At 67.2% G+C, this 229135-nt stretch carries 220 protein-coding genes, 3 tRNA genes and 3 pseudogenes (2 of these 226 running past the window's edge); 97 read left to right on the forward strand and 129 right to left on the reverse strand.

The annotated features are described in order from the left end of the window. Positions 1-741 carry the 3' portion of an iron uptake transporter deferrochelatase/peroxidase subunit gene (efeB, locus tag ACZ9GM_RS06455; RefSeq protein WP_291476340.1) on the forward strand. It extends 537 nt beyond the left edge of the window, so only the last 741 of its 1278 coding nucleotides appear in the window; its start codon lies off the left edge, out of view; its stop codon occupies positions 739-741. A 5-nt stretch (positions 742-746) separates the two neighbouring features. Here efeB and ACZ9GM_RS06460 read toward each other — a convergent pair whose 3' ends face one another. The 7 genes from ACZ9GM_RS06460 to ACZ9GM_RS06490 all read right to left on the reverse strand — a co-directional run bounded on the left by ACZ9GM_RS06460 (position 747) and on the right by ACZ9GM_RS06490 (position 8989). Then, positions 747-1949, reverse strand: coding sequence for an MFS transporter (locus tag ACZ9GM_RS06460; RefSeq protein WP_476038320.1), 1203 nt, complete (start codon positions 1947-1949; stop codon positions 747-749). A 43-nt stretch (positions 1950-1992) separates the two neighbouring features. Next, complete coding sequence (locus tag ACZ9GM_RS06465) at positions 1993-2478, reverse strand: MarR family winged helix-turn-helix transcriptional regulator (RefSeq protein ID WP_291476342.1); 486 nt, start codon at positions 2476-2478, stop codon at positions 1993-1995. Positions 2479-2603: 125 nt separating this feature from the next. Continuing rightward, positions 2604-4199, reverse strand: coding sequence for a phosphoglycerate dehydrogenase (gene serA / locus ACZ9GM_RS06470; protein ID WP_291476343.1), 1596 nt, complete (start codon positions 4197-4199; stop codon positions 2604-2606). A 202-nt stretch (positions 4200-4401) separates the two neighbouring features. Next, a complete protein-coding gene (locus ACZ9GM_RS06475) occupies positions 4402-5349 on the reverse strand; it encodes a cation diffusion facilitator family transporter (protein ID WP_476037446.1) in 948 nt (315 codons plus the stop codon). 158 nt (positions 5350-5507) lie between these two features. Next, complete coding sequence (gene ilvC, locus ACZ9GM_RS06480; protein ID WP_014010296.1) at positions 5508-6521, reverse strand: ketol-acid reductoisomerase; 1014 nt, start codon at positions 6519-6521, stop codon at positions 5508-5510. A 105-nt stretch (positions 6522-6626) separates the two neighbouring features. Next, on the reverse strand, positions 6627-7133 hold the full coding sequence (gene ilvN, locus ACZ9GM_RS06485) for an acetolactate synthase small subunit (protein WP_291476346.1): 507 nt from the start codon (positions 7131-7133) through the stop codon (positions 6627-6629). After that, positions 7133-8989 (reverse strand): acetolactate synthase large subunit, encoded by a 1857-nt coding sequence (locus tag ACZ9GM_RS06490; protein WP_476037447.1) that lies wholly within the window; start codon positions 8987-8989, stop codon positions 7133-7135. The genes ilvN and ACZ9GM_RS06490 overlap by 1 nt, the downstream gene beginning before the upstream one ends. A gap of 328 nt (positions 8990-9317) precedes the next feature. Between ACZ9GM_RS06490 and ACZ9GM_RS06495 the strand changes: the two genes are divergently transcribed. The 3 genes from ACZ9GM_RS06495 to ilvD all read left to right on the forward strand — a co-directional run bounded on the left by ACZ9GM_RS06495 (position 9318) and on the right by ilvD (position 13524). Then, positions 9318-10943 (forward strand): mechanosensitive ion channel family protein, encoded by a 1626-nt coding sequence (locus ACZ9GM_RS06495; RefSeq protein ID WP_291476348.1) that lies wholly within the window; start codon positions 9318-9320, stop codon positions 10941-10943. A gap of 155 nt (positions 10944-11098) precedes the next feature. Then, positions 11099-11635: a PH domain-containing protein gene (locus tag ACZ9GM_RS06500; RefSeq protein WP_291476349.1), complete on the forward strand. Its 537-nt coding sequence runs from the start codon at positions 11099-11101 to the stop codon at positions 11633-11635. A gap of 38 nt (positions 11636-11673) precedes the next feature. Beyond that, positions 11674-13524 (forward strand): dihydroxy-acid dehydratase, encoded by a 1851-nt coding sequence (gene ilvD, locus ACZ9GM_RS06505; RefSeq protein WP_291476350.1) that lies wholly within the window; start codon positions 11674-11676, stop codon positions 13522-13524. Between the two features lie 52 nt (positions 13525-13576). On the opposite strand, the gene ACZ9GM_RS06510 is transcribed toward ilvD, so the two are convergent. Then, entirely contained in the window at positions 13577-14335 is a 759-nt protein-coding gene (locus tag ACZ9GM_RS06510; protein WP_291476351.1) for an SDR family oxidoreductase, read from the reverse strand. Positions 14336-14367: 32 nt separating this feature from the next. Between ACZ9GM_RS06510 and ACZ9GM_RS06515 the strand changes: the two genes are divergently transcribed. After that, complete coding sequence (locus ACZ9GM_RS06515) at positions 14368-16737, forward strand: ATP-binding cassette domain-containing protein (RefSeq protein WP_476037448.1); 2370 nt, start codon at positions 14368-14370, stop codon at positions 16735-16737. On the opposite strand, the gene ACZ9GM_RS06520 is transcribed toward ACZ9GM_RS06515, so the two are convergent. After that, positions 16734-17603 (reverse strand): ArgP/LysG family DNA-binding transcriptional regulator, encoded by an 870-nt coding sequence (locus ACZ9GM_RS06520; protein WP_291476353.1) that lies wholly within the window; start codon positions 17601-17603, stop codon positions 16734-16736. The genes ACZ9GM_RS06515 and ACZ9GM_RS06520 overlap by 4 nt on opposite strands. A gap of 73 nt (positions 17604-17676) precedes the next feature. Here ACZ9GM_RS06520 and ACZ9GM_RS06525 point away from each other — a divergent pair, with 73 nt between their 5' ends. Next, entirely contained in the window at positions 17677-18402 is a 726-nt protein-coding gene (locus tag ACZ9GM_RS06525) for a LysE/ArgO family amino acid transporter (RefSeq protein WP_291476354.1), read from the forward strand. Here the strand turns inward: ACZ9GM_RS06525 and ACZ9GM_RS06530 are convergent, their stop codons facing one another. After that, on the reverse strand, positions 18403-19482 hold the full coding sequence (locus tag ACZ9GM_RS06530; RefSeq protein WP_291476355.1) for a DoxX family protein: 1080 nt from the start codon (positions 19480-19482) through the stop codon (positions 18403-18405). A gap of 108 nt (positions 19483-19590) precedes the next feature. Between ACZ9GM_RS06530 and ACZ9GM_RS06535 the strand changes: the two genes are divergently transcribed. Further along, complete coding sequence (locus ACZ9GM_RS06535) at positions 19591-20652, forward strand: glutathione S-transferase family protein (protein WP_291476356.1); 1062 nt, start codon at positions 19591-19593, stop codon at positions 20650-20652. Positions 20653-20674: 22 nt separating this feature from the next. On the opposite strand, the gene pntB is transcribed toward ACZ9GM_RS06535, so the two are convergent. The 7 genes from pntB to ACZ9GM_RS06570 all read right to left on the reverse strand — a co-directional run bounded on the left by pntB (position 20675) and on the right by ACZ9GM_RS06570 (position 29794). After that, positions 20675-22174 (reverse strand): Re/Si-specific NAD(P)(+) transhydrogenase subunit beta, encoded by a 1500-nt coding sequence (gene pntB, locus ACZ9GM_RS06540; protein ID WP_291476357.1) that lies wholly within the window; start codon positions 22172-22174, stop codon positions 20675-20677. Beyond that, positions 22174-23709, reverse strand: a complete 1536-nt coding sequence (locus ACZ9GM_RS06545; RefSeq protein ID WP_291476358.1) for a Re/Si-specific NAD(P)(+) transhydrogenase subunit alpha — start codon at positions 23707-23709, stop codon at positions 22174-22176. Before ACZ9GM_RS06545 ends, pntB begins: the two co-directional genes overlap by 1 nt. Positions 23710-24023: 314 nt before the next feature. Further along, a complete protein-coding gene (gatB, locus tag ACZ9GM_RS06550; protein ID WP_291476359.1) occupies positions 24024-25541 on the reverse strand; it encodes an Asp-tRNA(Asn)/Glu-tRNA(Gln) amidotransferase subunit GatB in 1518 nt (505 codons plus the stop codon). An 11-nt stretch (positions 25542-25552) separates the two neighbouring features. Continuing rightward, on the reverse strand, positions 25553-26521 hold the full coding sequence (locus ACZ9GM_RS06555; protein ID WP_291476360.1) for a bile acid:sodium symporter family protein: 969 nt from the start codon (positions 26519-26521) through the stop codon (positions 25553-25555). 63 nt (positions 26522-26584) lie between these two features. Further along, positions 26585-27613 (reverse strand): ATP-dependent 6-phosphofructokinase, encoded by a 1029-nt coding sequence (locus ACZ9GM_RS06560; RefSeq protein ID WP_291476361.1) that lies wholly within the window; start codon positions 27611-27613, stop codon positions 26585-26587. Between the two features lie 24 nt (positions 27614-27637). Continuing rightward, positions 27638-29083 (reverse strand): DHA2 family efflux MFS transporter permease subunit, encoded by a 1446-nt coding sequence (locus ACZ9GM_RS06565; protein ID WP_291476362.1) that lies wholly within the window; start codon positions 29081-29083, stop codon positions 27638-27640. Positions 29084-29119: 36 nt separating this feature from the next. Then, entirely contained in the window at positions 29120-29794 is a 675-nt protein-coding gene (locus tag ACZ9GM_RS06570) for an NUDIX domain-containing protein (protein WP_476037449.1), read from the reverse strand. Positions 29795-30028: 234 nt separating this feature from the next. Between ACZ9GM_RS06570 and ACZ9GM_RS06575 the strand changes: the two genes are divergently transcribed. After that, complete coding sequence (locus ACZ9GM_RS06575) at positions 30029-30724, forward strand: TetR/AcrR family transcriptional regulator (RefSeq protein WP_476037450.1); 696 nt, start codon at positions 30029-30031, stop codon at positions 30722-30724. Here the strand turns inward: ACZ9GM_RS06575 and gatA are convergent. Both gatA and gatC read right to left on the reverse strand, forming a co-directional pair. Further along, complete coding sequence (gatA, locus tag ACZ9GM_RS06580; RefSeq protein WP_141327705.1) at positions 30688-32184, reverse strand: Asp-tRNA(Asn)/Glu-tRNA(Gln) amidotransferase subunit GatA; 1497 nt, start codon at positions 32182-32184, stop codon at positions 30688-30690. The genes ACZ9GM_RS06575 and gatA overlap by 37 nt on opposite strands. A gap of 24 nt (positions 32185-32208) precedes the next feature. After that, a complete protein-coding gene (gene gatC / locus ACZ9GM_RS06585; protein ID WP_291476365.1) occupies positions 32209-32514 on the reverse strand; it encodes an Asp-tRNA(Asn)/Glu-tRNA(Gln) amidotransferase subunit GatC in 306 nt (101 codons plus the stop codon). Between the two features lie 223 nt (positions 32515-32737). Here gatC and ACZ9GM_RS06590 point away from each other — a divergent pair, with 223 nt between their 5' ends. Continuing rightward, on the forward strand, positions 32738-33412 hold the full coding sequence (locus tag ACZ9GM_RS06590; protein WP_291476366.1) for an ACT domain-containing protein: 675 nt from the start codon (positions 32738-32740) through the stop codon (positions 33410-33412). A 208-nt stretch (positions 33413-33620) separates the two neighbouring features. Here ACZ9GM_RS06590 and ACZ9GM_RS06595 read toward each other — a convergent pair whose 3' ends face one another. From ACZ9GM_RS06595 to ACZ9GM_RS06610, 4 genes are all read right to left on the reverse strand, one after another. Further along, on the reverse strand, positions 33621-34868 hold the full coding sequence (locus ACZ9GM_RS06595; RefSeq protein ID WP_291476367.1) for a hypothetical protein: 1248 nt from the start codon (positions 34866-34868) through the stop codon (positions 33621-33623). Positions 34869-34951: 83 nt separating this feature from the next. Beyond that, entirely contained in the window at positions 34952-36490 is a 1539-nt protein-coding gene (ilvA, locus tag ACZ9GM_RS06600; protein WP_291476368.1) for a threonine ammonia-lyase, biosynthetic, read from the reverse strand. Between the two features lie 28 nt (positions 36491-36518). Then, complete coding sequence (locus tag ACZ9GM_RS06605) at positions 36519-37205, reverse strand: 3'-5' exonuclease (RefSeq protein ID WP_291476370.1); 687 nt, start codon at positions 37203-37205, stop codon at positions 36519-36521. A gap of 115 nt (positions 37206-37320) precedes the next feature. Further along, positions 37321-37443, reverse strand: coding sequence for a hypothetical protein (locus tag ACZ9GM_RS06610; protein ID WP_291476371.1), 123 nt, complete (start codon positions 37441-37443; stop codon positions 37321-37323). Between the two features lie 36 nt (positions 37444-37479). Here ACZ9GM_RS06610 and ligA point away from each other — a divergent pair, with 36 nt between their 5' ends. The 3 genes from ligA to ACZ9GM_RS06625 all read left to right on the forward strand — a co-directional run bounded on the left by ligA (position 37480) and on the right by ACZ9GM_RS06625 (position 40928). Further along, a complete protein-coding gene (gene ligA, locus ACZ9GM_RS06615; protein ID WP_476038321.1) occupies positions 37480-39852 on the forward strand; it encodes an NAD-dependent DNA ligase LigA in 2373 nt (790 codons plus the stop codon). Positions 39853-39972: 120 nt separating this feature from the next. Continuing rightward, positions 39973-40614 (forward strand): ATP-binding cassette domain-containing protein, encoded by a 642-nt coding sequence (locus ACZ9GM_RS06620; RefSeq protein WP_291476374.1) that lies wholly within the window; start codon positions 39973-39975, stop codon positions 40612-40614. Further along, positions 40602-40928 (forward strand): antibiotic biosynthesis monooxygenase family protein, encoded by a 327-nt coding sequence (locus ACZ9GM_RS06625; RefSeq protein ID WP_291476375.1) that lies wholly within the window; start codon positions 40602-40604, stop codon positions 40926-40928. Before ACZ9GM_RS06620 ends, ACZ9GM_RS06625 begins: the two co-directional genes overlap by 13 nt. Before the next feature lie 102 nt (positions 40929-41030). Here ACZ9GM_RS06625 and ACZ9GM_RS06630 read toward each other — a convergent pair whose 3' ends face one another. The 27 genes and pseudogenes from ACZ9GM_RS06630 to rho form a co-directional block, all read right to left on the reverse strand. Next, the gene (locus tag ACZ9GM_RS06630) at positions 41031-41972 is read right to left on the reverse strand and encodes a uroporphyrinogen decarboxylase/cobalamine-independent methonine synthase family protein (protein WP_476037451.1); all 942 of its coding nucleotides are present in this window, start codon (positions 41970-41972) and stop codon (positions 41031-41033) included. After that, the gene (gene mnmA, locus ACZ9GM_RS06635) at positions 41969-43081 is read right to left on the reverse strand and encodes a tRNA 2-thiouridine(34) synthase MnmA (protein WP_291476377.1); all 1113 of its coding nucleotides are present in this window, start codon (positions 43079-43081) and stop codon (positions 41969-41971) included. Before mnmA ends, ACZ9GM_RS06630 begins: the two co-directional genes overlap by 4 nt. A gap of 81 nt (positions 43082-43162) precedes the next feature. Next, positions 43163-44359, reverse strand: coding sequence for a cysteine desulfurase family protein (locus ACZ9GM_RS06640; protein ID WP_291476378.1), 1197 nt, complete (start codon positions 44357-44359; stop codon positions 43163-43165). Next, entirely contained in the window at positions 44359-45960 is a 1602-nt protein-coding gene (locus ACZ9GM_RS06645) for a cation:proton antiporter (RefSeq protein WP_291476379.1), read from the reverse strand. The genes ACZ9GM_RS06640 and ACZ9GM_RS06645 overlap by 1 nt, the downstream gene beginning before the upstream one ends. A 220-nt stretch (positions 45961-46180) precedes the next feature. Further along, positions 46181-47134: an electron transfer flavoprotein subunit alpha/FixB family protein gene (locus ACZ9GM_RS06650; protein WP_014010332.1), complete on the reverse strand. Its 954-nt coding sequence runs from the start codon at positions 47132-47134 to the stop codon at positions 46181-46183. A 33-nt stretch (positions 47135-47167) separates the two neighbouring features. Then, positions 47168-47956 carry an electron transfer flavoprotein subunit beta/FixA family protein gene (locus tag ACZ9GM_RS06655; protein WP_291476380.1) on the reverse strand — a complete coding sequence of 263 codons (789 nt, stop codon included), beginning with the start codon at positions 47954-47956 and terminating at the stop codon, positions 47168-47170. Positions 47957-48172: 216 nt separating this feature from the next. Continuing rightward, positions 48173-49459, reverse strand: a complete 1287-nt coding sequence (locus ACZ9GM_RS06660; protein WP_291476382.1) for a class I SAM-dependent methyltransferase — start codon at positions 49457-49459, stop codon at positions 48173-48175. Beyond that, positions 49456-50364 carry an NUDIX hydrolase gene (locus tag ACZ9GM_RS06665; RefSeq protein WP_476037452.1) on the reverse strand — a complete coding sequence of 303 codons (909 nt, stop codon included), beginning with the start codon at positions 50362-50364 and terminating at the stop codon, positions 49456-49458. Before ACZ9GM_RS06665 ends, ACZ9GM_RS06660 begins: the two co-directional genes overlap by 4 nt. A gap of 14 nt (positions 50365-50378) precedes the next feature. Beyond that, positions 50379-51248 carry an ABC transporter ATP-binding protein gene (locus ACZ9GM_RS06670; protein ID WP_291476386.1) on the reverse strand — a complete coding sequence of 290 codons (870 nt, stop codon included), beginning with the start codon at positions 51246-51248 and terminating at the stop codon, positions 50379-50381. Between the two features lie 24 nt (positions 51249-51272). After that, complete coding sequence (locus ACZ9GM_RS06675) at positions 51273-52184, reverse strand: tetratricopeptide repeat protein (RefSeq protein WP_291476388.1); 912 nt, start codon at positions 52182-52184, stop codon at positions 51273-51275. A gap of 97 nt (positions 52185-52281) precedes the next feature. Beyond that, the gene (locus tag ACZ9GM_RS06680; protein ID WP_291476390.1) at positions 52282-52572 is read right to left on the reverse strand and encodes a hypothetical protein; all 291 of its coding nucleotides are present in this window, start codon (positions 52570-52572) and stop codon (positions 52282-52284) included. Positions 52573-52576: 4 nt separating this feature from the next. Then, positions 52577-53269: an endonuclease NucS gene (gene nucS, locus ACZ9GM_RS06685; protein WP_291476392.1), complete on the reverse strand. Its 693-nt coding sequence runs from the start codon at positions 53267-53269 to the stop codon at positions 52577-52579. Between the two features lie 36 nt (positions 53270-53305). Next, positions 53306-53767: a DUF2550 domain-containing protein gene (locus ACZ9GM_RS06690; protein WP_291476394.1), complete on the reverse strand. Its 462-nt coding sequence runs from the start codon at positions 53765-53767 to the stop codon at positions 53306-53308. A 249-nt stretch (positions 53768-54016) separates the two neighbouring features. Then, on the reverse strand, positions 54017-54394 hold the full coding sequence (locus ACZ9GM_RS06695; protein WP_291476396.1) for a F0F1 ATP synthase subunit epsilon: 378 nt from the start codon (positions 54392-54394) through the stop codon (positions 54017-54019). A gap of 12 nt (positions 54395-54406) precedes the next feature. Continuing rightward, positions 54407-55855 carry a F0F1 ATP synthase subunit beta gene (gene atpD / locus ACZ9GM_RS06700; protein WP_291476398.1) on the reverse strand — a complete coding sequence of 483 codons (1449 nt, stop codon included), beginning with the start codon at positions 55853-55855 and terminating at the stop codon, positions 54407-54409. 3 nt (positions 55856-55858) lie between these two features. Continuing rightward, positions 55859-56836 (reverse strand): F0F1 ATP synthase subunit gamma, encoded by a 978-nt coding sequence (locus tag ACZ9GM_RS06705; RefSeq protein WP_291476400.1) that lies wholly within the window; start codon positions 56834-56836, stop codon positions 55859-55861. A 52-nt stretch (positions 56837-56888) separates the two neighbouring features. After that, entirely contained in the window at positions 56889-58523 is a 1635-nt protein-coding gene (gene atpA, locus ACZ9GM_RS06710; protein WP_291476402.1) for a F0F1 ATP synthase subunit alpha, read from the reverse strand. Between the two features lie 62 nt (positions 58524-58585). Beyond that, positions 58586-59404: a F0F1 ATP synthase subunit delta gene (locus tag ACZ9GM_RS06715; RefSeq protein WP_476037453.1), complete on the reverse strand. Its 819-nt coding sequence runs from the start codon at positions 59402-59404 to the stop codon at positions 58586-58588. Between the two features lie 5 nt (positions 59405-59409). Continuing rightward, on the reverse strand, positions 59410-59976 hold the full coding sequence (locus ACZ9GM_RS06720; protein ID WP_291476405.1) for a F0F1 ATP synthase subunit B: 567 nt from the start codon (positions 59974-59976) through the stop codon (positions 59410-59412). A 92-nt stretch (positions 59977-60068) separates the two neighbouring features. Further along, positions 60069-60311: an ATP synthase F0 subunit C gene (locus ACZ9GM_RS06725; protein WP_291476407.1), complete on the reverse strand. Its 243-nt coding sequence runs from the start codon at positions 60309-60311 to the stop codon at positions 60069-60071. Positions 60312-60389: 78 nt separating this feature from the next. Further along, a pseudogene (atpB, locus tag ACZ9GM_RS06730) lies at positions 60390-61215 on the reverse strand (F0F1 ATP synthase subunit A). A 341-nt stretch (positions 61216-61556) separates the two neighbouring features. Next, complete coding sequence (locus ACZ9GM_RS06735; RefSeq protein WP_291476409.1) at positions 61557-62030, reverse strand: Cg1360 family ATP-synthase-associated protein; 474 nt, start codon at positions 62028-62030, stop codon at positions 61557-61559. Positions 62031-62075: 45 nt separating this feature from the next. Next, the gene (locus ACZ9GM_RS06740; RefSeq protein WP_291476411.1) at positions 62076-63266 is read right to left on the reverse strand and encodes an MraY family glycosyltransferase; all 1191 of its coding nucleotides are present in this window, start codon (positions 63264-63266) and stop codon (positions 62076-62078) included. A gap of 7 nt (positions 63267-63273) precedes the next feature. Continuing rightward, positions 63274-63930, reverse strand: coding sequence for an L-threonylcarbamoyladenylate synthase (locus tag ACZ9GM_RS06745; protein WP_291476413.1), 657 nt, complete (start codon positions 63928-63930; stop codon positions 63274-63276). Between the two features lie 50 nt (positions 63931-63980). Next, positions 63981-65006, reverse strand: coding sequence for a N5-glutamine methyltransferase family protein (locus tag ACZ9GM_RS06750; protein WP_291476415.1), 1026 nt, complete (start codon positions 65004-65006; stop codon positions 63981-63983). Further along, on the reverse strand, positions 64999-66075 hold the full coding sequence (gene prfA, locus ACZ9GM_RS06755; protein WP_291476524.1) for a peptide chain release factor 1: 1077 nt from the start codon (positions 66073-66075) through the stop codon (positions 64999-65001). The genes ACZ9GM_RS06750 and prfA overlap by 8 nt, the downstream gene beginning before the upstream one ends. A gap of 1 nt (position 66076) precedes the next feature. Next, a complete protein-coding gene (rho, locus tag ACZ9GM_RS06760) occupies positions 66077-67864 on the reverse strand; it encodes a transcription termination factor Rho (protein WP_291476417.1) in 1788 nt (595 codons plus the stop codon). A 348-nt stretch (positions 67865-68212) separates the two neighbouring features. On the opposite strand from rho, the gene ACZ9GM_RS06765 reads away from it, so the two are divergent. Continuing rightward, positions 68213-69982: a long-chain fatty-acid--CoA ligase gene (locus ACZ9GM_RS06765; RefSeq protein WP_291476527.1), complete on the forward strand. Its 1770-nt coding sequence runs from the start codon at positions 68213-68215 to the stop codon at positions 69980-69982. Here the strand turns inward: ACZ9GM_RS06765 and thrB are convergent, their stop codons facing one another. From thrB to argS, 4 genes are all read right to left on the reverse strand, one after another. Continuing rightward, complete coding sequence (gene thrB, locus ACZ9GM_RS06770; protein ID WP_476038322.1) at positions 69983-70933, reverse strand: homoserine kinase; 951 nt, start codon at positions 70931-70933, stop codon at positions 69983-69985. Next, on the reverse strand, positions 70930-72252 hold the full coding sequence (locus ACZ9GM_RS06775; protein WP_291476420.1) for a homoserine dehydrogenase: 1323 nt from the start codon (positions 72250-72252) through the stop codon (positions 70930-70932). Before ACZ9GM_RS06775 ends, thrB begins: the two co-directional genes overlap by 4 nt. 87 nt (positions 72253-72339) lie before the next feature. Then, on the reverse strand, positions 72340-73770 hold the full coding sequence (lysA, locus tag ACZ9GM_RS06780) for a diaminopimelate decarboxylase (protein ID WP_476037454.1): 1431 nt from the start codon (positions 73768-73770) through the stop codon (positions 72340-72342). Then, entirely contained in the window at positions 73767-75443 is a 1677-nt protein-coding gene (gene argS / locus ACZ9GM_RS06785; RefSeq protein ID WP_476037455.1) for an arginine--tRNA ligase, read from the reverse strand. Before argS ends, lysA begins: the two co-directional genes overlap by 4 nt. Before the next feature lie 144 nt (positions 75444-75587). Here argS and ACZ9GM_RS06790 point away from each other — a divergent pair. Further along, a tRNA-Arg gene (locus tag ACZ9GM_RS06790) sits at positions 75588-75660 on the forward strand. Positions 75661-75869: 209 nt separating this feature from the next. Here the strand turns inward: ACZ9GM_RS06790 and ACZ9GM_RS06795 are convergent. Genes ACZ9GM_RS06795 through ACZ9GM_RS06810 form a run of 4 tightly spaced genes read right to left on the reverse strand, consistent with a single transcriptional unit; the run spans position 75870 to position 84307 of the window. After that, positions 75870-78596 carry an AAA family ATPase gene (locus tag ACZ9GM_RS06795; RefSeq protein WP_476037456.1) on the reverse strand — a complete coding sequence of 909 codons (2727 nt, stop codon included), beginning with the start codon at positions 78594-78596 and terminating at the stop codon, positions 75870-75872. Positions 78597-78599: 3 nt separating this feature from the next. Then, positions 78600-79853: a metallophosphoesterase family protein gene (locus ACZ9GM_RS06800; protein ID WP_291476429.1), complete on the reverse strand. Its 1254-nt coding sequence runs from the start codon at positions 79851-79853 to the stop codon at positions 78600-78602. Continuing rightward, positions 79846-81018, reverse strand: coding sequence for an SWIM zinc finger family protein (locus ACZ9GM_RS06805; RefSeq protein ID WP_291476430.1), 1173 nt, complete (start codon positions 81016-81018; stop codon positions 79846-79848). Before ACZ9GM_RS06805 ends, ACZ9GM_RS06800 begins: the two co-directional genes overlap by 8 nt. After that, positions 81011-84307: a DEAD/DEAH box helicase gene (locus tag ACZ9GM_RS06810; protein WP_476037457.1), complete on the reverse strand. Its 3297-nt coding sequence runs from the start codon at positions 84305-84307 to the stop codon at positions 81011-81013. Before ACZ9GM_RS06810 ends, ACZ9GM_RS06805 begins: the two co-directional genes overlap by 8 nt. A 160-nt stretch (positions 84308-84467) precedes the next feature. Here ACZ9GM_RS06810 and putP point away from each other — a divergent pair, with 160 nt between their 5' ends. Both putP and ACZ9GM_RS06820 read left to right on the forward strand, forming a co-directional pair. After that, positions 84468-86081 (forward strand): sodium/proline symporter PutP, encoded by a 1614-nt coding sequence (gene putP / locus ACZ9GM_RS06815; protein ID WP_291476433.1) that lies wholly within the window; start codon positions 84468-84470, stop codon positions 86079-86081. Between the two features lie 49 nt (positions 86082-86130). Beyond that, a complete protein-coding gene (locus tag ACZ9GM_RS06820; RefSeq protein ID WP_291476435.1) occupies positions 86131-86790 on the forward strand; it encodes an HNH endonuclease family protein in 660 nt (219 codons plus the stop codon). 112 nt (positions 86791-86902) lie between these two features. Here ACZ9GM_RS06820 and ACZ9GM_RS06825 read toward each other — a convergent pair whose 3' ends face one another. Next, the gene (locus tag ACZ9GM_RS06825) at positions 86903-89086 is read right to left on the reverse strand and encodes a DEAD/DEAH box helicase (protein WP_476037458.1); all 2184 of its coding nucleotides are present in this window, start codon (positions 89084-89086) and stop codon (positions 86903-86905) included. A gap of 97 nt (positions 89087-89183) precedes the next feature. Here ACZ9GM_RS06825 and ACZ9GM_RS06830 point away from each other — a divergent pair, with 97 nt between their 5' ends. Both ACZ9GM_RS06830 and ACZ9GM_RS06835 read left to right on the forward strand, forming a co-directional pair. After that, positions 89184-90683 carry an amino acid permease gene (locus ACZ9GM_RS06830; protein ID WP_476037459.1) on the forward strand — a complete coding sequence of 500 codons (1500 nt, stop codon included), beginning with the start codon at positions 89184-89186 and terminating at the stop codon, positions 90681-90683. A 141-nt stretch (positions 90684-90824) separates the two neighbouring features. Next, positions 90825-92282 carry a glyceraldehyde-3-phosphate dehydrogenase gene (locus ACZ9GM_RS06835; RefSeq protein WP_291476442.1) on the forward strand — a complete coding sequence of 486 codons (1458 nt, stop codon included), beginning with the start codon at positions 90825-90827 and terminating at the stop codon, positions 92280-92282. 95 nt (positions 92283-92377) lie between these two features. Here ACZ9GM_RS06835 and ACZ9GM_RS06840 read toward each other — a convergent pair. After that, positions 92378-93158, reverse strand: a pseudogene (locus tag ACZ9GM_RS06840) (hypothetical protein). Positions 93159-93392: 234 nt separating this feature from the next. On the opposite strand from ACZ9GM_RS06840, the gene ACZ9GM_RS06845 reads away from it, so the two are divergent. Continuing rightward, entirely contained in the window at positions 93393-97148 is a 3756-nt protein-coding gene (locus tag ACZ9GM_RS06845) for a multifunctional oxoglutarate decarboxylase/oxoglutarate dehydrogenase thiamine pyrophosphate-binding subunit/dihydrolipoyllysine-residue succinyltransferase subunit (RefSeq protein ID WP_291476446.1), read from the forward strand. 85 nt (positions 97149-97233) lie between these two features. On the opposite strand, the gene ACZ9GM_RS06850 is transcribed toward ACZ9GM_RS06845, so the two are convergent. Together ACZ9GM_RS06850 and ACZ9GM_RS06855 are read right to left on the reverse strand one after the other, a co-directional pair. Further along, positions 97234-97842: a type 2 periplasmic-binding domain-containing protein gene (locus ACZ9GM_RS06850; protein ID WP_476038323.1), complete on the reverse strand. Its 609-nt coding sequence runs from the start codon at positions 97840-97842 to the stop codon at positions 97234-97236. After that, positions 97842-98036, reverse strand: coding sequence for a hypothetical protein (locus ACZ9GM_RS06855; protein WP_291476447.1), 195 nt, complete (start codon positions 98034-98036; stop codon positions 97842-97844). Before ACZ9GM_RS06855 ends, ACZ9GM_RS06850 begins: the two co-directional genes overlap by 1 nt. Before the next feature lie 123 nt (positions 98037-98159). Between ACZ9GM_RS06855 and ACZ9GM_RS06860 the strand changes: the two genes are divergently transcribed. Genes ACZ9GM_RS06860 through ACZ9GM_RS06875 form a run of 4 tightly spaced genes read left to right on the forward strand, consistent with a single transcriptional unit; the run spans position 98160 to position 102282 of the window. Beyond that, complete coding sequence (locus ACZ9GM_RS06860) at positions 98160-99215, forward strand: magnesium and cobalt transport protein CorA (RefSeq protein WP_476037460.1); 1056 nt, start codon at positions 98160-98162, stop codon at positions 99213-99215. Positions 99216-99250: 35 nt separating this feature from the next. Then, positions 99251-100522, forward strand: coding sequence for a magnesium transporter MgtE N-terminal domain-containing protein (locus tag ACZ9GM_RS06865; RefSeq protein WP_476037461.1), 1272 nt, complete (start codon positions 99251-99253; stop codon positions 100520-100522). A 56-nt stretch (positions 100523-100578) separates the two neighbouring features. Next, entirely contained in the window at positions 100579-101121 is a 543-nt protein-coding gene (locus tag ACZ9GM_RS06870) for a DUF1003 domain-containing protein (RefSeq protein ID WP_291476453.1), read from the forward strand. Positions 101122-101151: 30 nt separating this feature from the next. Next, positions 101152-102282 carry an Mrp/NBP35 family ATP-binding protein gene (locus ACZ9GM_RS06875; RefSeq protein WP_476037462.1) on the forward strand — a complete coding sequence of 377 codons (1131 nt, stop codon included), beginning with the start codon at positions 101152-101154 and terminating at the stop codon, positions 102280-102282. A gap of 40 nt (positions 102283-102322) precedes the next feature. Here the strand turns inward: ACZ9GM_RS06875 and tatB are convergent, their stop codons facing one another. Genes tatB through sigE form a run of 3 tightly spaced genes read right to left on the reverse strand, consistent with a single transcriptional unit; the run spans position 102323 to position 103892 of the window. Beyond that, complete coding sequence (tatB, locus tag ACZ9GM_RS06880; RefSeq protein ID WP_291476456.1) at positions 102323-102850, reverse strand: Sec-independent protein translocase protein TatB; 528 nt, start codon at positions 102848-102850, stop codon at positions 102323-102325. A gap of 45 nt (positions 102851-102895) precedes the next feature. Continuing rightward, positions 102896-103264: a zf-HC2 domain-containing protein gene (locus ACZ9GM_RS06885; protein ID WP_476037463.1), complete on the reverse strand. Its 369-nt coding sequence runs from the start codon at positions 103262-103264 to the stop codon at positions 102896-102898. A 10-nt stretch (positions 103265-103274) separates the two neighbouring features. Continuing rightward, entirely contained in the window at positions 103275-103892 is a 618-nt protein-coding gene (gene sigE / locus ACZ9GM_RS06890) for an RNA polymerase sigma factor SigE (protein WP_476037464.1), read from the reverse strand. 200 nt (positions 103893-104092) lie between these two features. On the opposite strand from sigE, the gene ACZ9GM_RS06895 reads away from it, so the two are divergent. The 3 genes from ACZ9GM_RS06895 to ACZ9GM_RS06905 are packed head-to-tail and all read left to right on the forward strand — an operon-like array spanning position 104093 to position 107015. After that, positions 104093-104770, forward strand: a complete 678-nt coding sequence (locus tag ACZ9GM_RS06895; protein ID WP_291476462.1) for an O-methyltransferase — start codon at positions 104093-104095, stop codon at positions 104768-104770. Positions 104771-104790: 20 nt separating this feature from the next. Beyond that, positions 104791-105501 carry a DedA family protein gene (locus tag ACZ9GM_RS06900; RefSeq protein ID WP_291476463.1) on the forward strand — a complete coding sequence of 237 codons (711 nt, stop codon included), beginning with the start codon at positions 104791-104793 and terminating at the stop codon, positions 105499-105501. A gap of 47 nt (positions 105502-105548) precedes the next feature. Continuing rightward, positions 105549-107015, forward strand: a complete 1467-nt coding sequence (locus tag ACZ9GM_RS06905) for a glycoside hydrolase family 32 protein (protein WP_476037465.1) — start codon at positions 105549-105551, stop codon at positions 107013-107015. Here the strand turns inward: ACZ9GM_RS06905 and ACZ9GM_RS06910 are convergent. From ACZ9GM_RS06910 to dapE, 5 genes are all read right to left on the reverse strand, one after another. Further along, entirely contained in the window at positions 107012-107908 is an 897-nt protein-coding gene (locus ACZ9GM_RS06910) for a methyltransferase domain-containing protein (protein WP_291476466.1), read from the reverse strand. The two genes, ACZ9GM_RS06905 and ACZ9GM_RS06910, sit on opposite strands and share 4 nt — an antisense overlap. 61 nt (positions 107909-107969) lie before the next feature. Beyond that, positions 107970-109355: an aminopeptidase gene (locus ACZ9GM_RS06915; RefSeq protein ID WP_476037466.1), complete on the reverse strand. Its 1386-nt coding sequence runs from the start codon at positions 109353-109355 to the stop codon at positions 107970-107972. Further along, positions 109352-109576 (reverse strand): DivIVA domain-containing protein, encoded by a 225-nt coding sequence (locus ACZ9GM_RS06920; RefSeq protein ID WP_291476469.1) that lies wholly within the window; start codon positions 109574-109576, stop codon positions 109352-109354. Before ACZ9GM_RS06920 ends, ACZ9GM_RS06915 begins: the two co-directional genes overlap by 4 nt. A 26-nt stretch (positions 109577-109602) precedes the next feature. Then, positions 109603-110370, reverse strand: coding sequence for an LOG family protein (locus ACZ9GM_RS06925; protein ID WP_476037467.1), 768 nt, complete (start codon positions 110368-110370; stop codon positions 109603-109605). A 16-nt stretch (positions 110371-110386) separates the two neighbouring features. Beyond that, the gene (gene dapE, locus ACZ9GM_RS06930) at positions 110387-111535 is read right to left on the reverse strand and encodes a succinyl-diaminopimelate desuccinylase (RefSeq protein WP_291476473.1); all 1149 of its coding nucleotides are present in this window, start codon (positions 111533-111535) and stop codon (positions 110387-110389) included. Positions 111536-111602: 67 nt separating this feature from the next. Here dapE and ACZ9GM_RS06935 point away from each other — a divergent pair, with 67 nt between their 5' ends. Both ACZ9GM_RS06935 and dapD read left to right on the forward strand, forming a co-directional pair. After that, positions 111603-113057 (forward strand): amino acid permease, encoded by a 1455-nt coding sequence (locus ACZ9GM_RS06935; RefSeq protein WP_291476476.1) that lies wholly within the window; start codon positions 111603-111605, stop codon positions 113055-113057. Positions 113058-113075: 18 nt separating this feature from the next. Then, positions 113076-113987 carry a 2,3,4,5-tetrahydropyridine-2,6-dicarboxylate N-succinyltransferase gene (gene dapD / locus ACZ9GM_RS06940; RefSeq protein ID WP_291476477.1) on the forward strand — a complete coding sequence of 304 codons (912 nt, stop codon included), beginning with the start codon at positions 113076-113078 and terminating at the stop codon, positions 113985-113987. Positions 113988-114065: 78 nt separating this feature from the next. Here the strand turns inward: dapD and dapC are convergent, their stop codons facing one another. From dapC to typA, 6 genes are all read right to left on the reverse strand, one after another. Then, the gene (gene dapC, locus ACZ9GM_RS06945; RefSeq protein ID WP_476037468.1) at positions 114066-115208 is read right to left on the reverse strand and encodes a succinyldiaminopimelate transaminase; all 1143 of its coding nucleotides are present in this window, start codon (positions 115206-115208) and stop codon (positions 114066-114068) included. Between the two features lie 14 nt (positions 115209-115222). Then, entirely contained in the window at positions 115223-115546 is a 324-nt protein-coding gene (fdxA, locus tag ACZ9GM_RS06950) for a ferredoxin (protein WP_291476481.1), read from the reverse strand. A 78-nt stretch (positions 115547-115624) separates the two neighbouring features. Continuing rightward, positions 115625-116056, reverse strand: a complete 432-nt coding sequence (locus ACZ9GM_RS06955; protein WP_291476483.1) for a hypothetical protein — start codon at positions 116054-116056, stop codon at positions 115625-115627. A gap of 3 nt (positions 116057-116059) precedes the next feature. Then, entirely contained in the window at positions 116060-117025 is a 966-nt protein-coding gene (gene mshB / locus ACZ9GM_RS06960; RefSeq protein WP_476037469.1) for an N-acetyl-1-D-myo-inositol-2-amino-2-deoxy-alpha-D-glucopyranoside deacetylase, read from the reverse strand. Then, complete coding sequence (locus tag ACZ9GM_RS06965) at positions 117025-119037, reverse strand: ABC transporter family substrate-binding protein (RefSeq protein ID WP_476037470.1); 2013 nt, start codon at positions 119035-119037, stop codon at positions 117025-117027. Before ACZ9GM_RS06965 ends, mshB begins: the two co-directional genes overlap by 1 nt. Before the next feature lie 57 nt (positions 119038-119094). Beyond that, the gene (typA, locus tag ACZ9GM_RS06970) at positions 119095-121005 is read right to left on the reverse strand and encodes a translational GTPase TypA (RefSeq protein WP_291476489.1); all 1911 of its coding nucleotides are present in this window, start codon (positions 121003-121005) and stop codon (positions 119095-119097) included. Between the two features lie 262 nt (positions 121006-121267). Here typA and ACZ9GM_RS06975 point away from each other — a divergent pair, with 262 nt between their 5' ends. Both ACZ9GM_RS06975 and ACZ9GM_RS06980 read left to right on the forward strand, forming a co-directional pair. Continuing rightward, positions 121268-121897 (forward strand): Rv1157c family protein, encoded by a 630-nt coding sequence (locus ACZ9GM_RS06975; protein WP_291476532.1) that lies wholly within the window; start codon positions 121268-121270, stop codon positions 121895-121897. A gap of 50 nt (positions 121898-121947) precedes the next feature. Continuing rightward, the gene (locus ACZ9GM_RS06980) at positions 121948-122517 is read left to right on the forward strand and encodes a DUF402 domain-containing protein (RefSeq protein WP_476037471.1); all 570 of its coding nucleotides are present in this window, start codon (positions 121948-121950) and stop codon (positions 122515-122517) included. 397 nt (positions 122518-122914) lie between these two features. On the opposite strand, the gene ACZ9GM_RS06985 is transcribed toward ACZ9GM_RS06980, so the two are convergent. Next, the gene (locus ACZ9GM_RS06985) at positions 122915-124084 is read right to left on the reverse strand and encodes an acyl-CoA dehydrogenase family protein (protein WP_476037472.1); all 1170 of its coding nucleotides are present in this window, start codon (positions 124082-124084) and stop codon (positions 122915-122917) included. Positions 124085-124241: 157 nt separating this feature from the next. On the opposite strand from ACZ9GM_RS06985, the gene ACZ9GM_RS06990 reads away from it, so the two are divergent. Genes ACZ9GM_RS06990 through ACZ9GM_RS07025 form a run of 8 tightly spaced genes read left to right on the forward strand, consistent with a single transcriptional unit; the run spans position 124242 to position 128835 of the window. Then, positions 124242-124583, forward strand: coding sequence for a DUF4232 domain-containing protein (locus ACZ9GM_RS06990; RefSeq protein ID WP_476037473.1), 342 nt, complete (start codon positions 124242-124244; stop codon positions 124581-124583). Next, positions 124525-124857 carry a DUF4232 domain-containing protein gene (locus ACZ9GM_RS06995; protein WP_476038324.1) on the forward strand — a complete coding sequence of 111 codons (333 nt, stop codon included), beginning with the start codon at positions 124525-124527 and terminating at the stop codon, positions 124855-124857. The genes ACZ9GM_RS06990 and ACZ9GM_RS06995 overlap by 59 nt, the downstream gene beginning before the upstream one ends. A 23-nt stretch (positions 124858-124880) precedes the next feature. After that, on the forward strand, positions 124881-125219 hold the full coding sequence (locus ACZ9GM_RS07000; protein ID WP_476037474.1) for a hypothetical protein: 339 nt from the start codon (positions 124881-124883) through the stop codon (positions 125217-125219). Between the two features lie 20 nt (positions 125220-125239). Then, positions 125240-125947, forward strand: coding sequence for an NAD(P)H-binding protein (locus tag ACZ9GM_RS07005; RefSeq protein ID WP_291476502.1), 708 nt, complete (start codon positions 125240-125242; stop codon positions 125945-125947). A gap of 22 nt (positions 125948-125969) precedes the next feature. Next, complete coding sequence (locus tag ACZ9GM_RS07010) at positions 125970-126857, forward strand: patatin-like phospholipase family protein (RefSeq protein ID WP_476037475.1); 888 nt, start codon at positions 125970-125972, stop codon at positions 126855-126857. 50 nt (positions 126858-126907) lie between these two features. Continuing rightward, complete coding sequence (locus ACZ9GM_RS07015) at positions 126908-127870, forward strand: DUF808 domain-containing protein (RefSeq protein ID WP_476037476.1); 963 nt, start codon at positions 126908-126910, stop codon at positions 127868-127870. Between the two features lie 33 nt (positions 127871-127903). Next, positions 127904-128305, forward strand: coding sequence for a hypothetical protein (locus ACZ9GM_RS07020; RefSeq protein WP_476037477.1), 402 nt, complete (start codon positions 127904-127906; stop codon positions 128303-128305). A gap of 11 nt (positions 128306-128316) precedes the next feature. Next, positions 128317-128835: a hypothetical protein gene (locus tag ACZ9GM_RS07025; RefSeq protein ID WP_476037478.1), complete on the forward strand. Its 519-nt coding sequence runs from the start codon at positions 128317-128319 to the stop codon at positions 128833-128835. Here ACZ9GM_RS07025 and ACZ9GM_RS07030 read toward each other — a convergent pair. Next, the gene (locus ACZ9GM_RS07030) at positions 128822-129589 is read right to left on the reverse strand and encodes an endonuclease/exonuclease/phosphatase family protein (protein WP_291476512.1); all 768 of its coding nucleotides are present in this window, start codon (positions 129587-129589) and stop codon (positions 128822-128824) included. The two genes, ACZ9GM_RS07025 and ACZ9GM_RS07030, sit on opposite strands and share 14 nt — an antisense overlap. Before the next feature lie 82 nt (positions 129590-129671). Between ACZ9GM_RS07030 and ACZ9GM_RS07035 the strand changes: the two genes are divergently transcribed. Next, positions 129672-130388: a DsbA family oxidoreductase gene (locus tag ACZ9GM_RS07035; protein ID WP_291476514.1), complete on the forward strand. Its 717-nt coding sequence runs from the start codon at positions 129672-129674 to the stop codon at positions 130386-130388. A 24-nt stretch (positions 130389-130412) separates the two neighbouring features. On the opposite strand, the gene ACZ9GM_RS07040 is transcribed toward ACZ9GM_RS07035, so the two are convergent. After that, entirely contained in the window at positions 130413-130820 is a 408-nt protein-coding gene (locus tag ACZ9GM_RS07040; RefSeq protein ID WP_476037479.1) for a YchJ family protein, read from the reverse strand. Positions 130821-131420: 600 nt separating this feature from the next. Between ACZ9GM_RS07040 and ACZ9GM_RS07045 the strand changes: the two genes are divergently transcribed. The 3 genes from ACZ9GM_RS07045 to ACZ9GM_RS07055 all read left to right on the forward strand — a co-directional run bounded on the left by ACZ9GM_RS07045 (position 131421) and on the right by ACZ9GM_RS07055 (position 133640). Beyond that, entirely contained in the window at positions 131421-132023 is a 603-nt protein-coding gene (locus ACZ9GM_RS07045; RefSeq protein ID WP_476037480.1) for a TetR/AcrR family transcriptional regulator, read from the forward strand. After that, complete coding sequence (locus tag ACZ9GM_RS07050; protein WP_291476520.1) at positions 132020-132757, forward strand: hypothetical protein; 738 nt, start codon at positions 132020-132022, stop codon at positions 132755-132757. The genes ACZ9GM_RS07045 and ACZ9GM_RS07050 overlap by 4 nt, the downstream gene beginning before the upstream one ends. Before the next feature lie 112 nt (positions 132758-132869). Continuing rightward, the gene (locus ACZ9GM_RS07055; protein WP_476037481.1) at positions 132870-133640 is read left to right on the forward strand and encodes an SGNH/GDSL hydrolase family protein; all 771 of its coding nucleotides are present in this window, start codon (positions 132870-132872) and stop codon (positions 133638-133640) included. A 280-nt stretch (positions 133641-133920) separates the two neighbouring features. Here ACZ9GM_RS07055 and ACZ9GM_RS07060 read toward each other — a convergent pair whose 3' ends face one another. The 3 genes from ACZ9GM_RS07060 to ychF all read right to left on the reverse strand — a co-directional run bounded on the left by ACZ9GM_RS07060 (position 133921) and on the right by ychF (position 136896). Beyond that, positions 133921-134817, reverse strand: coding sequence for a DDE-type integrase/transposase/recombinase (locus tag ACZ9GM_RS07060; protein ID WP_291474162.1), 897 nt, complete (start codon positions 134815-134817; stop codon positions 133921-133923). A gap of 26 nt (positions 134818-134843) precedes the next feature. Further along, positions 134844-135233 (reverse strand): hypothetical protein, encoded by a 390-nt coding sequence (locus ACZ9GM_RS07065; protein ID WP_291474163.1) that lies wholly within the window; start codon positions 135231-135233, stop codon positions 134844-134846. A 577-nt stretch (positions 135234-135810) separates the two neighbouring features. Then, positions 135811-136896 carry a redox-regulated ATPase YchF gene (gene ychF, locus ACZ9GM_RS07070; protein ID WP_291474164.1) on the reverse strand — a complete coding sequence of 362 codons (1086 nt, stop codon included), beginning with the start codon at positions 136894-136896 and terminating at the stop codon, positions 135811-135813. Positions 136897-137016: 120 nt separating this feature from the next. On the opposite strand from ychF, the gene ACZ9GM_RS07075 reads away from it, so the two are divergent. The 6 genes from ACZ9GM_RS07075 to ACZ9GM_RS07100 are packed head-to-tail and all read left to right on the forward strand — an operon-like array spanning position 137017 to position 142800. Then, the gene (locus ACZ9GM_RS07075; protein ID WP_291474165.1) at positions 137017-138657 is read left to right on the forward strand and encodes a sodium-dependent transporter; all 1641 of its coding nucleotides are present in this window, start codon (positions 137017-137019) and stop codon (positions 138655-138657) included. Further along, positions 138654-138818 (forward strand): methionine/alanine import NSS transporter subunit MetS, encoded by a 165-nt coding sequence (metS, locus tag ACZ9GM_RS07080; protein WP_291474166.1) that lies wholly within the window; start codon positions 138654-138656, stop codon positions 138816-138818. Before ACZ9GM_RS07075 ends, metS begins: the two co-directional genes overlap by 4 nt. A gap of 60 nt (positions 138819-138878) precedes the next feature. Further along, positions 138879-140399, forward strand: coding sequence for an AI-2E family transporter (locus ACZ9GM_RS07085; RefSeq protein WP_291474167.1), 1521 nt, complete (start codon positions 138879-138881; stop codon positions 140397-140399). A 27-nt stretch (positions 140400-140426) separates the two neighbouring features. After that, a complete protein-coding gene (locus ACZ9GM_RS07090; RefSeq protein WP_291474168.1) occupies positions 140427-141245 on the forward strand; it encodes a DUF6542 domain-containing protein in 819 nt (272 codons plus the stop codon). 21 nt (positions 141246-141266) lie between these two features. Beyond that, positions 141267-142565, forward strand: coding sequence for an exodeoxyribonuclease VII large subunit (gene xseA, locus ACZ9GM_RS07095; protein WP_291474169.1), 1299 nt, complete (start codon positions 141267-141269; stop codon positions 142563-142565). After that, positions 142558-142800: an exodeoxyribonuclease VII small subunit gene (locus ACZ9GM_RS07100; protein WP_476037482.1), complete on the forward strand. Its 243-nt coding sequence runs from the start codon at positions 142558-142560 to the stop codon at positions 142798-142800. The genes xseA and ACZ9GM_RS07100 overlap by 8 nt, the downstream gene beginning before the upstream one ends. Here ACZ9GM_RS07100 and ACZ9GM_RS07105 read toward each other — a convergent pair. Beyond that, on the reverse strand, positions 142784-143413 hold the full coding sequence (locus tag ACZ9GM_RS07105) for a DUF4245 domain-containing protein (RefSeq protein WP_291474171.1): 630 nt from the start codon (positions 143411-143413) through the stop codon (positions 142784-142786). The genes ACZ9GM_RS07100 and ACZ9GM_RS07105 overlap by 17 nt on opposite strands. A 99-nt stretch (positions 143414-143512) precedes the next feature. On the opposite strand from ACZ9GM_RS07105, the gene glpX reads away from it, so the two are divergent. The 6 genes from glpX to ACZ9GM_RS07135 all read left to right on the forward strand — a co-directional run bounded on the left by glpX (position 143513) and on the right by ACZ9GM_RS07135 (position 152067). Beyond that, positions 143513-144532, forward strand: a complete 1020-nt coding sequence (gene glpX, locus ACZ9GM_RS07110; protein ID WP_291474172.1) for a class II fructose-bisphosphatase — start codon at positions 143513-143515, stop codon at positions 144530-144532. A 128-nt stretch (positions 144533-144660) separates the two neighbouring features. Next, the gene (locus ACZ9GM_RS07115) at positions 144661-146058 is read left to right on the forward strand and encodes a class II fumarate hydratase (protein ID WP_291474173.1); all 1398 of its coding nucleotides are present in this window, start codon (positions 144661-144663) and stop codon (positions 146056-146058) included. 140 nt (positions 146059-146198) lie between these two features. After that, complete coding sequence (locus ACZ9GM_RS07120) at positions 146199-148727, forward strand: excinuclease ABC subunit UvrA (RefSeq protein ID WP_291474174.1); 2529 nt, start codon at positions 146199-146201, stop codon at positions 148725-148727. After that, a complete protein-coding gene (locus tag ACZ9GM_RS07125) occupies positions 148705-149616 on the forward strand; it encodes an RNase H family protein (protein WP_291474175.1) in 912 nt (303 codons plus the stop codon). The genes ACZ9GM_RS07120 and ACZ9GM_RS07125 overlap by 23 nt, the downstream gene beginning before the upstream one ends. A gap of 115 nt (positions 149617-149731) precedes the next feature. Beyond that, positions 149732-150463: a TetR/AcrR family transcriptional regulator gene (locus ACZ9GM_RS07130; protein ID WP_291474176.1), complete on the forward strand. Its 732-nt coding sequence runs from the start codon at positions 149732-149734 to the stop codon at positions 150461-150463. A gap of 11 nt (positions 150464-150474) precedes the next feature. Further along, the gene (locus ACZ9GM_RS07135; protein WP_291474177.1) at positions 150475-152067 is read left to right on the forward strand and encodes an MDR family MFS transporter; all 1593 of its coding nucleotides are present in this window, start codon (positions 150475-150477) and stop codon (positions 152065-152067) included. A gap of 113 nt (positions 152068-152180) precedes the next feature. Here ACZ9GM_RS07135 and ACZ9GM_RS07140 read toward each other — a convergent pair whose 3' ends face one another. The 4 genes from ACZ9GM_RS07140 to ACZ9GM_RS07155 all read right to left on the reverse strand — a co-directional run bounded on the left by ACZ9GM_RS07140 (position 152181) and on the right by ACZ9GM_RS07155 (position 155684). Continuing rightward, positions 152181-152780, reverse strand: a complete 600-nt coding sequence (locus ACZ9GM_RS07140) for an N-acetyltransferase family protein (RefSeq protein ID WP_476037483.1) — start codon at positions 152778-152780, stop codon at positions 152181-152183. A gap of 45 nt (positions 152781-152825) precedes the next feature. Then, on the reverse strand, positions 152826-154229 hold the full coding sequence (locus tag ACZ9GM_RS07145) for a PhoH family protein (protein ID WP_476037484.1): 1404 nt from the start codon (positions 154227-154229) through the stop codon (positions 152826-152828). 70 nt (positions 154230-154299) lie between these two features. Continuing rightward, on the reverse strand, positions 154300-154905 hold the full coding sequence (locus tag ACZ9GM_RS07150; protein ID WP_291474180.1) for an LGFP repeat-containing protein: 606 nt from the start codon (positions 154903-154905) through the stop codon (positions 154300-154302). A 164-nt stretch (positions 154906-155069) separates the two neighbouring features. Then, positions 155070-155684 (reverse strand): LysR substrate-binding domain-containing protein, encoded by a 615-nt coding sequence (locus ACZ9GM_RS07155; protein ID WP_476037485.1) that lies wholly within the window; start codon positions 155682-155684, stop codon positions 155070-155072. A gap of 51 nt (positions 155685-155735) precedes the next feature. Here ACZ9GM_RS07155 and ACZ9GM_RS07160 point away from each other — a divergent pair, with 51 nt between their 5' ends. Both ACZ9GM_RS07160 and ACZ9GM_RS07165 read left to right on the forward strand, forming a co-directional pair. Continuing rightward, a complete protein-coding gene (locus ACZ9GM_RS07160; protein ID WP_291474860.1) occupies positions 155736-156125 on the forward strand; it encodes a DUF5997 family protein in 390 nt (129 codons plus the stop codon). Positions 156126-156747: 622 nt separating this feature from the next. Further along, the gene (locus ACZ9GM_RS07165; protein WP_291474862.1) at positions 156748-157920 is read left to right on the forward strand and encodes an acyl-CoA dehydrogenase family protein; all 1173 of its coding nucleotides are present in this window, start codon (positions 156748-156750) and stop codon (positions 157918-157920) included. Positions 157921-158490: 570 nt separating this feature from the next. On the opposite strand, the gene ACZ9GM_RS07170 is transcribed toward ACZ9GM_RS07165, so the two are convergent. The 3 genes from ACZ9GM_RS07170 to glyA are packed head-to-tail and all read right to left on the reverse strand — an operon-like array spanning position 158491 to position 161224. Then, positions 158491-159276: an enoyl-CoA hydratase/isomerase family protein gene (locus tag ACZ9GM_RS07170; RefSeq protein WP_291474864.1), complete on the reverse strand. Its 786-nt coding sequence runs from the start codon at positions 159274-159276 to the stop codon at positions 158491-158493. 46 nt (positions 159277-159322) lie between these two features. Next, a complete protein-coding gene (locus tag ACZ9GM_RS07175; RefSeq protein WP_291474866.1) occupies positions 159323-159922 on the reverse strand; it encodes an isochorismatase family protein in 600 nt (199 codons plus the stop codon). A 9-nt stretch (positions 159923-159931) separates the two neighbouring features. After that, entirely contained in the window at positions 159932-161224 is a 1293-nt protein-coding gene (gene glyA / locus ACZ9GM_RS07180) for a serine hydroxymethyltransferase (RefSeq protein WP_291474868.1), read from the reverse strand. 125 nt (positions 161225-161349) lie between these two features. Between glyA and coaA the strand changes: the two genes are divergently transcribed. Further along, complete coding sequence (gene coaA / locus ACZ9GM_RS07185) at positions 161350-162276, forward strand: type I pantothenate kinase (protein ID WP_291474869.1); 927 nt, start codon at positions 161350-161352, stop codon at positions 162274-162276. Between the two features lie 12 nt (positions 162277-162288). Here the strand turns inward: coaA and ACZ9GM_RS07190 are convergent, their stop codons facing one another. The 3 genes from ACZ9GM_RS07190 to mca are packed head-to-tail and all read right to left on the reverse strand — an operon-like array spanning position 162289 to position 164369. Further along, on the reverse strand, positions 162289-163044 hold the full coding sequence (locus ACZ9GM_RS07190; RefSeq protein ID WP_291474871.1) for an isoprenyl transferase: 756 nt from the start codon (positions 163042-163044) through the stop codon (positions 162289-162291). Next, entirely contained in the window at positions 163041-163445 is a 405-nt protein-coding gene (locus tag ACZ9GM_RS07195; RefSeq protein ID WP_291474873.1) for a hypothetical protein, read from the reverse strand. Before ACZ9GM_RS07195 ends, ACZ9GM_RS07190 begins: the two co-directional genes overlap by 4 nt. 33 nt (positions 163446-163478) lie before the next feature. Beyond that, complete coding sequence (gene mca, locus ACZ9GM_RS07200; protein ID WP_476037486.1) at positions 163479-164369, reverse strand: mycothiol conjugate amidase Mca; 891 nt, start codon at positions 164367-164369, stop codon at positions 163479-163481. 85 nt (positions 164370-164454) lie between these two features. Here mca and ACZ9GM_RS07205 point away from each other — a divergent pair, with 85 nt between their 5' ends. Together ACZ9GM_RS07205 and greA are read left to right on the forward strand one after the other, a co-directional pair. Further along, positions 164455-164895 carry a DUF4307 domain-containing protein gene (locus tag ACZ9GM_RS07205; RefSeq protein ID WP_476037487.1) on the forward strand — a complete coding sequence of 147 codons (441 nt, stop codon included), beginning with the start codon at positions 164455-164457 and terminating at the stop codon, positions 164893-164895. Positions 164896-165038: 143 nt separating this feature from the next. Further along, positions 165039-165560 carry a transcription elongation factor GreA gene (gene greA, locus ACZ9GM_RS07210; RefSeq protein WP_291474879.1) on the forward strand — a complete coding sequence of 174 codons (522 nt, stop codon included), beginning with the start codon at positions 165039-165041 and terminating at the stop codon, positions 165558-165560. Positions 165561-165645: 85 nt separating this feature from the next. Here the strand turns inward: greA and ACZ9GM_RS07215 are convergent, their stop codons facing one another. Next, positions 165646-166530: a Bax inhibitor-1/YccA family protein gene (locus tag ACZ9GM_RS07215; RefSeq protein ID WP_291474880.1), complete on the reverse strand. Its 885-nt coding sequence runs from the start codon at positions 166528-166530 to the stop codon at positions 165646-165648. Positions 166531-166726: 196 nt separating this feature from the next. Here ACZ9GM_RS07215 and ACZ9GM_RS07220 point away from each other — a divergent pair, with 196 nt between their 5' ends. Both ACZ9GM_RS07220 and ACZ9GM_RS07225 read left to right on the forward strand, forming a co-directional pair. Next, the gene (locus ACZ9GM_RS07220; RefSeq protein WP_291474881.1) at positions 166727-168310 is read left to right on the forward strand and encodes a succinic semialdehyde dehydrogenase; all 1584 of its coding nucleotides are present in this window, start codon (positions 166727-166729) and stop codon (positions 168308-168310) included. 33 nt (positions 168311-168343) lie between these two features. Continuing rightward, positions 168344-169099, forward strand: a complete 756-nt coding sequence (locus ACZ9GM_RS07225; protein ID WP_291474883.1) for a class I SAM-dependent methyltransferase — start codon at positions 168344-168346, stop codon at positions 169097-169099. Between the two features lie 6 nt (positions 169100-169105). Here the strand turns inward: ACZ9GM_RS07225 and ACZ9GM_RS07230 are convergent, their stop codons facing one another. After that, complete coding sequence (locus ACZ9GM_RS07230; protein ID WP_476037488.1) at positions 169106-169783, reverse strand: SDR family oxidoreductase; 678 nt, start codon at positions 169781-169783, stop codon at positions 169106-169108. A 45-nt stretch (positions 169784-169828) separates the two neighbouring features. Between ACZ9GM_RS07230 and ACZ9GM_RS07235 the strand changes: the two genes are divergently transcribed. Next, a complete protein-coding gene (locus ACZ9GM_RS07235) occupies positions 169829-170071 on the forward strand; it encodes a hypothetical protein (RefSeq protein WP_291474886.1) in 243 nt (80 codons plus the stop codon). Between the two features lie 76 nt (positions 170072-170147). Continuing rightward, positions 170148-170768 carry a superoxide dismutase family protein gene (locus ACZ9GM_RS07240; RefSeq protein ID WP_291474888.1) on the forward strand — a complete coding sequence of 207 codons (621 nt, stop codon included), beginning with the start codon at positions 170148-170150 and terminating at the stop codon, positions 170766-170768. A 75-nt stretch (positions 170769-170843) separates the two neighbouring features. Here the strand turns inward: ACZ9GM_RS07240 and ACZ9GM_RS07245 are convergent, their stop codons facing one another. Both ACZ9GM_RS07245 and map read right to left on the reverse strand, forming a co-directional pair. Next, entirely contained in the window at positions 170844-172091 is a 1248-nt protein-coding gene (locus ACZ9GM_RS07245; RefSeq protein ID WP_476037489.1) for an ATP-binding protein, read from the reverse strand. 150 nt (positions 172092-172241) lie between these two features. After that, a complete protein-coding gene (map, locus tag ACZ9GM_RS07250) occupies positions 172242-173003 on the reverse strand; it encodes a type I methionyl aminopeptidase (RefSeq protein ID WP_291474893.1) in 762 nt (253 codons plus the stop codon). Between the two features lie 38 nt (positions 173004-173041). On the opposite strand from map, the gene ACZ9GM_RS07255 reads away from it, so the two are divergent. From ACZ9GM_RS07255 to ACZ9GM_RS07265, 3 genes are all read left to right on the forward strand, one after another. After that, on the forward strand, positions 173042-173317 hold the full coding sequence (locus ACZ9GM_RS07255; RefSeq protein WP_291474894.1) for a helix-turn-helix domain-containing protein: 276 nt from the start codon (positions 173042-173044) through the stop codon (positions 173315-173317). 70 nt (positions 173318-173387) lie between these two features. Continuing rightward, on the forward strand, positions 173388-173612 hold the full coding sequence (locus tag ACZ9GM_RS07260) for a hypothetical protein (protein ID WP_476038325.1): 225 nt from the start codon (positions 173388-173390) through the stop codon (positions 173610-173612). A 51-nt stretch (positions 173613-173663) separates the two neighbouring features. After that, on the forward strand, positions 173664-174404 hold the full coding sequence (locus ACZ9GM_RS07265) for a VOC family protein (protein WP_291474897.1): 741 nt from the start codon (positions 173664-173666) through the stop codon (positions 174402-174404). A gap of 68 nt (positions 174405-174472) precedes the next feature. Here ACZ9GM_RS07265 and ACZ9GM_RS07270 read toward each other — a convergent pair whose 3' ends face one another. Continuing rightward, entirely contained in the window at positions 174473-174766 is a 294-nt protein-coding gene (locus ACZ9GM_RS07270) for a WCX domain-containing protein (protein WP_476037490.1), read from the reverse strand. A gap of 132 nt (positions 174767-174898) precedes the next feature. On the opposite strand from ACZ9GM_RS07270, the gene ACZ9GM_RS07275 reads away from it, so the two are divergent. Next, a complete protein-coding gene (locus tag ACZ9GM_RS07275) occupies positions 174899-175573 on the forward strand; it encodes an SGNH/GDSL hydrolase family protein (protein ID WP_476037491.1) in 675 nt (224 codons plus the stop codon). A gap of 316 nt (positions 175574-175889) precedes the next feature. Here the strand turns inward: ACZ9GM_RS07275 and ACZ9GM_RS07280 are convergent, their stop codons facing one another. Genes ACZ9GM_RS07280 through ACZ9GM_RS07290 form a run of 3 tightly spaced genes read right to left on the reverse strand, consistent with a single transcriptional unit; the run spans position 175890 to position 181397 of the window. Then, positions 175890-179234, reverse strand: a complete 3345-nt coding sequence (locus tag ACZ9GM_RS07280; protein WP_476037492.1) for an ATP-binding protein — start codon at positions 179232-179234, stop codon at positions 175890-175892. 2 nt (positions 179235-179236) lie between these two features. Further along, on the reverse strand, positions 179237-179911 hold the full coding sequence (locus tag ACZ9GM_RS07285; protein WP_476037493.1) for a DUF4194 domain-containing protein: 675 nt from the start codon (positions 179909-179911) through the stop codon (positions 179237-179239). Next, complete coding sequence (locus ACZ9GM_RS07290; protein ID WP_476037494.1) at positions 179904-181397, reverse strand: DUF3375 domain-containing protein; 1494 nt, start codon at positions 181395-181397, stop codon at positions 179904-179906. Before ACZ9GM_RS07290 ends, ACZ9GM_RS07285 begins: the two co-directional genes overlap by 8 nt. A gap of 196 nt (positions 181398-181593) precedes the next feature. Between ACZ9GM_RS07290 and ACZ9GM_RS07295 the strand changes: the two genes are divergently transcribed. The 4 genes from ACZ9GM_RS07295 to ACZ9GM_RS07310 are packed head-to-tail and all read left to right on the forward strand — an operon-like array spanning position 181594 to position 184239. Further along, positions 181594-182616: an intradiol ring-cleavage dioxygenase gene (locus ACZ9GM_RS07295; protein ID WP_476037495.1), complete on the forward strand. Its 1023-nt coding sequence runs from the start codon at positions 181594-181596 to the stop codon at positions 182614-182616. 42 nt (positions 182617-182658) lie between these two features. Next, a complete protein-coding gene (gene tatA / locus ACZ9GM_RS07300; protein WP_291474978.1) occupies positions 182659-182919 on the forward strand; it encodes a twin-arginine translocase TatA/TatE family subunit in 261 nt (86 codons plus the stop codon). Continuing rightward, positions 182916-183728 (forward strand): twin-arginine translocase subunit TatC, encoded by an 813-nt coding sequence (gene tatC, locus ACZ9GM_RS07305; RefSeq protein WP_291474980.1) that lies wholly within the window; start codon positions 182916-182918, stop codon positions 183726-183728. Before tatA ends, tatC begins: the two co-directional genes overlap by 4 nt. Position 183729: 1 nt before the next feature. After that, positions 183730-184239 (forward strand): Sec-independent protein translocase subunit TatA/TatB, encoded by a 510-nt coding sequence (locus ACZ9GM_RS07310; RefSeq protein WP_476037496.1) that lies wholly within the window; start codon positions 183730-183732, stop codon positions 184237-184239. 75 nt (positions 184240-184314) lie between these two features. Here ACZ9GM_RS07310 and ACZ9GM_RS07315 read toward each other — a convergent pair whose 3' ends face one another. Both ACZ9GM_RS07315 and ACZ9GM_RS07320 read right to left on the reverse strand, forming a co-directional pair. Beyond that, on the reverse strand, positions 184315-185055 hold the full coding sequence (locus ACZ9GM_RS07315; RefSeq protein WP_476037497.1) for a sigma factor: 741 nt from the start codon (positions 185053-185055) through the stop codon (positions 184315-184317). Beyond that, positions 185052-185474, reverse strand: coding sequence for a carboxymuconolactone decarboxylase family protein (locus ACZ9GM_RS07320; protein ID WP_476037498.1), 423 nt, complete (start codon positions 185472-185474; stop codon positions 185052-185054). Before ACZ9GM_RS07320 ends, ACZ9GM_RS07315 begins: the two co-directional genes overlap by 4 nt. 80 nt (positions 185475-185554) lie before the next feature. Here ACZ9GM_RS07320 and ACZ9GM_RS07325 point away from each other — a divergent pair, with 80 nt between their 5' ends. From ACZ9GM_RS07325 to ACZ9GM_RS07335, 3 genes are all read left to right on the forward strand, one after another. Further along, positions 185555-186049 carry a methylated-DNA--[protein]-cysteine S-methyltransferase gene (locus tag ACZ9GM_RS07325; protein WP_291474990.1) on the forward strand — a complete coding sequence of 165 codons (495 nt, stop codon included), beginning with the start codon at positions 185555-185557 and terminating at the stop codon, positions 186047-186049. An 87-nt stretch (positions 186050-186136) separates the two neighbouring features. Beyond that, positions 186137-187189: a hydroxymethylglutaryl-CoA reductase gene (locus ACZ9GM_RS07330; protein ID WP_291474991.1), complete on the forward strand. Its 1053-nt coding sequence runs from the start codon at positions 186137-186139 to the stop codon at positions 187187-187189. Positions 187190-187203: 14 nt separating this feature from the next. Then, positions 187204-188391, forward strand: a complete 1188-nt coding sequence (locus ACZ9GM_RS07335; RefSeq protein WP_476037499.1) for a hydroxymethylglutaryl-CoA synthase — start codon at positions 187204-187206, stop codon at positions 188389-188391. Between the two features lie 5 nt (positions 188392-188396). Here ACZ9GM_RS07335 and ACZ9GM_RS07340 read toward each other — a convergent pair whose 3' ends face one another. The 3 genes from ACZ9GM_RS07340 to ACZ9GM_RS07350 all read right to left on the reverse strand — a co-directional run bounded on the left by ACZ9GM_RS07340 (position 188397) and on the right by ACZ9GM_RS07350 (position 190648). Further along, positions 188397-188870 carry a DUF4442 domain-containing protein gene (locus tag ACZ9GM_RS07340; protein WP_291474995.1) on the reverse strand — a complete coding sequence of 158 codons (474 nt, stop codon included), beginning with the start codon at positions 188868-188870 and terminating at the stop codon, positions 188397-188399. Between the two features lie 67 nt (positions 188871-188937). Next, positions 188938-189564, reverse strand: a complete 627-nt coding sequence (locus tag ACZ9GM_RS07345; RefSeq protein ID WP_291474996.1) for a pyridoxamine 5'-phosphate oxidase family protein — start codon at positions 189562-189564, stop codon at positions 188938-188940. Position 189565: 1 nt separating this feature from the next. Beyond that, positions 189566-190648 (reverse strand): YbfB/YjiJ family MFS transporter, encoded by a 1083-nt coding sequence (locus ACZ9GM_RS07350; protein WP_291474997.1) that lies wholly within the window; start codon positions 190646-190648, stop codon positions 189566-189568. A 70-nt stretch (positions 190649-190718) separates the two neighbouring features. Between ACZ9GM_RS07350 and ACZ9GM_RS07355 the strand changes: the two genes are divergently transcribed. Continuing rightward, positions 190719-191582, forward strand: coding sequence for a LysR family transcriptional regulator (locus ACZ9GM_RS07355; protein WP_291474998.1), 864 nt, complete (start codon positions 190719-190721; stop codon positions 191580-191582). On the opposite strand, the gene ACZ9GM_RS07360 is transcribed toward ACZ9GM_RS07355, so the two are convergent. Further along, complete coding sequence (locus ACZ9GM_RS07360; protein WP_291474999.1) at positions 191579-191785, reverse strand: hypothetical protein; 207 nt, start codon at positions 191783-191785, stop codon at positions 191579-191581. The two genes, ACZ9GM_RS07355 and ACZ9GM_RS07360, sit on opposite strands and share 4 nt — an antisense overlap. 96 nt (positions 191786-191881) lie before the next feature. Here ACZ9GM_RS07360 and ACZ9GM_RS07365 point away from each other — a divergent pair, with 96 nt between their 5' ends. From ACZ9GM_RS07365 to ACZ9GM_RS07385, 5 genes are all read left to right on the forward strand, one after another. Then, complete coding sequence (locus tag ACZ9GM_RS07365; protein WP_291475000.1) at positions 191882-192073, forward strand: hypothetical protein; 192 nt, start codon at positions 191882-191884, stop codon at positions 192071-192073. A 138-nt stretch (positions 192074-192211) separates the two neighbouring features. Further along, positions 192212-193021 (forward strand): siderophore-interacting protein, encoded by an 810-nt coding sequence (locus tag ACZ9GM_RS07370; protein ID WP_476037500.1) that lies wholly within the window; start codon positions 192212-192214, stop codon positions 193019-193021. Between the two features lie 4 nt (positions 193022-193025). Continuing rightward, on the forward strand, positions 193026-194396 hold the full coding sequence (locus tag ACZ9GM_RS07375; protein WP_476037501.1) for an MSMEG_4193 family putative phosphomutase: 1371 nt from the start codon (positions 193026-193028) through the stop codon (positions 194394-194396). 9 nt (positions 194397-194405) lie between these two features. After that, complete coding sequence (locus ACZ9GM_RS07380; RefSeq protein WP_476037502.1) at positions 194406-194906, forward strand: DUF3090 family protein; 501 nt, start codon at positions 194406-194408, stop codon at positions 194904-194906. Then, a complete protein-coding gene (locus ACZ9GM_RS07385; protein WP_476038326.1) occupies positions 194906-195652 on the forward strand; it encodes an SCO1664 family protein in 747 nt (248 codons plus the stop codon). Before ACZ9GM_RS07380 ends, ACZ9GM_RS07385 begins: the two co-directional genes overlap by 1 nt. 6 nt (positions 195653-195658) lie before the next feature. Here the strand turns inward: ACZ9GM_RS07385 and ACZ9GM_RS07390 are convergent, their stop codons facing one another. The 11 genes from ACZ9GM_RS07390 to ACZ9GM_RS07440 all read right to left on the reverse strand — a co-directional run bounded on the left by ACZ9GM_RS07390 (position 195659) and on the right by ACZ9GM_RS07440 (position 204112). Further along, complete coding sequence (locus ACZ9GM_RS07390; protein WP_476037503.1) at positions 195659-197836, reverse strand: YhgE/Pip family protein; 2178 nt, start codon at positions 197834-197836, stop codon at positions 195659-195661. Next, entirely contained in the window at positions 197833-200373 is a 2541-nt protein-coding gene (locus tag ACZ9GM_RS07395) for a YhgE/Pip domain-containing protein (RefSeq protein WP_476037504.1), read from the reverse strand. The genes ACZ9GM_RS07390 and ACZ9GM_RS07395 overlap by 4 nt, the downstream gene beginning before the upstream one ends. 17 nt (positions 200374-200390) lie before the next feature. Continuing rightward, positions 200391-200618, reverse strand: coding sequence for a hypothetical protein (locus ACZ9GM_RS07400; RefSeq protein WP_476037505.1), 228 nt, complete (start codon positions 200616-200618; stop codon positions 200391-200393). Positions 200619-200647: 29 nt separating this feature from the next. Then, positions 200648-201052 (reverse strand): glycoside hydrolase family protein, encoded by a 405-nt coding sequence (locus ACZ9GM_RS07405; RefSeq protein WP_476037506.1) that lies wholly within the window; start codon positions 201050-201052, stop codon positions 200648-200650. 67 nt (positions 201053-201119) lie between these two features. Next, entirely contained in the window at positions 201120-201467 is a 348-nt protein-coding gene (locus tag ACZ9GM_RS07410; RefSeq protein WP_476037507.1) for a hypothetical protein, read from the reverse strand. Positions 201468-201600: 133 nt separating this feature from the next. Then, complete coding sequence (locus ACZ9GM_RS07415) at positions 201601-202359, reverse strand: sulfite exporter TauE/SafE family protein (protein ID WP_291475014.1); 759 nt, start codon at positions 202357-202359, stop codon at positions 201601-201603. A gap of 51 nt (positions 202360-202410) precedes the next feature. Further along, positions 202411-202977, reverse strand: a complete 567-nt coding sequence (locus ACZ9GM_RS07420) for a manganese efflux pump MntP (protein WP_291475016.1) — start codon at positions 202975-202977, stop codon at positions 202411-202413. 86 nt (positions 202978-203063) lie between these two features. Next, a complete protein-coding gene (locus tag ACZ9GM_RS07425; RefSeq protein ID WP_291475018.1) occupies positions 203064-203249 on the reverse strand; it encodes a hypothetical protein in 186 nt (61 codons plus the stop codon). Further along, positions 203246-203488 carry a hypothetical protein gene (locus ACZ9GM_RS07430; protein WP_476037508.1) on the reverse strand — a complete coding sequence of 81 codons (243 nt, stop codon included), beginning with the start codon at positions 203486-203488 and terminating at the stop codon, positions 203246-203248. Before ACZ9GM_RS07430 ends, ACZ9GM_RS07425 begins: the two co-directional genes overlap by 4 nt. Next, positions 203481-203855, reverse strand: coding sequence for a hypothetical protein (locus ACZ9GM_RS07435; protein WP_476037509.1), 375 nt, complete (start codon positions 203853-203855; stop codon positions 203481-203483). The genes ACZ9GM_RS07430 and ACZ9GM_RS07435 overlap by 8 nt, the downstream gene beginning before the upstream one ends. Continuing rightward, a complete protein-coding gene (locus ACZ9GM_RS07440) occupies positions 203804-204112 on the reverse strand; it encodes an MFS transporter (protein WP_476037510.1) in 309 nt (102 codons plus the stop codon). The genes ACZ9GM_RS07435 and ACZ9GM_RS07440 overlap by 52 nt, the downstream gene beginning before the upstream one ends. 174 nt (positions 204113-204286) lie before the next feature. Between ACZ9GM_RS07440 and ACZ9GM_RS07445 the strand changes: the two genes are divergently transcribed. After that, on the forward strand, positions 204287-204850 hold the full coding sequence (locus ACZ9GM_RS07445; RefSeq protein ID WP_476037511.1) for a hypothetical protein: 564 nt from the start codon (positions 204287-204289) through the stop codon (positions 204848-204850). 177 nt (positions 204851-205027) lie between these two features. Further along, a complete protein-coding gene (locus ACZ9GM_RS07450) occupies positions 205028-206299 on the forward strand; it encodes an HNH endonuclease signature motif containing protein (protein ID WP_476037512.1) in 1272 nt (423 codons plus the stop codon). Here the strand turns inward: ACZ9GM_RS07450 and ACZ9GM_RS07455 are convergent. From ACZ9GM_RS07455 to ACZ9GM_RS07495, 9 genes and pseudogenes are all read right to left on the reverse strand, one after another. Then, positions 206296-206660: pseudogene (locus ACZ9GM_RS07455) on the reverse strand (NAD(+)--rifampin ADP-ribosyltransferase). The gene ACZ9GM_RS07450 and the pseudogene ACZ9GM_RS07455 overlap by 4 nt on opposite strands. Position 206661: 1 nt before the next feature. Then, positions 206662-206735, reverse strand: a tRNA-Leu gene (locus ACZ9GM_RS07460). Positions 206736-206800: 65 nt separating this feature from the next. Next, positions 206801-207790 carry a zinc-binding metallopeptidase family protein gene (locus tag ACZ9GM_RS07465; protein WP_476037513.1) on the reverse strand — a complete coding sequence of 330 codons (990 nt, stop codon included), beginning with the start codon at positions 207788-207790 and terminating at the stop codon, positions 206801-206803. A 23-nt stretch (positions 207791-207813) separates the two neighbouring features. Beyond that, positions 207814-208761, reverse strand: a complete 948-nt coding sequence (locus ACZ9GM_RS07470; RefSeq protein WP_476037514.1) for a Ppx/GppA phosphatase family protein — start codon at positions 208759-208761, stop codon at positions 207814-207816. Next, entirely contained in the window at positions 208758-209315 is a 558-nt protein-coding gene (locus ACZ9GM_RS07475) for a DUF501 domain-containing protein (protein ID WP_476037515.1), read from the reverse strand. The genes ACZ9GM_RS07470 and ACZ9GM_RS07475 overlap by 4 nt, the downstream gene beginning before the upstream one ends. Positions 209316-209361: 46 nt before the next feature. Beyond that, on the reverse strand, positions 209362-209943 hold the full coding sequence (locus tag ACZ9GM_RS07480; protein ID WP_291473133.1) for an FtsB family cell division protein: 582 nt from the start codon (positions 209941-209943) through the stop codon (positions 209362-209364). 10 nt (positions 209944-209953) lie between these two features. Then, on the reverse strand, positions 209954-211240 hold the full coding sequence (gene eno, locus ACZ9GM_RS07485) for a phosphopyruvate hydratase (protein ID WP_291473134.1): 1287 nt from the start codon (positions 211238-211240) through the stop codon (positions 209954-209956). A gap of 75 nt (positions 211241-211315) precedes the next feature. After that, positions 211316-211975, reverse strand: a complete 660-nt coding sequence (locus ACZ9GM_RS07490) for a lytic transglycosylase domain-containing protein (protein ID WP_291473135.1) — start codon at positions 211973-211975, stop codon at positions 211316-211318. After that, positions 211972-212670, reverse strand: a complete 699-nt coding sequence (locus tag ACZ9GM_RS07495) for a metal-dependent transcriptional regulator (RefSeq protein ID WP_291473136.1) — start codon at positions 212668-212670, stop codon at positions 211972-211974. The genes ACZ9GM_RS07490 and ACZ9GM_RS07495 overlap by 4 nt, the downstream gene beginning before the upstream one ends. A 112-nt stretch (positions 212671-212782) precedes the next feature. Between ACZ9GM_RS07495 and ACZ9GM_RS07500 the strand changes: the two genes are divergently transcribed. Genes ACZ9GM_RS07500 through ACZ9GM_RS07510 form a run of 3 tightly spaced genes read left to right on the forward strand, consistent with a single transcriptional unit; the run spans position 212783 to position 215266 of the window. Continuing rightward, complete coding sequence (locus ACZ9GM_RS07500; protein WP_291473137.1) at positions 212783-213679, forward strand: metal ABC transporter solute-binding protein, Zn/Mn family; 897 nt, start codon at positions 212783-212785, stop codon at positions 213677-213679. Beyond that, positions 213676-214374, forward strand: coding sequence for a metal ABC transporter ATP-binding protein (locus tag ACZ9GM_RS07505; RefSeq protein ID WP_291473138.1), 699 nt, complete (start codon positions 213676-213678; stop codon positions 214372-214374). Before ACZ9GM_RS07500 ends, ACZ9GM_RS07505 begins: the two co-directional genes overlap by 4 nt. A 1-nt stretch (position 214375) precedes the next feature. Continuing rightward, the gene (locus tag ACZ9GM_RS07510) at positions 214376-215266 is read left to right on the forward strand and encodes a metal ABC transporter permease (protein ID WP_476037516.1); all 891 of its coding nucleotides are present in this window, start codon (positions 214376-214378) and stop codon (positions 215264-215266) included. On the opposite strand, the gene ACZ9GM_RS07515 is transcribed toward ACZ9GM_RS07510, so the two are convergent. Continuing rightward, positions 215169-216275: a MazG nucleotide pyrophosphohydrolase domain-containing protein gene (locus ACZ9GM_RS07515; protein WP_291473140.1), complete on the reverse strand. Its 1107-nt coding sequence runs from the start codon at positions 216273-216275 to the stop codon at positions 215169-215171. The genes ACZ9GM_RS07510 and ACZ9GM_RS07515 overlap by 98 nt on opposite strands. A gap of 10 nt (positions 216276-216285) precedes the next feature. Then, positions 216286-219972 (reverse strand): transcription-repair coupling factor, encoded by a 3687-nt coding sequence (gene mfd / locus ACZ9GM_RS07520; protein WP_291473141.1) that lies wholly within the window; start codon positions 219970-219972, stop codon positions 216286-216288. Between the two features lie 82 nt (positions 219973-220054). Between mfd and ACZ9GM_RS07525 the strand changes: the two genes are divergently transcribed. The 12 genes from ACZ9GM_RS07525 to ACZ9GM_RS07580 form a co-directional block, all read left to right on the forward strand. Continuing rightward, positions 220055-220125, forward strand: a tRNA-Gln gene (locus tag ACZ9GM_RS07525). A 98-nt stretch (positions 220126-220223) separates the two neighbouring features. Continuing rightward, the gene (locus tag ACZ9GM_RS07530) at positions 220224-220472 is read left to right on the forward strand and encodes a hypothetical protein (protein WP_291473142.1); all 249 of its coding nucleotides are present in this window, start codon (positions 220224-220226) and stop codon (positions 220470-220472) included. Continuing rightward, a complete protein-coding gene (locus tag ACZ9GM_RS07535) occupies positions 220465-220821 on the forward strand; it encodes a hypothetical protein (protein WP_476037517.1) in 357 nt (118 codons plus the stop codon). Before ACZ9GM_RS07530 ends, ACZ9GM_RS07535 begins: the two co-directional genes overlap by 8 nt. Positions 220822-221085: 264 nt before the next feature. Further along, positions 221086-221232 carry a hypothetical protein gene (locus tag ACZ9GM_RS07540; protein WP_291473144.1) on the forward strand — a complete coding sequence of 49 codons (147 nt, stop codon included), beginning with the start codon at positions 221086-221088 and terminating at the stop codon, positions 221230-221232. Positions 221233-221350: 118 nt separating this feature from the next. Then, entirely contained in the window at positions 221351-222820 is a 1470-nt protein-coding gene (gene glmU, locus ACZ9GM_RS07545) for a bifunctional UDP-N-acetylglucosamine diphosphorylase/glucosamine-1-phosphate N-acetyltransferase GlmU (RefSeq protein WP_476037518.1), read from the forward strand. Between the two features lie 102 nt (positions 222821-222922). Further along, on the forward strand, positions 222923-223888 hold the full coding sequence (locus ACZ9GM_RS07550; RefSeq protein ID WP_291473146.1) for a ribose-phosphate diphosphokinase: 966 nt from the start codon (positions 222923-222925) through the stop codon (positions 223886-223888). A gap of 219 nt (positions 223889-224107) precedes the next feature. Continuing rightward, complete coding sequence (locus ACZ9GM_RS07555; protein WP_291473147.1) at positions 224108-224752, forward strand: 50S ribosomal protein L25/general stress protein Ctc; 645 nt, start codon at positions 224108-224110, stop codon at positions 224750-224752. 100 nt (positions 224753-224852) lie between these two features. After that, a complete protein-coding gene (gene pth, locus ACZ9GM_RS07560; protein WP_291473059.1) occupies positions 224853-225413 on the forward strand; it encodes an aminoacyl-tRNA hydrolase in 561 nt (186 codons plus the stop codon). Next, positions 225410-226081, forward strand: coding sequence for an aminoacyl-tRNA hydrolase (pth, locus tag ACZ9GM_RS07565; protein ID WP_476037519.1), 672 nt, complete (start codon positions 225410-225412; stop codon positions 226079-226081). The genes pth (ACZ9GM_RS07560) and pth (ACZ9GM_RS07565) overlap by 4 nt, the downstream gene beginning before the upstream one ends. Positions 226082-226092: 11 nt before the next feature. Next, complete coding sequence (dhaL, locus tag ACZ9GM_RS07570; protein ID WP_476037520.1) at positions 226093-227796, forward strand: dihydroxyacetone kinase subunit DhaL; 1704 nt, start codon at positions 226093-226095, stop codon at positions 227794-227796. Then, entirely contained in the window at positions 227763-228620 is an 858-nt protein-coding gene (locus tag ACZ9GM_RS07575) for a fused MFS/spermidine synthase (protein ID WP_476037521.1), read from the forward strand. Before dhaL ends, ACZ9GM_RS07575 begins: the two co-directional genes overlap by 34 nt. Positions 228621-228733: 113 nt before the next feature. Further along, a protein-coding gene (locus ACZ9GM_RS07580) for an aldo/keto reductase (protein WP_476037522.1) crosses the window boundary here: on the forward strand, positions 228734-229135 show its 5' end (the start). The gene runs 552 nt beyond the window's last position; 402 of the gene's 954 nt are visible here — the first part of the coding sequence; its start codon is at positions 228734-228736; its stop codon lies off the right edge, out of view.

Below are 229135 nucleotides of genomic sequence, written 5' to 3' on the forward strand. Positions count from 1 at the left end.
CTGTGTGACGGGGACATCGTCATCCAGGCCTGCGCAGACGACCCCCAGGTCGCGGTCCACGCGGTGCGCAACCTCACCCGGGCCGGTACCGGCGTGGTCGCGGTGAAGTGGTCCCAGCTGGGCTACGGTGCCGCATCGAAGACCACGAAGGAGGAGGACACCCCCCGCAATCTCTTCGGGTTCAAGGACGGCACCCGCAACATCACCGCCGACGAGACCGACGACATCGAGAAGATGGTGTGGGTCTCCGATGACGGTTGGATGACCGGGGGCACCTACATGTGCGTCCGGCGGATCCGGATGCTGCTGGAGGTGTGGGACCGCCAGATCCTGGACGACCAGCAGCACACCTTCGCCCGCTACAAGGGGTCCGGAGCACCGATCGGGACGGATGCCGAGAACGCCGACGTCCCCTTCGACCTCTACCTCGGTACCGGTGGCCCGGCGATCCCGGAGGACTCGCACGTCTTCCTGGCCCACCCCGACCAGAACGACGGCCAGCGGATGCTGCGCCGGGCCTACAACTTCATCGAGGGCTCGGACTCGATGGGGCACCTGTCGGCGGGGTTGTTCTTCATCGCCTATGTCTCGGCACCGTCGGTGAACTTCACGCCGATCCAGATGCGGCTGTCGCACAGCGACAAGATGAACGAGTACGTCCGCTACGAGTCCAAGGCGGTCTTCGCCTGCCCGCCCGGCCTGGCCGAGGGCGAGGACTGGGGCACGGCGCTGTTCGGCTAGACCGGCTACACCGCGTGGGGGCCGTGTGCCTCCACCGCGTTGCGGGTGAGGAGCATGACCACCACGGCGATCACCGCAGCACCCGCGGCAACGTAGTACGGGGTGGAAAGGTCGGCATGCTCGGCGATCTTCGTGGAGGCGTACGGGGCGATGACGCCGCCCATCCACCGCACGAAGTTGTAGGCGGCGGACGCCACGGGCTGGGGGTGGTCAGAGACGCTCATGGCCATCTCGGTGTACACGGTGTTGTTGATGCCCATCATCGCACCGGAGACGATGACCAGGACGATGACGACGGCCTTGTTGTCGTGCCCGAGACCGAGCGCCACGTAGATGACGAGCAGGCCGATGAGCATGAGCATGGACGTGTCGGCCGCGCCGACCCGGTTCTGGAGCAGCGGGGCGACGAACACCGAGCAGACGGCGAGCGCGCAACCCCAGCCGAAGAAGATCAGACCGATGCCGTACTCCCCCGATTCCTTGATGACCGGGAGGAAGGGGCTGAAGGCCAGCACGGTGAAGAATCCGAAGTTGTAGAACAGGGCCGAGAACGAAACACCGAACAGTCCACCGTGACGCAGGGCCTTGAGGGAGTCGAGGAATCCGGTCTTCGTCGCCGGCTTCGGCACCTCAGGCAGCTTCCACAGCAGCACGACGAGGGCGATGAACATGAGCACGGCGGTACCGAAGAACGGTCCGCGCCAGTTCATGTGGCCCAGCACGGCACCGACGAGCGGGCCACAGGCCATACCGAGACCGAGGGCTGCCTCGTAGAGGATGATCGCGACGGCACGTCCGCCGGTGGCCACGGCCACGATCACGGCGAGCGCGGTGGCGACGAACAGGGCGTTGCCCAGACCCCAGCCGGCACGGAAGCCGACCAGTTCACCGACGCTGTTCGAGGTACCTGCCAGGCCGGCGAAGATGACGATGAGGGCGAGTCCGGCGAGCAGCGTCTTCTTGCCGCCGATGCGGCTGGAGACCGCGCTGGTGACGAGCATCATCACGGCGGTCACCGCGAAGTAGCTGGTGAACAGCAGCGAGACCTCGGAGGGACCGGCGTCGAGGTTCTCGGCGATGGCCGGGAGGATGGGGTCGACCAGACCGATCCCCATGAAGGCGAACACACACGCCAGGGCGGTGGCCCAGACAGCGACCGGTTGGTGCAGCATGGACTGCTTCTCTGATTCGAGCGTTGCGGCATCCATGCTCGCCGGGCGTTGTTCCTTCACCTGATGTCCGCCCACGCGGTCATCGCCTCCTGTTGTCGTCTCCTGCTGTCAGATCCCGGACGACGTCCTCAGCCAGACTTCCCAGCGGGCTGAGTCCGTCCCGGATGCGTCGCACTTCCTCGTCGGAGAGCCTTTCCAGGTGGACGCCGAGGACGCGGTTGCGCTCCCGGTTGACCCGCTCGAGGGCACTACGCCCCTCGGCCGTGATCTCCACCAATGTGACCCTGGCGTCCTGGTCGGACCTCGTCCGCTGCACCAGCCCGGCACCTTCCAGGCGTGAGACCAGCTGACTCATCCCCGGCTGGGTGACACCGCCGAGAGCGGCGAGGTCACCGATCCTGGCGGGCTCCGAGGACAGCGTGTTGAGGACGCTGACCTGGGGTGTGGATAGGTCACCGGGATACTCGAGAAGTCGGGTCATCTGGACTGCGGTACGGACGGTGTCACGCACCTGCTGGGCGAGTCCGATGCTGGCGTCAGACGGCTCTTCGTCGTTGTGCGACACGATGTAGAATCCTATTATATAAGAGGGTTATTTACAACTCTGGCGGCGGATACGTCAGAACCCGGGCAGACGCTGCGGAAAGTGCGGCGCCCGTCCGGGTTCAGTACGGAACCGTTCAGTTCAGACTATGCCAGGTCCAGCTGGACAGCGCGGGAGGCGGAGAGCGCCTCGCCGATCTGGGAGACCAGCTCGGCCGGGATCTCCTTCTCGACGCGCAGGACGAGGGTGGCGGAATCCTCGTCGAGATCCTGGGACAGGGCGGCGGCGTTGATGTTGATACCCTCGCGACCCAGGAAGGTACCGACGGTACCCAGGGCACCCGGCTGGTCGCTGTAGGTGAGGAAGAGGTTCAGGCCGTCGGCACGCAGGTCGAGACCACGGTCATTGATCCGGACGATCTTCTCGACGTGCTCCAGGCCGGTCAGCGCTCCGATCACGGCGACGGATGTACCGTCACCGGCGACAGCCTTGACCTCGAGGACGGAACGGTGGGTGACGGACTCGTCAGCTGTGCTGACGGACAGCTCCACGCCGCGCTCCTCGGCGATCTGCGGGGTGTTGACGAAGGTGACCTGCTCGTCGACGACGCCGGCGAAGACGCCGCGCAGGGCGGACAGACCCAGGGCGTCGACCGACTCGCTGGACAGCTCGCCGCGGGCCTCGACGGAGACGCTGGTGACCGGGGCGTCCAGCAGGGCGGAGGCGACCTTGCCGAGCTTGGTGGCGAGGTTCAGCCACAGGGCGACCTCCTCGGAGACCTTGCCGCCGGTGACGTTGACGGCGTCCGGCACGAAGTCGCCGGCCAGGGCCTTGAGGACGGACGCAGCGACGTCGGTGCCGGCGCGGTCCTGGGCCTCGACGGTGGAGGCGCCCAGGTGCGGGGTCACGACGACCTCGTCGAGCTCGTACAGCGGGGAGTCGGTGCAGGGCTCGGTGGAGTAGACGTCGAAGCCGGCGCCACGGATCTGACCGCCCCTGATGGCGTCCGCGAGAGCCTGCTCATCGACCAGACCGCCGCGGGCGGCGTTGATGATGATCTGACCCTTCTTGGACTTCGCCAGGAGCTCGGCGTTGAACATGCCCGCCGTCTCCTTGGTCTTCGGCAGGTGGATGGTGACGAAGTCGGCGCGGGCGACCAGCTCGTCGAGATCGACGAGCTCGACACCGAGCTGGGCGGCGCGGGCCGGGTTGGCGTAGGGGTCGTAGGCGACGATCTCGGTCTCGAACGCGGCGAGGCGCTGGGCGAACAGCTGGCCGATATGACCGAAGCCGACGATACCCACGGTCTTGCCGAAGATCTCGACACCCTTGAAGGAGGAACGCTTCCACTCGGCGTCACGCAGGGTCTTGTCGGCGGCCGGGATCTGGCGGGCGGCCGACAGCAGCAGGGCGATGGCGTGCTCGCAGGCGGAGTGGATGTTGGAGGTCGGCGCGTTGGCGACCATGACGCCCTTGGCGGTGGCGGTCTCGATGTCCACGTTGTCCAGGCCGACGCCGGCACGGCCGACGATCTGGAGCTTGGGAGCAGCGGCGAGGACCTCGGCGTCGACGGTCGTGGCGGAGCGGACGAGCAGGGCGTCAGCGTCCTTGACAGCCTCCAGCAGTTCCGGGCGGTTCGGACCGTCGACCCACCGCACCTCGACGGAGTCTCCGAGGGCATCCACGGTGGACTGGGCGAGCTTGTCGGCGATGAGAACGACGGGACGGGAATTCTGGCTCACAGGATCTCCTGAAAAGTGTGATGTTCCTGAACCACCCGGCACGACCGCGTCGGATGGCAGGGCCCACGCCTGGACAACCTCCCGGCAACGCGGCCGGGTGGCGGTGGCGTACGACTACGGACAGCTTAGTACGTCGTTCCCCGGCAATGGGATGCGGGCGGGAAAAAGTGACCATCCTGTGGGAATCGTCTCACCCTGACAGTCAGCCGCAGACCGAGTCCTCGTGGTTCTCGTGCCCGGGTACCTCGACCTGGACGGTCGCATGGTCGATGCCGTGGCCCCGGAAGATCTCCTGCACACGGTCCAGCACCGCACACTGTGCCGCGTCCTGCGGTTGCTGCTGCGAAGCACCGTCGGCGACGACGTGGACGGACGCGAGCGCAGACTCCCCGTCCACACTCCACACGTGGAGATCGTGGATCCGCTCCACCCCGTCGAGGCCGACCAGTTCCTCCTGGAGATCGGTCGGATCCACGGCGTCCGGCACCCGCTCCATGAGCACCGCGCCGGCGGTGCGCAGCAGCTGCCATGACCGCGGCAGGATGAGCAGGGCGATGACCAGGGACGCCACGGGATCGACCCAGTGCCAGTCGGTGACGCTGATGACCAGTGCCGCGATGATGACCGCCACCGAGCCGAGCAGATCGGCCAGCACGTGGAGATAGGCGCCGCGCATGTTGAGGGACTCCCCCTGTCCCCCGTTGAGGATGACGGCGGAGACGAGGTTCGCGACCAGACCGACGACCGCGACGACGAGCATCATGCCGGTCTCGACCTCGACCCCCTCCCCCATCCGACGGAATGCGGAGACCGCGATCCACACCGCGATGACGCAGACGGCGCCGGCGTTGACGGCGGCGGCCAGGACCTCGGCACGACGGAAACCGTAGGTGGAGCGGCGGGTGGCCGGGCGGGAACCGATGAGCATCGCCAGAGCGGCGACGATGAGGCCACCGGCGTCGGAGAGCATGTGTCCCGCGTCCGCCAGCAGTGCCAGCGAGCCGGAGATGACGCCGCCGACGACCTCGGCGATGAAGATGACCGAGGTGATGCCGATGACGATCCAGAGCCGCTTCCCCCGGACCTGCGAATGGTCGTGCGGATGATCGTGGGCGTGGTCGTGACCCATCAGGGCCCCTCTCATTTTCATTAACGGTACGAGTCCCAGGATAGATACATAAACGTCGCAGTTCAAGACCTATTTTAGGTAAGGGTAATCGTTTCCATTAGTCAGCTGTCACCGCACAGAAGAATCCCCCCGGGCACTGCAGGTGCAGTGCCCGGGGGAAGATCCGCGGAGGGAGAAGACTACGCGGTGGCGTCGAGCGGATTCTTGACCCAGCTCATCATGTCGCGCAGCTTGGATCCGGTGACCTCGATCGGGTGCTTGGCGAAATCGGCGCGCAGACCCTCGAGCTCCTTGTTGCCACCCTCGACGTTGGCGATGAGGCGCTTGGTGAAGGTGCCGTCCTGGATGTCCGTCAGGATGTCCTTCATGCGGGACTTGGTGCCGGCGTCGACGACGCGCGGGCCGGAGAGGTAGCCACCGAACTCGGCGGTGTCGGAGACCGAGTAGTTCATGTTGGCGATGCCACCCTCGAACATGAGGTCGACGATGAGCTTCAGCTCGTGGAGGCACTCGAAGTAGGCCATCTCGGGCTCGTAGCCGGCCTCGGTGAGGACCTCGAAGCCGGTCTTGACGAGCTCCTCGGTGCCACCGCAGAGCACGGCCTGCTCACCGAAGAGGTCGGTGACGGTCTCCGCCTCGAAGGTGGTCGGGATGACACCGGCGCGGGCACCACCGATGGCGGCGGCGTAGGACAGGGCCAGGTCGCGGCCCTCGCCCTTCGGGTCCTGCTGGACGGCGATGAGGCAGGGCACGCCCTTGCCGTCGACGAACTGACGACGGACCAGGTGGCCCGGACCCTTCGGGGCGGCCATGGCGACGGTGATGTTCGCCTCCGGCTTGATCAGCTCGAAGTGGATGTTCAGGCCGTGGCCGAAGAAGATGGCGTTGCCGTCCTCGAGATTCGGGGCGACCTCCTCGGCGTAGACCTTGGCCTGGGTGGTGTCCGGGACCAGGATCATGATGACGTCGGCCCAGGCGGTGGCCTCGGCGTTGGAGAGGACCTTGAAGCCGGCTTCCTCGGCCTTGGGGGCGGACTTGGAGCCCTCACGCAGACCGATGACGACCTCGACACCGGAATCGCGCAGGTTCTGGGCGTGGGCGTGGCCCTGGGAGCCGTAACCGAGAACGGCGACCTTGCGACCCTGGATGATCGACAGGTCAGCGTCGGCGTCGTAGAAAACGTCAATTGCCATGGGAGAACAACCTTTCGTGGGATGTAACGGACTCTGCACTGGATCGTAGCAGAATGTGTACCAGACTGTGAGACGGGGTGTCTCACAAGATGAATACGGGGCGGGTCAGAGCTTGGCGGGGTACATGGCCTTCGGACCACGGCTCAGCGCCGTGAGGCTGGACTCGACGAGCTCACGGATGCCGTAGGGCTCGAGGACCTCCAGCATCGCCTGCAGCTTGGTCGGGGTACCGGTGGCCTCGATGACGAGGGACTCCGGTCCGACGTCCACGACGTGGGCGCGGAAGAGCTTGGCAGCCTCGACGACCTGGGTGCGGTTGGAGTTGTCCGCGCTGACCTTGACCAGCATCAGACTGCGGCAGACGATGCTCTCCGGGTCGTGGCGGGAAACCTTGATCACCGGGATCAGCTTGTTGAGCTGCTTTGTGATCTGCTCGATGACGTGGTCCTCGCCCTCCACCTGGATGGTGAAGCGGTTGACACCCTCGACCTCGGTGCGTCCCGAGGCGATGGAGATGATGCTGAAGGCCCGTCGGGTGAACATTCCCGTGATGCGGGACGCGATGCCGTCGACGTCCTCACACAGCACGCTGAGAGTGTGGATCTGCGACATTAGTTCTGCTCCCCTTCCTGGATGGTGGAGTGGATGGCCTCCGGCGTCTCGGCGGCGGAGTTCTCGTCGTCGAACAGCGGGCGGAGATCGCGGGCGTACTGGACCTCGTCATTGGAGGCGCCGGCGGCGATCATCGGCCACACCTGGGCGTCCTCACCGACGATGAAGTCGATGACGACCGGGCGGTCGTTGATCTCGCGTGCCTGGCGGATGACGTCGGCGACGTCGTCCTTCTCGGTGACGCGGAAGGCGGCACAGCCCATGGACTCGGCCAGACCCACGAAGTCGGGGAGGTAGTTCTCGCCCGGCTTGAGGTTGGTGTTCGAGTAGTGCTTGTCGAAGAACAGGGTCTGCCACTGGCGGACCATGCCCAGGTTGCCGTTGTTGATCAGCGCGACCTTGATCGGCAGACCCTCGACGGCACAGGTGACCAGTTCCTGGTTGGTCATCTGGAAGCAGCCGTCGCCGTCGATGGCCCAGACCTCGGTGTCCGGGCAGGCGGCCTTGGCGCCCATGGCGGCGGGCACGGAGTACCCCATGGTGCCGAGTCCGCCGGAGTTCAGCCAGGTACGCGGCTTCTCGTAGTCCACGAACTGGGCGGCCCACATCTGGTGCTGGCCGACGCCGGCGACGTAGATGGCGTCCGGACCGGCCTGCTGGGACAGGGACTCCAGGACGAACTGCGGGGCGAGCTTGCCGTCCGCCGGCCACTCGTAGCCGCGCGGGAAGTCGTTCTTCAGACCGTCGAGGTAGCTGCGCCAGTCGGTGAGCTTCGGGGACGGAAGGGACGCCATCGCGTCGGTCAGGGCGACGAGGACCTCGCGGGCGTCACCGACGATCGGCACCTGGGCCTCGCGGATCTTGCCGATCTCGGCGGGGTCGATGTCGGCGTGGATGACCTTGGCATTCGGGGCGAAGGAGTCCACGTCACCGGTGACGCGGTCGTCGAACCGGGCGCCCAGGGCCAGGATAAGGTCTGACCTCTGCAACGCCGCGACGGCGGGGACGGTGCCGTGCATGCCCGGCATGCCGAGGAACTGCGGGTGGGACTCCGGGAAGGTACCCAGCGCCATCAGCGTGGTGGTCACCGGGATGCCGGTGGCCTCCGCGAAGGCGAGGAGGGCCTCGGAAGCCTCCGCCTTGAGGACGCCGCCACCGGCGTAGATGACCGGACGCTTCGCCTCGGACAGCAGGCGGGCAGCCTCGTCGATCTGACGGGAGTGCGGTGTGGTGACCGGGTGGTAGCCGGGCAGGCGGTAGCTCGGCGGCCAGACGAAGTCGAGCTCCGCGTTCTGGACGTCCTTCGGGATGTCGACGAGCACGGCACCGGGGCGTCCGGTGCTGGCGACATGGAAGGCCTCCGCGATGGCCGCGGGGATGTCCTCGGGGCGGGTCACCATGAAGCTGTGCTTGGTGATCGGCATCGTGATGCCGCGGATGTCGGCCTCCTGGAAGCCGTCGGTGCCCAGCAGATGGGTACCGACCTGGCCGGTGATGGCGACAACCGGGACGGAGTCCATGTTGGCGTCGGCCAGCGGGGTCACCAGGTTGGTCGCACCGGGGCCGGAGGTGGCGATGCACACGCCGACCCGGCCGTTGGCCTGGGCGTAGCCGGTGGCTGCGTGGCCGGCCCCCTGCTCGTGGCGGACGAGGATGTGGTTGAGCTTCTCCGACCCGTAGATCGCGTCGTACAGCGGCAGGACAGCACCGCCGGGAAGTCCGAAGACCACGTCCGCTCCAAGCTCTTCGAGCGATCGGACGACAGCCTGGGCGCCGTTGATGCGCTCGGGCCGACGGCCGCGTCCGGTGGCGGCGACGGTGGCGGGACTGGGGTGTGAGCGTGAGGTGTCGGTCACAGTCCGTGCACTCCTTTTCGGGTCATGGGTCGTGGAAGTCAGATGCTCCGAAACTGACTGACGCCCCCTGACCCGGCGTGTCGTACGCCGGGCGGGGGCGCCAGAGTGTTCCGCGAAATTACCGCAGGGGCTCTAGCGCCCGGCGGGTACGAGAAGTCGGAACATCGTCATGCCGGTGAGGTTAGCCCACCGCACCCCTCCGGGTCAACGCGTTGGCCACATTGTTCCCACCCGCTGATACCCCTGTTCCCATTCTGTGGTCGCTCTGCGGCGGCTGACGGCGACCGGAACAGCGTCCTCCCAGATTCGACGACTACGGTCGGTGCCCATGAACTGGAAGTACCTTCTGCTCGATTTCTGGAGCTGGATTGTCGACCACGGACTGACGCTCGCGGCGGCGATCATCGTCGGTATCCTCATCCCCCGCATCGGTCGCCTCATCGTCCGCATCGTCACCGAGCGGATGACCCGGGGTGAGGAACAGACCAAGAGCCAGCTCGCGCTGGTGGGTGCACTGGTCTACATCCTCGAGGTCGTCGCCTACTTCTTCGTCGTCTACACGGTGCTCACCAATCTCGGCGTCTCGGCCGTCGGGGCGGCGGTCCCCGCCACCGTGGTCTCCGCCGCCATCGGTTTCGGTGCCCAGACAGTCATCGGGGACTTCCTCTCCGGTTTCTTCATCATCTCCGAACACCAGTACGGCGTCGGCGACACCGTCTCCTTCGACGGGGTCAGCGAGCAGGTCATGGGCACCGTCGTCCGGCTGACCCTGCGTTCCACCCAGATCCGCACCGCCAACGGCGAGCTGATCACCGTGCCGAACAGCCAGGCCAGTGTGACCATCAACTACTCACAGCAGTGGTCGTCCGCGGTTGTCGACCTGGATATCCCGATGACCGACGACGACACCATGACAACACTGTCCGACACGGTCGCAATCGTCTCTGAGCGGGCGATCGACACAGCCGGCGTCCGCGAGGACATCCTCGGAGAGGTCACGGTCATGCCGGCGATGAGCATCACCGCCCCCACTGCCGCAGGTGTGCCGTGGAGCGTGGGCATGCGCGTCACCGTCGATGTCGCCCCCGCCACCCAGTGGAAGGTACAGCGTGCGATCCGCGCCGCCCTCATCAACGAATTCTGGGACCGTTTCCAGGCCCCCGGCGACCGTCCGACCCCCTACGCCGGTCCGCCCACCCAGGAGTTCCCGCCGGTCACTCCCCCGTCCGACAAGGACGCGAAGACCACCACGGACGCCCCGCAGGCCGGCGATCCCCGACCGGCGGACTTCACACCGGCCGCCCTCGAGGACGCAAAGGACGCAGAGGACGCAAAGGACGCAGAGGACTCTGAGGGCACAGCGGAGACGTCGACGGGCGGTCCCGGGGCCACCGACTACGACGCAGTCGCCGCCGATGTCGCCGAGAACGGGATCTGGCGCAACATCGACACGAAGTCGAAGTTCGTCCGGGTGCTCAGTCTCGGCGGGCGGATCCGGCCGTCGTCGACCGTCCTCCTCATCGCCATCATCGTGCTGGCCATCCTCGCGGTGCTGTCCACGAACCCCTCGAGCGGAAGCTCCAACATCCTCTCCCCCGACCGTTGGGCGCCGGCGACGACGACGTCGACGACTGAACCCACCACAGAGGCCCCCGCACCCCAGACCGCGGTCACCACGCCGGAGACCGGGGACGCCACCCCGACCGAACAGGACGGGACCGTCACCGACGACAGCACCCGGGGAACCGGCACGGACACCGGCACGGACACCGGCACAGGCACCGGCGCAGGCACCGCGTCCCCCACCACCACGGGCGGTCAGTCCGGCGACCAGACCGACACCACCGGTGACAGTTCCCCACAGCCTGAGGAGCCCAGCAACCCGGCGTCCCGGTTCGGATTCAACCGCTCCGGCGGTACCGACAGCGGCGACACAGCGTCCCCGACCACCTAGGCCCGGCAGCTGGCCGGGTAGTCGGGAGCCGATGCAGTCGGGACCACCGCCTGCTGCTTAAATGGACGGTTATGAGTTCCACGCACGATGACAGGGAAGACGAGACCTCTCAGGACCGGCTTCCGTACCAGGTCCGGGTGGATCAGGGACATCTGATGGCTGCGGTCGTCATGCTGGTGATGAGCATCGTGGCCATCGCCTACGCACCGTCGGTCCTGTTCTGGCTCCCCGTTCTCCCACTGCTGTTCATCGTCTGGATCCTGCGGTGCCGTACGACCTTCTACGACAAGGGGATCACGGCGCGGTACCTTTTCCGTAAGTCGGCGTCGTTGGCATGGGAGGACTTCGACGCACTACGATTTACCCGAGGAGGCAAGGCCCTTGCCGTCCGGACCGACGGGACATCATTCCCGCTGCCGGGCGTCAGTTTCAACTCGCTGATTGACCTCAGCGAAGCGACGGAGGGCAGAATCCCCGACCCGGTGACCCCGAGTCTCACCGCCATCGACGAGTCGGTCAAGGTGGTCAACCGCGACGGCTACGCCGTGCTCATGGACAAAGACGAGTACGTCGAGTACGAGGCCGCACGGCGGACCGGCCAGATGGCCAGGGAAGAGCTTGAGCGTCGTGACGAGGCGCGACGGAAGAATGATTCCGGCTCCCCGGAAGACAACGACCCCCAGGGCCGTTGAACTGTACAACTGCATCCACTCTGTAAGGACCTGCCCACATGAACACAATCCCGTTCCGTTCCTCTGTCACCACCCAGGGACGCAACGCCTCCGGCGCCCGCTCCCTGTGGCGTGCCACGGGCATGACCGACGATGACTTCGACAAGCCGATCATCGCGATCGCGAACTCCTACACCCAGTTCGTCCCGGGTCACGTCCACCTGAAGAACGTCGGCGACATCGTCGCCGAGGCAGTCAAGGAGGCCGGCGGCGTCGCCCGCGAGTTCAACACGATCGCCGTGGACGACGGCATCGCCATGGGACACTCCGGCATGCTGTACTCCCTGCCGAGCCGTGAGATCATCTCCGATTCGGTCGAGTACATGGTCAACGCCCACCAGGCGGACGCCATCGTCTGTATCTCCAACTGCGACAAGATCACTCCGGGCATGCTCAATGCCGCGATGCGTCTGAACATCCCGGTGGTCTTCGTCTCCGGCGGTCCGATGGAGGCCGGCAAGGCCGTGGTCGTCGACGGTGTGGCCCACGCCCCCACCGACCTGATCACCACGATCTCCGCCTCGGCCAACGACCAGGTCACGCAGCAGGGTCTGCTCACCGTCGAGCAGGCCGCCTGCCCGACCTGCGGTTCCTGCTCCGGTATGTTCACCGCGAACTCGATGAACTGCCTCACCGAGGCTCTCGGTCTGTCCCTGCCGGGCAACGGTTCGACCCTGGCGACCCACGCCGCGCGCAGGAACCTCTTCAGCGAGGCCGGACGTCTCGTCGTCGACCTGTGCCGACGCTACTACGGCGAGGGTGACAACTCCGTGCTGCCGCGCTCCGTCGCGACCAAGGAGGCCTTCCAGAACGCGATGGCCCTCGACATGGCCATGGGTGGTTCCACCAACACTGTGCTGCACATCCTCGCCGCCGCCCAGGAGGGTGGCGTCGACTTCGACCTGCAGGACATCGACGACCTGTCCAAGACCGTCCCCTGCCTGTCCAAGGTCGCGCCGAACGCCGACTACCACATGGAGGACGTCCACCGGGCCGGTGGTATCCCCCGCATCCTCGGTGAACTGTGGCGTGGCGGCAAGCTCAACGAAGACGTCCACACCGTGCACTCCCCGTCCCTCAAGGACTGGCTGGAGCACTGGGACATCTCCGCGGAGAATCCGGCCCAGGAGGCCGTCGACCTGTACCACGCCGCTCCCGGTGGCGTCCGCACCACCGAACCTTTCTCCACGGAGAATGTGTGGGACAGCCTGGACCTCGACGACGAGAACGGCTGCATCCACTCCGTGGAGCACTCCATCACGGCCGACGGTGGTCTGGTCATCCTGCGCGGCAACCTCTCCCCCGACGGCGCGGTGATCAAGTCCGCCGGTATCGACGAGTCCCTGTGGCACTTCTCGGGTCCGGCGCTGGTCGTCGAGTCCCAGGAGGAGGCGGTGCAGGTGATCCTCAAGAAGAAGATCAAGGCCGGCAACGTCATCATCGTCCGCTACGAGGGTCCTGCCGGCGGCCCGGGTATGCAGGAGATGCTGCACCCCACCGCCTTCCTCAAGGGCTCCGGCATGGGCAAGAAGTGCGCCCTGGTCACCGACGGCCGGTTCTCCGGCGGTTCCTCCGGCATCTCGGTCGGCCATGTCTCCCCCGAGGCTGCCGCCGGTGGCCTGATCGGTCTGATCCGTGACGGCGACACGGTCACCATCGACGTCCACAACCGTCAGCTCAACGTGGAGATCTCCGACGAGGAGATCGCCTCCCGTCGCGCGGAGATGGAGGCCTCCGAGAACCCGTGGAAGCCGGCCACCCGCCAGCGCAAGGTCACCAAGGCCCTGCGTGCCTACGCGAAGATGGCCGCCAGCGCCGACAAGGGTGCTGTCCGCGTCGTCGAGGATTAGTTTTTCCCGCGTCATCACGGCCGACGCTGCTGACGAGGCCCGGGGCCGCCGCTCAGAACGTGCCCGGGTATGCCCCACCGTCGAGCAGCAGGTTCTGGCCGGTGATGTAGGACGCCTGCTCCGAGCACAGGTACGCACAGGCCGCCCCGAACTCTGCCGGGTCCCCGAAGCGTCCGGCCGGGATACCCTCCGGTGCCGGTAGATCCTCACCCGGTGCGACCCCGGCGGTCTCCCGGATCCGGTCGGTGGCGAACCTCCCGGGCAGCAGGTTGTTCAGCGTGACACTCGACGAGGCCAGCTGCGGTTGCCGGGCGACACCTGCGACGAAGCCCGTCAGCCCTGAACGCGCCCCGTTGGACAGGCCCAGGTTCGCGATCGGCGCCTTCACCGACCCAGAGGTGATGTTCACGATGCGGCCGAAACCGCGGGACGCCATGTCGTCCACCGTCGCCTTGATCAGTTCCACCGCAGTGAGCATGTTCTGACGCAGTGCCCCGAGCCAGGCGTCCTCATCCCACTCGCGGAAGTCGCCGGGCGGCGGGCCGCCCGCGTTGGTCACCACGATGTCGATCTGTGGGGCGGCGTCCAGGAGTTCCTCACGCACAGCGGCATCCGCCACGGAGCCGACGATCTCGCGGACCTCCACACCGTGGCGACGCAACCGCTCCGCGGACTCACCCAGCGTGTCCGCATTCCGCGCATTGACCACCAGGTTCACACCCTCGGTGGCCAGCGCGTCCGCACATCCGAAGCCCAGTCCCTTACTCGACGCGCAGACCACGGCCCAGCGTCCTGCTATTCCCAGATCCATGGCGCCCACGGTACCGCCTAGACTGGGCGGTCATGTCTGACCTGATCTCCGTGCACGACGCCCACCTGCGCAACCTCCGCCACGTCGATGTGGAACTTCCCCGCAATGCGCTGGTCGCGGTGACCGGGGTGTCCGGATCGGGGAAGTCGTCGCTGGCCTTCGGCACGATCCACGGTGAAGCGCAGCGCCGCTACCTGGAATCCGTCGCCCCGTTCGCCCGCCGTCTGATCGCCGGCGCGGTGGACCCGAAGGTCGCGCGGATCGAGGGACTCCCACCGACGGTCGCTCTGGAGCAGAACCGGGCCGGCGGCGGTGCGCGGTCGACGGTGGGGACGTTCTCCACCGTGTCCAACTCCGTGCGGCTGCTGTACTCCCGCTGCGGCGACTACCCCGCCGAGCTGCGCGACAGAGTGGGTCGGCTGGATTCAGACCATTTCTCCCCCAACACCGCCGCCGGGATGTGCCCGACCTGCCAGGGCACGGGGACGGTCCACGCACCGACGGAACAGTCGATGGTGCCGGACCCGTCACTGTCCATCGACGAGGGGGCGATCGCCGCATGGCCCGGCGCGTGGCTGGGCAAGAACTTCCATGACATCCTCGTCACCCTCGGCTACCGTACCGACCTCCCCTGGCACGACCTGCCGCAGACCGAGCGCGACTGGATCCTGTTCACCGACGACAGGCCGGTGGTCACGGTGCATCCGGTGCGCGGCGCCGACCAGATTCAACGCACCTACGACGGCACCTGGCGGTCGGTCTCGGTGTACCTGCGCGAGACTCTGGCCGCCACCGGATCGGAGTCGACCCGCAGGCGCGTGCTCTCCTTCATGGACCATGCGGTGTGCCCGGACTGCGGTGGACGCCGCCTCACTCCGGACGCTCTGCATGTCACCTACCGCGGCTACCCGGTGGATGAACTCAATGCCCTCTCTCTGGCGGCCTTGCGGGAACTGCTGGAACAGGGCTCCGTCACCACGGAGGACGCCGCCGACGCAACGACGGAGGCCGAACGCCTCCTGCTCGACCAGGTCCTGCCGACACTCACCGCCGCCGTCGACCTGGGTCTCGGGCATCTCAGCCTGGACCGCCCGGCGACCACGCTGTCCGCCGGTGAAATGCAGCGGCTACGACTGGCCTCCCAGCTGCACTCCGGCCTGTTCGGGGTGGTCTACGTCCTCGACGAGCCCTCGGCCGGTCTGCACCCGACCGAGCGCACCGCGGTCCGTGAACTGATGGACCGTTTCCTGGGCGCCGGCAACAGTGTCATCCTCGTGGAGCACGATATGGCCCTGGTCGCCGACGCCGACCATGTCATCGATGTCGGCCCGGGTGCCGGCGAGCTCGGCGGGAAGGTCCTCTGGTCAGGCCCGGTGGCGGGCCTGGCCGCGCAGGACACTCCGACCGGACGCGCGCTCGCGGCATCCTTCCCCACCCTGAAGGATGCCCCGCGACCCGCGACGGACGGCGTGCCGGTGCGTTCCACCGCGCGCACCCTCGATGTGGACGCCACCCTCGGCCTCGGCCAGTTCACCGCGGTCACAGGCATCTCCGGGTCCGGGAAGTCGACCCTGGTCTCCCAGGTGCTCCCCGGCATACTGGAGGCCACCGGCCTACGTGCGCTGTTGATCACCCAACAGCCCATCGGACGGACGCCGCGCTCCACGCTGGCCACCTACACCGGCCTGTTCGACCGGGTGCGCAAGCTCTTCGCGGACACCGACGAGGCGAAGCGACGCGGATGGACGGTCTCCCGGTTCTCCTACAACGTCACACAGGGCCGCTGCCCCACCTGCGACGGAGAGGGGACGATCGAGGTGGAGCTGGTGTTCCTGCCCGGCAGCTACACGACCTGCCCCGACTGCCACGGTGCCCGGTACAACCCGGAGACCCTGGAGGTCACCTGGCACGGGTACACCGTAGCGGAGATCCTCGACCTCACCGTGGCCGAGGCCCGGGTCGTGTTCACCGAGGAGCCGCAGATCGCCGCCGCACTTCAGGCCCTGCACGCGGTCGGTCTGGACTATCTGCGGCTGGGCCAGGGTGCCCCGGAGCTCTCTGGCGGCGAGGCTCAGCGCATCAAGCTGGCGACCGAACTGCAGCGCTCCGGAAAGACGCGACGACGCACCCCGACCGTGCACCTGCTGGACGAGCCGACGACCGGACTCCACCCGGCGGACGTGGACCTGCTGGTCACCGAACTGCACCGCCTGGTGGACGCCGGGGACTCCGTGGTGGTCGTCGAACATGACCTAAGGGTTGTCGCGCAGGCGGACCGGGTGATCGACCTGGGCCCGGGTGCGGGAGCCGACGGTGGCCGGATCATCGCCGACGGAACACCTGCCGAGGTCGCGGCAACGGATACGGCAACCGGTCGGGCGCTGGCGGCGTCCTCCGGTTAATCCAGCCCCACCGCCGCCGCCGCGTGGATCGCGTCGGTCAGCGCCTCCAGCGTGTCCGATTCCAGCCGCCACCGCTGCCAGTAGAGCGGCACTTCGAGGACATCGTCGCTGAGCCGGGCCATGGTGCCGGCGTCCACGAACGGCGTCGCAGCGGGCACGGGGACCACCGTCCAGCCCAGACCTGCGACCACGGCATCGTTGAGCCCCTCGAAACTCGGGATCCGGGAAACCCGCCGTCCCACATCCGGGATGATGCCGTGCAGGTCGAGGATGTCATCGGTCATCCGGTCATGCTCACCGATGATGAGCAGCGGCAGGTTCTCCCATCCGCCGCCGTCCTCGCTGTCCAGACGATCGGCCAGGGCCGGGGATCCGACCGGCCAGTAGCGCAGCACACCGAGTTCCTCGACCTCACAGCCAGGGACCGGATCGGCGGATGCGGTGACTACCCCCATACAGTCGCCCCGGCGCAGCATCTCCAGGGAATGCTGCTCATCCTCCACCGTCAACCGCAGCGCGATCCCGCCCTGTTCCGCGACGGTCCGCAGCACAGGTCGGAACCAGGTACCCAGCGAGTCCGCATTGACGCCGACAGTCACCGGACGCTCGCTGATACGTCCCCGCAACCGGTCATCGGTCTCCTGTTCCAGCAGCCGCAGGCGTCGGGCCGCCTGGACAAGCACCTCCCCGGCCTCGGTCACGCCGACCGGTGAGCCACGCCGCACTACCACCCGGCCGACGTCCGATTCGAGCGCCTTGATCCGCTGGCTGACCGCCGAGGGGCTCACGCCCAGACGCGAGGCTGCGGCGTCGAAACTCCCCTCATCGACGACAAGCAGCAGAGTGTCGAGGTGACGTGGGATCATGAAGCCGATCTTACGTCAGTTCAGAAGTGCTTGGTTGTCTTCATCGGGGGTGGTTCCTAGGCTCATCCGGGTGATGACCGCTACCCTTGCCTCCCAGTTCCATGTCGCCCTCTCCGGACTGCTGTTCCAGCTGACCGTCATCGTCGGTATCGGGCCGCAGAATATCGTCCTGCTCAAGCAGGGTGTGCGACGCTGGGGTGTGGGCCTGGTCGTCTCCGTGTTCATCATCGGCGACATCGTGCTGCTCACCCTCGGCACCGCCGGCGTGGCGGTCGTCGTGGAGAAGATGCCGCTGCTGCTGGAGATCCTGCGCTGGGGCGGCGTGGCCTACCTGCTGTGGTTCGCCACCACCTGCCTGCGTGACGTGCGCAACCCCACCCCGATCGACACCTCCACCGAGCGTCCTTCGGTGGAGACGGTAACTGTGCACTCCCCCGACGCCGGCTCTGATTCCGCCGTGGCCACGCTCACCCGCATTCCGCTGCGCACCCGGGTGACGACCCGGATGCCGGCACTGGCCGCGCTCCCCACCGCACTGGCCGTGACCTTCCTCAACCCGGCGGCCTGGGTCGACGGCATGATCGTCTTCGGCACCATGTCCAACCAGTACGGGAGCGACGGAAAGTGGGTCTTCACCGTCGGCGCCCTGGTCGGCTCGGTGCTCTTCTTCGTCGGGGTCGGCTACGCCGCCCGACTGCTCGCCCGGCCACTGTCGAAGGTGTCCGTCTGGCGGTGGATCAACCTCGGCATCGGCGTCCTCATGCTCGCCATGGCCGCGCGCCTGGCGATGATGGGCTGATCAGAACGGGTTTCCCCCGCCGAGGAGCACCCATGCCGCCGCGGCACCGGCGATGCCGATGACCGCCCACAGCCAGGCGGACGCCCTCGGGCGGGTCGCCCAACCACGGGAGACGTCCGCGCCGTATCGGCCGGGGCCGGTGAAGATGAGCACCAGGCCGAGCAGACCCAGGATCGCCCAGATCTGGACGTCCTTGCTCATCTCATAGGGCCAGTAGCCGGCACCGGACTGCGAGAGCTCGAACAGGGCCATGAAGCCCGCGCCGACCAGTGCGAAAGCACCGCCGACCGGCGTCGCCAGCCCCAGCAGCAGCAGCCCACCACCGACGAGCTGGACCACCGGCAGGGCGATCGCGAGAACATCGGCCGCCGTGAAGTCGAACAGCCGGCTCTCCAGGGCATCGACCCCCGGATCACCACCGAACCCGAAGAGGGTCTGGGCACCACGCAGGATCAGCAGGACGCCGACCACGATGCGCAGGATGAGCAGTCCCAGGTCCAGGGTGCCGCGCGGGGTGGACGTCACCGCGACAGCACCGGCCTCCTGCTCTGCATCCCCGGTACCGTCGAGCTCCTCGGCGTTCACGGCATTCTCTGTGTCAGCGCCGTCGATGTCCCCGACCTGGCGGGTGTCGTCGAAGACGGCGGTCTCGTAGTCGGGACCGTAACCGCTGGCATAGGCGTCGTCTCCGGCCGGCGCATCGGGGGGGACGGCCACCGGATCGAAGACGCGCGTCGCGGCGTCTTCGTCGTCCAGGGCGTCGGAGCTGCCCGACTCGACGGGGCCGCCGATCACCTGTGTGGCCCCGGCGGACTCCTCCGGCGAGGACGCGAAGACGGTGGTCTCCGTGTCCTCCGCCTCAGGCTCCGGTTCGGGTTCAGGTTCCGGTTCAGGAGCCTTGGGCACGATCTTCTGTGGACGGGCGCGCCCGGTGACGTCGTAGATGTCTCGGGCGGGACGCGGGGCTTCCGGGACATCGGTCTCCGGGGCATCTGGCACGTCGATGCCCCCGAGGTCGTCCACGGTCTCGAAATCAGGGTCGGGGTCGGGTCGGCGGGGGTTCTTCGTCTCATCAGTCACATCCCCACCATAAACACCGAATCCCCGCCACAGCGGTAGACACGACCGGCCCACCCGGGGATTCGGCCTAGTCTGGGGAGGAACGGAACAACTACCGAGGAGGACGCAGTGGGATACGTCGAGGCCGGCGGCTACGACCGGGACATGAACTACATCGACGACCGGGTCGTGGAACACCCTGAGGGCGACCGGGAGTGGCCGGTCGAGGCCGGGCGCTACCGGCTCGTCGGATCCCGGGCCTGCCCCTGGGCCCACCGCGCGATCATCACCCGTCGGCTCGTCGGGCTGGATGTCGGACCGGACGCCGGCCCAGGCGGTACCGGTCCGGCCCCGCTGTCGCAGGGGCTGTGCGGTCCCACCCACGACTGGAAGTCCTGGACCTTCGACCTCGACGTGGACTCGGTGGATCCGGTACTCGGCGTCGGCCGACTGCGGGACTGCTACCTGCACCGGTACGCGGACTACCCGAAGGGGATCACCGTCCCCGCTCTGGTGGAGGTCAACTCGAAGGCCGTGGTGACCAATGACTTCCGCTCCATGGTCACTGACCTCGCCACACAGTGGGCCCCGCTGCACCGGTCCGGCGCCCCGGACCTCTACCCCGCTGAGCTCCGTGAAGAGATCGACGCGATGGCGGACCTCAACTTCCGCACCGTGAACAACGGGGTGTACCGCTGCGGGTTCGCCGGGGACCAGGCGTCCTACGAGGACGCCTTCGCCGTACTCTTCGCCCGGCTCGATGAGCTCGAGGAGCACCTGGCCACCCGCCGGTACCTCGTCGGTGAGCACCTGACGCTCGCGGATGTCTACCTCTTCGCCACACTGGTGCGTTTCGACCATGTCTACCACGGGCACTTCAAGTGCAACCGGAACAGGATCGCCGAGATGCCGAACCTCTGGGGCTACCTGCGCGACCTCTTCCAGACCCCCGGTATCGGAGACACCGTCAACCTCGACCACATCAAGCAGCACTACTACCGGGTGCACGCCGACATCAACCCCACCGGCGTGGTCGCGGTCGGGCCGGATCCGGCGGCGTTCTACACCCCGCACGACCGGGAGCGTCTCGGGGGCACGCCGTTCTGGAATGCGGCCGGGAACGCAGAAGCCCCGGCCGCGCCGCGTCCGGAAGATATCCGGGACGGCGACGAGGCCGGGGCTTTCGCCTGAGCGGTCCTGTTGAGAGGGCCGGTTACAGGGCGGAGGTGATCTTCTCGACGGAATCCTTGGCGTCGCCGAGGAGCATGTCGGAGTTCTCGTTGAAGAACAGCGGGTTCTGGACGCCGGCGTAACCGGCACCCATGGAGCGCTTGAACACGACGACGCGGTTGGCGTCCCACACCTTGAGCACGGGCATGCCGGCGATCGGCGAGCCGGGCTCTTCGGCGATGGGGTTGACCGTGTCATTCGCGCCGATGACGAGCACCACGTCGATGTCGGCGAAGTCGTCGTTGACCTCGTCCATCTCGAGCACGATGTCGTAGGGCACCTTGGCCTCGGCCAGGAGCACGTTCATGTGACCGGGCAGACGGCCGGCGACCGGGTGGATGCCGAAGGTGACGTCGACACCCTTTTCGCGGAGCTTGGAGACCATTGCGGCCACCGGGTACTGGGCCTGGGCCACGGCCATGCCGTAGCCCGGGGTGATCATCACGGACTTGGCGTTCTTCAGCAGCTCGGCGGTCTCCTCGGCGGTGACCTCGGTGTGCGTGCCGTAGTCACGGTCGTCACTGGAGGACGCCTCGGTGCCGAAGCCACCCAGGATGACGGAGATGAACGAACGGTTCATCGCCTTGCACATGATGTAGGACAGGTAGGCACCGGAGGAACCGACCAGTGCGCCGGTGATGATGAGCAGCGGGTTTGCCAGCATGAAACCGGCCGCTGCGGCAGCCCAACCGGAGTAGGAGTTCAGCATGGACACGACGACCGGCATGTCGCCGCCACCGATGGCGGCGACGAGGTGCAGACCCAGCAGCAGGGCCAGGACGATCATGATGCCGAGGATCGTCCATGCGACAGCCTTGTTGTCGGCCTCTTCGGTACCGGTGAGGATGAAGAAGACCATGCCGACGACGGAGAGGACGATGATCGCCAGGTTCAGCAGGTTACGACCCGGGAGGGTGAGCGGGGCACCCTTCATACGGGCAGAGAGCTTCAGGTAGGCGATGATCGAGCCGGTGAAGGTGACGGCACCGATGAAGATGCCGAGGTAGACCTCACCGAGGTGGAACTTCTCGTAGCCGGCCTCGGAGGTGTGCTCGGCGTGGATGAAGGAGTTGACACCGATGAGCACGGCGGCCGCACCCACGAAGCAGTGCAGCATCGCGATGAGCTCGGGCATGCCGGTCATCTCGACCTTGCTGGCACGGGCGATACCGATGACGGCACCGATGAGCATGGCGACCGCGACGAGGAGGATGGTGACCCAGGCGTCGTTGTAGTTCTCGGGGTCCGCGTGGGACTGGACGGCAGCCTTGAAGACCGTGGCCACCAGCGCGATGGTCATACCGGCGATGCCGAAGGTGTTGCCCCGGGCGGCGGACTGCTGCTTGGACAGACCGGCGAGAGCCAGGATGAACAGCAGGGCCGCGACGAGGTAGGCGAGAGTGGAGATCCGGTCGGTCCAGTCCAGGAGATCCTGGGACACATCCGGGTTGGTGACCTCAGTGGCGAGGATGAAGGAATTCATCAGTTACCTCCCTGGAACATGGCGAGCATGCGTCGGGTGACGGCGAAGCCACCGAAGATGTTGATCGAGGCGATGACGATCGCGATGAACGCCAGGACCGCGATCGCCGCATTCGACGATCCGACCTGGAGCACGGCACCGACCAGGATGATGCCGGAGATCGCGTTGGTCTCACTCATCAGCGGTGTGTGCAGGGAGTGCGTGACCGCGGTGATGACGTAGAAGCCGACCACGACGGCGAGCATGAGGATCATGTAGTTCGTGGTCACCGACAGCGGGCTGGCGAGCACGAGTGCCACACCGAGCGCACCGGCGACGATCTTCCACCACAGACCGGAACCCTTCGGCTCCTCTTCTTCGGCCTCGGCGGCAGCAGCGGCCGGAGCGGGCGCCGGTGCGGCGGAGACCTTCACGGGCGGCGGCGGCCACAGGATGTCGGACGCCGACCCGGTGGCGGACGCCTGGGTGACCGTGATGCCACGGACGATCTCGTCGTCCATGTCCAGGACCAGCCGGCCGTCCTTGCCCGGGGTGACGAGCTTGAACAGGTTGACGATGTTCTGGCCGTAGAGCTGGGAGGACTGCGCAGGAAGGCGTCCTGCCAGGTCGGTGTAGCCGATGATCTTCACACCGTTGTCGGTCTCGGTCACCTCACCGGGGACGGTGAGTTCACAGTTACCGCCGTTGGCGGCGGCCATGTCGACGATGACCGAACCGGGGGTCATCGCGGCGACGTCGGCCGCGGTGAGCAGCACCGGGGACTTGCGACCCGGGATGTTAGCGGTGGTGATGACGATATCGGCCTGGGCGGCCTGCTCGGCGTAGAGCTTCGCGGCGGCGGCAGCCTGGTCCTGCGTCATCTCCTTGGCGTAGCCGTCGTCGGACTTCTCCGAGGCGGTCGGGATGGCGACGAACTCGGCGCCCATCGACTCGACCTGCTCGGCGGTCTCCGGACGGAGGTCGGTGGCCTTGACGACCGCACCCATGGAGTTGGCGGTACCGATGGCGGCGAGGCCTGCCACACCGGTGCCGATGACGTACACGGTGGCGGGCGGAACCTTACCGGCGGCGGTGACCTGACCGGTGAACAGTCGACCGAAGGTGTTGGCGGCCTCGATGACCGCACGGTAACCGGCGACGTTGGCCTGTGAGCTGAGCACGTCCATGGCCTGCGCACGACTGATGCGCGGGACGGTGTCCATCGCCATGGCCGTGAGGTTCTCCGCCGCGAGATCGGCGACCAGCTCGTCGTTGCGCCCGGGGGCGAGACGGGCGATAAGCGTGGCCTGCGGCTTCATGGCCGCACGCTGCTCGGCGGAGGGAGTGTCGAGCGTGGTGATGATGTCGGCCGTGGACCAGACGTCATCGCCGACGATCCGCGCACCGGCGGTCTCGTACTGGCTGTCGGGGTGGTTTGCCTGGTCGCCGGCACCGGACTGGACAGCGACGTCGTAGCCCAGCTTGATGAGCTTGCCGACGGTGTCCGGGGTGGCAGCGACCAGTGTCTGTGGTTCCCTGGGGATACCAATGAGCAACGGAGGGCTCCTCGAAGAGCGGGGGTCGGTCGCCGGGCTTCCAGGTTCACAGGCACACGGATGGGTGGCCGGGGCGCCGGAAGCTCGCAACGGACCGGTCGTAAAAGGGGTCACGTCTGTAAACGTCTGATTAAGTATGCAGTCTCATGCGACGTACGTCACCGGTTTTCCGTTAAGCACCCTGACACCTCTGTAAGTTCACCCCCACATCACCCCCGAAACGGGTGAAAAACGCCGAAACCCCCGCAGGATTGTTATTTCTTCAAGAAACACTCCTGCGGGGGCTATGATGCCCGGCGGTTCACACGGCAGGCCTAGCCCAGCTTCTCCGCGATGATCTTGTTCACCTGGGCCGGGTCGGCCTTGCCGCGGGTGGCCTTCATGACCTGACCCACGATCGCACCGGTGACCTTCTTGTTGCCGGCACGGTACTTCTCCACGATGTCCGGGTTGGCCGCCAGCGCATCCTCCACGGCCTTCTCGATGGCACCGTCGTCACGGACGACCTCCAGACCGCGGGCGGCGACGACTTCGTCGATGTCCCCCTCCCCCGCGAGGACGCCGTCGACGGCCTGACGGGCGAGCTTGTTGGTCAGCTTGCCTTCACCGATCAGGGCGATCACACGGGCGACCTGGACCGGGGTGATGGCCAGACCCTCGAGGTCGGTGCCGGCCTCGTTGGCCTTCTGGGCGAGGTAGGCGACCCACCAGCTGCGGGATTCGGTGGCACCGGCACCAGCCTCGACAGTGGCGATGATGAGGTCGAGGGCGCCGGCGTTGACGAGGTCACGCATCTCCTCGTCCTTGAGACCCCACTCCTCCTGGATGCGGGCCCGGCGGATCCACGGCATCTCCGGCAGCGTCGCGCGGATCTCCTCGACCCACTCGGCCGGGGCCAGGACCGGAGGAAGGTCCGGGTCGTTGAAGTAGCGGTAGTCCGCCATGGTCTCCTTGGGACGTCCCTTGGCGGTGGTCCCGTCGGCTTCCTGGTAGTGGCGGGTCTCCTGGACGATCTCCACACCGTTGACAAGGCAGGCGGCCTGACGCTGCATCTCGAAGCGCACGGCCTGCTCGACCGACTTCAGGGAGTTGATGTTCTTCGACTCGGTACGGGTACCGAACTCGGTGGTCCCGATCGGGCGCAGCGAGAGGTTGGAGTCCACGCGCATCGAGCCCTGGTCCATACGGACGTCGGAGACGCCGAGGGCCTTGACCAGCTCACGCAGGGCGGTGACGTAGGCGCGGGCGACCTCGGGAGCACGGGCACCTGCGCCCTCGATCGGCTTGGTCACGATCTCGATGAGCGGGATGCCGGCACGGTTGGCGTCCACCAGGGAGGCGGTGGCGCCTCGGATGCGGCCGCCGGCGCCACCGAGGTGGGTCAGCTTGGCTGTGTCCTCCTCCATGTGGGCGCGCTCGATCTCGACGCGCCACGGGGTGCCGTCGTCGAGGACGATGTCGAGGTAGCCGTCGTGGGCGATGGGCTCGTCGTACTGGGAGATCTGGTAGTTCTTCGGCTGGTCCGGGTAGAAGTAGTTCTTCCGGGCGAAGCGGGAGTACGGGGCGATCTCGCAGTTCAGGGCCAGGCCGATCTTGATGGCCCACTCCACACCCTGGCGGTTGACCACGGGCAGGGCGCCCGGCAGACCCAGGCACACCGGGTCGACGTTGCTGTTCGGGTCGTCGCCGAACTCCGCGGACGAGGTCGAGAACATCTTCGACTTCGTCAGCAGCTCGACGTGGACCTCCATACCCATCACGGGATCGAAGCGCTCCAGCACCTCGTCGTAGTCCATCACATCATCGGAGTAATCGTTCACCGCGGCAGTCATGGTCACCTACTCTAGTGCGTCGTCGCGCGTCGTCTGTCGACAGCCCTGCAGAGCATGGCGAACAGCGATCCGGAGATGTTGTGCCAGACCGAGAAGATGGCACCGGGGATCGCTGAGAGCGGTTCCATGTACTGGGCCGCCAGGCCCGCTGCCAGCCCGGAGTTCTGCATGCCGACCTCGATCGCCATGGTCCGCCTGGTCCGTAGCGGTTGACCGGTCGCCGCTCCGGCGCCGAAGCCGAGTGCCATACCGAGCAGGTTGTGGAGGATGACCGCCACCAGGACGGACAGGCCGGCGTCGAGGATGCTGTCGTGCGCGTTGGAGACGACCAGGGCCACCACGACGGCGATGGCGATGACGGACACCCACGGCAGTACAGGCAGGACGCGGGCCACCGCTCCCGGCAGGAACAGTCGGACCACGAGGCCCAGGACGACGGGGACCAGGACGATCTTGACGATGTCCAGGGCCATCCCTCCGCCGTCGAGCGGCATGTACTCCCCCGCCAGCCACAGCGTCAGGACCGGGGTGAGCAGCGGTGCCAGCAGGGTCGATACCGAGGTCATGGCGACCGACAGTGCCAGGTCACCGCGGGCCAGGTAGGAGACGACATTCGAGGCCGTCCCGCCGGGTGCACAGCCGACGAGGATGACGCCGGCGGCGACCGCGTCCGGCAGCTGCAGGACCCACACCACCAGGAGGGCGACCAACGGCATGATGACGTACTGGGCGACCACGCCGATGAGCACCGGCAGTGGGCGCTTGACGACGAGGGCGAAATCGGCGGGCTGCAGGGTCAGACCCATGCCGAACATGATCAGTCCGAGCAGCGGGTTGACCCAGTCACTGTGCCCACCGACGGTGCCGTGACCGAAGAATCCGACGAGTCCGCCGATGATGACGAGGAGAGGGAATCCGAGGGTCGCGACATAGGCGCTGCGGTCGGCGTTCCGCGGAGAGTTGTGTTCCGGTGCATCCATGGTGAACGTCACCTTACGTGACCCCGGGTGGCTCAGGTCACGGAACCCGGGTCAGCACCGTTGTCACCCCAGCAGCGACAGGGCGCTCTCCCACCGGTGGTCCGGAACGCACTTGAGCTGCCCCACGGCGTCGTCGAAACTGACCAGCCGGATGGCCTCGCCGCGCAGGGCGACAACCTGGCCGAAGTCCCCGCGCAGCGCGGCCTTGGTGGCGTGGACGCCGTAGCGGGTGGCCAGCACACGGTCGAAGGCGGTCGGTGTGCCGCCGCGCTGGATGTGGCCGAGGACGGTGGAGCGCACGTCGGCGTCCAGCCGGTTCTGGATCTCGTGGGCGATCAGTGCGCCGACGTTGCCGAATTTCTGGTGGCCGAACTGGTCGACCTCCCGCTCTGCCATCTCCAGCGTCCCCTCCTTGGGTGCCGCGCCCTCGGCGACGACGATGATCCCGTACTTCTCCCCCAGCTGGAAGCGACGGGCCATGCGGGTACAGACGTCCTCGATGTCGAAGGGATGCTCGGGGATGAGGATGTCGTGGGCGCCGCCGGCCATGCCGGCGTGCAGGGCGATCCAGCCGACGTGGCGTCCCATGACCTCGACGATCATCACACGGTTGTGGGATTCCGCGGTGGTGTGGAGCCGGTCGATCGCATCGGTGGCCACGGCCACGGCGGAGTCGAAACCGAAGGTGTAGTCGGTGGCGTTGACGTCGTTGTCGATGGTCTTGGGCACGCCCACCACCGGAACGCCGTGTTCGTGGAGGAACTGTGCCCCCTTGAGCGTCCCCTCGCCGCCGATGGCGATGAGGGCGTCGATCCCGGCGTCCGCGAGATTCTCCTTGACCCGGTCGATCGCCCCGGTGAACTCGTCGACCGGCAGGCGTCCGGTCCCCAGGATGGTGCCGCCGCGGGTGAGGATGCGGTCGATGTCCTCGTCGTCGTAGAGTTGCTTGCGTCGGTCCTCGACGAGGCCCTGCCAGCCGTCCTCGTAGCCGATGACGGTGGCACCGTGGCCCGCCGCCGTCCGAACCACCCCCCGGATGACGGCGTTCAGTCCGGGACAGTCTCCACCACTGGTCAGGGTCGCGATGCGCATGGACCCCAGACTAGCGGCACAGGCTCAGGCGCGCCCGCCGGCTGTCTGTGTGGCGGCCCCGACGTGGTTGTCCCGCGACATCAGTGAGGTGACCGTGCCGATGAGGATCACCGCCGCGGCGAGCAGGATCGCCTCGCCGAAGGCGCTGGCCGGGTCGGTGACGGTGAGGCGCCACTGCATGACCGCGCCGACGGCCGCGGCACCGATGACCGAGCCGAGCTGTCGGGTCTGGTTGTAGACGCCGGAGCCGACACCCATCTGCTCCGGGGCGAGGTCGCGCATGGTGGACGCCGAGTTCGGCGCCCAGACGAAGGAGTTGCCCACACCCAGGCCGATGAGCGGGAGGATGGTCCAGTAGTGGCTGACACCACCGGACATCACCACGGTCATCGCGACGATGGACACCGCCATCATGGTGAAACCGAAGGCACCGAACTTCCGGGCGCTGTGGCGGTCGCTGAGTCGTCCGACGATCGGCGAGAGCATCAGCGAGGTCGCCGCCTGCGGGATCATCATCAGACCCGCGCCCAGCGGCGAGAGTCCGTGCACCTGCTGGTAGTACAGCGTGATCGGCAGCGGGATGGACGCCACGGTGAAGCCCATGCCGGTGATGCCGATATTTCCCAGGCTGAAGTTGCGCACCGAGAACAGGCTCAGCGGCATCAGGGGATCGCGTCCGGCTGCCTCGGCGACGACCTGCTGGCGGACGAAGGCGGCGAACAGTGGCACAGAGACCGCGACCATCACCCAGATCCACCAGGTCCAGTGCTCCTTCTCGCCCTGTTGCAGGGCGAAGACGAGGAGGAAGACCGCGACCATCGACAGCAGGATCGACAGCGGGTCGATCGGCCGGGTGGTGGTCCGCACCCGCGGCACCCACGCCATCACCGCGATGATCGAGAGGACGCCGATGGGCACGTTGACGAAGAAGATCCACTCCCAGCCGACGTACTCGGTGATCACGCCACCGAGGATCGGACCGGTGAGCGTCGACAGGCTCGCAGTCGCACCCCAGGCACCCAGCGCCGCACCGCGACGGTTTCGGGCGAAGACGCGGTTGATCACCGCCATGGTCTGCGGGGTGAGCAGGGCCGCACCCAGTCCCTGGACCGCGCGGGCGGCGATGAGCATCTCGATGCTGCCTGACAGACCGCACCACAGCGAGGACAGGGTGAACACCACCATGCCCACGCAGTAGACGTTCTTCGGTCCGAAGCGGTCGCCGAGGCGTCCGGTGACCAGCAGCGGCACCGCGAAGGTCAGCAGGTACACCGAGGTGACCCAGATGACCTGGTTGTAGTCGGCGTCGAGGTGTTCCTGGAAGTCCGGGGTCGCCACCGCCACGATCGTCTGGTCGAGCAGGATCATGAAGAACCCGGTGCACAGGGCGATCAGCGCCTTCCACGCCTGCGACTCGGGCAGCGGGAGGGCGGGATAGCGGTCGGCGGTCACGGGGGCGGCGTCAGTCACAGAGGGACAGTCTGCCACACCTGTTCACTGTCTTGTTCACTGCTGTGCGAGCAACTCCCGCAGCCCGGGCAGCGCCTCCCGGAAGGGCGGCAGCAGACGGAGTTCCGCGACCTCGTCGATCGGGCACCAGGCGAGATCGCTGCTCTCCGCGGTCGGCGTCAGTTCGAGGGTGTGGGTCGCCGTGCCCAGCACCGTGGTGTAGGTCCACTCCTCCACGGTCGGGTCCGGGACCTCCCAGCACAGCTGGCCGTCGATGGTGGCGACCAGCCGGTGGCCGGTGTCCGGGTGCGTCACCGGGCGGTCCCGCAGCGCGTCGAAGAGCCGCAGGCCGGATGCCACGGCGTCGGTCACCGGGGCCGCGAGCGGAAGCTCAGCGTCCTCCAGCGGGACGCGGCGCAGCACGTGCTCCAGGGCGACGCGGGAGGTGACGGCGGAGGTCGTGACGGTGACATCCGCCGGATCCACCCCGGTCTCCTCCTGCGTCTCACGCAGTGCGGCCTCGGTCGCGGACTCCCCGACGTCCACCGCACCGCCGGGGATGCCCCACGTGCCGCCGAAGTTGGTCCACATCGCACGGTGCTGGACGAGCAGCAGCGTCACACCGTTATCGACGGTGGTGAGGAAGAGTCCGGCCGCGCCGAGGGTTCCCCAGCGTCGGACGCCGTCCGATCCCACCGCCCAACCGTCTCCGTGGATCACCTGTTCAGACATGGGCGCCAGGGTACGCCGACCAGGTGTCCGGGGGCGGTTGCGTAAATCACCGGCTCTCACTTCTCGAAAGTTGTACCGTCCCACAACCCCCAGGCTAGGGTGACATCCATGCACGAGCACCCGACGGCAGTGCCACACACTGTCACCCACTCAGCCCCTCACTCAGCCCCTCACTCCGTCTCCCGCCCGACCCCTCAGATCGACGGACAGGAGACTCCGGTCCACACGCCCACGGTGTCCCCGATCCCGACCACCCCACGCCGGTCCGGCCGCAAGCCCATGTTCAGTGCCGAGGACGTCGTCCGCGAAGCCTTCGACATGGGTCTGGACCACTTCTCCCTGTCCGCCATCGCACGTCGCCTCGGCGTCGGTGCGTCCGCCCTCTACCGGGTGTACGACTCCCGCGAGGCAGTCCTCGACGCCTGCATGGTGACTGTCGCCGCGGAGTTCCACAACATCGAGGACCTCATCGACCGGGACGCCGACTGGCAGACGGTTCTGCGTAGCTGGGCCGCCGAGTACTGGCGGATCTGTGGTGAATTCCCCGGGTTCCACGGCATCGCCCAGTCCCAGGTCCCCGAGGAAGGGGCGTTCCATCCGGTCTTCCTCCCCTGGCGCGACCGGCTGAACGCCCTGGACGTCAATGACGCGCAGATCTACTTCGCCATGGCGACGCTGCGTGACGCCTTCACCGGCCTGCAGAACCGGATGGACCGGCTGCGCGGCCGGCCCGACGGTGAGGAGGAGTTCGACCGGGCCGAGACCCTCACCGACGGTGAGACCGTCGAACCCGAGGTGGGCGAAGAGCTCGCCGAGGACCAGGCGGAGCAGACCGTGGACTTCGTCATCGCCGGTCTGGAGAACGAATGGCCCGAATGGCAGCCCCCGGCCTACTACCGGCCGGACTCGAACGCAGCGCCGACCTTGTAGAGCCGGTCATCGCCGTGGGCCGGGCCCATGATCTGCAGGCCCACCGGCAGTCCGGTGTCGGTGGCCAGCGGCCCCGGCACGGACATACCGCACACACCGGCCAGATTCAGCGGCAGGGTGCACAGGTCGAAGAGGTACATCGCCAGCGGATCGTCGGCCTTCTCCCCCAGCGCGAAGGCCGTGGTCGGGGTGACCGGGGAAACCAGCACGTCGACGTCCTGGAACGCCTTGGCGAAGTCCTGGGCGATGAGGTTACGGACGCGCTGCGCCTTGATGTAGTAGGCGTCGTAGTAGCCGACCGACAGGGCGTAGGTGCCCAGGATGATGCGTCGCTTGACCTCCGGGCCGAAGCCCTCGGCGCGGGTGATCGCCATGACCTCGTCGGCGGAGTGGTGGCCGTCGTCGCCTCGGCGCTGGCCGTAGCGCATGCCGTCGAAGCGGGCCAGGTTGGAGCTGACCTCACAGGGGAGAATGAGGTAGTAGGCGTTGAGGGCGTAGTCGAAGGAGGGGCAGTCGACCTCGACGATCTCCGCGCCCTGGCTCTTCAGCTGCTCGAGAGAGGCCTTGTAGCTCTCCTCCACACCGGCCTGGAGGCCACGGACGGACTCCAGCTGCTTGACCACGCCGATCTTCACACCGCGCAGGTCACCGTTGGCGCCCTCCTTCGCGGCAGCGACGACCGGGGCGACCGGACGCTGCGAGCTGGTGGCGTCGAACCGGTCGTGGCCGGCGATGACCTCGTGCAGCAGGGCGGTGTCCAGCACGGTGCGGCCGGTGGGGCCGCCCTGGTCCAGGGAGGACGCACAGGCGACCAGGCCGTAGCGGGAGACGGTGCCGTAGGTCGGCTTCACACCGACGGTGTTGGTCAGCGCGGCGGGCTGACGGATCGATCCACCGGTGTCGGTGCCGATGGCCAGCGGGGCCATGCCTGCGGCCAGGGCTGCGGAGGAGCCGCCGCCGGAACCACCCGCTGTGCGGGTGAGGTCCCAGGGATTGTGGGTCGGACCGTAGGCGGAGTTCTCCGTGGAGGAACCCATGGCGAACTCGTCCATGTTGGTCTTGCCGAGGATCGGGATACCCGCGGCACGGATCTTCTTCGTCACCGTGGCGTCGTAGGGGCTCATGTAGCCCTCGAGGATCTTCGAGGCACAGGTGGTCGGTGCATCGGTGGTGGTGAAGACGTCCTTGAGGGCCAGCGGCACACCGGCCAGCGGGGACGCGACATTCCCGGCGGCGATGTCCTTGTCGGCCTGCTCGGCGGCGGCGAGAGCCTCGGTCCCACCGACGTGGAGGAAGGCGTGGACGTCGCTGTCGACGGCGGCGATGCGGTCGAGGTGGGCGCGGGTGACGTCCACCGAGCTGACCTCACCGGCGTGGATCTTCTCCGCCAGGGCGGCGGCGGTCCAGGTGGTGAGGTCGGAATCGTCGCGGGAGCCGACGAGTGCTGTCTGATCAGTCATGTGTTCTTTCTCCTGCTCGTCCGTCTATTCGCCGAGGATCCGGGGGACCTGGTAGCGGTCCTGCGCCTGCTTCGGCGCCTGGTCGAGGGCCTGCTCGGCGGTGAGCAGGGACTCGGGGACATCCTCACGCATGACGGAGACGTCCCCGTCGACGTTCTGGGTCGGGTGGCTCAGCGGGGCGATACCCTCGGTGTCCACCTCCTGGACAGCGGCGACCGTTTCGACGATGCCGTCGATCTGCTCGGCGAAGTGGATGAGCTCCTCCTCCGTCAGGGCGAGGCGGGAGAGCCTGGCGAGGTGCGCGACCTCGTCACGGGAGATCTCTGACACAGGGGATCCCTTTCTGATCAGTGTTCCTGTACCTCAGACACTCTAGTCGCCCGACCGCCGCCGTCGACCGTCGGGACGGAACTGACACGCACTCACCGTGGTTCCCCCGTACGTTCCCCCGTACTTTGACTGCATTCGCCGTGTTTCACCGAGCCGGAGTGACAACCCCTTCGCTACAATCGGGCTGTCCGATCACGTCCACCCCACCCTTTCGAGGTCTGCCTTGTCCTACCTGATGCGCGTCCGACTGCCCGATGTTCCCGGAACTCTCGGCGAGATCGCCGCGACCCTCGGTGCCGTCGACGCAGACATCCGTACCGTTGACGTGGTCGAGCATGACCCCGACGGCACCGTGGTCGACGACATCGTCGTCGACCTGCCCGCAGGACGCCTCGCCGATGCCCTCATCAGTGCCGCCCAGGAGGTTGACGGGGTCTACGTCGACTCCATCCGCCCGTTCTCCGGGACCGTCGACCGTCGTGGCCAGGTCAGCCTGCTCGCCAGCGTCGCCCGCCACGAGGCCCGGACCGAGGGGCTCGAGTCCCTGCTGGAGAAGCTGCCGCAGACCATGTCCGTGCAGTGGGTCGTGGTACTGGAGTCCGTGACCGCCGGGGACGGCTCTGTCGCGGTACGCCGGGTCGCGGCGTCCTCCTCCGCCCCCGAGGACGACGGCCGGATCCTGCAGGCCACGCCGGTGGGCGAGGCACGCGCCCTGACCGACCGGGACACCTGGGTCCCGGAATCCTGGACCGTCATGGACTCCGCACTGGCCGCCACTCCCCTGGACGGCACCGACCTCATCATGGTCATCGGGCGACCGGGTGGGCCGGATTTCCTGCTCTCGGAGATCGACCACCTCGGCGAGCTGGGGCTGATCCTCGGCTCCCTGTTGAGCTGAGGGGGCCGGGGCCACCGCCTGCTCCTGCGAATCACTTCCGCACTGTCCCTTGCCCTCCCCCGCGTAACCATTATGCATGCTGTAACGCACACTACAGGTCGACGAAAATGCTCCTACCAGCATGTTTCCCGATAGTGGACACTGTTGAGAATGCACAATGGGGACGCGTAATGTGCGGAGCTGCATTCTTCCGCCGCGCAGTTCCGTCCTACGTCTCCGGCCGGTAGCGGGAGTACCTGTCCACCGGGACGCCCGGATGCAGCTGCGACCACAGCACCTCGATGCCGGCGTGGCTGACGGAGACCATATCGGAGACCGTGAGCTCACAGTCAAAGTCCGGGGTCGACCACCGGTGAAGCTCCGAGGACGGATCGTTCACACCGGCCTCCCCCAGGCTCTCCACCCGCCGGCTCCGTGTCAGTGAGAATCCTTCCCCGAATGCGTGGAACTCACCCGTGGCATCGTCATGTCGAGGAACGGCTGTAGGTCTGAGTTCCAGCGTCACCGGCACCGGAGAAAGATCGGTGGCGATGTTCTCCAGCATCCGGGTGCGGGCGAGTTCCTGCTTCTCCCGCCTGCTGAGCCGCCACAGTTCCTCAGGTTTCTCGGCCGCTACCGTCGCGTTCCCTCCGTCGAATCGATGACGGAGCAGGTCGCGGAGTGAATCGTCCGGAGCCACAGAACGGTTCTGGAACCACACAGTGGTGCGGAATCCGTCCTCAGTCCAGGTGATGTCATACGAATACCCGACCTCGGATCCGGTGTCTTCGGACCGGACGATGATTCCGTCATTGCCGGCGACAAACGTCCCGTCGTCGCAGAAGACACACTGCCTCGGCGTCAGGTCGACTGTGGCGAAGACCCGCAGGGGCCTGTCCTCGATGTGCGCCCGGAACCAGGCACGTTGCGACACTTCCAGGGCCCGGTGGTCGGCAGTCTGCGCTGCCTCGACCTCCTCTGGGGTCACGGTCGGGCCGTCCCAGACGAACAAGGCGTCGTCGAGGGGGACGCCGATCTCCGGGTCCTCGATCCACGCCCTGGAACACACAGCATCCGGGTGCTCGTTGCCCTCGCCGAGCAGGTACCCGGACTCCTGGTCGATCCACATCCGCAGCGGCCCGATCTTACGGCGGGGCGCTTTCAGCTCCACCGTCCAACAGTCGCGTCCCTGGAAACGCTCAGCGATGATCTTTCCCACGGGTCGGGTGAAGTCTTCCCCTGACCAGTCGCGGTTCTCCCGTGGATGCGCGAATCCGTAGGCGTCCCCGTGGTAGCGGAGCGTTCCTGCCGGTACTGCTACCGGGGTCCCCGCGAGTCCGGTCAGGTGGCGCGTGGGTCCCCAACTCCATGTGGTGACGCCGTCGCTGAGGAATCCAGGGAGCCCGTCGACCTCGACCCTCAGGCGTCTGCCCTGTCGCCAGATCTCGATGTACTGCGCGTTCGGCTCCCTCCCCACACCTCATGTCCGCAGCACGCAGTCTGAGGCTGTTCTGACCCCCTCGCCAACGACCTCAGACTGCGTGATGCCGACGTCCCTTTCTACTCCGCAGAGCCTGGGGCGAGGAAGAGCTGGTACGAGGGATCGTCGGTGATCTCGGCGAACGGGAAACCGAGTTCTGCGAGGTGCTCCTCGAACTCGGTGGACTCGGCGTCCTCGAAACCGGCGAGGACGCGGCCGTAGTCCATACCCTGGCTGCGGTAGTGGAACGCGGTGATGTTCCAGCGGGTGCCCAGGACGTCGAGGAAGCGCACGAGGGCACCGGGGTGCTCCGGAAACTCGAAGGAGAAGACCCGCTCGTTGACCGGTGACGGCGGCACACCGCCGACCATGTAGCGCACATGCTCCTTGGCGGTCTCGTCGTCGGAGAGGTCGACCACGTCGTAGCCGGCGTCGCCGAGGGCGTCCGCGATGGCGGTGCGTTCCTCGACACCTCCCTTGAGCTGTACACCGACGAAGATCCGCGCCCGGTGGTCGGCGTCCTGGCCGCCGCTGCGCTCGTCGACGCGGTAGTTGAACTCGGTGACCATCCGGCCGTCGAGCACCTGGCAGAACCTCAGGAAGGCCCCCTGCTCCTCCGGAATGGAAACGGCGAAGATCCCCTCGCCACCCTCACCGAGCTCGGCGCGCTCGGAAATGTAGCGCAGGGTGTGGAAGTTGAGGTTCGCGCCCGAGAGGATGTTGACTAGGGTCTCATCGTGGATCTCGTGGGAGACCGCGTACTTCTTCAGCCCGGCCAGGGAGGTCGCACCGGCAGGCTCGGCGACGGCGCGGTTGTCGTCGAAGAGGTCCTTGATCGCCGCGGTGATCTCGTCGGAGCTGACCGTGATGACCTCATCGAGGAAGTCACGGCACAGCCGGAAGGTCTCGGCGCCGATGGTCTTCACGGCCACGCCCTCGGCGAAGAGGCTGACGTGGTCGAGGGTTACCGGCTCCCCTGCCTCGAGTGCCGCGGTGAGGCAGGCGGACTCCTCCGGCTCCACCCCGATGACCTTGATCTCCGGGTTGAGCTCCTTGAACAGGACGGCGACGCCGGCGGCGAGTCCACCACCACCGACCGGCACGAAGACGCGGTCGACCGGTCCGGACTGGAAGATCTCCAGGCCGATGGTGCCCTGGCCGGCGATGACAGCCTCGTCGTCGAACGGCGGAACGTACTCCAGGCCCTCAAGCTGAGAGAGCTCCTTGGCCTTGGCCTGGGCGGCGTCGAAGTTCTCGCCGTGGAGGATAACCTCGCCGCCGAAGCCACGCACCGCATTGACCTTGATCGAGGGGGTGGTCACCGGCATCACGATGACCGAGCGCATTCCGAGCTCACGGCCGGAAAGGGCGACACCCTGAGCGTGGTTGCCGGCGGACGCAGTGATCACGCCGGGGCAGCCGACGAGTTGGGACATGCGGTTGAAGGCTCCGCGCAGCTTGAAACTGTGCACCGGTTGCAGGTCCTCACGCTTGACCAGCACCCGGTTGTGAATTCGCTCCGACAGCCCGTCCATCGATTCGATGGGGGTGTGCTTCGCGGCCCGGTAGACCGGCGCGGAGACGATGTCGCGGAGGTATTCAGCAGAAGTCTTTGCCATGGTTGACCATGGTACTCAGCGGTTGACCTCAGGCCTGCAGCGGCCAGGACGTGTTGACGGTCTCGGCCTTGGCGGTCTGTCCCTTGGAGATGAAGTACTCCTTGAGGTGGCTCTTGTCCTCGTAGTTCCAGGTGGCCTGCTTCAGCATGAGGTCGTCGGCGGACATCTCGACGACCTCGGGGTAGACCCGGGCGAGCTTCCAGGCGACCCTGGCGGCCGCCACCGCGTCCGCCGAGGCCTCGTGGGCATTGTCGAGGGCGACACCGTAATGCTCACAGACCTGGGTGAGGCGGCGTCCTCCCTTGCGGTACCGGTCCTTCGCCTTGTCGACGACGAGCGGGTCGAACACCGGGCCGTCTACGGTGAAGGTGGGATCCAGGGCCCGCAGGACGGTGAGATCGTAGGCCGCGTTGTAGATGATGAGGGTCGCCCCCTCCGACCAGCCCCGGCGGATGCGTTCGATCGTCTCGGCGAGGACCTCGTCGTGGGGACGCCCGTGTTCCCGGGCGTACTCGGTGGTGATGCCGTGGATCTTGGTCGCCCCCTCCGGGATCGGGATCCCGGGGTCGGCGAGGATCTCCAGGTCATCCCGCCGGGAACCGTTGATGGTGATCAGCGCACTGGTCACGATCCGTGCAGTCAGGGGGTCCTGGCCGGTGGTCTCCAGGTCGAAGCTGAGCATGTGGGAGGGATCGAAGCGGGTCGCGGTCGTCATGGTGGACCACTCTAGCGGGCGGCCGGACGCCCGACTGACCCCGTGCCGCGAGGGCACGGGGTCAGTCGAATCCTGCGGAGGATCAGGGCAGGATCAGGGCAGGATCAGGGCAGGATCAGGCGAGCACGTCGTCGTACTCGGGGGCGGTCACGGCGAGACCCTCGTCGTCACCGAAGAGGTAGTAGGACGCACCGGCGGAGAGGTCGGCGATTTCTTCACGGCTGAGAAGGTTGAACATCTTGAACTCCTGAGGAATCTCGGGTCTGTGGGTTTTATGTGGTGCGTGGTGCATCTGGTGCAACACGCCCAACGCTATGTTTCGCCGCGGAAGCAGTCCACGGCTTTCCGGGCCATCACCCCCGGCCGTATGACACCCCCGTCGTCCCCACGCAGGGCACAGCTCACAGGGACCGCAGGTTCAGTTGTTTTCAGCGGAGATACCACCACCCCCGACCGGTGTGATCCAGATCATCCGGACCCCGGATACAGTGATATGGAACTCATATCGAGGCAGAAACATCATCGCACGGCGTCCCCGGTGCGCGTCCGCGTCCGCACTACACTGAACCGGGTGAGCGAGCCGAAGCAGACGACGTCCCCCACCGCATCCCCCGACGACCCGGCCGAGCGTTGGTCCACCCTGGCCGCGGAAATCCGTCACCACCGTGACCTCTACTACTACCGCGAGCCGGTGATCACGGACGCCGAGTTCGACACGATGATGCGCGAGCTCCAGGCACTGGAGGCCGAGCATCCCGAGCTCGTCGCCGGACCGAGCCCGACCACCGAGGTCGCACAGCCCCCGGTGAACTCGCCGTTCCGCAATGTCGCCCACCGCGAGCAGATGCTCAGCCTCGACAATGTCTTCGACGGCAGCGAACTCAAGGAGTGGCTCGACCGCACCCCCTCGGAGACCTACCTCACCGAGCTGAAGATCGACGGCGCCTCCATCGACCTGCTCTATCTGGACGGTCGCCTGGAGACCGCCCTGACCCGCGGCGACGGTGTGACCGGTGAAGACATCACCCACAACGCCCGCACCATCTCCGACATCCCCGACCGGCTCAGCGACACCGATGAGTTCCCGGTGCCCGCGGTCGTCGAGATCCGTGGCGAGATCTTCATCACCGTCGAGGACTTCGCGACGATGAACGCCGACCGGCAGGCCGAGGGCAGGAAGATGTTCGCCAACCCACGCAATGCCGCGGCCGGCGCGATGCGTCAGAAGAACCCGGAGGAGACGGCGAAGCGTCCCCTCAAACTGATCTGCCACGGTCTCGGCGCGCGCGAAGGTTTCGAACCTGCCAGCCAGCATGACGCCTACCGTGCGATCGAGGCGTGGGGTCTGCCGGTCAGCCCGTACACGAAGCAGGTCCACTCGGCCGAGGAGGTCATCGCCCAGGTCAGGTACTGGGGAGAGCACCGGCATGACGCCACCCACGAGATGGACGGCCTGGTCGTCAAGGTCGACAGCCTCGACGAGCAGGAGGATCTGGGCGCGACCAGCCGGGCTCCGCGCTGGGCGATCGCCTACAAGTACCCGCCGGAAGAGGCGATGACCACGGTGGAGTCCATCCGGATCGGGATGGGGCGCACCGGACGTGCCACCCCGTTCGCGGTGATGTCCCCGACCTATGTCGCCGGGTCCACGGTCTCCATGGCCACACTGCACAACCCGACCGAGGCGCACCGCAAAGGCATCCGGCTGGGTGACCGGGTGATGATCCGCAAGGCCGGCGAGGTGATCCCCGAGGTCCTGGGCCCGGTGGAGGATGTCCGCGACGGCTCCGAGCGCGAGTTCGTCTTCTCCTCGGTGTGCCCGGAATGCGGCACTCCTCTGGCCCCGACCAAGGAGGGGGACGCCGACTGGCGCTGCCCGAACACCCGCTACTGCCCCGGCCAACTGCAGAACCGGCTGAACTACCTGGCCGGACGCGGCGCCTTCGACATCGACGCCCTCGGCGAGCGTGCCGCCAGTGACCTCATCGCCTCCGGCGTCCTGCCCGATGAAGGACGCCTGTTCTCGCTCAGCGCCGAAGACCTGACCTCCACCAACGCGTACACGACCAAGGCCGGGAAACTGAACAGGCCCGGTGAACTGCTGCTCGACAATCTGGAGGAGGCCAAACAGGTCGACCTGTGGCGGGTGATCACCGCACTGTCGATCCGGCATGTCGGCCCGACCGCGGCAAAGGCCCTGGCCGCGACCCTCCAGTCCATCCCTGCGATCGACGAGGCGTCGGTCGAGGACATGGCCGAGATCGACGGTGTCGGCGGGATCATCGCACAGTCGGTGAAGGACTGGTTCGCGGTGGACTGGCACCGCGAGATCGTGGACGCCTGGGCGGACGCGGGTGTGCGCATGGAGCAGATCATCGAGGCCTCCGACCTGCCGGAGCAGACGCTGGCAGGACTGACCGTGGTGGTCACCGGGTCGCTGGAGAACTTCGACCGGACCAGCGCGAAGGAGGCGGTGGAGTCCCGCGGCGGCAAGGCGGCGGGGTCGGTGTCGAAGAAGACCGACTTCCTCGTCGCCGGAGAAAAGGCCGGCTCGAAGCTCACCAAGGCCGAGGATCTCGGCGTCCCCGTGCTGGACGAGGCCGGGTTCGAGAAGCTCCTGGCAGAGGGGCCGGACGCGGTGAGGTAGAGTGCACCCATGATCATCTGCGACGTCCACCCCGCGCCCCTGTCCGCGTGCTGACATCGTAGAGCCCGCTTTCCCGGCCTTGCTCCGATCAGCACGACCACTGATCACCGGGAGGCCGCCGTGTTATCCACACACCCTTCTGTCGTCCTCGGCGACCTCACCCTCACCTGGCCGGACGGCACGCCTGTCCTCGACCACCTCTCTACCTCCTTCCCCGCCGGATGCACCGGTGCGAACGGGACGGGCAAGTCCACACTCCTCCGCGTCCGCGCCGGCGAGCTCTCCCCCGACTCCGGGCACCTGACCGTGTCCGGCACCGCGGACTACCTGCCGCAACGCCTCACTCTGGTCACCGACGCCACGGTCGCTGACCTCTTCGGCGTCCACGGCATCCTCGATGCCCTGGACCGGATCGAACACGGCACCACCGACCCAGCCGACTTCGCTGCCATCGGCGACGACTGGGACATCGGTGACCGGTGTCTCGCCGACCTCGCAGCCGCCGGGCTCGAGGGGATCCAGCTCACCCGGCGCGTCGGGACGCTGTCCGGTGGGCAGACCGTTCTCACCGCAGTGGTCGGCCTGCGCCGCACCCGCCATGACGTCGTCATCCCCGATGAACCGACGAACAACCTGGACCTCGCCACGGTGGATGCGCTGGTCGACGCGCTGGCGCCCTACCGCGGAGCGCTGATCATGGTCAGCCACGACGAAGTCCTGCTCGACCGGCTTGGCGTAGGCTCGCGACTATGTCAGTCGTGAAGATCAACGCAATCAGTGTTCCCGAAGGCGCCGGCCCTGAGCTGGAGAAGCGCTTCGCCGCCCGTGCCCACACCGTCGACTCCTCCCCCGGCTTCGAGGGCTTCCAGATGCTCCGCCCGACGAAGGGTGACGACCGCTACTTCATCGTCACTACCTGGGCCTCCGAGGAGGATTTCAAGGCCTGGGCGGAGGGCCCTGCCAGGGCCGCACACAGCGGTCCGCACTCCGGTGAGGGCAAGAAGCCGGTCGCCACGGGTGCAGACCTGCTGGAATTCGAGGTCGTCGACCTGGACGCCATCGCCAAGCAGCAGTAACCGCAGTCCCTACCCTCCTTCCGGGGGTGGGCGAGAAACCGGTCCAGATCGGAGACATGGAGTGTATCCGTCGCCCCGATCATGACCGGTTTTTCACGCCGCTCAGTTGCGGTGCAGCAGAGCAGCAGCGCCGCGAACGGTCCGGGCCAGCTCGGCCGCCGCGTTCGGGGTGAGGACGCCCTCTCCCGCAGCCACCAGGTCGATCTGCGGTTCGGGGCTCTCTCCGTCGAAGGTCCACTGCTTCCAGGTCCGCATCACGGTGTGCGCCAGCTCCTCGCTGGTGCGGCCACCGCCGACCCGCCAGGCCACGGAGGTGCCAGCGTCGATCAGCCGGGCGACCTCGTCATCCAGGCGGTCCACCACCAGGGTGGCGTCCAGGGATGCCAGCTCGGGGTACACGCATCCGGCGTCCAGCACGATCTCACGCTCCCCTGTGCCACCCACCTGCCCGAGGAAACGCCGCTCCACATTCGTCGCAATCTCACGGTCCAAACTCATGGTCTCGAAGTCGGTGGCTCCGACCAGTGTGGAGGTCACCTCGGCGAAGCGTCGTTCATGCACGTGCACCACCGAGGCCCCGACAGCGTCGCAGAACTCACGCACGCCCTCGCCGAGTGCCAGAGCGACATCACGGAACGCCGGCCGGTCGAAGCACAGCGGGTGCCCGTGGTACTCCACCGAAGCCCCGAAGGTCCACGGCCCGGTGACATGCACCATCAGCCGGTCAGTCCCCGGCATGACCTCGGCGATGATGTCGGTGAGTTCGTGGCGGCGTCCGAGGAAGGAACGCATGTCGAGGGTCTTGCCCGGCGCGACCTCCCAGCCCCGGGCATGGGAACGCAGGTAGGGACCTCCGACAGTCACACCCATCGCGGCGGTCTCCATGAGCAGACCGTCATCCACGGCAGAGCGGGGCAGGCTCAGCGGCGGCAACACCCCGACGTCTTCGTCGACGTCCCTGGTCCGCCGGGCGACCGCAACCAGAGCAGCCCGCAGGTCGGTGTGGGTGGTCCGGATATCCTCCCACCAGGCGAATCTGGTCACGCGGACTGTGCTCCGGATTCAACAGCGTCCACCCACGGTGCGGTCGCACTGATCGTGCCGGATCCGATGAGGATGTCCCCCTCGGCGTCCGGCAGGTAGACCACGGCGGCCTGGCCGCGGGCCACGCCCTGCAGCGGCTCGTGGAGCTCCAGCTCCACGGCATCCGAGGTCAGCGTCGCGGTTGCCGGGACCACACCACCGTGGGCGCGGACCTGGACTTCACACCCGAACGTCTCCCCGTGCTTCACCGGGTCGAGCCGCTTGAGCCGGTCGGCGGTGATGTGCCCGATCCTCAGATCCTGCTTGCGCCCGACCGTGACGGTGCCGGTGGAGGCGTTGATGTCGGTGACGTAGCGCGGCTGACCGTCGGCGGCAGGGCCGGTCAGTCCGAGACCCTTACGCTGGCCGATGGTGAAGCCGTAGACACCGTCGTGTTCGGCGAGGGTCTCTCCCTCCACCGACTGCACGATGCCGGGGCGCATCCCGATCTTCGCGCCGAGGAAGGCCTGTGTCCGCCCGTCGGGGATGAAGCAGATGTCGTGGCTGTCCGGCTTGGACGCCACGCCCATCCCCAGGTCCTTCGCCTCGGCGCGGATGTCGGGCTTGACGGTGTCCCCGACCGGGAACATGCAGTGGGCCAGCTGCTCGTCGGTGAGGACGCCGAGAACGTAGGACTGGTCCTTGTTGTCGTCGATGCCACGGCGCATGACACCGTCGTGCAGCCGGGCGTAGTGGCCGGTGACCACGGCATCGAAGCCGAGGGCGATGGAGCGGTCGAGCAACGCCTCGAACTTGATCTTCTCGTTGCAGCGCAGGCAGGGGTTGGGGGTCTCCCCGATCTCGTAGGACTCGACGAAGTTGTCGATGACGTCCGCCTTGAAGCGGTCGGAGAAGTCCCAGACGTAGAAGGGGATGCCGAGGGAGTCGCAGACGCGGCGGGCGTCGGCGGAGTCCTCCAGGGAGCAGCAGCCGCGCGAGCCCGCACGCACCGCCTCCGGGGACTGTGACAGCGCCAGGTGGACGCCGATGACCTCGTGACCTTCCGCCAGCGCACGCGCCGCCGCCACCGAGGAATCGACGCCACCGCTCATCGCCGCGACTACCCGCATTCTTCCTGTCACACTCCTGATGTACCGCCTGCAGAACAGCCCTTCACCCTACACCGTGGCTGCACCACCGGTCATCTCTGTTCAGTACGCCGTGCCCGCGGCCCGCGCCTGCTCGACCACACCGGACAGCAGGGCACAGATGCGGTCAATGTCGGCGTCTGTCGTCGCAGGTCCGGTGGTCAGCCGCAGTGCACCGCGGGCGGTGTGCACGTCGACGCCCATCGCGGTGAGCACGTGGGAGGCCCGGTTCACCCCGGCCGAGCAGGCGGAACCGGTGGAGGCGTCCACACCGGCGACATCGAGCAGCATGATGAGGCTGTCGCCTTCGGCACCGGGGAAGCTCATGTGGACATGTGACGGCAGCGCTCCGGGACCAGCCGGAGCAGGGTCGGTGTAGACCACCGCATCCGGGATCGACCGGACCACGTCGAGCAGCCGGGCCTGGTAGCCGGCGAGTCGGGCGTGCTCGGCGTCCATCTCCGCGACGGCCGAGGCCAGTGCCGCCGCCGTCGCAGCCGCTCCCTGCGGGTTGACGGTGCCGGAACGCAGTTTGCGCTCCTGTCCGCCGCCGCGGACCGGAGTGTCTACGACGGCATCGCGACGCGCCAGCAGCAGGCCGACGGACTTCGGCCCGCCGAACTTGTGCGCGCTCGCCGCCAGGGTAGAGACACCGAGGCGGTGGAAATCAACCGGCAGATGGCCGACGGCCTGCACCGCATCGACATGGGTCGGGATCCCGACATCCACCGCAGGTCCCACCACAGCCGGCAGATCACTGATGTTGCCGGTCTCGTTGTTGACCCACATGGCAGTGACAAGGGCATCAGACGCCGGGTCCAGCCGCCCCACCGGGCCCGGGCGACCGTCGGGATCCACCGGGATCCCCACCCGCTCGAACAGTGGACCGCCGGGAACGGGAAGGCCGTGCTCGTTATCGCACAGCCAGTCGACCGACTCCCCCACCGCCGGATGTTCGACCGCCGTGACATGGATCCGCCGGGCGCCACGGGTACGCAGCGCACCGAAAGCGAGACCCTGGACGGCGATATTGTCCGCCTCAGTCCCCGATCCGGTGAACAGCACCTCGGCCCGGTCAGCCCCGAGCAGACCGCCGATCTGCTCCCGGGCGTCCTCCACGATGCGGGACGCCTCACGACCGGACGCGTACTGGCCGGCCGGGTTCAGCAGGGACGCGGTGTGCTCCAGCGCCTCCACAGCTTCCGGACGCAACGGGGCGGACGCTGCGTGGTCGAGATAGATGCGGGATGTCCCTGACATCACTCCTCCTCGTGGGGCAGTGCCAGCAGACGGCGGTCGATCTCGTGCATCTTCTCGGCGACCGCTGTGGGGTCCACGCCTTTGCGGTAGCGGCTCGCAGCAAGACTGCGTTGGGCCTCGTTGAGGGACCTGCGCCGGATCTCGAGAGCCCTGCGGGCGGCCTTCTGCCGTCGCTCACGGCGGATCCGCGCGTGTTCGTCAGCGTCCTCGACACCGTCGTCACCGTCGTCGAGAGCCGAGGTTGAACGGATCACCTGGAGACGTTCGTTGATACGGGCCGCAGCCTCCGGGGTGAGATTCGCACTGGACAGTTCCTTGCTGACCACGGCGACGGCGGCGCGGTAGGCGTCGTCGAGAGCTTCCTCGGTGGCGTGGTCGGCGGTGTCGTGGAGGTCGTAGTTGCGCTTGAGATACGCGGTGAGCTTCGGCAGGGTGAGCCCGGGAATCACCATGGTGCAGAGCAGGACGACGAAGGCGACGATGGTGAACTCGTCACGCATCGGGAAGTCGGTCGGGCTCAATGACAGCACCAGGGCGAAGGTGACCAGACCGCGCATACCGGCCCAGGTCAGCAACAGGACATCGGTCCAGCGCACCGGCGCACGGTATCTCCCCCTGTTCCGGGCGTTCGCCCACAACAGCCCACTCATCCACAGTGCGCGGACCGCGATGAGCACAAGAGAGATGACCAGACCCCACAGCACCGGCTTGAGGTGCTCCACCTCGTCGTCGAAGATCGACTCGCGGACGTTCATGCCCATCAGACCGAAAGCCATACCGGTGACGAGGAGCTCAATGACCTCCCAGAACGCGGAACCGGCGAGTCGGGCGTCGGCGGCGGTGGCGTCCAGCCGGGAGCTGAGCTCCACGGCGGCGACGACCACGGCGATGACGCCGGAGATGTGGATCTCCTCGCACACCAGGTAGAGGATGAACGGCAGCACCCACGTGAAGGCGTTGCCGGCGACCGGGGAATCGAGCCACTCGACGACCTTGGCGGAGTAGCGTCCGACACCCCAGCCGAGAGCGACCGCACCGAGGGCGCTGTAGATCATGGTTCCGCCAGCCTCGAACCAGTGGATGTCGTCGTGGAACTGCGCGGCAGTGACCGCCGCACTGAAGATGACGAGGGACGCGGCGTCATTGAACAGTCCCTCGGACTGCAGGGTGCCGATAATGCGTCGTGGGATGCCGGCGGGCTCCGCCACCGCCTCGACAGCCACTGGATCCGGCGGGGCGACAGCCGCGGCCAGCGCCAGGGCACCGACGAGGGTGAGCCCGGGGATCATCCACATGGACACGCCCACGACCGCGGCCACGGTGACAATGACGAGGATCACCGACAGGCTGAGAATGGACCGCCACTGGTCCCGGAACATACCCCAGGAAGTCCGTCGTGCCAGCGCCCACAGCAGCGGGGGCAGGGCCAACGGGAGGATGAGGTGCGGATCCACGTCGACGGTGGGCATCCCCGGGAGAAACATCGCGCCGGTGGTGACCAGCAGCAGCAGGACCGGCCAGGGCAGACCGACCCGGTCGCCTACTCCCACCGTGAGCACGGTCAAGAGCATGAGAGCCAGAACGATGATCAGGGTTGTCATCCAGTCGGATCCTTCCCAGGGGTCGGAGTGGTCGGTGGTCGCTGTCGCCAGCGGTGTCAGTGGCGGATTCCCCGGCAGAAAAAGACTCAGGGTCCGCACCCCGTCGGGGTGCGGACCCTGTAGTCCGGTGGTCACCGTGCCTGCTCAGACGGAATTCTCCGTCCAGTGTACCGCGTGGCTCCCACCGGTTCTTCCCGGTGTTCACCTGCGGCGGCGGGAACTACTTGCGCTTGGCGAGTTCCTCGGTGGCCTGCGGGGCGACCTTGAACAGGTCGCCGACGACGCCGAAGTCGGCGATCTCGAAGATGCCGGCCTCCTCGTCCTTGTTGACGGCGACGATGGTCTTGGAGGTCTGCATACCGGCCTTGTGCTGGATGGCACCAGAGATACCGAGGGCGATGTACAGGTTCGGGGAGACCGTCTTACCTGTCTGGCCGACCTGGAACTTGCCCGGGTAGAAGTCGGCGTCCACTGCGGCGCGGGAAGCACCGACGGCGGCACCGAGGGTGTCGGCGAGAGGCTCCACGACGTCGTGGAAGCCTTCCGGACCGGCGACACCGCGGCCACCGGAGACGATGATCTTCGCCTCGGTGAGCTCGGGGCGGTCGGCCTTCTCGGCCGGCGCGAAGGAGTTGATCTTCACCGCGGTCGGACCCGGGGCGGGCAGCTCGACGGCCTGGACGGTACCGGCGGCTGCCTGGTCCTCCGGGTCGACGGCGCCGGCGCGCAGGGTGTAGACCGGCGAAGTGCCACCGGCGGTGGACTCGACGGTGAAGTCACCACCGAAGATGGAGCCGGAGGCGGAGCGGTCGGCGTTGATGCCGATCACGTCGTAGAGGACACCGGAGGCGACGCGGGCGCCGACGCGGCCGGCGATCTCGTTGCCGTTTGCACCGGCGGCGATGACGACCGGGACCTGGAGGGCGGCGGCCAGACCGGCGACGGCGTCAACCTGCGGGGTGACGACATACTCGGCGGCGAAGTCGGCCTCAGCGGCGTAGATGTTCTCGGCTCCGGCGGCGGCCAGGCCTGCCTGCAGCTTCTCGGTGGTGCCGGGGGCGCCGACGACGACGGCACCGACGGTGCCGAAAGCGCGGGCGGCGGTGATGAGCTCACGGGTGCTGTTCTTCAGCTCACCCTCGGAGTGCTCAACGAGGACCAGGACGTTGGTCATGGTTTCAGTAGTCCTTTCCGTGTGTGGGGTGAGTTAAATGAGCTTCTGCTTGGCGAGGAACTCGACCAGCTGAACGCCGCCGTTGCCCTCGTCGGTGACGATCTCACCGGCGGTCTTCGCGGCCTTCGGGGCAGAGGCGGTGACCTTGGTCGCGGCGGCACCGAGGCCGACGTTCTCAGCGGCGACACCGATCTCGGCGATACCCAGTTCGCGGATGGTCTTCTTCTTCGCGGCCATGATGCCCTTGAAGTTCGGGACGCGCGGGGTGTTCGCCTTCTCGGTGACGGACACGATCGCCGGGGTCGGGGCCTCGACGGTGAAGATGCCGTCTTCGGTGACGCGCTCACCGGTCACCTTGCCTCCCTCGACCTCGAGGGAACGCAGGTTGGTGACGGCCGGGATCTGGCGGTACTCGGAGAGCAGACCCGGCACAGCACCGGCACCACCGTCGGTGGAGGCGTTGCCGGCGAGGATGATCTCGATGTCCTCGACCTGGTTGAGGGCGTTGGACAGGGTCCAGGCGGTACCCAGGGCGTCCGAACCGGCGAGGGCGTCATCGGTGACGAGGATTCCCTCGTCGGCACCGAGGGACAGTGCCTTGCGCAGGGCGGAGGTGGCGCCCGCCGGGCCCACGCTCAGCACGATGATGTTGCGGGACCCGTCAGCTTCCTTGAGCTTCAGGGCCGCCTCGACGGCGTTCTCGTTGATCTCGTCCAGGATAGCGTCGCTGTTCTCCCGGTCGAGCGTGAAGTCGTCATCGGTCAGCTTGCGCTCGGAGTAGGTGTCCGGCACCTGCTTGACCAGAACCACGATGTTCGACATTCGTTGGCCTTCCTGCCTTGGGTTCGATGTGATCGTCGGTAATTCTACCCGGATTCTGCCGTGACCTACCCCACAATCACGTGAAAATAGACCTATCTGCCACAAAATCACCGTTTCTACGGGCTCATGACCTGCGACGTTGCAAACATGCTACAAAAAAATATCTTTCCGGCCTCACCCCCGGGGGTGCCGCGTTTCACGTTGGGATAGGTCGTTTCATAAGACTGAACGGCATACCGCAGCCACCGGTGATCCACCGATGCGTGCGATGACGACCGTCAGCGGGGTACTCCCCTTGAGCGCCCCACCGGAACGCATCTTCCTACGCAGCGCATCGGGATCCACGTCCGCACCGCGCACCAGGATCTCCAGTGCACCGCAGTCATGGGCCGACAGTACAGACTTCAGCTTCTTCACCGGTACTGTCTCGAGCACCTCGAAGACCCGCTGGCCGGGTAGCAGTGCGTCCCGTACCGCGTCATCCCACCGGTCACCGGAGAGATAGGCGATGTGCGGGTCCACCCGCCACCAGCCGAGTCGGGCGGCATACTGACGGACCAGTCCGGCACGGACCACCGCACCGTCCGGATCGAGCATGTAGCGGCCCACCGGCCCGACCTCCTCGGATTCCGGGGCCGAGGTCGTCAGCACGTCGGTTGCGTCCTGCCCCACCACCACGGCGCGCCGGCCCTGGTCGTGCTGCCCACCCCTCCCCGGGACGGTGGCCAGCCCCGGAGTGTAGAGGCACGCCTCCTTGACTCCCGGTGCACCGGGACCGCCGGGCGCGATACTGACGACATCCACCTGCCCCTCCCACTCCGAGTAGTCGATGCCCGGCGCACACTTCACCGCCAGTTCCGCTCCGGCCGCCTGCCACACCGACAGCAGATCCGGCAGCGGAGGCAGCAGGTCACGGGGATCACGGATGCGTCCCCGCGCGGTCCGTCGTGCCGGATCGGCGACAATGACGTCCGCCCGCAGCGCAGGAACGACCGCATCCGCACGGACCAACGGGACCTCGGGGAGGTTGATCCGTGCCATGGCCAACCGGGCGGCGTCCAGGTCACCGCCGACGACGGTGCCGAAGCGTCCACGGACGCCGGGTGCGGTCAACTCCGCCAGTTCGGTGCCGACCGAACAGGTCACGTCGGCGATACTGCGCCCCTCGGCCACGGTGAGCAGATGCTGCACCCGGACCCCGGCCACGGCAGCCGGGGTGGCCTGCTGGGCGGAGTCCGTGCAGGCCATCCAGTCCGTGCGTGGAGTTCCGTCGGCGTTGACCGGGACCTTCGCACCACGCACCGCGGCACGACGGGCACTGACGAGTTCCGCCAGCGCACGGGCCGTCGCGGCCGGGTCTGAGGCACCGGCGTCATCGGCGATCTGCCGCAACCGGGTCAGGTCAGACAGCTGGCTCGAGGAGGTGAGCTCCAGCTGCCCGGCGGCCTCCACCGCCCTGGGGTGCGTCGCCAACCACCGGATCTCGGCGACCGTGAAGCTCACGAGAAGGGGCTGGGAGGGAGATCCTCCGGGTCGACGGCGAACTTCATCCCCGGGGCGAAGACGCGCTCAGGGTAGCCGTACATACGGGTCTCCATGAGGTAGTACTCCGCCATGTACGGCAGATCGACCGGCTCCTTGACCACCGGGTCGACGGTCAGCTGGGCGGCGAAGTCCATGACCTCCTCGACGCTGCGGAACGTGTCCAGCATCTTCAGCTGCGACCACGTCGGCGGCATGAGGTTGATTTTCCGGTTGCGCCAGCCGTCGAGCAGGGTCCCGGGACGGAACCACCCCGTGGAGGTCGCCTCACGGGTGTCGCCGTAGGCGTTCTGTCCCTCGGGCATCGAGGCGACGAAGAAAGCCGTGTCATAGCGGATCGGCTGCCCTTCCGGGGTGACCCAGTTCGCCCAGGGACGCAGCAGATCACCACGCAGCACCAGATCATGCTGATCCATGAAGTCGGTGAAGGCCAGGCGGTGGTTCTCCAGGTCTGCACGGAACGGCAGGTAACCGGTGGTGTCCTTCACCGTGCGGCCGTCCGCGTGGCCGGCCAGCAGCGTGCCGGTCTCCTCGAAGGTCTCACGCACCGCGGCACAGACCAGTGCCCGAGCGATGTCCGGGGAGGTCCGTAACCGGCCCGCCCACCACTCGGTGGACGGCCCCTGCCAGCGGATGTCCGGGGAACTCACCCCGTCGCCGTCGACGTCGCCGGGCATGTCGCGTTCATCGACGCCACCGCCGGGAAACACCGTCATCTCCGCGCAGAACCGCATCGTGGACGCCCGCTCCTGCACGTACACCTCCGGCCCGCTGAGCGTGTCTCGCAGCAGCATCACCGTGGAGGCGTGCCGGGGTTGCACCGACCCCGGCGCAGACCCTGGGTTCCGTGAACGACTGTCAACCATGTTCCCCACCCTAGTCAGTTCTGTCGGTGACGCGACCGGCCGGTCCTCGGTGTGCGGCGTGCGAAGTACCGTCCGTCCTCCTCGACCCGCAGCTGGATCGGCTGGTGGTAGGCACGGGTGAGGTTCTCCGAGGTCATCACGTCGGTGATAAGCCCCTGGGCGACAACCTGCCCCTCGTCGAGGATCAGACCGTGGGTGAATCCCGGGGGGATCTCTTCGACATGGTGGGTCACCAGGACCATCGCCGGAGCGTCGGGATCCACCGCCATCTCCGAGAGCAGACCGACGAGATCCTCGCGTCCGCCCAGATCCAGACCGGCACCGGGCTCGTCGAGCAGCAGAATCTCCGGGTCGGTCATCAGCGACCGTGCGATGAGGACGCGTTTACGCTCGCCTTCGCTGAGCGTCCCCCACTCATGGTCGACCAGGTGCAGTGCGCCGACGGTCTCGAGAATCTCCAGCACCCGGTCGCGGTCGCTGTCGTCGTACTCCTCCTTCCACCGGCCGAGCACGTCATAGCCCGCGGAGATGACCAGATCGACGACCTTCTCCTTCTCGGGGACGCGGTGGGCGAAGGCCGCCGAGGACAGGCCGACGGCGGTCCGCAGTTCACGGACGTCCACCTTGCCCAGGGTCTCCCCCACGATGCGCACCGTGCCGCGGGTCGGGAAGAGCATCGCCGAGGCGATGGACATCAGTGTCGTCTTCCCTGCCCCGTTGGGGCCCAGTACGATCCACCGCTCATCCACCTCGACCTGCCAGCTGACCTGGTCGAGCAGGGCCCGACCACTCCGGATAACGCTGACATCACGGAAGTCGATCACCAGGTCCTCATCGAGGGCCTCAGCGGTGGCGGGAGTGGAGATGAGAGTGGGATCGTTCACTCCCCCATGGTGCCACACGGCCGATCAGAACAACGCGCTGGCCATCCGGGTACGGGCGTCTATGACCTCGGGGTCCGCCGGGTCGTAGAGGGTGAACAGGCCGAGCAGTCGGGTACGTGCGGCGTCCTTCTCCTCGCCGGCAGACATACGCATCCGGTCGATGAGGACGTCGAAGGCCTCGCGGCGGCGTCCCTCCAGCAGCATCCGGTCGATGTCGTCGGCCGACCCGTCGGCGGAGCGCCCCAACAGGACGGCGGTCGCACGGGCGGCCTTGGCTTCGTTGACGGCCTCTGCGGAAGCACCGGTGTCACCGATGACGGCGTCGTACAGGGCGACCGCGCTGACGTAGTCCTCGCGGTCCAGGGCGTCGGCGGCCTCGGCGAAACGGGGGTCGGCCGGGGGCTCCTCGTCCTCGGTCCCGCCACCGGCGGCCGGCAGGCCCGGAAGCTTGCCTGCCGTGGCCTGCAGCACCGCGGAAATGAAACGGTCGGTCTGCTCCGGCTGCTGGACGCCCTCGAAGCTGGTCAGCGGACGCCCCGCAGCCAGTGCGAGCACGGTCGGCACCGACTGCACGCCGAAGGCCTGGGCGATCTCCGGGATGGTGTCCACGTCGACGTAGCGGAAGACCCAGGACGCCGGCTCGGTCTGCCCGAGGGCGGAAGACGCGAAGGCCTGGGACATCTCGTCGGATCCCGGAGCCCGCGAGCTGCCGAGCTGGACGATGACCGGGACCTGGGTGGAGCGGACGACGAGATCCTGCTCGAAACTCTCGGCGGTGACCGGGCCGGCCAGGGCGACCGGTGCCCCGGAGGCGGCCTCCTCCTTCGCCCGGTCCCGGGCGTCCGCCGCCTCCTTCACGGCACCGAGGTCCACGGCGCGGGCGGCGAAACGGTTGGGGGCGGAATCGGCCGGTCCGGCCGGACGGGGTGAAGTCATGTCATCCACTCTAACGCCACTCCGACACGGACGACACGGACGACACGGACGGCACAGGCGGCACAGGCGGCACAGGCGGCACGGACAGGTCCGGCACTCAGCGCCGGTCCCAGCACCCCGAGTGCCAGTGCCTGCGGTCCTCCGCACCACGGTGACCGTCCGGCCAGGCGACGACATGGGCGACCCCGGGCGGGATGTTCTGGTTGCATCCCGGGCAGACGTAGAACTTCACCGCGGAGCCCGCACCCATGTGGCGGACGAACCAGTCCTCCCCCGTCGCCCAGCCCGGACCGGGCTCGCGACGGGTACCCCAGTAGGTCGCGCCATCGCGTGGCAGATCGGCCCGTCCGCGGGGCACCGGGGTGGCGCGTCGGTTGTGTCGTGGCACGGGATCAGAAGAGCCGGAGCTCGGTCGGGTCCGCGCCGCGCATCTCCTGGTAGTCCAGCGTGACGCAACGGAAGCCCCGGTCCTCGGCCAGGGTCCGGGCCTGTGGCTTGATCTCCTGGGCGGCGAAGACACCCTGGACCGGGGCCAGCAGTTCATCACGGTTGAGCAGCTCAACGTAGCGGGTGAGCTGCTCGACACCGTCGATGCCGCCGCGGCGCTTGATCTCCACGGCGACGGTGGCGCCCAGGTCGTCCCGGGAGAGGATGTCCACCGGGCCGATGGCGGTCGGGTACTCCCGGCGGATCAGTGTGTAGCCGTCACCGAGAATCTCGATCTGCTCGGCGAGCAGCTCCTGCAGGTGTGCCTCAACACCGTCCTTCACCAGACCGGGGTCCTCACCCAGCTCATGGGTGGTGTCCGAGTAGACCTCGAAGATCCGGATGGTGAGCTTCTCCCCCTTGGGATTCTGCACCGACCACTGCTCGACGACTCCGGCATCGGCCTGCTCCGCGGTCGGCTCCTCCTCACGCAGGGTGCACGGCGGGGTCATCCAGTTCAGCGGCTTGTAGGCACGGTCGTCGGCGTGGATACTCACCGACCCGTCCGCCTTGACCATCACGAGGCGGTCGGCCTCGGGCAGGTAAGCCTCGAGACGGCCTTCGTATTCCACGGAACAACGGCAGATCACCAGACGCATGGGTGACAGGCTAGCAGGCGTGCCCCGCGGACCGGATCAGGGCCGCTCGAGCCCGTGGCGACGGTCCACCCGGACCTGGGAACGCACCATCCGCGTCGAGGGGGCGGACTCCAGCCAGGCCACCAGGGCTGTGTCTCCGGCGTCGTCGATGGCGACCTCCCAGCCGGCGGTGCCGTCGGTCAGTGACAGCACATGGAGGTCGTCCTCCAGGAATGCCGCCTCACGGGAGGAGATGGGACGGCGTCCGGTGATCTCGGTGCCCTGCCGCGAGAAACTGAGGTCCGACTCCGGACGCAACGACCGTAGCTTGAAGACCTTCGCCTGCATCCCCCCGTAAACGAGAACCCCGTGGCGCCAGTGCCTGCCGTCGGGATTCGGCACGCTTCTGACCACCACGGGGATTCCGCGACTGCGCAGGGTGAGGAACCTGCCCCCTGCCAGGAGTGCCCCGAAGGCCACCACGCATACGGCCACGATGATGAGGATGGTCCAGAGCACCAGCCACGTCCCTTCGTCAGTGTCGTCACTGTCGTCACTAGTCGTCGTGCCCTGTCGACGGTTGTCATCCGTCCGCTCTCTGCAGGGCTTTTCGACGAGCATACCGGGGGTCGACGGGGCCACCAAAAGCTGTTGCCGGAGGGACGCGGGGGACACAGGGGGTGCTGCGAGAACGCCGACGGGCGGTTCCCCCGAAAATTCAGGGGAACCGCCCGTCGGTGGTGTCAGGCGCTACTACGGCGTCAGGAACTACTTCTCCTGCAACCGCTTCACGGCGCGCAGCTCGGAGACCGCAGTCTCACGCTCGAGCTCGGACGCCGAGGCGTCCTTCGCCCGGGCCTCGGCCTCGGAGGTGTTGACCTCGGAGGCCCAGACAGCGGAATCGGCGAGGATGGTGACCTTGGACGACGACACGGACAGGAAACCGCCCTGCACCGCCGCGACAAGCTTCTCACCCTCGGCCGTCCGGATGACGACCACGCCGTTCTCGACCAGCTGGCCGAGCAGCGGCTCGTGGCCGGGGAGCACGCCGATCTCGCCCTCGGTGGTCTGTGCGGTGACGGAGCTGGCCTTTCCGGACCAGAGCATCCGCTCGACAGACACGAGTTCAGTGGCAATCTCAGCCATGTGCGTGACCCCTTACTTTCCGGTGAGCTTCTGGTAGGCGGCCTCGACGTCGTCGAGTCCACCCAGACCGTCGAAGCACTTCTCCGGGTAGGCGTCGAACTCACCGTCGCAGATGCGCTCGAAGGCGTCGATCGTGTCGGCGAGCGGCACGAAGGAACCCGGGATATCGGTGAACTTCTGGGCCACGAAGAAGTTCTGGCCCAGGAAGCGCTCGATACGACGGGCACGCTGCACGACGATCTTGTCCTCCTCGGACAGCTCGTCCATACCCAGGATGGCGATGATGTCCTGCAGTTCCTTGTTCTTCTGCAGGATACCGATCACGCGCTGGGCGACAGCGTAGTGACGCTCGCCGACGATACCTGGCTCCAGGATGCGGGAGGTCGAGGTCAGCGGGTTCACCGCGGGGTAGATACCCTTCGAGGCGATCGCGCGGTCGAGCTCGGTTGTCGCATCCAGGTGGGCGAAGGTGGTCGCCGGGGCCGGGTCGGTGTAGTCGTCCGCAGGCACGTAGACGGCCTGCAGCGAGGTGATCGACCGGCCCTTGGTGGAGGTGATGCGCTCCTGGAGGACACCCATCTCGTCGGCCAGGGTCGGCTGGTAACCCACGGCGGAGGGCATGCGGCCCAGCAGCGTGGAGACCTCGGAACCGGCCTGGGTGAAACGGAAGATGTTGTCGATGAAGAGCAGCACGTCCTGGTTCTGGACATCGCGGAAGTACTCCGCCATGGTCAGACCCGACAGAGCGACGCGCATACGGACTCCCGGGGGCTCGTCCATCTGGCCGAAGACGAGGGCGGTGTCCTGGAGGACGCCCATCTCCTCCATCTCCAGACGGAGGTCAGTGCCCTCACGGGTGCGCTCACCGACACCGGCGAACACGGAGGTACCGGAGAACTCACGGGCGATACGGGTGATCATCTCCTGGATGAGCACGGTCTTGCCCACACCGGCGCCGCCGAACAGGCCGATCTTGCCGCCCTTGACGTACGGGGTCAGCAGGTCGATGACCTTGATGCCGGTCTCCATGAGCTCGGTGCGACCCTCGAGCTGGTCGAAGGCGGGGGCGTCACGGTGGATACCCCACTGCTCGCCGTCCCGGCCGAGGCCGGGCTCATCGAGGCAGTCGCCGAGTGCGTTGAAGACGTGGCCCTTGACGACGTCGCCGACCGGAACGGAGATCGGCTTGCCGGAGTCACGGACTTCCTGGCCGCGGACGAGGCCGTCGGTCGGGGCCATCGAGATGGCACGGACCACGTTGTCGCCGAGGTGCTGGGCAGTCTCGAGGGTGATGGTCTTGGCGACAGCTTCGAGCGCCACATCGACCTGCAGGGCGTTGTACAGTGCCGGCAGCTCGCCGCGCGGGAACTCCACGTCGACGACCGGGCCGATGACACGGACAACGCGCCCGGCAGCAGTCGATGCGGCGTCTTCACGCTGCACCTGAGTAGCTGTAGTCATTAGTTAGTCACTTTCTCCACTGTCGGACAGCGCGTCAACGCCACCGACAATCTCTGAGATTTCCTGGGTGATCTTCGCCTGGCGCAGCTGGTTGGCGACCCGGGAAAGGTCGTTGACCAGAGCGGTCGCGTTGTCGGTCGCGGCGGACATCGCGGTCCGTCGGGCCGCGGACTCACTGGCGGCGGACTCGAGCATGAGCGCGAAGATGCTGCGGGAGACGTACTGCGGAAGCAGTGCGGCCAGCAGGGTGTCCGGGTCGGGCTCGAAGTCGAAATCGGCGGACGCGGTGTCCGGACCGTTCGACAGGAGGTCCTCACCGGTGTTCACTTCGCCTTCGACGCGGGTCTCGATCGGCAGCATGCGGAAGGCCTGCGGGGTCTGGGTGAGCATCGACTCGAAGCGCGTGTAGACCACGTGCAGCTCGTCGAAGCCGGGGACACCCTCACCTTCCGGAGCGCTGACACCCTCACGGTACTGGGCCACACCGTCAGGTCCGGCGTTGAAGCCGTCGATGAGGTGGTGACGCAGCTGATGGGTCAGCTTGAACTCGGGATCCTGGGAGAACCCGGTCCATGCGCCGGCCAGCGGCTCGCTACGGAAGTTGAAGTAGTCCACGCCCTTCGAACCGGCGATGTAGAGGACGACGTCCTTACCCTCGTTCTGCAGCTTCTTGCGAAGCTCGACCGTGGTCTTCAGCACGTTGTGGTTGTAGCCGCCACACATGCCCCGGTCACTGGTGATGACGAGGATCGCGGCACGGCGTGCCTCGGCCTCGGTGTCCAGCATCGGGTGATCCAGGGAGGAGGCGGACGCCAGTCGCTGGATGACCCGCGTGATCTCGTCGGCGTAGGGCTGGGATGCGGTCACCCGAGCCTGTGCCTTCGTGATCTTCGAGGTCGCAATGAGCTCCTGCGCCTTGGTGATCTTCTTCGTCGAGTTGACCGACTTGATGCGGTCTCGCAGCTCGCGAAGTGTAGCCATCTTCCTACCTCCCTTCTTCGGTGTACTTGGACTTCTCGGTCATAGTCGCCGCCTACTTCTTGGCGGAGACGGTGATCTGGTGCTTGTCCAGGTCACCCTCGGCCAGGGCCTCGGGCTCCGGCTCGTTGACGACCGTGCTGCCGTCGGTGGTCTGGAAGCCCTTGGCGAACTCGGTGTTGGCGGCCTTGAGGGCCTCCTTCGCCTCGTCCGACAGCGGCGTGCCACCGGCGATACCGGCGTAGATGTCCGCGTGGTTGGCGTGCAGGTTCTCCCACAGCTCAGCCTCGTAGCGGCGGACGTCCTGCACCGGCACGTTGTCCAGCTCACCCTCACCGGCAAGGTAGATGGAGACCATCTGGTCCTCGACGGCCTGCGGCTCGGTCTCGTTCTGCTTCAGCAGCTCGACGAGACGCTCACCACGGTCCAGCTGGGCCTTGGAGTACTCGTCCAGGTCGGAGGCGAAGGTGGCGAAGGCCTCGAGATCGCGGTACGCGGCCAGGTCGAGACGGAGGTTACCGGCGACCTTCTTCATGCCCTTGGTCTGCGCGTCGCCGCCCACACGGGAGACGGACACACCGACGTTGATGGCCGGGCGGACGCCCTGGTTGAAGAGGTCGGACTCGAGGAAGACCTGACCGTCGGTGATGGAGATCACGTTGGTCGGGATGAAGGCTCCCACGTCGTTGGCCTTGGTCTCGATGATCGGCAGGGCCGTCATGGAACCGGCGCCGTACTCGTCGGACAGCTTCGCCGCACGCTCCAGCAGACGGGAGTGCAGGTAGAAGACGTCACCCGGGTAGGCCTCGCGTCCCGGCGGACGACGCAGCAGCAGGGAGATCGCACGGTAGGCCTCGGCCTGCTTGGTGAGGTCGTCGAAGATGATCAGGACGTGCTCGCCCTGGTACATCCAGTGCTGGCCCAGGGCGGCACCCGCGAAGGGTGCCAGCCACTTGAAGCCGGCGGAGTCGGAGGCCGGCGCCGCGACGATCGTGGTGTACTCCAGCGCACCCTGGTCCTCGAGGGTCTTGCGGACCGACGCGATGGTCGAGCCCTTCTGACCGATCGCGACGTAGATGCAGCGGACCTGCTTGGTCTTGTCGCCGGTGGCCCAGTTCTCACGCTGGTTCAGGATGGTGTCGATGCAGACGGAGGTCTTGCCCGTCTTGCGGTCGCCGATGATCAGCTGGCGCTGACCGCGACCGATCGGGGTCATCGCGTCGATGGCCTTGATGCCGGTCTGCATCGGCTCGTGGACCGGCTGGCGCTGCAGCACGGAGGGCGCCTGGAGTTCCAGGACGCGGTCCTCCTCGGCCTCGATGGTGCCCAGGCCGTCAATCGGCTGGCCCAGGGGATTGATAACTCGACCGAGGAACTTGTCCCCGACCGGAATGGACAGGACCTCGCCGGTCCGCTTGACCTCGTCGCCCTCCTTGAGGGTCTCGAAGTTACCCAGGACCACGACGCCGACAGAGTCGGTGTCGAGGTTCTGCGCGACGCCGATAACGCCGCCCGGGAACTCAAGCAGCTCATTGGTCATCACGGAAGGCATGCCCGAAACCTGGGCAATGCCGTCCGCAGCCATGGTGACCACGCCGACCTCCTCACGGGAGGCCTCCGCGGAAGTGCTCGAGGTGTAGTTCGCAATCGCACTACGGATCTCATCGGAGGAGATCGTCAGCTCCGCCATGTTCTTCCTGCTCTCGGTTTGTCTTCCAGCTTCTTACGTTGAATATTCTGTCGATCCAGGCTCTACGCGAGATTGCGACGGAGCTTGTTCAGCCGACCGGCCGTGCTCCCGTCGATGATCTCGTCGCCGACCCGGATGACCGCTCCACCGAGGAGGCTGGTGTGAACCTCGGAATGGACGGACATCGCGGAACCGTAGATCTTCTCCAGCTTCTGCCCGAGGGCCTCCGACTGGGCGTCGGACAGGGGCGAGACGGAGCGCACGCGGGCGACCGTCTTCCCGTCCAGGGCGGCTGCGAAATCGCAGACCGCGTCAAGTCCTTCGACCGGACGGTCGCCAAGTCGGCTGACCACCTGAAGCGCAAGCGCCTCGGTGACGGAGCTGACCTTGCCGTAGAGGACCTTCGCGAACAGGTCGCGACGGCTGTCCGCGGACGCGAGACGGTCGGCCAGCAGCATTTCCAGCTGCGGCTCCTTCTCGAGCAGGCGGGCGAGCTGGTAGAGCTCGCTGCCGACGCGATCCTTCTGTCCCTGGGCACCGGCGGCACGCAGCAGGGCGCGGCGGCCCAGCTCGACCAGGCCGTTACGCAGGTCACGGGTGTTCGACCAGGTGGCACGGACCGCGGCGGAGACAAGCTCCAGGGCGGTACCGGACACCTTGCCGGACAGCAGGCTCTCGGCCAGCTGGACACGACGGTCGTCCGGGATGGTCTGGTCAACCAGGGCCATGCGCAGGGTCCGGTCTCCGTCGAGGAGCTCGGCGACCTCGAAGAGGTCTGCACCGGTCTGAGCGCCGAGGCCGGCGGCCTCGGTTGACCCGGTCAGGGCGCTGTCCAGGCTCGCGGACAGCTGGTCCAGGGTTGCTCGGCTCGCTGCGTGCACGGGCGTCACTTCCCCGAACCGACGCTGTCGAGACCAGCGAGGAAGGAGTCGATGGTTCCGGACTTCTTGGTGCTGTCGGCCAGGTCCTCACCGAGCAACTGCTCGGCCAGGTTGATGGACGCGGCACCGAGATCCTTGCGCAGGTCGGAGACGACGGCGTCGCGCTGCGCGAGCAGAGCCTTCTCGCCGTCGGCGGCCTTGCGCTTGACCTCGGCCTCAGCCTTGGCGTTCGCCTCGGCGATGATCTTCTGACCCTGGGCACGGGCGTCGTCCCGGATCTGGGATGCCTCGGTACGGGCCTCGGCGAGCTGGGAGTTGTACTTCTCCAGCGCGGCCTTGGCCTCTTCCTGTGCTGCCTCGGCACGCTGAATGCCACCCTCGATCTGCTCCTCACGCTCGGCGAGGACCCTCTTGAAGGTCGGAAGAACGAACTTCCAGAACAGCACGAAGATGATGATGAAGCAGATCAGGGACCAGACGATGTCGTAGCCCGCAGGCATCAGCGGGTTAGGGTTGTCGGTCCACTGCTGTGGATCGTCATCCCCTGCCGCCAGAATGAAGTAGTTCGTCATAGTCTCAGCTTTCGCTCTTGTGCGTGGTGATGTGTATCAGATGCCTGCCTGTTCCCGGTGGGATTCCCACCGGGACCGGCGGGCGCCACACACTAGAACAGGAAGCCGGCGACCAGGCCGATGAGGGCGAGGGCCTCGGTGAAGGCGATACCCAGGAACATGGTGGTGCGCAGCTGGCCGGCCATCTCGGGCTGGCGGGCCATGGCCTCGGCGGTCTTGCCGGCGACGATACCGATACCGATACCGGGGCCGATCGCAGCGAGACCGTAACCGATGGCACCGAGGCCGGTGACCTCGGAGGAGGTGTCCTGGGCCAGGATGAGCAGCTCGTTCATTGTGTTTCCGTTCCTTTTCGTGAATCCGTACCGGGGCTGTGTAGTTGTTGTGCCCGGTACCGGGGTCAGGGATTGTGCTTAGTGCTCGTCCGCGTGCAGCGAGAGCTCGATGTAGACCGCCGCCAGCAGGCTGAAGATGTACGCCTGGAGGAAGATGATCAGCATCTCGAAGAGCATGAACGCCAGGCCGAAGGCCAGGGTTCCCGCCGAGAGGACGGTCCAGCCGTTCATCTGCCAGAAGAAGAAGTTCGTGGCAGAGAAGAGCAGGACGAGGATGATGTGACCCGCCAGCATGTTGGCCATCAGACGGATGGTCAGCGTGACCGGGCGGAGGACGAAGGTGGAGAAGAATTCGATCGGCACCACGAGAATGTGGAGCGCCGGGGGCAGGTTCGGAATGACCAGCGAGGACTTCATGAACTTGCCGAAGCCGTAACGCTTGACACCCGCGTAGATCATCGCGATGTACGCCACGGCCGCCAGCACGATCGGCATGCCGATCCTGGCGTTGGGCGAGACATTGAGGAACGGGATCACGGACGGGATGTTCCCGACCAGGACCACGAAGAAGATGGTGGCGATGACCGGCAGGAACCGGCGCCCCTCCTTCTTCCCCAGGATGTCTTCTGCGATGTGGATCCGGACGAAGTCGAGGAGGTACTCCCCGAGATTCTGGATGCCACGGGGGACCAGCTTGGGCTTGCGCATCGCGATAACGAAGAACACGACCAGCAGGAGGATCATCAGCAGACGGATGAGCATCAGTCGGGTCGAGTGCGAAGAAACCGTTCGCGAAATCGTAGAACCAGAGACCTTCCCGGCCGGGAACGTCTTCGGTAGGTGCCTTGTCTCCACCCGGGAAGAATTCGTGCCCCATTGAGGGTGTGTGGAATTCACCCTCCAGGGCCAAGGTTGTAACGCTCAGCGTTCTCTCCCGAGTTTGAGCCGCGTGACCTGTGCGTCAGGCGGTGCGATGGAGGTCGTCAGGTGGTACCCGGTCACCGTGGACTCCGTCGCACATCCGCACGATGCCGGGGGCGTAGATCCAGGACTGTTCCTGACCGCGCAGACGCGCCAGGCCAGTCGCCTGATTACCCGCACTGAACAATAGCAGCCCCGTTGCTCACACGCGAACGGGCACCCCCTGCGTCCCCCACCTGCGGTTTAGGGGGAGGTCGGCCCCAGTCCCGCACTCCCCCGTTCGAATAACCGGTACCCCCGGAAACGTCCCCCGACCCGGCTTTTTCAGCCCACGTTGGTCGTCGTGGTCCGCAGGATCCCCAGCGTCTCCGTCGCGAGGCCCACCACCATCGCGAGAATGATCGTCACCCCCAGGGCCGTGGTGTCGTAGAAGTCGTAGCCCTTGAGCACGCCCAGGATCACGAGCACCACGACGATCTTGAGGATCCAGCTGCCGAGGATCACGATCAGCGTGTTCTGCGGCGTCGTATTCGCGGTGAGCAGCACCACCCCGACGGTCGCCAGGACGAAACCGCCGCCGACGGCCGCACCGATGAGCACGCCCCAGATGCCCTCGATGTCCCGGACACTCCCCCACACCATCAGCGAGATGACGGTGAGCACGGCGACCCCGATGCCACCGAGCCTGGCCGCCCGCAGCAGCGGACGCCGGTGGTCGGCGATGTCGCCGTCCTCGGAGACGTTGATGTCAGGGAGCTCGGTGGGGTCGGTGATGGGGTCCTGGTTCTGGTCAGTCACCCGCCCAGGGTATCCCGCCTGCCACCGCGCACCGCAATCGGTGCCCTATCCCCGGTCCGGCACCACGTCCCTGCGCCGGTTGCGCATCAGCGGTACCCAGGTAACCATTCCCACGACGAGGAACGCCAGCAGGAAGATCACCAGGGCGACCATCGGCGGGAGCACCGTCGCCCCGACAGCGCCGAGGGCGACGACCCCGACCCATGAGTAGAGCACCAGCACGACCTGTCGTTGGCCGTGGCCGAGCCGCAGCAACCGGTGGTGCAGGTGCTTCTTGTCCGGGGCGAAGGGACTCTTACCGGCAGCCATTCGACGGCAGACGGCGAGCACCAGGTCCAGCAGCGGGATGAACAGGGCGGCGAGCACCACCAGAAGCGGGGACAGCAGAGCGACCACGTCCGCGGTGCCGTAGAGGGACATGGTGATCCGGCCCGAGGCCGAGACACAACCCGCCGCCAGCAGCAGGCCGATGAGCATGGAGCCGGAGTCCCCCATGAAGATCCGGGCCGGGGCGAAGTTGTGCGGCAGGAAGCCTGCGCAGACTCCGACCAGCACCGTGGAGATAATCGCGGGCGGGTAGGCACTCACCGTGCCGCCCTGGTCGTGCAGGATCGTCAGCGAGTAGATGAGCAGCGTCCCGCCGCCGATCATTCCCAGCCCCGCCGCCAGCCCGTCGAGACCGTCGACGAAGTTCATGGCGTTGATGATCGCGACCGTCAGCACCGCAGTCAGGATCGTGGACTGGACCTGGTCGAGAACCAGGGTGGTCCCGCCGTCGCCCCACGGGACCCAGATGAGGTACCAGCTCAGCCCCGCCAGACTCATCACGACCGCACCGACCACCTGCCCGCCGAGTTTGATCACCCAGGAGATGTCGTAGAGGTCGTCGATGATGCCGACGACCACGATGACCGCCGCGGCGAACAACACGGCCATCATATCCGGTGTCACCGGCGGGAATCCCCGGTTGAGCGCGGGAAGCTGACCGGCGGTGGCGATCGCGACGACCAGACCGGTGAACATCGCCACCCCGCCGAGCCGCGGCGTCGGCACCGTGTGGACGTCACGGGCGCGTGGGGCGCTCATCGATCCGAAACGGACCATGAGCATCCGGGCGATGCCGGTGGTGAGGTATGTGGTGACACAACCGATGAGCAGCACAAGTGCCAGCTCCCGGAAGGGAATGCCTACGCCGGCGTTGCCGGACGCGGCGAGAACCATCGTCACCTCACCCATCCGCATCTCACCCCTTGGTCAGGGACTCTTCGGAGACGCCGAGGACCTCGGCCACCCGGGCAGCCTCGATCGCCCCCTGGCGCAGGATGCGGGGCCGGTGACCGGAGAGGTCGATGATCGTCGAGGAGGTGCCGATGGTGGCCGGACCGCCGTCGAGGTAGACCGAGACCGAGTCCCCCAGCTGCTCACGTGCCTGGGCCGCGGACAGTGCCGAGGGCTGACCGTGGACGTTGGCGCTCGACAGTGCCATCGGCCCGGTCTGCTGAAGCAGTTCGATCGCCACCGGGTGCAGCGGCATGCGCAGGGCGACGGTGCCGCGGGTGTCACCCAGGTTCCAGGGAAGGCTCGGGGCCTGGTGCGTGACGATGGTCAGTCCCCCGGGCCAGAAGGCCTCGACGAGTGCCTTCATCCGGGCGTCGGCGTCCCTCACCAGGCCGGTGACCGTGTCCCAGGAGCCGACGACGACCGGGGTCGGGTAATCCGGACCGCGGTGTTTGGCCGCGAGCAGGGCCGCGACGGCGTCATTGTCGAAGGCATCTGCGCCGATGCCGTAGACCGTGTCGGTCGGCATGACGATGAGGCGACCACCCTTGACGGCGGCGAGCGCGGCGGCGAGGCCGGCCTCGTGGCCCTCGGGTCGTGTGCAGTCATAGGTCTGCGACACTCTGGTGCTCCTTGGGGGAAGTGACGGTAGGTAAGGGTCTTTCAGATGATTCACTGTAGCCGGTCCGGCTCAGCGCCGCGGTCACCGGGATCACGGCGTACCGTGCCGGTGACGAACCGGTCACGACCGGCGTAGTCACGGTGCTGTACCGGATCGACGATACCGGCATCCGCCAGCAGTTCCCGGACCTGCGGCCCGGTGGCACCATCGTGCTCGACGGCAATCTCCGCGTGCGGGGCACAGGCCATGGCGATGATCGGTGCCAGCGGGCGCATGAGCTCCAGGCCGTCGGCGCCGGAGTAGACCGCCTCATGAGGGTCCGCCCCGACCTCCGGATCGGCCGCGGCAACATGCTCATCGTGGTCGCCTTCGGGGACGTAGGGCGGGTTCGACAGCACGAGGTCCGCACCGGCGACCAGGCCGAGTCCGGTGACCAGTGCGGCATCCGCGACGTCCCCGCGGTGGAACCCGACGGCGATCCGGGCGTCGATGTCTCCCCTGGCCCGCCAGTCGGCGAGGTTGCGCCCGGCGTAGTCCAGCGCGGTCGGCGAGAGCTCGATGCCGATGATCCGCAGGTCGAGACGGTCAGCCAGTCCGGCACGGGTCAGCAGGTGGGCGAGCCCGAGGCTGATCGTGCCGGGCCCGGAGCAGAAGTCCACCACGGTGAACCGCGGCGGAACCAGCGACGCACGCAACGGTGAACTACGGCGTCGCTGCTCCCAGTCGACCACCCGGGACGCCGCCCAGTCGATGAGCAGGTCGGTCTCCGGCCGGGGGATGAACACCCCTGGTCCGACAGCGAGGTCGAGACCCACCACCGGCGCGGTACCGAGGATGAACTGCAGCGGTTCACGGGCGGCCCGACGTTCCACCAGGGACATGTAGGACGCCGGGACCGGGTCTCCCCCACGCAGGACGAGATCCATCGGGGTGACCGTGGAGCCGGAGTCGGCGGTCAACGCTGCAGCCATGAGCTCGCGGGCGTCATGGGCCGCCGACGGCACCCTGGTGTCGGTCAGGATCTTCACCGCCGAGCGCAGCGCGGCCGAGACGGTCTGTGGACCGGTCTCAGTCATCGGCCTCGAGCCGTGCGGTACGGTCGGCGTCGTGCAGCGCACCGAACAGTGCCTCCAGATCACCGTCGAGGACGGCGTCGAGGTTGTTGGCCTTGTAGCCGATGCGGTGGTCGGAGACGCGGGACTCCGGGAAGTTGTAGGTCCGGATGCGCTCCGAGCGGTCCATCGTGCGGATCTGCGCGGCGCGGCCCTCCGCGGCGGCGGCGTCCGCCTCCTCCTCCTTCATCTGCTGGAGGCGGGCGGCGAGCACCTGCATGGCGCGGGCCTTGTTCTGGATCTGCGAGCGTTCCTTCTGACAGGTCACCACGATGCCGGTGGGCAGGTGGGTGATGCGCACGGCGGAGTCCGTCGTGTTCACTCCCTGACCGCCCTTACCGGAGGACCGGTAGACGTCGACGCGCAGGTCCTTGTCATCGATCTCGACGTCCTCGACCTCGTCGGGTTCCGGGTAGACCAGCACGCCGGCGGCGGAGGTCTGGATGCGTCCCTGCGACTCGGTCACGGGGATACGCTGCACCCGGTGGACGCCGCCCTCGAACTTGAAGACGCTCCACGCGCCGTCGCGGGTCGGCTGCTTCGACCGGATCGACATGGTGAGGTCTTTGACGCCACCCAGATCGGTCTCGTTGGTGTCCAGCACCTCACAGGTGAAACCGTGCTTCTCCGCATAGCGCTGGTACATGCGCACCAGCTCGCCGGCGAACAGCGCGGCCTCTTCTCCGCCGGCACCGGACTTGACCTCCATGACCACGTCATCGGAGTCATGGGGGTCACGCGGGGCCAGCAGGTCGGTCAGCTTCTCCTCGAGCTCCGGGATCTCCGCGGCGAGGCGGTCTGCCTCGGCAGCGAACTCGGCGTCTTCGGAGGCCATCTCCGCGGCGACCTGGTGGTCCTCGCGGGCCTGGGTGAGTCGGTTGTACGTCTGGATGACCGGCTGGAGCTCACTGAACCGCTTGGCGACGCGACGGGCGGCCGCGGCGTCATTGTGCAGCTCCGGGTCGGAGAGCTGCATCTCAAGGCCCTGGTACTCCGAGAGGATGTCGTCGACCTTGGACGGCGAACCTGCCAGATCACTCATCGTCGTCACCTGCCAGCGGAGCGGAGGACGCGATCTGCATCATGAACTCGCCGTTCGTCCTGGTCTTGCGCAGCTGCTTGATCATCAGGTCGATGGCCGCCTGCGGATCCAGCGCGGAGAGGATGCGGCGCAGCTTGTGCATGAGCCGTGCCTCCTCCGGACCGAGCAGGAGGTCGTCCTTGCGGGTGCCGGAGGGGTTGACGTCCACGGCCGGGAAGAGGCGCCGCTCGGCGATCTTGCGGTCCAGCTTGAGCTCCGCGTTACCGGTGCCCTTGAACTCCTCGAAGATGACCGTGTCACCGGCGGAACCGGTCTCCACCATGGCGGTGGCGATGATGGTCAGGGAGCCTCCGTTCTCGATGTTGCGCGCGGCACCGAGGAAGCGCTTCGGCGGGTAGAGGGCGTTGGAGTCCACACCACCGGACAGGATGCGTCCGGATGCCGGGGAGGAGTTGTTGTAGGCACGGCCTAGACGCGTGATCGAGTCCAGCAGGACGACGACATCCTGGCCCTGCTCCACCAGACGCTTCGCACGCTCGATGGCGAGCTCAGCGACAGCGGTGTGCTCGTTCGGCGGACGGTCGAAGGTCGAGGCGATGACCTCGCCCTTCACCGAACGCTGCATGTCGGTGACCTCCTCGGGACGCTCGTCGACGAGGACGACCATGAGGTGGCACTCGGGGTTGTTGACCGCGATCGCATTGGCGATGTCCTGCAGGATCGTCGTCTTGCCGGCCTTCGGCGGAGAGACGATGAGGGCGCGCTGGCCCTTACCGATCGGCATGATGAGATCGATGACGCGGGTGGTCAGGATCTTCGGGGTGGTCTCCAGACGCAGCCGCTGGTTCGGGTACAGCGGAGTGAGCTTGTGGAAGCTCGGACGCTTGGCGGCGTCCTCCGGGCTGAGACCGTTGACCGTGTCCACGCTGTGCAGCTGGGTGTACTTGCCGCGGTTGCGGTTGCGGCCCTGACCGTTGTTCGCGGTCTGCTGCTTGCCCGGGCGGATGGTGCCGGTGATCGCGTCACCGTGGCGCATGCCGAACCTCCGGACCATCTGGATCGGGACGTAGATGTCGGTGGAACCGGCGTGGTAGCCGGTGGTGCGGATGAAGGCGGTGTTCGCGTCGACGAAGTCGAGGATGCCGGCGACGGGGGTCGGCGGCTCACCCTGGTTGTTCTGGTTGCCGCCCTGGTTACCGCTGTCCTGGTTGCTGCGGTTGCGGTTGCGCTCGCGGCGGGAATTGCGCTCGGAGCGTCCACCACCCTGCTGGTTCCCCTGGCGGTTGTCCTGGCGTGCGCCCCGGCCATCCTGCTGGTCAGCGTCCCCCTGGTTGTTCTGCTGCCCCTGGTTGCCCTGGTTGTTCTGCCGGTCGTCGCCACGGCCACGGTTACGACGGTTACGACGGTTACGGCGACTGCGGCGTCCCCCGCCCTCGCCGTCCTGCTGGTCGTTGCGATCGTTCCGGTCGTTTCGGTCGCTGTGCTCGTTCCGGTCGGTGCTCTCGGTACGGTTCTCAGACACGGTGTCGCCCCGGTCAGCCTTCTCTGTGGTCGTCGGAGCGGCCTGTTCCGGCGCCTTCTCCGGTGCGGTCGTCTTCTTCGCCCCCGCGGTACGGCCCCCGCCGAAACCCGCGGAACTGATGGCGTCGATGAGCTCGCCCTTGCGCAGACCCGAGGTGCCACGCAGGCCCTGGGAGGCGGCGATCTGCTTCAGCTCCGTCAGCTTGAGGCTGGCGAGTCCGTCGTTCTGTGCCCTGGAGACGATGTCAGGCAAAGTCACAGGTGTCCTTTCGGTCCACCCCCCGGAAACGGACGGCCACGGTCATGGACGGCACTGTCGTGCTGCGCGGGGCCGGGATTGTCTGACCTGGCCGGGACACGGCAGGAGACCGGGGGGCGACGTGCTCTCGTTGAGTCGTCGGATTGTGAGGTGCGGAGACCGGGGTCGACGTCGTCCGGACGGACCGCGAGGCGGCTCGTCAGGCGGACCCGGGAATCCTGATGACCGGGCACTGCACGACCGGATGTGGCGGTCTGTGGTGGCAGTGATCGATTCTCGGACGCGATGTTACCACCCTCAGGCGGTCCCACCGCCAATCAAGGCACCGGCATGCCTATCCTGGAGACCATGGAGGACCACTCGCACGACGCACCGTCCACGCCGTCACCCGCACCCGTCGCATCAACGATGCAGGTGTTCCCGTTTTCCCTCGCCCGTATCCTGGAGTACGGTCGTAAGGTCCACGCCGCCTCGACAGTGACCACCTACCGTGGAATGAGTTCCGAGCAGTGCACCTTCGCCGCACTCGGATCACGCGCCGCCGCCTTCGCCCATGCCCTGCACGACCTGGTGGGCACCGGTATCGGAGAACGGGTCGGCACCATGATGCCGAACACCGCCGAGCACCTGGAGGTGCTCTTCGGCGCAGGGTCGATGGGTGCGGTGTTCCAGCCGCTCAACCCTTTCCTCATGCCCGACCAGATCGCCCACGTCATCAACCACGCCGACGACCGGGTCATCGTCCTGGACCCCGACCTGGCCGACGTGCTGCTGCCGCTGCTGCCCGACTGCCACGGCGTCCACACCCTCATCGTCACCGGCGACGCTGAGGAAGTGCAGGCTGTCGACACCGCCACCCCCGACCGCATCCGGGTGCTCGGCTACGAGGCCTGTCTCGACGGTCGCCCCACCCGCTACGACTGGCCCGAACTGCCGGAGACCGCCCCGGTCGCCATGTGCTACTCCACCGGCACCACCGGGGCACCCAAGGGCGTGGTCTACTCCCACCGGTCGGTGTGGACCCACGCCATGAGCATCCGTTCCGTCGACTCTCTGGCGGTACGCAACGGTGAACGGTTCCTGTGCTGCGTCCCCGTCTTCCACGTCCTGAGCTGGGGTGTACCGATTGCCGCGATGATGGCCGGCACCCGGCTGGTCATGCCCGGCGGAGACTCCTCCCCCGACCACCTCGCCTACGTCATCGCCGACGCCATGCCGTTACGCGCCCACGGGGCCCCGACCGTGTGGACGCAGCTCATCGTCCACTACGAGAAGAACCCGCCCGAGAAGATGAGCCTGCGGGAGATCATCTCCGGTGGTTCGACCGTTCCCCCGGCACTCATCGCCGCCTGGGAGGAGCGCTACGGCGTGGACATGACGCACACCTGGGGTATGACGGAGACCGGCCCGGTCGGTACCGTCGCGCGCCCTCCCGCCGGTGTCGGTGGTGCCGCCCGCCAGAACTACCGGGAGAGCCAGGGCCGGTTCCCGGTCGGTATGCTGTACCGGGTGGTCGACGAGGACGGCGTCCCGCTGACCGCCAACGACCGGTCCACCGGAGAGATCCAGGTCAAGGGCAACTACGTCACCGGGTCGTACTATCACTCCCCCGCGGAAGACACCGAAGGGCCTGTGGCCACCTTCCGCGGCGATCCCGTCGAGGACGCCACGGACCGCTTCACCGACGACGGCTGGCTGCGCACCGGGGATGTCGGCACCATCACCCGCGACGGCTTCCTCACCGTCCACGACCGGCAGACCGACATCATCCGCTCCGGCGGTGAGTGGATCTACTCCGCCACCCTGGAGAACCTGGTCATGGCCTCGACGCTCGTGGCCGAGGCTGCGGTCATCGGCATGCCTGACCCGGACTGGGGTGAGCGCCCGCTCGCGGTGGTGGTCGTCGTCCCCGGTACCCCGACGACGAGGGAGACCGCCGAAGCGATCTCGGAGACGGTCGCGGCCCGCGCGCCGCGCTGGATGGTGCCGGAGTACTGGACCTTCGTCGACACTCTCGACCACACCTCGGTGGGCAAGTTCGACAAGAAGGACATGCGCACCCGCCTGCGCCGCGGCGAGTTCCAGATCATCCGGCTGCCCCGGGGCGACGAAGTCTGATCAGTTGGTGACCTCGACGGTCACGCGACCGCCGGCGCGGGTCTCCAGGACCCGCAGCCCCCGGGACCGGGCCTCGTCGAGCAGAGCCGGGTCGACCGGCTCGGTGGAGAGCACCATCACGGTCGGGCCGGCACCTGAGAGGAACGCCGGGTAACCCAGGTTGCGCAGCCGGTTGACCCACTCGGACGACACCGGCAGCACCTCTGCCCGGTAGGGCTGGTGGAGCCGGTCGCGGGTGGCCTCCCACAGCAGCTCCGGCTGGCGGGACAGTGCCACCGGCAGCAGGGCTGCCCGGGACACGTTGAACCGGGCGTCCACGTGGGAGACGTCGCTGGGCAGGACGCGGCGCACCGCCTCGGTGGAGGCGTGGAAGTCCGGGATCAGGGCGGTGGCCAGCACCGACCCGGCCACCGGCACGCCGACGGCGCGGTACTCGGGCGCACTGCGACCGTCGACCGGGATATTGGTCCAGGAGATCACGCCGCCGCCGAGCACGCTGGCTGCGGCATTGTCCGGGTGGCCCTCGAAGGACGCCGCGAGCTGGATCACCGTGTCATCGTCGAGCGCACCGGAGGGACGCTCCGGTGTCGGATCACCGGCCAGTCCGGATGCGGCGACCACACCGGCCACCGCTGCGGCTGCCGAGGAACCTAGACCGCGGGAGTGCGGGATGACGTTGTGGCAGGTGATCTTCAGGCCACGGACGGTCGCACCGGCCTCACGCAGACCGGCGCGCACCGCACGGACGACGAGGTGACGCTCGTCGAGCGGGACCTCCCCCTCCCCCTCGCCGTGGACAATGACCTCGAGACCGGAGTCGGTGGCCTCGACCTCGACGACGTCGGTGAAGTCGACGGCCAGACCGAGGGTGTCGAAACCTGGCCCCAGGTTCGCCGAGGAGGCGGGAACGGTGACCTTGACGGCACGCCCCACAGCGACGTCGGACATCAGTTACCTTCCATCCGGATGACGCTACGGACATTCTTGACCGCCTCGAGCTGCACGAGCGCGTCCACGGTCGCCTCGAGCGCCTGCTCGGTGGCGTGGTGGGTGATGACGACGAGACGGGCGCCGTCGACGTTCTCCTCCTGACGGACGGTCTTGATGGACACACCGTGGGCGGCGAAGGTCGAGGCTGCCTCGGCGAGGACGCCGGGACGGTCCTGGACGGTCATGTCGACGTGGTAGCGGGTCCGCACCGCACCGAAGTCGGCGATCGGCAGGTTGGCGTAGGTCGACATGCCCGGGGCACGACCACCGTGGACGACATTGCGGGCGGCGGCGACCACGTCACCGAGGACGGCGGAGGCGGTGGGGGCACCGCCGGCACCGTTGCCGTAGAACATCAGTCGACCGGCGTGCTCGGCGACGACGAAGATCGCGTTGAAGGACTCGGAGACCGTCGCCAGCGGGTGGGACAGCGGCACCAGAGCCGGGTAGACGCGCGCGGAAATCGACTCGTCACCGGTCTCCTCGTCAACCAGTCGCTCACAGATGCCGAGCAACTTGATCGTGCAGCCGGCCGCCTTGGCCGCGGCAATGTCGTCGGCGGTGATGTTGCGGATGCCCTCGCAGTGCACATCGTCGAAGCCCACCGGCGAGTGGAAGGCGAGGGAGGCGAGGATGGCGGCCTTCGAGGCGGCGTCGTAGCCGTCGACGTCGGCGGAGGGGTCGGCCTCGGCGTAGCCCAGCTCGGTGGCCTCGGCAAGCATCACGTCGTAGGACGCACCTCGCTTGTCCATCGCGTCGAGGATGAAGTTCGTGGTGCCGTTGAGGATGCCCATCACGGCGTTGACCTTGTCACCGGCCAGGGAGCGACGCAGCGGGCCGACGACCGGGATGGCGGCGGCGACGGCGGCCTCGAAGAAGAGATCGGCACCGGAGGCGTCTGCTGCGTCCGCCAGTTCCAGGGCGTGGGCGGCGACGAGGGCCTTGTTCGCGGTGACGACGGACTTGCCGGCGTTCAGTGCGGACATGACGATCGTACGCGGGTAGTCGATACCACCGATGACCTCGATGACGAGGTCGATGTCGTCGCGCTTGACCAGGCCGAGGGCGTCGTCGGTGAGCAGGGCGGGGTCCACGCCCTCGCGCGGCTTGGACAGGTCGGAGACGGCGACGCCGCGGACCTCGAGCCGACCACCGATACGGGCGGTGAAGTCTTCCTCCGCCTCGCCGAGAATGCGCAGCACCTCGCGGCCGACAGTTCCCATACCGAGCAGGGCGACGCCGACGGTCGGGGTGGTGGATTCCGTGTTCAGTTCAGCCATAGTCTCTTCCCGTTGTCTCTTCCCGTGGATTGTGGTTGCGGGTGTGCGGAATGGTGGAGTTACTCGGACCCGATCATAAACGACGTCTCACCGGGGAGTTTTTTCGAGGTCGATGTTCTCCAGGGCGAGGACGTCGGCGACGCTCTCCCGCCGGATCATGACGCGGGACTGTCCGTCGCCGACGATGACGACCGGCGGACGGGTCAGCATGTTGTAACGCGAGGCCATCATGTAGCAGTACGCGCCGGTGGCGGGCACCGCGAGAATGTCACCGGCGGCGATGTCGTCGGGCATCAGTGCATCATTGATGAGGATGTCACCGGACTCACAGTGGCTGCCCACGACGCGGGTGTGGACCAGCGTTCCGGTGGCATGGCGGTTGGCCAGGCGGCAGTCATACTCGGCCTGGTAGAGGGCCGGACGGATGTTGTCGCTCATACCTCCGTCGACCGAGAGATACCGGCGGACCGTGTCATCGGAGGTGTGGACGTCCTTGACGGTGCCGACGCGGTAGAGGGTCACGGTCGAGGGGCCCGCGATCGCCCGGCCCGGCTCGACGTTGAGCAGCGGAGCGTCGAGACCACGCTCAGCTGCGGTCTGCCGGACCCGGCGCAGCAGGTCGGACGCCACGGTCTCGACGTCGAGCTCCTCCTGGTCGGGGGTGTACGCGATGCCGTAGCCGCCGCCGAGGTCGAGGGTGTCCAGGGCAGCGGCCTCGTCGGACTCCTCCCCCAGCTCGTCGATGAGGCGGGCCCACAGGCCCAGCAGCCGGTCAGCGGCGAGACCGAAACCGTCGGCCTCGAAGACCTGGGAGCCGACGTGGCAGTGCAGGCCGCGCAGCCGCATGCCCTCGGCGTCCACCACGGCGAGGCAGGCCCGCTCAGCGGAGCCGGAGGCCAGCGAGAATCCGAACTTCTGGTCCTCATGGCTGGTGGCGATGAACTCATGGGTGTCGACGTGCACACCGGGCTTGACACGGACGAGGACGTCCTGGGTCACGCCGTGGTCGGCGGCGACCGTCGCGAGCCGTCCGATCTCCTCGACGGAGTCGATGACGATGAGCTCCACACCGGCGCGCACGGCGACGGTGAGGAAGTCCGCGGACTTGTTGTTGCCGTGCACCGTGATGCGGTCGGCCGGGAATCCGGCGGTCAGCGCGATTTCCAGTTCACCCTGGCTGGCGACGTCGAGGGCCAGGCCTTCTTCAGCGACCCAGCGGGCGACGGTGACGGACAGGAAGGCCTTCGAGGCGTAGTGGACGTGCTCGCCACCGCCGAACGCGGCGGCGAGGCGACGGCAGCGCCCCCGGAAGTCCGCCTCGTCCATGACGAAGACGGGGGTCCCGTACTCACCGACGAGATCGGTGACCGGGACGCCGCCCAGCTCGATCTCGCCGTCCTTCCGGACCCGGGTGTTCGTGGGGAACACGTGGGACGGGAGGGTGTTGAAGTTCTCCAGGGTCGCCGTGCGCTGACGCAGCGGGACCTGGGGCAGGTGCACCTCGGGATCCACGGTCACATCCTTTCAGGGGCGGAGACGCCGACCATGCGCAGAGCGTTGGCCAGGGTCACCCGGGTTGCCTTGGCCAGGGCGAGACGGGCGAGGAAGACCGGGGCGATGTCATCACCGGTGGCATCGTCACCCTTGGGCAGGATCTGGCAGGAATCGTAGAACCGGTGGAAGGTTCCGGCGAGCTGCTCAGCGTAGCGGGCGACGCGGTGCGGCTCACGCAGCTCCGCGGCCGTGGCCAGGACGTCCGGGAACTCGCCCAGGGTGCGGATGAGGTCACCCTCGCGGTCGTGGGTGAGGGTGCCGAGGTCCAGGGTGGAGAGGTCCTCCGGCAGGCTGACACCGTTGTCTGCGGCCTTACGGGCCAGGGAGCACAGCCGGGCGTGGCCGTACTGGACGTAGAAGACCGGGTTGTCACTGGTCTGGCTGGTCCACAGGTCCATGTCGATGTCCAGGGAGGAGTCGACGGAAGAACGGATGAGGGCGTACCGGGCGGCGTCCACACCGATGGCCTCGACAAGATCGTCGAGGGTGATGACGGTGCCGGCACGCTTGGACATCCGGACGGCCTTGCCGTCGCGGACGAGGTTGACCATCTGACCGATGAGGACCTCGACCTGTTCCGGGTTGTAGCCCAGAGCTGCGGCTGCGGCCTTGAGGCGGGCGATGTAGCCGTGGTGGTCGGCACCGAGCATGTAGATGCACAGGTCGTGACCGCGGTCGATCTTGTCGGCGATGTAGGCGATGTCGCCGGCGATGTAGGCGGCATTGCCGTCGGACTTGATGACGACACGGTCCTTGTCGTCCCCGAAGTTGGAGCTGCGCAGCCACCAGGCGCCCTCGGCCTGGTAAAGGTTGCCGTTGTCCTTGAGGGTCTGGATGGCCTTGTTCACGGCGCCGGACTCGAACAGGGCGTTCTCGTGGAAGAAGACGTCGAACTCGGTACCGAACTCGGCGAGGGTCCGCTTGATGTGGGCGAACATGAGGTCCACACCCTGGGCGCGGAAGATCTCCTGGATCTCCTCGTCGGAGTGGTCCGCCCAGTCCGGGGTTGCTTCGATGACCTGGGCGGCGATATCGGCGATGTAGTCTCCGCCGTAGCCGTCCTCCGGGGCAGGCCCGCCCTTGGCCGCGGCGACGAGCGACCGCGCGAAACGGTCGATCTGGGTGCCGTGGTCGTTGAAGTAGTACTCGCGGGTGACCTGCGCGCCGCGGGCGGCGAGGACGCGACCGAGTGAGTCGCCCACGGCGGCCCACCGGGTACCGCCGAGGTGGATCGGGCCGGTCGGGTTGGCGGAGACGAACTCCAGGTTGATGCGCTGGCCTGCGTAGTCGTCACCGGTGCCGTAGGCGTCGCCGGCGGAGAGGATGTCGGTGACGAGGCGTCCCTGCGCGTCCGCGGCGAGGCGGATGTTGATGAAGCCCGGGCCGGCGACGGTCGCTTCGTCAATGCCGTCGGCGGCGGCGAGGGCCTCTGCCAGCCAGGTGCCGAGTTCGCGGGGGTTGGTGCCGGCCTTCTTCGCGGTCTGCAGCGCGATGTTGGTCGCGTAGTCACCGTGCTCCGGATTGCGCGGTCGCTCAACGACTGCCTGGTCCGGGACGACGGCAGGGTCGAAGCCGTGGTCGGTGAGCACGGTGCGCGCAGCACCGGAGATGAGGACGGAAAGATCAGCAGGAGTCACAGTGGACGAGAGTACCAACGAGCCGGACGTGGAACGTAGGCGACCACGGGGAACCGGCGGGTCTGCCTGTACCGCGGTCTTACACCGTTGTCATGCGGGTGGTTTGCGGTGGTGGGGTTGCGCGGTGCTATAGTCGTCGTCATTGCCTCCGTAGCTCAGGGGATAGAGCACTGGTTTCCGGTACCAGCGGTCGGACGTTCGAATCGTCTCGGGGGCACATCGAAGATAAACCGCACCTCATCTGAGGTGCGGTTTTCTCGTGGCTCCGGTGTCCTCGCAGGTTGAATGTCAATGGGCCCGACGTCTGGGCCGTCTCGTACATGATCATGACGTTTCCGGCTTTCGCGTCGTAGCGTACGGCATGAAACGTGACGATCGTGTACAGTGCCCGGCGAGCGCCGGCGGGCACCAGCCAGTTACCTGTCGTCAGCCGGCGAGCACCTGCTGCATCGGGACCAGGGTCGCACCGGCGATCCCGTCGAAGCGGTCGAGGTCACAGGTCAGGACGATGATCTGGTGGTCCCGGCCGAGCCTGTCCAGCACGACGTTCATCCGGTCGATCCGGCCGCGGTCCGAGAACCCCAGGGCGTCGTCGATGATCACCGGTACCGCGTCTCCCCCGCCGACGAGATCCGCGACGGCCAGCCGGGTCAGTACGGAGAGCTGCTCACGGGCGCCGCCGGACAGCTGGTCGGTGTCGAGGGTGACGTTGTCCAGGGTCCGGCGGGACGGACCGAGGTCGTCACTGAACTCGAAGTCCACCTGCGAGCCGTAGAGGGTGCGGGCGAGCCGCTCAACGGTGGCCCGCAGCGGCGCCTCGTATCGTCGCCGGGCCCGTGCGAGCGCCTCCTGGACCTCGCGGTACAGCAGGGCCGCGGCCTCCGCCTGTGCCGACACCCGCTCATGCTCACGCATAGCACGCTTCAGTACGGTACGTGCGTTCGCCACATCTTCGGCGACACCCGCGTGCTCGCCGAGCGCGCCGGTGACCCTTGCCACGGAGTGGCCGGCCTCCTCAGCCCGCTCGCGCAGTCGCCGGACGCGGGATGCCGCCCCCTCCGCCAGGCTTGTGATGGTCTCCAGGTCGATGTCGCCGGTGCGCTCTTCCACCTCGGCGAGATCAGCCTGGGCCTCAGCCAGCGCAGTGACGGCCTCGGTGACCGCTGTCTCCAGGGCAGCGTCATCCCGCTCCTCACGGTCTGCGGCCAGTGCGGCGGCAAGCCGGTCATGCCCGGCAGTCACCCGCTCCAGTTCCGCCTTCCGGCCTTCGAGCCGAACCGCCGCACCGGCACGGGTGACGCGGGTGATGTCCTCCTGGATCCGCTCCGCCTCACGCCCCGCCGCGGCCGCGGCATCGGTCAACTCCGTGACAGTGGCGGTGGTCCCGTCGTCGGAATCACTACCGGAAACACCGGGCAGTTCAACGGCCCCTCCGGGGTCCTCTGCCCGGATCTGTTCCAGTGCCTCGTCGGCACGGGTTGTGAGCGCCTCCACCTCGGCGGACACCCGGTCGTACTGTGTACGTAGGTCATCGACAGTGTCGCTGCCGGTGATCTGGGCCAGCCGGAGCACCGCCTCCCGGTGTTTCTCGACCGCGACCTGACGTGCCGCCGCCGCGTCCTCGGCCGCTGCCAGGTCCTCGGTACCGGCAGCCGCCAGAAGTCGGTCGAGTTCTGCGCCGGCACGGGTGACGTCCTCGGACACCTCGCTGACCTCCCGTGCCGGGGTGACGGTGACCGTCCAGTCCCCGAGTCCGATCTTCTGGCGTCCGGTGACGTGCACGGTAGTCACCCCGTCGACCAGGTCACGGGATTCCTCATCGACAGTGACGGCCCCGTCGGCCGGACCGGCGACTTCTACGGTGGTGGCGACCGCGTCACGGACAGTGACGGCCTGACGCAGGGCGGCGTCCGCCGCACGCAGTGACGCGAGGACCTTGTCGGTCACCGGATTATCGTCCACCGACTTCTTCAGTTCACGGACCTCGTCGGAGATACCTGTGGCCCTGGCGATCCGGTCCGCCAGTTCCTTGACCCGGGTCTCGGCCCCCTGTCGCCGGGACAGTGCCTCCACGCGTGCCGCCCAGGCTGTGGCCACCCGGGACCGGCGCCGTGCGCCACTGAGCTTCTTCTGCAGATCCCCGGTGGTCTGCGTCTCCTGCTCAGCGGCCTTCTCCGCCTCCTGCACCTCGACGGTCAGGTCGGCGACGGTCTTCTCGGCGTCCGCCAGGGCGGAAACCCGGTCGGCGCGGGCGCGGGCCCGCTGGTCGGCGAGGTCCCGCACTCCGGCGGCGGCGACGACGGTCTTGCGCAGCTCGTCGAGTTCCGCGACCGCCGCGCGCCCCTCGGCCAGGGTCTTCTCCGCCTCCACGGCAGCCTCAGCAGCGACGGGCTCCTGCTTCGCCAAGGCCGCCTTCTCCGCGGTGAGCCGCTCGAGCTCGGCGATGAGACTCTGCGCCTGGGTGTAGCGGGCCTCCGCCGCGTCCTCCGCGTCCTTCGCCGCGGCCAGCGCCTTCTCTGCCTTCTGGAGTTCACCGGTGGTCTTCCCGGTGCGCGTGAAGTACTTCAGGTACTCGTCGGTGATCCTGCCGATGAGGGCACCGGCCCCGTCCGCGGTACCCGTTCCGGCACCGGCACCACCACCGGATGCCTCGGTATCAGCCGGCGAGTCCCCACCCAGTGCCTGCTCCAGGCTGGGGATCCCGGTGGCGGCGAGAATGTCCAGGCTCGCGCCCTGCTCGATGGTGAGGGCGTCGATGAGACTGCTGTCCACCCCCTCGGCCAGCAGCTCGGCAAAGCGTTCTGCGGCCTGCCGTCCGGTGAGGTTCTCCCGCCGCGGGGAGGTGACGGTGAGTTCGCAGCGTCCGCTGCCCTTGTTGAAGCTCTTGAGGACGGTCAGCCGATGCCCGGCGACCGTCATGTCGGCGGAGACCGTGGTCGCGACGTCCTCGGTCGCGCTCTTCAGTGCCTTGACCTTGGCTGCCTTCGAGTTCACACCGACCTCGGACAGCAGCAGGCCGAAAGCGGTGAGCAGGGTCGTCTTGCCCATCTCGTTGGGTCCGTGGACGACGACCACCCCGTTGTCCGGCAGGTCCAGGTGTGCGTGGTCGACTCCGGCGACATGGTCGAGGGTCAGGGAATGGAGGGTCAGCATCGGTCAGTTTCCTTTCCCGGTCGTGGTTCCGGCGGGTTCGGCCGACAGCCGGTAGAGCAGCCGCAGCGCGTCGCGGGCGGTGGCGTCCCCCTCGGTGGTGCGGGACGCCAGGACGCGCGAGGCCTCGCCGACGGCACCCGGCCACCGGGCTTCGGCGAGTTCCCCGTCGTCGGGCACGGTGTGCAGGTCCATCAGACGTTCCCGTGGGTAGAGCGCGGCGAAGGACGGGACCACCTCGGCGATCTCCCGGTCCAGCCGCGCCCCGGTCGCCAGGTCCACGGTGCCGGTCAACGCGTACTTCACCACGGTGGTGCGCTTGTCCGGCAGGTCCCCGAGCCGACGGATCCAGTCGGTGACCTCCTCGTCTGAATCGATGCGGGCGGACAGCGCCAGAAAGTGCCAGGTACCGACGGGTACCTCGTCGACGGTGACCGTTGCCGGCGACTCCGGTGACTCCGGGTCAAGGGCGATGTCGACGACGAGGGCGAATCCGGAGCGTCCCTCTCCCCCGCCGTCCTCCTCGCGGAAATCGGTGGGTTCGGGACTACCGGAATAGCGGACGGTGCCGTCCCCGTGGAGGTTCACCGCGGAGTGGGTGTCCCCCAGAGCGACATAGTCCACGATACGGTCACGGCAGGCCTGCGCCGCAGCGTCCACGTCAATGACGGCGGGATCACCGGCCGACGACCTCGAGGAGGTCGCACCGTGACCGACGAGGACGCGGACCGTCGCGGCATCCCGATCAGCTGAGCTCTCCGTGCCACGCAGGCCCTGCAGCGCCCCGCCCACCGGATCGGCACTCATGTACTTCGACAGCAGCGGTGCACCGACGATCTCCAGCGCGGGTCTGCCGTCAGCGGCATCCAGCACCCGCTGCGGAGTGGTGTCCGTGAGGACGCGGACCGTCGGCGACAGTCGCTCGAACACCGGATCCCGGTAGATACTCGCCGGATCGTAGGGATCGTGGTTGCCGGGCAGCAGGAACACCGGCACCGGTGACCCACGGAGAATATCGACCGCCCGGCGCCAGGTACGCCTGTCGACGAGATTGTCGTCGAAGACGTCTCCGGCGACGACGACCGCGTCACAGGACCTCTCGACGGCCAGGTGAAGAATCCGCTCGATAACGGCGAGGCGGGCCTCCTGGTAGCGGGGGCCGGCTTCCTTCCCGAGGAACCAGCGCTTCATCCCCAACTGCCAGTCCGAGGTGTGGAGGATCCGGACAGTATGTGGTGACGGGAGTGGTGTGTCAGTCATGCTCACCGATTCTTCCGGACGGATCGGACAGCCAAGGTTCCCTGTCGAACACAGTATCGTATTCTTCCTTATCTTCCCCGGTCAGCAGCCGGTAGCAGCTTTCCAGCTCATCGAGGACGCGCAACTGGTCCACCGTGTTCCAGCTGACCTTGCGTATCACCGCGTTCCTGGTGTCCCGGTCGCCGAGTTCCAGCCCGTGCCGGACGTCCATCGGCTCCCACTCCGGCAGCCGGGACAGATCACCCCAGAACTCCCCGGCACTGTAGCGGACATCCTCGGGTTCCCGTCGTACCTCGCCGGAACTGCCGGAACTGCCGGAACTGCCGGAACTGCCGGAACTGCCGGAAGATTCCGTCTGCACTGCACGACGCTGCAGATCCACCACCTGCGGATGACGCTGCCTCTCCTTCTCACCGACCTCCTCGATGAGCCTGCGGGTGTCCATCCCCCGCCAGTCGAGGAAGGCCACCGGATCGGTGGTGAACTGTTCCGCCACGGCATGTGCCACCGCGATCCGGTGCTTGCACATCCCGGCGCGGTCCGGACAGGTGCACCAGGAATCGCGGAAATCCGACGGGCTCAGCAGCACAGCCACCACCTCCCGGAGCGGCTTACGTCCCGCCAGCAGCCGACTGAGGTTCTCGGGGTGCTCGAGACATTCACCGTGGATGTACGTCACCTGGTTCTCCGACAGCGGACGCCACCGCAGCGACACCTCGAAGGGCTCCAACTGTGACCCGGTGACCAGTGCACTCGCCGTGCCCAGTTCGAGGTCGAGATTCCGTACCTTGCCCTCGCGGGCGTACGCCAGTCCCCGTTGCCGGCGTGCCGTGTCCGCCCCGGCACCGACTGTGTCGAGGATGACGCTTCCCGCCCAGCCCTCGGTGGTGGACGCCGCCCGTTGTTCGCGCTGACGGGTCTGCCTCGTCCGCCGCTTCTCCGCCTCCTCGGCAGCGGTCTGCACGGCCCGACGCTCAGCGACCGCTCGCCCGAGACGACTGCCCGGGTCGAAGAAACCTCTGGTGAGGTCGGGGCCGTCCGTGGCGTCCTTGTCGGCGGCGCGTCGTCCGCGGGAACCGAAGTCCGCCTCGATGACATTGTCGCCCCACTCCGGCTTCGGGGTGCCGAGCCGCCGGCGGCGTCCACCCTTCCTGTCCTCACTCATGGTCGTCCTCCTCTCCGTCGCCGCTGTCACCGCTGCCGTCAACCGGGTACTTCTCCAGCAGGCCCGCCTGGAACTCCGCCCAGTTGTCCGAGATCCTGTCCATCGCCTCCTGCAACGCCGCCTCACCTTCCGCTCCGCCGGTACCGAAACGACGGTCGGAGGTGGAGGTGCTCAACCGCCACAGGTCCTTCAGGGACGCATCGTCCATCCTCGTCAGCCAGCTCTCGCCTGCACTGACGACGTCTCCGGCGAGGTCTCGCTTGGCGCCGAGAATGTCGTTGATCCTCTCGTCGAGCGTACCCACGGCAATGAGTTTGTGGACCCGGACATCCTGCCCCTGACCGATCCGGTAGGCACGGTCGGTGGCCTGGTCCTCCACCGCCGGATTCCACCAGCGGTCGATGTGCACGACCACGCTGGCCCGGGTCAGCGTGATGCCGGTGCCCCCGGCCCGGGTCGACAGGATCATCACCTTCGGCCCGTTCTCCGACTGGAACCGGCTCACCAGGCCCACACGCGCCTTCCGGCTCAGTCCACCGTGGAGCATCGGCACCTCGATGCCGAACACCTCCTCCATGTCCGGGGCGAGCATGCGTCCGAACGACGGGAACTGGGTGAAGACCAGCACCCGACGGTCCTGCTCGAGTGCCTCTGAGACGATCCGGTAGAGCCTCTCGACCTTGCCGGAGCGGTGACGGCCGTCCTTGCGGATCCCGGACCCGTCGCCGCTGAAGTGGGCCGGATGGTTGCAGATCTCCTTGAAGTGCGTCAGCGCGGTGAGCACCAGGCCGCTGCGACGGTCACTGCGGCTGTTGGCCAACCGGTCCTCGACATCCGCGGCGTAGGCCTGGTACAGCGCCGCCTGTTCGGTGGTCATGGTGACCGAGTCGATGTACTCGCGCTTCTCCGGCAGCCCCAGATCCAGCGACTCATCGGTCTTCTCCCGCCGCAGGATGAACGGGTCGACGAGTCGGTGGAGCCGCTCGACATCTTCCGGGTCACGGTCACGCTCGATGTGGGAACCGATTGCGTTGTGGAAAGCCTTGGCCGAACCCAGCAGCCCCGGGTTACAGAAGTCCATGAGGGTGTGCAGCTCCGACAAACGGTTCTCCACCGGGGTACCGCTGAGCGCGATGCGGTGATCGGCCGGGATCGCCCGGACCGCCCGGGACTGCGCCGTGCCCGGGTTCTTGATGTTCTGCGCCTCATCGGCGACCACCCGACCCCACCGCAGACCGGCGTAGCGGGCGGGGTTGCGCCCCACCGTCCCGTAGGTGGTCAGCACCAGATCAACCGCCTCGGCAGCTGCCGGGAACTGCTCCTCCGGTACCTTGCCCGAGCCGTGGTCCACCAGGACGCGCAGCGACGGCACATGCCGGGCGACCTCCGAGTTCCATGCCTCCAGCACCGAGGTCGGGGCTACGACGAGGGTGGGGCCGGTGGCCTCACCGTGCTCACGCTCCCAGGCCAGCAGGGCGAGTACCTGCAGGGTCTTCCCCAGGCCCATGTCATCGGCGAGGATCGCGCCGAGTCGGTGGCGGAACATCCACACCAGCCAGTTGAGACCCCGCTGCTGGTGGTCGCGCAGCGTGACCGTCAGCGAGGACGGTGGCTCCACCCGCTCCGGCGGGGCGAGGGCCGGCATCTCGCCGTCGCTCTCCCGCGGGTGCTGGGCGGCGATCATCCGCCCGACCCAGCCCTCGGCGTCGATCTCGAGGTCCTCATCGGCGTTCCAGGTCCGGTCCTGCGAGGCCAGTTCGGCGGAGAGAAGATCGCCGAGCGTCACCAGCGGATGCGGGTCGTCGGCAGCGCCGATCGACGCAGCGTCCTTGGCGTCCTTGGCGTCCTTGGTGTCCTTCGCCTCAGCCGCCTGCTGCGCCTCCGTCACCGTGCGGAAGTAGCTGCGTGCCCGCGACAGCGAATCCCCGTCGAGGCGCACATAGCGGCCCTTGACCTGCACCACGGAACGCGCGGAGGTGAGCAGGTCATGCTTCTGCAGCGGACTGAGCTGTTCACCGTCGACCGAGATGTCCCAGTCGAAGGACAGCACCTGCTCCATACCCATGCGCCCCTCCGCCGGTCCGGCACCGACCGGTGAGACCCGCACCTTCACCGCAGGACGCACCGTGGACCAGCCACGCGGCACGAGCACGTCGATCCCTGCCATCGTCAACGCCCCCACCCCCTCGGACAACAGTGCCTCGACATCGGCCAGTGTCAGCGCCAGCGACAGGACACGGTCCTCGGCGGGACGCCCGGTCAGTGCCGAGGAGTCGGGGAACCACACCCCGGTGCGCAGCCACCCCTCCACCGCTGTGGCTGTCTCGCGCAACGGCGGCCACGCCCGGTAGGCGGCCTCCAACCCGGGACGCAGCACCCGCTTCTCCCGGTCGCCGGCCTCGGACGCGGAGAGCTCGGCGGCCGGGGCGTCATCCACCGACAGACGGACGCCGAGGCGCCAACGCCGGGCCTCGGGGTCGACAGGTCCGGCGCCGGAGTCGGCACCGTCATCGTCACCGTCATCGTCACCGTCATCCGCCGCCGCACCCCGGGGCTCCTGCAGCACCAGAACGAGCCGGGTGGAATCCTCGGTGGCCGACCTGCGCCACGCGGCCAGTCCGTCGGCGACGACCGGGGTGAGCCGATGGTCGGCGTCCCCGGACACCAGCGCCGAAACGAAATGGTTGTCGAAGGTCGCACCGGTCGCCGCTGACCTGTCCTGCAACCGGGCGACACACATCCAGTGGACGAGCTCATCGGCGGCGCGCAGCAGGACGTCGTCACCGCCGTTGAGTGTCAGCACAACCGGGCAGGACGCCTGGAACTGCCGCAGGATCCGGTTGTGCACCCCGGAGGAGGACATGCACCAGACCGGGAACCACTGGCCGTCGGCGAAATGGAGTTTCATCATCACCCGGCCGGTGTCCACGATCTCCAGGAGGAGTTCGTAGACTCGCACGAGCCACACCGTTTCCGCGCTGAGCTGGGAGGCGTCCCCACCCCTACGCAGGTAGGCCGCGAGTGTGCCGAGCACGACGAGCGCCTGCTCCGGCGTCCACGCCTGGGTGTACAGGGAGATCTCCCGGACCTGCCCCTTAGGGGTCGCCACCTGCATCCCGTCCCGACGCCGCAGCGCCCGGCTCTTCACCAGATCGAGCAGCGGCCCAGCCAGGTCATCGAGACCTAGCGTGGCGCTGTCCACCACCACGGCATGGCCGTCGGTCCGCTCGACCCAGAGGTGGAGCCCCCGGCCGGCGAGCCACAGCAGATGTACCCGGTGTTCAGTCACTCTCCTTGTGTACCACGGGGACCGGACAGCCTCTGCCGTGCCCGTGCCGAACCACTGTTCGACCCGTCCACCGGACAGCTGACCCCAAAACATCTAGTGTAGTTCTCAATGACTTTTCATCGACTGAAACCTGTACCGACGACACACGAGGAGTTCTGCCATGAGTGACCATACGTGGTTCATCATCGCCATGGTGATCTATCTGATCGCCATGCTCGGCATCGGTGTCTGGAGTTACTTCCAGACTGACGAATACGAGGATTACATGGTGGGAGGTCGTGGCCTCCACCCGTTCGTGGCCGCCCTGTCCGCCGGAGCCTCGGACATGTCAGGCTGGCTCCTCATGGGCCTGCCCGGAGCGTTGTTCGTCAGCGGCTTCTCCGAGATCTGGATCGCGGTCGGCCTGCTCATCGGTTGCTGGTGCAACTGGAAGCTGGTCGCTCCACGTCTGCGCAGCTACACGGAGATCGCGAACAACTCGATCACGATCCCGTCCTTCCTGGAGAACCGCCTGCGCGACAAGAGCCACACGCTGCGCATCCTCTCCGGCGTCATCATCCTTGTCTTCTTCGTCTTCTACGTCGCCTCCGGCATGGTCGCCGGTGGCCGTTACTTCGAGTCCAGCTTCGACGGCGAGTACCTCACCGGTCTGGCCATCATCGGTGCGGTGACCGTGATCTACACCTTCGTCGGCGGATTCCTCGCGGTCTCCTACACCGACGTCGTCCAGGGCTCAATGATGTTCCTGGCGCTGATCCTCGTGCCGACCTTCGCCGTCCTCAACATGGACAACCCGGGTGACATCTTCACCTTCCAGCTGGACAACACCTACGGTGACGCGGCAAACGAGATCGCGGCGAACTCCAGCTGGTTCAACCCGGTCAGCGGCGTCGGCTTCATCACCATCATCTCCGGTCTTGCCTGGGGCCTCGGCTACTTCGGCCAGCCGCACATCATCGTCCGCTTCATGGCGATGCGGAAGCCCTCTGACGCCACCGCCGGTCGTCGCTGGGGTGTCGGTTGGATGTTCCTCTGCCTGGTCGGCTCGGTGTTCATCGCGATCATCGCCCCCGCCTTCTTCGCGCAGAACGGGGACGCCTCGTTCTCCGACATCACGAACTACGAGACGAACTTCCTGGACATGGCGAAGGTGGTCTTCCATCCGCTGATCGCCGGTCTGATCCTCACCGCCGTTCTCGCGGCGATCATGTCGACGGTCTCCTCCCAGCTGTTGGTGGTCGCCTCCGCACTGGTCGAGGACATCTACGCAGGACTGATCAACAAGTCCGCGACGGACAACACACTGAAGAACCTCTCGCGTGCGATGATCATCGTTGTCGCGATCATCGCCGCCCTGGTAGCCCTCGACCCGGATTCCGCCATCCTCGGCCTGGTCGAGTTCGCCTGGGCCGGATTCGGCGCCTCCTTCGGTCCGGTGGTCGTCGCCGCACTGTTCTGGCGCAGACTCAACGTGCCGGGCGCCGTCGCCGGTATGGCCGCCGGTGCGGCCGTCGCCTTCATCTGGGGTGGCCTGCCCCAGTTCGACGTCATGGACAAGCCCTGGGGCCTCTACGAGATGATCCCGGGTGTCCTCATCAACGTCCTGGTGATGGTCATCGTCACCCTGAACACCAAGGAGCCGGACGACGAGGTCGTCACCGAGTTCGACGAGGCCACCCGCCTGGCGCGCCTCGCCGAGTCCGACAAGAACCTCGACATCGCCACCGCCCGCGAGCAGATCCTCGCCGAGGACGGGAACACCGTCACCGGCTGATCGACGTCCTACCGTGAACCGGAAGGCCGGTCGTGGAGTCCAACAGAGTATGCGACTCCCACGACCGGCCTTCGTCATTTCCGCGGTCTGCGCCACCCTCGCGGGCGCGCTTCTCCTCCTTCGCCCCGGGGAGGACACCCCGCTGCCCGCTGATGAGGACAGGCGTCTCCTCGACTCGCTGCTGGACGAGGTGCGGACCGTCCCCCGTCGGGTGCACGTCGTCGGCTACGACCGCAGTCACTTCGGCGGATGGGAGACCGGGGTCACCGCCGAGGGTGCACTGTGCACCACCCGGGAACGGGTGATGCTGGACGTTTTCGACGCCGCCACCCCGGCGGACAGTGGTCGCACCACCTGTCCTCGGGCGGAGGGGTCGGCGACCGACGTCTACACCGGAGACCTGATCTCCCCGTCGGACGTCGAGATCGACCATGTCGTCCCGCTGGCCGCGGCCTGGGACCACGGGGCACATGCCTGGGACCGCACCGCGCGGGTCGCCTTCGCCAATGACCTGCGCCTGAACCTCCTGGCGGTCTCGGGGAGCGCGAACCAGGCCAAGAGCGACGGGACGCCGGCCGAATGGCTTCCCCCGTTGTCCGGTGCCGCCCCGTGTGCCTATGTCGCCCGCTACCTGACGGTCTCGGTCGACTACGGGCTGAGCGTCAGCGAGGCTGACGCCTCGGCCGCCCGCCGCGCCTGCCGGCTGTGACCGGGCCAACCACCGCTCCCCCACCGATACAGAAATCCACCACCCCTCAGGTCAGTTCCGGGGTCTCCCGGTGACATGAGGGGTGGTGGATCTGGTGGTCTGTCAGACCTGACTAGTCGCGGTCACGACGACCCCGGTAACCGCCACGGTCCCCACGGCGGTCGTTACGGTCGTTACGGTCGTACCGGTCGTTTCGGTTGCCGCGCCAGCTGCTGCGTCCACCGTGGTCACGGTTGCCGTGGTCGCGGTTGCCCTTGTCGCGGTCGAAACGCCCGCGGTCGGAGTAGCCGCCACGGTCGTTGCGTCCACCGCGTCCGCCGTGTCCGCCGTGTCCGCCGTATCCACCGCGACCGCCGCCACGACGGTCACCGTCACGGTCGTCACGGTCGCGCCGGTTGCGGGCGGGACGTCCGGCCGGGGCACCCGGGTCCGGCTCGATGTTGATCAGCTTGCCGGAGATCCGGGTCTGATCGAGCTGCTCGAAGACCTCCTTCGGCAGATCCGCCGGCAGCTCCACGAGCGAATGCTCAGAGAAGATGCTGATCCGGCCGAAGTCGCGGGAGTTCAGTCCGCCCTCGTTGGCCAGCGCACCGACAATGGCGCCCGGACGGACGCGCTGACGGTGTCCGACGCTGACGCGGTAGACAGCCAGCTCCTTGCCGTTGCGGTCGGTGACCTTCGGGGCGTCCCGGTTGAAACGCTCGGAGAAGGGACGGTGCACGCCCGGGTTCTCCTCGCCGCGGTCCCAGTCGTCCCGGCTGCGACGCTCACGACGCTGCGGCTCCTGGATCTCCTGGACGTAGAAGGCCTCGCGGCCCTGGATCTTCGCTGCCAGGGCGGCGGCGATATCCGTCGGGGTGACCTCGTTGGCCTCGGCGTACCCGGTGATGAGATCGCGGAAGAGGTCGACCTGCTTACCGTTGCGGGCCTCGGTGATCGAGGTGAAGAACTTGTTCTTCCGGGCCTCGTTGACCTCGTCGACACCCGGCAGCTGGATCTCGTTGGGGTGGGACTTGGTCGCACGCTCGATGTTCTTCAGCAGACGACGCTCACGCGGGGTGACGAAGAGGATCGCCCGACCGGTGCGGCCTGCGCGGCCGGTACGACCGATACGGTGCACGTAAGACTCGGTGTCCCGCGGGATGTCGTAGTTGAAGACGTGGGTGATGCGGTCGACGTCGAGGCCACGGGCAGCGACGTCGGTGGCCACGAGAATGTCGAGCCGGCCGTCCTTGAGCTGGTCGACGGTGCGCTCACGCTGGTTCTGCGCGATGTCACCGTTGATGGCGGCGGCCTCGAAACCACGGGACCGCAGCTTCTCCGCGAGTTCCTCTGTGTCGCTCTTGGTGCGCACGAAGATGATCATCGCGTCGAACTCGGTGACCTCGAGGATGCGGGTCAGCGCGTCGAGCTTGTTGCGGTGCGACACCATCAGGTAGTCCTGCGTGATGTTGTCACCGGTCCGCTGCTCGGACTTGACGGTATATTCCTCGGCGTCGTTGAGGTACTGCTTCGACAGACGACGGATCGCCGAGGGCATGGTCGCGGAGAAGAGGGCGACCTGGCGGGAGTCCGGGGTGTCGGCGAGGATGCGCTCGACGTCCTCCTGGAAGCCCATGTTGAGCATCTCGTCGGCCTCGTCGAGAACGAGGAAACGCAGGTGGGACAGGTCCAGGCTGCCCTTCTCCAGGTGGTCGATGATACGACCTGGGGTACCCACGATGACCTGTGCGCCACGACGAAGGCCGGACAGCTGTGCGCCGTAGGGGGCACCGCCGTAGATCGGGAGGATGCTCACGCCACCGATGTGGCTGGCGAAGGACTCGAAGGCGTCGGCCGACTGGAGCGCGAGCTCACGGGTCGGGGCCAGCACGAGCACCTGCGGGCGGCGCTCGGTGGTGTCCAGGCGGGACAGGGCCGGCAGCGCGAAGGCCGCGGTCTTGCCGGTACCGGTCTGGGCAAGACCGACGACGTCGCGCCCGTCCATCAGAGCCGGAATGGTGGCCGCCTGAATCGGGGACGGCGTGACATAGCCGACCTTCTTCACTGCGGCGAGGATACGGTCGGGCAGGCCGAGGCCCGCGAAACCGGATTCAGTCTCAGTATTGTCGTTGTCTGCAGGATTTTCTTCGGTGACATCCCTGTCCGCGGTGTTCTCGGAATCATCTGCGCCCACAATGTCACCGACGCTCAGGGGGGCTTCCCCCGAGGTCTCGAGCAGATCGTTCTGAGTAACCGTCGACTGGGAGGTGTCCGGCTGGTTCTCGTCGCCGGAAACGTTCTCAGTTTCAGTCATTACCCCCATCATAGGTGTCCGGGACTCCAAAAGCGATTCGGCGTATTCTACTCCAGATTGAACCCATGATGTGGGACAAGGGACATCACGATCTAGGATGACCTGCGTGACTGACCCAGCTTCCCCTTCCCCGTCCTCGCCGTCCGGTACGCCCACCCCGCACGGACCGTCGGCGAGCACCACCCGCCAGCTGCACCGGGCCCTGACCCACCGGCACATCCACTTCATCGCCCTCGGGTCCGCCATCGGCACCGGTCTGTTCTACGGGTCCTCCGGCGCCATCGGCGCCGCCGGTCCCGGCGTGGTCTTCGTGTACCTGCTCGGCGGCGCGGTCGTGTACTTCATGCTCCGCGCCCTCGGCGAGATGTCCGTCGCTGAACCGGTCGCCGGATCCTTCGCAGAGCACTGCCGTCGGTACCTCGGCGGCTGGGCCGGGTACATCACCGGCTGGATGTACGCCTTCGAGATGATCATCGTCTGTCTGGCAGACCTCACCGCCGTGGCGCTGTACATGAAGTTCTGGTTCCCGGACACCGCCAGCTGGGTCTGGGTCGCGGTCGCCCTGATCATTGTCGCCGCCGCCAACCTCGCCTCCACCCGCTGGTACGGCGAGCTGGAGTTCTGGTTCACCATCGTCAAGGTCACCGCCGTCGTGGCGATGATCGTCGGCGGCGCGGTCATCCTCGTGTTCAACGTCGACACCGGCGGATCCGCGGGTATCGACAACCTGTGGAATGACGGGGGCCTGTTCCCCAACGGCGCCACCGGCGTCCTCAGTTCCCTGATTCTCGTGCTCTTCGCCTTCGGCGGCACCGAGGTCATCGGAGTGACCGCCGGGGAGGCCAAGGACTACAAGACCGCCATCCCCAAGGCGATCAACACCGTTCCAGTGCGCATCCTGCTGTTCTACGTCCTGGCCATCCTCGTCATCGTCTCGGTGACGCCGTGGCGTGAGATCACCGGCGAGGAGTCCCCCTTCGTCCAGATCTTCAGCACCCTCGGCGTCGGTTGGGCGGCGGCGCTGCTCAATGTCGTGGTACTCTCCGCGGCACTCTCGGCGATCAACTCGGACCTCTACGGTGCCGGACGCGTCGTCTTCGGCATGGCGCGCGAACACCTCGCCCCCTCGGTCTTCGCGAAGCTGAGCAGGAACGGCGTCCCCGTGACGACCGTGAGCGCGATGCTCTGCGTCCTCGTCACCGGTGTCGCCCTGCAGCTGTGGAACGCGACCGCGGCGGATCTCTTCGAGTCCATCGCAGCACTGGCGACCTTCGCCACCGTCTTCGTCTGGCTGATGATCCTGCTGGCCCACCTCGCCAGCCGCTACGGCTGGGGTGGCCGGGAGAAGGTCGACCCCGGTTCCCTGTCATTCCGGGTGCCGTTCTGGCCCTGGGGACAGTATTTCGCCATCGCCGTCATCCTCATCACCTTCGGCACGATGTTCTGGCTGGCCGAGTACCGGTCGGCGCTGCTTGCCGGTGTCATCTTCACCGTCGGCATGAGTGTGCTCTATCCCCTCACCCGACGCCGCGCACGGGCCCTGGACCAGGAACCCACAGGGCACCAGGGGGAGCCGGAGTCACCGGTAACCCCGTAAACAGACACGCGACTAGGACGCCATGTGGGGTCTGAACTACCGTAGGGGTGAACCGGCACCCCACCCGGGAGCACACCCGGAACCCGACGCGTCCGGACATGCCCGTCAGATACCGTCTCCACGACTTCGAACAGGACCCCCATGACTGCACAGGCCCCCGCAAACCAGAGCGACTGGAGCAACCGCATCGCCCTGGCGCAGGAGATCCTCCCGCTGATCACCCGGCTGCACAACGAGCACAACGTCGTCACCTCAGTGTTCGGCCGCCTGCTCGTCAATGTCACCGACATCGACATCATCAAGAGCCACCGGTACGCCCGTCTGGTCACCGACCGCGAGCTGCCGTTGAGCTCCACCTTGCCGATCCTGCAGGAACTGGTGGAGATGAACCTCGGCACCGCCTCCATCGACCTGGGCCGGCTGGCCACCGGGTTCGAGGCCGAAGGCGGCAGGAACCTGCGCGAGTACCTCGAGCGTGAGCTCACCGACGTCATCAACCAGCACTCCGAGAAGGACCCGGCGGATATCGTCCTCTACGGCTTCGGCCGCATCGGGCGTCTGCTGGCCCGCATCCTCATCTCCCGCGAGGCCACCTACGGGGGTGTCCGGCTCCGCGCTGTCGTGCTGCGCAAGAAGAGCTCCGACGACATCGAGAAGCGCGCCAGCCTGCTGCGCCGCGACTCGATCCACGGCGCCTTCGACGGTGCGATCACCGTCGACGAGGAGAACGAGATCATCTGGGCCAACGGCACCGCCATCCAGGTCATCTACGCCTCCGATCCCTCGGGCATCGACTACACCTCCTACGGCATCAACGACGCCATCATCGTCGACAACACCGGCGCCTGGCGTGACCGGGACGGCCTGTCCCGTCACCTGGAGTCCAAGGGAGTGTCCAAGGTCCTGCTCACCGCCCCGGGCAAGGGCGACGTGAAGAACATCGTGTACGGGATCAACCACGAGGACATCGTGCCGGAGGACCGCGTCCTGTCCGCGGCGTCCTGCACCACCAACGGCATCACCCCGGTGCTCAAGGTCATCGACGACCGCTACGGCATCGTCCACGGCCACGTCGAGACGGTCCACTCGTTCACCAACGACCAGAACCTCACCGACAACTTCCACAAGGGCCCGCGCCGTGGCCGCTCCGCCGGTCTGAACATGGTCCTCACCGAGACCGGTGCCGCCAAGGCCGTCGCCAAGGCCCTCCCGGACCTCGCCGGCAAGCTCACCGGTAACGCGATCCGCGTCCCCACCCCGGACGTGTCGATGGCCGTGCTGAACCTCAACCTGGACACGGAGACCACCCGTGACGAGGTCAACGAGTACCTCCACAAGGTGGCCCTGCATTCCAACCTGCGTCAGCAGATCGACTACATCAAGTCCCCGGATGTCGTCTCCTCCGACTTCGTCGGTTCCACCCACGCCGGCATCGTCGACGGCCTGGCGACCATCGCCGAGGGGAAGAACCTCGTACTCTACGTCTGGTACGACAACGAGTTCGGCTACTCCAACCAGGTGATCCGCATCGTCGAGGACATCGCCGGCGCCCGCCCGAAGGTGTATCCGGCCCGTATGGAGCCCGCCGAGCTGGCGTAGGCCCCCGCTCCACAGCGCCGGGACAATACGACGCCCACCCGTCCGGGGTCCGGACCGGGTGGGCGTCGTGCTGTCAGGGACGGCCGGGAGGGGGCTCAGTCGTCGGCGTCGTGAGCGTCGTCTGCTTCCTCGTCCTCCCACAGCTCCTCCAGGGGCACCAGGAGTTCCTCCCAGGCCGAGGCCTGCTCCTGCGCAACGAAGAGAACGTCGAAGAGCCGGTCGAAGTCCCGGTAGGACCCGAGCTCGAGGATCTCCTCGGTCATGTCCGCGATATCGTGGACGAGGCCCTCCAGGATCCCGCTGCCGGTCGACCTCGGAGGCATGGGAGGCCCCGTCGGCGTCGTCCTCCGGATCCGGGTCCTCCTCCTCGTCCCAGATCTCGGCGACCGCCTGGTCCATGAGGTCCTCGAAGTCCTCGCCGAGGGTCACGAACTGCACCCGTGCGGTGGGGGTCCCCTCCTCCCCCTCGAAGGTCACGACGATCTCCGAACTCTCCCCGACCTCAGCGCTGACGGTCAGCGCCTCCACCGGATCCTGGACGAACTCGAGATCGACGACGCGGGGGTCGGTCCCCTCGATGAGATCGCGGACCGTGCCGACCACCAGGTCGGTGGCGACATGGCGGGCTACCGTGGCGACGGCGTCCTCCACCGAGAAGACGACGCCGACGAGGGCCGCCTCGAACTCCTCGTCATCCTCGGCGACATCGGCCATGGCAAGGAAGACGTTCGCACCGGGGATCCCCGTCCCCCCGGTGATGTCGACGAACTGGACCTCCAGATCCTCCGACACCGGAACGAAGAGGGTGCCGTCATTGACACGGGACTCTATCCCCTCCGCGTCGAGCGCTTCAGCGATGTCCACATAGAAACCCACGAGGGGAACCTCCTACGGTCCACTCCGAACGGGTCTCGCCCCGGGCACATCACCCGGGTACGCCGTCGGAACCGTCACCCATGCTAGCCGACACCGGACAGATCGGGCGTGCCCCCCGTTCGGGAAACAACTGAAAATATATGGTTTGTCGATGGTTCCGCGGACAGCCCCTGCGACATCGTGGTAAAGGCCACATGTAGTAGGGTGGTTGGTCGAGATTGACAACATCATGAAATGAGGCGAGGACCTGCTGTGAACAGCTCCAATTTCGGTTCCAACGAATGGCTGGTCGACCAGATGCACCAGCAGTTCAAGGAGGACCCGCAGTCCGTGGACAAGGAATGGCGGGACTTTTTCTCGGAGGGGAAGACCACCGGTGACGCGACTCCGGCAGCCGCTCCGAAGGACGCGACCGTGACGGCCCCGGCGGCCACCCCTGCCGCCGCCACGTCGACCGCCCCCGCGACCTCCCCGGCCGCTGTCCCGTCCGCCCCGACCACGGGGCGTCCGGTCAGTGCCGCAGCCTCCATCGGCAGCAATGTCGCACCGTCTGCCAACCCGATCCCGACCCGCGTCGCTCCCCCGGCACCGAAGGGTGCCGCCGAGCCGCTCACCCCGGGCGAGGCGAACCTCAAGGGCGCCCAGCGCGCGATCGCCAAGAACATGGACGCCTCGCTGACCATCCCGACGGCCACCACCGTCCGGGACATGCCGGCCAAGCTCATGTTCGAGAACCGGGCGATGATCAACGACCACCTCCGGTCCCAGGGTCGCGGCAAGATCAGCTTCACCCACATCCTCGGGTGGGCGCTGATCAATGCCGTCAAGGCGCATCCGACAATCAACAACAGCTACAAGGTCATCGACGGCAAGCCCGCCGTGGTCACCCCCGAGCACATCAACCTCGGACTGGCCATCGACCTCGTCTCCAAGAACGGCAACCGCAACCTCGTCGTCGCCGCCATCCGCGAGTGCGAGACCCTCTCCTTCGAGGGCTTCGTCGACGCCTACGAGGACATCGTCGTCCGCGCCCGCCAGGGCAAGTTGACGATGGACGACTTCTCCGGTGTCACCATCCAGCTGACCAACCCCGGTGGGATCGGCACCCGCCACTCGGTGCCCCGACTCACCAACGGCCAGGGTGCGATCATCGGTGTCGGTGCCATGGACTACCCGGCCGAGTTCGCCGGCGCCTCCGAAGACCGTCTCGCTGATCTGGGCGTCGGCAAGCTCGTCACCGTCACCTCGACCTACGACCACCGGATCATCCAGGGTGCGGAGTCCGGCGAGTTCCTGCGTGACATGAGCCGCCAGCTCATCGACGACGGCTTCTGGGACGATATCTTCATCTCCCTGCGTGTCCCCTACGCCCCGACCCGCTGGTGCCAGGACATGCCGGCCTCCGGTGTGGACAAGTCCACCCGCGTCATGCAGCTCATCGAGTCCTACCGCTCCCGCGGTCACCTCATCGCCGACATCAACCCGCTGCACTGGGCCCAGCCCGGACTGCCGGTGCCGGATCACTCCGACCTGGACATCGAGAGCCACGGCCTGACCCTCTGGGACCTGGACCGTAAGTTCAACGTCGGCGGCTTCGCCGGTCGCGAGACCATGACCCTGCGTGAGGTCCTCGCGACCCTGCGGAAGGCCTACACCCTCAAGGTCGGCTCCGAGTACACCCACATCCTCGACAAGGACGAGCGCCTCTGGCTGCAGGAGCACATCGAGGCCGGTCAGCAGAAGCTGTCCAACCCCGAGCAGAAGTACCTGCTGCAGAAGCTGAACTCCGCCGAGGCCTTCGAGAACTTCCTCCAGACCAAGTACATCGGCCAGAAGCGCTTCTCCCTCGAGGGTGCCGAAGCCCTCATCCCGATGCTGGACGCCGCCGCGGACCAGGCCGCCGAACAGGGTCTCGAAGAGGTCGTCATCGGTATGCCCCACCGTGGCCGCCTCAATGTCCTCGCGAACATCGTCGGCAAGCCGTACTCCACCATCTTCGGTGAGTTCGAGGGCAACATCGAGCCCGCCGCCGCCGGTGGCTCCGGTGACGTGAAGTACCACCTGGGTACCGAGGGTGTCTACACCCAGATGTTCGGCGACAACGACATCAAGGTCACCCTGACCGCGAACCCGTCCCACCTCGAGGCCGTCAACCCGGTCATGGAGGGTCTGGCCCGCGCCCACCAGGACCTGTCGCCGAACGCCGAGCAGCGTCCGATCATGCCGATCCTCATGCACGGTGACGCGGCCTTCACGGGTCTGGGCATCGTCCAGGAGACCATCAACATGGCCCAGCTGCGCGGTTACACCGTCGGCGGTACGGTCCACGTCGTGGTCAACAACCAGATCGGTTTCACCACCACCCCGGACCGTGGCCGTTCGACCCACTACGCCACCGACATCGCCAAGGGCTTCGACGCCCCGGTCTTCCACGTCAACGGTGACGACCCCGAGGCATGCGTCTGGGTCGCCCGGCTGGCTGTCGAGTACCGCCGTCGGTTCGGCAAGGACGTCTTCATCGACATGGTCTGCTACCGACGTCGCGGTCACAACGAGTCCGATGACCCGTCGATGACCCAGCCGGAGCTGTACAGCATCATCGAGGACCGCCCGACCGTGCGTTCCATCTACCACGACACCCTCGTGGGACGCGGTGACATCACCGCCGAGGACGCCCAGCGCGCCGCCGATGACTTCCACGGCCAGCTGGAGGCCGTCTTCAACCAGGTCAAGGAAGGCATCACGGGCGCCTCCCCGGCCGCCCAGACCGGAATCGCCGGTGGTCAGGCCCTGACCACCGGGCTGGACACCTCCATCACCCCGGACGTCATCGCCGAGATCGGCGACAGCTTCTCGGTGGACGCCCCGGAGGGCTTCAGCATCCACCAGCGCGTCCGCTCCGTGGTCAAGCGTCGCCACCAGATGTCCCGCGAGGGCAAGATTGACTGGGCCTTCGGTGAGCTGCTCGCCTTCGGTTCCCTCGCCCGTGAGGGACGCCTCGTGCGTCTCGCCGGTGAGGACTCCCAGCGTGGCACCTTCACCCAGCGTCACGCGATTCTCTTCGACTCGGAGACCAACCAGCCCTTCAGCCCGCTGGAGGAGGTGGCCCGGAAGGCCGGCAACGGCGGTTCCTTCCGTGCCTTCAACTCCCCGCTGACCGAGTACGCCGGTATGGGCTTCGAGTACGGTTACTCCGTCGGTAACCTCGACGCGGTCGTCGCCTGGGAGGCACAGTTCGGCGACTTCGCCGACGGCGCCCAGACCATCATCGACGAGTACATCTCCTCCGGCGAGGCCAAGTGGGGCCAGCTGTCCAGCGTCATCCTGCTGCTGCCGCACGGTTACGAGGGCCAGGGCCCGGACCACTCCTCGGCCCGTATCGAGCGCTACCTGCAGATGGCTGCCGAAGGTTCGATGACCATCGCCCAACCGTCCACCCCGGCAAACCACTTCCACCTGCTGCGCCGCCACGCACTGGGCACCATGCGTCGCCCGCTGGTCGTCTTCACCCCGAAGTCGATGCTGCGCAACAAGGCCGCGACCTCCACGGTCGAGGACTTCACCACGGTGACGAAGTTCCGGTCGGTGCTGGACGACCCGCGGTTCGCCGACGGCACGAAGGACCGCGCCGGAGTCAAGAAGGTGCTCATGTGCACGGGCAAGATCTACTACGACCTGGAGAAGAAGCGCGCCGACGAGGGCCGCGACGATGTCGCCATCGTCCGCGTCGAGATGCTGCACCCGATCCCGCACAACCGAATCCGCGAAACCGTCGCCGAGGGTTACCCGGGCGCCGAGGTCCGCTGGGTCCAGGATGAGCCGGCCAACCAGGGCGCATGGCCCTTCCTGGCCCTCAACCTGCCGGAGCGGATCCCGGGCTTCACCATGAAGCGCATCTCCCGCCGCGCCCAGTCCTCCACCGCCACCGGCGTCGCCAAGGTCCACCACCTTGAGCAGGAAGCTCTCCTCAACGAGGCCTTCGCCGACTGACACCCGGCAGACTCCCGGAGAACGACAGACAGAGACCCCCGTACCGGATGCTCCGGTGCGGGGGTCTGTGTCTGTCTCCGCCGGCCTAGTCCGCCGCGGCGCGCAGGTCCTCGGTCGTCACTCCCCCGGCGACGTCGTTGAGGGCCTTACGATCCTTGCGGTCCATGGTCGGCTTGGCGAACAGGGCGACGGTGTTCTGCGGCAGCGAATCATCCTCACAGGCCACCGACTGGCCCGGATCCGCGGCCTGCAGGTCGGTCGGCAGAGCCGACACCATCGTGGAGTGGGTGATGTCGCGCCACATGTCACGGTCCACGTCCCCGGCCTCCTGAGCCTCCGCGTAGAGCCCCCGCAGCTCCTGCCCCTTGGCGGCGTCAAGGGTGTCCAGCAGCTCGCCGACGCATCCGGTGACCACGGTGAGTTCGCCGTCGCGCACCTGCGCGATGCGGTCACCGGCGTCCACCGTGGTCACCTCGACGCTGCGTCCGGCGCTCTCGAGCTTCGAGCTGATCTTCTCCGCCAACGCCTGCTGCAGCGGACCGTCGGTCGCTCCGACGGTCACCGGTCCCTCTGTCGAGGCGGCGACGGCCGCCTGCTGCGGCACCGTGGCCGTGGAACTGCAGGCCGCCAGCGGCACCGTGAGAGCCGTCAGTGCGGCGAGCGCGACCACTGTCTTCCTTCCGGCGGGGCCCATCAGAACCACACCGCCATGATGAGTACGACCAGGGCGATCCACGGGATCAGTCCCCACCACCGGTTGTGGTCGCTGGCCAGTGCCCCGGCCGCCGCCACCGCGCCCGCCACGGCATGCGGGATCCACAGGGAGTTCCCCGCGATGACGAGTATCACGGCGAGGCCGCAGAGGCCGCCGGCGATCAGTCGGGTCATGGTTGTCAGTCACCCGGTCCTTCCCTCGGTTCGGTGCTGTCCGTCCCGACCAGAGTAGTCACTGACGCGGGGGTGCACCGTAACGCCCCGCCACATCACGCACTGATCTGGTTGACTGTCAGCATGAGCAGTCCCCTCTCTGTCGCAGAAGCACACTGCACCGTCTACCGCGCCGAGTACCGGAGCAGTACACCCGGCAGGATCGCCGACGAGGGCACCCCCGAACGCTTCGACCTCGCCACCACCGCCGATGACATCGAGGCACTGCGCCACGCCCACGAGTCACTGGGCGACGGGGACTTCTGCTGGGTCCATGTGACGGAACCTGACGAGGTCTTCATGCACCGGATCGCCGGGGTCTTCGGCATCCACGAACTCGTCGTGGAGGATGCGGTCTGCGCACACCAGCGGGCGAAGTTCGAGCGCTACAGGAGTCAGATGCTGTTCGTGCTGCGTACGGTGAACTACACCCCGGGCGGCACCGACACGGACCTCACCCCGGACGTCACCACCGGCGAGGCGCAGGTCATCCTCGGCCGAGATTTCGTCGTCACCGTCACCCACGGGGACACCCCGGACCCCACCGACCGGGTCACGGAGAACCTCGAGCGGGTCTTCATGCCTCAGACCGTGCTCTACTCCCTGGCCGACGCGATCGTCGACCACTACCTCGATGTGACACTCCAGCTGGAGGACGACGTCACCGCAATGGAGACCACCGTATTCGCACCGTCGGTCTCCTTCTCCATCGAGGAGGTCTACCTGCTGATGAGGGAGGTTCTCGAGATCCGCCACGCCATCGACCCCCTCACGGTGGCACTGAAGCTCCTGGTCTCCGACCACGACAGCATCGTCGACGAGAGCCGTACCTACATCCGCGATGTGCTCGACCACCAGATCCTCGCCGCGGACCGTACCGGCAACTTCGCCGAACGCCTGGCTTCCCTGGTGGACGCCGCGGCCGCGAAGATCTCACTGCAGCAGAACACCGACATGCGCAAGATCTCCGCCTGGGCGGCGGTGGCGGTGGTGCCGACGATGATCGCCGGCATCTACGGGATGAACTTCGAGAAGATGCCCGAACTGGACTGGACCTTCGGCTACCCCCTTGTCATCTGTCTCATGGTGGCGATCTGCACCGGCCTGATCGTCCTGTTCCGCCACAACCGCTGGCTCTGAGTGCTGCCCCGGCCCCGTCACGTATCCTCTGGTCTATGAGTGCTTCCCGAGTTTTCGCCGGCCGACTGGCCGGCATGATCCTGCTCGGTGCCGACGGGGAGTCCGTCGGCCGGGTCAGGGACGTCGTCGTGAGTATCGGCGCCCGTCGTGCCCGCGCCCTCGGACTCGTTGTCGAGGTCGCCGGGAAGAGACGGATCTTCCTCCCCATGCTCCGGATCGCCTCCGTCGATCCGAAGGAGGTGACGATGAACACCAGCTCGGTGAGTCTGCGTCCCTTCAAGTCGAGGTCCGGCGAGGTCTCGGTGATGTACGATCTCATCGGTGCCCGTGTCCACATCGACGACCCCGAGCACGAACACCTCACCGGTCGCGCGGTGGAGATCTCCGATGTCGAACTGGAGCTCACCCGCACCCGCGAGTGGGACATCAGCCGCGTCGCGGTGATCACCCGTGGCCGTCTCGGTCGGCGGTCCACTCCGGCGATCGTCCCCTTCTCACACGTCCACGGTCTCTCGGCCTCCGGCGCGGGGCCGCAGGACGCGGACGCCGAGCTCATCGCCGAATTCAAGGAGATGCGCAACGCCGATGTCGCGCAGACCCTCCACGACCTGCCTGTCGACCGCCGCTACCGGGTCGCCGGAGAGCTCGCCGACGAACGGCTGGCCGATGTCCTCGCCGAACTGCCCGATGACGAGCAGACCGCGATCCTGGAGACCCTGACCATCGAGCGTGCCGCGGACATCCTCGAGGAGATGGACCCGGATGACGCCGCAGATCTGCTGGGCGAGTTGCCCGACGACAAGGCCGACGTCCTGCTGGAGCTCATGGACCCGGAGGAGTCCGAGCCGGTCCGTCGTCTGATGAGTTTTTCACCGGACACGGTGGGTGCCCTGATGACCCCGGAGCCCATGGTCCTCACCCCGCAGGCGACCGTGGCCGAGGCACTGGCCCATGCACGCAACCCCGAGCTCCCGCTCGCGTTGAGCTCCCTGGTGTTCGTCGTACGCCCGCCGCAGGCCACCCCGACCGGCCGCTACCTGGGCTGTGTCCACCTACAGAAGCTGCTGCGCGAGCCGCCGTCAACACTGATCGGCGGTATCCTCGACCTGGATCTCCCCGCTCTGCGCACAGATGACTCGATCGAGACCGCCGCGCGCTACTTCGCGACCTACAACCTGGTCTGCGGCCCGGTGCTGGACGACAACCAGCACCTGCTCGGCGCCGTGGCAGTCGACGACCTGCTCGATGACCTCCTCCCCGAGGACTGGCGTGACGACGACTGGCGGGAACTCCGCTCCCCCGCCTGACCGGCGGACAACCCTCTGCACAACTGCTGCCCCGACCACCGCTCGAAGGAGGAACCGTGCCGGACAACTACGCCCGCACCGACCTGGACACCCCCACCGGGGCACGACGGAAGAAACTGTTCTCCCTTGACGGGGACGCCGTCGGCGTCGGCGCAGAGCGGGTGGCCCGCTTCCTCGGTACCGGAAGCTACCTGCTGTGGCAGACCGTCTTCGTCATCATCTGGATCCTGCTCAACATCGGCGGCATGTGGTGGAACTGGGATCCGTACCCGTTCATCCTTCTCAACCTGGCGTTCTCGACGCAGGCTGCCTATGCGGCGCCGCTGATCCTGCTCGCCCAGAACCGGCAGGACGACCGCGACCGTGTCTCCCTCAACGAGGACCGACGCCGCACCGCCGAGACCAAGGCGGACACCGAGTTCCTCGCGCGCGAGCTCGCCGGTCTGCGCATCGCCGTGGGTGAGAACGTGACCCGCGACTACCTGCGTCACGAACTTGACGACCTCACCGATCTGCTCCACCGCATCGAGGACAAGCTCGAGGACCGCGAGCACGACGACAATGACGGCCAGGACGGCCCCTCTGACCGGCCTCGGTGATCCGGCCGGCCGGGTGTAACATACCGGGCGATGTCTACTGTCACTGAAGAGGCTGTCCGCAGCGCACTGTCGTCGGTTGAGGACCCGGAGCTCAACCGCCCCATCACCGATCTGGGCATGGTGAAGTCCGTGACCGTCAACGGGGACGAAGTCGCGGTCGAGATCTATCTCACCATCGCCGGATGCCCGATGAAGACCACCCTGACCGACCGCACGCGGGAGGCCACGGAAAGTGTCGACGGGGTCACGAAAGCCACCGTCACCACCGACGTGATGACCGACGAGCAGCGTCGTGAGCTGCGCCTGAAGGTCCGTGGCACGACCACGGAGCCGGTCATCCCCTTCGCCCAGCCCGATTCTACGACCCGTGTCTACGCCGTCGCGTCCGGCAAAGGCGGTGTCGGCAAGTCCTCCGTCACCGTGAATCTGGCGACCGCACTCGCGGCGCGCGGGCTCAATGTCGGCATCGTCGACGCCGACATCTACGGTCACTCCGTGCCCCACCTCATGGGTTCCACCGCCATGCCGAACCAGGTGGACGACATGATCATCCCGCCGCAGTCACACGGCGTGAAGATGATCTCCATCGGACACTTCCTCGAGGGAAACTCCCCGGTCATCTGGCGTGGACCGATGCTGCACCGCGCGATCCAGCAGTTCCTCTCCGACGTCTTCTGGGGCGATCTGGACGTGCTGCTCCTCGATCTCCCGCCCGGCACCGGCGATGTGGCGATCTCGGTCGCTCAGCTGGTCCCGAACGCCGAACTGCTGATCGTGACGACCCCGCAGGCCGCGGCCGCCGAGGTCGCCGAGCGTGCCGGCTCGATCTCCCAGCAGACCCGCCAGCGCATCGGTGGTGTCATCGAGAACATGTCCGGCATGGTGCTGCCCGACGGGACCGTGATGGACGTCTTCGGTTCCGGTGGTGGCCAGCATGTCGCCGACCGGCTCACCGAGATCACCGGTTCCCCGGTGCCCCTGATGGGCTCGATCCCGCTGGATCCGGATCTGCGCGTCGGCGGCGACGTGGGTAACCCGATCGCCGTGTCCCAGCCGGACTCCCCCTCCGCGGTCGCCCTCGGGAAGCTCGCTGACCAGCTGGTCACCCGCCGTCAGTCGCTGGCGGGGCGTCCGCTGAACCTGGGCGTCACACGGAACTGATCCCCCGCCTGCCCCACCTCGGTGAGGCGGGTCGGCCCTCCTAGAGGACGTCGCCCTCGTCCATGTCGCCCCAGTCCGCTCCGCCGCCGGTCTTCTTCTGATCGGCGGCGGTGGTGTCTCCGGCACCGGAGGACACAGCGGGCCCGGCGGGCGCTGCAGGTGAAGGAGCCGGAGGAGTGGCGGGCGCGGGAGCGGACGGAGCGGGTGCCTGCCTCCCGGCCGCGGAGGTCGTCTCCCCACTGCCCGTGACCGCGTCGCTGACCCCGCGTGCCGAGGCCTCGATGTCGCGGAAGAACTCGGGGTCGTCGTCGAGCAGGGCCTTACTGACGAGACCCCGCGCACCCATGCGCCGCATGTCGTTGATCTGCGACAGCGGCTTGCGGAAGTCCTCGAAGTCCTCCTTGAAGTCGTCCCCCAGCTCCTCCTTCGCCGAGCTGATCGCACCACGTGCGGCGTGGATCATCGCCTTGATGTCCGTGATGATCCGGGGCAGCCGCTCCGGGCCGACCACGATGATGCCGACGATGACCAGGACGAGGACCTCGCCCCATCCGACGCTGGAGAACACCGTGTTCCACCTGACTTCCTGCTCTGTGCCCTGACCCGGGTGATTCTACCGCCGACCCCGCCCAGTCTGCGACACACGCAGCATGCGACGCACGGAGGTGGACAGCCGGTCCCCCAGTGACTCGGGTCGCCGGCACCCGTCGACCCCCACCGCGTCATGGCCGTCCAGGTCGTCCGACGCAGCGACCTGCTCCCCGCAGGACGTCGGGATCCCGGTCAACCGGTCGAGCAACGCCCCCGGGGCATGCACCTCCGACATGGTGCCGGCCTGGTCCCGCATCCGCGCCGCGGCCTGGCGCTGTGCCCGAACCTCCTCGCGGCAGTCACTGCAGTGCACCAGGTGCACCTTCGCCCGGCTCTCCGCACCCCGGGACAGCTCTCCGTCCACCAGGGCTGCGACGGCCTCGGTCGTCAAATGCCCGACATCATTCCCCGGCCACATAGCTCAGCTCCCCGGCCGTCCGGTCCAGTGCCGCCCTCAGCTGGGCACGGGCCCGGTGGATCCGGGAACGCACGGTACCCATCTTCAGTCCGAGGGTGTCGGCGATCTCCTCGTAACTGAGGTCCAGTCCGTCACAGAGCACGACGGCCACGCGGAACTCCGGGGAAAGATCGTCCAGTGCCCGGGCGAGAGCCGGATCGAGGTGGTTGAACTCGAAGACCCGCTCGGGACCGGGGTGCTCGCCGGCGACCCGCTCGTAGTCCTCGGGCAGGGCCTCCATCCGTACCGTTGCCCGGTGGCGGACCATGTCGAGGAAGAGGTTGGTGGTGATGCGGTGCAGCCAGCCCTCGAAGGTCCCGGGCCGGTAGCTCTTCAGCGACCGGAAGACGCGCATGAAGGTGTCCTGGGTGAGGTCCTCGGCGTCCTGCCGGTTGCCGGAAAGGCTGTAGGCCAGCCGGTAGACACCGTCCGCATGCTCGGCGACGAGATCCCCCCATGCCGGCATGTCCGCTTCACCGCGGTCGAATGCACCGGTGCCGGTAGCGGGGTCACCGTCAGGGTGGGCACCGGAGGTGGGGTCGGGGGACACTGCGGAAGTCATGTGTTCCATTCTGGGTCACCGGGGTTGAAATGCGGTCCGCACCGGCTGGAAGTTCGCTGTGAACCACCGGCGTGCACCGCGGAGAGCGCTGTTTCCACTGACAAATATACATGACGGGACCACGGGGCGGGCAGCGGGTTCCCCGACTCGCCGGGACCTCCTGCACCGGTCGGGGGTGACCTCCCCCTAAGCTGGATCCTGTGAATGTCAACACCGGATCCGCCCTCGACGCCGTGCGTACCTACATCAACGGCACCGCCGCCTCCGACGACAACCTTGACCGGGCACAGACCGCCGCCGACGAGTTCGGCCTGCTGAGCCCCGACGCCGCGACCGGCGAGTTCCTCTCGTTCCTCGCCGCCCGTGCCACCGGCTCCGCCCAGCCCAGCGCCGTGGTCATGTCCCCGGCCTGCGGCGTGATCGGCCTGCATCTCTTCGCCGGGTTCCGCGGTGCCGGCACGGAGCCGGTCGGCCACGTCACCTGCATCGACCCCGAGGCCCAGCACCAGAAGCTGGCGAAGGAGGCCTTCACCTCCGTGGGGCTGCGTCCCACCGCCTTCCGCTTCGTTCCCTCTGCCCCGCTCGACGGCATCGGCCGTCTGGCGACCGACTCCTACGACATCATCGTCGCCGACGTGGATCCCGAGCTGCTCTCGGCCGCGGTCGACAACGCGCTCCCGGCACTTCGCACCGGCGGCGTCCTCGTCCTGCTCGACGCCCTCCTGGACGGCGCGCCCGGCGACCCGGCCCGGACCGACCGGCAGACCGAGGCGGCCCGTGCCGCCGAGGTCCACCTGCGGGAACTGGTGGACGCCGGCACCGTCTCCACCTCCCGACTGCCGCTAGGCGCCGGCATGACGGTAATCACCCGGCGCTGAAGGGTGCTATCGTTCTTCCGGTGAATTCCATCACCGACTTCTACAACAGCGTCACCGACGTCGAGCACATCGTCTCGGCCTTCGGACTGGTCGGCATCGCCCTGGTCCTCTTCGCCGAGACGGGCCTGCTCGTGGGTTTCTTCCTGCCCGGTGATTCCCTGCTCTTCGTCGCCGGCCTGTTCACCGGTGGCGACGACCCCGTGTTCCCGCTGTGGCAGCTGCTTGCCGTCGCCGTCGTCTTCGCCGTCATCGGAGACCAGACCGGCTACCAGATCGGACGGTGGGCCGGCCCACCGATCCTGCGCTCCCGGGCCGCCCGGATGATCGGTGAGGAACGGATCGGCAAGGCGCAGGACTTCTTCGTCACCCGCGGCCCGCACGCGGTCATCCTCGCCCGGTTCGTCCCGGTGATCCGCACCATCGTCCCGGTACTCGCCGGGATCAGCGGCATGGAACGCCGCCGCTTCGTGCCCTACAACATCATCGGCGGCGCCGCCTGGGCCTGCATCATCCCCGTCGCCGGGTACTTCCTCGGCGGGGTCGACTTCATCCGGGCCCATGTCGACCTCATCATCGTCCTGCTCGTGGCTCTGTCGGTGATTCCGCTGGCCGTGGAATGGTGGCGGGGCAAGCGTCAGGGGACGGACGCCACTACCGGAACGGCCGATTCGACCGGCGTACACGGCGCGGACACCCTCGCCTCGGCTCCGGTCCCGCCACCCGCCTCCTGACCGCTGGTATACAGGGGTTCGTGAATCGCTTTCGACCTGAACTCCATGTGACTGCGGAAACCGGTGTCCTCGAGGCACCGGCCGGAGCCGTCAGGCAGGGTAGCAACCTGCATGTCTTCCACCAGTTCCGCCCCACCCCGGACTCCGGCGCACGCTGGGCACACCAGATGGCGACCGGCCTCCCCTACGGCTGGGACGTCTGTGACGACGTCCTCGCCCCCGAGGGTGATGAAGTCGAATGCCTGGCCGGATCCTCCGTCCTGGTCAGTGACGGCACCGTGGAACTGTTCTTCGTGACCACCACCCCCTCCGACGGCGAGGCTGTGCGGGGTTCCGATCTACCCCATGACCGGCGCGGCGCCCGGAACTTCCGGATCCATCGTGCCCGGATCTCCGACCTGGACGCCATCTCCGCGGAGATCTCCGACGACCCGAGCATCGTGAGCAGGGAGGTCGAGCGCCTCGGTCCGGTGGAGATCGACGACGACGACCACCCGGTCACCGCGCTGGTGACCCCGAGCGTCATCCGGCACGACGACGGCTGGCTGATGATCGCTCTCGACCTCGTCGACGAGACCGCCGCCGACATCGTCGTGCTCACCTCCGACGACCGGCAGCACTGGACCGCCCTCGGATCGCTGGAGATCACCGGAGGTTCGACCGACACCACTGTGCCCCGGGGACGTCCCTTCGCACCGCGCATCGTCACCATGACCGATGAGCTCACCGACGAGACCAGCGACGTGCTGTTCATCACCTACCCGGCCGACGACGAGGGCAGCAGCGGCGGGGAGAGCGCCGGCTATCTCGTCGGTACCCTCTCCGGGACGACGTTCACCGTCGAGACCGGGTTCCAGCTCTTCGACAACGGTCACGACTTCACCCGACCCCGGGTCGTCCAGGGCATCCAGCCGGTCATCGTGGGACTGGTCGGGACATTCCCCGGAAACGGTACGGGTACCTGGGCGAACTGTCTGTCAGTGCCACGCTTCCTCACCCTGCGTGGCGGCCACCTGCACCAGGACATCGTCGGTGTGCCCTCGGCGGTGCGTTCCTACACCGACCGTGCGGCGGTGTTCACCGCCCAGCTCGACGTCTCACGTGGTGCCGTGACCGTCTCCCTGCTCGACGAGGAGGACGGGCTGCTGGCCACCGTGCGCCATTCCGGCGACCGGATCGAGGTAACCCGCCCCACCCGCGACGGAGTCGGAGACGTCCGCACCGCGGAGCTGGCCGACGGTGACTCGGACACCCTCACCATCCTCGTCGACGGTCCGGTGTGCGAGGTCTTCGCCGACGGTGGACTGGTCTCGCTGACCAGTTCACTGCACGGGGACGCACCCTTCGCGAAGTTCCGGGTGGACACCACCGCCGGGGCCCGCGTCCTGTCGGCGATGGAGTCACTGGGACGCCGGCTGCAGCGTCGGCTGGCGCAGCTCGACAACCCGGAGGAGCAGGAGCGGCTCATCGCCGAGGCAGCCCTGGCCGACCGGGACCTCGCCGCCGACGACTAGGACCCGTTGAAGCCCAGCGTACGGGGGTCGCGGGCGAGACGGGTCACAGTCGCACGGGCCGTGACCTGCATGACCTTGGGGAGGCCGGCGATCCGCTCGGCCAGCACCTTCGGGTGGATGTGGCGGGCAGAGGGGCTCATGCCGATCTGAGCGGCGATGGACGCCTGGTCGAGGTTCATGACGAACTCTACATGCTCCGGTTCCCCGACCGGCACAAGGTAGCCGGAGGCCTGGGTGATCATCCGGTCGACCTTGCCCTCCTCGACGTCGATGATGCCCAGTGGGGCGCGCAGCTCGGCGAGGTGGCCGGCGTCCGGGGTGAGCACGACGACCTGGCCCTCCGGAGTGAGGACGCGGGCGAACTCCGCGGCATTGCGCGGGGCGAAGATGACGGTCATGACGTCGATGCTGTCATCCCGCAGCGGCAGTCGGGCCCAGGCGTCCGCGACGATCGCCCCGACCCGCGGGTGGCAGTGCGCCAGTCGCTTGGCCGCGGGCACGGAGACGTCGACTCCGATGCCCCGGGAGCCGGGGACCGCGTCGAGCGTGTGGGCCAGGTAGTACCCGGTACCTGCCCCGATCTCCACGACCGAGGGCCGGTCCTCCTCGGAGACGTGGTTGTCGTCGAGGACATCGGCGACGGCATCGGACACCGCCTCGACGAATGGGGCGAAGTGTCCACCGGAGAGGAAGGCTTCGCGCGCGGTGATCATGTCGGCATCGTCACCGGTGTAGCGCAGGCCTGCGCCTCCGACGAGGGTGACGTATCCCTGACGGGCGACGTCATAGCTGTGGCCGGAGTCGGAGACGACGGTCCGCCAGGACTCGTCCCCGGCGCGCAGCAGGGTCCCGTCGACCGGATCGGCGAGCAGATCGATGACATCGGACAGCACGGTTCGAAATTCTCCTCGGGAAGAAAAGGGCGGTAACGCGGGTGGGTCAGCGGAGTGACCCCTATTTACGGAGCCACTCTACAAGGGTACGGGCCGGGAACCCGGAGACGCCGCTCACGGTGTCCCCGGCCGGCGTGGTGGCCGCGGCGGGCCCGGCGGTGTCGAGGTGGATGTGGGTGACATCCCCGGTGAATCCGCGCAGGTACAGCGCGGAGTTCAGCAGGTCGGGACCACCGGGCTCCGGTGCGACCTCGGTCGGCAGCGGCATCGGCCACCACCGCTCCCCCACCTTCGCACCGCGCAGGGTGAGTCGTCGGGCGAGAACCGGGTCTCCGGTGAACAGGGCACCGGTGCGGGTACCGAGGGCGCCCCTGGCCCCGGTGGACGTCGGACCGGCACTGATGATCCGGCGCGGCCGGTGGCGCTGCACCCCGTAGGCCAGCGTGTCTGCGGTAGCCAGCCGGGCCACGGTCTCGGCCCGTCGGGTCCCGTCCCCGGTGATGTGCAGGGTGGTGGTCTTCCCGCCGACATGGGTGACGACCTCCTCGGGCCGTCCGGTCAGCGGAGGTCTCAGGTCGGAGAGCAGGCCGGTGACCGGCACCAGTCCGATGACCTTCTGCGGGGAGTGCAGGCGGGACAGGGCGCTGAGCACCGCCGGGACCACAGCCCCACCGACGAGCACGGCATCGGGCCGGTCATCGGTCAGTTCACCGTCGGCGGCGGCGGGGTCCCAGGTGATCTCGACGAGCCCGGCGGTGTGCGCCGGGTCCGCGCTGGCGGCGAGCACTCCGCCGAGGCCCTTGCGTTCCAGCCAGTCACCGGTCCGGACCTTCACCCGGACGCCGGGGCGCCCGTGGAACAGGGCCCGGGTCTGCTGCCGCCACCAGTCCAGGGTCATGGACCCGTCCGGCACCGCACCGAGCACGTCGGTAAGTGCAGCGGCAGCACCGAGCTCGGCCCCGAGCCGGAGTTCGCGCCCAGCGGCGGAGGCGGTGTCGCCGGTGACGGCGGAGAGGTCGATCCGGATGTCCCGCACCACAGGGCCGGCAGGGTCAGCGTCCGGGGCTCCGACGAGGGGCGTGGGACCGGCACCGACCAGTCCCTGTGCCAGGTTGCGCAGGTTTCGACGGGTGGTGGACGCCGGGACGCTGACCTGGACAAGGTGCCTTTTCGCCTTCACCGGATGCACGGCGACCAGGTCGGTGAGACGGCGGACGAGTCGGCCCCCCGCATCGCGCCACCCGTCATCTCCGAGACGGGGCTCCGCCGGGAGCTCCGCGAGGTCGGTCAGCGGGACTGGATGTTCCGGGACGTGGACCTCCCAGATCCCGTCAGCGGCCGGCCGGACGACGGTGGAGGGACGGTCGCGGACGATGATGCGGCAGTCGATGACCTCTGAACCACTGGCGGGCGCACCGGAGGTGAGGGTGGGGATCGTGGTGCTCATTCCTGCGTCATGCTCCTGTCATGGCCCCTGTCCTGCAGGGTGTCGAGGTACCGGTCGACCTCGGCGATGTCGTAACCGCGGCGCACCACCCGGAAGCGGGGGCCGTCGCTGTCCTCCGTGCTCTCCGCCGCCTCCTCAGGTCGGCCGAATGTGGTCTGGACCAGCGACACGAGGACGAGACCCACCAGCAGAGCAGCGATGACGGTGATGAGCAGGTACATGCCGGTCAGCCTACCTCACCGGACAGTCACCCGAGCCGGCGTCGGGCGTGGGCGGCGACCACCCGGTTCACGGCGTCCTCCGGATCGTCGGTGACGTACAGCAGATCCGGGTCGGACTCACTGATGAGCCCCTCGTCGAGCATCCGTGCCCGGATCCAGTCCACCAGCCCGCCCCAGTAGTCGCTGCCGATGAGGATGATCGGGAACTCGCTGACCTTGCCGGTCTGGACGAGGACGAGGGCCTCGAAGAGCTCGTCGAGGGTGCCGAAGCCGCCGGGAAGGCAGATGAACGCCTGGGCGTACTTGACGAACATCGTCTTGCGGACGAAGAAGTAGCGGAAGTTCAGGCCCAGGTTGACCCATTCGTTGAGCCCCTGCTCGTGGGGGAGCTCGATGCCCAGGCCCACGGACAGTCCACCCGACTCGGAGCAGCCACGGTTCGCGGCTTCCATCAGGCCTGGACCGCCACCGGTGATCACGGCGTAACCGGCCTCGCGGAGCAGGCGTCCGGTATCCACGCCGAGCCGGTACCACGGGTGGTCCTCCGACGTCCGGGCCGAACCCCAGACGGTGACGGCGTGACCGATGTCCGCCAGGGCACCGAAGCCCTCGACGAACTCCGACTGGATCCGCATCACCCGCCAGGGATCGGTGTGCAGCCAGTCCGAGTTCGGCTGTTCACCGAGCAACCGCTGGTCTGTGGTGGTGGCCGGTCTGATACGCCGGCCTTCGCCGCGTCGCAGGACCGGACCTTCGTAGAAACAGGAAGGGTCGTTCGGTCGGATCGGAGCCATGGTGAGGTCCTCTCTGTCAGGCCGGGAGCTCCGGCGGGGTGGTGAGGTAGCTGATGAGCTGGTCACTGACGGTCGTGATCATCTCGACCGGGCAGTTCTCCTGCGGGGTGTGACACAGTCCGGGGTCACCGGGGCCGAAGTTCACCGCGGGAATGCCCAGCACGGAGAAGCGGGCGACATCGGTCCAGCCGTACTTCGCCCGGACGTTGCCGCCGGTGGCGGTGACCAGTGCGGCGGCGGCCGGACGGCGCAGCCCGGGCAGGGCGGCCGGGGACAGGTCGTCGATCTCCAGGGAGAATCCGTCCACCGGATCCTCCGGGGTCCCGACGCCCAGGACGTCGAGGGTGTGGGACAGGGCCTCCTCCCCCGACCGGTCCGGGGCGAAGCGGAAGTTGACGAACAGCCACGCCTCGTCCGGGATGGTGTTGGTCGCCACCCCGGACTCCAGGTGCACCACGTTGAGCCCCTCGCGGTAGAGGCAGCCGTCGATGTCGACGTCGCGGGGCTCGTAGGACGCGATCCTGGCGATCACCGGGGACAGCCGGTGGGCGGCGTTGTCGCCGAGCCAGGCACGGGCGGAATGGGCACGGGTGCCGTGGGCGGTGACCTTCAGCCGCAGCGTACCCTGGCAGCCGGCCTCGATGACGGCGCCGGAGGGCTCCCCCAGCAGGGCGACGTCACCGGCCAGCAGGTCCGGCTCGGTGTCCGCGACCATCTTCAGGCCGTTGTAGCGTGAGGCGACCTCCTCGCCGTCGTAGAGCACGAGCGTGAGGTCCTGGGCCAGGTCATCGGACTGTGCCAGGGTGACGAACGCGTGGATGTACACGGCGTCCCCGGACTTCATGTCCACGGAACCGAGCCCGTGGATGCAGTCGGCGCCCGCGGTGTCCGGACCCCGTCGTGACGGCAGGTTGTCGGCCGGGGGGACGGTGTCGATGTGGCCGGCGAGGACCACGCGGGAGGGCAGTCCACGGTGCGTCCGGGCGATGACCGTGTTACCCCGACGGTCGACCGTGACACCGGGCAGGGCGAGCCGGACGAACCCGGATTCCAGGGCGTCGGCGATCACGGTCTCCTCGTGGGACCGGCTGGGAATGTCGACCAGCGCGGCGGTGAGCGCCACCGGATCGAGGGTGAGATCGAGTTGTGCAGTCTGTTCGTTCATCGTGACCCCCATCGTAGAGGTGCCAGAGGTGCGGCAGGTCGCTGGCACTGTGCCAGAATAAGTGTTCATGAGTAGTTCACTGGGCGGTTCCGCAGCATCACCTGCGTCCGAGGCCGCGACCACAGAAGAGACGCGGGGCGAACTGGGCCACGGGCTCAAGACCCGCCACCTGACGATGATGGGGCTGGGTTCCGCCGTCGGTGCGGGTCTGTTCCTCGGCACCGGTGTCGGCATCAAGGCGGCCGGCCCGGCGGTCCTCGTCTCCTACATCGTCGCCGGTATCGTCGTCGTCTTCGTCATGCGGATGCTCGGTGAGATGGCCGCCGCCCGTCCCGCCTCCGGCACCTTCGCCACCTACGCCCGCCAGGCGTTCGGCGGTTGGGCCGGCTTCTCCCTGGGCTGGATGTACTGGTTCATGCTCATCATGGTGATGGGTACCGAGATCACCGGCGCCGGTGCGATCATGGGCAAGTGGTTCGGCGTGGAGGGCTGGATCCCCGGCCTGGTCTGTGTGGTCCTGTTCACCGTCGTGAACCTCTTCGCCGTCCGCGGCTTCGGCGAGTTCGAGTACTGGTTCTCCTTCGTCAAGGTCGCCGTCATCATCGCCTTCCTCATCATCGGTGCCCTGCTCATCCTCGGGTGGCTGCCCGGTCACGGGTCCGTCGGCACAGACAACCTCACGCCGTTCGCCCCGGAGGGTATCTCCGGCATCTCCGCCGGCCTGCTGGCTGTCGCCTTCGCCTTCGGCGGTATCGAGATCGTGACCATCGCCGCCGCCGAGTCCGAGAAGCCGACCCAGGCCATCACCTCCGCGGTCCGCGCGGTGGTCTGGCGCATCATGATCTTCTACCTGGGCTCTGTCGCGGTGATCACCACGTTGATCAACTACACGGATCTCGCCGAGGAGGAGGACGCCTCCAACTCGCCGTTCACCCGCGTGCTCAGCATGGCCGATGTTCCGGCGATCGTCGGGATCATGGAGGTCGTCATCGTCCTGGCGCTGCTCTCCGCGTTCAACGCGCAGATCTACGCCACCTCACGGCTGATGTACTCCTTCTCCTGGCAGGGCAACGCCCCGAAGGTCTTCCGGAAGCTCTCCTCCCAGAAGGTCCCGCTCCCGGCCGTCATCTGCTCCCTGGTCTTCGCCTTCATTTCCGTGGGTCTTCAGCTCTGGGGTCCGGAGGACCTCATCAACATCCTCTTCAACGCAGTCGGCGGCTGCCTGCTGGTCATCTGGGTGATGATCGTCCTGTCCGAGCTGAAGCTGCGTCCGTTGCTGAAGGAGGAGGGCTCGCTGAAACTGAAGATGTGGTTCTGGCCGACGCTCCCGGTCGTCACCCTCGTCGCGCTGGCGGGACTGACCGTCCTCATGCTCTTCGACGAGAGCGCGCGGGACCAGGTCATCACGGTGGCCATCGCCTTCGGTCTGCTGTGTGCGCTGGGTGCCTGGGTCACCCGCCACCACGACCGTTTCGCCGATGACGCCCTGCGTGACAGGTCCGGGGAGACCGCCGGCAACTGACCGGTAGACTGTGGTGCCATGACCTCTGCTTACGGAACCGGCATCGCGACCCTGACCGCTGACGACACCGTCCTCGACGTGTGGTACCCCGAGTTCGGCCTGGGTGACGCCCCTGCCGCCCCGCTCGACCTGTCCCACCTCGAGGATGAGGACGCCGACCGCGGCGTCCACCGCGTCGTGGTGCACACCACGATCGCCGACCTTGACGACGCCCCGGCGGACTCCGCCGACGCATACCTGCGCCTGCACCTCCTCTCCGGTCGCACCATCCAGCCCCACGGCGCCAACCTCGACGGGCTTTTCGGTAAGCTGACCAACGTCGTCTGGACCAACTTCGGCCCCTGTGCTGTGGAGGGCTTCGAGGCCACCCGTGCGAAGCTGCAGGCCCGCGGCAGGGTCACCGTCTACTCGATCGACAAGTTCCCCCGCATGGTCGACTACGTCGTGCCGACCGGGGTGCGCATCGGCGACGCCGACCGTGTCCGCCTCGGCGCACACCTCGCCGAGGGCACCACCGTCATGCACGAGGGCTTCGTGAACTTCAACGCCGGCACGCTCGGCTCCTCCATGGTCGAGGGCCGGATCTCGGGCGGCGTCGTCGTCGAGGACGGCTCGGACGTCGGTGGCGGTGCCTCGATCATGGGTACCCTGTCCGGTGGCGGCAAGCAGGTCATCTCCATCGGAAAGCGCTGCCTGCTGGGCGCGAACGCCGGCGTCGGCATCTCCCTGGGCGACGACTGTGTCGTCGAGGCCGGCCTGTACATCACCTTCGGGACGAAGGTCGCCTTCGACGGAGACGTCGTCAAGGCCTCCGTCCTCTCCGGGGCGTCCAACCTGCTCTTCCGCCGCAACTCGGTCACCGGCGCGGTCGAGGCCGTTGCCCGGGCGACCGGATCGGTGGAGCTCAACGACGCACTCCACAAGAACTAGGGACACCGCCCCAGGGACAGCAGAGGACCCCCGACCAGTGGTCGGGGGTCCTCCGTGTCGGGGCCGGAAGACCGGGGCCTACTGCTTCAGCGTGCCGAGTCGCTGGGCGGCCTTGGCGATGTCCTCGTCCGTGGCGGTGAGGCCGATACGCACGTGCTTCTCCCCCGCGGGACCGTAGAAGTCACCGGGGGCGACGAGGATGCCGAGTGCTGCGAGACGGTCCACCGTCTCGCGGCAGGGACGGTCCTCGGTGGCCCACAGGTACAGCCCACCCTCGGAATCATCGATACGCAGTCCTGCGTCCTCGACCGCGGCGGCGAGGAGTGCACGACGCTGCCGGTAACGGGTCTTCTGCAGGGTCTCCTGGTCGTCATCCTCGAGGGCGGCGACAGTGGCGGCCTGGATCGGGCCGGGCATCATGAGACCCGTGTTCCTGCGCACGGCGAGGGCCTCGGCGATGAGGTCCGTGTCGCCGACGAGGAAGCCGGCACGGTAGGACGCCAGGTTCGAGGTCTTCGACAGGGAGTGGACCGCGATGAGGTTCGTGAAGTCCCCGTCGCAGACCCGGGGATCCAGGATGGAGACCGGGGCGTCCTCGTCGGCATCGTTCCAGCCGAGGCCGAGGTAGCACTCGTCGGAGACGACGATGACGTCGCGCTCACGGGCGAACTCGACGAACTTGCGCAGGTGGTCGACACCGAGAACCTTGCCGTGCGGGTTTGCCGGGGAGTTCAGGAAGATCATCGCCGGGGTCGCCGGGCCGACCTTCAGCAGTGAGTCACTGCGCAGGACGTCCGCTCCGGCGATCTTCGCGCCGACCTCGTAGGTCGGGTACGCGAGCTCCGGGATCACCACGGTCTGGCCGGGGACCACACCGAGGATGAAGGGCAGCCAGGCGATGGCCTCCTTCGTGCCGACGACCGGCAGGACCTGTGCGGTCACCACGCCGGGCACGCCGAAGCGCCGTTCCATGGCCGTCACGATGGCGGCGCGGAGCTCCGGGGTGCCGATGGTCTGCGGGTAGCCCGGCTCACCGGCGTTCAGCGAGAGCGCCAGCTGGATCGAGGGCGCGACCGGGTCCACCGGGGTACCGACCGAGAGATTGATGATGCCGTCGGGATGCGCGGCCGCCGTCGCCTTCGCCCCCTCGAGGGAGTCCCACGGGAAATCGGGGAGTTCGGCGGAGAGAGTGCGTCGGCGGGGTCGCGCTGCGTCGGTCATCGGTGGGTTTCCTTCTAGTCCTGGTTCTGGGGCGGCAAGTTCCTGATGCCCTCGGGGTCGAAGTCCTGGGGGCCGAGCTTGGCTGCTCCGCCCGGGTCACCGAGATCGTCGAAGAACGCGGTGTTGAAGTCGATGTAGTCCTCCCACTCGTCTGGGAGGTCGTCCTCGTAGAAGATAGCCTCGGTCGGGCACACCGGCTCGCAGGCGCCGCAGTCCACGCACTCGTCGGGGTGGATGTACAGCGATCGCTTGCCCTCGTAGATGCAGTCGACCGGGCATTCCTCCACACAGGCCCGGTCCATCACATCGACGCAGGGCTGCGCGATTACGTAGGTCATTGATTGTCACTTTCTCGGAAACTCGTCACGATTGCCGTCCGCAGGTCGTCAGTACTGCTTCAAGCAGATCTAATCTTGTCACTTCAACCGCAGCAATGCCCAACCGCCGCCGGCCAGTCCGAGCGGCAGCAGAAGCAGTGTGGTCAGGGAGCCACCCATGACGGTGTCTCCGCCGAGACCGGGGATGGCGGGCCAGAACACGAGGATCAGGTATCCCGCCAGCCAGGTCCACATCGGGGCGGCGGCCAGGGAGCGGTTGTCGGTCCACAGGAGTGCCGTTTTCGTCAGCACCGCCAGGAACCACGGTGTGGCCACCAGCGGCCACGGGAAGGGCACGGCGGTGTCACCGACCGTGATCCTGGATCCGAGGTAGAGGGCCGCGAGCAGTACCGCGGCCAGTGCCCCGACGCACAGCCAGATGATCCCCGCCCGGCGTTCGGCGCGGGTCGTGTCCCGGCGCACCTGCCGGCGTTCCGGATCTCCCCAGTGGGGTTCGTCTGTGGTGTACATCGGCTACCTCCCTTCAGCAAATAGACAGTCTAGTCTGTTCAGCGTTTCGCCCGAAAGTCCAGCCTCGCCGTCCCGCCGTTCGCCCAGCATGAAACTCTCCGTGCCGATGAGCGGCTGGGTGATGAGGTTGGACAGACAGAAGGGCACCGGAGCGCCGACGGCGCTGGCCCTGGGGGTGTCGATGACATCACCGACGGAACCGTCGGCGACCCAGAGCTGGGTGGCGTGGGCGACCATCGCGGCCTGCTTGGCGGCGAGATCCTCGGCGGAGCCGGTGACGCGGGCGTCCACCGAGGACGCCGGGACGCTCGCCAGCTCGCCGTCGTCCGGCCACCGCCAGTCGGCCGGGGGACCGCCTGCCGCACGCAGTTCGGCCAGGCCGGCGTCCAGCTGCTCGGTCTCGGTGACACACCACCAGATCCTCGCCGGGGTCCACTCCCCCGCGTCCGCCTGGGCGGCGACGGCGGCATGGGTGATCTCGTGGGCACGGATGTGGTCAGGGTGGCCGTAGCCGCCGTCGGGACCGTAGGTGACGACGACGTGTGGACGCAGACCCGCGATCTCGGCACGCAGGGCATCGACTGCGGCACCCCCGGAGCGCACGAAGGCGCGGGGATGATCCGCCGGCGGTGTGCCCGCCATACCCGAGTCACGCCAGTGCGCGACACCGCCGAGGAACCGCGGCCGGGCGGTCCCGGTGACCTCGTCCTGGTTGACGCCCAGCGCCGCCAGGGCGCGCTGGAGTTCGGCGATGCGGTACCCGCCGAGCAGTCCGGAGTGTTCGGCGACGAGGCCCTGGTACTTGTCCCCGATGACCTCGCCTTCCTCGCCGAGGGTGCAGGTCACCACCGTGACCTCGGCGCCGCGGCGGGCCCAGTGGGTCAGGGCGAGGCCGGTCCACAGGGATTCGTCGTCGGGGTGGGCATGCACGGCGAGCACGCGCAGGCCCTGCAGGTTCTGGTCGATCATCAGTCGTCCTCTTCGTCGGATGTGGTTGAGGTCGTAGGTGCTGCGGAAGTGGCGGACGCAGCAGAGGCGTCCGTCTCCTCGGCGCGACGCCAGGTGGCGGCTGAGACCAGCGGGCCGGTGTCCCGGTCAAGCGGCCAGTCGGCGAGCCGGGGCTCCGGGCCGACGAGGTCGGGGCCGGCGGCGATGACCCGACGGTCGTCGATCAACGGCACGTCGACGCGCTGCTCGGCGACGGCGTCGGAGACCCGGTCCACAGTGTCGTCGACCAGGGCACTGACCCGGTCCTCGGACAGATCCGCCGCCGAGAACAGCGCGGCATCCAGGATGCCGTCGACCTCGGCCGAGCACAGACCCGAGGTGTTGACGGTACGTCCCGTGGCGGCGGCGTCCTCGCCCTCCGCGCCGGAAGGGTCGGAGGAGTCGGAGGTCCCGCCGGGTTCCGACGGTTCCGACGGTTCAGTCGTTCCCGTGGGCTCAGTCGTCACCGAACTGTCGGTGGGTTCCGTGGTCTGTGACTCCGAGGTGGGCACGGCGGTGACCGAGGGGAGTCCGGTGGACGGCCTCGACACCGACCGGTCGGCGGTGTCGCAGCCGTAGCGGCTGCGTAGTTCGCTGAGGGTCTCCGGGGTCTCCTGCCACGCGATGACGGCGTCGACCTCACCGGAGGGCAGGAAGGAACCGTAGAGGTCAGATGAGGAACGGATGACCGGCTCTGCGGCGATGCCGACGCCGGTGAGCTGGTCGACGACGCGACGGGCGGCCTCGACCGCCGTGGCGTCCCCGCTGTCCGCCCCGATCCGCAGCGGGGTGAGGTCGCTGTCCACCGTCGGCAGGGCGGGAGTGGCCGGGGCGCTGTCGACGGCGCCGTCAATGTCACTCTCAACGGTGCTGTCGCCGGTCACCTCGTCGGCACCGATGCCCCCTCCCGGTGCCGTCGCGGCAGGATCCTGGGTGAGGATGCGGGCCAGGGCGTCGGCGTCGAGGGCGTCGGTAACCCGGGTGCGGTTGGTCAGCGAGGTCATCCGCGGCGCCGTGGTGTTCAGTGTCATGACCAGGTCAGGACGCCGCGTCATCTCACGGACGCGCAGACCCGGCACCGCGGCCAGCGACTCGGTGGTCACCCCCTGCTCCCCGGTCAGCAGCATCTGCAGCTGACCGGTGCGCAGCATCTGGGTGGCGGTGCGGGTGTCCGGCACGACCGAGAGCACGACGCTGTCACTGCGTGCGGGAGACTCACCCCAGTACCGCTGATTGCGGTCCAGGCGGATCTCACCGCGGGCGGTGTCCACCGCACGGACCCGGAACACCCCGCCGGACGCCGCGGGCACACCGGACATCATCGAGTCGAAGCTGCGGTCCTCGGTGCGGTAGATGTGGCTCGGCAGCAGGTCGGAGAAGAGGTCACGCCAGTCTGGGTCGGGACCGGTGAAGGTGACGTCGACCGTGCGTCCTCCCGCGGAGACGGAGAGCTTGTCGATCATCGCGTAGCCCGCCGGGTCCACCACGCCGGAGCGTCCGGTGATCTGCTGGTGGAGGTAGTCGAAGTCTGCCCCGGTGACGGGCGTCCCGTCCGACCACTGGGCGTCGGAGCGCAGGACGTAGCGGACCTTGGTCGGTGCCGCCTCGGTGCCCTCGGTGACCTTCACGGACTCCAGCAGATCAGTGTTGAGTGCCGTCCGGGCGCCGGTCGGACTGCCGGTAGGCACGGTGAAGGCGCTGGGCAGGGTCAGCTGGGCGACGACACTCGTCGCCAGGGAACGCGACCCTATGAGGTGGGGGTTGAGGTCACCGGGGATGCTGTCCACGCCGACGGTGACGGTACGGAGCTCATCGGGCACCGCGCCCGGCTCCTCCGTCTCCTCCGGGGTGGTGCTGACTGTCTGCGGCGCAGCAACGGTCGGCGCATCCGAGGGACGCGCCTGACAGCCGGCGAGGACCGCTCCGACAAGCCCTACGGCGCTGAGCGCCGCCACGACAGCGGAAAGCCGCCGGGGGCGACCGTTCTCTACCACTCCCGACGGCTCCTCTCACCAGTGCCCCTGCTGACAGGGGCGACTACCGGACTTCGATCACTTCTTGTCGCGCTGCTTCGCGCGGGACGCCGCACGACCACGCTCGGTGGCACCGAGGATAGTCTTACGCACGCGGATGGCCTCGGGGGTGACCTCGACACACTCGTCGTGGCCACAGAACTCCATGGCCTCGTCCAGGGAGAGGTTTCGGGCCTTGGCCAGCGTCACGGTGGCGTCCGCGGTGGCGGAACGCATGTTCGTGAGCTTCTTCTCCTTGGTGATGTTGATGTCCATGTCCTCGTCGCGGTTGTTCTGGCCGACGACCATACCCTCGTAGGTCTCGGTACCGGGCTCGACGAAGAAGGAACCGCGGTCGGCCAGCTGGGTCAGCGCGTAGGCGGTGATCTGGCCGGTGCGGTCGGCGACCAGGGAACCGTTCGGACGGTCCTTGATCTCGCCGGCCCAGGCGTCGTAACCGGCGGAGTAGCTGTTGGCGATACCGGTGCCGCGGGTCTCGGTCATGAAGATGGTGCGGAAACCGATGAGGCCACGGGCCGGAACCAGGAAGGTCATCCGGATCCAGCCGTTACCGGTGTTGTCCATGCCTTCCATGCGGCCCTTACGGGCGGCCATGAGCTGGGTGATGGCACCGAGGTGCTCCTCTGGGGCGTCGATGATCATGTGCTCCCAGGGCTCCTGCAGCTTGCCGTCGACGGTCTTGGTGACCACCTGCGGCTTACCGACGGTGAGCTCGAAGCCTTCGCGACGCATGGTCTCGACGAGAATGGACAGCGCCATCTCGCCACGCCCCTGGACCTCCCAGGCGTCAGGACGCTCGGTCGGCAGGACCTTGATGGAGACGTTACCGATGAGCTCCTGGTCCAGGCGGTTCTTGACCACGCGGGCGGTGAGCTGGTTGCCGGAGCGGCCGGCCATCGGGGAGGTGTTCACACCGATGGTCATGGAGATGGCGGGCTCGTCGACGGTGATGCGCGGCAGGGCGACCGGGTGCTCCGGGTCGGCCAGGGTGTCGCCGATCATGACGTCCTCGATACCGGAGATCGCGGCGATGTCACCGGCGATGACCTCGTCGGTGGCGACACGGTCGACGCCGACGGTACGGAGCAGCTCGGAGATCTTGACGTTCTTGACGTGCTCCTCGCCGTTCTCGTCGTAGTGGATCCAGGCGACCTGCTGGCCCTTGTGCAGGGAGCCGGCGAAGACGCGGACCAGGCCGATACGGCCGAGGAAGTTGGAGGAGTCCAGGTTGGTGACGTGGGCCTGCAGCGGGGCGTCATGCTCGGCGGAGGGCTCCGGGAGGACGTCGTAGATGACGTCGAACAGGGACTGGAGGTCCTCGGCGTCCGGGATGTTGCCGTTACCGGGGTTCTCGGTGGAGGCCTTGCCGGCGCGGCCGGAGGTGTAGATGACCGGGAGGTCGAGGAGGGTCTCGGCGGCCTCGGCGGCCTCCGGGTCGTCGAGGGCGGAGGCCAGCTCGAGGAGCAGGTCCTGGGCCTCGGAGACGACCTCGTCGATGCGGGCATCGGGGCGGTCGGTCTTGTTGACACAGATGATGACCGGCATCTTGGCCTCGAGGGCCTTGCCGAGCACGAAGCGGGTCTGCGGCAACGGCCCCTCGGAGGCGTCGATCAGGAGGACGACACCGTCGACCATGGACAGTGCGCGCTCGACCTCGCCACCGAAGTCGGCGTGACCCGGGGTGTCGATGACGTTGATGATGAGGTCGGAACCGTCCTTGCCCTTGCCGGCACGCCGGATGGCGGTGTTCTTGGCGAGGATGGTGATGCCCTTTTCCTTCTCCAGGTCCCCGGAGTCCATGACACGGTCCTCGACCTGCGCGTGCGGGTCGAAGACCCCCGACTGACGCAGCATTGCGTCCACGAGGGTGGTCTTGCCATGGTCGACGTGCGCGACGATGGCGACATTACGGAATTCAGTCAGTGACACAGATCCAGGTCTTCCTTATAGAGCGAGAGAAACAGCATTCAGGCATGTCGGCAGTCCCGACATGCGGACGGGGGTACAGAGTACCCGCTCCACCCCTTATTCTTCTCATCAGACAGAAGTGCGCTCGTTTCGCGTGACGCATGTTACTGTTGTGAACAATGTGACTCATGAGGTTTTCGAAAGGCTCCACGTGCATCCCACCCGACGTCCCCGCCGCCTGGCTGCAGCACTCCTCGCTGCCGCGACGGCCCTCGCCGTACCCATGGCCGTGACCCCGTCCGTCTCCGCCCAGAGCCTCCCCGTATTCCCGGCTGCGCCGGTGGATAACCTGGGACGCCCCAGCCCCGAAATCCTCGACCAGCTCGAAGCCTTCGCCAACCAGCCGGGCATGCCGGAGGAGGTCAGCGGCACGCTCCTGCGTGTCATCAGCTTCTTCCGCGGCGACGGCGAGCCCGGTGTCGGCCTCCCTGAGGACGGCCCCGTCTTCACCCAGTTCGGCTGGCCGACAGTCGCCACCAACTGCATCGGCGGCACCTCGAACGCTGTCGGCACCGCCATCGCAGTACCCGGCCCTGCCACTCTCCCACTGCCCGGTGTGGGCGCAGGTCAGACAGCTTTCGTCTTCACCGCACTGGGCACCGGCCCGGCAGCCGCAACCCAGAACACGTCCATGCAGGTCCACTGGCTCAATGTCGCCGACGGCCGGATGGGTCAGACCCCGCTGGTGCCCGGCGGCATCAACACCGACGGGCCGGGTACCGTCAACGGCCTGGCGGACACCGGCTCCGGCCCGGTGGTTGCCGTGCTCAGCGGCGGTATCACCACCGACGAGGAGTCCGGTCCCGCCAACTGCGAGTTCGCTCCGACTGTCGGGCTGACCCAGGTCGCCTAGAGCGACCTCTCCCCTGGCCGGGTGCGTTCCGCCGTGGTAGAACCGCGGTCATGAACGGTGCGCACCCTCCGAAGGTCGAGACCTTCGACACCGCGTCCAACGTCAACATCGACCCGAAGGGCTTCACCCGCCGGGTGGACCGCTGGGGCGGCGACTCCACCGCGCTCTACATGGCGCGGCCCGCCGACCATCCCCGCTTCGGATATCTGGAGAGCTGGCTGCTGCCCGCGCTTGATCTCCGGGTCAACCGCTTCCACTTCCGCAACGGCACCGGACACGGTCCTTACCCCGGCCAGGAGCTGTACGTCGACATCGCACTCGTCGACCCGCCGGCATCCCCGGAGGACGCCGTGTGGCGGACCACCGACCTCTACATCGACCTCGTCACCTACGCGGGAGGGCGCTGGGAGCTCCTCGACCTCGACGAGCTGGGGGACGCACTGACAGTGGGCTTCCTGGACACCGGGACAGGTCATCGGGCCCTGCGGTCCGCCCAGCAACTCATCACCGGACTGGTCACTGAAGGCTCGGTGGAACAGTGGCTGAACACCAGGGGATTCGACCTGGACTGGGCCGACCCTGACACGGTGGTCCTCACCCCTGCTGAGGAAAGCATCTGACGTCCGGCTGGCCCCGTCGGAGAATCGACCTGGTGAGGTGGTCACAGGGATCAGTCAGGGCCGGAGCCTCCTGACCTCCCCGTCCTGGGCTGTCCCACCAATGACCTCGGTGTCATGAGTTTCGTCCCAGCGTCATGAGGTCCCCGCGCAAATTGCCGTTGAACCGCAGTTCTTCTCATGACGCGGAGACGCTTCCCAAGACACACCCGCAATTCCGCCCCGTCCCGGAAATCTGCCACCCCTCAGGCCGATCCAGGCCGAGAAAACTGACTGAGGGGTGTCAGATCTCCCGGGTCCCTTTTGCCCCGGACGGTCCGGCGGGGAATCCACAATGGATCGACGCTCTTGGTCTCCGTATGGTCGACGGCGGTGAGGGCAGTGAGACCGCCCGTGACCTCTATGAAAGGATCTGTCGCCCCATGACCATGCGGCAGATCTGGTTGGTGCCTTCGTAGATCTGCGTGATCTTGGCGTCACGCATCATGCGCTCGACCGGGAAATCACGCGTGTAGCCGTAGCCACCGAGGAGCTGGATCGCGTCGAGGGTGACCTCCATGGCGATGTCGGAGGCGAAGGCCTTCGAGCCGGCGGCCATGAGGCCGAGCTTCCCGCCGTCTTCGGCGACACCGCGCTCGGCGTTTGACGCGGCGGTGTAGATCATCAGCCGGGCGGCGTCGATCTTCATCTTCATGTCCGCCAGGGTGAACTGGGTGTTCTGGAAGGCGGCGATCGGCTTACCGAACTGCTTGCGCTCCTTGACGTACTCCACGGCGGCGTCGAACGCGCCCTGGGCGATACCGAGCGCCTGGGCACCGATGGTCGGACGGGTGTGGTCGAGGGTCTGCAGGGCGGTCTTGAAGCCGGTGCCCTCCTCGCCGATCATGCGGTCGGCCGGGATACGGCAGTCCTCGAAGTAGAGCTCCGCAGTCGGGGAACCCTTGATGCCGAGCTTGTGCTCCAGGCCGCCGACGCGGAATCCCGGGTCATCCTTGTGGACCATGAACGCGGAGATGCCTCGGGCGCCGGCCTCCGGGTCAGTGACGGCCATGACGGTGATCCAGGTGGCACGGGAACCGTTGGTGATGAAGCACTTGGAGCCGTTGAGGACCCACTCGTCACCGTCACGCACGGCCCTGGTCTTCATTCCGGCGGCGTCTGAACCGGCCTCACGCTCGGTGAGGCCGTAGGACGCCAACCCACCCTCGGCGATGTCCGGCAGGACCTTCGCCTTGAGTTCGTCGGAGCCTGCCAGGATGAGTCCCATGGTGCCGAGCTTGTTCACGGCCGGGATCAGGGAGGAGGAACCGCAGACGCGGGCGACCTCTTCGATGACGATGACGGCGGCGAGCGAGTCAGCGCCCTGGCCGCCGAACTCGTCAGGGATATGGACGGCGTTGAAGCCGGACTCGTTGAGCGCCTTCAGGGCCTCCTCCGGGAACCGCTCGTCGGCGTCGACCTCAGCGGCGTGGGGGGCGATCTGCTCCTCGGCGATCTGCCGGATGGCGGAGCGCAGCTCGCGGTACTCCTCGGGCAGCTGGAAGAGGTCGAAGTCGGGGTTGAAGGCCATGGATGCTCCTGTTTCCTGGAAGTCCTCGTAGGTGTACAGGTAGTTACCGCGACCGAACTTTCTCGGTCGTTCCGGCACCACCGTTCTCCGGACATGGTAGTACGACCCCCTGCCGAGGGGAGGGCGTTCGGTCTAATCCAGGACTACTGTGGGTCTCATGAGTATCAGGACACCACTTTCATCACACCGCACCGGTACGGTCACCGCCGTCGCTCTCGCCGCCGTGGTCGTCCTCGGCGCCTGCAGCAATGACGGCAGCGACAGCGACTCCGCCGCCGACAACACCACCACCCCGACCGAAGCCGCACTCACCGGGGACGCCCCGGACGGCAGTTCCTCCGGTGCCGACGGCAACCGCTGCAACACCGTCGACCTCGACGTCACGGTCGGCGACCCCGACGGAGCGGCCGGCAGTGTCTACCGGCAACTGACCTTCACCAATTCCTCCGACAGGGACTGTACGGTCAGCGGTTACCCCGGCGTCAGTCTCGTCGCCTGACGGAGACACCCAGGTCGGCGCGGCCGCTGACCGGGAGGACGCACCGGGCGAGGCTCCGGTCATCACGCTCTCCCCCGGCGACGCCGCGTCCGCCGACCTCAAGATCAGCAGCCCCGGAGTCTACGGCGACCAGTGCACCGAAACCCCGGCCGACGCTCTGAAGATCTATCCGCCGGACGAGCGGGACTCCACCACTGTCACTGTCGACGGGCTGACCGGCTGCACCGGGGACGACGCTCCGGTGATACTGCGCATCTCCCGCCTACAGGAGTGACCCGCCAGAACTAGCGTCGGGGTATGACCATTTCTGCACCGAACACACGCACCCACCTCCGGTGGGCTGCCGGTGCGGTTCTGACCGGCACCGCCACTGACACAGCGCCAGTCCCGGGAGGATCCGACAGGGACGGCTCCGGCGGGGGCGAGGCCGCGGACTCGCGCTGCCACACCACCGAGCTCGAGGTCACTCTGGCCGGTGGCGATGCCGAACGCGACGGGAGTGGTTCCGGCGGCGGTACCGTTCCGCCGGCCCCCGACGCGTCCGCCGTCGCCCAGCTGCAGGTGACCCAGCCGGAGAACTACGGCGACCGCTGCACCCTGCGCATCCGCGCGCTCTCCCCCGGCATGGTCGGCTAACAGTCATTAGGCTGGGCCGCATGAGCGACATCGTGATCATCGGCGGCCACGGCCGCGTTGCCCTGTTGACCATCCCCCTGCTCGTCGCCGACGGGAACACGGTCACCGCCGTGGTCCGGGACCGAGCGCACATCGACGACGTGGAGGAAGCCGGGGCAACCGGCCTTTTCGCCGATGTCGAGACCATGAGCACCGACGATCTCGTCGGTATGCTCCAGCCTTTCGACACCGTCGTCTGGTCCGCCGGGGCAGGCGGGGGCGACCCCGAGCGCACAAAAGCGGTTGACGAGAATGCCGCCGTCCGCACCATGAACGCCGCCGAGGAATCGGACACCGAGCGTTTCATCATGGTCTCCTGGGCAGGTTCCTACGACGACCACGGCATCCCCGGCGACGATCCCTTCCACTTCTACGCGGATGCCAAGGCCCGGGCGGACGACCATCTGCGCCACTCTGCCCTGGACTGGACGATCCTGGGGCCGAGCTCGCTGACCGACGGCGACAGCGACGGCATCTCCCTGATCCCGGAGGACCGGGGACGCACCGAGGCGACCTCGGTCCCCCGTCAGGCCGTCGCCTCCGCGATCGCCGCAGCGGTGGCCTGCCCGCGCAGCGCCGGCCACACCCTTCGGTTCAACAAGGGGGAGAACGCCCCGGCTGACGTGCTGCAGGACCTGGACCTGAACCTGTCGAATGCGCTGGAGTCCCGCGGCTCCGGGTTCGAGTGAGCAGCGGACTACCATCGGCACAATGACTGACCTTCCCTTCACCGCCTCCGATGTCGCCCTCGTCTGTGAGGGCGGCGGAGCACGCAACAGTTTCACCGCTGCGACGGTCCACGAGTTCATGGTCAAGGGCGTGGACTTCGGCTGGATCGGCGGTGTCTCCGCCGGGGCGTCACACACCATGAACTTCCTCGGCCATGACGCGGAGCGCACCCGGGAGAGCTTCGTGGAGTTCACCGCGTCTCCGGCGTCCGGCGGTATCGGTTCCCTCATCCGCGGCGACGGCTACTTTGACGCGAAGTACATCTACGAGACCTCGGGCCTGCCCGGCAATGACCTGCCCTACGACTTCGACGCCTTCCTCAATGACCCGACGCCCTTCCGTATCGAGGCCACCAATGCTCTCACCGGCGAGTCGGTGCGCTGGGGCCGCGAGGACATCACCGACCTGGAGTCCCTGCTCAAGCGGGTGCGGGCGTCCTCGACCCTGCCGGTGATCATGAATACGCCCGAGGTCGACGGCGTGCCCTACGTCGACGGCGCGCTCAGCGGTTCCGGTGGCATCCCGGTGGACGCCGCGGAAGCCGACGGATTCGAGAAGTTCCTCGTGCTGTGCACCCGCCCGCGCGACTACGTGCGGCCCGAGGTGAAGTACCCGGCGGTCATCCGGCGCATGCTCAGCAAGTACCCCGCGGTCGCCGAGGCCGTGCTGGCCCGCCCCGCCCGCTACAACGCGACGAAGCACCGACTTCTCGAGATGGAGAAGCAGGGCCGGGTTATGCTGTTCTTCCCCGACGAAATGCGCATCTCGAACACCGAACGCAACCTCGACAAGCTCAAGGCCTCCTACTACGACGGTCTGGTGCAGACCGACCGCCAGTGGGACAGGATCATGGAGTTCCTCGGCGCGTGACCGGGACTACACCGAGCTGATTTCCTCCCCTTCCCCTGTAAGGACATTCCATGGCCGGTGGCCTGTTCGCCCTGCTCGACGACGTCGCACTCATCGCGAGGAAGGCTGCCGTCGCCACCCGTGACGTCGCGAGTTCCGCCGCGTCCACATCCTCGAAGGCCGCTGCAGTCGTTGTCGATGACGCCGCCGTCGCCCCCGGCTTCGTCGAGGGGGTGACGCCGGCCCGGGAACTGCCGATCGTCTGGAAGATCACCAAGGGATCACTGGTCAACAAGATCGTCATCATCCTGCCGATCGCCCTGCTGCTCAGCTGGCTGGCTCCGTGGGCCCTCACCCCGATCCTCATGGTCGGCGGCACCTACCTCTCCTTCGAGGGCGCGGAGAAGATCTGGCACGCCGTCGCTGCCCGTCGGGGCGGGCACGGGCACGGCGACCATGATGACTCTGCCGCGGACAGCAGCCCCGGGGACGAAGCCTCGCTGGTCAAGGGAGCGGTGATGACCGACCTCATCCTCTCGGCGGAGATCATGGTCATCTCGCTCAACGAGGTGACAGACAAGCCGTTCCTCGAGCGCTCCGCGATCCTCATCGTCGTGGCCCTGGTCATCACCGTCGGTGTCTACGGCGTGGTGGGCATGCTGGTGAAGATGGACGATATCGGCCTGCGACTGGCCGTCGGGGACGCCGGACGCACCGGCCTGATCCAGAAGGCGGGCCGGGCCATGGTCGCCGGTATGCCGAAGATCCTCGCCATACTGTCGGTGGTCGGTACCGCGGCGATGCTGTGGGTCGGCGGCCACATCCTCACCAACGGCACCGACGAGCTGGGCTGGCATCTGCCGAACGATATCGTCCACCACCTGGAGGATGTGGTCGCTTCCGCCGGCGGTGCGGCGCAGTGGCTGGTGGAGACCGGGTGCTCGGCCGTCGTCGGCTTCCTGGTCGGTTCCCTCGTCCTGGTCGTGGTCACTGTTGTCGTCCGACTGTTCGACAGTTCGACGCAGGCCCCGTAATCCCGTCCGGTGCGTCTCCTAGAGTCACGTTCCGTGAAGACTCCAGACAGAGCCCCGAAGAACACCGGAACACCCACCGTTCCCCCGGTTCCCTCCGCTGACCTCGACAGCGTCCTGGCCGAACGACGCTCCGTCCACGGCACGACCGAACCCCCGCCGCCGGTGCAGCCACGCATCGGTGTGTCCGCTCCCACTGGTACCACCGGTGGAACCCCTGACCAGCGGGACGCCGAGCGTTCCCGGCGCAGGGCACTCATCAACACCACGACCAGGACGCTCGAGGAGTACGACGATCACCTCGTCTACCGACGCTCCCGGGTGCAGAGTCCGGCCACCGCGACGGGGTGGACCGTCCTCGCCCTCATCGGAGGTGCCCTCGCCGTCGTGGTGGGTATCTGGCTGACCGGTGTCGGCCTCGACTGGAACCTGGACTAGGAGGGCCTACCATGGCATCGCAGAAGTCCGCCGGTGGCTCCGGCTGTGCACTGCTCATCATCGTCTCCCTGGGCATCTGGCTGGCCCTCTGGGCACTGAAGCTCGCCCTGATCATCGGTGGCGGCGTCCTCGTCGTCGGCGGCGTGGCCGGTGCAGTGGCCACGGTCATCTGGGCATGGGCGGCGGTTTTCGCCGACCGCCGCGTTGATCGGGAGGACGAGGCGCTGCGCGAGGTCCTCGACCAGCTGTCGACCCTGTCCACCACCTCGCTGCGCGAACAGATCGTGGCCTGGGACCGGATCCAGGAGGGCCGGGGCGTCGGTACCGTGCTGGAGTCCGCCTACTGGTCCGAGCAGCCCACCGACGAGCAGGCCACACTGTTCGCCCGGGTGAACACACTGATGTCCCGTGGGGAACAGTTGCTCACCAGCCGACCGGGCTCCCGACGCGCAGTCATCGACCACCTCCGGGAGTGCGACCGGCTCACACTGGATCTCAGTGAACTCCAGGACCGGATCAGATCAGCTTGACGCGCCGCTGCCGGTAGCGCCGACCGGTCGGCAGAACCAGGGTCTTCGGGACGGTCTCCAACTCGCCCGGCGCGGCCTCGGGCACCGGCTCCAGCGCGGTCTCCACGAGAATGGGCAGGTGATCCGAGCCCTCCTGCGGCAGCGAGGTGACCGTCGGGTCGAGATAGCCACGGGACATGGCCAGATCGTAGCGTCCGCGCAGCACCCCGTAGTTGCGGTAGGTGGAGGTATCACTGCTGGAGAGGTCGTAGCCGTAGGAGCTGACATGCCTGGCCAGTCCTGCCTGGAAGACCGGGTAGTTGAAGTCACCGACCATCATCGACGGCAGACCGGGGCCGAGATCGTGCAGTGCGGAGAAGGCGGTGCGGATCTGCTGGCGCCGCAGCGAGTTGCTGGCGGTCAACGGGGCGGCATGGAAGGAGGAGATGAGTACCTCACCGCCGTGGACGGCGTCATGGGCACGGACCGTGGCGAGCCGCTCCTCGCCGGGCTTCATCACCAGGTCGTGCAGTGACTTCTCCAGCGGGACGGTAAGCATCGAGCGGGGGTCGAAGCGACTGGTCCGCAGGTAGACCGCCAGGCCGAGGCGGCTTCCCGAGGTCGACTGGACCAGTTCCAGGTCGCCGATTCTGGTGGGAAGGGTCTCAGTGTCCGCCTCCTGCAGGCACAGCGCATCGGGGTCGTGGAGAGCCGCCAACGGGGTCAGTTCGCCGGCCGCATTGTTGTGGTGGAGGTTGTAGCTGATCAGCTTCATCCTCCCCCACCGTAGTCGCCGGAAACCTCCGGAGCGGGAATGACCGGGGAATGTACAGGCCACGCGGCGCGTTGCACCGGGCGTGAATATCGATATCTGGTCCGACGTCGCCTGCCCCTGGTGCTGGATCGGCAAGCGTCGGTTCGACCGCGCCCTCGCCGCCTTCCCCCACCGTGACGAGGTGACGGTGACCTGGCATTCCTACCAGCTCGACCCCACGCTCCCCGACCATGACGACCGCAGTGAGGCACAGTATCTCGCCGAGACCAAGGGTATGCCGGTGGAGCAGGTCCGGGCGATGGTCGGCCATGTCGCCGAGCAGGGTGCCGGTGAAGGCCTGACCTACGACTTCGACAGCCTCATCGTCGCGAACTCCCTACGGGCCCACCAGGTCATCCAGCTGGCGAGGGAGTCCGGGGACACCGCCGCGGTGGAGCGTCTGGAGGAGTCACTGTTCGCCGCACACTTCGAGCACGGTGAAGATATCGGTGACGCCGACACCCTCGTCCGCCTGGCCACCGAGGCGGGTCTGGACACCTCGGAGGTCCTGTCGGAGCTCACCTACGGGTCACGCATCGCGGCGGTCGAAGAGGATGTGCGGAAGGCTGCGTCCCTCGGGCTGAACTCCGTTCCGACCTTCGTGCTGGACATGCAGTGGGCGGTGCCCGGTGCACAGCCGACCGAGGTCTTCACACGGGCCCTGGAACAGGCGTGGGCGGCGTCCCACCCCGGGACGCCGTCCTTCCTCTCTGTCGACGGGGCGCAGGACGCCGAGGCCTGCGGGCCGGAGGGTTGCTGAACCTGCGAACTGGTGATCCGGAGATCAGCTGACGTCACCGTCGACGTAGAACCAGCGGCCGTTCTCCCGGACGAAGCGGGAGCGCTCCTCCTGCACACCGACTCCCCCGCCCGGCTCACGGTAGGTCGCCCGGAACTCGACGATGCCGGTGGTGTCCTCCGGTCCGCCGTCGACGGTGTCGACGATCTGAAGGCGTCGCCAGCTCGGGTTGTCGCTCAGGTCAAGCGACTCCGGCCGGGTCGACGGATGCCAGGTGTACAGCAGCCAGTCGGCGTCCGCGTCCCTGAACGCCTGGAAGCGCGAGCGCATGAGGTCTTCGGCGGTGGTGGGTTCTTCTCGGGTGGAGTTCACGACGCCCAATCTAGTCATCCGCCCCAGGACGTGGACGGCATCAGCGACGCTCATTGCTGCGCCGGCGGTTGCCGGTGCCACGTTGGAGAGCAACCTGATAGGGCTCCTCCCCTCGTCCGCGCCCGATGCTCAACGCCGCAGCGGCCCCGCTCATGCACCGTGACTACCTCGCACCCGGCCCGGAAGATTCGCAGTGTTCCGGACAAGAATACTGTCAAAGCTCCAGAGCTATGGTCAGGGCACCTGCGAGCGCGCACCGGTGATGTCCTCTACATCCGTCAGTTCGGGGAGTCCCGGTGATCTGCAGGTCGTGTTCGATCGCATCCTCCTCCAGCTCTCCATTGTCAGTGCAGCGAGACCAGATGGCGACGTAGCGCTCGCGTCCAGTGCAGAGAGTGCCAGCCACCCCCTGACACAATGCACGATTCACGGCGCGATCGCGCCAGCGGGCACCGAGCGTGGGATCGGGCGCTCGAGCAGCCGGACGGGAAGCACGTCGACATCCGAACCTGAGAGCGCGGCGCCGCAAGCGATCTGACCGACCTGTCTCGGAGTGGTCCTCGCAGTACCGGTCGGCAAGGTTCTTGAAGTTCATCACGAACAAGATCGCCTGTGACCGGACCCCGTAAAACGTCACGCCCCCCTTGATCCGAGCAATCTTACAAATGTAAAATGCGGACCATGGTGAGCTACCCCAGACCCGGCATCAAGTCGCGGCTCCTCGACGCCGTCACCGTACTGCTCGACGAGCGCGATCCCTCGGAGCTCACCATAACGATGGTTGTGGCACGTGCCGGTGTCACCCGCCCGACGTTCTATGCGGCGTTCGGGGATCTCCCGACAGCTTATGCGGAAGCTGCGGTCGCCAGGATCATGGCAGCCCTCCCCGCCAACCCGGTCAAGGCGAACGGTGTCGAGCGACGCGACGTCATGAAAGCAACTATCACGCAGGCACTCGAGCGCATCGCACCCCACGCACAGTTCTTCCGCCGCGTCCTGCTAGGGCACGGAGGCCATCATGTGCAGGCACGTATCATCGAGTATCTTGCCGCGGAGTTCCGGTCCCGGACGCCCGTTTCCGCGGCGCTTGCCCGCGGTCCGCTTCCACTCGGAACCTCCTCTACGGCGATCGCCGCTGCAGTGTCCTGGACGATGCTCGATTGGTTCACCGATCCGCAACGCGAATCCGTCGAAGACCTGGCGGGAAGACTCCGCGATCTCACCTATCACGCCGTCGTCGGCGGACTGGGCCGCGACGAAACCCCGAAAGGAATCAGTCCATGAAAGCTCCCCGGAAAGACAATTCGATGATCCCTGTCGACGACGCGCTGCGCCAGCAGCGTCTCCTCGCCCGCCAGGCACTCCAGCGCGCCGGCAAGCTGCCGTTCAAACCGGAGTCCTCAGCGAAGTGGACGAACGTCTCAGTAGATTCTCGCGGATCGCTGCGCGTTCAGATCGAGCATGACGATCTCGCCGGTGTCACACCCGAGATGCTCAAGTGGTGGTTCGAGAATCTCGCGGGCACCACCACCTGGAACGGAGAGGACTTCTCCGGCCCGGAGATCCTCAACTACCATCTGTGGCACCACCGTGACCACATCCGCGTCACCCCCATGAGTGACGCGCCCGGCGGAGCGAAGAACAACGGCTTCCGCGTCGGAGCGCGCTCCCGCATCGACGAGCAATTCAACGACTATCGCGACCGTATCCACCAGGTAATGCACACGACCGTCCTGGACGAGTCGGAGTTTTCGTTCAACATCCTCGGCCCCGGAGACCGCCCCGGAGGCCGGATCACGCATCGCTACGCCCCGGTTCCCGGCGGGGTCAGCTTCTACGCCGAGACGGTCGTCGACTTCGACCTCCCGCTGGTCGGTCCGTTGCTGAACCGCACGATCGGCCCGCGGGTGTTCTCGCGAGACACTGCAGACCACTGGATCCGGCACAACATCGAGGAGACCGGCCGTACCCAGGACATCGTGCCTGTCCTGTACGCGGCCGCCCAGGAGAACGCGTGAGCGGAGGCGACGATGGGTACGCATCGAACACGCGTCGTTCCCGCTGAGTAGATCCGGCCCCGGGGACCCGCGATACTTCTACGGCCTCAGCCAGGCCGACCCCGAGATCGGTGTGCTCGCGGAGCAGAACGCGCACCTGCCCGCACGCATCGTCGCGCTCCGGTCCAACCGTCCGCTGTCCCCGGTTCCCCGGACCAGGCCCCGGTGGGTCCATCACAGCAGTTCCGTCAGACACGGGTCAAACGCGCCCCACCCGACCGGCACCTGGCCGGTCATCGCCGCACACGCTACGGACGTCGACCTCCACAACCTCGGACTGGGCGGCAGTGCGCTGCTGGACCCGTTCGTCGCCCGCACGATAGCGGGCCTGGAGGCCGACATCATCAGCGTGAAGCTCGGCATCAACCTGGTCAACGCGGACCTGATGCGCCGCCGTGCGCTCGACCCGGCGGTCCACGGATTCCTGGACACGATCCGGGACGCGCACCCGGACACTCCCCTGATCGTGATGTCCCCGGTGTGCTGCCCGATCCAGGAATCGACCCCCGGCCCGTTGGCCCCGGATTTCAGTGACGGGACGATGAAATTCGTCGCCACCGGGGACCCGGCGGAGGTCGACGCCGGAAAGCTCACTCTGGAGGTGGTGCGGGAGGAACTCGCGGCGGTGGTCGAGCAGCGCTCGGTCGACGATCCCCATTTGTCCTACGTCAACGGACTGGACCCGTTCGGACCAGCGGAAGTCGGGCAATTCCCCTACGCTGACAATCTCCACCCCGGCGCGCAGGCCCACCGGCGCATCGGAGAGCGTTTCATCCCCATGCTTCTACAGGCCAGGCATGCTGTCAGGAGGCGGCCCCACGGAGTGATCCGTACGCCGCACTGACCACTCGTGCAGCAGGTCTGCGTCAGGCACGGATCGGCCGCACTGTGCCACGATGCGCCCGATCCGTGCCTGACGCAGATGTGAAGCCCCCTGAAGCCGCGCCGGAATACGACCCGAGGGAGTGGTCTGCTGGGACCAGACCACCCGGTCCGCTCGATGTCAACCTGTGTGGAGTCACCCGACCCTAAACGGTTGCTTCCTGCTCGTGATTGATCCCGACGACGTCCGCCGGCTTCCGGGTCTTCGGCCTGCCCCGGAACCGCTCCGGATACCGGGCGAATTAGCGCTGCAACGCTTTGTCGCGGACCTTGTGCTTGGCTTTCCACGTCCCGTCGAAAACGTCCTGCGGGCTGAACAGCTCAATGCCGGAGTGCTTGTGGCAGGTGTTGTACCAGGGAACACACGACCGCAGGAACGCCCGCGCAGCCTCGACTGAGTCGAAGACGCCAGGATAGTTGGGCCGGTACTTCATCGTGCGGAACTCCGATTCGGAGTACGGATTGTCGTTCGACACGTACGGCCGGTTGTGACTCATCTCGATGCCTTTCCAACCGGGCAGGGTCTTCAAATCGTTGGACTTCATCACCGCCCCGTTGTCGGAGTGCACCACTTTCGGCGGCCCGTAGGCTTCAACCGCCTGGGTGAACATCTCGTTGACCAGATCCTGGTCCTCGCGTTCCTCGACTCGCCAGGCGATGATCATCCGCGAGTAGATGTCGATCACCGAATACGCCTTGAATGACTTCCCGGTATACGGTGACTTCAGATCCGTGATGTCCCAACTCCACACTTCACCCGGGGCTTTAGCCACCACCACCGGTGTGGCCCGCTTCTTCGACGTGCCGGTGCCTTTGGTCGGGGCGACAGGCCGGTGGGCCTGGTCCAGGCCCGCGGCGATACGCCACCATGACCGGCGCTGCGCGATCATGATCCCGGCGTCCCACGCGGTGGCGAACGCATAGTCCACCGACTTTCCCGCGGCCCAGGCCACCTGGATCAATACGGCGATGACCGCCCGGTCGAACAGGTCGATGCGTGACTCGTAGGCACGGTCAGCCTGATGGACCGGACTGGACACCGTGGTACGGGGATGATGACGGTAGTGCCACGTCGACCGGGACAGGTCAACGAGCTCCAACGCCTTGCGCAGCGACCCCAGGCATTCTGGTCGTTTCAACTCATTGACCAGGGTGTTTTCCTGGTTCAGGAATCGGAGGGATTCCTCTGCTCCCGGTTGTCGTCGGGCCCGTGCGCGGTGATCTCGTGCAAGAGCCCGATAGCTTTTCCCAGTGCATCATTGGTCGCCTCCAGCTCATTGACGCGCGCTTCGAGTTCAGCGATACGGCGTGTCTTCGCATCCTGGGATGCGGAGGTCTGACGGCGTTGAGATGACGAAGGCATACCATCAGATTGCCTGGGGGCCAGTCCACGGTCCAGATCGCCGTTGAAGACCGCTCTCTTCCAGCGTTGCAGCTGTCGGGGTGTGATGCCCCGGTCATTGAGCCAAGCGCCCTTGCCACCGTAGGGCTGCTGCTCGTAGGCGTAGACGATTTCCCTGATCTCGTTGTCGGTGTAACCCGGGCTGATACTCATCGCCTGGGCTCCTCTCTGTGTGCGAGTCGAAGTGACTCACACACAGCCTGACAAAGAGGGCCGACGTGGGGAGACAGGCTGGTTCACCCAGCCCGCGTCTGCGACGCGTGCGCTCCGGGATTCACAGTCACGTATCCCGTACCACCGGTGGCTTCGACCTCCACACCGCCGGCGACCACGAATCCTGAATTGACCCGCCCGAGATGCCCCTACCGGGCAGACCCGCGCCCCGGCTCGAGGTCGGTGAGCACGGGTTCAGACCGGCCACGCTCTCTGCGCATCCGGGCAAGCAGGTCAACGTCGTCAACACCAGACGCGAGTACATGACCTGCACCGACAGCAGCACACTCCGACTCTGGGATTCCCAGCTTTTCCGCTCGGCACGCTCCCACAACTCCGAGACCCGGACTCTCCGGGTGCCCTGGGCAGGGACCTTCGGTTTCGACGACAAGGTCTGCGGCGGCAAGGGCACGATCGCCGTCGTCCCACGCGTAGAGCGCAGATCCAACGGAACGGCGATGGTCGTGGTTGCTGAACGATATGATCACGAGACGTGTCTATGACGGGAAACCCGGCACTACACGTTGAACTTGAATTCCACGACGTCGCCGTCCTGCATGACGTAGTCCTTGCCCTCCTGGCGGACCTTGCCGTGGGTGCGGGCCTCGGCGACGGAGCCGTACTCGTCGAGGTCGTCGAAGCCGACGATCTCGGCCTTGATGAAGCCACGCTCGAAGTCGGTGTGGATCACGCCGGCGGCCTGCGGGGCGGTCGCACCCTGCGGGATCGTCCAGGCGCGGGACTCCTTCGGGCCGGCGGTCAGGTAGGTCTGCAGACCCAGGGTGTTGAACCCTGCCTTCGCCAGGGTCGCCAGACCCGGCTCATCCTGGCCGACGGAGGCCAGCAACTCGGCGGCCTCATCATCGTCGAGTTCCAGCAACTCGGACTCGGTCGCGGCGTCCAGGAAGACCGCGTCTGCCGGGGCAACCAGATCGCGTAGTTCCTGCTTCTTCGCCTCGTCGGTGAGCACTGCCTCATCGGAATTGAAGACGTAGAGGAAGGGCTTGGCGGACATCAGGTGGAGGTCACGGATCGGCGCGAGGTCGATCTCACCCTTCTTCGCGGCCGATGACAGCGTCCGGCCGTCCTCGAGGATCTTCTGCGCAGCCTCGGCGGCGACCGCCTCCTCGGCCTTCTCCTTGTCCTTGCGTCCTTCCTTCTGGAGCCGCGGCAGGGCCTTCTCGATGGTCTGCAGGTCGGCGAGGATCAGCTCGGTCTCGATGACCGCGATGTCGGACTGCGGGTCGACACGGCCGTCGACGTGGATGACGTTGTCGTCGGAGAACGCACGGACGACCTCACACACCGCGTCGGCGTCACGGATGTTGGCGAGGAATGCGTTGCCCATGCCCTCGCCTTCCGAAGCACCCTTCACGATGCCGGCGATGTCGACGAAGGTCACCGTCGCCGGGAGGATCCGCTCGGACCCGTAGATCTCGGACAGCCGCGTCAGCCGCGGGTCCGGAAGCTCCACCATCCCCTCGTTCGGCTCGATGGTCGCGAAGGGGTAGTTCGCGGCGAGCACGTCGTTGCGGGTCAGAGCATTGAACAAGGTGGACTTGCCGACGTTGGGCAGTCCGACGATACCGAGAGTAAGAGACACGGGGACCATCCTAACCGGTGATGCCCCGAGTCCTGACCCCTCCCCCTTTCCCGCCAGTTCACTGTGGGGCTACTGTTGTTCCATCAAATCTGACGGTCACTATCGAGAAGGACTTACATCATGTCCGATACCAGCCACGGCACGGAGGTGAAGGTCAACCGCGACACATTCAACTCGCGGATGCTCTTCATCTTCGCCGCCATCGGGTCCGCTGTGGGGCTCGGCAACATCTGGCGTTTCCCCTATGTCGCCTATGAGTCCGGCGGTGGCGCGTTCCTCATTCCCTATCTGTTCGCGCTGTTCACTGCGGGTATCCCGCTGCTGTGGCTGTTCTTCGCCCTCGGTCACCGCTTCCGCGGTTCCGCCCCGATGGTCTTCCGCCGTCTGCATCCCAAGGCTGAGGTCATCGGCTGGTTCCAGACCGGTGTCGCCGCGTTCATCGGCCTCTACTACGCCGTGATCCTCGCCTGGGCCGGCCTGTACATCTTCAAGTCCTTCAACAAGGGTTGGGGTGACACCCCCGACGAGTACTTCGCCAATGACTTCCTCGAGTCCGACAAGCTCAGTGACGGCGGAATCTTCTCCGGCAACTTCGTCTGGCCGATTCTCATCGCCATGATCATCGTCTGGATCATCACCATCGGCGTGCTCGCCCTCAATGTCTCGGCCGGAATCGGACGGGTCGGCATGATCTTCATCCCGATCCTGGTCATCCTGTTCGTCATCATGGTCATCCGCGCCCTCTTCCTCGACGGTGCCTCCACCGGTCTCGACGCCCTGTTCTCCCCGGACTGGTCGGCACTCACCGACTCGAGTGTCTGGATCGCCGCCTACGGACAGATCTTCTTCTCCCTGTCCATCGGTTTCGGAATCATGATCACCTACGCCTCCTACCTCAAGCCGCGGTCCAATCTCACCGCCACCGGCATGGTCACCGCCTTCGCGAACTCCTCCTTCGAGGTCCTCGCCGGCATCGGTGTCTTCTCCGCGCTCGGCTTCATGGCCGTCCAGCAGAACGTCCCGGTCGACGAGGTCGCCTCCTCCGGTATCGGCCTGTCCTTCATGGCGTTCCCGGCGATCATCAACGAGATGCCCGCCGGCGGCCTGTTCGGCGTCCTGTTCTTCGGCAGCCTCTTCATCGCCGGTCTGACGTCGCTGATCTCCATCATCGAGGTCGTCGTCTCCGCCATCGCCGACAAGATCGGTGTCGACCGTCGCCGCGTCGCTATCCTGGTCGGCGTTCCGATGGCCGTCATCTCCTGCCTGGTCTTCTCGAGCTCCGCGGGCCTGATGAGCGTCGACATCGTCGACAAGTTCACCAACAACCTCGGCATAGTGTTCTGTGCGATTCTCGCGACGGTGGTCATCGCCTACGTCCTGCGACGTTCCACCGAGATCGAGCGCCACCTCAACGCGGTCTCCACGTTCCGCGTCGGCCCGATCTGGAAGTTCTGCGCCTTCGTCATCACTCCGCTGGTGCTGATCTACACCCTGGTGAAGGAAGTCATCAACCTCATCCAGGACGGTTACGAGGACTACACCTCCGGCCAGGTCTTCGGCCTCGGCTGGATGGTCCTCATCATCATCGCCATCGCCGGAGTGGCCATGGTCTTCGTGAAGTACAAGAATGCCCGCGTCCTCGACGGTGTTCCCGGCTCCGATTTCGGTGTCCCGGTCGGCACGCGTGACGCCAAGGCGCCCAACCGCTTCGCCACAGCCGCGGCCACAACCACTACTGAGAAGGAAGGTGACCGATCATGAGCGCCGGAGCTGTCGCCATGCTGGTCCTGTTCATCGTCGTCATCTGGGGTGGTCTCGTCCTCTCCGCACTCGCCCTGCGCGGCAAGGTCGACGAGGAGGCCGGCGATCTCGGGACTCTCCCGGGTACCACGGACGCCGAACTCATCATCCACGGTCACTGACGGGCACTGCGCCGTCTTCGTGCAGCGCAGTCGCTGACACTGCTCCCCCGGTAGGGCACAATGGGGCGGGTGAGCAGTGAACAGAACGGAACCCCGTCCACCGGGAGCAACGGATCCTCCGGTTCCCCGGACAGTCGTGATCCCCGCGACATGACCGGAGGACGCGATTTCGCCGACTTCCTCATGGGGTCCGGTCCCATACCCGCCGAGTCTGCGGTACCCCTGCCCGAGGAGCAGGACAAGCTCCTCAAGCAGCCTGCGGACACCGACGGGGTGCAGGACCCCCGACTCCTCCCCGACGTCACCGAGGTGACCGGCGGGGATGCCGACGACAACGGCATCCCCGACCACCAGGAGGAGATCCGCGACCGGGCCGAGGTCATCGGTACCTCGATGCGCTGGTTCGCCGGCTGGTGTCTCCGCTTTCTCGTCATCGCCGCCGCCGGTTACATCCTCTGGATCGGCTCGGCGAAACTGTGGGCGGGCATCCTGCCGATCATCCTCTCGATCATCGTCTGTACGGTGCTGTGGCCGCTGTCCCGGCAGCTGCGGAAGTGGCACTTTCCCAACCCTCTCGCCGTCCTGACCTCGCTACTGGTCTTCTTCGGCGTCTTCGCGGGCATCATCGCCGCGATCGCCCCGAGTGTGGTCGACCAGGCCGGTGAGCTCGTGGACAAGGGCACCGAGGGGGTCCAGAAGATCCAGGACTGGGTCGCTGGCCCGCCTCTGGAGCTGCAGAGCGACCAGATCGACAACGCCATCGACCAGGCCACCAACTGGCTCCAGGACAGCACCGACCAGATCACCCAGACCGCCGTCGCCGGCGTTTCCGCCGTGACCTCGGCCATCGTCACTCTGGTTGTCGTCCTGGTCCTCACCTTCTTCTTCCTCAAGGACGGCGAGAAGTTCCTCCCGATGGTCCGTCGGGTCACCGGCCGTCGCGTCGGCTGGCACATCACCGAAGCTCTCACCCGCTGCTGGAACACGCTCGGCGGCTTCATCCGCACCCAGGCCATCGTCAGTTTCATCGACGCCTTCTTCATCGGACTCGGACTGTTCATCCTCGGGGTCCCGCTGGCCGGGCCGCTGGCGATCATCACCTTCTTCGCCGGTTTCATCCCCATCGTCGGTGCCTTCACCGCCGGTGCCCTGTCGGTCCTGGTCGCCCTCGTCGGCAATGACTTCACCACCGCGATCATCGTCCTGATCATCGTGATCGCCGTCCAGCAGCTCGAGGGCAATATCCTGTCCCCGGTCCTGCAGTCCCGCGCCATGAACCTGCACCCGGTGGTCGTACTGCTGTCCGTCACCGTCGGTGGTGGCCTGTGGGGCATCATCGGCGCCTTCCTCGCCGTCCCGGTCGCCGCGATGATCGCGGAGATCATGCGATACATCGGAGACCTCACCGACCTGTCCACCGGCGAGAAGAAGGCCGAGGAGATCAACTTCGCCACCGAGGACGGGGCGAAAGGTGCCGAACGCAACGAGGACGCCGCCCGTCGGTGGCGGGAGTGGCGTCTCACCCGCAAGGGTCTGACCGTGACAGACGCCACCGACACACCGGACGACACGGCGAAGTGACGGGCCCGTCCTGTAGCATGACTGCCCGTGACCAATGACCCCCAAGCTCCGGAAGACGTGCCCCTGAACCGGTGGGGCTTCATCCCCCCGTGGGCACCGCTGCTCGTCGCGGTGGCGGTCGTGTTCACCGGGGTTGTCCTCGGGGAGATCAGCGCCGTCTACCTCGTGCTGTTCTTCCTGTCCTCGATCGTGTGCACTGCGCTGGTCGAACTGCGGGGCCTCTTCCTCACGGTCGTCACGGTCCCGTTCGCCTGGTTCGGAGGCATCACCGTGATCGGCTACTTCGCCGACCGTGCGTCCTTCTCCGACGGAAACCGGAAGACTGCCCTGCTCACCGCGGTCTTCCCCGCGGTCGAGAACTACCTCTGGCTGCTCGTCACCTTCCTTGTCAGCCTGCTCATCGCGTTGATCCGCCAGCGTCTGGACGCCGCCGCCCGCGAGCGCGCACTACGCCTCGCCCGCCAGCGTCGTCGGCGCACCGCAGCCGCTGAGGAGGACAACCGTCGCGTCACCTCCAGGGTGCGTGACATCGAGCGTTCCGCTGACCGTGACCGGGAACGTGAGGACCGGGAACGTGAGGACACCGCCGAACGTGCCCGCTCGGCCCAGCGTGCCCGCACCGTGACCCGTCCACCGCGCCGTCCCAGGACCGGTGACGCCGCCTCCTCATCTGACGCAGCGTCGACACCCGCTGCGTCCCCGGCGTCCGTCAGCTCTCCGGAGCAGCCGGAGATCCGCACCCGCACCGCCGAGGAACTTCGCGCGGCCAGTGAGCGTCGGCGTGCCCGTGAAGAGTCCTCGCGGACCGCCCGTCACCGCAGTGACGACGCCCCCCTCGATCTCTGACAGATCTCTACAATCAGAGGCATGTCAGAATCCCCGGGTCCCACCACAGCGGACTCCCCGTGGCACGTCCATACCGTCAACGAGAAGGTCAAGGGCTGGATCGAGCGGCTCGGCCATCTCTGGGTGGAGGGGCAGATCACACAGCTCAACATGAAGCCGTCGTGGAAACTCTCCTACATCACCCTGCGTGACGTCTCCCAGGAGCAGTCGATCCCGTTGACCTGTTCGACGCAGATGCTCCGCAACCTCCCCGTACCGGTGAAGAACGGCGACCGCGTCGTCGTCTACGGCAAGCCCGCCTACTACGCCGGGCGCGGCACTTTCTCCCTCTGGGTCTCACAGATCCGCCCGGTGGGGGTCGGCGAGATGCTCGCCCGCATCGAGGAACTCAAGCGGGCACTGGCCGCCGAGGGCCTGTTCGACCCCCGCCTCAAGCGTCCGCTCCCCTTCCTCCCGAACCGCATCGGTCTGATCACCGGACGCGAGTCCGCCGCCGAACACGACGTCATCTCGGTCTCCCGTGACCGCTGGCCGGCGGTGCAGTTCGAGACAATCAACACACCGGTCCAGGGCGCCCAGGCGGTCCCTGCGATCCTCGCCGCCCTCCGGACCCTGGATGATGACCCCCGGGTGGACGTCATCATCGTCGCCCGTGGTGGCGGATCAGTGGAGGACCTCCTCCCCTTCTCCGAGGAGGCGCTGGCCCGGGCGGTCAGTTCCATGACCACCCCGGTGGTCTCCGCGATCGGCCATGAGCCGGATAATCCGGTCCTCGACAATGTCGCCGACCTGCGTGCCGCCACCCCCACCGACGCCGCCAAACGCGTCGTCCCCGATGTCGCCGCCGAGCTTTCGCTCATCGCGGAGTTGCGGGGACGCGCCGCAGCGGCACTGCGCTCCTGGGTAGCGAATGAGCAACGGGGCCTGGCCTCGGTCCGCTCCCGGCCGGTACTGGCCGATCCCATGCTGCCGATCAGCCGCGCGAGGGACATGGTGGAGGACGCCCGTTCCCGCAACGACCGTGCCCTCGGCGTCCTCGTCCGGACCGCCCGGCACCAGGTCGAGTCCCTGCGGGCCCGGGTCAACGCGCTGGGCCCCTCGCAGACCCTCAGTCGCGGCTACGCGGTCGTCCAGGTCGTCCCCAGGGACCACACCCCACCCCAGGTCGTCACCACTGTCGACGATGTCGAGCCGGGATCACAGCTGCGCATCCGCGTGCTCGACGGCTCGGTGACCGCGGCGGCCATGGCGGTACAGAAGTCCCCGACGAACACACAGACAGCACCGGACACAGGAACCGAGGAGTCCACCGATGAGTGACCAGAACACCCAGCAGACCTTCCGCCCGCTCGTGGAGCTCAGCTACGAGGCCGCCCGCGACGAACTCATCGAGGTCGTCAAGATCCTCGAGCTCGGCCAGATGAGTCTCGACGAATCACTGCACTACTGGGAACGGGGCGAGGCACTGGCCGCCTACTGCGAGCAGTACCTCGACGGCGCGTCGAAGCGGGTGGAGGACGCACTGGCGAAGCGCGACGTCACTCCGTCGGAGTAGGCACGCCCGGGGTGGAGGACGACGCCCCCGTCTCCAGCGGCTCGGCCTTCGTCACCGCCTCGGCCATTGTCCGGTACTGCGCCTGGGTGGCGGTACCGGAGATCAGCAGGCGGACATCCCCCAGGTCGACCGCCCAGATCTTCTTCACGTCGTCACCGGACCAGATCTGCCAGGTGACGTCTTCACCGGTGGAGGACTTCGAGGCCGGCACCACAAAGGTGTCGGTCTCCTCGCGGTACTCACCGTCCTCGTCGTTGACGGCGTCCTCCAGCTCGGCGACGGTCTGGGTCACCGCGAGATAGGCCTCCCCGTCGATGACCCAACCGGCCTTCGACGACGGCTCATTGTCGACCATGGTGCGTCGTCCGGAGTTGGCCTCCCAGTTGTCCGGGAGGGCCGGCAGACGCACCGGGATACCGAGCCCGCGGGCGTCGGTCTTGAGGATGGTGTCGATGTCCACCTCCTGCACGGGACCGGACTTGTCCGCCGAGCCTGGGTTGAAACTGCACAGACCGGTGAAACCGACGGAGAAGAACATCACCACCAGCAGGACGCCCAGCGAGATGATGAGGTCGCGGGTGTTGGTGAACATGCGTGGCTTCTCGATCTTCACGGCGTCGATTATGTCACGCGGTACCCCCTCGCCCGGAATCGGCGGCGACGTGGAACAATGGGACACGTTGTCAAAGCACATCAAAGAAAGTTGGTAGCCATGACGGCTCAGCCCACTGTCCCCGCCGACATCCCCATGAAGGCACCCGACCGCAACCTCGCGATGGAGCTGGTCCGCGTCACCGAGGCCGCCGCCCTCGCATCCGGCAAGTGGGTCGGACGCGGCATGAAGAACGAAGGTGACGGTGCTGCGGTGGACGCGATGCGTTCGATGATCAACACCGTCCAGATGAACGGCGTGGTCGTCATCGGTGAGGGCGAGAAGGACGAGGCCCCCATGCTGTTCAACGGCGAGAACGTCGGCACCGGTGAGGGCGCCAACGTGGACATCGCCGTCGACCCGGTGGACGGCACCACCTTGATGTCCCAGGGCCGTCCGAACGCCATCTCCGTGCTCGCCGCCGCTGAGCGCGGCTCGATGTACGACCCCTCCGCCGTCTTCTACATGAAGAAGATCGCGACCGGCCCGGAGGCCGCGGGTGTCATCGACATCTCCGCCCCGACCGAATACAACGTGCAGGCCGTCGCCAAGGCCAAGGGTGTCGATCCGACCGACGTCACCGTCATGGTCCTCGACCGTCCGCGCCACGACCAGCTCATCGCCGAGATCCGCGCCGCCGGCGCGAAGGTGCGGCTCATCGGAGACGGCGACGTCGCCGGTGCGGTCCACGCCGCGATGGCCACCAGCTCTGTCGACCTGATGATGGGTACCGGTGGAACCCCGGAGGGCATCATCACCGCCTGCGCCATGAAGTGCATGGGCGGCGAGATCCAGGGCATCCTCGCCCCGAAGGACGATGCCGAGCGCCAGAAGGCCCTCGACGCCGGCCTTGAACTGGACACCGTCCTCACCACCAATGACCTGGTGAAGTCGGACAACTGCTATTTCGTCGCCACCGGTGTCACCAACGGTGACCTGCTGCACGGCGTGACCTACCGCAGGTCCGGTGCGACCACCACCTCCCTGGTCATGCGGTCCCGTTCCGGCACGGTCCGTCGTATCGAGGCCGTCCACCAGCTCCAGAAGCTGCAGGACTACTCCGTCCAGGACTACGTCTGATCCCCTGACGGAGAATCTGAAAATAGGGTGACCTCACCCCCGGAATCGGGGGTGCCTGGTGCACCTGTCACCGGCGTGGGTCACAATGGTCCCCGTCACATCACCAAGTAAAGGACATGGCAGGACACATGAGCGAGCAGGAATACCGCATCGAGCACGACACGATGGGCGAGGTCAAGGTCCCCGTCGACGCACTGTGGCGTGCCCAGACCCAGCGTGCCGTGGAAAACTTCCCGATCTCCGGTCGTCCGCTGGAGGCCACCCAGATCCGCGCGATGGGTCTGCTGAAGGCCGCCTGCGCCCAGGTCAACAAGGACTCCGGTGCGCTGGACGCCACCAAGGCGGACGCCATCATCGCCGCCGGTAAGGCCATTGCCGAGGGCACCTACAACGACGAGTTCCCGATCGACGTCTTCCAGACCGGGTCCGGTACCTCCTCGAACATGAACACCAACGAGGTCATCGCCTCGCTGGCGAAGCAGAACGGTGTGGAGATCCACCCGAACGACGACGTGAACATGGGGCAGTCCTCCAACGACACCTTCCCCACCGCCACCCACGTCGCCGCCACCGAGGCCGCCGTCACCGACCTCATCCCGGCCCTGTCCCAGCTGCGTGAGTCGCTGGCCGCCAAGTCTTCCGAGTGGAAGGCCATCGTCAAGTCCGGCCGTACCCACCTGATGGACGCCGTGCCGGTCACCCTCGGCCAGGAGTTCGGCGGCTACGCCCGTCAGATCGAGCTCGGTATCGGGCGAGTCGAGGCGACCCTGCCCCGCCTCGGTGAGCTGGCCATCGGCGGCACCGCCACCGGTACCGGCCTGAACACCTCCGCCGACTTCGGCGCCAAGGTCACCGAGGAGCTCAAGAAGCTCACCGGTGTCGAGCAGCTGAAGGAGGCCGAGAACCATTTCGAGGCCCAGGCCGCCCGTGACGCCCTGGTCGAGTTCTCGGGCGCCATGCGCACCATCGCCGTGTCGCTGAACAAGATCGCCAACGACATCCGCCTCATGGGTTCCGGCCCGCTGACCGGTCTGGCCGAGATCCATCTGCCGGATCTGCAGCCGGGCTCCTCCATCATGCCGGGCAAGGTCAACCCCGTCCTCTGCGAGACCGCCACCCAGGTCGCCGCCCAGGTCATCGGCAACGACGCCGCCATCGCCTTCGGCGGCGCCTCCGGCCACTTCGAACTCAACGTCTTCATCCCGATGATGGCGCGCAACGTCCTCGAGTCCGCCAAGCTGCTGGCCAACACCTCCCGCGTCTTCGCCGAGCGTCTCGTCGACGGCATCGAGCCGGCCGTGGACCGTATGAAGACCCTGGCCGAGTCCTCCCCCTCCATCGTCACCCCGCTGAACTCCGCGATCGGCTACGAGGCCGCCGCGAAGGTCGCGAAGACCGCGCTGAAGGAGGGCAAGACCATCCGTCAGACCGTCATCGACATGGGCTTCGTCCCGGAGAAGCTGTCCGAGGAAGAGCTGGACAAGCGCCTCGACGTGCTGGCCATGGCCAACACCGACCGCGACTAGTCACCGCCTGGTCGGTAACTGACCTCTGACTCCCGCCCACAGCGGCGGGATCACCCCGGCGCATGGCCGGCAGAAACACTCCTGCCGGCCATGCGCCTTTCTGTGTCCCGGCCATCGGCCCCACGCCTACCATTGTGGACATGTCTTCCCTCCCCGACCACATCAGCGTCCGCGGGGCGCGGGTGAACAACCTGCGGAACATCGACGTCGACATCCCGCTGCACCGGCTGGTCGGCATCGCCGGAGTGTCCGGATCCGGGAAGTCGTCGCTCGCTCTCGGCGTCCTCTACGCCGAAGGCTCCCGCCGCTACATCGAGGCGCTGTCGACCTACACCCGACGGCGTATGACGCAGTCCACCCGGGCGGATGTGGACGCCGTCGAGCACGTTCCCGCCGCCCTCGCGCTCCGGCAGCGTCCGGGGGTACCGGGCGTGCGGTCGACCTTCGGCACCTCCACCGAGCTGCTCAATGTCGTGCGGCTGATGTTCTCCCGGCTCGCCTCCCACCTCTGCCCGAACGGCCACCGCGTCCCGCCGTCCCTCGCTGTCGCCGCGGAGACTCCGTTGCTCTGCCCGGAGTGTCACGCCGAGATCCACGCTCCCGGCGCGGAGGCCCTCGCCTTCAATTCCGAGGGTGCGTGCTGTCGCTGCGGCGGCACCGGCGCAGTACGGACCGTGGATGACGCCACCCTCGTGCCCGACCCCTCGAGGTCCCTGGATGACGGCGCGGTGGTGCCGTGGAACATGTTCGGCTTCAATGTGCAGCCGGACATCGCCCGGGAGTTCGGCGTGCGTACCGACCTTCCCTGGTCGCAGCTGACCGACGACGAGAAGGAGATCGTCCTCGACGGGCCGGAGGAGAAGAAGCACATCACCGTGACCTCGGTGAAGGGGGTCCATGATCTGGACTTCACCTTCCGCAATGCCCGGCTGACCGTACTCAAGGAACTGGAGCGGGCCGGAGCCGACGACTCCGGCAAGCGACTGGCGAAGGTTGAACGGTTCCTCTCCACAGGAGTCTGCCCGGACTGCGGTGGGACGCGACTGTCCGATGCTGCCCGCGCCCCGCAGATCACCACCGCCACCGGGACCCGCAACCTCGCCGAGGTCACCGCTCTTCCACTGCACGATGTCCTGTACTGGGCGGACGGGGTGGAGGACGCCCTGCCGACCGAGATGTACCCGATGGCCCGACGTCTGGTGGACACCCTGCGGTCCATGGCCCGTCGGCTCACGGGGCTGGGACTGGGCTACCTCTCTCTCGACCGGGCGGGATCGACCCTCTCCACCGGCGAACGCCAGCGGGTGCAGCTGGCGCGGGCAGTGCGTAACCGGACCACCGGCGTCCTCTATGTCCTGGACGAGCCGTCCATCGGCCTGCACCCGGCGAATGTCGACGGATTGCTCGGCATCATGACCGATCTGCTCGATGACGGGAACTCCGTGGTCTTCGTCGACCACGATGTCCGGGTACTGCGGCGGGCCGACCATCTCGTGGAGATCGGCCCGGCGTCCGGCAGCGGCGGTGGCACGGTCGTGGCGTCCGGGACCGTGGCTGACCTCCAGGCGTCCGGAACCTCCCGGCTCGCCGGTTTCCTCACCGGCGAGGAGGAGGTGCTCGTCCGTGACCGGCCTGCACCGGACGAGGTCTTCACCGACGGCCGGATCCGGGTGGAGACCTCTGCCGTACACACCGTCCACCCGCTGACCGTGGAGTTTCCGCTCGGCAGACTCACCGCCGTCACCGGCATGTCCGGTTCCGGAAAGACCACTCTGGTCCTCGAGTCCCTGGTCCCGGCACTGCGGGGTGACCGGGTACCGCACGTTGCCGCGGTGGAAGCCCCGACCGGAACCACCGTGCATGTCGTCGACGCGACACCGATCGGCATCAACGTCCGGTCCACTGTCGCGACATACTCCGGTGTGATGGACGATCTCCGTGCCGCCTTCGCCCGTCTGCCGGAGGCGACGGAGGACGGGCTCACCGCCTCCGACTTCTCCTACAACACCGGTTCCAGGGAGAGGTCCCTGGCCTGCCCGCGCTGTGAGGGGACCGGGCAGATCTCGCTGGACGTCCAGTTTCTGCCGGATATCGACGTCCCCTGCCCGGACTGCCGGGGCACCCGGTACTCCCCCGACGCTGACCGGTACCGCCGCGAGGGTGTGAGCCTGCCGGAGCTGCTCGCCATGACGGTCGACGAGGCACTGGAGGCGGTGCCGGGGTTGAAGAGGGTACAGCGTCGGCTCGCCGCGTTCGCTGAACTGGGGTTGGGTTACCTCACCCTCGGCGAGGCCACCCCTGCCCTGTCCGGTGGTGAGGCGCAGCGCCTCAAGCTGGTCAACGAGATCCACCGCGACCAGTCGGACGCCGTCTTCGTCCTTGACGAGCCGAGTGTCGGTCTGCACCCGCTCGATGTCCGTACTTTACTGGAGGTGCTGCAGCGGCTGTGCGACCGGGGAGCGACCGTCCTGGTCATCGAGCATGACCTCGACATGATCGCCAATGCGGACTTCGTGGTGGACATGGGTCCCGGTGGCGGTACGGACGGCGGACAGATCGTCGCCACCGGCACTCCGGAGCAGGTCGCCGGTGACGACGTATCAGCCACCGGCGGTTACCTCCGGACCCACCTGTACGGTGAACAGCATGACAATTACCGCAGCCGCTGACGGATCCGCTCTCGGCAACCCCGGCCCCGCCGGGTGGGCCTGGTACATCGACGACGACACCTGGCGTGCCGGCGGCTGGCCTCACGGCACGAACAACATGGGCGAGCTCAAGGCGGTCCTCGATCTGCTGGAATCCACCGCGGACGCCGGACGCGCCGACGAGGACCTGCTCGTCCTCTGCGACTCGCAGTACGTCATCAACTCCGTGACGAAGTGGATGCCGGGCTGGAAGAAGAAGGGCTGGAAGAAGCGCGACGGCAAGCAGGTGCTCAATGTCGACCTGATGAAGGCCATCGATGCCGCAATGCAGGGGCGCCGTGTCCGGTTCGAATGGGTGAAAGGCCACGCCGGGCACCCGATGAACGAGGCCGCCGACCACCGGGCGAATGCGGCGGCCACCGCGTTCCAGAAGAAGCAGACCCCGCAGGAGGGCCCCGGTTTCGACGGCACACCTTCCCCCGCACATGCTGCAGCTCCCGGTGAGGCGCCGGCAGCAGCGCCGGCACAGGCACCGGTGGCCGCCACCGCGGGTTCCTCCGACGCGGACGCCGTCATCGACCGCGAGCTCGCCCTGCTCTCCGATGCGGTCCGTGGTGACCGGGAGCTGGCGTCCCGTCTACTGCACCCGGAGATGACGGAGATCGGTGCCACAGGTCGTCGGTACACCCGCGCAGAGGCGCTGGAAGCCCTGTCGCCGCTGGTCGGCTTCGATGCGGTCGATGAACTCTGTGCCGCAGATATCAGCACATCACAGATCGCCCCGGATGTGTTCCTGCTCACCTACCTGACCTCCGGCGCCACCGGCACCGTGGCCCGGAGCTCTCTCTGGGTCCGTGAGGGTGAACAGTGGACACTGCGCCATCACCAGGCAACTCCCTCCGGGCAGTAGCTGACATCCGTAACAGTTAACGGAGGTCACCGCAAGGCGCCCACCCCTTTTGCGGGTTAACTCAGGGTAAATTTGCATTGCGTGCAAGAATGCACCCGGTGTACAACAGACTCTCGTGACTGAGAGAAACACCGACTGCCCGGGGCTGCGCGAGCGCAAGCGCCGGGAAACGAGACAACGCATCGAGGACTGCGGCACTGAGCTGATCCTCGAGCGTGGTTTCGACCAGGTCACCCTGGAGGAGATCTGCGAGAAAGCCGGTATCAGCCGCCGCACCTTCTTCAACTACTTCGAGTCGAAGGACCAGGTCGCGTCCGGGACAGGCGTCCCACTGCTCGATCCCGGGGAACTCGACGCCTTCGCGACCGCCGATTCCGACAATATCGTCCGCGACATCCTCCGCTACATCGGGGAACGCGTCGACAACGACCCGGACACCTCGCTCGCACTCTCCCCTGACCGGGAGACGAGCCTGAGGATCAAGGCCCGACGCCGCAGGATCGTCAAGGAGACCCCGTACCTCATGCTGGCCGGCCTGTACCGGTTCGACCAGCTCGCGGGAACGGCACTGGAGACCATCCGCCGGCATCTCACCGCGTTCCCTGAGCGTCGTCGGCTACCCCATCTCTCCGTGGAACAGGAGGCGACCTTCCTGACCTCCTTCCTCCGCCAGGTCATCGTGACCGGCCCACTGATCTACAGCGCCGATGACAGCAGCCGGGTGGAGATGCTCCTGAAAGCCGGACGGGACCTCACCAGTCTCGCCGACGGCTACCAGGACGGCTGGGACACACGGAACACAACGGACACACGCAATTCCACACTGTTGGACCGAGAAGAACACTGACGAGGACACCTATGGAAAACAACACGGAGACGCAGGCGACACAGCCTCAGACTGCGTCCACCGCGGCCACGGACACTGCCGCGGTCGCACCCAAGAACAACGTCCCGCTGGTCTTCAGCGCCCTCATGCTGGGCATGCTGCTGGTCTCGCTGGGACAGACCATCTTCTCCACCGCACTGCCGACCGTCGTCGGTGAGCTCGGTGGCACCGACCAGCAGAGCTGGGTCATCACCTCGTTCCTGCTGGCACAGACCATCGGCCTGCCGATCTACGGCAAGCTCGGTGACCAGATCGGCCGCAAGCCGCTGTTCATCTTCGCTCTGGGCACGTATCTCGCCGGTTCAGTGGTCGGTGCACTGGCCCCGAACATCTGGGTCATCATCATCGCCCGAGCCATCCAGGGTGTCGGTGGCGGCGGCATGATGGTCCTCTCGCAGGCCATCATCGCCGACGTCGTCCCGGCCCGTCAGCGCGGCAAGTACATGGGCATGATGGGCGCCGTCTTCGGCCTGTCCTCCGTGCTCGGCCCGCTGCTCGGTGGCGTCTTCACCGACGGTCCCGGCTGGCGCTGGGCCCTCTGGTTCAACGTCCCCATCGCCCTGATCGCCATCGCCATCTCCCTCTTCGCACTGCACGTCCCGAAGCGTGGTGAAGGTGCCAAACTCGATATCTGGGGCACCCTGTTCATGGCCGGCTTCGCCACCTGCCTGATCCTCTTCATCACCTGGGGCGGCAAGGACTACGCCTGGGGTTCGGCCACCATCATCGGCCTCATCATCGCGACCGTCATCTGCGGCGTCCTCTTCGTCATCGCCGAGTCCAGGGCCTCAGCTCCCATCATCCCGCTGGAACTGTTCAAGAGCCGCAACTTCGTGCTCTGCTCCGCGTCCGGCATCATCATCGGTGTCGTCATGCTCGGCACCCTGGCCTACATGCCGACCTACATCCAGATGGTCCACGGCATGTCGCCGACCAAGGCCGGTCTGATGATGATCCCGATGGTCCTGGGTATGCTGCCGACCTCGATCATTGTCGGTATCGTCGTGTCCCGCACCGGCCGGTACAAGTGGTACCCGGTCATCGGTATGCTGATCACCGCCGTAGGCCTTTTCCTGCTCGGTGGTCTCGAGACCCACGACGGTCTGGTGCACCTCGGCCTGGTCCTCTACGTCTTCGGCTTCGGTATCGGTATGGCGATGCAGTTGCTCGTTCTCATGGTGCAGAACTCCTTCCCGGTCACCATGGTCGGAACCGCCACCGCATCGAACAACTTCTTCCGCCAGATCGGCATGTCCGTCGGTTCCGCGGTCGTGGGTTCCGTGTTCACCTCGCGTCTGCAGGACAACATGGCCGACCGTGTGCCGGGTGCCCTGCAGTCCCTCGGGGACAAGGCCGCCGAGTACACCGCCATATTCTCCGGTGAGAACCACAGCCTGACCCCCGCTCTCGTCGACAGCCTGCCGGGGCCGCTGCACGAGGCGATCATCACCAGCTACAACGACGGCCTCGTGCCGATCTTCACCGTGCTGGTCCCGTTCGCTCTTGTCGCCGCAGCCATCCTCTTCTTCACCCGTGAGGAAAAGCTCAAGGAAACCGTGGAGTAGTCGGTGTAGTCCTCACCTCCTCGGGTTCCCCGGGCCCCGCCCCGGTACACGAAGTCCCGGTCACCGTCACAGTGACCGGGGCTTCTCGCGCAGGTTCAGGACGCCAGGAGAGTCTAGGAAGCTTCAGCGGACTCCTCGGGCTCCTCGGTCTCCTCGGGCTCATCACTCTCGCCCGACTTGACGACCCGCTCCTGATACTCGGGGTGGGCGGGACCGCCCTCCAGGACCTTCTCGAAGCTGACGATGTCCCGCCAGTTCCCCTTCATCGGGCCGTAGGTCATCTTCGCCATCGTGTGGGCGGTACCGATCTCCTTGAAACCGCGGGAACGGTGCAGCTTCATCGAACCGGGGTTCTCGGGGAAGACCACGGCGTGGATGGACCAGCATCCGGCTTCCGTGGACTTCTCGATGAGGTGGTCCAGGAGGGCACCCGCCACTCCCCTGCCGGTGGCGTCCGGGGACACGTAGACCGAGTCCTCCACCACGCCACTGAACACAGACCGGTGTGAGTACCAGGATCCGGTGACCCAGCCGAGGATCTTGCCGTCCTCGTCCGCGACGAACATGAGGTTGGGACGCCGGTGGGCCGTGAACTCCTCCCACGTGACGGTCTCACCTTCATATGTCGCGTGGCCGGTGTTCATACCGGCCTGCTGAATCGACGCGACCTGTGGGTAGTCGCCCTCCCTCATGGGGCGGATGGTGAAAGTCATGACGATGATTGTAGAGTCGCGGACCCCGACGCGCACACGGTCGCGTCAACCGCGTTCCAACAGGTCCGTGACCAGTTCGGCGATCGCCGATCGCTCGGATCTGGTGAGGGTCACATGGGCGAACAGCGGGTGCCCCTTGAGCTTCTCGATGACCGCCTGGATACCGTCGTGGCGTCCCACCCTGAGATTGTCCCGCTGGGCGACATCGTGGGTGAGCACGACCCGCGAATTACGCCCCATCCGGGACAGCACGGTAAGTAGGACATTACGCTCCAGGGACTGTGCCTCGTCGACGATGACGAAGCTGTCGTGCAGGCTGCGGCCACGGATATGCGTCAGCGGCAGGACCTCCAGCAGATCCCGGTCGATGACCTCGTCGAGCACGTTCTCACTGACCAGCCCCTCGAGCGTGTCGAAGACAGCCTGCGCCCACGGGTTCATCTTCTCGTCGGCGTCCCCCGGCAGGTAGCCGAGGTCCTGACCGCCGACGGCGTAGATCGGCCGGAAGACGACGATCCTACGGTGCCGGTTGCGCTCCATGACGCTCTCCAGCCCGGCGCACAGGGCGAGGGCGGATTTACCGGTGCCGGCGGAGCCGCCGAGGGAGACGATGCCGACCTCCTCGTCGAGCAGCAGGTCGAGTGCCAGCCGCTGGCGGGCACTTCGTCCCCGTAGGCCGAAGGCCTCCAGGTCGTTCGGCACGGCCCGGAGGACGCCACCCGGGGCGACCCGCGAGATCGCCGACTGGCTGCCCGCGGTGAGCTGCACGCCGCAGTGCACCGGCAGGTCGGACAGCGGGTCACCGTGGTCGTCGAGGCGCGCATCCACGATCCCTGCCCCGTCGGTGGCCCCGGTGGCGAAGATGTCGTCGATGACTGTGGGATCCACCTCGGCCTCCGTCATACCGTCGTAGCCGGTGAGGACGACATCCTGGGCGCGGTACTCGTCGGCGTCGAGCCCGACCGAGCCCGCCTTCACCCGCAGTGGGACGTCTTTGGTGACCAGCGTGACAGCGTCACCGTCCCGACTGAGGTTCAGGGCGCAGGTGAGGATACGCCGGTCATTGTCGGCGCCGTCCGGCTTGGACCCGGCGGTGAGTAGCAGGCCGGCGGGGAGCACCGACTCATCGGAATGATTGAGCTCGACCCGCAGGGTGCCGCCTTCCGGGGTGACCGTGATATCGCGGTCGAGGCGCCCTTCAGTGCGCCGGAAGTCCTCGAGGAGATTGAGGGCCTGGCGGGCGAACCAGCCGAGCTCCGGATGCTGACGCTTGCCCTCCAGTTCACTGACGACCACCACCGGCAGGACGACCTTGTGCTCCGCGAACTTCAGCAGGGCCCAGGGGTCCGAGAGGAGGACGGACGTGTCGATGACGTAGGTGCGTAGACGGACGCAGGCCGCCCCGTCGGGGCGGCCTGCCGGTGATGTGGTGGTGTCGATGGTGGTCATGCCCCCGACGCTAGGGGGCGCACGTGTTACTCACATGGTTGTGAGATGAACACCGTGTGAAATCAACGGGCTACTCGGTCGCGGCCCAGGTGCCGGTCTCGTCCGGGTGCCAGCCGATGGTGCCGTTCTGGAACTCCTGGTCCCAGCCGGAGACCGGGTCACCTGTCTCCGGGGCGGTCGGCAGTCCGACAGGGTTCTGCAGGGCGCCGCCCTCGTTCCAGGTGTTGCCGATCTCTCCGATGAGCGGCTGGGCACCGGTCTCGGGCGAGGACGTGATCCAGCCGTTGGCGAAGGTGGCCAGGGTGTTGTCACCGTCGGTGGTGAACTCACTGAACGCACCGAGCGCCCCCGCCTCGCCACCGGCCTGCTCGTAGGCGGCGGCGATGTCCTCGGGCAGCTGGCTGGCGTCGGTGACGGCCTCGCCGTCGCCCGAGCCGCCGTCGGAGCCCTCCGCCCCGTCAGCTCCCTCTGAGCCGGAGGTGTCGGCACCGTCGGAACCGGCGGAACCAGCGTCGGCGTCCTCGGTGGAGGCAGCGGTGGCGGTGGCGGTGGAGTCCGAATCGTCATCGTCGTCGCTGCAGGCGGCGGCACCGAGTACCAGTCCGCCGGCGGCGATGACGGCCATCGACCTGGAGCCGACGCTCCGACGGGTGAAACGGGAACGGGTGATCTTCATCTGAAGTCCTCTTTCCTTGAAAAGTCGCGAGGGGTCGGGCGGGCTCGCCCACACCGTGTCTATCAGACTTTTCCGGCATGTGAGTGACGAAGATCATATCCGACGGGGGTAACAGTTCCACTACCCCCAGGTCAGCCGGACAATCGTCGGCCTGGAAATTATTTCTACCGTGAGCTTGATGCGCGGCGACCCCGGCAGATGCCGACGAACTGCTGGATCACCTCGTCATCGCGGTCACGGCGCCAGACCAGCCCGATTCCGGTACCCGGTGCCCCGTCGAAAACTCGGTGCACCACACCCCTGCGGTTGATACCGCGCAGCAGCGGTCGGGGCGCGACCACACATCCCACGTTCGCCGCGACAACGTCCAGGCTCTCCCGGACCTTCCCCGGGGCCACACCGCGGTAGAGGACCATCTCGTCCTCGAGGTCACGTGCGGTCACCTGCTCCTGGTCGTCGAGTGCTTCCAGGGCATGCCCCTTGGGCGCCGCGATCCCGGGCTGCTCCTCGTACAGGCGGACCCGGTGGAGACCATGACGCAGCATCTCCCGCTCGCCGATGTCGGACAGCTCTGCGAACCCACCACCCCCCACACCCCCCTCCCAGCCTTCACCGGGGAATCGCACGATGCCGATATCCGCCGCCCCCGACAGCACGTGGGCAAGCGGATCGTCCGACTGCGCGCCGGCCGCCTGCCACCCGTCGATACGCTCGTCGAACCGGGAGAACCACTTGCCTGGGACCACACCCGGCGCAAAGACGACCCTGAGATAGCTCATGGCGTCATCCTATCGGTCCCGGTGACGCCTCCCCCACTACACTGGACGACCATGAGCGACGCGAACCGTATGAAGCCGCAGACCGCAGCGAAGAAGCTGAACATCTACCTCCCCGCGACCCCGGCGGAGTTCCAGGAGACCCCGCTGACGCACGACGAGTTCGTGGCCCTGCAGTCCGACCCGCCGGAGTGGCTGCGGACCCTGCGCCGCGAGGGGCCGTTCCCCCGCCCGGAGGTGGCCCGCAAGCTGGGCATCACCATCACCGCACTGAAGGCCAATGACGCCGATCAGCCGCTGACCGCCACCGAGATCAGGGCCCTGCTCCAGGACCAGCCGGAATGGCTGCGCACCGCCCGTACCGCACTGGCCACCCGTCGTACCGGAGAGGGTAAGGGACGCGACGCCGCCGATGATGCTGCCACCGACACCGACGAGGACTAGTTCCGGGCAAAGACTGAGGCCCCGCCTCCCTGGGTGACGAGCCAGGGAGGCGGGGCCTCAACAGTGGAAGGGCCCGGATCGCGGGTGACGAATCCGCGGGGGCTCAAGCTTCCGTTCGCCGCCACTGACAGGTGAACTGCAGCCCAGGGTGCGCGTTGGAGGTGCCGCAGCCACGTTCCGTTCGTCCGGTGAGAAGAGGAAGCCGGAGGTCTCGGACCGGGGCTGAATACCCTGGATTCCACCTGCCGTTGCGGCTGATCCACAACTGCAGTGCGCCGTAGGTGACTAGCCTTCGACACGTCCATGAGGTTAGCGAGACCTAAAGCGGCGTGTCAACAATTCAGCAACACAAATGTTGCGTAATTGACCCTCGTGCGCCGCCAGCAGCCTGTGACCTGCACGTTATACAGAAAGCGCTGGCGCTTTTGCGTCCACCCCCGCACTCCACCCCCGGGGGAATCCACGGCCCCCACCTTGCATCCCTGTTGCATTTTCCGTCCCGGATGCGGATACTATAAATTTGTAATCACCAGAGAGACGCAGGTCACATGGTTTCCCAAAGTGAGTTTCATCCCACTGCCTGACGTCCTCATCCCTGCACCCTCCCCGAGGAAAGGTCGACATGAAGAACTTCCTGCCCCGCACCATCTTCAACGAAGAACACGACATGTTCCGCGAAACCTGCCGCAGCTTCGTCGATACCGAGATCCGTCCGAACGTGGACAAGTGGCACGAGCAGGGCTTCTGCGACCGCTCCATGTACCAGGCCGCCGGTGAGCTCGGCCTGTTCGGCATCACCTCCCCCGAGGAGTTCGGTGGCGGCGGAATGCCCGACTACCGCTTCAACGCGATTCTCTCCGAGGAGCTCGCCGAGGCCGACTGCGGTTCCGTCATCGTCTCCATCCAGGTCATCAACGACCTGGTGATCCCCTACCTCGAGCGCTTCGCCACCGACGAGCAGAAGAAGAAGTACCTCGCTCCGCTGTGCTCCGGTGAGAAGATCGGCGCCATCGCCATGACCGAGCCGGGAGCCGGCGCCGACCTTGCCGGCATCCGCACCACCGCGCTGAAGAACGACGAGGGCAACTTCGTCCTCAACGGTTCCAAGACCTTCATCTCCAACGGCGTCCAGGCCGACTTCACCCTCGTCGTCGCCATCACCGACCCGTCCCAGGGCCGCGCCGGCGTCTCCATCCTCATCGTGGACGCCGAGACCGAGGGTTTCACAAAGACCGGTCCGCTGAAGAAGGTCGGCCTCAAGGCCCAGGACACCGCCGAGCTCAACTTCGAGAACGCCGTCGTCCCCGCCGAGAACGTCCTCGGCGAGGAAGGTGCCGGCTTCGGTTACCTGCGCACCAACCTGGCCCAGGAGCGCGTCTCCATCGCCGTCGGCTCCATCGCCACCTCCCGCCGCGCCTTCGACCTGGTCTACCAGCACTCCCAGGACCGCAAGACCTTCGGCAACCGTCTCGTCGACCACCAGGCCTACCGCTGGGAGCTGGCCAAGATGGCCACCGAGATCCAGTCCGCCCAGTCCTTCGTCGACGCCGCCGTCGAGGCCAAGGTCAAGGGTGAGCTCGACGAGGTCACCGCTTCCATGGCCAAGTACCTCACCACCGAGCTGCAGATCAAGGTCGTCAACACCGCCCTGCAGCTGCACGGTGGCTACGGCTTCATGATGGAGTACCCCATCGCCACCCACTACCTCGATTCCCGCGTCCAGCCGATCTACGGCGGCCCGAACGAGATCATGCTGGAGATCATCTCCCGCCGCCTCGCCAAGGGCATCAAGTAAGCCCGAGGTTCCCCGTGTACGGGCCCTGACCGGAATTCACCCGGCCAGGGCCCGTTCTGCGTCGGTCCCCTGCGTCCGCGGCTGCTCCAGCGCATGCCGGGAGTCACACAACAACAAGGCAGGACGCCCGGGATGCCTGCGCGTCACAGCAGTGAGTGCCTTCACCGCTCCCCGGTACTCAGCCTGGGTCGCCCCGCACTGCAGGAGTCCGCCACTGCCCGCGTCGCCGGTACCGGCAACCCAGCCGAAGCACTTCTCCTCCGTTCGGGACGAGTTGCGGGACGTCGGCCACGAGGCATCGGAACAGACAGTGACAGGGACCGGGCCGATACCGGACACCGCCGCCCAGGGGAACCCGGCGATGTCCCGGCACAGTTGCTCATCCTCGGTGAGAAGATGCGGCGGGGTTCGGTGACGCAGATGAGCATCCCACTACCGGTGGGGGTGCGTGGACGTGCGGCAAGGGCGCCAGGGCTGATCGGCGTGGTCATGGGCTGCACCCTGATGCCGGGTCGGGACAGGCCTGTGCCGTTCTCGGACAGGAGCGTCGAACTGCACTCCCGCCGAACGCTACTCGCCGATGAAGTGCGGGGCGCGCTTCTCCAGGAAGGCCGCCATGGCTTCGACGTGGTCGGCGGTGGTGAACAGCCGCAGCTGCGCGTCCCCCTCCTCGTCGGCGCGGGTGTTGACCGCCGCCGCGTCCCGCACCAGCGCCTTGATCTCCCGGTAGGACGCCGTAGGTCCGGTCGAGAAGCGCTGCGCCAGACCGGCCACGGTGTCCGCCAGTTCCTCCGGCTCCACCACGGTGGTCACGATTCCCAGGGCGGCAGCCTGCTCGGCAGGGATCTTCTCGTCGAACAGCAGCAGCTCCAGGGCCCTGGTCTGGCCGACCGCATCTGTGAGCGACTGCGACAGGCCGCAGTCCGAGGCCAGCCCCACCCCGGAGAACGCCCCCTTGAAGCTCGCGGCAGAGGACATGACGCGAAAGTCACAGGCCATGGCGATACCCCAGCCCGCACCGGCGGCCGGCCCCTGGACCGCTGCAATCACCGGCACCGGGATGGACAGCAGGGCCGCCATCATCGGGTTGTATTCCTCGACGACCTTGGTCGATCCGGTGCCCTCGCGGGCGTCCACCAACTGCTCCTTGAGATCCTGACCGGAGCAGAAGGCCTTCCCGGCGGCCTGCAGCACGACCGTCCGCACCGGCCCGCCGGTAGCGGAATCCTCGGCGGCGGCGGTGAAGGCCTCGATCAACGCGAGCCGCAGATCACGGTTCAGCGAATTGTAGGCGTCCGGACGGTTGACGGTGATGGTGCGGACGCCGTCGGCATCCGTGATCTCGACAAGGCTCATGCCCGTCAGATTACCGCGTGGGGCCTCCGGCCGTGACCGGATCCGATCACGTGTTCGGGGAGATGACGTCCGTGGATTCAACCAGTTCCACCCCGACATAGGCCATCTGGTTGAAGGCGACCGCCCCCGGCCCCGGCGTCACCTCGGCACAGAGATCGGTCAGGGCACGCACCCCGAACTCCTCGGCGACGGCGTCCAGTGCGGTAGCTCGCACGCAGAAGTCCGTGGCGATACCGCAGACGTCCACGTCGGTCACACCCCGGTCACGCAGCCAGTCGGCGAGCGTCTCCTCACCGCCCGCCAGATGCCCCTCGAAACCGGAGTAGGCGGCGGTGTACTCGCCCTTGAGGAACCAGGCGTCGATCAGCGAGGTGTCGAGATCCGGGTGGAGCTCTGCGCCGTGGGTCCCGACCACGCAGTGCACCGGCCAGGTCTCCTCGAAGTCCGGCTCGGTGCCCGCCGGGGCGAAGTGCCCCTCGGGGTCGATGTGGTGGTCCTTCGTCCCGACCACGGCGGTGTAGGTGTGGGCAGGTACCGACCGCAGATACGCGGAGACCGCCGCCGCCACCTCCGCCCCTCGGGCAGTCCCCAGAGCACCCCCGGGGCAGAAATCATTCTGGATGTCGACGACGATCAGTGCGCGCATTCTGTCTCCCTAGACCAGCTTCCAGTCCTCGAGGCCCGGGTACAGCGGGAAGTCCGCGGCGACCTTGTCGACCCGGGCACGCAGCGCGGCGGTGTCCGCGTTCTTCCCCTGGGCCAGGGCGGTACCGATAATGTCCGCGACCTCGGTGAAGGCGGCGGAGTCCAGGCCACGGGAGGCCAGGGCCGGGGTACCGATACGCAGACCGGAGGTGACCATCGGCGGGCGCGGGTCGAAGGGCACGGCGTTGCGGTTGACGGTGATGCCGACCTCGTGCAGCAGGTCCTCCGCTTCCTGGCCGTTGAGCTCGGAGTTGCGCAGGTCGACGAGCACGAGGTGCACGTCGGTGCCACCGGTGAGCACCTGCACGCCGGCGTCCACGGTGTCCTGGGCGGCGAGACGCTCGGCGAGGATCTTCGCACCCTCGAGGGTGCGGGCCTGACGGTCACGGAAGTCGTCGGTCTGGGCGATCTTCATGGAGACGGCCTTGGCGGCGACGGCGTGCATCAGCGGGCCACCCTGCTGACCCGGGAAGACGGAGGAGTTGATCTTCTTGGCGTACTCCTGCTTCGCCAGGATCATGCCGGAGCGCGGGCCACCGAGGGTCTTGTGGACCGTGGTGGAGACGACATCGGCGTGCGGCACCGGCGACGGGTGCAGACCGGCGGCGACCAGGCCGGCGAAGTGGGCCATGTCGACCCACAGCTTCGCGCCGACCTCGTCGGCGATGGAACGGAAGGCCTCGAAGTCCTGGTGACGCGGGTACGCGGACCAGCCTCCGATGATGACCTGCGGCTTCTCGGCGATGGCCTGTTCACGGACCTTGTCCATGTCCAGACGCATGGTCTCCGGGTCAACCTCGTAGGCGGCGACCTCGTAGAGCTTGCCGGAGAAGTTCAGCTTCATACCGTGGGTGAGGTGGCCACCGTGGGCGAGGGACAGGCCCATGATCTTGTCACCCGGGTTGGCCAGCGTCATCAGCACGGCAGCGTTGGCCTGTGCACCGGAGTGCGGCTGGACGTTGGCGAAATCGGCACCGAAGACAGCCTTCGCACGGTCCCGGGCGAGGTCTTCGATGATGTCGACGTTCTCGCAGCCACCGTAGTAGCGGCGACCCGGGTAGCCCTCGGCGTACTTGTTGGTGAGGACGGAGCCCTGGGACTGGAGGACGGCGCGCGGAACGAAGTTCTCGCTGGCGATCATCTCGAGGGTGTCCCGCTGGCGGGAGAGTTCACCGGCGATGGCGGCGGCCACCTCCGGGTCAAGTTCCCCGAGGGGAAGGTTGTGCTGGGTGGTGTCGGTCATCGGTGGAGTACCTCTCACAGGTCTGCAACTACGGATCACCGCACATCCTATCCTGCCCAGGTCCGCCGCGGACCCGGAGCGTCCCCGGTTTGGTCCTCACCCCTGTGTGAGAGGACAATACGCACGTGTCCGAGACCTTCCCCGACGTGAGTCCCTTCATCTCCCTTGACCGCGCCCAGTGGCAGACGCTGCGGCGTTCCATGCCGCAGGTGCTCAGCGAGGAGGAGCTCGAGGAACTCCGCGGCATCGGTGAGGACATCGATCTCGAGGAGGTCAGCGAAATCTACCTCCCGCTGTCCCGGTTGATCGACCTGCGGTTCCAGGCGATCCGCAAGCTCAACGAGACAACCGGAACCTTCCTCGGCGAAGGCATGCCCCATGTCCCGTTCATCATCGGTGTCTCCGGGTCGGTGGCCGTCGGCAAGTCCACCACAGCCCGCCTGCTCCAGGTGCTGCTGCAACGCTGGGAGTCCACCCCGCGGGTGGACCTGGTCACCACCGACGGTTTCCTCTACCCCGCCGCCGAGCTCAACCGACGCCACATGATGGGGCGGAAGGGCTATCCGGAGAGCTACGACCAGCGCGCGCTGATGCAGTTCGTCACCGCGGTGAAGTCCGGGGCAGCCGAGGTCCCGGCCCCGATGTACTCCCACGAGACCTACGACCGGCTGGACGAGGTCCACGTCGTCGACCGTCCCGACATCCTCATCATCGAGGGTCTCAACGTGCTGCAGACCGGTCCGTCGCTCATGGTCTCCGACCTCTTCGACTTCTCCGTCTACGTGGACGCCGACCGCGCCGACATCGAGCGCTGGTACATCGACCGCTTCCTCAAGCTGAAGAACTCGGCGTTCCGGAACCCCGGCGCCCACTTCCACTACTACGCGGGCCTGTCCGACGAGGACGCCCGCACCGTCGCCCGTGAGATCTGGCAGACCACCAACCTGCCGAACCTGGTGGAGAACATCCTGCCGACCCGCGTCCGGGCGTCCCTGGTCATGACGAAGGGGCCGGACCATCTCGTCGAGACGGTCCGGATGAGGAAGATCTAGTAGATCTAGAACCTACTTCCCGAAGCGTCGCTGCCGCGTGGAGAAGTCACGCAGCGCCCGGAGGAAGTCCATGCGCCGGAACGCCGGCCAGTAGGTCTCGGTGAACCAGATCTCCGAGTACGCCGACTGCCACAGCAGGAAGCCCGACAGCCGCTGCTCCCCTGACGTCCGGATCACCAGGTCGGGGTCGGCCTGGCCCGAGGTGTAGAGATGCTCGGTGAGCGAGTCGACCGTGATCCGTTCCGGGATCTCCGCCGCGGGGACGCCCTGCCCGGCAAGGTCGGCGATGAGCTCGCGGACGGCGTCCACCACCTCCTGGCGTCCGCCGTACCCGACGGCGATGTTGACGCGCACGCCCTTGTTGTCACGGGTGCGTTCCTCGGCTTCGGAGAGCCGGTCACAGAGTTCCTGCGGCAGCAGCTCGGCACGTCCGATCACCCGGAGGCGGAAGTCGCCCTTCGCTGAGGCGATCTCGTCGGAGACATCCCCGATGATCTCCATGAGCAGTTCCAGCTCGTCGGCACCACGGCCGAGGTTCTCCGTGCTCAACAGGTACACGGTGACCGTGTCGATCCCCTGCTCCTCGCACCAGCCGACGACCTCGACGATCTTCTTCGCCCCGACCCGGTGGCCGTGGGTGACGTCGGTGAAGCCGTTCTCCCGGGCCCAACGACGGTTGCCGTCACACATGATGGCGACATGGGACGGCCGCGGACGACCCTTCATGAAGCGGATCAGCCGCTGCTCGTAGAGCCGGTGGAGGATCAAGGACGGCCACCCCTGGTGATGTCGTCGGAGTCCGGGTTGTCACCGTCACCGTACTGCGCGGCGAGTTCCTCCGGTTCCTCCAGTGGCCAGGCCTGGGCATCGACCTCGTCATCGTTGAGTCCCTGGTCGGCGGCCATGGCCGCGTCGACGGCCTCGATGTCGAAGGGGTCCATGTCATGCTTGTCGGCGTACTCGCGACGCCGGGTCATGGCCTTCATCCGGCGGTTGAACAGCACGCCGATGGTGAGGATCGCCGCCAGCAGTGCCACGATCACCAGCAGACCGACCGGGGACGCCTTGCCGAAGTCCGGCCCCTCGGGTCCGGTCTTCTCCGCCTGGGCGAGGACGGTGTAGCCGAGTGACTCGGCCTGGGCGGTGACGGGGTGAAGATCCTGCAACATGTGCTCCAGAGTATCGGAGGGAACGGGCCTGCCCTAGTCGGGCACAACTCCTGCGAAGAGGTCGTCCTCGGGGACGGGTGCCGGGACGCGGGACGCGGCGAGTTCGAATTCCTCGGTCGGCCAGACCTGCTCCTGCAGTTCCGTCGGCACGGCGAAGAACGGCCCCTCGGGGTCGATCTGGGTGGCGTGGGCACGCAGGGCTGCGTCCCGCCGGACGAACCAGGGGGCGCAGGCGACCTGTGTGGTCACCCGCGGCATGATGTCGGGGACGTCGTTCCAGCGTTCCAGGGCACTTGCCGCGGTGAGATGACCGGCCTCCTCCTCAGCCTGGGCGAGCAGTTCGAAACGACGCCGGATGAACCCGTGGGTGTAGTACATCTTCTGCACCGTCCACGGCTCACCGAGATCGGGTCGGTAGTCGGGGTCACCGGAACGCTCCCAGGCCCGGACACTTACCGCATGGGTCTTGATGTGGTCCGGATGGGGGTACCCGCCGTTCTCGTCGTAGGTGATGATCACGTGCGGCCGGAACTCGCGGAAGACCTTCACCATCCTGGCGGTGGCTTCCTCGGTGTCCGCCAGGGCGAAGCATCCCTCGGGCAGCGGGGGCAGTGGGTCACCCTCCGGAAGGCCGGAGTCGATGTACCCGAGCCACTCCTGCTCCACTCCGAGAATCTCGGCGGCGCGCGCCATCTCCTCGATGCGGATCTCGTGCATGTGCTCGACCACTCCGGGCCGGTCCATGGCCGGGTTGAGGATGCTGCCACGCTCTCCACCGGTACAGGTCAGCACCTTCACCGTCACGCCCTCGTCGGCGTACCGGGCCATCGTCGCCGCCCCCTTGCTCGATTCGTCATCGGGGTGCGCGTGGACGGCAAGCAGGCGGAGACCCGCACGGCCTGCCGCGGAGACGTTGAATGACATAACAGCCATTCAACAACGCCTCACCCGTGGCGTCCAACTACCGGCAATTCCCGCTCCCCGGACATCGGGACCTAGGATGGACGCCATGAGTCCCCAGAACAAGGCGTCCTACGGCGCCAGTGACCAGAACGCCCGCGGAGTCAGCGGAAAGTTCCTCGTCATCGGCATCGTCGGCGTCCTGATCGTCGCCGGCGTCTTCATCTGGTCCCAGTGGCGCAACAGTTCCGACGCCGACGTCACCGCCTCCGTCGCCGGATTCTCGGACAACGAAGATGACTCAATCATGATGAACCTCGACGTCACCCGGGACGACACCTCCAAGCCCGCCTACTGCATCGTCACCGCGATGAACTTCGACAAGGCAGAGGTGGGACGCCGTGAGGCCGTCGTCGCCGCCGGCGGCAACGAGAACACCCGGCTGCAGATCAAGGTCCCGACCCGCGAGCAGGCCGTCGCCACCGACGTCTACGGCTGCTCTTCGGTGTTCCCCTCCTATCTCGACGACAGCACCACCGCCGAGGACTGACCGGGCACTGACGCAGCACTGACGCAGCACTGACGCAGGCCAGACCGGGGTGGGGGCCGGCCCGGTGCTAGACTGTGCGGCGAACAAGACGTGGCAGTTCCCTGCCACGTCAAAGGTCTACCCGCAGGAGGACTCGACCGGACATGGCCGACAATCAGACGACCTGGCTGACCCAGGAATCCTACGACCGGCTCAACGACGAGCTGGCCGCCCTCAAGGGCAACCGTCCCGCGCTCGCCGCCGAGATCAACGAGCGTCGTGAAGAGGGCGACCTCAAGGAGAACGGTGGCTACCACGCCGCCCGCGAGCAGCAGGGCCAGGAGGAGGCCCGCATCGTCTACCTTGAGGAACTCCTCGACAACGCCACCATCGGTGAGGCCCCGGCGGAGTCCGGCGTCGCTCTCGTCGGTTCCGTGGTCCACGTCTACTACGACGGCGACGAGGACGACAAGGAGACCTTCCTCATCGGAACCCGTGGTCTCGAATCCTCCAACCCCGATCTGGAGACCTACTCCACCGACGCCCCGCTGGGCGCCGCCCTCGTCGGAGCCAAGGAGGGCGAGACCCGCGAGTACGCCGCCCCCAACGGCAGCAAGATCTCCGTCACCCTCGTGACCGCGGAACCATACGACCCGGACCGCGACATCCCGCGCGCCGAGCAGTAGGCAGCCAGGCGGTACAGTCGCCACACACGACAGAGCCCCGTCCGGAACCAGGTTCCGGACGGGGCTCTCTGTGCGGTTACAGCTGTCAGTCGTTGTTGAGGTACGACAGCAGGCGGAGGATCTCGGTGTACAGCCAGACCAGGGTGACCGCCAGGCCGAGGGCGACGCCCCAGGCCATCTTGGACGGTGCACCGGCGCGGATCAGCTGGTCTGCCTGATCGAAGTCCACCAGGAAGCTCATGGCGGCTAGACCGATGCAGACCAGGGAGAAGATGATGGCGATGGTGCCACCGTCGCGCAGCGGGCTCGCCTCACCGGTGAACAGCACCATCAGCAGGTTACCGAGGGCCAGGACGCAGACGCCGATGAGGGCGCTGATCAGGATCTTGGTGAACTTCGGGGTGACACGGATCGCCCCGGTCTTGTAGACCACCAGCATGCCGGCGAAGACGCCGACCGTGCCGAGGATCGCCTGGAAGATGATCGCGCCGCCGTCACCGCCGCCGACGGTGATTCTGTCGGCGAAGATCCAGGTGAACCCACCGACGAACAGTCCTTCAAAGGCCGCGTAGGTCAGCGTGACTGCCGCAGAACCGTACTTCTTGCCGAAGGAGGAGACCAGGACGGCGATGAAACCGCCGATGGCACCGACGAAGGTCAGCCCCATGGCCAGGCCGGGGTTGCTGTTTCCGACGATGAAGTTGACGATGGCGAAGACGACGATGACACCAAGTGTCATGGCGGTCTTGGTGACGACGTCATCGACGGTCATCGGCCGGTCGGCGTCCTTCACCGGGACGCCGTAGTTCGGGGACTGCTGGTACCCGGGCTGGGCGGCGTAGGGGTTCTGGGCGTAACCCGGCTGGGAGTATCCCCCCTGGGCACCGCCCTGATAGGCCATGGCCTGGGCCCGCTGGGACTCGGCTGTGGCCTTGGTCAGCGAACTCATGTACGGGTTCGAGCTTTTCACTGTCTGGGACCTTTCTGGGGACGCCGTGGGCGTCACGCGGGTGTGTGACCCCGGGGGACGCACGGTGAACGCGGTTATCTCGTGGTTCTCATACTAACAACGGACGACCCGCCCGCTGTGTTCCCGGGGAGGCTTCTGTAGTCCGGATTCCGATTCCCCGCACGCGTCGCCGGATCGTCGGATAGTGTTTGCCAACATGACTATCAAGCGACTTCCCTACGGCGCACTCCCTGACGACTTCGCCACGGAACTGCGCGGACTCACCGTCAATGCCGTCACCGGAAATCTTGACTCCGGCGACCGAATCGAGATTGAGGGCCCGTTCACCGGAGAGACCATCGGCTGGGTAGGCCGAGGCACCGAGGACGAGGTCACCGAGGCCTTCACCCGCGCCCGCGCGGCCCAGAAGATCTGGGCGAAGACCTCCTACAAGGAGCGCGGGAAGATCCTGCTGCGCTTCCACGACCTGGTGGTCAAGCACCGCGAGCTCATCATGGACCTCGTGCAGCTGGAGACCGGCAAGAGCCGCGACTCGGCGTACGAGGAGGTCCTCCACACCGCCATCACCGCCCGTTACTACGGAAACCACGTCGGTGCGATCCTCAAGCCGAAGCACCACACCGGCGTCATCCCGGTGCTCACCAAGTCCACCGAGCACCACCTCCCGAAGGGCGTCATCGGCCAGATCGCCCCGTGGAACTACCCGCTGACCCTGGGGATCTCCGACTCCCTGCCCGGTATCGCCGCCGGCAACGCCCTGGTCGCCAAGCCGGACTCCTCCACCCCCTTCACCTCCCTGCTGGCCTTCAAGCTGCTCTTCGAGGCCGGAATGCCGCGCAACGTCGTCCAGCTCGTCACCGGCCCGGGCCGCGTGGTCGGCAACGCCATCGCCGAGACCTGTGACTACCTCATGTTCACCGGCTCCACCGCCACCGGCAAGACCCTCGGCGAGATCGCCGGTCGCCGTCTCATCGGCTTCTCCGCGGAGCTCGGCGGCAAGAACCCGCTGATCGTCACCGAGAACGCCGACGTGGACAAGATCGTCGACGGGGTCGTCACCGGCTGCTTCGCGAACTCCGGCCAGCTCTGCGTCTCCATCGAGCGGATCTACGCCCACGAGAACGTCTACGACGAGTTCGTCGAGAAGTTCGGCAAGGCCACCTCCGATCTGAAGCTCGGCGCAGGCTTCGACTGGAGTGCCGGGATGGGTTCACTGGCCGGTGCCTCCCAGGTCGCGACCGTCGAGAAGTACGTCGACGACGCGAAGGACAAGGGGGCCAAGGTCGTCACCGGTGGCAGGGCACGCCCGGACCTGGGCCCCTACTTCTACGAGCCCACCGTGTTCACCGATGTCTCCGACGAGGTCCTGCTCAAGCGCGAGGAGGTCTTCGGCCCGGTCGTCTACGTCGAGAAGGTCGGCTCCCACGCCGAAGCCGTCGAGAAGGCCAATGACACCGCCTACGGTCTCAACTCCTCGGTCTGGGGGCCGTCGAAGGAGGCCAACGAGGTCGCCGCACAGATCTACTCCGGCACGGTCGGCGTCAACGACGGGTACGCCGCCGCCTTCGCCTCCGTCGACAACGAGATGGGTGGCACGCAGGAGTCCGGCCAGGGCCGTCGCCAGGGGCACTACGGCATGCTGAAGTACACCGAGTCCCAGAACATCACCGAGCAGCGGCTCATCCCGATCCGCGGCCCGAAGTTCCTCTCGGCCAAGCCCTACGCCGCCGTGATGTCCCTGCTTCTTGTGGTGGGCAAGAAGACGAAGATCCTGCGCTAGGTTCTTCCGGTCCGGCAGGTAGGCTCCGGAGTCATGGACAGGGAGCTGGGGGCCGTGCAACGTCGGCACTGGGACGCCGACGCCGCGCGGTACCACGAGGACCACGCCGACTACCTGGACACCTTCTACTGGTGTCCGGAGCGGCTCACCGAGACAGAGGCCCGGTTCCTGGGGGATCCGGTGGACCTGGCGGGACGCACCGTCGTCGAGGTCGGCTGCGGTTCCGCCCCGTGTGCCGCCTGGCTCGCCCGCCGTACCTCGGCGCACGTGGTGGGCTTCGATATCTCGCACGGCATGCTCACCCGTGCCCCGCAGGTCGACGGGCTGCACCTGCTCCAGGCGGACGCCGCATCCCTCCCCTTCGCCGAGGACGCCGCCGACGTGGTCTTCTCGTCCTTCGGCGGCTACCCCTTCCTCTCCGACCTGGACGCCGCGATGGCAGAGGTAGCCCGGGTGCTGCGGCCGGGCGGTCGGGGCGTCATCGCGGTGAACCATCCCGGCGCATGGATCTTCCCCGATGACCCGGACGAACTGACGGCGGCCATCCCCTACTTCCAGGACGCCTACCTGGAGTGGGAGCGTGACGACCCGGCAGATTCGGGCGCGCTGCGTTACGCCGAGTTCCACCACACCATGGGCGACTGGGTGAGGGCCTTCGCCACCGCCGGCCTGCGGTTGGTCGATCTGGTCGAGCCGGAGTGGCGGGAGGGGACGCCGACCTGGGGCCAGTGGTCGGCGGTGCGAGGCGAGATCTTCCCCGGTACCGCGATCTTCGTACTGGAGAACTGACTGTGATCAGCCATGCACCGGGCGGACGGTGATCTCCTCTATGACGGACTCCTCGGTCGTGTCGACGGCGAACCTCACCGCAGCGGCAACAGATTCCGGGCGGACGTAGAGTGAGCCGTCGTAGTCGGTGTTTCCGCGGTGCGCCTGCAGGGCGACCTGCATCTCCGTGTCGACCCGTCCCGGGTGGACCGAGCTGACGCGGACCCGGCCACGCTCCTCCTCGCGCAGAGCGTCGGTGAAGGCCCGCAGTGCGAACTTCGTCCCGCAGTACTGGGACATGGTCGGCGCGGAGCGGTGCCCGGAACCGGAATTGACGGTGACCAGAGTGCCGCCCGCGGCGCGGAGAGCCGGCAGCAGCAGGCGGGTCAGCTCGGCGACACCGAAGACATTGACCCGGAACATCCGCTCCCAGCCCTCCCAGTCCGTGTCTTCCACCGCGGTGTCCCAGGCCAGACCTGCGGAATGGACGAGTACGTCGAGCTGTTCCAGACCCTCGTTCTCGAGGCGGGTCACGGCGTCGGCGATGGACGTCGGGTCGGAGAGGTCTGCGTCCTCACTGGACCAGGAGATGACGCGGTGGGTGCGGGCGAGGTCGGCGACCACGGCAGCACCGATGCCGCGGGAGCCTCCCGTGACGAGGGCGACGGGAAGGTCAGCAGAGCCGGTATCGTGGGTGTCAGTCATGGCCACGAGCCTAATCTCCGGTCGTCGCTCCTGAAAGGACACACCATGCTAGGAACCGCTCTCACCACTCTCATCCTCGGCGCGATCGCCGGGGTCGGCGCCTGGTGGGCCGCCGACCAGAACCGGTGGGGTTGGTCGTTCATCCTCGGCGCGCTGACCCTGGTCTTCGCCGTCGTCGCGATCACCACCGCCTTCGCCGGGGCGGTCGCCCTGATCTTCAAGCTGCTGCCGATCCTGCTGATCATCCTGGTCGGATGGCTCGGAATCAAGCAGCTGCAGAACAAGTAGGCTGCGGTCGTCACGGGAGGTCCGTACCGTGGATGGGACACGGTAACAGATCCCGATCACCAGGAAGGTGAATCCCGTGCGACTTCCGACCAGATCATCCGCCGTAGCAGCCGCTGCGGCGACAGTCCTCGTCCTCGGCGCGTGCAGCAGCGACAACAACGACGACGGAAACACCACCGACGACGCGAGCACCACCGCCTATGCGACCGCGGACGTCACCAACGCCGACGGGGACGCCCTCGGCACCGCCAGCGTCAGCGAGGACAGTTTCGCCTCCGACGCCACAGAACTGACCGTCTCCTTCACCGGACTCGAACCCGGCATGTACGGCATGCACATCCATGCGGTCGGCCAGTGCGAGACCGACAGTGAGTCCCCCGACGGCTCGGACACCGGTGACTACCTCTCGTCCGGCAGCCACATGGACGCCGATGACCACGACCACCCGTCCCACGGCGGCGATCTCCCGGCCCTGCTGGTCAAGGAGGACGGCACCGCCTCACTCACCGTCTCCACCGACCGCGTGACCAAGGAGAATCTCCTCGATGACGACGGCTCCGCGCTGATCATCCACGAGTCCCCGGACAACTACGGCAATATCCCGGAGCGCTATGCCCCGGACGGGCCGGACGAGGATTCCCTGAAGACCGGCGACGCCGGTGGACGCCAGGCCTGCGGAGTGTTCGAGGCGGCGTGACCCCGCCCCGCCGGTGACGGGTTCGGTCCGGTGGTCAGTGCGCGCCGAGCCTTCCCGACCGGGGTGCGGTGAGCATCATGGCCCGAGAAGCGCGAGCGGAACGACTGCGATGCCATCTGGGCGCCGATACGCCGTCGTACCCGTGGTGATGACGACCAGATCCGCGATCCTGTCCGGCATCTTGTCCCGCAACCAGTGAAGATGCCGGACATCAGCAGCATCCACCTGACCCGCGAGCTTCACCTCGATCGCGAGGATCTGCCCGTCGATGCCCTGAACGATCAGGTCTATCTCGTGCGCCCCGCTGTCCACACGGAGATGACTGACGGTAGCCTGCTCCGTCTGCGCCAGCACCCGGACCCCGAGCGTTACCAGGGACTCGAACAGCGGACCTGCCATGTGAGCACCCACCGGTCCGAGCAGGGCCGACGCGGACAGGTCGAGGAGCCGCGCCGCGAGCGCGGGATCCGCCAACTGGTGTTTCGGCGCCTGCTGGAGTCTGCGGATCGCATTGTTCGCCGGAATCCATCCGGGGACCGGGTCCAGCAACCAGAGCTGGGTGAGGTGCTCCCGGTACGCGATCGTTGTCGTCTTCGCTGGCTGAGTACCGTCGCCGCCGGTCGTCGAATCCAGTATCCGGGAGTAAGACGCGGTGGAGGATGAAGCGGCGGCGTAGGCAGCGAGCCATCTTCGCAACGTCTCCGGGCGCCGGACGGCATATCCCTGGTCAGGCAGGTCCCTGTCGATGACGCGCTGAAGGTAAGCACTGAGCAAACCGGCTCTCAGCCGGTCAGGTGCCTGCATGATGCCGGGAAATCCGCTACGCACGATCTCGAAGGCGTAGTCGGGAAGCGCGAACTCGGTATTCCCCTGAACTGCCACTTGTCCCTTGAGCAGTCCGGAGAAGGACACTGTCTGGTCAACTACGCCACGCTCGTGGAGACCCATGGGGCGCATACGCAAGGACAGGATCCGTCCGGCATCGCTGTGCGTGCCGCTCGGATCGACGGGCGCAGCAGACCCGGTCAGGAGGAAGCGTCCTGCTGGCGCACCGTCATCGACGTGGCGTCGCACTGAATCCCGGATCTGCGGAAGTTTCTGCCATTCATCAAGAAGAGCGGTCCCCGGAGAGAGCGAGCTGAGAGCGAAGTCGGCGCGAGCGATCTCCCGTTGAGAAGGGTCGTCAAGAGACCAGGTCACGTCAGCACGACGTCGGGCGGTGCATGTCTTTCCGACGCCCTTTGGGCCGTCAATGGCCAGGGCGGGCACGACGGGAAGTCGTTCGTCCAGCTCACTGTCGATCGATCGACGTAGGTAGTCCATATTCGCTCTTTCACCAGCCACAACGTGGTCTACACTACCCTTTTCGGCGCATATACGCTACCGTTCTCGGACCTTCTACACTACCATTTTCACCGTGCCGTGTGGCTTGCGAGACACTTCTCCAGAGCCCACAAACGCACGACCACTCCGTCAAATCGCCGTCAGAATCTCCCCTCTGTCAGGGCGAATGACCACAGTGTGCTCACTGTGGGCGGCGCGTGACCCGTCCGCGGTGACGACTGTCCAGCCATCGTTGTCAATGCCCACCCGGTCGGTACCCGCAAACCACGGCTCGATGGCGAAGGTCATCCCCTCCTGGAGCTCCAGCCCACGGTGCGCCTTTCCGACATTCGGAATCACCAGGTCACCATGCATGTGTCGCCCGATGTCATGCCCGCCGTACTCGGCGTTCGGTCGGATTCCGTAGTTCCTCGCAACCGCGCCGATGGCATGCGAAATGTCGCCGAGGCGGTTGCCTGCCTTGGCGGCGGCGATGCCCGCATCGAGTGCGACCTGGGTTGCTTCGATGAGTCGCGCATCCTCCTCCCGGGGTGTCCCGGCAATGACGGAGACTGCACTGTCACCACACCAGCCGTCGAGACTGACAGCGAGGTCGATGCTCAGCAGATCGCCGTCGGCAAGAACTGTCGGGTGCGGAAGACCGTGGAGTGCACCGTCATTGAGGGAGAGACAGACGGTGTTGCGGAACGGGCCATCACCGAAGTCAGGGGCGTAGTCCCAGTAGCAGGACTCCGCCCCTGCCTCGCGGATCATTTCACGGCACCGGTACTCCAGGTCCATGAGGTTGACGCCCGGTTGCGTCATACCACTGAGCTCGGCGAGGATCCGGGCCACCAGGCGTCCCGCCTCCCGCATCTTCTCGATCTCTGCCGCTGTCTTGATTTCTACCATGGTCGGTACAATAATACCGGTAGACGAAAGGGGCAACCGTGGTCAGAAATCCACTCACAGAAGCAGAGATCGAAGCCGGTCGTCGCGTCGGTCAGATTCTCCGGGATGCCAGGACCTGCGCTGACCTCACGCTCACCACAGTTGCCGCGAAAGCCGGTATCTCTGCGGAGACTCTGCGAAAAATCGAGACAGGGCGGCTCCCCTCCCCCGCATTCGGCACTATCGTCCGCCTGTGCGCTGCCCTTGAACTGGATATCCGCGACGTAGCGGACGGGTGGGCGCACCTCACCGCAAGCACGGCGTCTGCCGTGTGAGAGCTGCCGACAGTGACTAGCCGTCGGGGACGCCGCGCAATCCGATGACCAGCAGATCAGCAGTAACACCCTGTGGTTCAACAGTGCCGGCGTCCTCGGATTCAACCTCGGTGCGCTCTCCGCGACCCGGCCCGACATCGTCGGCCGCTACCTGCGCCCGGCGCTTGCGCTCGTCGCCTCCGGTGACGTGACTGTGCAGCTCACCGGTCGCGCACCGATCGAGGACGCCCCGCGCGTCCTCGGAGACCTCCGCGCCGGACGCACCACCGGGAAGATGGTATTCGTTCACGGGTAGCCGACCACGCAGGGGATTCACCGTAAGGTTAGGCCATGCTACAAAGGTCCCATGACGACGCCACCACCCGCCGCCTTCGACCACCTCATCCACTGGGTCACTGACCTCGACACCACCATGGCGTCCTACAACAACGCCGGCCTCACCACCCACCTCGCCCTGACCATGCCCGGCTTCCGCAACGCCGCCTGGGGCATCGACGACGCACGCTATGTCGAACTCGCCGCCGTCGACGACTGGGACACCGTCGAGACCTCGAAATACGCCCGCGGCCTGCAGGTACTTCGTCCGGCGATCGACGCTCTCGACGGCGAGGGACCCCTGACCTTCGCCGTGAACGTCCCCGACATCCAGGCCACCATCGATCGGCTCCGCGCCACAGGGCACGACATCATCATCGACGAGGTCTGGCTCGAGGACCACCAGGGAGGATTCACCGAGGTCCACGTCACTGATACTCCACACGTCGCCCCCTTCTTCATCGCCTACAACCCACCGCGTGAGGTCATCACACAGATGCGTACCGAACATCGCGCGTCGAACGGTGTGGTTTTCGACCCGGACCGACCTCAGCTGGTCGCCCTTCTCGTCGGCAGCAGCACCCCGGAGCAGGACGCCGCCTCCCTCGCCGAACTCATCGGTTGCGACGTCCGCGGCACGACAGTGGAACTCCCGGACGCGGAGGTCCGGTTCAGAGCCGACGCCCCCGAAGGGTTGTACGGTATCGCGGTCAGCAACTTCGGGGACGAACCGGTCGAGATCGCCGGGCTGAAGATCTGCCCGGAGTTGTGAGCCTGCCCGGCATAATGTGCGGGACCCGTAGTCACCGACGTGCCGTGCCGAAGGAACAGCAGGTCACATCAGTTTCTTTCGTACCGTGAGAGAATCGCCCGAGACAGGTCCACCACCAGTCGCCGCGCCTCCTCCGGTGCAGTCACCTCGATGCTGTTCCCGAACTGCAGCAGTTGCCGTACTCCACCGATCTCCGTGTACTCCACACTGATCTTCACGGTGTCCGGGTCCGCACTGTCCTCTACTGCGGTGAGCCGTGACCCGAGAATGCGCCGCGCGATGTCCAGCCGGCTACGGTGCAGCTCCGCGGTGACAACGACCGTCTCCTTCGGCTGCTCCAGATTCCGGGCCAGTTGCTCCACCACAGAGTCCAGCGACGCCCCTGGCCGGAGTCTCCGCGGTGCGTCCACAACCGTCCATGCCGCGAGCCTCTCGACCGCGTACTGGCGGGGCGTGCCGTCCCGGTCCGCAACCAGATACCGGCGTCCACCCCGGTGATCCGCAGCAGTTCCGTCAGACACGGGTCAAACGCGCCCCACCCGACCGGCACCTGGCCGGTCATCGCCGCACACGCTACGGACGTCGACCTCCACAACCTCGGACTGGGCGGCAGTGCGCTGCTGGACCCGTTCGTCGCCCGCACGATAGCGGGCCTGGAGGCCGACATCATCAGCGTGAAGCTCGGCATCAACCTGGTCAACGCGGACCTGATGCGCCGCCGTGCGCTCGACCCGGCGGTCCACGGATTCCTGGACACGATCCGGGACGCGCACCCGGACACTCCCCTGATCGTGATGTCCCCGGTGTGCTGCCCGATCCAGGAATCGACCCCCGGCCCGTTGGCCCCGGATTTCAGTGACGGGACGATGAAATTCGTCGCCACCGGGGACCCGGCGGAGGTCGACGCCGGAAAGCTCACTCTGGAGGTGGTGCGGGAGGAACTCGCGGCGGTGGTCGAGCAGCGCTCGGTCGACGATCCCCATTTGTCCTACGTCAACGGACTGGACCCGTTCGGACCCGCGGAAGTCGGGCAATTCCCCTACGCTGACAATCTCCACCCCGGCGCGCAGGCCCACCGGCGCATCGGAGAGCGTTTCATCCCCATGCTTCTACAGGCCAGGCATGCTGTCAGGAGGCGGCCCCACGGAGTGATCCGTACGCCGCACTGACCACTCGTGCAGCAGGTCTGCGTCAGGCACGGATCGGCCGCACTGTGCCACGATGCGCCCGATCCGTGCCTGACGCAGATGTGAAGCCCCCTGAAGCCGCGCCGGAATACGACCCGAGAGGGTGGTCTGCTGGGACCAGACCACCCGGTCGAGTCGCTTCCGGGGGCCATCGCCACAACTCAATGCCCGGAGAAACTCAATGCCCGGAGAAAGACCTGGGTCAGGCACTCCAACTTCAGGGGGCCGGTTCAAGACCGACGGAGCGCACCCGACCTGGCGAGGGACAACAGGTCCCCACATCCGCCAGCTGCCCCGGCTACGCCACTCCGACCTTCGGCTTGGCCCAGGAGCGCCCGGAGGTGTCCTTGAGGATGTCGTACTCCACGTCGATATGCGGCTCGATGGCACTGTACTTGTCGATCGGCGCACCGATGACCAGCTGGAACCCGAGCCCACGCCACGCGCCGATCGCCCGGGCCGTGAAGTGCGCGTCCGCCTTGATCAGCGCCTCGTCGAGGAACACCGGCGCATACCGGGGACGCGCCGCATCGGCGTCACCCAACTGGTAGCGCAGCGCCGCACCGACGATGAAGGCGATGAGCTCCTGCGACTCACCACCGGACTTCTCACCGATGTGGTCGTAGAGCGCCACATGCTCACCCGAACCAGCCGTGATCTTCTCCGCACTGACACGGACATGGTTACGCACATCCACCAGTGAGGCGTAGTCCGGCGCGCCCCGGCGGATCCGGTCGATGAGCCGCGCCATCCGCGGGTACACCTCGGCACGCTCCTCGTCGGTCGAGGCGACCCCGATGAGCGCACGCACCTCTCGCAGCTCCTTGCGGAACCGACGACGCACCTCGGACTGGTTCTCCCGCAGCGTGATCTGCAGCCGGTGGTCGTCATCGTAGAACGGCAGGTCAGCCATGATCCGGTTCACCGGCTCGATCCGCTCACGGATCTCGCGCAGCGCCCGCCCCAGCGTGGAGTCCAGGTTCGTCAGGTCGTTGCCGGACAGCCGCAGCAGGCTCTCCTTCCACTCCCCTTCCAGCCGGTGCAGCCCGCTGGTCTCGAGGTCGTCGAGGATCCGCTCGAAGTCCTTCAGCGACGCATCTGGGTCGGCCCGGAGGTTCGGGTTCGGCCAGGCGTCCAGGAAGGACTCCATGGTCCGACGCACCGCCGCGCGCTGGTCGGCAAGGGTCGTCTGCGCCGAGGCGCGGTCCTCCTCGAGGACGCGGGACGCCGACTCCAGTGACGCATCCAACCTCGCCAGTCTCGCTGCGGGATCCCCGGTCTCACCGTCGGTGACGGTGAACCGGGACCGCAGCCAGGCGTCCTGTTCCTCAGTCAGTTCGCGACCGGCCTCGGCGGCCTCGTCGAGCGCCACCTCGGCCTCGTCGATCTCCTCGGCGACAGTGTCCCACCGCTCCATGAGCTGCTGGTGCTCGCCCTTCGCACGTCCGGTCTTCTCCTGCAGCCCCTGGATCTTCACTTTCAGGCCGGCGATCTGGTTCTGCATCGCCGCGATCTCAGGACTGCCCTCGGCGATGCCCCCGACGGCCTCCTCCCAGCGGGTCACCTCGTCGGTGACCGTGTCGACGTCGATCTCCTCCCAGGTCAGGTCCACGATCCGCCGGTACGCGGCCAGGCGCACGTCCACCGCGTCCAGCTCAGCCTCGGCGACGGCGACCTCGGCGGACGCAGCCTCCACCTCGGCTTTCGCCGCCGCGATCTCTTCGGCAAGTTCGTCGACGCGTCGGTGGCTGGAGAAGCCCAGCACATTACGTCTACCGTGCCCGCCGTGGGCGCCGCGGGCCCCCTGGGACATCTGTCCGGTGACCGTCAGCGCCGACCGGTGGGCACGCAGTTCGTCGGCGGAATCCACACACACGAAGCCGAACCGCTGGTCCAACCGGTCCTGCAGCCAGCCGGTGAAGGGTGTGTCGCGGTAGTCGAGCCGTCCGGGCAGCTGCCGGGGATCACAGGTGATCCGGGTCTGACCGGTCTGCACGCCCTCGAAGCGTACACGGACGCGCGTCTTCACCTGGTTGATCGCCGCCCGGAACTGCGGGAGCTGTGCCTCATCGATGAGCAGTGTGGTCGCGAACCCGCCGAGGGCCAGGTTGAAGGCCTCCCGCCACGGCTCGAACTCGGTACGCACCTCGACAAGCTCGCCGACGAACGGCAGGTCCTCGACCGACAGCCCTGCGGCCTCGGCCAGCGCGGCACGGGCAGCGTGCAGCTCCCCGGGGATGTTGTCGGTGCGTTCCGCGGTGGCCCGCTGCTCCGACTCCAGCTCATTCCACCGGTTCCGGGCGACGGACGCCGCCGTCCGGGCTTCCGCGTAGTTCTCGCGCACACCCGCCTTGACCTCGGGATCGGCCAGCGCGGACTTCCCCTGCGTGACCAGGGCGTTGAACGCCTCCTCGTCGGTCACGGCAGCACCCAGCGGCACCAGGTCCTCCTCGACCTTCTCGCGGGTGCGGGTGACCTGTTCACAGCGACGACGCGCCGCCCCGAGTTCGCGCTCGGCGGTCTCCAGCCGGTCACCACCGGAATTGCGCAGCACCTGGATCAGGCTGTCGCGCTCAGCTTCGGCGGCCTCGGCGGCGGCGGTGTGGGTGGCGACCAGCGACTCGGCGTCCACCGCCTGACTGCGCAGTTCCTCCTCGGCAGCACGCAGCAGGTCGAGGCGCCGGGATGTCCGCCACATCGCGGCCGGTGAGGAGGCGTCCCGGAACTGGCCGATTTCCTTGATCAGCCGGAGCCGTTCGGCGGCGTCCCCGATCCGGGTACGGGCCTCACGCAGCGGCGACAGGGCGCGCACCTGCCGTTGGGCGGTCACCATCCGGGTCCGGGTGCTCTCCAGCTCATCGAAGTGCTCGACCACGGCGTCCGCGGTGGCGAAGGTGTCCGGTTCCTCGAGCACCATGCGCTTGTACAGCTCGTCGACGGTGGTGATCTGCTGACCGGCCTGGATACGCGCCAGCAGGTTCATCGCCTTCGTCCCGGCACCGGCGGCACCGATGCCGAGTACGGAGTGGACCCTGGCGAGGAACTCACGGTCCGTCGCCATCGTCTCCAGCCCGGTCGCGCGCACGACGGCGTCCGACAGACGGTGGGACGCGGCGTCCTCCAGGTCGGTCAGGTCAAAGTCCCCCTCGATGACGCCGCGGACCTTCACCGCGTCATCGAGGACGCGGGCGGTGGCCGGGATGTACCAGGCACGCACCGCGGTGAACTTCTTCTCCTCCGGACCGCTGGCATCGACCCAGGTCATGGCGACGGCGGTCCAGGTATCCGTCCCGTCGCCGCGCAGCACACGCACCCGGGTGCCGTGCTCGGTGCGGGTCTCGTCGATCTTGCCGCGGCCGTAGGACAGGATATTGCGCTGGTCCTCACCGCGGGCACGGCCGGTGACCGCCCCGTTGGACGCACCGTTGAACGGCGTGGTGTGCGGCATCATCAGGGCGATGTAAGCGTCCATCAGCGTGGACTTTCCGGATCCGGACCCGCCGCACAGCAGCGTCGCGGAGGGCGAGAAGCGGACGCGGTGGGCCCCGTCATAGCCGCCCCAGTTCACCAGCTGCAGGTCCCCGGCGAGCCACTGCTGGCCGCGGGACTCCGAGGGGATGAGGCCGAAGAGGGTGTCGAGCATGGTCACTGAAGTTCTCCTGCCTGTTCCGTCCGGTCCGTATGAGCACTGAGCCAGTCGGCGAGCTCCCGCAGCTTCTGCGCGCTGAGCACGATCTCGATGAGCGGGCTGACGAGGTAGCGCCCCTCGGTCTCCTCCTCGACGATGCCCTCGTGCCGCAGCCGCTCCAGGGCGCGACGCACCGACTTCTGGCGGCGGGCCAGGTCACCGTCGGACTCCGTGAAGTAGGTCAGCACGGTCTGCTCGACCTCCTCGACGTCGACGCGGGCAGACGGTTCCCCGGCAGTCGACTCGCGCTGCCACACGCTGCGCAGGCACACCAGCACCAGCGTCTCTGCGCGGGTGTAGGCCTCGTCGCGCAGCAGCACCGGGATGTCGGAGACAGCGGCCTCTGCGGTCTCATCGGCTTCGTAACCTCTGACCTGCTGCTTGTAGGCCAGACCACGGTCGACGTCCACCACGAGGCGGACGAACAGATCATGCAGCCGCGACTCAATGACCTGTTGGTTGTCCAGCAGCACCTTCCAGTCCGCGGGGTGCTTCCCCGCACTGAGGAACCGTCGCTGCAGCAGGCGCACCAGCACCCGGCGCACCGCAGGATCGAGGACGCCACGGTCGCCCGTGAAGCACCCGTCGAGGTCCTCCTCCATGGCGACCGGGGTGACGAAGGGATCAGTCATCGGTGTTCTCCTGTCCTGTGGTGGATGGGCCTGCGGTCGTTCCCGCGGTGACGTCGCCGAAGGCGAAGCGTCGGACGGTCCCGTCGGGACGCCGCGCCTCGACGGTGGCGATGTCCCCGGTCTCGACCATCCCGTTGCGGTGCGCGATCTCCAGCAGCCCGAGCAGGTCCACAGGCCGTCTGGCGGACGCGGCGAGATGTGCGAAAGCCTCCGCGAGGTCGAAGTCGGCGTCCTGTCTCGACCCGATGTAGCTCTCCAGGTCCTCGTAGCGCGGCCCGCCCCACTCGCGTCCCCCGGTCCCGTCGAACTCCGGGGCCTCCTCGGACTCGTGGAGCGGTTCCGGTGCAGACCCGGGCTGCAGGTCATTGAGGTTTCGGCGTAGCGCGCCGACCTTCGCCGCCGGGAAACTGCGCAGCGGGTCGACCCGGTCTCCCCGGCTGGACTGCGGCATCCACGACTGCAGCCCGGACATCACCGTGCGCAGCAGGTCGTCGACCTCCCGGTCGCGCACCGGGTCATGTGTCCTGACCTGGGCGGTGATGACGTGGGAAGCCCGGCGTTGGGCGGTGAGCACCTCAGCGACCCCCTGCTCGACGCGGTGGGCGACGGCGGCGAGATCATGTTGCTGCGTGACCGGCAGATGCCGGGCGAACGGCTGGGCGAGCAGGCTCTGCAGCTGGCCGGTTAGCCGGTCGATGTGCTCGGGTTCGCCGATGAGCTCCAGGGCGCCGGCGAAGGCCCGCCCCTCCGGGGTGGCGTCCATGACGTGCTGGCCGCGGTGGAGATACTCGCGCAGCACCTCACCGGCCGGACGTACGTCCCTACGCAGGTCAGCGACCACATCGCGTTGCATCTCGTTGATGGACTCCGCCACCCTCACGAAGTCGGCCGGCAGTTCGCGGGAGAGGTGGAGGACGTTCTCCGCCTCCTCCAGCAGCTGGTCGTCATCCACCGGATCGACCTCACCGGCGTCCAGCCGGGCGATCTGCATATCCAGGGCGTCCCGCTCCGCACACAGGGCGGCACGGCGTGCCTCAGGGTCGGTCTCGGAATCGGAGACGAGCTGGTCGATCGAGTCGAGGAGCGTCCGCATCCGGGACCGAGACACCCTCACCCGCCCACCGGCGCGGCCGGCGATCTCCAGGGCACTGACCGCCTGGGCGGAAAGCCGGTAGACCTCGGTGCCGGTGCCGGAACTGTCGTCGATGTGCGGGACGAGCCAGCCGACGCGCACCCAGTACCGGCAGATCTCACGACCGGTGCCGACCGGTAGATTCTCCTCACCGGACGCCCGCAGCGCCTCGGCGATGTCGCCGACCTCGACATGGGCGTCCGCCACGGTGACGGTGGGACGCTCCGCGGTGAAGACCAGGGACAATGCCGCTACCACGAAGGGCGCGTAACGACCGTGCAGCAGATCGAGGGTGGGGTTGCGGAAGGCCGCCGAGGCATGGCGGTAGGCGGCTTCGGCACGTGGGTTCGTCATCGTCGTCTGAGGCTAGCACCCGGGCGGCCGTACCCCGGACGCGGTACGTGACGAATACCCCGCCTGCGGTACGGGGTGTCTGCGGATGGGCGATGTGCCGGGGATCCGGTCCGGCAAGACTGAATGCCATCCGATCCACACCGGATTGACCGCCGGACTGACCGTCCGGGAACCCCGACCCCAAGGAGTGACTTCCATGAGCACGTCCAACAGCCCCGAGCCCACCCAGACCCCCGAAGGCCCCGCCTTCGAAGGACGCCTCCTCGACCGTCCCGACGAGGACGTCGTCGACCAGGGTCCTGCCTTCGACATCCGCACCCTGATGACCCGCCGTACCGTCCTCGGTGTCGGCGCGGCCGGAGTCGGTGCCGTCGCCCTGGCGGCCTGCTCCGACAACTCGTCCTCCTCTGCCGCCACCACCTCGGCGTCCTCCTCCGCGTCCGTCACCGACCTGCCGGACGCCGAGATCCCCGACGAGACCGCCGGCCCCTACCCCGCCGACGGATCCAACGGCCCCGACGTCCTGGAGGAGTCCGGCATCGTGCGTGCCGACATCCGCTCCTCAATCGGCGCGGATGACCCGGTCGACGGCGTCCCGCTGGAATTCTCCATCACGGTGACCGACATGGCCAATGACGATGTCCCCTTCGAGAACGTCGCCGTCTACGCCTGGCACTGCAATGCCGAAGGGCTCTACTCCATGTACTCCGAGGGAGTCGAGGACGAGACCTGGCTGCGTGGCGTGCAGGTCGCCGACGCCGACGGCACCGTGTCCTTCACCTCGATCGTCCCTGCCTGCTACACCGGCCGGTGGCCGCACATCCACTTCGAGGTCTACCCCTCGGTGGACGACATCACCGACTCGGAGAACGCGATCGCCACCTCGCAGATCGCGATTCCGGAAGACGTGTGCAACACAGTGTTCGCCCTCGACGCCTACGAGGGATCCAGTGAGAACCTCTCGCAGGTCACCCTCGAATCCGACAACGTCTTCGGCGACGACTCCGGTGTCAGCCAGCTGGCCACCATGAGCGGCGACGTCGACTCCGGCTACATCGCCTCGCTCACCGCCCGTGTCGACACCAGGACCGAGCCCACCGGAGGTGCCGCTCCCGAGGGCGGTCCCGGCGAGGGCGGCCCCGGTGGCGAAGGCGGCCCCGGTGGCGAAGGCGGCGAGCCCCCGGCCGGTTCCCCCGGAGCCATCGCGTCCACCAACTGACCACCACACCACCTTTCACCCCCTGAGCTTTAGGAGCCCATCATGTTCGCCAATCTCACCGGCATGCACGCCGTCGTCATCCTCGTCATCGTCTTCCTCCTCTTCGGTGCAGCCAAGCTGCCCAGCCTGGCCAAGAGTGTCGGGCAGTCGGTCCGCATCCTCAAGAAGGAGGTCAACGAGGACGAGGCCGCCGAGACCACCGCAACCGCCGTGACCACCGCTGAGCCGGTCATCATCCCGGCCGCCGTGCCGACCACCGCCACCGCCACACCCGCCACCGCACAGGAGCAGCGGATCTCATGACCACCACGACCGCCACGACCACCACCGGACGCACCTCCCGGCGCGCCACCGGGCGGACTGCCGCAATGCCCCTGTCCGGGCACCTGCGGGAGGCGAAGAAGCGGATGTCCCGTGCAGCCCTCGCCTTCCTGGTCGCGGCGGTCGTCGCCTACCTCCTGTCCGACACGGTCCTGGACATCCTCCGGGCCCCGGTCACCGAGATCGCCGAGACCCGCAATGCGTCGATCAACTACGACAGCATCACCGGCGCCTTCGACCTGAAACTCAAGATCGCCCTGTACGGCGGTATCGCCCTGTCCAGTCCGGTCTGGCTCTACCAGCTGCTGGCCTACATCGCGCCGGGGCTGACCGGCAGGGAGAAGAAGTACACCTTCGGCTTCCTCGCCGGCGTCCTCCCCCTGTTCGCCGCCGGCGCCGCGGTCGGCGTGCTGATCTTCCCGCGGATGGTGGAACTGCTCACCAGTTTCGCCTCGAACGAGGACAGCACCCTGCTGCAGGCGTCCTACTACTTCGACTTCGTGCTCAAGCTGGTGCTCGCCGCCGGCGTGGCATTCACTCTCCCGGTGTTCCTCGTGGTGCTCAACATCATGGGTATCCTCCCGGCGCGGACCATCGCCCGCGGCTGGCGGGTCGCGGTGATCGGCATCGTGATCTTCAGCGCCCTGGTTACCCCGGCGGCAGACCTGCTGTCCATGTTCCTGCTGGTTGTACCGATGATCCTGCTGTATCTCATTGCACTGGGTATCGCCTGGATCCACGACCGAAGGAAAGACCGGCGGCTCGCCGCCGAACTGAAAGGAGTGATCTGAGATGCTCGGTCTCAGTCTCGAGAAACTGATCCTCATCGGCATCATCGCCGCCGTGGTCATCGGCCCGGAACGACTGCCCCGCTACGCCGTGAAACTCGGTGAACTCATCCGGAGCTTCCGGGACTTCACCGCCGCGTCGAAGGCGAAGGCGGAGTCCGAGCTCGGGATATCGATCAACACCGCCGAGTGGAACCGGCAGGTCCGGCAGTACGACCCGCGCACCATCGTGAAGGACGCCTGGACCGGAGATGTCACTCCGGCCGGTGCACCGGCACCGGAGGACGCGACCGTGGACGATCCTGCTGAGGGTCCGGACAAGGAACCGACCGAAGAACCTGCCGAGGAGCCCGCACCCGCCATGCGCGAACGCTGGGTCGTCGTCGGCGGAACCTCGGGCCACCCCATCCGCCGCAAGATCCTCGAGCCGTTCCCCGACGAGGAACCGACGGAAGACTCCGCCACCGATCCCACCCCGTCAGAAAGTGTCGCACTCGACTCCGCTTCCGCGTGACGAATGCCCTTCAGTGCGGCACTTCCGCACCACCCCGACCACCCCGTCCCCTCCCGGACGGGGTGCTGTCATTTCTCACGGCCTGACGATCTTTCCCGGGTTCTGCTGGATCTGCAGTCCGGTGATCCGGCCCTCCACCACCTCCAGCGTGATGATCCGCTCCATGTCGGAGGACGCCGCGTGCACCACCGGGCCGCCCACCGCGTCCACCACGCACAGCTCGGGCATGCCGTACTTTGCGATGAGTCCGGCGAGGAAGCGGGTGACCCTCTCCTGCCCGTGGATCGGATTACGGGCGGCACGGGTGAGCCCACCGGAATCCGTCCACAGCACGCAGCCTTCGGAGAGCTGCTCCACCAGGACCTCAAGGTCACCGTTGTTCAGGGAGGACGCCAACCTGTCCAGCGTGGCGCGGTCGGCGGTCACCGGCAGATCTTCTTCCCCTCCCGACCCGAGGGACGCCCGGGCCCGCCGCAGCCGTTGCCGTGTCGCGGAGGCCGTGGTCCCGACCACCGCGGCGAGCACGACGAGGTTCTGCGGGGACTCGTCAGACGCCGCCTTCTCCAACACCGTCTCAGGAAGCCACGGCCCTACATATGCCTCCCGTCGCTTCGCCGCGGTTGTCGCGACATCCAGTGCAAGACGGGAGACCACGGTGGTCAACCAGGCTGTAAGGTCCTCCGGCGACTGACCGTCGAGGCGCAGCCACGCCTCGGAGACCACGTCCTCGGCGTCCTGCCAGGACCCGGTCACCGTGTACGCGAGACCGAGCAGGCGGGGCCGTTCGGCGAGCCAGATGCGCTGGTGGTCACTCATTTCTCGGACAGTACGCTGATCCGGTTCCAGGTGTTGATCGCGGCGATCTGGCTGATCAGTGCGCCGGTGACTGTCTCCCCGAACTCGGCGAGCACGCGCCCCTGCAGATCCGCGTCATAGCCGTCGGCCAGCCGCGTACCCATGGTCGTGAACCCGAGAATGAGCGCGTCGGTCCCGGTGAAGCTGTCCGCACCGGGTCCCCAGTCCCGCACCGCATCGCACCAGGTCTGGTCGTGTCCGTGCTTGAGTGCCTCGTCGGTGTGCATGCCGATGCAGAAGCGGCAGTTGTTGAGGAAGGACGCCCGCAGCTGCACCAGTAGCCGCTGCTCCCGGTCCAGCCCGGAGCGGGCGGCGAGTTCGAGTGCGCCCGCGGCGGCATGGGTGCGTTTACGTGATCTGCTGAAGTCGAAGTAGGTCATGCCAGGATGACGACGCAGCACCCCACGTCGTGACAAACCGCTGGTGGTCGATGCGATCCTCGCCGACTAGCGTGGGGGCCATGTCTGCAGTCACCTACCGGACGGTCGATTCCCCTGTCGGCCCGCTGCTCCTGGCGTCCTCCTCGGACGGCCTGGTGCGCATCGCCTTCGCCTGCGAGGGTTTCGACGCCGTGCTCCACTCCCTGACCGGGCAGAGCATCACCGAGGGCACCTCCCCCGTCCTCGAGGACGCCGCCGCTCAACTGGACGAGTACTTCGCCGGCACCCGGCACGACTTCGACCTGCCGCTCTCCCTGCCGGGGCATTCTTTCCGCCGGACCGTCCAGCGCGCCCTGCGCGGCATCCCCTACGGCGAGACCCGTACCTACAAGGAGGTCGCCGGGTCCGTCGGCAACCCGAACGCCGTCCGCGCGGTCGGTACGGCCTGTGCGACCAATCCGCTGCCGCTGGTCATCCCGTGCCACCGCGTGCTGCGCTCCGACGGCGGGATCGGCGGCTACCTCGGCGGTGCCGACGCCAAGAACCTGCTGCTGGAGCTGGAGCGTCCACTCTGACCGGGGATCCTGCAACGGGGCCGGCGACGACAGGTAACCTACTGTGAAGTAGATCCCACCCGTCCGACTGCGCATGAAAGACCTGACTTGAACCGACCAGAGCCGACGACGACCGCCATCCCCACCCAGTGGGTGGGGCCGCTGCGTATCAGTGGAAACGCTTTCACCAGCGGAGACGCCTACGAGGAGGTCGAGGTTCCGCTGGCGACCTTCGAGACCCCGTTGTGGCCCTCGGTCGGGCGGGGTGCCAGTATCTCGCGTGAACTGCCCGCCGGCATCACGACGACCGTGGTCGGCGAGTGCATGACCCGCTCGGTCCTCTTCGTCGCCGACAGTGGCGCCGTCGCCTTCGGGGCGTCCCGCGTCATCCTCGACCGCATCGGGGACCTGCGGGACGCCGTCGCGTCCACCACCAGCCACGGCCGCCTCGTGGACCTGCACACCGAGATCGTCGGCAACCTGCTCTACGTGCGCTTCGAACTCAATCCGGGCGACGCCTCCGGCCACAACATGGTCACCAAGGCCGCGGACGCCCTCATGGAGCGCATCCTGTCCTGGCATCTCGGCCTCGACTACGGTTCGGTCTCCGGCAACTTCTGCAGCGACAAGAAAGCCACCGCCGTCAACGGCATCCTCGGTCGTGGCAAGAACGTCATCGCCGAGATCTTCATGCCGCACGAGGTCGTCGAGCGCCGGCTGCGCACCACGGCGGCCGCGCTGGAGGACCTGGTCGTGCGCAAGAACCTCGTCGGTTCGACCATCGCCGGCGCGCTGCGCTCATCCAACGCCCACTACGCGAACATGCTGCTGGGCTTCTACCTGGCCACCGGGCAGGACGCTGCGAACATCGTCGAAGGTTCCCAGGGCATCACCTACGCCGAGGCGCGCGAGGACGGGCTCTACTTCTCCTGCACCCTCCCCAACATCATCGTCGGTACTGTCGGCAGCGGTAAGCACCTGCCCGATGTCACCGCCGCTCTCGAGCGCCTCGGCTGCCGCGAGGACCGTGAGATCGGCGCCAATTCACGGCGTCTGGCGTCCCTCATCGCCGCTGCCGTACTCTGCGGTGAACTGTCCCTGCTCGCCGCACAGACCAACCCCGGCGAGCTGATGTCCACCCACCTCTCCATGGAACGTTAGAAAGGCGAGAACCCATGACCTCAATCGGTATCCACGACCTGGAGATGGCCACCGGCCATCACGTCGTCGAACTCGCTGACCTCGCCGGGTTCTCCGGCGTCGCCCCCGGCAAGTACATCCTGGGGCTCGGCCAGTCCCAGATGAGTGTGCTCGCCGAGGACGAGGACATCGTCACCATGGGCGCGGCCGCGGCCCTCCCCCTGCTGGAGCGCAACGGCACCGACGGCATCCGCACCCTGCTGTTCGCCACCGAGAGCGGTGTCGACCAGTCGAAGGCCGCCGGTGTGGCCGCGCTGCGTCTGCTGGGACTGCCGAGCAACGTCCGCGTCGTAGAGATGAAGCAGGCCTGCTACGGTGGCACCGCCGCACTGCAGGCCGCTGTGGGTATCGTCGCCCGCAGTCCGCAGGAGCGCGTCCTCGTCATCACCAGTGACAACGCCCGCTACGAGCTGGACTCCCCCGGTGAGCCGACCCAGGGCGCCGGTGCGGTCGCCATGCTTGTGTCCGCCGACCCGGCCGTTCTGGAGATCGAGCAGGCCAACGGTATCTCCACCACCGACGTCGACGACTTCTGGCGTCCGAATGACTCGACCACCGCCGTCGTCGACGGTCACCTCTCGGTCGGTGCCTACCTCGACGCCCTCACCGGTGCGTGGAAGGATCTGGAGGCCAACGGCGGTCCCGCCATCGCCGACATCGACCGGATCCTGTACCACCAGCCGTACACGAAGATGGCCAAGAAGGCGCAGCAGCGGCTGCGCGAGGTCACCGGTGATGAGATCAGCACCGCGCTGAACCCGGGTGACGAGCCGGACGGCCGTGACACCGGCCTGGCCACCAGCTCGATCTACAACCGTCGGCTGGGCAACAGCTACACCGCCTCGGTCTACTCCTGCCTCGCGTCCCTGCTCGACCACGACGATTCGCTGGAAGGACGCCGCGTCGGACTGTTCAGCTACGGTTCCGGCTGTGTGTCCGAGTTCTTCACCGGCATCGTGCAGCCGGGCTACCTGTCCCGCCGTAACCCGGCACGGGCGGAGAAGCTGCTGGACCAGCGCGTGCCGGTGAGCATCGCCGAGTACCGCGCCCTGCACGCCGCCCCGCACGGCACCAGCGAGGAGCAGGTCACCCCGAAGGTCACCGCCGGTCCGTTCCGCTTCGCCGGTGTGACCGACCAGGCCCGCCAGTACGAGGTGCGGTAGCTCCGCTACACCAGCTGCGGCCGGGCCCGCTCCTTGAGCCGGAAGTACACGCGGCTGCGCACGGTGGCGACCACATCGCCGGAACTGTCGGTGATGTCGGTGGTGAACCAGTGCAGGTACTTCTCCCCGTCCGCGGTCTTCTGGCGGATGAGGTCGAAGGTGGCGTCATCGGTGCGCATGTCCGCGGTGATCTTCCCGCGGCCGGGCTTAAGATAGGTGACATGGGACTCAGCGTCCCACACGTTGTAGTCCCCGCCGAGGCGCGTCAGCCCCATGAACAGGTAGAACCCGTCGGTCATGGTCTGGATCGTGCCACCGAAGGCGGAGCCGACGAGGTTCGCGTTGACCCGGCGCGGCCGGTGGGTGGTGACGACCCGCGAACCGTCCGTCGCGATGTACTTCATGCGGATGCCGGAGCCGACGTAGGGCGGGAAGAAGTTGAGGACGAACTTCAGCTGGCGGGGGGATGGTTTCAGCACAGAGATAATGGTATGCCGCCCGAGGACGCTCCGTGGATGGTTTCCTCAGTTCCGCGGAAAAATCCTTTCAGCCACGCCCGGCCTCCGCCAGCCGCGCCTCCAGCTCCGCAATCCGGGCGTCCCGCTCGGCGATGTCCTTCCGGTACAGGTCGATGCGCTCCTCAACCTCCTCCCGCGTCCACCGCGGGGTGATCTGCTTCGAGCAGTTCGCATCGGACGCCACAACGTCAACGACCACCGCACGCTCGATCACCGAGGTGATCCGGGAGTCCTTCAGGTCACGGAGCTGCTCGATGATCTCCGGATCCTCGGTGGTGTGCGCATGCCCGAAGACCTTCACCCGGGACCGCGTCGTGAAGTCCACGAAGAACAGACACACCCGGTCATCCCGGTCGAGGTTTCCGGCGGTGACGAACTGCCGGTTACCCGCGAAGTCCGGGAACATCAGCTGCGACCGCCCACCGACCGTCCGGACCTTCACGAACCCCGCCGGGCCACCCTTGTGCTGCACGTACGGCCAGCCGGTGCCGGTGACGGTGGACATCATGAACATCCGCGCCTGACGGATCAGCTTCGTGTCCCTCGGGTCGAGCTCCCTACCGGACGCCCCGGAGGTGTCCACCCGGTTGCCGACGCCCCGGGCGTCCTGCCTGGCCTTGACGAACCCGTCGAAGGCGATGTCCGCGTAACTCATCTCAGTTCCTTCCACTCACTGTCAGTACCGTAGCCGCCGTCAGAAGCCCCGCCGCAACAAGGAACGCCGGCCCGTACCCGTCCGAGGGCAGCACCGCCACGATCATCGGGCCGAGCAGCTGCCCCAGGGCGTAGACCAGGGTCAGACCGGCCGCCACCGCTCCGATCCCGAGACGGTGCGCCTGTGCCATCGTCATCTGGGTGATCCCCATGAATGTGGTCCCGAACAGGGCGGCGCCGACGTAGCCACCGGCCACTCCACCGACCATCACCGGGAACAGCGCCGCAAGAATCTGCAGCACGTACGCGCCCACCAGCGCCGGACGCAGCCCGACGCGGCGTCCCACCACCGCCCACAGCAGCGTCGACGGTGCAGCGGCCAGCCCTGCCACCACCCACACCCACGTCGCTTCGCGCGCACCGGTCGATTGCGCGACGAGGGCGACGAGATAGGTGCCGATGATGATGTAGCCGATGCCCTCCAGCAGGTAGCTCGCCGAGAGCAGACGGTGCCCCGGCACCCGGGGAGCGCGTCCTGCCCGGGGTGCGGCCGCCGGCACCGGGACATTCCATGCCACCGGGATCAGCAGAGCCGCTCCGGCCGCCGCGACCAGCCACAGCACCGGCCAGGACGCGGACGCTGCCAGCCCCACGGCCGCGCCCGACAACGCGATGCCTGCACCGACGCCGGCGAAGGCCAGGCCCGCGGACCCACCCCGCTGCTCCAGCGCCGGGATGCCGTGGGCGAGACAGACGAAGACCATGGCGGACGCCGACCCGGCCAGCAGCCGCAGCAGAATGAACCACGGCAGTACGTGGACCAGCGGCATCCCCACCAGCAGCAGCACCGTGGCGACCAGCCCGGCGCGCAGAACGGCCGCCGTCGTCCATTCCGGACGCCGCGTCAGCACTCCTGCGCCGACAAGGTAGCCCAGGTAATTCGCTGCGGCGATCCATGAGCCGTGGGTCGAAGGCATGGCCAGTGCCACGCCCATCACCGGAAGGATCGGGGTGTAGACGAACCGTCCGATGCCCATCGCCACAGCGAAGCCTGCGGTGTGTCCTGCGGTGGTGGTCACTGTCATTCCTCTGACGGTAGGACCCCTCGTGAACCACGTCCAATACCCGTGTGTCGTCGTGTTATACGTTGGACGCATGACACCTGAACTCCGGCACCTGCGCACCCTGGTCGCCGCCGCCGAGTACGGCACCCTCACGGAGGCCGCTGACGTCCTCCACATCAGCCAGCCGACGTTGACCCGCACCGTCCAGCAGCTCGAACGGATGGTGGGTGCCCGGCTGCTGGTGCGGTCGGCGCACGGCGTCACTCTCACGGATGACGGTAAACGCGCACTCGACCCGGCACGCGACATCCTGTCCCGGGTGGATGCCTTCACCTCCGTGGTCGGTACCCACCGCTCACTGCGTCTCGGTTTCGCCTGGCTGCTTCCACCGGACTGGTTCGCCGGATTCCGGGAGACCTGCGGAAACCTCGGATTCACGGTCACACCGGTACGTGTCGACGACCCGGTCGCCGCACTGGACGAGGCCGGCCCCACCCGGGTCGATCTCGCCCTGGTCCGCAACACCCACCGGCGGTTGTCCTCCTCGGTGACATCCAGGGTCATCGGTAGCGAGGACCGGTGCGCGGTCTTCCCCGCGGATTCCGAGCTGGCCCGTCAGTACGCCACGGGAGACCGGATCACCTGGGACGACCTGGCGACCGAGCCGCTGGTCACGAACCCGAACTCCGGGACCACGCATCCGGGCTCCTGGGAGCACGCCCCGGCTGACCGCACCGTCATCACCTGCGCGAACTTCGAGGAGTGGATCGAGCTGATCGCCTCCGGGGCCGGCATCGGAGCGGTGCCGGTACTTGCACGGGACCGCGCGCCACATCCCGGCGTGCTCTATGCGGATCTGCCGGAGGTCCCGCCGAGCGACATCGCCCTGGTCTGGCGGAAGGACACGGTGACGCCCGCGCTACGGGAGCTTCTGGAGACGCTGGTTCCCGGCTAACCCACCACCGCCATCCGCCGCACCGCCTCGACGACTGACGCCCGGCGCCGCGCGTCCTCGTCTACGTCACTTTCGTCCGCACCGGTCATCATCCTCGCGACCTGCGGCACCGTCGCCCACCATCCGGCCAGAGCCAGCACCAGGATCATGAGGTGGTCGGCGTCCAGGATCCTCGCCTTCGTCGCCTCGGCGCCCCACGCCATCGCGTCCTCCTGACTACAAGTCCAACTGATCCGTCGGACTCCCATCGGCAACCCTACGACACTCACCTCCAACCAATACGTCGGATATGAGGACGCATGCACCAGAGGACACAGTCACCGGCCACCCCGGGCATCATCGCATTGCTCGTCGCCACCGGACTCTGCACCCTCATGCAGCTCTACGCCGTAATCCCGCTGGTCGGTCCAGTGGCCGCCGACCTGGGCACCTGCTTCAGCCTCAGCTACGCCGCCGCCTCCGCACTGGCCCCCGAAGGCACCTGGCGCTGACTCTTAGCCGGTAGCGGCATCCTGCCCTGCCTCGCCGCGCTGCTGTGTCTCGCAGCGGTACTCGTCACCGGATTCCTGCGGCTGGATGGCGTACCCTCTGTGAAGTAACCCTCACCGAACCCCGTCGGAGGTACGGCCATGCCGAACATCGGAATCACCCACGCAGATTCAGGACTCGTCCAGACTCGCGTGGCACGCAGTGAACGCGTCACTCCCCACATGCAGCGGGTGACTTTCTCGGGCGAGGACCTCGACACGTTCGTCCCGCTCGGCTTCGACCAGTGGTTCCGGCTGGCCATCCCGGTCGGCGGCGGCGACCGTCTCGACAAGGTCCCCGCGAAGTTCAACTTCGGCACCCTGGTCAAGTTCATGGCGATGCCCAAGGGCTCCCGCCCGACCATCCGCAACTACACCGTCCGTGACTTCCGCCCAGCGTCCGAGGGCAGGGACGCCGAGATGGACGTGGACTTCGTCATCCACGGCGACTCCGGCGTCGCCGGCCCCTGGGCCGTGTCCGCCGAACCCGGCTCGCCCGTCGCCCTCGTCGACCAGGGCTGCGGCTGGAAGCCCGTCCCTGCCGCGCAGTCCCTCATCGTCACCGACGAGAGCGGGATGGCCGCCGCGCTCGGTATCCTCCGCGACCTGCCACGGGACGCCACCGGTCACGCCGTCATCGAGATATTCGACGAGCAGGACAGGCAGGACGGCGAGGCCCCCGAAGGCATGAGCGTGCACTGGCTCGTTCGGAAGCCCACGGACGACCCCGGCACCCTCGCCCTCCCCGCGCTGCAGGAACTGAACATCTCCGCCGACCTCTACGCTTTCACCGTCGGCGAGTCCGCACTCATCAAGGGTGTGCGCCGGCATCTCGTCAACGACTGCGGCGTCCCGAAGGCGAACATCACCTTCAGCGGCTACTGGAAGATCGGCAAGTCGGCACCGAGCTGAGAACATGACCGCCTCCCTGATCGTCTACGACCTGGACGGTGTCATCACCACCCGGGACACGTACACCACTTTCACCGTCGGCGAACTGTGCCGCAGACCGTGGCGCCTGGTCCCGGCGATTCCGCTCGCCGTCCGGCGGTTCCTCAGTAGGGACGAGGAGGTCCGACGGATCCTGGGCGTCCGCATCGCGAGGATCGCCCACCGTGGATTCCACGACGCGGACTACTCCCGCCATGTGGAGGATTTCGGCAGGCGGGTCGGCGGCAGCCGCACATGGATCCGTGAATCCGCCGTCGACCGGATCCGGCGGCAGAAGGCGCAGGGCGCGACCATCGTCATCGCCACCGCGACCGAGCGTCGGCTCGCGGCAAACCTGCTGGAGGCGGCCGGCGTCCCCTACGATCTGCTCTCCGCATCAGAGCTGTCGGAGACCCCGACGGGCATGGACGTCACCGACCACCGCCTCGGCGCGCGCAAGGTCGTGGCGCTCCACGAACTGGGCGTCGACATCGCCCACGCCGAGTTCGTGACCGACTCCTTCAGCGACCTCCCCACCGCCGCGCGAGGCCGGGTCCGTGGTCCTCATCGGCGCGTCCGCCAGGACCCGGCGGCAGTTCGACAACCAAGGCGTGCGCTACTCCATAGAGTCCTGATCCCGCCTACCCTCGACCCCATGGCCACCGTCATCCTCGTCCGCCACGGACGCAGCACCGCGAACACCGCCGGCGTCCTCGCCGGCCGCACCCCCGGCGTCCTCCTCGACGGCACCGGCCTTGAACAGGCCCGACGCACCGCCGAACGCCTCGCCGCGATCCCGCTGACCACGATCGTCACCAGTCCGCTGGAACGCACCCGGCAGACCGCGGACGCCCTCCTCGCCCTGCAGGACGCCACCTCCCCCGCGACGCTCACCGTCGAGGACGATCTCACCGAGTGCGACTACGGCGACTGGCAGAACGGGAAACTCGCCGACCTCGCCAAGGAGCCGCTCTGGAAGACCGTCACCGACCGGCCGAGCGAGGCCGCCTTCCCCGGCGGCGAGTCACTGACCGACATGCAGGCCCGCGCCGTCACGGCGGTGAGAAAGCACGACGCACAGATCACCGACGCCCACGGCCCCCACGCCGTCTGGGCCGCCGTCAGCCACGGCGACATCATCAAGGCGGTCATCGCCGACGCCTACGGCATTCCCTTCGACAATTTCCAGCGCGTCCACGCCGACCCGGCGTCCGTCACCGTCATCAGCTACACCGCCGCCGGACCCCACGTACTCTGCGTCAACACCACAGCCGGGGACCTTTCCTGGCTGGCGAAAGCCGCACGACACGGAACACAGCAGGACGCCCCGCAGGTGGGCGGCGGCGCCGGGCACTAGGATCAGGTCATGTCCACCATCACACACGGATTCGACTGGCCCGACCGTTTCATCGTCGGCACCGTGGGACTGCCCGGTGACCGGACGTTCTACCTGCAGGCGAAGGACCACAACCGGACCTTCAGCGTCGCTCTGGAGAAGCAGCAGTCCGCCGCGCTGGCTGACGGGATCGACGAGCTGCTGAGCCAGCTGCGCGAACTCGAGGGCAACCCGGCCAGCGTCCCGGACGAGACAGACGCACTGCTCGTCGACAATGAGCCGCTGGACCTCCCCCTCGACGAGGAGTTCCGCGTCGGCGTCCTCACCCTCGGCTGGGACCCGGCGACCACCCAGGTCGTCATCGAGGCCGCGCCCGCCCCGGAGATCGCGCCGGAGCAGTTGGAGGGCATCACCTCCATCGAGGACATCGAACCCGAGCAGCTCTTCGTCGTCCGCATCCCCGTCGGCTCCGCCCTCGCCTTCGTCGAACGCACCCGGGCCGTCGTCGCCGCCGGTCGCGACCAGCAGTGATGGAACTGACCGGCCGGATCACCACCGCCTCCAACGCGACCTTCCTCGGCCACATCGGCACCGGGGATGACGCCACCGCCGTGGTCTACAAGCCGGTCTGCGGCGAGAAGCCGCTGTGGGACTTCCCCGACCGGACCCTCGCCCACCGTGAGGTCGCCGCCTACCTCGTCTCCGAGGCGACCGGCTGGAACATCGTACCGACCACCTGGCTCGGCGACGGGCAGTTCGGCACCGGCATGCTGCAGCTCTGGCAGGACGCCGACCCAGGCCAGGACCCGGTCGACCTCGTCCCCGCCGGTGAGATCCCGCCGGGATTCCACCACGTCCTCGACGGCTACGACGCCGACGACGTCGCGGTCTCCGTCATTCACGAGGACTCCCCCGCCCTGCGCCGCATGGCGGTTTTCGATGTGCTGGTCAACAACGCCGACCGCAAGGGCGCCCACATCCTCCCCATGGCCGACGGTCACCGCTTCGGCGTGGACCACGGGGTGACCTTCCACACCGAGCCGCGACTGCGCACCGTGCTCTGGGGCTGGGTCGGCCAATCGCTCACCACCGAGGAACTCGACGGCGTCACGGCGGTCCGGGACGGGCTGGACGCCGACCTCGGCGAGGCACTGGCCGACCATCTCGCCCTCGCGGAGATCGAAGCCCTGCGCCGCCGCTGTGACGACCTGCTGGAGACCGGTGTCTTCCCCTGCCCGGCCGGCGACATGCCTGCCGTGCCCTGGCCGGTCTTCTGAGCCGGCTCAGGCCATGACCTTCGTCTTCTCGATAGCCTCATTCGTTGACCGGTTGTAGCCGTCCAGCAGCCCGCGCAGCCAGAGACCGAGGATCAGGAACGGCACGGCGAACAGCAGCAGGATACCGAGTTCGATCCACAGGTCACCCCGGTACATTCCGGCGATCGCCGCCCGCATCGCGTCGATCGCGTGGGTGGCGGGCAGCCACGGGCTGAGCGTCTGGAACCATCCGGGCAGCAGCGGCAGCGGGTACGCGCCGCCGCCACCGGACACCTGCAGCACCAGCAGCAGCACCGCCACCGCCTTACCGGCACTGCCCAACGACAGCACCAGGGTGTAGACGATGAGCTGGAACACCAGCGATGTCACCCAGCAGCACACCGTGAACAGGAACGGATGCGCGGCCCCGATCTGCACGAAGACGATCATGCCGAGGGCCACCAGGGTGGCCTGCGCCAGTCCGATCAGGGCGAAGAAGCCGAACCTTCCGAGGTAGGCCTGGGCACGGGTGTACGTCTCCCCCTCCCCGTCCACGCGAGGACGCACGAACACCGCGGTGAGCACCGCACCGACCCACAGCGCCAGAGTGACGTAGAGCGGAGCCATTCCCGCACCGAAACTGGCCACCGGATAGACCGCCTCACGGTCGACCGACACCGGGGCCGCCAGCTGCGCGGCCAGGGCCTCCGGGTCGTCACCGACGACCCGGGCCAGTTTCGAGAAGTCCCCGGTCCCGCCGGCGGTCGACAGCGCGTCCGCCATCTCCTCGAACTGGTCGGCGTGCTCCTCAAGCTTGTCGGCGACGGACACCGTCGCCGACCTCGCCCGGTCCAGCGTCTCCTGCAGTGATCCCGGTGAATCCCTGAAGGACGCAGTGACGCCCGCAAGGTCCTCCTTGACGGTGGCGATACTGTCGCCGAGGTCGTCGAGGGTGCTGCCGAGCTGCGTCATCTGCGGCTGCAGGTCCTGCCGGTAGGCCGACACCGCTCCGTCGACAGCGGTCGACGCCCGGTCCAGCGCATCCTGCACGCTCTGCCGGGACGCCTGTGCATCGGCGGTGCCGTCGGTGATGTCCTGCGCGGTCTGCGTGAGCCGGTCGTGCAGGTCGTCACTGCGGTCGATCGCCGCATCGAGCCCGGCCAGCGCCCGGTCGTACCCGGCCTGAGCCCCGGCCGGCAGCGCCGCACCGACGGTGTCGTCGAGGGTCGCACGGACCGCGCGGAAACCGTCGGTCTGCTGCTTGACCCGGGTGGCGAGGTCGGTGAACGTCGCCGCCGTACCGGTCCCGGCGTTCCCGGCGCTGTCGAAGAGGAAGTCCAGCTGGTCACCGACCGCGCTGTAGCTGTCGGCGGTCGAGGACAGTGCCTGTTCCAGCGACGCCGCGGCACTGCGCAGGGTCGAGTCCAGGCTGTCCGTGGCGTCCGCCCCACCGCCGAGATCGGAGCCGGTGTCGTCGAACTGGGCACCGGCGGCCCGGGCGATGTTCCCTGCGCCCTCGAGCAACGGGGCGGTGGAGTCCAGCATGCCGGTGAGGGAGCGCACGGTCTGCGCCCCGGCACGCAGCTGGACACCGATGTTCTCCACCCGCGCCTCGATCCGGTCGATCGCTGCCTTGGTGTCGTCCTCTTCGAGGTAGTTGTCCAGGGACGAGACCACACCCAGCCCGACACTGCCGATGATCTCGGCGAAGGTGTCGTTGATCTGGGCGATCACACCCTCTGCACCCTGCTCGGTGATCACCGTGGACAGCGCGTTCTTCTTCTCGTTGGTGTACAGCTCGAGCTGGGTCGGCTCGGTCCCGGCGGCGTAGAAGGTCAGCAGGGAGGTACTGAAGTCCTCCGGCAGGACGATCGAGGCGTAGTACTCACCCGATTTCGTCCCCTCTACCGCGTCATCGGTGTCGGTGATGACCCAGTCGATCTGGTCGTTGCGGCTGAGCTGCGACAGGACCTGGTCACCGAGGTTCAGCGACAGCGGCACCAGGTCGCTCTCATGACCTTCGTCGGCACTGGCGACGGCGATCTTCAGCTCATCGGTCCGGCCGAACGGATCCCAGTTCGCGAGTACATTGAACACAGCGAAGAGCATGGGGATGACCACCAGACCGAACAGCACGATGCCGGTCATGACGTTGCGTCCTGCGGCCTTCAGGTCGCCGCGGACGATCTCTGCGATCCTGCTCATGCCTTCTCCCCCTTGTCGGCGACGGCGAGCTGCAGCTCGTCCTCTGACATCTCGGCCACGTCATGCGCTCTCCGGTAGCTCTGCCGGATGTAGTCCAGCCCGGCGATGAAGCCGATGACGAGCAGGAACCACAGGCACAGCAGACCGAAGAACAGCGTCTTCTGGTCCGGGATCATCCTGGCCAGCACGCCGAGGACCACCACACCGAGGACACCGACGATCACCGACAGCCCCAGCCACAGGGCGTAGTTCTCCCGCAGTCGACGCCACCTCCGGTCTATCTCGTCGCGGAAGCCCTCCCGGTCGCGCAGCGCGCCCACCGTGTCGCTGAGCCTGTATCCGCTGCCGGTGATCTCCACCTTCTCGCTGATGATGAGACCACCCTCATCCAGCTGGTCGTTGACCTGCCGGTTGACGTTGGACAGCCAGCGTCTCGCCAGCATGCCGGCCACGAAGGCGACCAGCGCCATCAGGGCGAGGAGGCCCATCGCCCGCCACCAGTGGTCGCCGTAGAAGCCGCCGACGGTTTCGCGGAGCGCCGTGATGCCGTGGGTCAGCGGCAGGAACGGCGATATCGACTGGAAGAAGTCCGGCATCATCTCGATCGGGTACAAACCCGTCGCACCCGGGATCTGGATGAACGCCAGCGCCACGGCGATGCCGCGTCCGATGTGCCCCAGTGCCGAGACCAGGGCGTAGATGATGGTGAGGTACGCCAGTCCGGTGAGGACGCCGGTCCCGACGAACGCCAGCGGGTTGACGGTCTGCACCCCGAGGATCAGGTCGCCGACGGTGACGACCACCGACTGCGCCACCGACAGTGCGCCGAGCAGCATCAGCCGGCCACGGTAGGCCTGGCCGACGGTGAGCCGCCGCATGCCAGCCCGGTCCACTTCGGTGCGGAAGATGATCATCAGCATGAACGCGCCGATCCACAGCGACAGGTTCGTGAACAGGGACGCCATCCCGGACCCGTAGCTGCTGACCGGGTACACCGCGTGACTCTCCACCTCCGCCGGGGTCGACATGAACCGGCCGATACTGTCAGAATCAAGGTCGGTGACGCTGTGCAGCAGACTGCCGTCAGAGGCGATGTTCAGGGCGAGGATGTCGGTCTTCGCGGTACGCAGACCGCTCTCGATCCCGGAGAGGTTCCCGTCGAAGGAGTCGATGAGGCCGTCGACCCGGTCGAGTCCGTCATCGACCCCGTCGAGCAGGTCGGACGACTCCTGCAGCAGGGTACGGGTCGAATCCAGTGCACCGGAGAACCGGCCGGCGGTGGAGTTCACACTGTCGATCGCGGAGTTCAGGCCGGGCAGTGCATCCGACACCGAGGTCTGCATTGCCCGCGCAGCGGCACGGGTGTCGTCGGTCGCCGTCCCGAAGGCGTCGGCCGCGGCGCTGACCGTGGACGCCGCGTCGGTCGCGTCAGTCCCCAGGGTGGTGAGACTGTCGACCAGTGCCCGGTCGGCGGCCCTGCGTTCCCGGAGGTCGTCCAGGGCGTCCTGCAGGGGCTGTGCGGCCCCCGGGGTGATCGCCGCACCGTCGAGCATGTTCTCGAGCTGACGGATGACCCGCTCGCTCTGTGCCAGCGCTCCTGAAGCATCGCGGCCGGCGCTACCGATCGCCGCCCCGGCCCGGTCGAGCTCACCGATGACGGCGGCGACCGCGGCATCGGCGTCGGACGTGGCGTCCGTCAGTGCCCGGTTGATTCCCAGGTAGGAGTCCGTGGCGTCCCCGGTGAAGGTCGAGACCTGCTCCTGGACGTCGGACATGATGTCGCGCACCTGGTCCAGGGCACTCACTGCCTCCCCGATCGCGGTGTCGACCGAGTCGAGGGTGTCCTGCGTGGCGGCGATGGTCGATCCCGCCCCGCCGAGGCTGTCCTGGATCCGGGTGAGGCTTCCCCGGGCCGCCGACATGGTCTGCGCGGTCTCGTCGAAGGCATCGGCCGTCCGGTCCTGCACGCCGGTGAGACTGTCCGCCAGGTCACCGCCGGCGGAGCTGAGTTCGGTGGTGACGGCCTCGGCGACCATCTTCTTGAACACCGAGTTCACGGTGGTGTCGAGCGTGGTCGCCCCCTGGTCGGTGATCTTCGGGGAGACCGCACTGTCCTTCTCGTTGACCTGGTAGAGCAGCGTCGGCTCCGAGTAGGTGCCCTGGAACATACTGAGGATGTCCGAGGTGAAGGTCTCCGGGACCGTGATCGAGGCGTAGACGTCCCCCTTACGCAGCGAGTCGTCTGCCTCGTCGGCATCCATGAACTGCCAGCCCAGCTGGTCATTCTCCTTGAGTTGGTCGACGACCTGGGCGCCCACGTCAAGCTCCCCGGTGAGGTCGGAGTCACCCCCCTTGTCCTCGTTGACCACGGCAACCTGAATGTTCCCCGTGTTGCCGTAGGGGTCCCAGAAGGCGGCGATGTTGACCCAGGAATACAGCGCCGGGGTGAAGAGCACCCCGATGACGATGACCCAGACCTTCGGAGTCCGCAGGAGACGACCGGCGTCCCGGGCGAAAACTGACCAACTTGCGTTCACAGGTGCTGACCGTATCATCACTGGGTCGGATGCAACGGTGTCACAGTCAGCGCGCTGATGCCCGTGTCCCCTCCCTCGGCGAAGGCCGATACCCCGGTGGACGCCGCGTCCACGTCCCGGTACCCGTCGAGGGACACCGGCTGCTGCGACAGGCTGGTCCGGTCCCCGGTGTCGGTGCGCGTGACCTCCAGCGGCAGGGACATCCCCGAGCGCAACGGGTGTGCCGGGTCGAAGGGCGTGAGCAACGAGTACTACCGGTTGCTCATCCAGGCGGTCATGATGCGCCGGTCGTCAGGGCGTTGTCGTAGGACACGACGGCGTAGTAGTCCCGGCCGTAGTCGAGCCACTGCTCCCCCGTACCGTCCGGGGTGAAGGTCGTCCCGTCGAAGTCGCCGACCGCCCCGGGGTTGAGGTTCACGGTCATCACCCAGCGGGTGTTGTCCGGGTCGCCGTCCACCGGCGGTTCGGACAGGTCCGGACACTCCCACACCCCGCCGGTCGCGCCGATCGGCCCGACATCGGAGAGGTAGCCCCGAGAGGTAGCCCCAGTCCAGCAGGCCGTCCGAGCGGTACAGCACAGCACCCGGTGCTCCTCCGCCTCGACCACCGCCATGACCCGGTAGCCGTCACAGCGGAATACCTTGGGGTCGCGGAACTTACGGGATCCCCGGTCGAGCACCGGGTTCCCCGTACTTCTCCCAGGTGTAGCCGCCGTCGAGGGAGTCAGACCACGGACTGCGCCTGGATCAGCGGCGCGTCGGGATCCAGGACCGTGTTGTTACTGGTGTACAGCGCCACCAGCGGGAGATTCTCCGCGGTCCCCGGCCCGCAAGGCGTTCCCCTCGTCGACGACCACTGAGCCGGAGAAGATGTCCCCGGTGCTGAAGCCCACGCCGTTGGGGGTCTGCAGGATCGCCAGTGGCTGCTCGGTCCGGTTGACCAGGTCGGCCCTGGTGGCGTGCCCCCAGGAGATACTGGACCGGACCGGTCGGACTGTACTGGTCGTACATGTGCCAGGTACCGTCGACGTAGACCAGCCCGTTGGGGTCGTTGATCCAGTTATTCTCCGGCGTGTAGTGCGCCTCGGACGCCACGGGCCGGCGGTGACGGTGAGGGACGCGGTCGTTCCGGTCGCGACTACCGTCGCCGCAGTTCTTTTCATTCCGGAAAGCGTATCGACTTTCCGTGCTCTCAGTGCTCTCAGCGCTCTCAGTGCTCTCAGTGCTCTCAGTCGCCGATCAGCCCGATCAGCCCCTGGATGAGCAGTGTCGCCGCACCGGCGAACGCCAGCAGGGTCGCCAGTTTCCGCATGCCGTTGCTGGACATCCGGTCATTGAGCCGGTCCCCGAACCAGGCGCCGACGAAGATCGTGGCCAGCGCCACCACCCAGATCCACACCGGCAGCCCACCGACGTCGATTCCGCCGAGGACGATGAGCTTCACCACGAAGGACAGCAGGTTGGCGACGAGGATCACCGGGTGCAGGGTGGCGACGAAGTCCCGGTAGTCCCACCTCATGATCCGCGCGTAGATGGTGAAGGCGGGGGCCGCGATGCCGACGAGGGTGCTCATGAATCCGCCGGCGACGCCTGTGATGATCATCGCCGTCCGGGACTTCTCACTGACCCGCAGTTTCTCCGTGTTGAGCATCGACACACTCAGCGCCGCCATGACCAGCAGACCGACGGTGACGAGCAGCCACGGTCCGTCGATGGCGGTCACCACGAACGCCGCCGGCACCGACCCGACGACCAGTCCGCCGATAAGGAAGCGGAACCGGTGCCAGTCCGTCCGGGCGCGGACCGCCCAGGCATTGTTCGCCGCGTTGACCACCGAGAGTCCGTTGACGACCGTGACACCGGCGGCGGGCCCGAGCGTGACGGAGAGCACCGGTCCTGCGACGAGTCCGAGCCCCATCCCGGTGATGCGCTGGAGAATCGCGCCGATGAGAACGGCGACGAGCAGGACAAGGGCGACGATGATCACGAGGTCCTACGGTAGGCCTACCCTGTTCCGTTCCGGAAGCCGGGGGCGGCCTCACCACACCCCGAGATGCTCCATCAGGATCCGGGTACCGATGGCGATGAGCACCAGCCCACCGAGAATCTCCGCAGGACGCCGGAAACGCATCCCCGCCCGGTGTCCGATCAGGACGGCCATCGCCGAGAGCAGGAAGGTCATCGCGCCGATCACGGCCACCGCCTCGACGACGGAGACATGTGTCACCGCCAGTGAGACACCGACCGCCAGCGCGTCGATGCTCGTGGCGAGCCCCAGGACCGCGAGTCTACGCAGGTCGAGCCGATCCTTCGGCCCCTTGCTCGTCTCGTCGGGACCGAGTGCCTCGCGGATCATGTTCACCCCGAGCAGTACCAGCAGCACGAAGGCGATCCAGTGGTCCACCGGGGCCAGGAAGGTCGAGAACGAGGATGCCAGGGCCCAGCCGATGAGCGGCATGACGATCTGGAAGACCGCGAAGACAGAGCCGACAGTGACCACCATCCGCCCCGTGATCCTGGTCTTCCGGACCCCGATGGCGAGTGCGGCGGCGAAGGCATCCGCGGAAACGCCGATGCCGAGCATGATCAGGGAGAGTAGAGACACGCCGAAGAGCATGCCTGTCGATATACCTGTTAGTCCAGGGTGCTCTCAGAAGTTCAAACTATAGAAACCGGATGATCCGGTCGTCGTCAGGTCACCGCCACGATGACGCCCGCGGCGTAACATCCGATTGCGTTGCCGACTGCGGTGAGCAGGGCGATGTCCCGGCCGTGGCTCAGCGCCCGGCCGACGAGGAAGAGCACCGACGGTCCAGGGACGGCGATGAGGACCACGCACGCCACGACCAGCGCGCCGGGCTGGGTGATGCCAGTCATTCAGGCTCTTTTCCCTTCAACGCCGGATCCGCCACGGTGAGGAGCGAACCTGCCAGTCCGGGGGGCACTATCCACGCGAGCGTGTGCACGCCGGCATCGGTGGTGGACTCCCCGAACACCGGTCCGATGATGCTGGACGCGATGGTCGCCCCGATCTGGATCGCCGTACGGGACAGCCCGGACGCCGACCCGGTCTGTCCCTTCGGAGCATTGTGGTAGACGACCTCCTGGTTACTCACCGAACCGAGGCCCTGGGTGATCCCGAAGACACCGACGAGCAGCAGCAGGTAGACCAGAGAACTCCCGGCGTCCACGAAGACCAAGAGCAGGGCGCCGGGGCAGCAGCAGCACGGAGCCGGCGATCAGCGGTTTCCGCACCGAGGAACTCCGCGCGACGATCCAGGAGCACACCAGGGCGAAGGCCGTGGTGGACAGCTGGATGAGACCGGCGTGGTCGGCGGAGTAGCCCGCGGCGTCCTGCAGCCACTGGGTGAATCCGTAGACCATGAGGTACATGCCGGTGTAGGTGATGAGCATCCGCAGACAGGTCCTGGTCAGCGCGCCGTTACGCACCAGCATGCGCATGTCGATGTACGGGGATTCCACCCGGAGCTCTCCCATCCGACGAGGGCGCCGAGGGCGCCGACCATGACACAGAGGAGGCCGGCAACGTAGACCTTCTTCGGTCCGAAGATCTCGGCGACGCGTCTCAGCGCAGGTCGGGCTACGGCGCTGACGATGTAGAGCCCTGCGACGAGCCAGATCGCCGGCGCCGCCGAAACCCCGGTCGCCTGGGCGATGGGGACCAGCGCGATCGCGATCATGGTGGTGTTGATCGGGTTCAGTGCGGGTCCCAGCAGCACCGGGGCTGCGAACCGTGGGCCGAAGCCGATGTCGGAGGGAGGGGCTTTCCCACGGCCTTGTATAACCCGCCTCACAGCAGTTGCCCTGCCACGTCCCGGGCAATAGTGGGAAGATCATTCCATGACCATGACTCCGCCAGAGCCTCGGACATGGAAGGGTGCCCGGTGAACCGCGTGACCGATGCCGCGGAGGCGGCTGTCCTCGGCCTGTGGCACCGCTCCGACCAGGTGAGCCGCCGGCACAGTTGGCGCAGCATCGTCGGCGGACCCCTGCTGCTCCTCCTCGGCATCCTCCTTGTCACCGCCGCATTCCTGGTGCCGGAACCCTGGTGGCTTGTCCTGCCACTGCTCGGACTGCCGGCCCTGTACATCCTGGTCGCCGGAATGCTACGGACCTATGCGGAGCTGTTCCGCCTGCGGATTGGCCCGTTGATCATGCACCGTTTCGACGAGGGGTTCGTGGCAGAGCGTCCCCGCGGCCCGTTGCGTGCCGTCGCCTTCACCGAGCTGAAGGACGCCAGACTGATCGACCACCACGGGGCGGACGGCGCCATGGTGCTCCTCCTCATGGTCCACTGGGACGGCACCGCCTGGGCCTGCCTCGCCCCCGCCCCCGCCGAAGCGCTGGTCGAGATGGGTCGTGCGGCCGAGGCCCGTCGCGAGAACCTCCCGCTCTACGAAGTCGAAGAAATCCTGCGGAGGACACCACCGTGGACCGGGCGGAGGATGCCGTGGTGATGGTGCCGATGCGTCCCACTGCGGCCAGGACGGCAGGATTATCGCCCCACAATATAATCGAACACGTGCATGTTTTTCGGTGTCGCATGTACCATAGGAAGCGAGACACTCTCCACCCACACCACCACCGGAGACACCATGCACCGCCACACCTTCGTCCACCGACGACCCACACACATGATCGACCTACTGGACAACCTCCTCACCCCGTCTCCACCACCACCGTCCTGGTCGATTGTCACCAACCCCCACCCCGCCGCGACAGCAAAACTACGCATCAACCGCCACGAACTCGACCTCGCCGCCACCTGCACCCCCGACCCCGACGACAACGTCTACCGCACCGCCGACCACCTCGCCCGCACCCTCGGCATCACCCGCAGCAAAGCACTGACCTACTGCGACATCGGCACCATGCTCACCCGCATGCCCCGCACCCGCACCGCCCTGGCCTGCGGCGCCTTCAACATCGACCTGCTACGCATCCTCGCCGAGCTGACCTGCACCCTCGACGACACCCACCTCGAAGCCGTCGACACCGAACTCGCCACCCTACTGACCCCCACCCGCCCCAACCAGGCCGTCCCCGGACCCCGCACCCTCCGCCGCCAGGCCACCGCCATCCTCACCACCCACCAACCCGACGCCCGCCCCGCCGACCCCGAAGACCCCGAACTCCCCACCCCCGACCTGCACCTCAACTTCACCATCGACACCACCGACACCGACTACACCGTCTTCCAGATCACCCTACCCACCGACGAAGCCATCGGCGCCACCCGCATCATCGACGCCATCGCCACCGCCCACAACACCTCCCGGGCCACCGCCTTCACCGAACTGCTCCACGGCACCGCCGGCGAAGTGAAAGTCACCCTCAACTGCTACCGCAACCTCGACACCGGACAAATGCACCTCGAAAACCAGGAACTCACCGGCACCGCCCCCGACACCTGGATGCGCCGGGTCACCGAACTGACCGTCCCCTCCCACTCCACCCACCACGGCCGCTTCGCCACCACAGCACAGAAAGCTCTCATCGCCGGTATCGACGGCACCTGCCGCGCACCCGGCTGCGACAACCCCGCCGCCACCGCAGACGCCGACCACATCCACCGCTACGACAACAACCCGCACACCGACACCCGCGAGATGCAGTCACTGTGCCGACGCTGCCACATCCTCAAGACCCTCGGACTGACCGACTACACCCGCCTGACCGACGGCACCACCATCGTCTCCAGCATCGACGACAACCACACCGTCACCACCGTCCCCACCGGACCACTGGCCCACGCCAACCTCACCTTCGACCAACGCCTCGCCCACAAAACCAGAACCAGGAAAGAACACCAGAAGACCCGCGACCACTGGAACTACATCACCCGCCTCACCTTCCAGACCGTCGGAGCCTCCGCAATGGTCGTTGAGGAACCCATCCCCTTCTAGTTGATGATCTCCCCGCACGGGGTCTCCAGCCTCACCCGCCACTGCCCCAGTGCATCCGGAGCCAGACGGGTCCATTCGGTGATCTCCCGCACCACCCGGATCGGTGCCTCGCTGCGGTAGGAACGGGTCGGGTTCCCCGGGAACTTCTTGTCCGTGACATTCGGATCATCGACGAAGTTCCCCACCGGCTCCACCTCGTAGACATGCGGCGCTCCCCCGCGCCGTCCACCAGAGCCGTGAAATACACGTGATTCATCACGACCTCAGGGCGGTAGTTCGACCGGAACCCCGGCGACAGAAGGTCCCCGACAACCAGGGCGGCAGCTGTGCCGTGGAAGAACGGACCCTCTTCAAGAGACATGTGCCCCTTGTCGGATTCGAACCGACACTGAGCGGATTTTAAGTCCGCTGCCTCTGCCAATTGGGCTAAAGGGGCGCACACCACAACCTACCCGGTGGGGGCACCCCTTTCCCTCACGACCCCGCTCTCTCGACAGCCCCCTACGCAGGATTCAGCGACGCCACGAAGTCCAACTTGTCCAGCACCGGCGACGGGATAACGAACGGGTACAGGTCGTCACTGCCCATCGAGCGGTTCACCATGTTCAGTGCGGTGGACAGTGGCATCCATACCGAGGTCACCAGCTCACGGAACGACCGTCCCTCCACCGCCAGCGGGGAAATCAACCCGTACCGGACCACTGTCTCCACAGTGTCAGAGATGTGCAGGTAGTGTGCCCAGGTTTCCGCGAAGTCCTCGTACGGGTGCATCGTCGCGTACGCCGAGATGTGGGACTCCTCCCAGTTCTCCGGCGGCCCCTCTGAATAGTGCCTGTTGATCGTCTCCTGGTAATCGACCCGGTCGTCGCCGAACAGTTCCCTGGCCCGGGAAAGCACCTCCGCAGGACCGTTCTCGACGAACTGCCACTCGATATAGTGTCCGACCTCGTGGCGGAAATGCCCCGACATCGTCCGGTAGACCTCGTCGAGCTGACTCTTCACGTACTCGCGGTGCACGCCGTCGGCCTCACCCAGATCGATGGTGACCACACCGTTCGCATGCCCCGTGACCACATTCTCGTCCACCGACGACAGCAGGTCGAAACACAGACCGTTCACCGGATCATCGGCCCGGTTGACCAGAGTAAAGCCCAGGGCGTCCAGCTCCGCGAACAGATGACGCTTCGCCCGTTCCGACATCAGGAAATTACTGAGTCCCACGGCGTCCTCGTCATTCGGACGTGTGCGGGTGAAGTCGCAGGCCTCGCACTGGTCGCCGGCCGTCTGCACCAGCCAGGTGCACCCTGACAGGTCGAGGTTGCGGCACACGTGCCAGGAGACGCCCCCACCGTCGACATAGACTCCCTCGCCGTCGAGCGGGACGATGTTCTGCTCACTGCGGGAGTAGCCGAGCTCAGACCCGCACCCGACGCACACGGAGTTCTCGAAAAACAGGTCATTGCCGCAGTTCCGGCAGCTGCACGCTTTCATCAGCTGAGTTTGGCACAGCGGATTCACGCGTGCCGGGCGACAACCTCCGCCAGCAGCCCGTCGAGGATGTCTTTCTCGCTCACCGTGATCGTCTCCAGTCCCTGATCCAGGAAACGGGACGCCACGGCGTCGAACACCAGGCAGCCACCACCGATGACATCGGCACGTCCCGGGTGCATCACCGGGTACGCGCGGCGGGTCTCCACCGACTCGCCCAGCACCCGGCGGGCGGTCTCCCGGAACCCGTCCAACGGTAGAGACGCCATATGCGTCTGTGACGGGTCATAGGCGTCCAGTCCGAGGTGTACCGCCGCCAACGTGGTCATCGTGCCGGCCACACCGACGATCCGGGTCACCGATCCGAGATCGACGTGCCCGGCAGCCTCGTCGAGCTGCCCGGCGACGTACTCCGCCGCCGCCTCAGTTTCGGACGCCACGGGCGGGTCCGAATGCAGGAAACGCTCCGTCAGTCGCACACAGCCCATCCGGGTCGAGTACGCGCCGCCGCGACCGGCATCCACCACGAACTCGGTGGAACCACCACCGAGGTCGAAAACCAGCGTATGACCGTCCTGCGGGGGCAGGTCGATGACTGCACCGGCGAAGGAGAGCTCCGCCTCCCGCTCACCAGGGATGACCTCGGCCTGCGCCCCGGAACGGACCCGCCCCAGGTGACGCCGCGTCATCGCGAAGAACTCCTCGCGGTTGGAGGCGTCACGTGTCGCGGAGGTCGCGCCCATCACCACGTCCACCGCACCGAGCGACACCATGCGGTCGGCGTAGTTCTCCAGGGCGGCGTCCACCCGGGCCAGAGCCTCGTCGGCGAAGCGTCCGGTGGCGTCGACGTCCTGGCCGAGACGCACGATGATGTTGTCCCGGTTCAGCTCGGTCAGGGAACCGTCCGCCTCAACCCGGGAGACGAGCAGGCGGATGGAGTTCGTCCCGCAGTCGATCGCGGCGAAGACGCTCACTTGAGCTCCTCCGACTCGTCGAAGGCGGCCTCCACAGAGGTCCCGAGGTCCTCCGGGGTCGGCCAGTCCGCCGGGATCGCGGTACCGGAGAGTTTCGGATTGTTCGCCGCGGCCAGTGCCACGGCTTCCGTCCCGAGTCGCACCCGGTCCGGCCCCTCGGCCAGGGCGTAGGCGATGAGCACGTGGAGGCACTTCACCCGGTCAGGCATGCCGCCGCCGGAGAAATCCGTACCCAGTGATTCGATGGCGTTGCGCTCGGCCAGGTAGTGCTCGTGGGCGGCCAGGTAGTCCGCCGCCAGGGTGACGTCCTCCCGGAGACGTGCCTGCATCGTGCGCATCACACCGGCGACCTCGAGGCGGGAGGCCTCCGCGGTAAGCCGCGGGTCGGTGAGGTAGTAGAGCGTGGGGAACGGGGTGCCGTCGGGGAGCTTCGGGGCGGTCTTCACCACGGCCGGCTGACCGTCCGGGGTGCGGTAGGAGACCTCGACGGCCCCCCGGATCTTCCGTCCCAGCTGGTGGGACATGATCTCGAAGTCCTCGTCGGACACGCTCATCGGGTGTTTCTTCTCTCTGTGACTCAGTGCGGTTGGCTCGGTGCAGTTACTGTTCAGGCGCAGGATCCGGGGCGACCGGCAGGTTCGGAGACTCGCCCTCCGGCGGCGGGGCGTCCTCATCCGCCTCGTCCTCGGCGTCCGGCGGGGTGGTGACCGATCCCCACAGCTGGCTGTACCAGGGGGTCTCGGGCTCGTCGGACTCCGTCACCTCACCGGGCACGTAGTCGGCGCCGGAGTCGATGCCCGGGTCGAGCAGTCGCCAGGCGGTCTCCCCCGGTTCGACCAGACCGAGGCGGGTACGGGCCTGCTCCTTGAGGTAGGCCTCGCTGCCGTACTTCTCGATCTCCTCGGTCAGCGCCTGTTTCTCCGCCTCCTGGCGTTCGATCTTGGCGGTGACCTCGGCGATGTCCGCCCGCTGCTCGAAGTAGTTGCGCAGCGGCTGGGACACCGAGATGACCACCGCGGCCAGGACGAGCACGGCGATCAGCAGAACACCCGGATTCACCGAGGATTTCAGCTGCACGAACGAACGTGCCAGCTGTCGTGGTGCGTCCTTCGCCGCGCGGGCACGGCGGGACCGCGCCTCGGTGGACCGCGGCGCGGGGAGGTGTTCCGGTGACTCCGTCATACGGCGGATTCTACTTCGCGGTGAAGCGCGGGAAAGCCGACGCACCGGCGTAGGTGGCGGCGCCCTCCAGGTAGCTCTCGATACGCAGCAGCTGGTTGTACTTCGCGACACGCTCGGAGCGGGCCGGGGCACCGGTCTTGATCTGGCCGCAGTTCAGGGCGACAGCGAGATCGGCGATGGTGGTGTCCTCGGTCTCACCGGAACGGTGGGACATCATCGAGCGGTAACCGTTGTTGTGGGCCAGCGCGACGGCGTCGAGGGTCTCGGTGAGGGTACCGATCTGGTTCACCTTGACCAGCAGGGCGTTGGCGACGTTCTTGTCGATGCCCTCCTGCAGGCGGGCCGGGTTGGTGACGAAGAGGTCGTCACCGACGAGCTGCACCTTGTCGCCGATCTCGGCGGTCAGGGTGGCCCAACCCTCCCAGTCGTCCTCGTTCAGCGGGTCCTCGATGGAAACCAGGGCGTACTCCTCGACGAGTTCCTTGTAGACCTGCGCCATCTCGGCGGCGGAGTGCTGGCCGCCCTCGAAGTTGTAGACGTTCTTGTCGTTGTCGTAGAACTCGGACGCGGCGACGTCGAGGGCCAGGGCGACATCCTTACCCAGGGTGTAGCCGGCGGCGGTGACGGCCTCGTCGATGAGGTCGAGGGCCTCACGGGTGGAACCGACGGAGGGGGCGAAGCCACCCTCGTCACCCAGGCCGGTGGACAGCCCCTTGTCCTTGATGACCTTCTTCAGGGAGTGGTAGACCTCGGCGCCGGTGCGTAGTGCCTCGGAGAAGGTCTCCGCACCGATCGGGGCGATCATGAACTCCTGGACGTCGACGCCGGAGTCGGCGTGGGCGCCACCGTTGAGGATGTTCATCATCGGGACCGGGAGGACGTGGCCGTTCGGGCCGCCGACGTAGCGGAACAGGTGCAGGTTGGCAGACTCGGCCGCGGCCTTGGCGACGGCGAGCGAGACGCCGAGGATGGCGTTCGCGCCGAGGCGGGACTTGTTGTCGGTGCCGTCGAGCTCGATGAGCTTGGTGTCGATCAGGCGCTGGTCGTCGGCCTCGTAGCCGGCGAGGGCCTCGTCGATCTCACCGTTGACGAAGTCGACGGCCTGCTGGACACCCTTGCCCAGGTAGCGGTCACCGCCGTCACGCAGCTCGTGGGCCTCGTGCACGCCGGTGGAGGCGCCGGACGGGACGTCCGCCCGTCCGATGCTGCCGTCCTCGAGGAACACCTCGACCTCGACGGTCGGGTTGCCGCGGGAGTCAAGGATTTCGCGGGCGTTGATCTGCATGATTTCTGCCATGGGTGGTCAGCCTCCTCGGCTGGGTGAAGGAGCAGGAACGTGGTCGCCCACCATTGTTCCACAGTGGCCCGACGGTCAGTTCGCGGACTGCCCGAGCGCGTAGTTCGCGGCGGCGTCCCGCACGTCGGCGAGGTACCGGTCGGAGTGGTTGTAGGCGAAGACCGCACGGGTCCAGTCCTCGGCGGTGGAGAGGTCACGGTCGCCCGCGCACATCAGCCGACCTGCAGCGACGGCGGCGTCCGCGATGTTCTGGGGGTCGCCCTCGCCGTACATGCGCCAGGATTCCGGCAGGAACTGCAGCGGCCCGAGCGCCCGGTCGTACTCGGTGTCACCGTCGAGCCGGCCGCCGTCGGTGTCGGGGATCTCCATGAAACCACCGGTGCCGTCGAGCCTCGGGCCGATGATCTTCCCGTCCTCGACACCGTAGGTTCCATGGTGACTCTCCGCGTAGCCGAGCCCGGCCAGGGTGTTCCAGCGCAGACCACAGTCCGGCAGTTCCGCGGTGACGGTCTCCGTGGCGTCGAGGTAGGCGGTGAGGAAGTCCTCCGGGATCCGCAGGGCGGACGATGTCTCGGTGACATCCTCCACCGCAGCTGCGGCGGCCGGCGGGACATCCTCCGGGACCTGGAACCGGTCCGGAGCTGAGTCACGGGTACCGACGACCAGGGCACCGACCACCACGATGACCAGTACCAGCGCGGCGACGACGCCGGCGCACCCTGCAGGGCGTCTCACTCGGCCGCCAGGCAGAGGACGGCATCCAGGGACGCCGCGGACAGCTGGACCTCGGTTACACCGTCATCCCCGACGACCGACAGGGACGCCATGTCCGGGTAAGGCCGTTCGCCGACCTCGATGACCGCACCGGGGAGGATGCCGTGGTCCTCCAGGTAGCGGAGCAGCGCACCGTCGCGGTCGCTGACCCGGTCGACGAGCAGCCGGTCGCCGACCCCGGCGTCCGACAGGGGGACGGTGACGGACTCGGTGACACGGCCGTCCGGGTCGGGGATCGGGTCTCCGTGGGGGTCACGGTCGGGGTGCCCCATCGCCGCGTCGATCCGGGAGATGAAGAGGTCGGAGACGGCGTGCTCCAGGACCTCGGCCTCGTCGTGGACCTCGTCACGGCCGTAGCCGAGTTCCCGCTGCAGGTAGGTCTCGAGCAGCCGGTGCCGGCGGACCATCTGGAGGGCGAGCAGGCGTCCTTTCTCCGACAGGGTGATGTCCCCGTAGGGGGCGTGCAGGACGAGTCCCTCGGCGACGAGCCGCTTCACGGCCTCGGAGGCGGTGGACCGGCGCTGGTCGAGTTCGGCCGCCAGGGTCGACAGTGAGGCCCCGCCGGCCTCCCCGGACCCGGCGCGTCCCCATTCCTGGAGGTCGTAGATCTTCTTCAGGTAGTCCTGCGACCTGTCGGGGAGTTCGGAGACATGCATGGCGGGGAGTTTACCCGAGGGCACCCTGCCCTCCTCCGCGAACCGGGTTTCAGCATCCTGTACAGTTTGAGTTCAACATGACGAACTTCCAAGATTCAGGAGATGTAAATATATGCCCCGGACGACTGCACTGCTGACGGCCGCTGCCGTCACCGCCGCCGGCCTCACCGCCTGTTCAGCCGACGACGGAAACTCACCGCAGGTGCTCGCGACCTTCACGATCCTCGCCGACATCGCCTCCGAGGTCGCCGGAGATGCCCTCACCGTGGAATCCCTCACCCGACCCGGCGCGGAGATCCACGGCTACGACCCCACCCCGGGGGACATCCGCGCCGCCGCGGACGCCGACGTCATCCTCGCGAACGGCCTCAACCTCGAGAAGTGGCTCGACAAACTGATGGCAGACTCGGACGCCACCCGCGTCACCGTCACCGACGGCATCACCCCGATCCCGGTCGAAGGCACCGACGAGCCGAACCCGCACGCGTGGATGAGCCCCACGCTCGCCGCCGACTACGTCGACTCCATCGCCGACGCCTTCATCGACTACGCCCCGGCGGACGCCGACACCTTCCGCGACAACGCCGAGAACTACAAGGCACAGCTCGCGGAGGTGGAGACGACCATGCAGGAGGGTCTCGAGGCACTACCGGAGAACCAGCGCGCACTGCAGACCTGCGAGGGGGCGTTCAGCTACCTCACCCGCGAGGCCGGCATGTCCGAGAGCTACATCTGGCCGGTGAACTCCGGTGAGGAGATCACCCCCTCGCAGATCCGCCGGGCGGCGTCCTTCGTCACGGACAACGAGGTGCCGGCCGTGTTCTGCGAGTCCACCGTCGAATCCGGCCCGAAGGAGCAGCTGGTCCGGGCGACCGGTGCCCGCGACGGCGGCACCCTCTACGTCGACTCCCTCACCGAGGAGGGCGGGGACGCCCCCACCTACCTGGACCTCATCCGCTACGACACCGACACCATCATCAGGGGCCTCACCGGGGATGATGCGGAGTGAGTGCGATCGAGGTCAGCGATCTTTCGGTGCACTACGGCCAGGTCCACGCCCTCGACGGCGTGGACCTGCGACTGGAGCACGGCCAGGTCAACGGATTGATCGGAACGAACGGCTCCGGCAAATCCACGTTGTTCAACACCCTCATGGGTGAGATCACCCCGACCCGTGGCACCGTCGAGGTCGCCGACCGGGCCGGACACCTGGTCTCCTACGTGCCACAGGCCGAGGCGGTGGACTGGACCTTCCCGCTGACCGTCGGCGAGGTCGTCATGACCGGACGCTACGGGCACATGGGATTCCTGCGCCGACCGCGTGCCACCGACCGGGACGCCGTGGCGGACGCGATGGCGCGCACCGACCTCACCGACCTGGCCGACCGCCAGATCGGTCAGCTGTCCGGCGGGCAGAAGAAGCGGACCTTCGTCGCCCGAGGCCTGGCGCAGCAGGCCCGGACCGTGCTGCTCGACGAACCGTTCGCGGGTGTGGACACCACCAGTCAGGCGATGATCACCGGGCTGCTGCACGAGATGGCGGCGTCCGGGGTGTGCATCCTCATCTCGACCCACGACCTGGGGTCAGTGGAGGCCCTGTGTGACACGGTGACCATGCTGCACAGCCGCGTCATCGCCCACGGTGTCCCCTCGGAGGTCATGACCACCGACAACCTGCTGACCACGTTCGGGATGGTGGCCTGAGATGCTGACCTACGAATTCATCCAACGTGCACTGCTCGTCTCCACCGTCACCGCGGTCACCGCAGGACTGCTGTCCTGCTGGCTGGTGCTCATCGGCTGGTCCCTCATGGGGGACGCGGTCTCCCACGCGGTCCTGCCCGGTGTGGTCATCTCCTATATCGTCGGATGGCCCTTCGCCATCGGCGCCCTGATCGCCGCACTCATCGCCGTCACTCTCGTCGGCACCGTCGGGGAACGGACCACACTCAAGGGGGACACCGCCATCGGCGTGGTCTTCACCGCACTGTTCGCCCTCGGGCTCGTGCTCGTCTCGGTCACCCCGGCGGGGACGAACCTCCAGGAGATCCTCTTCGGCAACCTGCTCGGGATCTCCCGCGACGCCCTGGTCCAGGTCCTCCTCTTCGGTGCGGTCGCCCTGGTCGTCATGCTCGTCCTGCGCCGCAACGTCACCGTCTGGGCCTTCGACCCTGCCCACGCGCGCGCCGTCGGTGTCCCGACCGGACTCATCCGAGGCGCGGTGATGGTGTGCCTCGCCCTGGTGGTCGTCGCCGCGATGCAGGCGGTGGGCGTCATCCTCGTCGTCGCCATGCTCATCACCCCCGGTGCGACCGCCTACCTGCTGACCCGCCGGATCAACCGGATGCTGGTCATCGCCCCCCTGGCGGCCTGGGTCAGTTCCGTCGCCGGTATCACCCTGAGCTACCGCTACGACGTCTCCGCCGGCGGAACGATCGTGCTCTTCCAGGCGGGACTTTTCGTCCTGGCCTACCTCTTCGCCCCTCGCGAGGGGCTGGTCACTGCTCCCCTGCTGCAGCGTCATCGGCGGTCTCAGCACCCCACCCCGCCTGACGCTGCTCCAGCTGACGCCGGAACGTCGACACCGCGGTCATGAGCCGGTTCTCGGCGTCCCCGGGCTGGTCGGACTCCAGCCCGACCATCGGGTAACGGATGTCGGTGGGGATCTCGGTGTCCGGCAGACCGGCGGCACGGGCGACGGCGATGACCTCCTCCGCCGCAGCAAGGGGGGACGCCGCAGCCTGCAGTCCGGTGACCGCGGGGAACTCCTCGGCCTCCGGCTCCTCCCGCTTGTAGGGTTCCTTGCCTTCACGGACCCGCCCCTCTGCCCACAGCCGGTCCTGCTCCTCGCGGGACACCGGACGCTCCGCCTCCTCGAAGAGGTAGGGGGCACGGTTACGCATCTTCGCCACGAAGGCGCCGGCTACGTGGCCGATGTCGAAGAATCCCCGCCGGTTCGCGATCTCGGCGTGGAAGAGAACCTGCAGCAGCAGGTCGGAGAGCTCCTTGCACAGCTCCTGTTCGTCGTAGCTCCCGGCGGCATCCCCGGCAGCGATGACCTCGGCGAGTTCCTCGGTCTCCTCCCTCAGGTAGGCCAGCAGGCTGGCGTGGGTCTGTTCCTGTTCCCACTCCCCCTGACGCACTGCGCGGGCCATGAGGGCGACCGCGTCCTCCAGTTCGTCGATGACCGACCCCGGCACCTCGGTACGGGTGGTGCGTCGCATCCCGGCCACGGCGACCGTGTGCTCGTCGGTACCGACGATCTCGCCGTCAACGTATCCCCCACCGGAGACGTCGATCTCAGGCGGCCCGTCGACAGCGGGTTCAGGCGCCTCCAGCTCGCGGTCCGGTTCCATCGCGACCAGCAGACTGGGCGAGCGCACCAGGTCCTCGCGACGGTTCAACCGCGCCAGGACCTGCTCGTTCTCCGGGTCGGTGGTGACCAGGACCTCGGCCTCCTCGACGGTGTGACCACCCAGATCGGCGATCACCCAACGGATCCGTACCGGCACCTCCTCGGTGTACGAGACGTCGCCACCGAGCAACGGGACGGCATCGACCGGGAGCATCGCGGGGAACCGTGGATCCAGGAGTACGACTGACATGCACGTAAGTCTAGCGGGTGACGGGCTCTCCCTCACGCAGGTTGCGTCGCGGAACCCCGGCGAGGTCCGTCAGGGCGTTCGCGCACCACTGCAGCAGGTCGTCGTCACGGAGCAGAACGGCCCGCATTCCGGAGCCCTCCTTCGGCGCGGGAATGAGCACCGTCTTCGGCGTCGCACGGTACACCGCCGCCGGGAAGAGTCGCTTGAGACGCACCTGACCGGAGTCCGGGAGATTGACTGCGGAGAAACTGATCTTCGTGCCGGTCTGGATCACCTCGGTGATGTCCAGGTCGCGGCAGAGCATCCGCAGTCGGGAGACCACCGTGAGCCGCTCAACCTCCTCCGGGAAGTCACCGTAGCGGTCGACGAGCTCCTCGAGGACACCGGCCAGGGTGTCGTCGTCGGCGGCCTCGGCGAACTTGCGGTATGCCTCCAGACGCAGGCGTTCACTGGCGATGTAGGTCACCGGGATGTGGGCGTCGACCGGCAGGTCGATCCGGATCTCCTTCTTCTCCTTGTCGGAACCGTCGACGACCTCGCCGTCGGCCATCGCCCGGTAGGCCTCCACCGCCTCACCGACGAGCCGGACGTAGAGGTCGAATCCGACCCCGGCGATGTGACCGGACTGCTCGGCGCCGAGCACATTGCCCGCACCACGCATCTCCAGGTCTTTCATCGCCACGGCCATACCGGCGCCGAGGTCGTTGTTCTCGGCGATGGTGCGCAGCCGGTCGTAGGAGGTCTCGGTGAGCATCTCCCCCTTGGGGTAGAAGAAGTAGGCGTAGGCGCGCTCGCGGGAGCGCCCCACCCGGCCACGCAGCTGGTGGAGCTGGGACAGTCCCATATGGTTCGAGTTCTCCACGATGAGCGTGTTGGCGTTGGCGATGTCCAGTCCGGTCTCGACGATGGTTGTGCACACCAGCACGTCGAACTCCCGGTCCCAGAACCCCTGGACCGTGGTCTCCAACTGCTCCTCGCTCATCTGCCCGTGGGCGACGACGACACGCGCCTCCGGGACAAGCTCGCGGATGTGCGCCGCGGCGTCCTCGATGGATTTCACCCGGTTGTGGACGTAGAAGACCTGACCGTCGCGCAGCAGCTCACGCCGGATCGCCGCGGCGACGTGCCGGTCGTCCTGTGCTCCGACGTAGGTCAGCACGGGGTGCCGGTCCTCCGGCGGGGTGAGGATCGTCGACATCTCCCGGATGCCGGTCATCGACATCTCCAGGGTGCGCGGGATCGGGGTGGCGGACATGGTGAGCACGTCGACGTGGGTGCGCAGCGAGGTGATGTGCTCCTTGTGCTCCACGCCGAAACGCTGCTCCTCGTCGACGATGACCAGACCGAGATTCTTCCACTGCACGCCGGTCGCCAGCAGCCGGTGGGTGCCGACGACGATGTCGACTGTGCCGTCGGCCATGCCGGCGAGGGTCTCCTTCGACTCCCTGCCCGTGGTGAAGCGGGACAGTTCGCGGATCACCGTCGGGAAGTCCTGCATCCGGTCGACGAAGGTCCGGTAGTGCTGCTGGGCCAGCAGGGTGGTCGGCACGAGGATCGCGACCTGCTTGCCGGACTGCACCGCCTTGAAGGCGGCACGCACCGCGACCTCGGTCTTGCCGTAGCCGACGTCACCGACGATGACGCGGTCCATCGGCACCGGCTTCTCCATGTCGGCCTTGACCGCCTCGATGGCGTTGTACTGGTCCTCGGTCTCGGTGAAGGGGAAGGCCTCCTCCATCTGCCGGGTCCACTGGTTGTCCGGATCGAAGGCGAACCCCGGTGCGGCCTGCCGGGCGGCGTAGAGCTGCACCAGTTCCGCGGCGATCTCGCGCACGGCACCGCGCGCCTTCTTCTTCGCCGTCTTCCAGTCCGAGCCGCCCATCTTCGACAGGGCGGGCTTCTCGCCGCCGACATAGCGGGAAAGCATGTCGAGCTGGTCCATCGGCACGTAGAGCTGGTCGCCGGGGCCACCGCGCTTGCTCGGCGCGTACTCCAGCACCAGGTACTCGCGGCGGGACGCGTCGGCGCCCTTGCCGATGGTGCGCTCGGTCATCTTCACGAAGCGGCCGATGCCGTGCTGGTCGTGGACGACGAGATCGCCGGGCTCCAGGGCCAGCGGATCGACCCGGTTGCGCTTCTTCGCGGCCTTGCGTTTACCGGTGGCACGAGCGTCCACCCGGTTGCCGGTGACATCCGACTCGGTGATGAACAGCAGGTCGCGGGTATCGACACCGCCGTGGGCGACGGCGGCGTAGATGCTCACAGTACCGGCGCCGGGGGTGTCGGCGGTGGAGCGTTTCGAACGGCGCATCCGACCCTGACCGGTGATCCCGTCGAGGTCCACGCCGACCGCCTCGGCGGCGATCCCCGCCTCACGGAACCGGCGGAGCATCCGGGCCACGACAGTGGCGTTGGGCGCGGCGTAGGCGACCCGGCCGTCGGCCTCGACACGTTCGCGGACGGCGGCCATCATCTGTCCGATAGCGTCGACGTCGCCGTGCGGGGCGGGTGCCGGGGCGAAGTCGAGCAGCAGCGGCTCGGCATCCTCCTCCGCGTCCTCGGTCTCCCAGTCGGCGAGGCCGGTCGGCGACACGGTCCACCACGGCCGCCCCAGGGCGTCCTGCGTCTTCTCCAGGCTACGGACGCTGCGGTATCCGGCACGGTCGGCGGACTCCGGGTCGATCGCACCGACGTCGACCGGCGCGGCCGCACCCATCGCGGCGACCTCCCAGCCGGCGGCGAGGAACTCCTTGCCGGTGGCGATGAGGTCCTCGGCCCGACGGGCGACCGCGCCCGGGGTGAGTTCGACGGTGTGGGTGCCCTCCGGCATGAGTTCGGGGAGCGTCTGCATCGTGCCGTCGAAGAGCACCGGGATGAGGGACTCCATGCCCTGCACCGGCATGTGCTGGCTGATCTTGTCGAGGGCGTCCGCCAACTCCGGGTTGCCGGCGTTCTCGCGGGCGAGGACGCCGGCGCGCTCGGCGATGTGGTCGGTGATGAGCAGCTCACGCACCGGGTGGACGAGAACCTCACCGGGGTCGACACCGGGTACGGTGCGCTGGTCGCCGACGGAGAAGACCCGGACCTCGCTGACCTCGTCGCCCCAGAAGTCGACACGTACCGGCATCTCACCGGTACCCGGGAAGATGTCGAGGATGCCGCCGCGGGTGGCGAACTCTCCGCGGCGTCCAACCACGTCGGCGTGGGTGTACCCCAACTCGACGAGGCGTTCCTGTACCTCGGAGAAGTCCAGCTCCTCCCCCTCCGCCAGACGGACCGGGGTGATGTCCCCGAGGCCCGCCATCACCGGTTGGACGGCGGCGCGGGTCGGGGCGACAACGACCTTGAGTTCGCCGTGCGCCAGCCGGTGCAGGACGCGCATCCGCTCGGCGACGGTGCCGATGCCCGGCGAGAGACGCTCATGGGGCAGCGTCTCCCAGGCGGGGAACTGCGCGACGACATCGCCGAGCATGGCGGTGAGTTCAGCGGTGAGGTCCTCGGCCTGGCGTCCCGTGGCGGTGATGACCAGCACCGGCGCGTGCTGGGCGAGGGTGCCGAGGGCGAAGGGCCAGGAGGCCTCCGGTCCCTGGATGTGCAGGCGGGAATCACCGACGTGGGTGACCAGACCCCGGAGTTTCGGATCGCCGGCGAGGGTGCGGAGGACGCCGGACAGGGCGGGGCTGGGGCTCGTGCTCATGGTGGTCCATCGTAGTGGTGGCGCGGACGCGGAAGGCGTGCGGTGGGTGCGGTACAGTGTCGCGGAGACCTCAGGGCCTCTTTCCCCCATGGTGTAATGGCAACACTCCGGTTTTTGGTACCGGCATTCCAGGTTCGAGTCCTGGTGGGGGAGCAATCAGCGTCGGGGAACGCTCCCCGAAAACACCTCCTCTCTCACCCCCTTGTTATTCACTGTGGAACGGCCCACACAATGATCATGAGGAGCCAAGAATGTTCACCGGGAAGACCATCCGACTCCGGGGGCCGCCGGAACAACGCCACGCCGAACTCAATTCCGTGAAGCGCTCGGCTGACGGCGAGCCAGTGAAAATCCTGCAGGCCACGCCTCTGAAAGACACCTCGGTCGAGCAGAAGGACTACCGGCTCGAGGAGTTCACCAGAGACAACACCGACTACGTTGCGCTCTGGCGCAAGGGTCTTCCTCCCGGTGTGGGACGCAGAGGGAACGCCGGTGTTTGACGGGCCGTTGGATGGCGCGACCGATGTCGGCGGATCGAGCCCGTCCCTGACCGATCCACTCACCGGCAGCGTTGTGCTCCTCGGCGGTGAAGACGCCGGGAAGGAGGGGGATCTTGTCGGGTACGACACCCAGGGGACAACCGTGAACCGCTGCTCCACCGAGTTGGGCAACAACGGCACGAGGATCAGTTTGACAGGGATCTTTCACGAGCAGGACTCCGGCAATGAGAACTGGCGGGCACGCGACCTCGTCGGAGTCGGGGATACTGATCTTCTCGACGACGTCGGGATTGCCGGCGACTTCGCCTTCTTCACGATGAGGGGGCGTCCTGTCTCGCACAGAGCCTGACGGGACCCCCACCAGGGCCTACGTCGTCCACATCCCGGACGGGAAGCTGGTGCATGAACCGGATGAGAGTTGCGGTTCTCTCAGACCTGATCAGGCCGTCACTTCCCTCGACAACAGCAAGGTCGTGTCCGGGAACACCATGTACGACTCCACTGACGATGTCCTCACCTGCGACTCCCTCCCTCTCTGGTCCTTGACGACGGCACAATGTGCGGGACCGGTACGTAGTGTCCAGGAGAAAGCGCGGGTCGGATCGCGGTCTCAATGAAGACCGGAGACGAGGAGGCACTCAAAGAAGACGGATACCTTCCGCTCTACGTCGACGAAGACGGTCGCGGCCGGTTCTCCGACAGCGTCAGCACGGACCGGGGCACCGAGAACGTCGTCTTCGTCCTGAACCCCACGGAGTAGGTGCCCGGGGACCGCGCGACTCGCCCTGCCCACCACCTCTCCCCCTACTCCCGGCATCTCCGGCGTTAGACTGACGAGGATTCCCTGTGACCAGTGACACGCTAAGGACACAACCACTGTGACTGTTGACCATCAGACCGACACATCGTCGGTCGCCGTCGTCGTACTCGCCGCCGGCGCCGGCACCCGCATGAAGTCGAAGACCCAGAAGACGCTGCACGCCATCGGCGGTCGCACGTTGCTCTCCCACAGTCTCCATGCCGCGGACGCCCTCCGTCCGTCCCGGATCGTCGCCGTCGTCGGCCACGGACGGGACCAGGTCGGCCCCGCCGCAGAGGCGATCGGTGAGGAACTGGACGCCGAGCTCGCCATCGCCGTACAGGAGGAGCAGAACGGCACCGGGGACGCCGTCGCCGCCGGTATGACGCAGCTCGAGGACTTCGAGGGCACCGTCATCGTCACCAACGCCGACGTCCCGCTGCTCACCGGCGACACGCTCACCGAACTGCTCGCCGCACACACCGAGGTGCCCACCGCCGTCACCGTGCTGACCATGCGGCTGCCCGACCCCTTCGGTTACGGGCGGATCATCCGCAACGAACAGGGTGAGGTCACCCACATCGCCGAGCAGAAGGACGCCACCGAAGCCGAGCGTGAGGTCGACGAGGTCAACTCCGGTGTCTTCGCCTTCGACGCCGGCGTCCTGCGGGATGCCCTGACCCGGCTGAACACCGACAACATGCAGGGCGAGCTGTACATCACCGATGTGCTCGGCATCGCGCGGGACGCCGGTCGTCCGGTCCGCGCCCACATCGCCGATGACGCCCGCGAGCTCGCCGGTGTCAACGACCGGGTGCAGCTCGCCGCCGCGGGTGCCGAGCTCAACCGGCGCACCGTCGAGGCCGCGATGCGCGGTGGAGCGACCGTGGTGGACCCCACAACCACCTGGATCGACGTGCAGGTGCAGATCGGCCAGGATGTGACGATCCTGCCCGGTGTCCAGCTCAAGGGCCGCACCACGCTGGCCGACGATGTCACCGTCGGGCCGGACTCCACCCTCCTCGACGTCACCGTCGGTGAGGGTGCGTCCGTGGTCCGTGCCCACGCCGTCGAGGCGGTCATCGGCGAGCGGGCGGACGTCGGGCCGTTCACCTACCTGCGCCCGGGCACCGTCCTCGGTGAGGAGGGCAAGCTCGGCGGCTTCGTCGAGTCGAAGAATGCCACCATCGGCAAGGGGTCGAAGGTGCCGCACCTGAGCTACATCGGGGACGCCACCGTCGGCGAGTACTCCAACATCGGCGCGTCCTCCGTCTTCGTCAACTACGACGGCGTCACCAAGCACCACACCACGGTCGGATCCCACGTGCGCACCGGCTCAGACACGATGTTCATCGCGCCGGTGACCGTGGGCGACGGTGTGTACTCCGGTGCCGGTACCGTGATCAAGGACGACGTGCCGGCCGGGGCCCTCGTGGTCTCCGGTGGCCACCAGCGCAACATCGAAGGCTGGGTGGAGCGTAAGCGCCCCGGAACGCCGGCCGCAGAGGCCGCGAAGAACGCCCGGGAAAGCACCGAAAGCACCGAGTAAGGGGGTCGGTTGGGCCCCCGCCCGGCCGCGCCCTAACATGATCTGTGTCATACCGCCTGCGTGCACAGGCGTGACCACCCCACCGAAAGGTCTGAAGAAGCCGTGTCCCACTGGATCGACAACCAGAAGAACCTGATGCTGTTCTCCGGTCGCGCCCACCCTGAACTGGGTGAAGCTGTGGCCCGTGAGCTGGGGATCGCCCTTACCCCGACCACTGCCCGCGATTTCGCCAACGGAGAGATCTTCGTCCGGTTCGAGGAGTCCGTCCGTGGGTCGGACGCTTTCGTGCTGCAGTCCTACCCGCAGCCCCTGAACAAGGCGATCATGGAACAGCTCATCATGATCGACGCCCTGAAGCGCGGCTCCGCCAAGCGCATCACCGCGATCCTGCCGTTCTACCCCTATGCCCGCCAGGACAAGAAGCACCGCGGCCGCGAGCCCATCTCCGCCCGCCTCATCGCCGACCTGATGAAGACCGCCGGTGCGGACCGGATCGTCGCTGTGGATCTCCACACCGACCAGATACAGGGCTTCTTCGACGGCCCGGTCGACCACATGCACGCGATGCCGATTCTCACGGACTACATCCGCGGGAAATACGGCGCCGACAACATCGCCATCGTCTCCCCCGACGCCGGCCGTGTGAAGACCGCCGAGAAGTGGTCCAACATCCTCGACGGTGCCCCGCTCGCCTTCGTGCACAAGACCCGTGACATCGACGTCGCCAACAAGGTCACCGCCAACCGCGTCATCGGTGACGTCGAGGGCCGCACCTGCATCCTCATCGACGACATGATCGACACCGGCGGAACCATCGCCGGTGCCGTCGAGGTGCTGCGCAAGGCAGGTGCCTCCGACGTCATCATCGCCACCACCCACGGTGTCTTCTCCGACCCGGCCCGTGAACGTCTCAACGCCTGCGGTGTGCGTGAGGTCATCACCACCGACACCCTCCCGCAGAACACGGAGGGCTGGGACAACCTCACCGTCCTGCCGATCGCGCCGCTGGTCGCGAAGACGATCCACGAGATCTTCGAGAACGGTTCGGTCACCACGCTGTTCGAGTGATAGACTCATCGCGTCTCGGCGAGGGCCGGTGAAATCACCGGCCGTTATCGGCGCGAATCCGTTCCCACTGCTTCTCCTTCAGGACAGCACGCGGGACGAAAACGCCGCGGCCCAGGTCGCGGCTTCTGTCATTTCACGGAGCCGTTCCTGACCGCAGCTGAGTCCGAACGTCGTTGTCCCGGTCAGAGGTCCTGACCAGAAACAGAAAAGGAGAGCCCCATGGCCACCAAGATCATCGACATCACCGCCCAGCCGCGCACCGAGTTCGGCAAGGGCGCCGCCCGCCGTCTGCGTCGCGCATGGCGCGTCCCTGCCGTCGTCTACGCCAACCACCAGGAGCCGGTCCACGTCAGCTTCGACCTGCTCGAGTTCCAGAGCATCCTGCGTAACCACGGTGTCAACGCCCTGGTCGACGTCGACGTCGACGGCGAGAAGTACCTCGCCCTCATCAAGTCCGTCGACCAGAACGTCCTGACCTTCGACATCGACCACGCCGACCTGCTCGCCGTGAAGCGCGACGAGACCGTCGAGGTCGACGTCCCCGTCGTCGTCGAGGGCGAGCCGGCCCCGGGTGTCGAGTACATCCAGGACGCCGACACCGTCACCGTCGAGGCCAACGTGCTCTCCATCCCGGAGGAGCTCACCGTCTCCCTCGACGGCAAGGAGATCGGCGACCAGATCCTGGCCGGCGACGTCACCCTCCCGGCCGGTGTCACCCTCACCTCCGACGCCGAGACCCTCGTCGTCAACTTCACCGCCCCGGAGGACAACGAGGCTGAGGCTGACGCCGCCGCCGAGGAGACCGGTGCCGAGGCTCCGGCCGCCGACGCCGCAGAGGAGGCCCCCGCCGGGGACGCGGAGTAGTCACACTCCCCCCTCCCCCGGCCACTGCCGGGAACCCCGCCACCCCTTGCGCCCACGGGCATGAGGGGTGGCTTATTTCGTCACCGTATCCTGTGCCATGATGGTGCCCGTGAACACCAACGGAGCCTCCCCGCTGCTCGTCGTGGGACTGGGGAACCCCGGTGCCGACTACGAGGGCACCCGGCACAACATCGGCGCGACGGTCCTCGATGAACTGAGTGACCACTTCAGCGTCAACAAGAAGGTCAACGCGCACGTCGACGAGATCCGCGTGGGTGACCGCAAGGTCGTGCTGGCCAAGCCGCGCAGCTTCATGAACCTCTCCGGTGGTCCGGTGAAGGCGCTGGCCGGGTACTTCAAGGTGAAGCCCGCACAGGTCGTCGTCGTCCACGATGAGCTGGACCTCGACCTCGGTGCGGTGAAGCTGAAGAAGGGTGGCGGGCTCAACGGGCACAACGGACTCAAGGACATCGCCAAGTCGCTGGGGACGCAGGATTTCCTGCGGATCCAGGTGGGCATCGGACGCCCGCCGGGACGCATGGCCCCGGCGTCCTTCGTCCTCAGGCGTTTCTCGAGGGCTGAGCAGGCCGAGGTGCCGGTCATGTGCGCGGACGCCGCGGACCTGGTCACCGGTCTCGCCGCAGGGACGGTGACGGCATGAGCATCCTCGATACACTGAAGGGCCTGTTCCGGCGTCCCCGGGTCGGATCCACGACGTCGAAGCAGGAGTCCGTGTGGGACGCGCTGCCCGCCGCCCAGTGGATGGTCGTCGGTCTCGGTAACCCGGGTGCGAAGTACGCTGCCACCCGACACAACATCGGCTACCGCGTGGTGGATGAACTCCTGCGCCGCCACCGGGAGCGCCTCATCGGGATTCCCGGCGTGCAGGCGAAGGTCGCGCGCACCGGTATCGATGACCACGGCATTCTGCTGGTGCGCTCTGCGACGTACATGAACGAGTCCGGTCTGGCGGTGGCACCACTGGCGACGTCCTACGCGATCCCCGCCGACCATGTCATCGCGATCCATGACGAGCTGGATCTGCCTGCCGGCAAGGTGAAGATCCGGGTCGGCGGCAACGAGAACGGGCACAACGGACTGAAGTCCATCTCCGAGAAGCTCGGGACACGGGACTACGTGCGCATCCGGGTCGGCATCGGCCGGCCTTCCGACGGGCAGTCCGTGGTCGACCATGTGCTGGGTCGCCCCGGTGACGGATCCTTGTCCCGGGAGCTGCTGGAGGATGCCGTCCGCACCGCCGCGGACGCCGTGGAGATCATCGCACGACGGGGTGTGCCTGCCGCGCAGAACGAGATCCACGGGCGGTAGGGTGCTGAGGTATGGCCTCTGTTTCCCCGCTCTCCCCGCGGTCCTTCCGCAACGACCCTGATTCCTTCCTCCCCCGGGCCCTCGGTGGTTTCGTGGCGTCCCACCCGGACGCGACCTGGAACTCCGCCGGTTATATCGCCCGTCGCTCCCCGGTGGTGGATGCGTCCGGCTCGCCCGCCGTCGCCGTGATCTCCGGCGGAGGCTCCGGCCACGAACCCATGCACGCGGGCTTCCTCGGGGAAGGCATGCTCGCCGCGGCCGTCCCCGGGCTCCTGTTCACCTCCCCGAACGCGGTACAGGTCACAGAGGCGACCCGTGCCGCCGATGCCGGTCGGGGCGTGGTGCACATCGTCAAGAACTACACCGGGGACGTCATCAACTTCCGGGTCGCACGGCAGGGGCTGCCCGAGGTCGAGACCAGGGAGGTCATCGTCGCCGATGATGTCGCCACCTCCTCCGACTCCGGGCCCGGGCGCCGCGGCACCGGTGCGACGGTCCTCGTCGAGAAAGTCGCCGGGGCGTCCGCGTTCCGGGGCGACGACATCGACGAGGTCACCCGGCTGGCACGCGTGGTCGCCGAGGGTTCGCGGTCCATGGCTGCAGCCCTGACCCCCGGACACCTGCCGACGAGCGGCCGGTACACCTTCGACCTGGGTGAGGGTGAAATGGAGGTCGGCGTCGGTATCCACGGCGAGGCCGGTGTGGACCGCACCGCCGTGGCCCCCGCCCACGAGGTCGTCGCCCGGCTGGCGGGTGCGGTCGTAGAGGACCTCGGCCTGGCCGAAGGAGACCGCGTCCTCTGCCTGGTCAACGGGCTGGGCGCGACCACGAACCTCGAGCTCGACCTGGTCTTCGACGAGGTGCTGCGCTTTCTCGACGACCGGGGTGTGTCCGTGGCCCGCAGCATCGTCGGCAGCTACGTCACCTCGGTGAACATGGCCGGTGTCTCGGTCACCCTCACCCGGCTGGATGACGCCGACGGCGACACCGTCGTGGAACTGCTCGACGCCCCGACCGCCGCGCCCGCCTGGCCCGTGACGGTCGGTGTGGATCCGCAGCCGGTGGACGCCACCACGGTCGTGCCCGAGGATGCCCCGGGGACGGAGGGGTCTGCGGTGAACCGGTGGCTCACCGACTTCGTCGCCGGCGTGGTCACCTCCGTCGACGACCTCACCGAACTGGACCGGTTGGCCGGCGACGGTGACTTCGGCACGAACATGCAGGCCGCCTTCGGTGACCTGCCGAATCCTCTCAAGGGCACGGACGCCGAGGTGCTGGCCGCACTGTCCAGTCGCCTGTTCATCCGCGCCGGCGGTACCTCAGGTGCCGTCTTCGGCACGATGTTCCGTGAGATGGCGACCACCGCCGCCCGGGGCACCTCGGCTGCACTGACCGCCGGTGAACTCGCCGAAGCCCTGACCCGCGCCTCGGACGCCGTCACCGGGCTCGGTGGCGCCAGGCCAGGCGACCGGACCATGGTTGATGCCCTCGCCCCCGCCGCCGAGGCCGCCCGGGCAGTGGCCGGGAAGGATCCGGAGGCGGACCCGGACCTCGCCGCCGTCCACGAGGCGGCCATCGCCGGTGCCAGGTCCACCGCGGAGATCACCGCGTCAAAGGGAAGGGCGTCCTACCTCGGTGAACGCGCCAAGGGCGTCATCGACCCCGGCGCACTCGTCGTTGCATGGCTCTTCGGCAACGCCGGGGAGATGAACTGACCGTGGCGAAGAAGGCGGCGGAGCCGACCCCGGTCGCCGGGGTGTACGAGGGCGACTACGGGATCGTCGAGCTGGAGGCGGACCCCTCCTCAGGGTCGGGCTGGCTGATCAGCATCAACGGCGTGCCCAGTTCCCACATAGAGATCGGGGCACCGAGGGACCTGGCCTTCGAATACATGCGGTGGATCGCCTCGGCGGTGCAGGCGCAGGTCAACGGTGGATTCCTGAACCCGCGCCGGATCACCCACCTCGGCGGTGGAGCATGCACCATGGCCAGGTACTTCGCGGACGTCTTCCCGGACTCGCGGAACACGGTCGTGGAACTCGACGGTGAACTGGCGAAACTGTCCCGGCAGTGGTTCGACATCCCCCGCAGCCCCCGGGTGAAGATCCGGGTCGACGACGCCCGCGAGGTCGCCGCGTCCTTCACCCCGGCCAGCCGAGACGTGATCATCCGGGATGTCTTCGCCGGAGCCGTGACCCCGGAGAGTTTCACGACCGTCAACTTCTTCACCGACTGTCACCGGGGTCTGGCCTCCGATGGTCTCTATGTCGCCAACTGCGGTGACCACTCCGACCTGCGCGGCGCGAAGGCGGAGCTGGCCGGCATGGCGGAGGTGTGGAGCCGCCTCGCGGTGATCGCCGATCCACCGATGCTCAAAGGACGCCGCTACGGCAACATCATCCTCATCGGGTCCGACGTGGAGATTGCGGAACCACCGGTCAAGGAGCTGCTCGGTGGCGGTGTGCCGGCACAATTCAAGGATGACGCCTGGGTACGAAAGTTCTTCTCCGGAGTGACACCTCGCCGGGACGCCGACTGACCTCCCGCCGGGTGTGCGTCACCGATTCCCCGCATCCGTGGCACAGAACCCCGGAATATGTGACGCAATCCCGGCGCACGGCGCGCAGCCCTCGACAAGGACACAATGAGGCCATGACTTCCACTTCTTCCCCCTCCGTCGTCCTCGGTACCTGGTCCTGGGGCTCCGGTGATGTCGGCGGCGACACCGTCTTCGGCAACCACCTCGACACCGCCGACCTGAAACCCGTGGTGGACGCCGCCATGGCCGCCGGGCTCACCCTCTTCGACACCGCACCGGTCTACGCCATGGGCGCGTCCGAGACCATCCTCGGTGAGCTCCTCGCCGGGTACGACCGGGACGTCTACCAGCTGTCCACGAAGTTCACCCCGGGTATCGCCCACCTGTACGGCGACTCCATGGAACAGATGCTGGACGCCAGCCTGGAACGGCTGCGCACCGACTACGTCGACGTCTACTGGATCCACAACCAGGACGACATCGAGTGCTGGACCCCGCAGCTCATCCCGCTGGTC

It is taken from the genome of Corynebacterium sp. UD i78, from assembly GCF_056280545.1.

Coding starts and splice junctions, on each gene's coding strand:
- ACZ9GM_RS07225 (WP_291474883.1), top strand. CDS start 168,344: ATGGACAGGGAGCTGGGGGCCGTGCAACGTCGGCACTGGGACGCCGAC.
- atpA (WP_291476402.1), bottom strand. CDS start 58,523: ATGGCGGAGCTGACGATCTCCTCCGATGAGATCCGTAGTGCGATTGCG.
- ACZ9GM_RS06990 (WP_476037473.1), top strand. CDS start 124,242: ATGAGTATCAGGACACCACTTTCATCACACCGCACCGGTACGGTCACC.
- ilvD (WP_291476350.1), top strand. CDS start 11,674: ATGAACACAATCCCGTTCCGTTCCTCTGTCACCACCCAGGGACGCAAC.
- ACZ9GM_RS07320 (WP_476037498.1), bottom strand. CDS start 185,474: ATGACCTACTTCGACTTCAGCAGATCACGTAAACGCACCCATGCCGCC.
- dapD (WP_291476477.1), top strand. CDS start 113,076: ATGACCTCTGCTTACGGAACCGGCATCGCGACCCTGACCGCTGACGAC.
- ACZ9GM_RS06855 (WP_291476447.1), bottom strand. CDS start 98,036: ATGACCCGACTGATCGCCGGCGGCCTCTGCGGCCTCGCCGTGATACTC.
- ACZ9GM_RS06610 (WP_291476371.1), bottom strand. CDS start 37,443: ATGTTCAACCTTCTCAGCCGTGAAGAAATCGCCGACCTCTCCGCCGGT.
- ACZ9GM_RS06740 (WP_291476411.1), bottom strand. CDS start 63,266: ATGGGTGAGGTGACGATGGTTCTCGCCGCGTCCGGCAACGCCGGCGTA.
- ACZ9GM_RS07480 (WP_291473133.1), bottom strand. CDS start 209,943: ATGACGGAGTCACCGGAACACCTCCCCGCGCCGCGGTCCACCGAGGCG.
- ACZ9GM_RS07315 (WP_476037497.1), bottom strand. CDS start 185,055: ATGAGTGACCACCAGCGCATCTGGCTCGCCGAACGGCCCCGCCTGCTC.
- mca (WP_476037486.1), bottom strand. CDS start 164,369: ATGTCATTCAACGTCTCCGCGGCAGGCCGTGCGGGTCTCCGCCTGCTT.
- ACZ9GM_RS06645 (WP_291476379.1), bottom strand. CDS start 45,960: ATGACAACCCTGATCATCGTTCTGGCTCTCATGCTCTTGACCGTGCTC.
- map (WP_291474893.1), bottom strand. CDS start 173,003: ATGGTAGAAATCAAGACAGCGGCAGAGATCGAGAAGATGCGGGAGGCG.
- ACZ9GM_RS07360 (WP_291474999.1), bottom strand. CDS start 191,785: ATGGCGTGGGGCGCCGAGGCGACGAAGGCGAGGATCCTGGACGCCGAC.
- ACZ9GM_RS06570 (WP_476037449.1), bottom strand. CDS start 29,794: ATGTCTGAACAGGTGATCCACGGAGACGGTTGGGCGGTGGGATCGGAC.
- ACZ9GM_RS07370 (WP_476037500.1), top strand. CDS start 192,212: ATGCCGAACATCGGAATCACCCACGCAGATTCAGGACTCGTCCAGACT.
- ACZ9GM_RS07575 (WP_476037521.1), top strand. CDS start 227,763: ATGGCTCTTCGGCAACGCCGGGGAGATGAACTGACCGTGGCGAAGAAG.
- ACZ9GM_RS06920 (WP_291476469.1), bottom strand. CDS start 109,576: ATGTACCTGCTCATCACCGTCATCGCTGCTCTGCTGGTGGGTCTCGTC.
- ACZ9GM_RS06555 (WP_291476360.1), bottom strand. CDS start 26,521: ATGGATGCACCGGAACACAACTCTCCGCGGAACGCCGACCGCAGCGCC.
- ACZ9GM_RS07325 (WP_291474990.1), top strand. CDS start 185,555: ATGTCTGCAGTCACCTACCGGACGGTCGATTCCCCTGTCGGCCCGCTG.
- pntB (WP_291476357.1), bottom strand. CDS start 22,174: ATGAATTCCTTCATCCTCGCCACTGAGGTCACCAACCCGGATGTGTCC.
- tatA (WP_291474978.1), top strand. CDS start 182,659: ATGTTCGCCAATCTCACCGGCATGCACGCCGTCGTCATCCTCGTCATC.
- ACZ9GM_RS07050 (WP_291476520.1), top strand. CDS start 132,020: ATGAAAGCTCCCCGGAAAGACAATTCGATGATCCCTGTCGACGACGCG.
- atpD (WP_291476398.1), bottom strand. CDS start 55,855: ATGACTACAGCTACTCAGGTGCAGCGTGAAGACGCCGCATCGACTGCT.
- ACZ9GM_RS06720 (WP_291476405.1), bottom strand. CDS start 59,976: ATGACGAACTACTTCATTCTGGCGGCAGGGGATGACGATCCACAGCAG.
- ilvA (WP_291476368.1), bottom strand. CDS start 36,490: ATGGCAAAGACTTCTGCTGAATACCTCCGCGACATCGTCTCCGCGCCG.
- ACZ9GM_RS07085 (WP_291474167.1), top strand. CDS start 138,879: ATGGGGCGGGTGAGCAGTGAACAGAACGGAACCCCGTCCACCGGGAGC.
- ACZ9GM_RS07075 (WP_291474165.1), top strand. CDS start 137,017: ATGTCCGATACCAGCCACGGCACGGAGGTGAAGGTCAACCGCGACACA.
- ACZ9GM_RS07125 (WP_291474175.1), top strand. CDS start 148,705: ATGACAATTACCGCAGCCGCTGACGGATCCGCTCTCGGCAACCCCGGC.
- ACZ9GM_RS07390 (WP_476037503.1), bottom strand. CDS start 197,836: ATGAGCAGGATCGCAGAGATCGTCCGCGGCGACCTGAAGGCCGCAGGA.
- glyA (WP_291474868.1), bottom strand. CDS start 161,224: ATGACCGACACCACCCAGCACAACCTTCCCCTCGGGGAACTTGACCCG.
- eno (WP_291473134.1), bottom strand. CDS start 211,240: ATGGCAGAAATCATGCAGATCAACGCCCGCGAAATCCTTGACTCCCGC.
- ACZ9GM_RS06925 (WP_476037467.1), bottom strand. CDS start 110,370: ATGGCTCCGATCCGACCGAACGACCCTTCCTGTTTCTACGAAGGTCCG.
- ACZ9GM_RS07530 (WP_291473142.1), top strand. CDS start 220,224: ATGTTCACCGGGAAGACCATCCGACTCCGGGGGCCGCCGGAACAACGC.
- ACZ9GM_RS07385 (WP_476038326.1), top strand. CDS start 194,906: ATGGAACTGACCGGCCGGATCACCACCGCCTCCAACGCGACCTTCCTC.
- ilvN (WP_291476346.1), bottom strand. CDS start 7,133: ATGTCGCAGATCCACACTCTCAGCGTGCTGTGTGAGGACGTCGACGGC.
- dapE (WP_291476473.1), bottom strand. CDS start 111,535: ATGAACGAACAGACTGCACAACTCGATCTCACCCTCGATCCGGTGGCG.
- ACZ9GM_RS07170 (WP_291474864.1), bottom strand. CDS start 159,276: ATGAGCCTTGTCGAGATCACGGATGCCGACGGCGTCCGCACCATCACC.
- ACZ9GM_RS06975 (WP_291476532.1), top strand. CDS start 121,268: ATGGCCGTGACCCCGTCCGTCTCCGCCCAGAGCCTCCCCGTATTCCCG.
- ACZ9GM_RS06475 (WP_476037446.1), bottom strand. CDS start 5,349: ATGAAAATGAGAGGGGCCCTGATGGGTCACGACCACGCCCACGATCAT.
- ACZ9GM_RS06800 (WP_291476429.1), bottom strand. CDS start 79,853: ATGACTGACACACCACTCCCGTCACCACATACTGTCCGGATCCTCCAC.
- fdxA (WP_291476481.1), bottom strand. CDS start 115,546: ATGACCTACGTAATCGCGCAGCCCTGCGTCGATGTGATGGACCGGGCC.
- mfd (WP_291473141.1), bottom strand. CDS start 219,972: ATGAGCACGAGCCCCAGCCCCGCCCTGTCCGGCGTCCTCCGCACCCTC.
- ACZ9GM_RS07265 (WP_291474897.1), top strand. CDS start 173,664: ATGACGACGCCACCACCCGCCGCCTTCGACCACCTCATCCACTGGGTC.
- ACZ9GM_RS06985 (WP_476037472.1), bottom strand. CDS start 124,084: ATGGCCTTCAACCCCGACTTCGACCTCTTCCAGCTGCCCGAGGAGTAC.
- ACZ9GM_RS06675 (WP_291476388.1), bottom strand. CDS start 52,184: ATGACTTCACCCCGTCCGGCCGGACCGGCCGATTCCGCCCCCAACCGT.
- ACZ9GM_RS06695 (WP_291476396.1), bottom strand. CDS start 54,394: ATGGCTGAGATTGCCACTGAACTCGTGTCTGTCGAGCGGATGCTCTGG.
- ACZ9GM_RS07235 (WP_291474886.1), top strand. CDS start 169,829: ATGCTAGGAACCGCTCTCACCACTCTCATCCTCGGCGCGATCGCCGGG.
- ACZ9GM_RS07350 (WP_291474997.1), bottom strand. CDS start 190,648: ATGACAGTGACCACCACCGCAGGACACACCGCAGGCTTCGCTGTGGCG.
- ACZ9GM_RS06955 (WP_291476483.1), bottom strand. CDS start 116,056: ATGTACACCACAGACGAACCCCACTGGGGAGATCCGGAACGCCGGCAG.
- ACZ9GM_RS07005 (WP_291476502.1), top strand. CDS start 125,240: ATGAGCGACATCGTGATCATCGGCGGCCACGGCCGCGTTGCCCTGTTG.
- ACZ9GM_RS07295 (WP_476037495.1), top strand. CDS start 181,594: ATGAGCACGTCCAACAGCCCCGAGCCCACCCAGACCCCCGAAGGCCCC.
- ACZ9GM_RS06765 (WP_291476527.1), top strand. CDS start 68,213: ATGGAGGACCACTCGCACGACGCACCGTCCACGCCGTCACCCGCACCC.
- pth (WP_291473059.1), top strand. CDS start 224,853: ATGGTGCCCGTGAACACCAACGGAGCCTCCCCGCTGCTCGTCGTGGGA.
- ACZ9GM_RS06665 (WP_476037452.1), bottom strand. CDS start 50,364: ATGGTTGACAGTCGTTCACGGAACCCAGGGTCTGCGCCGGGGTCGGTG.
- ACZ9GM_RS06640 (WP_291476378.1), bottom strand. CDS start 44,359: ATGTCAGGGACATCCCGCATCTATCTCGACCACGCAGCGTCCGCCCCG.
- ACZ9GM_RS07465 (WP_476037513.1), bottom strand. CDS start 207,790: ATGAAAGCGTGCAGCTGCCGGAACTGCGGCAATGACCTGTTTTTCGAG.
- ACZ9GM_RS07310 (WP_476037496.1), top strand. CDS start 183,730: ATGCTCGGTCTCAGTCTCGAGAAACTGATCCTCATCGGCATCATCGCC.
- ACZ9GM_RS07045 (WP_476037480.1), top strand. CDS start 131,421: ATGGTGAGCTACCCCAGACCCGGCATCAAGTCGCGGCTCCTCGACGCC.
- ACZ9GM_RS06845 (WP_291476446.1), top strand. CDS start 93,393: ATGAGGCGAGGACCTGCTGTGAACAGCTCCAATTTCGGTTCCAACGAA.
- ACZ9GM_RS06825 (WP_476037458.1), bottom strand. CDS start 89,086: ATGACTGAAACTGAGAACGTTTCCGGCGACGAGAACCAGCCGGACACC.
- ACZ9GM_RS07245 (WP_476037489.1), bottom strand. CDS start 172,091: ATGGACTACCTACGTCGATCGATCGACAGTGAGCTGGACGAACGACTT.
- ACZ9GM_RS06805 (WP_291476430.1), bottom strand. CDS start 81,018: ATGAGTGAGGACAGGAAGGGTGGACGCCGCCGGCGGCTCGGCACCCCG.
- ACZ9GM_RS07145 (WP_476037484.1), bottom strand. CDS start 154,229: ATGACCACCATCGACACCACCACATCACCGGCAGGCCGCCCCGACGGG.
- ACZ9GM_RS07450 (WP_476037512.1), top strand. CDS start 205,028: ATGATCGACCTACTGGACAACCTCCTCACCCCGTCTCCACCACCACCG.
- ACZ9GM_RS07120 (WP_291474174.1), top strand. CDS start 146,199: ATGTCTTCCCTCCCCGACCACATCAGCGTCCGCGGGGCGCGGGTGAAC.
- gatB (WP_291476359.1), bottom strand. CDS start 25,541: ATGACTGCCGCGGTGAACGATTACTCCGATGATGTGATGGACTACGAC.
- sigE (WP_476037464.1), bottom strand. CDS start 103,892: ATGACTTCCGCAGTGTCCCCCGACCCCACCTCCGGTGCCCACCCTGAC.
- ACZ9GM_RS06705 (WP_291476400.1), bottom strand. CDS start 56,836: ATGGCTACACTTCGCGAGCTGCGAGACCGCATCAAGTCGGTCAACTCG.
- ACZ9GM_RS06865 (WP_476037461.1), top strand. CDS start 99,251: ATGAGTGCTTCCCGAGTTTTCGCCGGCCGACTGGCCGGCATGATCCTG.
- ACZ9GM_RS06605 (WP_291476370.1), bottom strand. CDS start 37,205: ATGACGACCGCGACCCGCTTCGATCCCTCCCACATGCTCAGCTTCGAC.
- ACZ9GM_RS06495 (WP_291476348.1), top strand. CDS start 9,318: ATGAACTGGAAGTACCTTCTGCTCGATTTCTGGAGCTGGATTGTCGAC.
- ACZ9GM_RS06560 (WP_291476361.1), bottom strand. CDS start 27,613: ATGCGCATCGCGACCCTGACCAGTGGTGGAGACTGTCCCGGACTGAAC.
- ACZ9GM_RS06655 (WP_291476380.1), bottom strand. CDS start 47,956: ATGTCGAACATCGTGGTTCTGGTCAAGCAGGTGCCGGACACCTACTCC.
- ACZ9GM_RS07015 (WP_476037476.1), top strand. CDS start 126,908: ATGGCCGGTGGCCTGTTCGCCCTGCTCGACGACGTCGCACTCATCGCG.
- ligA (WP_476038321.1), top strand. CDS start 37,480: ATGTGGTGCGTGGTGCATCTGGTGCAACACGCCCAACGCTATGTTTCG.
- ACZ9GM_RS07425 (WP_291475018.1), bottom strand. CDS start 203,249: ATGACTGGCATCACCCAGCCCGGCGCGCTGGTCGTGGCGTGCGTGGTC.
- ACZ9GM_RS06725 (WP_291476407.1), bottom strand. CDS start 60,311: ATGAACGAGCTGCTCATCCTGGCCCAGGACACCTCCTCCGAGGTCACC.
- ACZ9GM_RS07285 (WP_476037493.1), bottom strand. CDS start 179,911: ATGACTGATCCCTTCGTCACCCCGGTCGCCATGGAGGAGGACCTCGAC.
- glpX (WP_291474172.1), top strand. CDS start 143,513: ATGACGGCTCAGCCCACTGTCCCCGCCGACATCCCCATGAAGGCACCC.
- ACZ9GM_RS07000 (WP_476037474.1), top strand. CDS start 124,881: ATGACCATTTCTGCACCGAACACACGCACCCACCTCCGGTGGGCTGCC.
- ACZ9GM_RS07175 (WP_291474866.1), bottom strand. CDS start 159,922: ATGCGCGCACTGATCGTCGTCGACATCCAGAATGATTTCTGCCCCGGG.
- ACZ9GM_RS07230 (WP_476037488.1), bottom strand. CDS start 169,783: ATGACTGACACCCACGATACCGGCTCTGCTGACCTTCCCGTCGCCCTC.
- ACZ9GM_RS07290 (WP_476037494.1), bottom strand. CDS start 181,397: ATGACGAACCCACGTGCCGAAGCCGCCTACCGCCATGCCTCGGCGGCC.
- putP (WP_291476433.1), top strand. CDS start 84,468: ATGAGTGACCATACGTGGTTCATCATCGCCATGGTGATCTATCTGATC.
- nucS (WP_291476392.1), bottom strand. CDS start 53,269: ATGCGTCTGGTGATCTGCCGTTGTTCCGTGGAATACGAAGGCCGTCTC.
- ACZ9GM_RS07025 (WP_476037478.1), top strand. CDS start 128,317: ATGGCATCGCAGAAGTCCGCCGGTGGCTCCGGCTGTGCACTGCTCATC.
- ACZ9GM_RS06520 (WP_291476353.1), bottom strand. CDS start 17,603: ATGATCCCACGTCACCTCGACACTCTGCTGCTTGTCGTCGATGAGGGG.
- ACZ9GM_RS07515 (WP_291473140.1), bottom strand. CDS start 216,275: ATGTCAGTCGTACTCCTGGATCCACGGTTCCCCGCGATGCTCCCGGTC.
- metS (WP_291474166.1), top strand. CDS start 138,654: ATGAGCGCCGGAGCTGTCGCCATGCTGGTCCTGTTCATCGTCGTCATC.
- ACZ9GM_RS06515 (WP_476037448.1), top strand. CDS start 14,368: ATGTCTGACCTGATCTCCGTGCACGACGCCCACCTGCGCAACCTCCGC.
- ACZ9GM_RS07155 (WP_476037485.1), bottom strand. CDS start 155,684: ATGAGCTATCTCAGGGTCGTCTTTGCGCCGGGTGTGGTCCCAGGCAAG.
- ACZ9GM_RS07220 (WP_291474881.1), top strand. CDS start 166,727: ATGACTATCAAGCGACTTCCCTACGGCGCACTCCCTGACGACTTCGCC.
- ACZ9GM_RS07355 (WP_291474998.1), top strand. CDS start 190,719: ATGACACCTGAACTCCGGCACCTGCGCACCCTGGTCGCCGCCGCCGAG.
- ACZ9GM_RS07345 (WP_291474996.1), bottom strand. CDS start 189,564: ATGAGTTACGCGGACATCGCCTTCGACGGGTTCGTCAAGGCCAGGCAG.
- mshB (WP_476037469.1), bottom strand. CDS start 117,025: ATGATCGACCAGAACCTGCAGGGCCTGCGCGTGCTCGCCGTGCATGCC.
- ACZ9GM_RS06850 (WP_476038323.1), bottom strand. CDS start 97,842: ATGGGCCCCGCCGGAAGGAAGACAGTGGTCGCGCTCGCCGCACTGACG.
- ACZ9GM_RS06525 (WP_291476354.1), top strand. CDS start 17,677: ATGACCGCTACCCTTGCCTCCCAGTTCCATGTCGCCCTCTCCGGACTG.
- ACZ9GM_RS07495 (WP_291473136.1), bottom strand. CDS start 212,670: ATGCATGTCTCCGAACTCCCCGACAGGTCGCAGGACTACCTGAAGAAG.
- ACZ9GM_RS06830 (WP_476037459.1), top strand. CDS start 89,184: ATGACCTGCGTGACTGACCCAGCTTCCCCTTCCCCGTCCTCGCCGTCC.
- ACZ9GM_RS07135 (WP_291474177.1), top strand. CDS start 150,475: ATGGAAAACAACACGGAGACGCAGGCGACACAGCCTCAGACTGCGTCC.
- mnmA (WP_291476377.1), bottom strand. CDS start 43,081: ATGCGGGTAGTCGCGGCGATGAGCGGTGGCGTCGATTCCTCGGTGGCG.
- pth (WP_476037519.1), top strand. CDS start 225,410: ATGAGCATCCTCGATACACTGAAGGGCCTGTTCCGGCGTCCCCGGGTC.
- xseA (WP_291474169.1), top strand. CDS start 141,267: ATGTCAGAATCCCCGGGTCCCACCACAGCGGACTCCCCGTGGCACGTC.
- ACZ9GM_RS07475 (WP_476037515.1), bottom strand. CDS start 209,315: ATGAGCGTGTCCGACGAGGACTTCGAGATCATGTCCCACCAGCTGGGA.
- ACZ9GM_RS07160 (WP_291474860.1), top strand. CDS start 155,736: ATGAGCGACGCGAACCGTATGAAGCCGCAGACCGCAGCGAAGAAGCTG.
- ACZ9GM_RS07205 (WP_476037487.1), top strand. CDS start 164,455: ATGAGTCCCCAGAACAAGGCGTCCTACGGCGCCAGTGACCAGAACGCC.
- ACZ9GM_RS07030 (WP_291476512.1), bottom strand. CDS start 129,589: ATGAAGCTGATCAGCTACAACCTCCACCACAACAATGCGGCCGGCGAA.
- dhaL (WP_476037520.1), top strand. CDS start 226,093: ATGGCCTCTGTTTCCCCGCTCTCCCCGCGGTCCTTCCGCAACGACCCT.
- tatC (WP_291474980.1), top strand. CDS start 182,916: ATGACCACCACGACCGCCACGACCACCACCGGACGCACCTCCCGGCGC.
- ACZ9GM_RS07140 (WP_476037483.1), bottom strand. CDS start 152,780: ATGACTTTCACCATCCGCCCCATGAGGGAGGGCGACTACCCACAGGTC.
- ACZ9GM_RS06460 (WP_476038320.1), bottom strand. CDS start 1,949: ATGGATGCCGCAACGCTCGAATCAGAGAAGCAGTCCATGCTGCACCAA.
- ACZ9GM_RS07375 (WP_476037501.1), top strand. CDS start 193,026: ATGACCGCCTCCCTGATCGTCTACGACCTGGACGGTGTCATCACCACC.
- ACZ9GM_RS07380 (WP_476037502.1), top strand. CDS start 194,406: ATGTCCACCATCACACACGGATTCGACTGGCCCGACCGTTTCATCGTC.
- ilvC (WP_014010296.1), bottom strand. CDS start 6,521: ATGGCAATTGACGTTTTCTACGACGCCGACGCTGACCTGTCGATCATC.
- ACZ9GM_RS07365 (WP_291475000.1), top strand. CDS start 191,882: ATGCACCAGAGGACACAGTCACCGGCCACCCCGGGCATCATCGCATTG.
- ACZ9GM_RS07500 (WP_291473137.1), top strand. CDS start 212,783: ATGCCCCGGACGACTGCACTGCTGACGGCCGCTGCCGTCACCGCCGCC.
- ACZ9GM_RS06625 (WP_291476375.1), top strand. CDS start 40,602: ATGTCAGTCGTGAAGATCAACGCAATCAGTGTTCCCGAAGGCGCCGGC.
- ACZ9GM_RS06835 (WP_291476442.1), top strand. CDS start 90,825: ATGACTGCACAGGCCCCCGCAAACCAGAGCGACTGGAGCAACCGCATC.
- ACZ9GM_RS07150 (WP_291474180.1), bottom strand. CDS start 154,905: ATGAAGATCACCCGTTCCCGTTTCACCCGTCGGAGCGTCGGCTCCAGG.
- ACZ9GM_RS07280 (WP_476037492.1), bottom strand. CDS start 179,234: ATGCTCGACACCCTCTTCGGCCTCATCCCCTCGGAGTCCCGCGGCCAG.
- ACZ9GM_RS06875 (WP_476037462.1), top strand. CDS start 101,152: ATGTCTACTGTCACTGAAGAGGCTGTCCGCAGCGCACTGTCGTCGGTT.
- ACZ9GM_RS07335 (WP_476037499.1), top strand. CDS start 187,204: ATGACCTCAATCGGTATCCACGACCTGGAGATGGCCACCGGCCATCAC.
- ACZ9GM_RS06820 (WP_291476435.1), top strand. CDS start 86,131: ATGCGACTCCCACGACCGGCCTTCGTCATTTCCGCGGTCTGCGCCACC.
- ACZ9GM_RS07010 (WP_476037475.1), top strand. CDS start 125,970: ATGACTGACCTTCCCTTCACCGCCTCCGATGTCGCCCTCGTCTGTGAG.
- ACZ9GM_RS07100 (WP_476037482.1), top strand. CDS start 142,558: ATGAGTGACCAGAACACCCAGCAGACCTTCCGCCCGCTCGTGGAGCTC.
- ACZ9GM_RS06935 (WP_291476476.1), top strand. CDS start 111,603: ATGAGTAGTTCACTGGGCGGTTCCGCAGCATCACCTGCGTCCGAGGCC.
- ACZ9GM_RS07115 (WP_291474173.1), top strand. CDS start 144,661: ATGAGCGAGCAGGAATACCGCATCGAGCACGACACGATGGGCGAGGTC.
- dapC (WP_476037468.1), bottom strand. CDS start 115,208: ATGACCGACGCAGCGCGACCCCGCCGACGCACTCTCTCCGCCGAACTC.
- ACZ9GM_RS06510 (WP_291476351.1), bottom strand. CDS start 14,335: ATGGATCTGGGAATAGCAGGACGCTGGGCCGTGGTCTGCGCGTCGAGT.
- ACZ9GM_RS07065 (WP_291474163.1), bottom strand. CDS start 135,233: ATGAGTATCAGCCCGGGTTACACCGACAACGAGATCAGGGAAATCGTC.
- ACZ9GM_RS07510 (WP_476037516.1), top strand. CDS start 214,376: ATGCTGACCTACGAATTCATCCAACGTGCACTGCTCGTCTCCACCGTC.
- ACZ9GM_RS06980 (WP_476037471.1), top strand. CDS start 121,948: ATGAACGGTGCGCACCCTCCGAAGGTCGAGACCTTCGACACCGCGTCC.
- ACZ9GM_RS06860 (WP_476037460.1), top strand. CDS start 98,160: ATGAGCAGTCCCCTCTCTGTCGCAGAAGCACACTGCACCGTCTACCGC.
- ACZ9GM_RS06750 (WP_291476415.1), bottom strand. CDS start 65,006: ATGACTGAGACCGGTCCACAGACCGTCTCGGCCGCGCTGCGCTCGGCG.
- greA (WP_291474879.1), top strand. CDS start 165,039: ATGGCCGACAATCAGACGACCTGGCTGACCCAGGAATCCTACGACCGG.
- ACZ9GM_RS06650 (WP_014010332.1), bottom strand. CDS start 47,134: ATGACCAACGTCCTGGTCCTCGTTGAGCACTCCGAGGGTGAGCTGAAG.
- ACZ9GM_RS07195 (WP_291474873.1), bottom strand. CDS start 163,445: ATGTTGCAGGATCTTCACCCCGTCACCGCCCAGGCCGAGTCACTCGGC.
- gatA (WP_141327705.1), bottom strand. CDS start 32,184: ATGACTGATCAGACAGCACTCGTCGGCTCCCGCGACGATTCCGACCTC.
- ACZ9GM_RS06915 (WP_476037466.1), bottom strand. CDS start 109,355: ATGAGCACCACGATCCCCACCCTCACCTCCGGTGCGCCCGCCAGTGGT.
- ACZ9GM_RS07555 (WP_291473147.1), top strand. CDS start 224,108: ATGGCCACCAAGATCATCGACATCACCGCCCAGCCGCGCACCGAGTTC.
- ACZ9GM_RS06795 (WP_476037456.1), bottom strand. CDS start 78,596: ATGCTGACCCTCCATTCCCTGACCCTCGACCATGTCGCCGGAGTCGAC.
- ACZ9GM_RS07540 (WP_291473144.1), top strand. CDS start 221,086: ATGAAGACCGGAGACGAGGAGGCACTCAAAGAAGACGGATACCTTCCG.
- ACZ9GM_RS06775 (WP_291476420.1), bottom strand. CDS start 72,252: ATGGCTGAACTGAACACGGAATCCACCACCCCGACCGTCGGCGTCGCC.
- ACZ9GM_RS06500 (WP_291476349.1), top strand. CDS start 11,099: ATGGCTGCGGTCGTCATGCTGGTGATGAGCATCGTGGCCATCGCCTAC.
- ACZ9GM_RS07165 (WP_291474862.1), top strand. CDS start 156,748: ATGAAGAACTTCCTGCCCCGCACCATCTTCAACGAAGAACACGACATG.